General features: G+C 57.7%; 198 protein-coding genes, 2 tRNA genes and 10 pseudogenes (1 of these 210 only partly in view). 97 read left to right on the forward strand and 113 right to left on the reverse strand.

The window, feature by feature from the left end; genetic code table 11:
* The 4 genes in view from ACP7B0_RS02695 to ACP7B0_RS02710 are tightly spaced (at most 52 nt apart) and all read left to right on the forward strand, a layout consistent with a single transcriptional unit that may run on beyond the window.
* A protein-coding gene (locus ACP7B0_RS02695; RefSeq protein WP_426139380.1) for an MFS transporter crosses the window boundary here: on the forward strand, positions 1 to 568 show its 3' portion. The gene continues 683 nt to the left of window position 1, outside the view; 568 of the gene's 1,251 nt are visible here — the last part of the coding sequence; its start codon lies beyond the left edge, outside the window; it ends in the stop codon at positions 566 to 568.
* Between the two features lie 49 nt (positions 569 to 617).
* Positions 618 to 1,313: an MFS transporter gene (locus ACP7B0_RS02700; protein WP_426139381.1), complete on the forward strand. Its 696-nt coding sequence runs from the start codon at positions 618 to 620 to the stop codon at positions 1,311 to 1,313.
* Positions 1,294 to 1,926: an MFS transporter gene (locus ACP7B0_RS02705; protein ID WP_426139382.1), complete on the forward strand. Its 633-nt coding sequence runs from the start codon at positions 1,294 to 1,296 to the stop codon at positions 1,924 to 1,926. The genes ACP7B0_RS02700 and ACP7B0_RS02705 overlap by 20 nt, the downstream gene beginning before the upstream one ends.
* Positions 1,927 to 1,978: 52 nt before the next feature.
* Entirely contained in the window at positions 1,979 to 3,580 is a 1,602-nt protein-coding gene (locus ACP7B0_RS02710; RefSeq protein ID WP_426139383.1) for a N,N-dimethylformamidase beta subunit family domain-containing protein, read from the forward strand.
* Positions 3,581 to 3,733: 153 nt separating this feature from the next.
* Here the strand turns inward: ACP7B0_RS02710 and ACP7B0_RS02715 are convergent, their stop codons facing one another.
* Positions 3,734 to 4,648, reverse strand: a complete 915-nt coding sequence (locus ACP7B0_RS02715; protein WP_426139384.1) for a LysR family transcriptional regulator — start codon at positions 4,646 to 4,648, stop codon at positions 3,734 to 3,736.
* Positions 4,649 to 5,116: 468 nt separating this feature from the next.
* On the opposite strand from ACP7B0_RS02715, the gene ACP7B0_RS02720 reads away from it, so the two are divergent.
* From ACP7B0_RS02720 to pgm, 5 genes are all read left to right on the forward strand, one after another.
* Complete coding sequence (locus ACP7B0_RS02720; protein WP_426139385.1) at positions 5,117 to 6,139, forward strand: zinc-dependent alcohol dehydrogenase family protein; 1,023 nt, start codon at positions 5,117 to 5,119, stop codon at positions 6,137 to 6,139.
* Between the two features lie 597 nt (positions 6,140 to 6,736).
* Positions 6,737 to 8,242, forward strand: a complete 1,506-nt coding sequence (locus ACP7B0_RS02725) for a hypothetical protein (RefSeq protein WP_426139386.1) — start codon at positions 6,737 to 6,739, stop codon at positions 8,240 to 8,242.
* Between the two features lie 105 nt (positions 8,243 to 8,347).
* Entirely contained in the window at positions 8,348 to 9,751 is a 1,404-nt protein-coding gene (locus ACP7B0_RS02730; RefSeq protein ID WP_426139387.1) for a PLP-dependent aminotransferase family protein, read from the forward strand.
* Between the two features lie 129 nt (positions 9,752 to 9,880).
* On the forward strand, positions 9,881 to 12,172 hold the full coding sequence (locus tag ACP7B0_RS02735) for an ATP-dependent DNA helicase (RefSeq protein ID WP_426139388.1): 2,292 nt from the start codon (positions 9,881 to 9,883) through the stop codon (positions 12,170 to 12,172).
* A gap of 129 nt (positions 12,173 to 12,301) precedes the next feature.
* Complete coding sequence (gene pgm, locus ACP7B0_RS02740; protein ID WP_426139389.1) at positions 12,302 to 13,948, forward strand: phosphoglucomutase (alpha-D-glucose-1,6-bisphosphate-dependent); 1,647 nt, start codon at positions 12,302 to 12,304, stop codon at positions 13,946 to 13,948.
* A gap of 75 nt (positions 13,949 to 14,023) precedes the next feature.
* On the opposite strand, the gene ACP7B0_RS02745 is transcribed toward pgm, so the two are convergent.
* Positions 14,024 to 14,719, reverse strand: a complete 696-nt coding sequence (locus tag ACP7B0_RS02745; protein ID WP_426139390.1) for a pirin family protein — start codon at positions 14,717 to 14,719, stop codon at positions 14,024 to 14,026.
* Positions 14,720 to 14,959: 240 nt separating this feature from the next.
* On the opposite strand from ACP7B0_RS02745, the gene ACP7B0_RS02750 reads away from it, so the two are divergent.
* On the forward strand, positions 14,960 to 17,473 hold the full coding sequence (locus ACP7B0_RS02750; RefSeq protein ID WP_426139391.1) for a UvrD-helicase domain-containing protein: 2,514 nt from the start codon (positions 14,960 to 14,962) through the stop codon (positions 17,471 to 17,473).
* A 3-nt stretch (positions 17,474 to 17,476) separates the two neighbouring features.
* On the opposite strand, the gene ACP7B0_RS02755 is transcribed toward ACP7B0_RS02750, so the two are convergent.
* The 6 genes from ACP7B0_RS02755 to ACP7B0_RS02780 form a co-directional block, all read right to left on the reverse strand.
* On the reverse strand, positions 17,477 to 17,734 hold the full coding sequence (locus tag ACP7B0_RS02755; RefSeq protein ID WP_426139392.1) for a DUF1652 domain-containing protein: 258 nt from the start codon (positions 17,732 to 17,734) through the stop codon (positions 17,477 to 17,479).
* 344 nt (positions 17,735 to 18,078) lie between these two features.
* Positions 18,079 to 19,062, reverse strand: coding sequence for a 2-hydroxyacid dehydrogenase (locus ACP7B0_RS02760; protein WP_426140046.1), 984 nt, complete (start codon positions 19,060 to 19,062; stop codon positions 18,079 to 18,081).
* A gap of 16 nt (positions 19,063 to 19,078) precedes the next feature.
* On the reverse strand, positions 19,079 to 20,395 hold the full coding sequence (locus tag ACP7B0_RS02765) for an MFS transporter (protein ID WP_426139393.1): 1,317 nt from the start codon (positions 20,393 to 20,395) through the stop codon (positions 19,079 to 19,081).
* A gap of 80 nt (positions 20,396 to 20,475) precedes the next feature.
* Complete coding sequence (locus ACP7B0_RS02770; protein ID WP_426139394.1) at positions 20,476 to 21,441, reverse strand: sugar kinase; 966 nt, start codon at positions 21,439 to 21,441, stop codon at positions 20,476 to 20,478.
* Positions 21,434 to 22,231, reverse strand: a complete 798-nt coding sequence (locus ACP7B0_RS02775; protein ID WP_426139395.1) for a sugar phosphate isomerase/epimerase family protein — start codon at positions 22,229 to 22,231, stop codon at positions 21,434 to 21,436. Before ACP7B0_RS02775 ends, ACP7B0_RS02770 begins: the two co-directional genes overlap by 8 nt.
* A 76-nt stretch (positions 22,232 to 22,307) precedes the next feature.
* Positions 22,308 to 23,330 (reverse strand): LacI family DNA-binding transcriptional regulator, encoded by a 1,023-nt coding sequence (locus ACP7B0_RS02780; protein WP_426139396.1) that lies wholly within the window; start codon positions 23,328 to 23,330, stop codon positions 22,308 to 22,310.
* A 475-nt stretch (positions 23,331 to 23,805) separates the two neighbouring features.
* Between ACP7B0_RS02780 and ACP7B0_RS02785 the strand changes: the two genes are divergently transcribed.
* The 5 genes from ACP7B0_RS02785 (at position 23,806) to ACP7B0_RS02805 (ending at position 30,314) form a co-directional block, all read left to right on the forward strand.
* Positions 23,806 to 24,486 (forward strand): hypothetical protein, encoded by a 681-nt coding sequence (locus ACP7B0_RS02785; RefSeq protein WP_426139397.1) that lies wholly within the window; start codon positions 23,806 to 23,808, stop codon positions 24,484 to 24,486.
* Between the two features lie 75 nt (positions 24,487 to 24,561).
* Positions 24,562 to 25,179, forward strand: coding sequence for a transcriptional repressor LexA (gene lexA / locus ACP7B0_RS02790; protein WP_426139398.1), 618 nt, complete (start codon positions 24,562 to 24,564; stop codon positions 25,177 to 25,179).
* The gene (imuA, locus tag ACP7B0_RS02795) at positions 25,179 to 25,796 is read left to right on the forward strand and encodes a translesion DNA synthesis-associated protein ImuA (RefSeq protein ID WP_426139399.1); all 618 of its coding nucleotides are present in this window, start codon (positions 25,179 to 25,181) and stop codon (positions 25,794 to 25,796) included. The genes lexA and imuA overlap by 1 nt, the downstream gene beginning before the upstream one ends.
* A 7-nt stretch (positions 25,797 to 25,803) precedes the next feature.
* Positions 25,804 to 27,219 (forward strand): Y-family DNA polymerase, encoded by a 1,416-nt coding sequence (locus ACP7B0_RS02800; RefSeq protein ID WP_426139400.1) that lies wholly within the window; start codon positions 25,804 to 25,806, stop codon positions 27,217 to 27,219.
* Positions 27,216 to 30,314, forward strand: coding sequence for an error-prone DNA polymerase (locus ACP7B0_RS02805; RefSeq protein ID WP_426139401.1), 3,099 nt, complete (start codon positions 27,216 to 27,218; stop codon positions 30,312 to 30,314). Before ACP7B0_RS02800 ends, ACP7B0_RS02805 begins: the two co-directional genes overlap by 4 nt.
* 64 nt (positions 30,315 to 30,378) lie before the next feature.
* On the opposite strand, the gene ACP7B0_RS02810 is transcribed toward ACP7B0_RS02805, so the two are convergent.
* Positions 30,379 to 30,873, reverse strand: coding sequence for a response regulator (locus ACP7B0_RS02810; protein ID WP_426139402.1), 495 nt, complete (start codon positions 30,871 to 30,873; stop codon positions 30,379 to 30,381).
* A 277-nt stretch (positions 30,874 to 31,150) separates the two neighbouring features.
* Here ACP7B0_RS02810 and ACP7B0_RS02815 point away from each other — a divergent pair, with 277 nt between their 5' ends.
* Positions 31,151 to 32,050, forward strand: coding sequence for a polysaccharide deacetylase family protein (locus tag ACP7B0_RS02815; protein WP_426139403.1), 900 nt, complete (start codon positions 31,151 to 31,153; stop codon positions 32,048 to 32,050).
* A 57-nt stretch (positions 32,051 to 32,107) separates the two neighbouring features.
* Here the strand turns inward: ACP7B0_RS02815 and ACP7B0_RS02820 are convergent, their stop codons facing one another.
* On the reverse strand, positions 32,108 to 33,196 hold the full coding sequence (locus ACP7B0_RS02820) for an NADH:flavin oxidoreductase/NADH oxidase (RefSeq protein WP_426139404.1): 1,089 nt from the start codon (positions 33,194 to 33,196) through the stop codon (positions 32,108 to 32,110).
* A gap of 87 nt (positions 33,197 to 33,283) precedes the next feature.
* On the opposite strand from ACP7B0_RS02820, the gene ACP7B0_RS02825 reads away from it, so the two are divergent.
* Positions 33,284 to 33,586, forward strand: coding sequence for an ArsR/SmtB family transcription factor (locus ACP7B0_RS02825; protein WP_426139405.1), 303 nt, complete (start codon positions 33,284 to 33,286; stop codon positions 33,584 to 33,586).
* A 49-nt stretch (positions 33,587 to 33,635) separates the two neighbouring features.
* Here the strand turns inward: ACP7B0_RS02825 and ACP7B0_RS02830 are convergent, their stop codons facing one another.
* Entirely contained in the window at positions 33,636 to 34,829 is a 1,194-nt protein-coding gene (locus ACP7B0_RS02830; RefSeq protein ID WP_426139406.1) for a Fic family protein, read from the reverse strand.
* 323 nt (positions 34,830 to 35,152) lie between these two features.
* A tRNA-Leu gene (locus tag ACP7B0_RS02835) sits at positions 35,153 to 35,237 on the reverse strand.
* A gap of 323 nt (positions 35,238 to 35,560) precedes the next feature.
* Here ACP7B0_RS02835 and gvpU point away from each other — a divergent pair.
* On the forward strand, positions 35,561 to 36,031 hold the full coding sequence (gene gvpU / locus ACP7B0_RS02840; protein WP_426139407.1) for a gas vesicle accessory protein GvpU: 471 nt from the start codon (positions 35,561 to 35,563) through the stop codon (positions 36,029 to 36,031).
* Between the two features lie 100 nt (positions 36,032 to 36,131).
* Here the strand turns inward: gvpU and ACP7B0_RS02845 are convergent, their stop codons facing one another.
* From ACP7B0_RS02845 to ACP7B0_RS02870, 6 genes are all read right to left on the reverse strand, one after another.
* On the reverse strand, positions 36,132 to 36,296 hold the full coding sequence (locus ACP7B0_RS02845) for a hypothetical protein (protein WP_426139408.1): 165 nt from the start codon (positions 36,294 to 36,296) through the stop codon (positions 36,132 to 36,134).
* 48 nt (positions 36,297 to 36,344) lie between these two features.
* Entirely contained in the window at positions 36,345 to 36,680 is a 336-nt protein-coding gene (locus ACP7B0_RS02850) for a hypothetical protein (protein WP_426139409.1), read from the reverse strand.
* Positions 36,681 to 36,780: 100 nt separating this feature from the next.
* Positions 36,781 to 37,107 carry a helix-turn-helix domain-containing protein gene (locus ACP7B0_RS02855; RefSeq protein WP_426139410.1) on the reverse strand — a complete coding sequence of 109 codons (327 nt, stop codon included), beginning with the start codon at positions 37,105 to 37,107 and terminating at the stop codon, positions 36,781 to 36,783.
* 665 nt (positions 37,108 to 37,772) lie between these two features.
* Positions 37,773 to 38,192: a glycine zipper domain-containing protein gene (locus tag ACP7B0_RS02860; RefSeq protein ID WP_426139411.1), complete on the reverse strand. Its 420-nt coding sequence runs from the start codon at positions 38,190 to 38,192 to the stop codon at positions 37,773 to 37,775.
* Positions 38,193 to 38,374: 182 nt separating this feature from the next.
* Positions 38,375 to 41,041: an excinuclease ABC subunit A gene (locus ACP7B0_RS02865; RefSeq protein WP_426139412.1), complete on the reverse strand. Its 2,667-nt coding sequence runs from the start codon at positions 41,039 to 41,041 to the stop codon at positions 38,375 to 38,377.
* A 69-nt stretch (positions 41,042 to 41,110) separates the two neighbouring features.
* Positions 41,111 to 41,290 (reverse strand): hypothetical protein, encoded by a 180-nt coding sequence (locus tag ACP7B0_RS02870; protein ID WP_426139413.1) that lies wholly within the window; start codon positions 41,288 to 41,290, stop codon positions 41,111 to 41,113.
* 303 nt (positions 41,291 to 41,593) lie between these two features.
* Here ACP7B0_RS02870 and ACP7B0_RS02875 point away from each other — a divergent pair, with 303 nt between their 5' ends.
* Positions 41,594 to 41,962 carry a helix-turn-helix domain-containing protein gene (locus ACP7B0_RS02875; RefSeq protein ID WP_426139414.1) on the forward strand — a complete coding sequence of 123 codons (369 nt, stop codon included), beginning with the start codon at positions 41,594 to 41,596 and terminating at the stop codon, positions 41,960 to 41,962.
* Between the two features lie 80 nt (positions 41,963 to 42,042).
* Here the strand turns inward: ACP7B0_RS02875 and ACP7B0_RS02880 are convergent, their stop codons facing one another.
* From ACP7B0_RS02880 to ACP7B0_RS02900, 5 genes are all read right to left on the reverse strand, one after another.
* Positions 42,043 to 43,095, reverse strand: coding sequence for a DNA topoisomerase IB (locus ACP7B0_RS02880; protein WP_426139415.1), 1,053 nt, complete (start codon positions 43,093 to 43,095; stop codon positions 42,043 to 42,045).
* A gap of 97 nt (positions 43,096 to 43,192) precedes the next feature.
* Complete coding sequence (gene modC, locus ACP7B0_RS02885) at positions 43,193 to 44,281, reverse strand: molybdenum ABC transporter ATP-binding protein (protein ID WP_426139416.1); 1,089 nt, start codon at positions 44,279 to 44,281, stop codon at positions 43,193 to 43,195.
* A 3-nt stretch (positions 44,282 to 44,284) separates the two neighbouring features.
* Positions 44,285 to 44,965: a molybdate ABC transporter permease subunit gene (modB, locus tag ACP7B0_RS02890; protein ID WP_426139417.1), complete on the reverse strand. Its 681-nt coding sequence runs from the start codon at positions 44,963 to 44,965 to the stop codon at positions 44,285 to 44,287.
* The gene (gene modA, locus ACP7B0_RS02895) at positions 44,966 to 45,688 is read right to left on the reverse strand and encodes a molybdate ABC transporter substrate-binding protein (protein ID WP_426140047.1); all 723 of its coding nucleotides are present in this window, start codon (positions 45,686 to 45,688) and stop codon (positions 44,966 to 44,968) included.
* Positions 45,689 to 45,843: 155 nt separating this feature from the next.
* Positions 45,844 to 46,920 carry an NAD(P)H-dependent flavin oxidoreductase gene (locus tag ACP7B0_RS02900; protein ID WP_426139418.1) on the reverse strand — a complete coding sequence of 359 codons (1,077 nt, stop codon included), beginning with the start codon at positions 46,918 to 46,920 and terminating at the stop codon, positions 45,844 to 45,846.
* 114 nt (positions 46,921 to 47,034) lie between these two features.
* Here ACP7B0_RS02900 and ACP7B0_RS02905 point away from each other — a divergent pair, with 114 nt between their 5' ends.
* Complete coding sequence (locus ACP7B0_RS02905) at positions 47,035 to 47,670, forward strand: TetR/AcrR family transcriptional regulator (RefSeq protein WP_426139419.1); 636 nt, start codon at positions 47,035 to 47,037, stop codon at positions 47,668 to 47,670.
* Positions 47,671 to 47,719: 49 nt separating this feature from the next.
* Positions 47,720 to 48,721 (forward strand): MDR family oxidoreductase, encoded by a 1,002-nt coding sequence (locus ACP7B0_RS02910; RefSeq protein ID WP_426139420.1) that lies wholly within the window; start codon positions 47,720 to 47,722, stop codon positions 48,719 to 48,721.
* Positions 48,722 to 48,753: 32 nt separating this feature from the next.
* Here ACP7B0_RS02910 and ada read toward each other — a convergent pair whose 3' ends face one another.
* The 5 genes and pseudogenes from ada to ACP7B0_RS02935 all read right to left on the reverse strand — a co-directional run.
* On the reverse strand, positions 48,754 to 49,863 hold the full coding sequence (gene ada, locus ACP7B0_RS02915; RefSeq protein WP_426139421.1) for a bifunctional DNA-binding transcriptional regulator/O6-methylguanine-DNA methyltransferase Ada: 1,110 nt from the start codon (positions 49,861 to 49,863) through the stop codon (positions 48,754 to 48,756).
* A 107-nt stretch (positions 49,864 to 49,970) separates the two neighbouring features.
* Positions 49,971 to 50,843, reverse strand: coding sequence for a copper homeostasis membrane protein CopD (gene copD, locus ACP7B0_RS02920; protein ID WP_426139422.1), 873 nt, complete (start codon positions 50,841 to 50,843; stop codon positions 49,971 to 49,973).
* A 4-nt stretch (positions 50,844 to 50,847) separates the two neighbouring features.
* Positions 50,848 to 51,237, reverse strand: coding sequence for a copper homeostasis periplasmic binding protein CopC (gene copC, locus ACP7B0_RS02925; protein WP_426139423.1), 390 nt, complete (start codon positions 51,235 to 51,237; stop codon positions 50,848 to 50,850).
* Between the two features lie 151 nt (positions 51,238 to 51,388).
* Positions 51,389 to 52,444, reverse strand: a complete 1,056-nt coding sequence (locus ACP7B0_RS02930; protein WP_426140048.1) for a methyl-accepting chemotaxis protein — start codon at positions 52,442 to 52,444, stop codon at positions 51,389 to 51,391.
* A gap of 81 nt (positions 52,445 to 52,525) precedes the next feature.
* A pseudogene (locus ACP7B0_RS02935) lies at positions 52,526 to 53,026 on the reverse strand (MCP four helix bundle domain-containing protein); the annotation flags it as partial.
* A gap of 318 nt (positions 53,027 to 53,344) precedes the next feature.
* Here ACP7B0_RS02935 and ACP7B0_RS02940 point away from each other — a divergent pair.
* The gene (locus tag ACP7B0_RS02940) at positions 53,345 to 54,280 is read left to right on the forward strand and encodes a site-specific integrase (RefSeq protein WP_426140049.1); all 936 of its coding nucleotides are present in this window, start codon (positions 53,345 to 53,347) and stop codon (positions 54,278 to 54,280) included.
* A gap of 578 nt (positions 54,281 to 54,858) precedes the next feature.
* Here the strand turns inward: ACP7B0_RS02940 and ftrA are convergent.
* On the reverse strand, positions 54,859 to 55,818 hold the full coding sequence (gene ftrA / locus ACP7B0_RS02945) for a transcriptional regulator FtrA (protein ID WP_426139424.1): 960 nt from the start codon (positions 55,816 to 55,818) through the stop codon (positions 54,859 to 54,861).
* Between the two features lie 132 nt (positions 55,819 to 55,950).
* On the opposite strand from ftrA, the gene ACP7B0_RS02950 reads away from it, so the two are divergent.
* Together ACP7B0_RS02950 and treS are read left to right on the forward strand one after the other, a co-directional pair.
* Positions 55,951 to 56,556 carry a DJ-1/PfpI family protein gene (locus ACP7B0_RS02950; protein ID WP_426139425.1) on the forward strand — a complete coding sequence of 202 codons (606 nt, stop codon included), beginning with the start codon at positions 55,951 to 55,953 and terminating at the stop codon, positions 56,554 to 56,556.
* Between the two features lie 176 nt (positions 56,557 to 56,732).
* Positions 56,733 to 58,799 (forward strand): maltose alpha-D-glucosyltransferase, encoded by a 2,067-nt coding sequence (treS, locus tag ACP7B0_RS02955; RefSeq protein ID WP_426139426.1) that lies wholly within the window; start codon positions 56,733 to 56,735, stop codon positions 58,797 to 58,799.
* A 110-nt stretch (positions 58,800 to 58,909) separates the two neighbouring features.
* Here treS and ACP7B0_RS02960 read toward each other — a convergent pair whose 3' ends face one another.
* The 5 genes from ACP7B0_RS02960 to ACP7B0_RS02980 form a co-directional block, all read right to left on the reverse strand.
* Positions 58,910 to 60,397: an aldehyde dehydrogenase family protein gene (locus ACP7B0_RS02960; protein ID WP_426139427.1), complete on the reverse strand. Its 1,488-nt coding sequence runs from the start codon at positions 60,395 to 60,397 to the stop codon at positions 58,910 to 58,912.
* A gap of 242 nt (positions 60,398 to 60,639) precedes the next feature.
* Positions 60,640 to 61,497, reverse strand: a complete 858-nt coding sequence (locus ACP7B0_RS02965; RefSeq protein ID WP_426139428.1) for a GNAT family N-acetyltransferase — start codon at positions 61,495 to 61,497, stop codon at positions 60,640 to 60,642.
* A gap of 59 nt (positions 61,498 to 61,556) precedes the next feature.
* On the reverse strand, positions 61,557 to 62,741 hold the full coding sequence (locus ACP7B0_RS02970; RefSeq protein WP_426139429.1) for an NAD(P)/FAD-dependent oxidoreductase: 1,185 nt from the start codon (positions 62,739 to 62,741) through the stop codon (positions 61,557 to 61,559).
* A gap of 19 nt (positions 62,742 to 62,760) precedes the next feature.
* The gene (locus ACP7B0_RS02975) at positions 62,761 to 63,180 is read right to left on the reverse strand and encodes a RidA family protein (protein WP_426139430.1); all 420 of its coding nucleotides are present in this window, start codon (positions 63,178 to 63,180) and stop codon (positions 62,761 to 62,763) included.
* Positions 63,170 to 64,306 carry a DSD1 family PLP-dependent enzyme gene (locus tag ACP7B0_RS02980; RefSeq protein WP_426139431.1) on the reverse strand — a complete coding sequence of 379 codons (1,137 nt, stop codon included), beginning with the start codon at positions 64,304 to 64,306 and terminating at the stop codon, positions 63,170 to 63,172. Before ACP7B0_RS02980 ends, ACP7B0_RS02975 begins: the two co-directional genes overlap by 11 nt.
* Positions 64,307 to 64,401: 95 nt before the next feature.
* On the opposite strand from ACP7B0_RS02980, the gene ACP7B0_RS02985 reads away from it, so the two are divergent.
* Both ACP7B0_RS02985 and ACP7B0_RS02990 read left to right on the forward strand, forming a co-directional pair.
* The gene (locus ACP7B0_RS02985; RefSeq protein ID WP_426139432.1) at positions 64,402 to 65,286 is read left to right on the forward strand and encodes a LysR family transcriptional regulator; all 885 of its coding nucleotides are present in this window, start codon (positions 64,402 to 64,404) and stop codon (positions 65,284 to 65,286) included.
* A 409-nt stretch (positions 65,287 to 65,695) separates the two neighbouring features.
* Positions 65,696 to 66,571 (forward strand): ABC transporter permease, encoded by an 876-nt coding sequence (locus tag ACP7B0_RS02990; RefSeq protein ID WP_426139433.1) that lies wholly within the window; start codon positions 65,696 to 65,698, stop codon positions 66,569 to 66,571.
* A 231-nt stretch (positions 66,572 to 66,802) separates the two neighbouring features.
* Here the strand turns inward: ACP7B0_RS02990 and ACP7B0_RS02995 are convergent, their stop codons facing one another.
* From ACP7B0_RS02995 to ACP7B0_RS03005, 3 genes are all read right to left on the reverse strand, one after another.
* Entirely contained in the window at positions 66,803 to 67,399 is a 597-nt protein-coding gene (locus ACP7B0_RS02995; RefSeq protein WP_426139434.1) for a hypothetical protein, read from the reverse strand.
* A gap of 588 nt (positions 67,400 to 67,987) precedes the next feature.
* Positions 67,988 to 68,152, reverse strand: a complete 165-nt coding sequence (locus ACP7B0_RS03000; RefSeq protein WP_426139435.1) for a hypothetical protein — start codon at positions 68,150 to 68,152, stop codon at positions 67,988 to 67,990.
* Between the two features lie 82 nt (positions 68,153 to 68,234).
* Entirely contained in the window at positions 68,235 to 68,444 is a 210-nt protein-coding gene (locus ACP7B0_RS03005; RefSeq protein ID WP_426139436.1) for a hypothetical protein, read from the reverse strand.
* A 112-nt stretch (positions 68,445 to 68,556) separates the two neighbouring features.
* On the opposite strand from ACP7B0_RS03005, the gene ACP7B0_RS03010 reads away from it, so the two are divergent.
* The 7 genes from ACP7B0_RS03010 to ACP7B0_RS03040 all read left to right on the forward strand — a co-directional run bounded on the left by ACP7B0_RS03010 (position 68,557) and on the right by ACP7B0_RS03040 (position 74,285).
* A complete protein-coding gene (locus ACP7B0_RS03010; RefSeq protein WP_426139437.1) occupies positions 68,557 to 69,687 on the forward strand; it encodes a phage/plasmid replication domain-containing protein in 1,131 nt (376 codons plus the stop codon).
* Positions 69,684 to 69,914, forward strand: a complete 231-nt coding sequence (locus ACP7B0_RS03015; protein ID WP_426139438.1) for a hypothetical protein — start codon at positions 69,684 to 69,686, stop codon at positions 69,912 to 69,914. The genes ACP7B0_RS03010 and ACP7B0_RS03015 overlap by 4 nt, the downstream gene beginning before the upstream one ends.
* Positions 69,915 to 70,488: 574 nt before the next feature.
* On the forward strand, positions 70,489 to 70,635 hold the full coding sequence (locus ACP7B0_RS03020; protein WP_426139439.1) for a hypothetical protein: 147 nt from the start codon (positions 70,489 to 70,491) through the stop codon (positions 70,633 to 70,635).
* 273 nt (positions 70,636 to 70,908) lie between these two features.
* Positions 70,909 to 71,139 (forward strand): hypothetical protein, encoded by a 231-nt coding sequence (locus ACP7B0_RS03025; RefSeq protein ID WP_426139440.1) that lies wholly within the window; start codon positions 70,909 to 70,911, stop codon positions 71,137 to 71,139.
* Positions 71,140 to 71,203: 64 nt separating this feature from the next.
* A complete protein-coding gene (locus ACP7B0_RS03030; protein WP_426139441.1) occupies positions 71,204 to 72,691 on the forward strand; it encodes a hypothetical protein in 1,488 nt (495 codons plus the stop codon).
* Between the two features lie 2 nt (positions 72,692 to 72,693).
* The gene (locus ACP7B0_RS03035) at positions 72,694 to 73,005 is read left to right on the forward strand and encodes a DUF2523 family protein (protein ID WP_426139442.1); all 312 of its coding nucleotides are present in this window, start codon (positions 72,694 to 72,696) and stop codon (positions 73,003 to 73,005) included.
* On the forward strand, positions 73,005 to 74,285 hold the full coding sequence (locus tag ACP7B0_RS03040; RefSeq protein WP_426139443.1) for a zonular occludens toxin domain-containing protein: 1,281 nt from the start codon (positions 73,005 to 73,007) through the stop codon (positions 74,283 to 74,285). The genes ACP7B0_RS03035 and ACP7B0_RS03040 overlap by 1 nt, the downstream gene beginning before the upstream one ends.
* Before the next feature lie 596 nt (positions 74,286 to 74,881).
* Here ACP7B0_RS03040 and ACP7B0_RS03045 read toward each other — a convergent pair.
* Together ACP7B0_RS03045 and ACP7B0_RS03050 are read right to left on the reverse strand one after the other, a co-directional pair.
* Positions 74,882 to 75,046, reverse strand: a complete 165-nt coding sequence (locus ACP7B0_RS03045) for a hypothetical protein (protein ID WP_426139435.1) — start codon at positions 75,044 to 75,046, stop codon at positions 74,882 to 74,884.
* 82 nt (positions 75,047 to 75,128) lie between these two features.
* Entirely contained in the window at positions 75,129 to 75,338 is a 210-nt protein-coding gene (locus ACP7B0_RS03050; protein WP_426139436.1) for a hypothetical protein, read from the reverse strand.
* 112 nt (positions 75,339 to 75,450) lie between these two features.
* On the opposite strand from ACP7B0_RS03050, the gene ACP7B0_RS03055 reads away from it, so the two are divergent.
* The 7 genes from ACP7B0_RS03055 (at position 75,451) to ACP7B0_RS03085 (ending at position 81,179) form a co-directional block, all read left to right on the forward strand.
* Entirely contained in the window at positions 75,451 to 76,581 is a 1,131-nt protein-coding gene (locus tag ACP7B0_RS03055) for a phage/plasmid replication domain-containing protein (RefSeq protein WP_426139437.1), read from the forward strand.
* Entirely contained in the window at positions 76,578 to 76,808 is a 231-nt protein-coding gene (locus tag ACP7B0_RS03060; protein WP_426139438.1) for a hypothetical protein, read from the forward strand. Before ACP7B0_RS03055 ends, ACP7B0_RS03060 begins: the two co-directional genes overlap by 4 nt.
* A gap of 574 nt (positions 76,809 to 77,382) precedes the next feature.
* Positions 77,383 to 77,529, forward strand: coding sequence for a hypothetical protein (locus ACP7B0_RS03065; RefSeq protein WP_426139439.1), 147 nt, complete (start codon positions 77,383 to 77,385; stop codon positions 77,527 to 77,529).
* Positions 77,530 to 77,802: 273 nt separating this feature from the next.
* A complete protein-coding gene (locus ACP7B0_RS03070; RefSeq protein WP_426139440.1) occupies positions 77,803 to 78,033 on the forward strand; it encodes a hypothetical protein in 231 nt (76 codons plus the stop codon).
* 64 nt (positions 78,034 to 78,097) lie between these two features.
* Positions 78,098 to 79,585: a hypothetical protein gene (locus tag ACP7B0_RS03075; RefSeq protein ID WP_426139441.1), complete on the forward strand. Its 1,488-nt coding sequence runs from the start codon at positions 78,098 to 78,100 to the stop codon at positions 79,583 to 79,585.
* A 2-nt stretch (positions 79,586 to 79,587) separates the two neighbouring features.
* On the forward strand, positions 79,588 to 79,899 hold the full coding sequence (locus ACP7B0_RS03080; protein ID WP_426139442.1) for a DUF2523 family protein: 312 nt from the start codon (positions 79,588 to 79,590) through the stop codon (positions 79,897 to 79,899).
* Entirely contained in the window at positions 79,899 to 81,179 is a 1,281-nt protein-coding gene (locus ACP7B0_RS03085; protein ID WP_426139443.1) for a zonular occludens toxin domain-containing protein, read from the forward strand. Before ACP7B0_RS03080 ends, ACP7B0_RS03085 begins: the two co-directional genes overlap by 1 nt.
* Positions 81,180 to 81,748: 569 nt before the next feature.
* Here ACP7B0_RS03085 and ACP7B0_RS03090 read toward each other — a convergent pair.
* Positions 81,749 to 83,575: a hypothetical protein gene (locus ACP7B0_RS03090; protein ID WP_426139444.1), complete on the reverse strand. Its 1,827-nt coding sequence runs from the start codon at positions 83,573 to 83,575 to the stop codon at positions 81,749 to 81,751.
* A gap of 408 nt (positions 83,576 to 83,983) precedes the next feature.
* Between ACP7B0_RS03090 and ACP7B0_RS03095 the strand changes: the two genes are divergently transcribed.
* Positions 83,984 to 85,141 (forward strand): alpha/beta hydrolase family protein, encoded by a 1,158-nt coding sequence (locus ACP7B0_RS03095; RefSeq protein WP_426139445.1) that lies wholly within the window; start codon positions 83,984 to 83,986, stop codon positions 85,139 to 85,141.
* 209 nt (positions 85,142 to 85,350) lie between these two features.
* On the opposite strand, the gene ACP7B0_RS03100 is transcribed toward ACP7B0_RS03095, so the two are convergent.
* From ACP7B0_RS03100 to ACP7B0_RS03120, 5 genes are all read right to left on the reverse strand, one after another.
* Positions 85,351 to 86,484, reverse strand: coding sequence for an FAD-dependent oxidoreductase (locus ACP7B0_RS03100; RefSeq protein WP_426139446.1), 1,134 nt, complete (start codon positions 86,482 to 86,484; stop codon positions 85,351 to 85,353).
* A gap of 349 nt (positions 86,485 to 86,833) precedes the next feature.
* On the reverse strand, positions 86,834 to 88,303 hold the full coding sequence (locus ACP7B0_RS03105; RefSeq protein ID WP_426139447.1) for an NAD-dependent succinate-semialdehyde dehydrogenase: 1,470 nt from the start codon (positions 88,301 to 88,303) through the stop codon (positions 86,834 to 86,836).
* Between the two features lie 16 nt (positions 88,304 to 88,319).
* Positions 88,320 to 89,336 (reverse strand): dihydrodipicolinate synthase family protein, encoded by a 1,017-nt coding sequence (locus tag ACP7B0_RS03110; protein WP_426139448.1) that lies wholly within the window; start codon positions 89,334 to 89,336, stop codon positions 88,320 to 88,322.
* Between the two features lie 26 nt (positions 89,337 to 89,362).
* Positions 89,363 to 90,373, reverse strand: a complete 1,011-nt coding sequence (locus ACP7B0_RS03115; protein ID WP_426139449.1) for an ornithine cyclodeaminase family protein — start codon at positions 90,371 to 90,373, stop codon at positions 89,363 to 89,365.
* Between the two features lie 99 nt (positions 90,374 to 90,472).
* Positions 90,473 to 91,432, reverse strand: coding sequence for a LysR family transcriptional regulator (locus ACP7B0_RS03120; protein WP_426139450.1), 960 nt, complete (start codon positions 91,430 to 91,432; stop codon positions 90,473 to 90,475).
* Positions 91,433 to 91,714: 282 nt separating this feature from the next.
* Between ACP7B0_RS03120 and ACP7B0_RS03125 the strand changes: the two genes are divergently transcribed.
* A complete protein-coding gene (locus ACP7B0_RS03125) occupies positions 91,715 to 92,638 on the forward strand; it encodes a LysR family transcriptional regulator (protein WP_426139451.1) in 924 nt (307 codons plus the stop codon).
* Here ACP7B0_RS03125 and ACP7B0_RS03130 read toward each other — a convergent pair.
* From ACP7B0_RS03130 to potE, 14 genes are all read right to left on the reverse strand, one after another.
* Positions 92,628 to 93,374, reverse strand: a complete 747-nt coding sequence (locus tag ACP7B0_RS03130) for a FadR/GntR family transcriptional regulator (RefSeq protein ID WP_426139452.1) — start codon at positions 93,372 to 93,374, stop codon at positions 92,628 to 92,630. The two genes, ACP7B0_RS03125 and ACP7B0_RS03130, sit on opposite strands and share 11 nt — an antisense overlap.
* A 6-nt stretch (positions 93,375 to 93,380) precedes the next feature.
* On the reverse strand, positions 93,381 to 94,172 hold the full coding sequence (locus ACP7B0_RS03135) for a cyclase family protein (protein WP_426139453.1): 792 nt from the start codon (positions 94,170 to 94,172) through the stop codon (positions 93,381 to 93,383).
* Entirely contained in the window at positions 94,159 to 95,169 is a 1,011-nt protein-coding gene (locus tag ACP7B0_RS03140; RefSeq protein ID WP_426139454.1) for an NAD-dependent epimerase/dehydratase family protein, read from the reverse strand. Before ACP7B0_RS03140 ends, ACP7B0_RS03135 begins: the two co-directional genes overlap by 14 nt.
* Positions 95,170 to 95,178: 9 nt before the next feature.
* Positions 95,179 to 96,162 (reverse strand): fumarylacetoacetate hydrolase family protein, encoded by a 984-nt coding sequence (locus ACP7B0_RS03145; RefSeq protein ID WP_426139455.1) that lies wholly within the window; start codon positions 96,160 to 96,162, stop codon positions 95,179 to 95,181.
* Positions 96,159 to 96,740 (reverse strand): cupin domain-containing protein, encoded by a 582-nt coding sequence (locus ACP7B0_RS03150; protein WP_426139456.1) that lies wholly within the window; start codon positions 96,738 to 96,740, stop codon positions 96,159 to 96,161. The genes ACP7B0_RS03145 and ACP7B0_RS03150 overlap by 4 nt, the downstream gene beginning before the upstream one ends.
* Positions 96,741 to 96,817: 77 nt before the next feature.
* On the reverse strand, positions 96,818 to 98,005 hold the full coding sequence (locus ACP7B0_RS03155; RefSeq protein WP_426139457.1) for an MFS transporter: 1,188 nt from the start codon (positions 98,003 to 98,005) through the stop codon (positions 96,818 to 96,820).
* Positions 97,995 to 100,487 (reverse strand): efflux RND transporter permease subunit, encoded by a 2,493-nt coding sequence (locus tag ACP7B0_RS03160; RefSeq protein ID WP_426139458.1) that lies wholly within the window; start codon positions 100,485 to 100,487, stop codon positions 97,995 to 97,997. Before ACP7B0_RS03160 ends, ACP7B0_RS03155 begins: the two co-directional genes overlap by 11 nt.
* A 3-nt stretch (positions 100,488 to 100,490) precedes the next feature.
* A complete protein-coding gene (locus tag ACP7B0_RS03165) occupies positions 100,491 to 101,621 on the reverse strand; it encodes a WD40/YVTN/BNR-like repeat-containing protein (protein ID WP_426139459.1) in 1,131 nt (376 codons plus the stop codon).
* Between the two features lie 52 nt (positions 101,622 to 101,673).
* The gene (locus tag ACP7B0_RS03170) at positions 101,674 to 103,041 is read right to left on the reverse strand and encodes a DUF1329 domain-containing protein (RefSeq protein WP_426139460.1); all 1,368 of its coding nucleotides are present in this window, start codon (positions 103,039 to 103,041) and stop codon (positions 101,674 to 101,676) included.
* A gap of 14 nt (positions 103,042 to 103,055) precedes the next feature.
* Entirely contained in the window at positions 103,056 to 104,726 is a 1,671-nt protein-coding gene (locus ACP7B0_RS03175; RefSeq protein WP_426139461.1) for a DUF1302 domain-containing protein, read from the reverse strand.
* 215 nt (positions 104,727 to 104,941) lie between these two features.
* Positions 104,942 to 105,298, reverse strand: a complete 357-nt coding sequence (locus tag ACP7B0_RS03180) for a Rieske (2Fe-2S) protein (protein WP_426139462.1) — start codon at positions 105,296 to 105,298, stop codon at positions 104,942 to 104,944.
* The gene (locus ACP7B0_RS03185; RefSeq protein WP_426139463.1) at positions 105,298 to 106,248 is read right to left on the reverse strand and encodes a VOC family protein; all 951 of its coding nucleotides are present in this window, start codon (positions 106,246 to 106,248) and stop codon (positions 105,298 to 105,300) included. The genes ACP7B0_RS03180 and ACP7B0_RS03185 overlap by 1 nt, the downstream gene beginning before the upstream one ends.
* A gap of 294 nt (positions 106,249 to 106,542) precedes the next feature.
* The gene (locus tag ACP7B0_RS03190; RefSeq protein ID WP_426139464.1) at positions 106,543 to 107,448 is read right to left on the reverse strand and encodes an amino acid ABC transporter substrate-binding protein; all 906 of its coding nucleotides are present in this window, start codon (positions 107,446 to 107,448) and stop codon (positions 106,543 to 106,545) included.
* On the reverse strand, positions 107,445 to 108,836 hold the full coding sequence (potE, locus tag ACP7B0_RS03195) for a putrescine-ornithine antiporter (protein WP_426139465.1): 1,392 nt from the start codon (positions 108,834 to 108,836) through the stop codon (positions 107,445 to 107,447). Before potE ends, ACP7B0_RS03190 begins: the two co-directional genes overlap by 4 nt.
* A 477-nt stretch (positions 108,837 to 109,313) precedes the next feature.
* Between potE and ACP7B0_RS03200 the strand changes: the two genes are divergently transcribed.
* From ACP7B0_RS03200 to ACP7B0_RS03215, 4 genes are read left to right on the forward strand one after another with little or no spacing between them, the layout of a single operon-like run.
* Positions 109,314 to 109,910, forward strand: coding sequence for a paraquat-inducible protein A (locus ACP7B0_RS03200; protein ID WP_426139466.1), 597 nt, complete (start codon positions 109,314 to 109,316; stop codon positions 109,908 to 109,910).
* Positions 109,907 to 110,542 (forward strand): paraquat-inducible protein A, encoded by a 636-nt coding sequence (locus tag ACP7B0_RS03205; protein WP_426139467.1) that lies wholly within the window; start codon positions 109,907 to 109,909, stop codon positions 110,540 to 110,542. Before ACP7B0_RS03200 ends, ACP7B0_RS03205 begins: the two co-directional genes overlap by 4 nt.
* Positions 110,532 to 112,172: an intermembrane transport protein PqiB gene (locus tag ACP7B0_RS03210; protein WP_426139468.1), complete on the forward strand. Its 1,641-nt coding sequence runs from the start codon at positions 110,532 to 110,534 to the stop codon at positions 112,170 to 112,172. Before ACP7B0_RS03205 ends, ACP7B0_RS03210 begins: the two co-directional genes overlap by 11 nt.
* 27 nt (positions 112,173 to 112,199) lie before the next feature.
* Positions 112,200 to 112,763 (forward strand): PqiC family protein, encoded by a 564-nt coding sequence (locus ACP7B0_RS03215; RefSeq protein ID WP_426139469.1) that lies wholly within the window; start codon positions 112,200 to 112,202, stop codon positions 112,761 to 112,763.
* Between the two features lie 29 nt (positions 112,764 to 112,792).
* Here ACP7B0_RS03215 and ACP7B0_RS03220 read toward each other — a convergent pair whose 3' ends face one another.
* The gene (locus tag ACP7B0_RS03220) at positions 112,793 to 114,574 is read right to left on the reverse strand and encodes a SulP family inorganic anion transporter (RefSeq protein ID WP_426139470.1); all 1,782 of its coding nucleotides are present in this window, start codon (positions 114,572 to 114,574) and stop codon (positions 112,793 to 112,795) included.
* A gap of 401 nt (positions 114,575 to 114,975) precedes the next feature.
* Here ACP7B0_RS03220 and ACP7B0_RS03225 point away from each other — a divergent pair, with 401 nt between their 5' ends.
* The gene (locus ACP7B0_RS03225) at positions 114,976 to 115,338 is read left to right on the forward strand and encodes a DUF5064 family protein (RefSeq protein ID WP_426139471.1); all 363 of its coding nucleotides are present in this window, start codon (positions 114,976 to 114,978) and stop codon (positions 115,336 to 115,338) included.
* Positions 115,339 to 115,383: 45 nt separating this feature from the next.
* Here the strand turns inward: ACP7B0_RS03225 and ACP7B0_RS03230 are convergent, their stop codons facing one another.
* Both ACP7B0_RS03230 and ACP7B0_RS03235 read right to left on the reverse strand, forming a co-directional pair.
* Positions 115,384 to 115,809 (reverse strand): YybH family protein, encoded by a 426-nt coding sequence (locus ACP7B0_RS03230; RefSeq protein WP_426139472.1) that lies wholly within the window; start codon positions 115,807 to 115,809, stop codon positions 115,384 to 115,386.
* A gap of 72 nt (positions 115,810 to 115,881) precedes the next feature.
* Positions 115,882 to 116,325, reverse strand: a complete 444-nt coding sequence (locus ACP7B0_RS03235; protein ID WP_426139473.1) for a winged helix-turn-helix transcriptional regulator — start codon at positions 116,323 to 116,325, stop codon at positions 115,882 to 115,884.
* Positions 116,326 to 116,371: 46 nt separating this feature from the next.
* Between ACP7B0_RS03235 and ACP7B0_RS03240 the strand changes: the two genes are divergently transcribed.
* From ACP7B0_RS03240 to tnpC, 4 genes and pseudogenes are all read left to right on the forward strand, one after another.
* A complete protein-coding gene (locus tag ACP7B0_RS03240; RefSeq protein ID WP_426139474.1) occupies positions 116,372 to 117,307 on the forward strand; it encodes an aromatic alcohol reductase in 936 nt (311 codons plus the stop codon).
* Positions 117,308 to 117,803: 496 nt separating this feature from the next.
* A pseudogene (locus tag ACP7B0_RS03245) lies at positions 117,804 to 118,009 on the forward strand (type II toxin-antitoxin system HigB family toxin); the annotation flags it as partial.
* A gap of 82 nt (positions 118,010 to 118,091) precedes the next feature.
* The gene (gene tnpB / locus ACP7B0_RS03250; protein ID WP_426139475.1) at positions 118,092 to 118,451 is read left to right on the forward strand and encodes an IS66 family insertion sequence element accessory protein TnpB; all 360 of its coding nucleotides are present in this window, start codon (positions 118,092 to 118,094) and stop codon (positions 118,449 to 118,451) included.
* Between the two features lie 18 nt (positions 118,452 to 118,469).
* A pseudogene (gene tnpC, locus ACP7B0_RS03255) lies at positions 118,470 to 119,985 on the forward strand (IS66 family transposase).
* Positions 119,986 to 120,300: 315 nt separating this feature from the next.
* On the opposite strand, the gene ACP7B0_RS03260 reads toward tnpC, so the two are convergent.
* From ACP7B0_RS03260 to ACP7B0_RS03330, 15 genes and pseudogenes are all read right to left on the reverse strand, one after another.
* Positions 120,301 to 125,271, reverse strand: a complete 4,971-nt coding sequence (locus tag ACP7B0_RS03260; RefSeq protein WP_426139476.1) for a calcium-binding protein — start codon at positions 125,269 to 125,271, stop codon at positions 120,301 to 120,303.
* Positions 125,272 to 125,282: 11 nt separating this feature from the next.
* Positions 125,283 to 125,777, reverse strand: coding sequence for a hypothetical protein (locus ACP7B0_RS03265; protein ID WP_426139477.1), 495 nt, complete (start codon positions 125,775 to 125,777; stop codon positions 125,283 to 125,285).
* Between the two features lie 459 nt (positions 125,778 to 126,236).
* Positions 126,237 to 126,682, reverse strand: a pseudogene (locus ACP7B0_RS03270) (IS5 family transposase); the annotation flags it as partial.
* Between the two features lie 240 nt (positions 126,683 to 126,922).
* Positions 126,923 to 127,244: pseudogene (locus tag ACP7B0_RS03275) on the reverse strand (helix-turn-helix domain-containing protein).
* A pseudogene (locus ACP7B0_RS03280) lies at positions 127,222 to 127,588 on the reverse strand (type II toxin-antitoxin system RelE/ParE family toxin). Before ACP7B0_RS03280 ends, ACP7B0_RS03275 begins: the two co-directional pseudogenes overlap by 23 nt.
* A gap of 68 nt (positions 127,589 to 127,656) precedes the next feature.
* Positions 127,657 to 127,730: transfer RNA gene (locus tag ACP7B0_RS03285), tRNA-Cys, on the reverse strand.
* A gap of 361 nt (positions 127,731 to 128,091) precedes the next feature.
* Positions 128,092 to 128,442: a RidA family protein gene (locus tag ACP7B0_RS03290; RefSeq protein WP_426140050.1), complete on the reverse strand. Its 351-nt coding sequence runs from the start codon at positions 128,440 to 128,442 to the stop codon at positions 128,092 to 128,094.
* 12 nt (positions 128,443 to 128,454) lie between these two features.
* The gene (locus tag ACP7B0_RS03295) at positions 128,455 to 129,636 is read right to left on the reverse strand and encodes an NAD(P)/FAD-dependent oxidoreductase (protein ID WP_426139479.1); all 1,182 of its coding nucleotides are present in this window, start codon (positions 129,634 to 129,636) and stop codon (positions 128,455 to 128,457) included.
* The gene (locus ACP7B0_RS03300) at positions 129,629 to 131,005 is read right to left on the reverse strand and encodes an NAD(P)/FAD-dependent oxidoreductase (RefSeq protein ID WP_426139480.1); all 1,377 of its coding nucleotides are present in this window, start codon (positions 131,003 to 131,005) and stop codon (positions 129,629 to 129,631) included. The genes ACP7B0_RS03295 and ACP7B0_RS03300 overlap by 8 nt, the downstream gene beginning before the upstream one ends.
* The gene (locus ACP7B0_RS03305; RefSeq protein WP_426139481.1) at positions 131,002 to 131,355 is read right to left on the reverse strand and encodes a (2Fe-2S)-binding protein; all 354 of its coding nucleotides are present in this window, start codon (positions 131,353 to 131,355) and stop codon (positions 131,002 to 131,004) included. Before ACP7B0_RS03305 ends, ACP7B0_RS03300 begins: the two co-directional genes overlap by 4 nt.
* Entirely contained in the window at positions 131,345 to 132,487 is a 1,143-nt protein-coding gene (locus ACP7B0_RS03310; protein ID WP_426139483.1) for an NAD(P)/FAD-dependent oxidoreductase, read from the reverse strand. Before ACP7B0_RS03310 ends, ACP7B0_RS03305 begins: the two co-directional genes overlap by 11 nt.
* Entirely contained in the window at positions 132,484 to 133,281 is a 798-nt protein-coding gene (locus ACP7B0_RS03315) for an ABC transporter permease (RefSeq protein WP_426139484.1), read from the reverse strand. The genes ACP7B0_RS03310 and ACP7B0_RS03315 overlap by 4 nt, the downstream gene beginning before the upstream one ends.
* A gap of 6 nt (positions 133,282 to 133,287) precedes the next feature.
* The gene (locus ACP7B0_RS03320) at positions 133,288 to 134,160 is read right to left on the reverse strand and encodes an ABC transporter permease (RefSeq protein ID WP_426139485.1); all 873 of its coding nucleotides are present in this window, start codon (positions 134,158 to 134,160) and stop codon (positions 133,288 to 133,290) included.
* The gene (locus ACP7B0_RS03325) at positions 134,147 to 135,220 is read right to left on the reverse strand and encodes an ABC transporter ATP-binding protein (protein ID WP_426139486.1); all 1,074 of its coding nucleotides are present in this window, start codon (positions 135,218 to 135,220) and stop codon (positions 134,147 to 134,149) included. Before ACP7B0_RS03325 ends, ACP7B0_RS03320 begins: the two co-directional genes overlap by 14 nt.
* 69 nt (positions 135,221 to 135,289) lie before the next feature.
* On the reverse strand, positions 135,290 to 136,366 hold the full coding sequence (locus tag ACP7B0_RS03330; RefSeq protein WP_426139487.1) for an ABC transporter substrate-binding protein: 1,077 nt from the start codon (positions 136,364 to 136,366) through the stop codon (positions 135,290 to 135,292).
* 221 nt (positions 136,367 to 136,587) lie between these two features.
* Here ACP7B0_RS03330 and ACP7B0_RS03335 point away from each other — a divergent pair, with 221 nt between their 5' ends.
* The gene (locus ACP7B0_RS03335) at positions 136,588 to 137,490 is read left to right on the forward strand and encodes a LysR substrate-binding domain-containing protein (RefSeq protein WP_426139488.1); all 903 of its coding nucleotides are present in this window, start codon (positions 136,588 to 136,590) and stop codon (positions 137,488 to 137,490) included.
* A gap of 124 nt (positions 137,491 to 137,614) precedes the next feature.
* On the opposite strand, the gene hpaR (ACP7B0_RS03340) is transcribed toward ACP7B0_RS03335, so the two are convergent.
* Both hpaR (ACP7B0_RS03340) and hpaA read right to left on the reverse strand, forming a co-directional pair.
* A complete protein-coding gene (gene hpaR / locus ACP7B0_RS03340; RefSeq protein WP_426139489.1) occupies positions 137,615 to 138,037 on the reverse strand; it encodes a homoprotocatechuate degradation operon regulator HpaR in 423 nt (140 codons plus the stop codon).
* Positions 138,038 to 138,310: 273 nt separating this feature from the next.
* Complete coding sequence (gene hpaA / locus ACP7B0_RS03345) at positions 138,311 to 139,213, reverse strand: 4-hydroxyphenylacetate catabolism regulatory protein HpaA (RefSeq protein ID WP_426139490.1); 903 nt, start codon at positions 139,211 to 139,213, stop codon at positions 138,311 to 138,313.
* 189 nt (positions 139,214 to 139,402) lie between these two features.
* Here hpaA and ACP7B0_RS03350 point away from each other — a divergent pair, with 189 nt between their 5' ends.
* The 9 genes from ACP7B0_RS03350 to ACP7B0_RS03390 all read left to right on the forward strand — a co-directional run bounded on the left by ACP7B0_RS03350 (position 139,403) and on the right by ACP7B0_RS03390 (position 148,180).
* Complete coding sequence (locus tag ACP7B0_RS03350; protein WP_426139491.1) at positions 139,403 to 140,059, forward strand: fumarylacetoacetate hydrolase family protein; 657 nt, start codon at positions 139,403 to 139,405, stop codon at positions 140,057 to 140,059.
* 11 nt (positions 140,060 to 140,070) lie between these two features.
* Positions 140,071 to 140,841, forward strand: coding sequence for a fumarylacetoacetate hydrolase family protein (locus tag ACP7B0_RS03355; protein ID WP_426139492.1), 771 nt, complete (start codon positions 140,071 to 140,073; stop codon positions 140,839 to 140,841).
* Between the two features lie 5 nt (positions 140,842 to 140,846).
* On the forward strand, positions 140,847 to 142,307 hold the full coding sequence (gene hpaE, locus ACP7B0_RS03360; RefSeq protein WP_426139493.1) for a 5-carboxymethyl-2-hydroxymuconate semialdehyde dehydrogenase: 1,461 nt from the start codon (positions 140,847 to 140,849) through the stop codon (positions 142,305 to 142,307).
* A gap of 108 nt (positions 142,308 to 142,415) precedes the next feature.
* Positions 142,416 to 143,273 carry a 3,4-dihydroxyphenylacetate 2,3-dioxygenase gene (gene hpaD / locus ACP7B0_RS03365; RefSeq protein ID WP_426139494.1) on the forward strand — a complete coding sequence of 286 codons (858 nt, stop codon included), beginning with the start codon at positions 142,416 to 142,418 and terminating at the stop codon, positions 143,271 to 143,273.
* Between the two features lie 48 nt (positions 143,274 to 143,321).
* Positions 143,322 to 143,714 (forward strand): 5-carboxymethyl-2-hydroxymuconate isomerase, encoded by a 393-nt coding sequence (locus tag ACP7B0_RS03370; RefSeq protein ID WP_426139495.1) that lies wholly within the window; start codon positions 143,322 to 143,324, stop codon positions 143,712 to 143,714.
* A 49-nt stretch (positions 143,715 to 143,763) separates the two neighbouring features.
* On the forward strand, positions 143,764 to 145,068 hold the full coding sequence (locus ACP7B0_RS03375; protein ID WP_426139496.1) for an MFS transporter: 1,305 nt from the start codon (positions 143,764 to 143,766) through the stop codon (positions 145,066 to 145,068).
* A 12-nt stretch (positions 145,069 to 145,080) separates the two neighbouring features.
* A complete protein-coding gene (gene hpaH / locus ACP7B0_RS03380) occupies positions 145,081 to 145,884 on the forward strand; it encodes a 2-oxo-hept-4-ene-1,7-dioate hydratase (RefSeq protein ID WP_426139497.1) in 804 nt (267 codons plus the stop codon).
* 18 nt (positions 145,885 to 145,902) lie between these two features.
* A complete protein-coding gene (gene hpaI, locus ACP7B0_RS03385; protein WP_426139498.1) occupies positions 145,903 to 146,703 on the forward strand; it encodes a 4-hydroxy-2-oxoheptanedioate aldolase in 801 nt (266 codons plus the stop codon).
* Between the two features lie 16 nt (positions 146,704 to 146,719).
* A complete protein-coding gene (locus tag ACP7B0_RS03390) occupies positions 146,720 to 148,180 on the forward strand; it encodes an NAD-dependent succinate-semialdehyde dehydrogenase (RefSeq protein ID WP_426139499.1) in 1,461 nt (486 codons plus the stop codon).
* A 77-nt stretch (positions 148,181 to 148,257) separates the two neighbouring features.
* Here the strand turns inward: ACP7B0_RS03390 and hpaR (ACP7B0_RS03395) are convergent, their stop codons facing one another.
* Complete coding sequence (gene hpaR, locus ACP7B0_RS03395; RefSeq protein ID WP_426139500.1) at positions 148,258 to 148,680, reverse strand: homoprotocatechuate degradation operon regulator HpaR; 423 nt, start codon at positions 148,678 to 148,680, stop codon at positions 148,258 to 148,260.
* Between the two features lie 235 nt (positions 148,681 to 148,915).
* Here hpaR (ACP7B0_RS03395) and ACP7B0_RS03400 point away from each other — a divergent pair, with 235 nt between their 5' ends.
* The 6 genes from ACP7B0_RS03400 (at position 148,916) to ACP7B0_RS03425 (ending at position 153,785) form a co-directional block, all read left to right on the forward strand.
* The gene (locus ACP7B0_RS03400) at positions 148,916 to 150,214 is read left to right on the forward strand and encodes an NAD(P)/FAD-dependent oxidoreductase (RefSeq protein WP_426139501.1); all 1,299 of its coding nucleotides are present in this window, start codon (positions 148,916 to 148,918) and stop codon (positions 150,212 to 150,214) included.
* A 31-nt stretch (positions 150,215 to 150,245) separates the two neighbouring features.
* Positions 150,246 to 150,611, forward strand: a complete 366-nt coding sequence (locus ACP7B0_RS03405; protein WP_426139502.1) for a cupin domain-containing protein — start codon at positions 150,246 to 150,248, stop codon at positions 150,609 to 150,611.
* 54 nt (positions 150,612 to 150,665) lie between these two features.
* Positions 150,666 to 151,325, forward strand: a complete 660-nt coding sequence (locus tag ACP7B0_RS03410; protein WP_426139503.1) for a helix-turn-helix transcriptional regulator — start codon at positions 150,666 to 150,668, stop codon at positions 151,323 to 151,325.
* A gap of 85 nt (positions 151,326 to 151,410) precedes the next feature.
* Complete coding sequence (locus ACP7B0_RS03415; protein WP_426139504.1) at positions 151,411 to 152,232, forward strand: molybdenum cofactor biosynthesis F family protein; 822 nt, start codon at positions 151,411 to 151,413, stop codon at positions 152,230 to 152,232.
* Positions 152,225 to 153,025 (forward strand): SDR family NAD(P)-dependent oxidoreductase, encoded by an 801-nt coding sequence (locus ACP7B0_RS03420; RefSeq protein ID WP_426139505.1) that lies wholly within the window; start codon positions 152,225 to 152,227, stop codon positions 153,023 to 153,025. The genes ACP7B0_RS03415 and ACP7B0_RS03420 overlap by 8 nt, the downstream gene beginning before the upstream one ends.
* On the forward strand, positions 153,018 to 153,785 hold the full coding sequence (locus ACP7B0_RS03425) for an SDR family oxidoreductase (RefSeq protein WP_426139506.1): 768 nt from the start codon (positions 153,018 to 153,020) through the stop codon (positions 153,783 to 153,785). Before ACP7B0_RS03420 ends, ACP7B0_RS03425 begins: the two co-directional genes overlap by 8 nt.
* Here the strand turns inward: ACP7B0_RS03425 and ACP7B0_RS03430 are convergent.
* From ACP7B0_RS03430 to ACP7B0_RS03445, 4 genes are all read right to left on the reverse strand, one after another.
* Positions 153,765 to 154,433, reverse strand: coding sequence for a TetR/AcrR family transcriptional regulator (locus tag ACP7B0_RS03430; RefSeq protein ID WP_426139507.1), 669 nt, complete (start codon positions 154,431 to 154,433; stop codon positions 153,765 to 153,767). The two genes, ACP7B0_RS03425 and ACP7B0_RS03430, sit on opposite strands and share 21 nt — an antisense overlap.
* A 174-nt stretch (positions 154,434 to 154,607) precedes the next feature.
* Positions 154,608 to 155,570, reverse strand: coding sequence for a transcriptional regulator FeaR (gene feaR, locus ACP7B0_RS03435; RefSeq protein ID WP_426139508.1), 963 nt, complete (start codon positions 155,568 to 155,570; stop codon positions 154,608 to 154,610).
* Between the two features lie 114 nt (positions 155,571 to 155,684).
* Complete coding sequence (locus tag ACP7B0_RS03440) at positions 155,685 to 156,269, reverse strand: DUF3156 family protein (RefSeq protein WP_426140051.1); 585 nt, start codon at positions 156,267 to 156,269, stop codon at positions 155,685 to 155,687.
* On the reverse strand, positions 156,250 to 157,749 hold the full coding sequence (locus ACP7B0_RS03445; RefSeq protein ID WP_426139509.1) for an APC family permease: 1,500 nt from the start codon (positions 157,747 to 157,749) through the stop codon (positions 156,250 to 156,252). Before ACP7B0_RS03445 ends, ACP7B0_RS03440 begins: the two co-directional genes overlap by 20 nt.
* 304 nt (positions 157,750 to 158,053) lie before the next feature.
* On the opposite strand from ACP7B0_RS03445, the gene ACP7B0_RS03450 reads away from it, so the two are divergent.
* Positions 158,054 to 159,382 (forward strand): hypothetical protein, encoded by a 1,329-nt coding sequence (locus ACP7B0_RS03450; protein ID WP_426139510.1) that lies wholly within the window; start codon positions 158,054 to 158,056, stop codon positions 159,380 to 159,382.
* A gap of 39 nt (positions 159,383 to 159,421) precedes the next feature.
* Here the strand turns inward: ACP7B0_RS03450 and ACP7B0_RS03455 are convergent, their stop codons facing one another.
* The 3 genes from ACP7B0_RS03455 to ACP7B0_RS03465 all read right to left on the reverse strand — a co-directional run bounded on the left by ACP7B0_RS03455 (position 159,422) and on the right by ACP7B0_RS03465 (position 162,674).
* Positions 159,422 to 160,327 (reverse strand): methyl-accepting chemotaxis protein, encoded by a 906-nt coding sequence (locus ACP7B0_RS03455; protein ID WP_426139511.1) that lies wholly within the window; start codon positions 160,325 to 160,327, stop codon positions 159,422 to 159,424.
* A gap of 152 nt (positions 160,328 to 160,479) precedes the next feature.
* Entirely contained in the window at positions 160,480 to 161,436 is a 957-nt protein-coding gene (locus ACP7B0_RS03460; protein ID WP_426139512.1) for a p-hydroxyphenylacetate 3-hydroxylase reductase component, read from the reverse strand.
* A gap of 68 nt (positions 161,437 to 161,504) precedes the next feature.
* A complete protein-coding gene (locus tag ACP7B0_RS03465; protein ID WP_426139513.1) occupies positions 161,505 to 162,674 on the reverse strand; it encodes a p-hydroxyphenylacetate 3-hydroxylase oxygenase component in 1,170 nt (389 codons plus the stop codon).
* Positions 162,675 to 162,935: 261 nt separating this feature from the next.
* Between ACP7B0_RS03465 and ACP7B0_RS03470 the strand changes: the two genes are divergently transcribed.
* The 3 genes from ACP7B0_RS03470 (at position 162,936) to ACP7B0_RS03480 (ending at position 166,665) form a co-directional block, all read left to right on the forward strand.
* Positions 162,936 to 164,423, forward strand: coding sequence for an aldehyde dehydrogenase family protein (locus ACP7B0_RS03470; protein ID WP_426139514.1), 1,488 nt, complete (start codon positions 162,936 to 162,938; stop codon positions 164,421 to 164,423).
* Positions 164,424 to 164,555: 132 nt separating this feature from the next.
* On the forward strand, positions 164,556 to 165,617 hold the full coding sequence (locus ACP7B0_RS03475; RefSeq protein WP_426139515.1) for a Rieske 2Fe-2S domain-containing protein: 1,062 nt from the start codon (positions 164,556 to 164,558) through the stop codon (positions 165,615 to 165,617).
* 97 nt (positions 165,618 to 165,714) lie between these two features.
* A complete protein-coding gene (locus ACP7B0_RS03480) occupies positions 165,715 to 166,665 on the forward strand; it encodes a PDR/VanB family oxidoreductase (protein ID WP_426139516.1) in 951 nt (316 codons plus the stop codon).
* Positions 166,666 to 166,671: 6 nt separating this feature from the next.
* Here ACP7B0_RS03480 and ACP7B0_RS03485 read toward each other — a convergent pair whose 3' ends face one another.
* The 6 genes from ACP7B0_RS03485 to ACP7B0_RS03510 all read right to left on the reverse strand — a co-directional run bounded on the left by ACP7B0_RS03485 (position 166,672) and on the right by ACP7B0_RS03510 (position 174,942).
* Positions 166,672 to 167,385, reverse strand: coding sequence for a GntR family transcriptional regulator (locus ACP7B0_RS03485; protein WP_426139517.1), 714 nt, complete (start codon positions 167,383 to 167,385; stop codon positions 166,672 to 166,674).
* Between the two features lie 68 nt (positions 167,386 to 167,453).
* Positions 167,454 to 169,211, reverse strand: coding sequence for an acyl-CoA dehydrogenase (locus ACP7B0_RS03490; protein ID WP_426139518.1), 1,758 nt, complete (start codon positions 169,209 to 169,211; stop codon positions 167,454 to 167,456).
* A gap of 60 nt (positions 169,212 to 169,271) precedes the next feature.
* On the reverse strand, positions 169,272 to 170,513 hold the full coding sequence (locus tag ACP7B0_RS03495; protein ID WP_426139519.1) for a thiolase family protein: 1,242 nt from the start codon (positions 170,511 to 170,513) through the stop codon (positions 169,272 to 169,274).
* Positions 170,510 to 172,393 (reverse strand): feruloyl-CoA synthase, encoded by a 1,884-nt coding sequence (locus ACP7B0_RS03500; RefSeq protein WP_426139520.1) that lies wholly within the window; start codon positions 172,391 to 172,393, stop codon positions 170,510 to 170,512. The genes ACP7B0_RS03495 and ACP7B0_RS03500 overlap by 4 nt, the downstream gene beginning before the upstream one ends.
* A 161-nt stretch (positions 172,394 to 172,554) precedes the next feature.
* Complete coding sequence (locus ACP7B0_RS03505) at positions 172,555 to 174,003, reverse strand: aldehyde dehydrogenase (RefSeq protein ID WP_426139521.1); 1,449 nt, start codon at positions 174,001 to 174,003, stop codon at positions 172,555 to 172,557.
* 108 nt (positions 174,004 to 174,111) lie between these two features.
* Positions 174,112 to 174,942 (reverse strand): p-hydroxycinnamoyl CoA hydratase/lyase, encoded by an 831-nt coding sequence (locus tag ACP7B0_RS03510; RefSeq protein WP_010567568.1) that lies wholly within the window; start codon positions 174,940 to 174,942, stop codon positions 174,112 to 174,114.
* Between the two features lie 214 nt (positions 174,943 to 175,156).
* Here ACP7B0_RS03510 and ACP7B0_RS03515 point away from each other — a divergent pair, with 214 nt between their 5' ends.
* Entirely contained in the window at positions 175,157 to 175,645 is a 489-nt protein-coding gene (locus tag ACP7B0_RS03515; protein ID WP_426139522.1) for a MarR family winged helix-turn-helix transcriptional regulator, read from the forward strand.
* A gap of 70 nt (positions 175,646 to 175,715) precedes the next feature.
* Here ACP7B0_RS03515 and ACP7B0_RS03520 read toward each other — a convergent pair whose 3' ends face one another.
* A complete protein-coding gene (locus tag ACP7B0_RS03520; protein WP_426139523.1) occupies positions 175,716 to 177,038 on the reverse strand; it encodes an OprD family porin in 1,323 nt (440 codons plus the stop codon).
* 340 nt (positions 177,039 to 177,378) lie between these two features.
* Here ACP7B0_RS03520 and mhpT point away from each other — a divergent pair, with 340 nt between their 5' ends.
* The 12 genes from mhpT to ACP7B0_RS03580 all read left to right on the forward strand — a co-directional run bounded on the left by mhpT (position 177,379) and on the right by ACP7B0_RS03580 (position 193,638).
* The gene (mhpT, locus tag ACP7B0_RS03525; RefSeq protein ID WP_426139524.1) at positions 177,379 to 178,596 is read left to right on the forward strand and encodes a 3-(3-hydroxy-phenyl)propionate transporter MhpT; all 1,218 of its coding nucleotides are present in this window, start codon (positions 177,379 to 177,381) and stop codon (positions 178,594 to 178,596) included.
* 608 nt (positions 178,597 to 179,204) lie between these two features.
* Entirely contained in the window at positions 179,205 to 180,170 is a 966-nt protein-coding gene (locus ACP7B0_RS03530; protein WP_426140053.1) for a SphA family protein, read from the forward strand.
* 196 nt (positions 180,171 to 180,366) lie between these two features.
* Complete coding sequence (locus ACP7B0_RS03535; RefSeq protein WP_426139525.1) at positions 180,367 to 181,815, forward strand: carotenoid oxygenase family protein; 1,449 nt, start codon at positions 180,367 to 180,369, stop codon at positions 181,813 to 181,815.
* Positions 181,816 to 181,871: 56 nt separating this feature from the next.
* Positions 181,872 to 183,593 (forward strand): FUSC family protein, encoded by a 1,722-nt coding sequence (locus tag ACP7B0_RS03540; RefSeq protein ID WP_426139526.1) that lies wholly within the window; start codon positions 181,872 to 181,874, stop codon positions 183,591 to 183,593.
* Between the two features lie 29 nt (positions 183,594 to 183,622).
* A complete protein-coding gene (locus ACP7B0_RS03545) occupies positions 183,623 to 185,098 on the forward strand; it encodes an aldehyde dehydrogenase family protein (protein WP_426139527.1) in 1,476 nt (491 codons plus the stop codon).
* A 280-nt stretch (positions 185,099 to 185,378) separates the two neighbouring features.
* Positions 185,379 to 186,722 carry an MFS transporter gene (locus ACP7B0_RS03550; protein ID WP_426139528.1) on the forward strand — a complete coding sequence of 448 codons (1,344 nt, stop codon included), beginning with the start codon at positions 185,379 to 185,381 and terminating at the stop codon, positions 186,720 to 186,722.
* A gap of 37 nt (positions 186,723 to 186,759) precedes the next feature.
* Positions 186,760 to 187,608 carry a fumarylacetoacetate hydrolase family protein gene (locus ACP7B0_RS03555; RefSeq protein WP_426139529.1) on the forward strand — a complete coding sequence of 283 codons (849 nt, stop codon included), beginning with the start codon at positions 186,760 to 186,762 and terminating at the stop codon, positions 187,606 to 187,608.
* Between the two features lie 6 nt (positions 187,609 to 187,614).
* Positions 187,615 to 188,442: an IclR family transcriptional regulator gene (locus tag ACP7B0_RS03560; RefSeq protein WP_426139530.1), complete on the forward strand. Its 828-nt coding sequence runs from the start codon at positions 187,615 to 187,617 to the stop codon at positions 188,440 to 188,442.
* Positions 188,443 to 188,486: 44 nt separating this feature from the next.
* The gene (locus ACP7B0_RS03565) at positions 188,487 to 190,118 is read left to right on the forward strand and encodes a bifunctional 3-(3-hydroxy-phenyl)propionate/3-hydroxycinnamic acid hydroxylase (protein ID WP_426140054.1); all 1,632 of its coding nucleotides are present in this window, start codon (positions 188,487 to 188,489) and stop codon (positions 190,116 to 190,118) included.
* 21 nt (positions 190,119 to 190,139) lie between these two features.
* On the forward strand, positions 190,140 to 190,988 hold the full coding sequence (locus ACP7B0_RS03570) for a VOC family protein (RefSeq protein ID WP_426139531.1): 849 nt from the start codon (positions 190,140 to 190,142) through the stop codon (positions 190,986 to 190,988).
* Between the two features lie 51 nt (positions 190,989 to 191,039).
* Complete coding sequence (locus ACP7B0_RS03575; RefSeq protein ID WP_426139532.1) at positions 191,040 to 192,518, forward strand: aldehyde dehydrogenase family protein; 1,479 nt, start codon at positions 191,040 to 191,042, stop codon at positions 192,516 to 192,518.
* Between the two features lie 67 nt (positions 192,519 to 192,585).
* On the forward strand, positions 192,586 to 193,638 hold the full coding sequence (locus ACP7B0_RS03580) for a helix-turn-helix domain-containing protein (RefSeq protein WP_426139533.1): 1,053 nt from the start codon (positions 192,586 to 192,588) through the stop codon (positions 193,636 to 193,638).
* A 62-nt stretch (positions 193,639 to 193,700) separates the two neighbouring features.
* Here ACP7B0_RS03580 and ACP7B0_RS03585 read toward each other — a convergent pair whose 3' ends face one another.
* On the reverse strand, positions 193,701 to 194,666 hold the full coding sequence (locus ACP7B0_RS03585) for a GlxA family transcriptional regulator (RefSeq protein ID WP_426139534.1): 966 nt from the start codon (positions 194,664 to 194,666) through the stop codon (positions 193,701 to 193,703).
* Between the two features lie 108 nt (positions 194,667 to 194,774).
* Between ACP7B0_RS03585 and ACP7B0_RS03590 the strand changes: the two genes are divergently transcribed.
* Positions 194,775 to 195,350, forward strand: a complete 576-nt coding sequence (locus ACP7B0_RS03590; protein WP_426139535.1) for a thioesterase family protein — start codon at positions 194,775 to 194,777, stop codon at positions 195,348 to 195,350.
* 59 nt (positions 195,351 to 195,409) lie between these two features.
* On the opposite strand, the gene ACP7B0_RS03595 is transcribed toward ACP7B0_RS03590, so the two are convergent.
* Positions 195,410 to 196,753: a sensor histidine kinase gene (locus ACP7B0_RS03595; protein ID WP_426139536.1), complete on the reverse strand. Its 1,344-nt coding sequence runs from the start codon at positions 196,751 to 196,753 to the stop codon at positions 195,410 to 195,412.
* On the reverse strand, positions 196,750 to 197,409 hold the full coding sequence (locus ACP7B0_RS03600; RefSeq protein ID WP_426139537.1) for a response regulator transcription factor: 660 nt from the start codon (positions 197,407 to 197,409) through the stop codon (positions 196,750 to 196,752). Before ACP7B0_RS03600 ends, ACP7B0_RS03595 begins: the two co-directional genes overlap by 4 nt.
* A 132-nt stretch (positions 197,410 to 197,541) precedes the next feature.
* Here ACP7B0_RS03600 and ACP7B0_RS03605 point away from each other — a divergent pair, with 132 nt between their 5' ends.
* The 5 genes and pseudogenes from ACP7B0_RS03605 to ACP7B0_RS03625 all read left to right on the forward strand — a co-directional run bounded on the left by ACP7B0_RS03605 (position 197,542) and on the right by ACP7B0_RS03625 (position 202,349).
* A complete protein-coding gene (locus tag ACP7B0_RS03605) occupies positions 197,542 to 197,865 on the forward strand; it encodes a PepSY domain-containing protein (RefSeq protein ID WP_426139538.1) in 324 nt (107 codons plus the stop codon).
* A 91-nt stretch (positions 197,866 to 197,956) separates the two neighbouring features.
* Positions 197,957 to 198,427 (forward strand): DUF2271 domain-containing protein, encoded by a 471-nt coding sequence (locus ACP7B0_RS03610; RefSeq protein ID WP_426139539.1) that lies wholly within the window; start codon positions 197,957 to 197,959, stop codon positions 198,425 to 198,427.
* Between the two features lie 25 nt (positions 198,428 to 198,452).
* Positions 198,453 to 200,633: pseudogene (locus ACP7B0_RS03615) on the forward strand (PepSY domain-containing protein).
* Positions 200,623 to 201,588 carry an FAD:protein FMN transferase gene (locus ACP7B0_RS03620; protein WP_426140055.1) on the forward strand — a complete coding sequence of 322 codons (966 nt, stop codon included), beginning with the start codon at positions 200,623 to 200,625 and terminating at the stop codon, positions 201,586 to 201,588. The pseudogene ACP7B0_RS03615 and the gene ACP7B0_RS03620 overlap by 11 nt, the downstream one beginning before the upstream one ends.
* 59 nt (positions 201,589 to 201,647) lie before the next feature.
* Positions 201,648 to 202,349 (forward strand): VIT1/CCC1 transporter family protein, encoded by a 702-nt coding sequence (locus ACP7B0_RS03625; RefSeq protein ID WP_426139540.1) that lies wholly within the window; start codon positions 201,648 to 201,650, stop codon positions 202,347 to 202,349.
* Between the two features lie 30 nt (positions 202,350 to 202,379).
* On the opposite strand, the gene ACP7B0_RS03630 is transcribed toward ACP7B0_RS03625, so the two are convergent.
* Positions 202,380 to 203,222, reverse strand: a complete 843-nt coding sequence (locus tag ACP7B0_RS03630; protein ID WP_426139541.1) for a phosphatase PAP2 family protein — start codon at positions 203,220 to 203,222, stop codon at positions 202,380 to 202,382.
* Positions 203,222 to 203,908: a histidine phosphatase family protein gene (locus ACP7B0_RS03635; RefSeq protein ID WP_426139542.1), complete on the reverse strand. Its 687-nt coding sequence runs from the start codon at positions 203,906 to 203,908 to the stop codon at positions 203,222 to 203,224. Before ACP7B0_RS03635 ends, ACP7B0_RS03630 begins: the two co-directional genes overlap by 1 nt.
* 318 nt (positions 203,909 to 204,226) lie before the next feature.
* Between ACP7B0_RS03635 and ACP7B0_RS03640 the strand changes: the two genes are divergently transcribed.
* The 3 genes and pseudogenes from ACP7B0_RS03640 to ACP7B0_RS03650 all read left to right on the forward strand — a co-directional run.
* The gene (locus ACP7B0_RS03640; protein ID WP_426139543.1) at positions 204,227 to 205,879 is read left to right on the forward strand and encodes a phosphoethanolamine transferase; all 1,653 of its coding nucleotides are present in this window, start codon (positions 204,227 to 204,229) and stop codon (positions 205,877 to 205,879) included.
* 63 nt (positions 205,880 to 205,942) lie between these two features.
* Positions 205,943 to 206,617: a response regulator transcription factor gene (locus ACP7B0_RS03645; RefSeq protein ID WP_426139544.1), complete on the forward strand. Its 675-nt coding sequence runs from the start codon at positions 205,943 to 205,945 to the stop codon at positions 206,615 to 206,617.
* 281 nt (positions 206,618 to 206,898) lie between these two features.
* Positions 206,899 to 208,083 (forward strand): annotated as a pseudogene (locus ACP7B0_RS03650) (aldehyde dehydrogenase family protein); the annotation flags it as partial.
* 132 nt (positions 208,084 to 208,215) lie between these two features.
* Here the strand turns inward: ACP7B0_RS03650 and ACP7B0_RS03655 are convergent.
* From ACP7B0_RS03655 to feaR (ACP7B0_RS03670), 4 genes are all read right to left on the reverse strand, one after another.
* Positions 208,216 to 209,850 (reverse strand): AMP-binding protein, encoded by a 1,635-nt coding sequence (locus ACP7B0_RS03655; protein WP_426139545.1) that lies wholly within the window; start codon positions 209,848 to 209,850, stop codon positions 208,216 to 208,218.
* Positions 209,851 to 210,121: 271 nt separating this feature from the next.
* The gene (locus ACP7B0_RS03660) at positions 210,122 to 210,967 is read right to left on the reverse strand and encodes a transporter (protein ID WP_426139546.1); all 846 of its coding nucleotides are present in this window, start codon (positions 210,965 to 210,967) and stop codon (positions 210,122 to 210,124) included.
* An 87-nt stretch (positions 210,968 to 211,054) separates the two neighbouring features.
* On the reverse strand, positions 211,055 to 213,169 hold the full coding sequence (locus ACP7B0_RS03665) for a PQQ-dependent dehydrogenase, methanol/ethanol family (RefSeq protein ID WP_426139547.1): 2,115 nt from the start codon (positions 213,167 to 213,169) through the stop codon (positions 211,055 to 211,057).
* A gap of 130 nt (positions 213,170 to 213,299) precedes the next feature.
* Positions 213,300 to 214,241 carry a transcriptional regulator FeaR gene (gene feaR, locus ACP7B0_RS03670; protein ID WP_426139548.1) on the reverse strand — a complete coding sequence of 314 codons (942 nt, stop codon included), beginning with the start codon at positions 214,239 to 214,241 and terminating at the stop codon, positions 213,300 to 213,302.
* A 256-nt stretch (positions 214,242 to 214,497) separates the two neighbouring features.
* Between feaR (ACP7B0_RS03670) and yghU the strand changes: the two genes are divergently transcribed.
* Positions 214,498 to 215,337 (forward strand): glutathione-dependent disulfide-bond oxidoreductase, encoded by an 840-nt coding sequence (gene yghU / locus ACP7B0_RS03675; RefSeq protein WP_426139549.1) that lies wholly within the window; start codon positions 214,498 to 214,500, stop codon positions 215,335 to 215,337.
* A gap of 172 nt (positions 215,338 to 215,509) precedes the next feature.
* Here yghU and ACP7B0_RS03680 read toward each other — a convergent pair whose 3' ends face one another.
* Entirely contained in the window at positions 215,510 to 216,406 is an 897-nt protein-coding gene (locus tag ACP7B0_RS03680; protein WP_426139550.1) for a DMT family transporter, read from the reverse strand.
* Positions 216,407 to 216,507: 101 nt separating this feature from the next.
* A complete protein-coding gene (locus tag ACP7B0_RS03685) occupies positions 216,508 to 217,284 on the reverse strand; it encodes a helix-turn-helix domain-containing protein (protein ID WP_426139552.1) in 777 nt (258 codons plus the stop codon).
* A 433-nt stretch (positions 217,285 to 217,717) separates the two neighbouring features.
* Here ACP7B0_RS03685 and ACP7B0_RS03690 point away from each other — a divergent pair.
* Both ACP7B0_RS03690 and ACP7B0_RS03695 read left to right on the forward strand, forming a co-directional pair.
* Positions 217,718 to 217,879, forward strand: a pseudogene (locus ACP7B0_RS03690) (transposase domain-containing protein); the annotation flags it as partial.
* A gap of 16 nt (positions 217,880 to 217,895) precedes the next feature.
* Positions 217,896 to 218,342, forward strand: coding sequence for a GNAT family N-acetyltransferase (locus tag ACP7B0_RS03695; protein WP_426139553.1), 447 nt, complete (start codon positions 217,896 to 217,898; stop codon positions 218,340 to 218,342).
* A gap of 395 nt (positions 218,343 to 218,737) precedes the next feature.
* On the opposite strand, the gene ACP7B0_RS03700 is transcribed toward ACP7B0_RS03695, so the two are convergent.
* The 7 genes and pseudogenes from ACP7B0_RS03700 to ACP7B0_RS03730 all read right to left on the reverse strand — a co-directional run bounded on the left by ACP7B0_RS03700 (position 218,738) and on the right by ACP7B0_RS03730 (position 227,870).
* Positions 218,738 to 219,619 carry a methyl-accepting chemotaxis protein gene (locus ACP7B0_RS03700; protein WP_426140057.1) on the reverse strand — a complete coding sequence of 294 codons (882 nt, stop codon included), beginning with the start codon at positions 219,617 to 219,619 and terminating at the stop codon, positions 218,738 to 218,740.
* A gap of 243 nt (positions 219,620 to 219,862) precedes the next feature.
* Positions 219,863 to 220,375, reverse strand: a pseudogene (locus ACP7B0_RS03705) (MCP four helix bundle domain-containing protein); the annotation flags it as partial.
* A gap of 366 nt (positions 220,376 to 220,741) precedes the next feature.
* Positions 220,742 to 221,191, reverse strand: coding sequence for a thiol-disulfide oxidoreductase DCC family protein (locus ACP7B0_RS03710; protein WP_426140058.1), 450 nt, complete (start codon positions 221,189 to 221,191; stop codon positions 220,742 to 220,744).
* A 185-nt stretch (positions 221,192 to 221,376) separates the two neighbouring features.
* On the reverse strand, positions 221,377 to 225,096 hold the full coding sequence (locus ACP7B0_RS03715) for an ATP-binding protein (RefSeq protein WP_426139554.1): 3,720 nt from the start codon (positions 225,094 to 225,096) through the stop codon (positions 221,377 to 221,379).
* Between the two features lie 31 nt (positions 225,097 to 225,127).
* The gene (locus tag ACP7B0_RS03720) at positions 225,128 to 226,228 is read right to left on the reverse strand and encodes an ABC transporter substrate-binding protein (RefSeq protein WP_426139555.1); all 1,101 of its coding nucleotides are present in this window, start codon (positions 226,226 to 226,228) and stop codon (positions 225,128 to 225,130) included.
* A 284-nt stretch (positions 226,229 to 226,512) separates the two neighbouring features.
* Complete coding sequence (locus ACP7B0_RS03725; protein WP_426139556.1) at positions 226,513 to 226,842, reverse strand: hypothetical protein; 330 nt, start codon at positions 226,840 to 226,842, stop codon at positions 226,513 to 226,515.
* Positions 226,843 to 227,117: 275 nt separating this feature from the next.
* Complete coding sequence (locus ACP7B0_RS03730) at positions 227,118 to 227,870, reverse strand: SDR family oxidoreductase (RefSeq protein WP_426139557.1); 753 nt, start codon at positions 227,868 to 227,870, stop codon at positions 227,118 to 227,120.
* A 145-nt stretch (positions 227,871 to 228,015) separates the two neighbouring features.
* Here ACP7B0_RS03730 and ACP7B0_RS03735 point away from each other — a divergent pair, with 145 nt between their 5' ends.
* Positions 228,016 to 228,945 (forward strand): LysR family transcriptional regulator, encoded by a 930-nt coding sequence (locus ACP7B0_RS03735; RefSeq protein ID WP_426139558.1) that lies wholly within the window; start codon positions 228,016 to 228,018, stop codon positions 228,943 to 228,945.
* Here the strand turns inward: ACP7B0_RS03735 and ACP7B0_RS03740 are convergent.
* A complete protein-coding gene (locus tag ACP7B0_RS03740) occupies positions 228,929 to 229,144 on the reverse strand; it encodes a hypothetical protein (RefSeq protein WP_426139559.1) in 216 nt (71 codons plus the stop codon). The genes ACP7B0_RS03735 and ACP7B0_RS03740 overlap by 17 nt on opposite strands.
* Positions 229,145 to 230,686: the final 1,542 nt, after the last annotated feature.

The raw sequence follows: 230,686 nt of genomic DNA on the forward strand, positions 1-230,686 counted from the left end.
GGGGATGTTCGGTTGTGTGCTGGTGCACAGCGGGCACTTCGCGATGTTCACCTATGTTCGGCCATTCCTTGAAGGTACTACCGGCATCGGTCCCCAAGGGCTGTCACTGATGCTGCTGGGGTTCGGTGTGGCGAACTTCGTGGGCACGCTGTTGGCCGGGAGGCTGCTGGAGCGCCACCCGCTGGCCACTCTGGTGTTGATGCCCGCGCTGGTCGGCGTTGCAGCGCTGGCGTTGGTGCTGTTGCCGGCCTCGGTGCCGGGGCAGGCGGCACTGCTGGCGATCTGGGGCTTGGCCTTTGGTGGTGTGCCGGTGGCGTGGTCGAACTGGGTCGCCAGGGCGGTACCTGATCAGGCGGAAAGCGCCGGAGGCATGGTGGTGGCATCTGTGCAGTCAGCCATTGCAACGGGCGCCGCCGCTGGCGGTGCAGTGTTCAGCCTCGGTGGCAGCGCGGGCGTATTCGTCGCGGCGGCCGTGCTGATGCTGCTGGCCGCGTTGCTGATTGCGCTGCGTGTCCGAGTCCCTTCTGTTCAAGGCGTTCGCCAGCCCAAACCCGCGTTGCACCTTTGATCCGGTTTCCCAAACCGCTTCGATTCCGTCCGCCACCAGGAGATGCACCATGAACAATACGACGTCTCACCAAGGACGCCTCAAATCGTTGCGCGCGGCAGGCATTGGCAATGCGCTTGAATGGTTTGACTGGACCCTGTACGCAACCTTTTCGGTGTACCTGGCAAGCAATATGTTCGACAAGACCGATGCGCGCTCGGCGATGCTCGCGACCCTTGCTGTGTTTGCGGTTGGCTTTGTCGCACGCCCTGTCGGCGGGTGGTTGTTTGGCCGACTGAGCGACCGACTGGGGCGTCGGACCATCATGGTGCTGCTTGCGATCAGCAGCCTGGGCATCGCGCTTATCCCTGACTACCAGAGCATTGGTCTGTATGCCTCTGTCGCGCTGCTGTTTTTCCGGCTTATGCAGGGGCTCGCCCATGGTGGCGAGACCGGGGTTTCCTACACCTATGTCGCCGAGATCGCCCCAAGCAAGCACCGTGGCTTATGGTCGAGTTCCGTCTATGTGGGGGTGACGGTAGGGGTGATGGCGGCCGTGGCGGCAGCGCTGACCTGGCTGCTGGGCGCGCAGGCCATGGGTGACTACGGCTGGAGGATCGGCTTCGCCATTGGTGGAGTACTCGGTATTTATGCGCTGTTTTTGCGCCGCGGTGCACAGGAGTCTCATGTGTTCGTAGAGCAGCAGGGTCTGGCGCGGCCGCCGCGTAAGCTGTCCAGGGGGGGAGATGCTACGCGTCGCGCGTAACATCGTCATGCTTGCAGCGGCCGCCAATGTCACTTACTACGCCTGGGTCACGTTCGGCGCTTCGACGGCGATTGCGCAGGGTATGGACGCCACGGGTGCCTATGTGGCAAGTCTCCTCGCGCAGATCCTCTGCGTGTGCTGGTTGCCGGTCTGCGGGATGTTGTCCGATCGGGTAGGGCGCCGGCCCATGGTCATCGCCTGGGGCCTGGGCGTGATCCTGCTGACCTATCCCATTTCGATAATGGTGACCACTGAGCCCTACACACTGTTCTTCGCCCAGGTGCTGGGGCTAGGCGCATGGTCGTTGATCGCGGCGATTTTCCCTGCCGTGCTGTCCGAGCAGGTACCGACCCAGGCACGGGCCCAGGGCGTTGGCTTGGTCTCGTCGGTTTCGGTGGCGATCTTTGGCGGCACCGCCCCCTATTTACACAACTATCTTAGCGGCGCCGACCTTGGCTATCTGTATGTCAGCTATGTCATCGGGTTGGGCGTAATCACTGTCCTGGCAGGGTTTCTTATCGACGAAACGGCGGGCATCGATCTTGCGCACATCGAGGCGCCTGGTGCTCGAGTCAGCGCTGGCTCACGGCCGTTGATGGCGTCTCGGGACTAAATCACTTGGCTTGTCGATCCGCAGAATCAGCCGATCAAAGGAGTACGCCTCAATGAATTCCACAGACCTCAAAAACGCCGCTGCACGCGGTGAACGACCGGGCGCCGGCGTGACCGTCAGCCAGACTTCGGGGCCACGTCAGGCCGCACGTGAGACCTGGGTCGAAGTCCCTTCCGAGTCGGGCTCGGCGGCTGCCTGGTGCTACTCGGACCGCCGCGCCTATAGCCCGGGTGACTCGGTTTGCCTGTATCTGTCGTCGAACCGCTCACAAGTGAGATTCCGGATCTATCGTGACGGCGCCATCACCCGCACGCTGCATACCACCGACAGCCTTGACGCTCGATTCCATCCCATACCCGAACGTGCCTATGAGCATGGCTGCCAATGGCCTGTCTTCATGCAATGGTCAATCCCGGCGGATGCCGAGCAGGGTGGCTATGTAGTGGAAGTACGGGATGGTGCTGACAGCGTCCTCGGGCATCATCTGTTCATCGTCAAGGCGGTGCGCAAGCGTTCCGATGCCTTGGTGCTCGTTGCGGCCACCTCGACGTGGGCCGCCTATAACGACTGGGGCGGTGCCAATCATTACTTCGGCCTCCACCCCGGCACGCCGCGTGGCCGCTCACCGTTGCTGTCGGCGCAGCGCCCCTGGGCGCGAGGGCAGGTCTGGCTGCCGGAGGATGCACCACGTTGCGTCAACGCGACCCGGCCCCGCAAGCCAGGGCCCGCGCGCTATGAGTTCATCGAATGGGCCAACCTTAACGGCTACGCCAAGTACTACGCGCTGGCGGGGTGGGTTTCTTACGAGAGACCTTTTGTGGCCTGGGCCGAACAGCAAGGTTATACGGTGCATATCCTGACCCAGGACGATTTGCATCACGACCCGCACGCGCTTGAAGGCTACACCTGCGCCGTCTTCGCCGGGCACGACGAGTACTGGACGCGGGAAATGCGCGACCATGTCGACGCCTTTGTCGAGGGCGGCGGCAAGGTCGCGCGCTTCGCCGGCAATTTCATGTGGCAGATCCGCTTGGAGGATGAGGGCCGGCGGCAGGTGGCCTACAAGTACGATGCTGGTGCGCTCGATCCTGTGGCGGCTACCGAGCCTCATCGACTAACGGGAGCCTGGGAAGATCCGAGGGTAAATCACCCCGGGGCAAGGACGTTCGGGGTGAATGCTCTGCGAGGGATTTACGCCAGTTTTGGAGGAATGGCTCCGCGCAGCCCTCGCGGCTATACAGTCTTCAGGCCTAAGCACTGGGCGCTTACGGGGACGGGCCTGGGTTACGCGGACATGTTCGGAGACGAACCCAACATCTTTGGCTATGAGGTGGATGGCCTGGAATACACGTTCGTCGACGGTCTCCCAGAACCGCTCTACACAGACGGTGCGCCCGGTGGATTGCAAATCCTCGCAATGGGCTGGGCAACCAATGCCGAGCATGGTCGGTCCGAGGAGGCCTATTCATTCATGCTCGGCGATGGCGATGCCCGGTTTCGGGCTTCCATCCTGGCGCCCGACCTTAGCGACGCCAGCATCGATTTGCATAGCCGCGGGGCCGCGCAATACACAGGAGGTTCGCTGATCTCCTTAAAAAGGAGGTTATGGCTTTGGCATACCGTCAAGTTGGCGCTTTGTTTCAAAGGTGCGTAGATCATTGAAAATGGCTCTGGCGGAGAACGCACGCCAGGCGTTCAAGCCGAGCGTTGGATCGCCTGGGTACCGGGGATCGGAACGTACGTCCGGCCCCCATAAACTTACCAGCCTGCACCTCCTGCGCAAAACCACTGATTGCGGTATGGAGCATTACAAGCTATCGGGGTCGCCAAAAAACATCTGGATTCTCGACCGCAACCAGCGCTCCCCTGGATCATTGTCCTGGGAGCCGCGCCATGCCATGTGCAACTCGAAGGTTGGTGTCTCGATTGGAAGGGCTTCGGCACGGACTCCGCCCGCGGCGGTCAGCACGGCGGCGGCGTAGTCTGGCACCGTGGCGATAATGTCAGTACCGGCCAGCAACGTGGCCAGGCCGTTGAACTGCGGAACCGCCAGCACGACATGACGTTTGCGGTCGACTTTTTCCAGTACCTCATCGATGAAGCCGCTCAGGTCGCCCGAGAATGACACCAGCGCGTGCGGACGAGAGCAGAAATCTTCCAGGCTCAGGGCGCCGGGCATCGAATCGGCACGTAACAGCATGGGTTTACTTCTGCGCAGGACTTTGCGCTTGGCATTGGCCGGCAGATCGTTGGTGTAGCTGACGCCGATTGAAATCTCGCCGGAGGCCAGCAGCGCGGGTATCAATATGTAATTGACCCGACGTACCACCAGCACGATGCCGGGTGCTTCCGAGCGCAGCCGTTTGAGCAACGAGGGCAGCAGCGCGAACTCGGCATCATCGGACAGGCCGATGCGAAACACGGCGGTACTGGTTGCAGGATCAAACTCGGAGGCGCGACTCACCGCTGTGGAAATCGAATCCAGGGCAGGCGACAGCAGCCCGAAGATTTCCGTCGCCCGGGCGGTCGGCTCCATGCTGCGACCGGTGCGCACGAACAGCGGATCATCAAAGAGCCCACGCAGGCGTGACAGGGCGGCACTGATTGCCGGCTGCCCGAGAAACAGCTTCTCGGCAGCCCGAGTGACGCTGCGTTCATGCATCAGGGTTTCGAAAACGATCAGCAAATTGAGGTCGACGCGACGAAGGTCGTTGCGGTTCATGGCAGGTGATCTCAAGGCGTTTGTCGAAGCAACGATCTACCAGCATATGGCCAGTGCATTCATTGCTGGCGTGAATAGTACGAGCAAATGCGCGCTTTGCGCATGTATAAATTCATCGCCAGATCAGATACCTGCGCCTGGAAGTCATTCATGATCCCGACCGTCATGCAACGCCCGGCAGCATTCTTGTCCCGGGTTTTGTCCGGGCGGGGCGGATGCCACGGTTTGCGCGCAGGGGGTGTCCGGTCAGGTGAAGATCGAGCCTGTATGGGTTGCATTGTCTGTTCGACATGCGAACAATGGCCGTCCATGACCACACAAGGAGCCAGTGATTGTCCGGGGTGAAGAGCCTATGAAATGTAATGGCAATCAATGACAGGCATGTCGACTATTAATAGCCACTGATAGTGTTCCCGGCAGCGCCCGGCTAGAGTTCATGGCATCAAGGTTCATTAGGCGAGGTTTGAAATGTCCCGCACGATTCGTTTTCATCAGTTTGGCCCAGCCGAGGTGCTCAAGATCGAAGAGCATCCTGACGCGTTGCCTGCACCCGGTGAGGTTCAAGTACGTGTCCAGGCGATTGGCATCAGCTGGTATGACGTCCTCTGGCGGCAAAACCTGGCGCCGTCCCAGGCGCGGCTTCCTGCGGGCATGGGTCATGAAATGGCCGGTGTCGTGACTGCGCTGGGTGAAGGCGTCGACGATCTGGCTATCGGCGACAAGGTCGCCAGCTTCCCGTCTGCAGACCCTAACCAGCATCCGGTATACGGCGAGGTGGTGGTTTTGCCGCGTTCCGCGCTGACTCGTTATCCCGACGTCCTGACGCCTGTGGAAGCCAGCGTGCATTACACGCCGCTGTTGGTAGCCTATTTCGCCTACATGGACCTTGCGCGCATCAAGCCCGGGCAGACAGCTCTGGTGACTGATGCCAGCCACTGCGCCGGCCCGGCCTTCGTTCAGTTAGGCAAGGCACTGGGCGTGCGAGTGATCGCCGCGACCAAGACTGAAGACGCAAGAGATTACCTGCTGTCCTTGGGCGCCGATAAGGTGGTGGTCACTGAAGAGCAGGACCTGCTGATGGCCATCAACAAATACACCGACAATCGGGGTGTTGATGTTGTGCTGGACGGTCTGGGTGGGCCACAGATGTCAATCATGGGTGATGTTCTGGCGCCTCGCGGCAGCCTGGTGCTGTACGGTTTGCAAGGGGGTAACCAGACGCCTTTCCCGGCCTGCGCCGCTTTCCAGAAGAACATTCAGTTCTTTGTGCATTGCCTGGGCAACTTTACCGGCAAGCCGGAACTGGGCATCTCCCAGGATGAGGCCGCATTGCAACGGGCATTGCGCGACATCAACCAGCTGACGGCAGATCGCGTGTTGGTCCCGCTCAAAATGCGTGTGTTTCCGTTCAGCGAAGTGGTCCAGGCGCATCGTTACATGGACGGCTGTCCGATCGGCGGTCGAGCTGTACTTGAATTGGAGCCTGCCTGATCCTGCGTGAGAAGTGCTGACGCAGCACTTCGGTATACTCGACGCCTCCGGACAGGCGTCGATGTGTTGGAAAATCTCTTCGCTGTCCGCGTTTCCTGTTAGCCATACCCTCTCTATGTATCTTCCTTGCCCTGGCGTGCTCTCGACACCCCCAGCATTTCAAACGTCGCTTATTCATTCTCACGAATAAACAAGCGTCGTTTATTTATAATCCCGTGTGCCCGCCAAGTTTATAAGCGTTGTGCTTTCGGGGTTTTAACCCACCGCAGGATCGCGTGAGTCCAACCATAAACCAATCAAGGGACTCAACGTTGGACAGGCAAGCCTGGAGCCCTTGTGCATTATGGCCTTGAAAGGCTTGACGCTGCGCCGCCGATATTAATTAAACACGGCTGTTTATCGTTATGTTTAAACGTGTTGATCTGAGCTGTATGGGGCAACTTATCTGTACCTTGTAATCGTGGGAGTATGACTGATAATAGTGAGGTAATTATTACTCAGGGAATGAGTCATGGTCGATTATCCATTCAGATACCTGTTCAATGTATACCTCATCTGCACACCTTCACGCGCTGACAAGCAGGCAGGTGAAACACGATGAGTTCCATTCACGAACAGGCGATGAGTTATGTCTATCAACAAGTATTGCAACGCTTGTTGAGTTATTTTTCTCGCGCCGAACGTACAGCCTTGCAGTTACTCATTCAGCGTTTGATCGTCGCCGCCGGGGGGATCGAGCGTATCGCCAGTTTCAAGGTCATGGTGGCCTTCAGCGGCGGCAAGGACAGCGCCTACACGCTGGCGTTTCTGCGGGCCGCGCAATTGAGCATCGCGGGACGATCACCGGCGACCTTTAACCTGCGCATCGCCAACATGCGCCATGCAGGCATGACACCGGCCGTGATGAACAACATCCAGCGCACGTATTCGGCGCTGTTTCTTCATGACGACCCGCGCGTCGAACTGCTGGTGATCGATAACCAGTACGTGCAGATTTTCGAGCCGGAACTGCCTTTTTCCCAAGCCGGGCGTGAACAGAATCGTTCGGACATGCTCGTGAGCGGACATTTATCGGCAGGGGACGCACGCACCACCTTCTGCAACAGTTGCTACCTGGGGATCGCCGGGTTTTTTAGCCGGGCCGCTGCGTGGGGCAGTGGCGTCGATGCCTTGATCAGCGGTGATTCACGCAAGGAACAAAAGCAGTACATCACCTGGCTCATGCGTCTCGCCCCGCACGGCGCGAAGCATTTCAATGATCATGGCAACCAGAGCTTCAACGGTGTGCTCAGAACCCTCGACAGCGTGGGACAGGTGTATTACCAGGAACTGTATGGCGACGGCGGCGAGGTGAATGGGCGAATGATTCGCCCCCTGGGTTTCCCGAACAAAGCCATCGTACCGGCCTACATCACCATTTCTGATCTGGTGCACAGCAGGGTGGACGAGCACTGGAGTTTACTGACCGAGTTTCTGGGGTTTCGTTTTGATGATCTGGCGTTCAGCTTCAGCGAGTCCGATTGCGCCAATCCATTGCTGATGGCCCATATGCGGGGGCTTAAAGCCCAGTACCTTCAAGGGCGCGACTATGCAGATGGCATTGCCGAATACCTGGAGCTGGCCAAGGCTCTGATGCGCAGAAAACAGATGCCTCAGCGTCTGATCGAGCAGGCATTGGCTGCCTACGCCGGTGAGTCTCGCTTGCAGGCCCGCCGGGAATTGGCTGCAGCCTTTGCTCAGGAAGGCTTCGGTCTGAATGAGGCGCAACTGGTTTGCCTGCTCTTTTCACCGTTCGTCAACGAAGGCCGAGACCTGGAAACATTCCTGCGACGTTGTCACCCCGGCATGCTGGTCGCGCTGCCGGACTTGCACAAGGCCCTGTCGGGCACGCCCGCGCCCGAACAAGTCGTCCAGTGGCTGGTTGATATCAGTGGCCTGAGTATCAAGGGCCTGCAGAGCCTGTATCTCAAACAGCGCGTGGATTTTGATCTGCAAGACTCGATCATTGCCCGGGTACGCGCCGCAGACCCTGATAAACGGCTCGTTTCAACGCTGGACCCGGTGACCGGTGAGTCGGTCAGAGAAATCATTTCCGGACGTTGATCCCTCTTCTCAATCGCCTGCCATGTGCCTCGCTCGCGGTGTCACGTACGCCTTCATTGAACAAGCAATCCGGGGCCGGCGGTTACGCATGGACGAGTGTCGCTCATGAAAAGAAAATCCGATTTCGCCTATCAAACGGTGTATCGCTACCTTGTTGGCCTGATTAACGATGCGGCGAGTGATACACCCCTACGGCTCCCGTCACTGCGCCAACTGGCGAGGCGTCTGAAAGTGTCCATTTCCACGGTACAAAACGCCTATTCACTGTTGGAGAAAGAAGGGCGTGTCAGTCCTGTGGCCAAGTCGGGCTACTACACGCAACCGATGGCCCAGGAGAGCGTCCTGTCCGATGATGGCGAGTCGCAGTGCGTGTTGAAGACCCTCTACAACAGTGCCCGCCGTCCCGGAATGCAGGTGTTTGGCAATGACGAGCCGACGCTGGCCCAGTCGCTTGAGAGCCCGCTTCTGGCGATCGAGCGCGAGTGGGTCCGCCAGCATCCCGAACCGCCGGACCCGAACTTCCAGCCTTTCGGGGATGGTGAATTGCGTGCCGCGCTGGCGGCTCGTTACACCGTTTCGACCCGTAAAAGCTGGCTGCCGGAAGATGTCTTTGTCGGGCCTGACCTGCTGGGCATGCTAAAGGTGGTGATCGAAACCCTGTCGCTCAGGGGCAGCGCGGTTCTGGTTGAATCACCCTGTACCTGGACACTCTTGCGTCTGCTGCAGTCGTTTGACATCCGGGTGATCGAGCTGCCTGTGGACCGGTCAGGCTGCATTAATCTCCCTGCACTGGATCAGGCGTTACTCACTGAAAGCATAGGCCTGGCCTTGTTGCCCTCGTGTCTCAATGCGGTGCGCGGCAGTGGATTACCGGCCGACAATCGCCAGGCGGTGGCGGACCTGCTTAACCGTTACCGGGTCTGGGTGCTGGAAAACGATAATCATGGGGAGTTGGGCTTCGAGCCTCCCCAAAACCGACTGAGGGATTTGATCGACCCCGAGCGCCTGTTGATCATGGGGTCATTTGAAAAAATCCTGGGCCCGGAAGCCCCTTATGGTTATCTGCTGAGCAAATGCTTCATTCCCCAATGGCAGCAGTACTTCCTTTTGCGCGCCTTCAACCTGCCGCCCATTCGTCAAAAAGCCATAGCGCGTTTGTACAGCAATGGCCGGCTGGATCAGCATCTGGCGCAATTGCGTTGCGTGCTGGAGCAGCGCATGCGGGACATGACCGTGCTGATCGACCAACACCTGAGGCCGGTGCTCAACTATGAAGTACCTCAAGGCGGCGGGGTAATCTGGGCCGAAAGCACGCACTGCGTGGACATGCGCCGCGTCTTTGAGCAGTTGCTGCGCGAGCGCATCGTCATTGCTCCGGGGGAGTTGTTCAGCCTGCAAGGTTTGCATCGCCAGCATCTGCGCATCAGCTATGCCGTCAGCGACCATCTGCCCGTTGAGCCTACGCTCACTGCATTACGCACGGCATTGGCCCAGGCCCGTTGCGATTGAGGGCGCCGCAACCGGATCCGCCGATCCATTTGTATTTGCCAGATGCCTGGCAGACTGATATCTGTACGCCCATCCAGTATTGGCAATTGATGGTTCCTCCCTGCAGTGACTTCAGCTCCTTTGATCCCTATGAACGAAGACCGGCCCCCGCTCGATGTGGACGCCACGGTTTACGTCGTGGCGGTTCGCGCCCTGTGCGAGTTTACGGCGAAGGCCGGTGATCTCGATCTGCGCTTTACGCCAGCGCCTACCGCCCAGCAAGGTATCGCCGGACATCGCACCGTTGCCACGCGACGTGGACCCCATTACCAGACCGAGATGGCGTTGTCGGGTGAATACCAACAGTTGAAAGTCCGGGGCAGGGCGGATGGCTATGATTCGCAGCTCAACCAACTCGAAGAAGTGAAGACCTATCGGGGCGAGCTGGCCGCCATGCCTGACAATCATCGCCAACTGCATTGGGCCCAGGCAAAAATCTACGGCTGGCTGCTGTGTCAGCAGTTGCAGTTGAATGAGGTCAACCTGGCGCTGGTGTATTTCAACATCATCAGCGAACAGGAAACCTTGATCCGCGAGCGCTACACGGCTCAGCAGTTGCAGGCCTTTTTCGAGCAGCACTGCGGGATATTTCTGCAATGGGCACGGCAGGAATTGGCCCACAACCACCAGCGAAACGAAGCGTTACGTGGCTTGAAATTCCCCCACGCAGGGTTTCGCATCGGCCAGCGGCATCTGGCCGAGTCTGTCTACAAGGCGGTCAGCACCGGGCGTTGTCTCATGGCTCAGGCGCCCACCGGCATTGGCAAGACCATCGGCACCCTGTTCCCCATGCTCAAGGCAGCCCCCAGCCAGCAACTGGATAAAGTGTTTTTCCTGACCGCCAAAACCCCGGGCCGCAAACTGGCGCTGGACGCTTTAGGCGTGATTCGCCACAGCGCACCAGAACTTGAATTGCGCGTTCTGGAACTGGTGGCCCGGGACAAGGCCTGTGAGCATCTGGACAAAGCCTGCAATGGCGACTCATGTCCATTGGCCCGCGGCTTTTATGACCGACTGCCTGCGGCACGCAGCGCGGCGTTGATCGCTCCGTGGCTGGACCAGACCGGTTTGCGCACGGTCGCCCTTGAACATCAGGTCTGTCCCTATTACCTGAGCCAGGAAATGGCACGCTGGGCGGATGTGGTGATTGCCGACTACAACTATTATTTCGACCTGAGTGCCTTGTTGTTTGGCCTGGCGCAGTTCAATCAATGGCGCGTGGCGGTGCTGGTGGACGAAGCGCACAACATGGTCGAGCGTGCCCGGCAGATGTACAGCGCGAGCCTTGATCAGCAGAGCATGAATGCCATCCGCGACGTTGCGCCTGCGCCGCTGAAGAAACCCTTGCAGCGCTTGAATCGTGACTGGAACGCGCTGCACAAGGAGCAAACCGGGAGCTATCAGGCCTATCCGGTCACACCGGGGAAACTGTTGCAAAGCCTCAACCTGTGCGTAACGGCCATGGGTGATTACTTCAACGAACACCCCGAAGCTGTCGATGGGCCGCTGCAAAGCTTTTACTTCGAGGCCATCGCGTTTGTGCGCATCGCGGAGTTGTTCGATGAGCATTTCGTGTTCGATATCAGCAAGCGCGAATCGAGAGGCCGGCGCAGCAGCCTGTCGAAGCTCTGCCTGCGCAACGTCGTGCCAGCCCGGTTCATTCACCCCAGGCTGACCGCCGCCCGTAGCAGCGTGCTGTTTTCCGCGACCCTTAGCCCCAGGCATTACTACGCTGATTTACTGGGCCTGCCAGCCGATACGGCCTGGATCGACGTGGAGTCGCCCTTCAGTCGTGAGCAACTGGACGTGCGGATCATCAGCCGGATCTCCACGCGTTACACCCACCGGCAGGCGTCGCTTGCGCCGATCGTCGAGCTGATGGCTGAGCAGTTCGAGTCGCAGCCTGGCAATTATCTGGCGTTTTTCAGCAGCTTTGATTACCTGCAACAAGTGGCGGAATTGATGCGGACCGAGCATCCCCATGTGCCGATCTGGTTGCAGGCGCGGGGCATGAGCGAGGGCGAACGGCATGAGTTTCTGGAGCGATTTACCCTGAAGAGTCAGGGTATCGGCTTTGCGGTGCTGGGAGGCGCTTTCGGTGAGGGGATCGATTTGCCGGGTGCGCGGTTGATCGGCGCCTTCATTGCGACACTGGGGCTGGCGCAGCTCAATCCGGTCAACGAACAGCTTAAACAGCGCATGGCTGTGTTGTTTGGCGCAGGCTACGATTACACCTACCTGTATCCGGGCCTGCAAAAAGTCGTGCAGGCTGCGGGCCGGGTGATTCGCAGTCAGCAAGACCGAGGCGTCGTGATGCTGATCGACGACCGCTTTGCAGAGCGCAAGGTGCAGCAATTGTTACCCAAGTGGTGGCAGCTTTGAGGCTCAAGGGTTTAGGGATCAATAGCCGAGCGCGGCGGTCAAACTGCCAGTAAACTGCCGCGCTGCTGATCTTTCATGAAACCGTGCAGCTGCCAGCATTATTTTTTTCCCCTGTTCCATGGAGGTTGTATGAGTCTGAGTCCTTTCGCCGGCAAGCTGGCACCGGCCGAGTTGCTGGTCGACGTTCCTCGATTGGTAACCGCCTATTACACCGGTCAGCCGGACGCTTCGGTTGCCACCCAGCGGGTCGCTTTCGGTACCTCCGGCCACCGTGGCAGCTCTTTTGATTTGAGCTTTAACGAATGGCACGTTCTGGCCATTAGCCAGGCCATCTGCCTGTACCGTGAAGTCAACGGCATCAATGGCCCGCTGTTCCTCGGTGCGGACACTCACGCCCTGTCAACGCCCGCCAGCGCTACTGCTCTGGAAGTCCTGGCCGCCAATGGCGTGCAGGTGATGATTTCCGAAGGCGACGAATACACGCCAACCCCTGCGATTTCCCACGCGATCATCTGCTACAACCGGGGCCGCACGACGGGGCTGGCCGACGGCATCGTCATCACGCCTTCCCACAACCCGCCGGAAAGCGGCGGTTTCAAGTACAACCCGCCCAATGGCGGCCCCGCCGACAGTCACATCACCAAATGGATCGAAGCCAAGGCCAACGAACTGCTGGCTGAAAAGATTCTCGGCGTGACGCGCATGAGCCACGACAAAGCCTTGCGTGCAGACACCACCCATCGCCACGACTACCTCAACACCTACGTGGCGGACCTGAAAAACGTCATCGACATGGATGCCATCCGCAACGCCAACCTGCGCCTGGGCGTAGACCCGCTGGGCGGAGCAGGGGTGCGTTACTGGTCGGCCATTGGCGAGCACTACGGCCTGAACCTGGACGTGGTGAACAAATTTGTCGATCCGACGTTCCGCTTCATGAGCGTCGACTGGGATGGCCGGATCCGCATGGACCCGTCGTCCAACTTCGCCATGCAGGGTTTGATCGGCCTCAAGGATCGTTATCAAGTCGCCTTTGCCTGCGATCCGGATCACGACCGCCACGGCATCGTGACGCCCAGCGGTGGCTTGCTCGCACCGAACAATTACCTGGCGGTGTCGATCGACTACCTGTTCCAGAACCGACCGCACTGGCGTGCAGATGCCGCCGTGGGCAAGACCGTGGTCAGCAGCGGCATGATTGATCGGGTTGCCGCGCGCCTGGGCCGTCGCCTGTATGAAGTGCCGGTGGGCTTCAAGTTCTTTGCCGAAGGGCTGTTCGACGGTTCGCTGGGCTTCGGAGGCGAAGAAAGTGCCGGGGCGTCATTCCTGCGCAAGGACGGCACGGTATGGACCACCGACAAGGACGGGCTGATCCCGGCGTTGCTGGCGGCTGAAATCACCGCGCGCAAGGGCCGCGACCCCAGCGAAATCTATCAGGCGTTGACCGAGGAACTGGGCGAACCGTTTTCGACTCGCGTGGAAGCCAAGGCCAATCCGGAGCAAAAGGCGTTGCTCGGCAAGCTGTCACCCGATCAGGTCAAGTCCACGGAATTGGCGGGTGAGCCGATCCTCAGCGTGCTCAGCCATGCGCCGGGCAACAACCAGGCGATCGGCGGCTTGAAGGTCATGACCGAAAATGGCTGGTTTGCGGCGCGCCCATCAGGCACCGAGGATATCTACAAGATCTACGCCGAAAGCTTTGTCGGCGAAGATCACCTCAAGCGTCTGGTGGCCGAAGCTCAAGTGCTGGTGGACGCGGCTATCGCGCCCCAATGACCTGAACTGAAGTGACACGAAAAAGCCCCGACTCCTGTGAGTCGGGGCTTTTTGCTGACTGCGTCGGGCAAACTGTCAGGCGACATCGACCAGGACGATTTCGCTGTCTTCGATGGCGGTCACTCGCAACACGCGCTCATCTTCAACGGCAATGCCGTCCCGGGCCTTTGCATGCAGACCGTTGACTTCGATGCTGCCCGTTGCTGGAACCAGATAAGCACGACGACCTGCGTCCAGACGGTACTCCGCGCTTTCACCCGCTTTCAGATTGGCCGCCACCAGGCGAGCATCGGCGCGGATGCGCAGGCTCACGTCGTCGCCGCTCTTGCCGCTTGCCAGTGTCACGAAACCTTCCCGATCACCCTTGGGAAAGGGTTTGGCGCCCCAGGAAGGTGCCGCGCCGGTTTCATTGGGCATGATCCATATCTGAAAGATCTTGGTGGCCTTGGCCTCCCTGTTGTATTCGCTGTGAGCAATCCCGGTCCCGGCGCTCATGACCTGTACATCACCGGCTTCGGTGCGGCCTTTATTCCCCAGATTGTCTTCATGGGTAATGGCGCCTTCACGAACGTAAGTGATGATCTCCATGTCCCGGTGAGGGTGCTTCGGAAAGCCCGTGCCCGATTCGATCACATCGTCATTCCAGACCCGCAACTGCCCCCAGTTCATGCGTTTTGGATCGTAGTAGTCAGCAAACGAGAAGTGATGGTGTGCGTCCAGCCAGCCGTGGTTGGCGCCGCCCAATGTGTTGAAAGGTCGTAATTGCAGCATGGTGTGGCCTCCTGAGCAGGGCCGGGAGAGGTATTCACCCGGGCTGCTGAACGATGATTCGTGGTTGATGGAGCGATGATCTATCAAATTATTATCGTTAAAAAGCGACAATTCTGACTAGTTACTATCTGATTCATTGATATATCAACACCTGTCACACCTCTATTTCACCTGCAATTGATCGGCTAATCGCTTGATCGACAAGCTTTTCACTGGAGCTCAGACGCGAATAGCGCCACCATGCCGCCTTCGCTCAATCTGTTGACTGCTGGAGCCTGCGTGTCTGACACCGATCTTCATCCCCATGCCGAGCTGGACTTGACGCCTCCGGCCCAACTGCCGTTCTTCAAGCGTCTGACGGCCCGTCTGCTGGGCAAAGCGCTGACCCGACTCGGCTCGCAACACAGGCCCTCGTGGTCGTTGGGACATGCCGACGGCTATCTGAATGGTCATTTGCAGGGCGTGGATGAAGGTTATGCCGAAGGCCACCTGGATGGCGTCGAGCAGGGTCGTCAGGTGCTGGTGATACGCGACATGCGCCCCAGCGAGCATCGCGGCCCCAAGGTGGATGATCACCTGTTCGACGATTGGCGCCTGCCGCTGAGCGCCGAGTTGAAGAAGCGCATCAAGGCCGACGTCGCCCTTAAGTTGCCGCCCCATGCGCAGCCCAGTGCGGCGCAGTGGAAGATGATCTTCAGCGATACCCCGTCGACGTATGTCATTGCAGGCGCGGGTGCAGGCAAATCCACCTCATTGGTGCTGCGGGTCCTGGTGCTTAGTCACTACCTGGGGTTCGAACTGGACTCAATGACCGTGGTGACCTTCACGCGCGAATCCCGCAAGGACTTCATTACCAAGTTGATCGAAATCTTCGGACTTTGGGGTCATAGCCTGAGTCAGAAGCAGGGCCGAGACCTGGTCCGAACTTTCCACTCGCGGATTCTGCCGCTGGTGCGCAGCCTGCCGGGGCTCGAACAACTGACGGCATTCGAGAACCTGGGTAGCCAATCCATGGCGGGCATGGAAGAGGGGGCGGACAGCAACCCGTTCGATCTGCGCATCAACGACGCGCAGCGTCAGCAACTGAACCTGTGCTATCGCGACCTGTACGCGAGCAACGAACGTTTTCGCGAGGTCATGGCTCCGCTGTACCGCCAGGCTTTGCAACTCAAGGCACTGGAGCGCGACCATCCGGATGTACAGAAACGCGTCACCGTGACCGAGTTGTCGGCCAAGCGGGACGAAGAGCTGTGCGACACCCTCGAAGACTTGTGGATTCGGGCCAAGGCGTGGCCGATCAAAGGCATCGAGCCGATGCGCCAGACCGTGGAAATCAACGGTTTCGGCTTTCACCTGCACGGCTATATCGCCGAACTGGACGCCTGGGTCGTGCTGGGGTTCGATCCTTCGGAAGATCAGCAGCTCAAACGCCCGGGGGCCAAATTACCGGTGTGGGCCGAGTGGGTCATCAAGCGCACCCTGTTTCAAGCTTTCTGTCGCAAACCTATGATCTGGCTGGAAAACTATGAGGCGGGTGGTCGGGTTTTGCAGTCGCTCTCCGGCGCAGCGGTGGCGGGGCCAGGGTTCGACTATAAAGTCAAAGGCGAACTGAGCGCCGCGCCGTTGCTGGACAGTTTCGTCACGACGGCCGGTTTCATCGAAAACCTGGGGCTGGATGTACCGGCTGCCGTGGCCGAGATGAGCTTTGCCAACGATGACCCGGATCGTTACTACTTCGAGGCCCTGAGCCTGTTCTGGAAGGCTTTTGAAAACCACCTGCTGGCGCAGACGCCGCCGGTCATGACCTACAACCGGATGTTTGCCCTGTTTGGCGAGAACTCCCCGGAAAATCTGCAACAAGTGGCTGACGAGCAGCTCAGGCCACTTGCGCACTTGATGATCGACGAATTTCAGGACGTATCGCCGCAGATCGTGTCCTGGGTTCGGGCCAGCCTTCGGGAGATCCGGCGGCGCGGTCCAGCCCTGCACACCGGGCGTGCGGCGCAGCATGCCTCCCTGATGTGCGTGGGCGATGACTGGCAATCCATCTATGGCTGGCGCGGCAGTTCACCCAAGTATTTCATGGAGTTCCCCAAGGAGTTTTCATCTCCCGGGACCACCAGAGTCATGCTCAGCGAGAACTACCGCAGCCATCAGCACATCATTGATGCGGCTGAACACATTGTGCGGGCCGCCCCGGCCATTGCAGGCAAGAAGGCCCGCGCCAGCGGAGCCACTCAGGACCTGGTGCCGGTCACGGTACTGGATCGCAGCGATGAGGCGCTTGAGGATCGGTTGCTGGAACACTACAACGACGGCGATTCGATTCTGTTGCTGTATCGCAAAAGCAGTGAAAAAGCGTTGCTGTCAAACAGGTTACAGGCACTTATTAATGCCGATTATGCGCAGCAGCCTCAGGCGCGTCGTTTCAAGCAGTTGACCTATCACAGTGCCAAGGGGCTGCAGGCCGATGCGGTGTTCCTGCTGGGTGACTGCCAGCATCTGACCCATTCGCCCTACAAGAATCAACTGTATCGCCTGGCCGGGCTGGGCAATGCCGGTGATTCGGACGCGTTCGACAACGCGCAGAAAGACGAAGTGATGCGCCTGGCCTATGTCGCCATCACCCGTGCCGTGCGGCACTGCTACTGGTTTATCGAAGGCAGCGCCAAAGATGACGCGAACGTGACCCGAGCGTCGGATCGAATCGACGCTGACCAAGCATTCTTTGAGGATTTGCGGCGCAAACCTTGAGGCTCAGGACGCGTTCATCATCCTGGGAGGGCGGAATGACTCCAGCTCGGCTTCTATCGCCTCGATGATCAACTCCACCTCGGTCGCGTTCATCACCGTGGCGCAAGGCAGGCCCGCAATCGCGATGACGGTTTCGCCGCTGGCGCGATCAAAAAGTCGGGCCACCATGCTACTGGGCGCGTCCATAGTGGCTTCGAAGCCGACCGGATGAAAGTACCAGCGCATCAACTGGCACGCGTTGGGGAACGTCACTTTATTCATTCAGCCCACCTCGATCACATCAGCACTGGCGATAGCTCCAATGGGTAGGGAATGGATCTGCCAGGATGGCCAGCAAAACGCGGGCAGACCTTGAAGCGGAGTCCTGATCAAGACTCCTGGGAGGGTCGAGGCGCTTTTCTGATAAAAATCCGAACAGTCCTGTCGAGCAGTCAACATAGCACTGCATCCGTTACAGGCAGATAACTTTTTGCCCAATGGACAAAAGTTTTATATTTATTTGATGCGCGTCATATCGGTTATTCCTTAAACATCTTACAGCGGGTTCAATCCCCTGATCAGGCTCCAAGGGCGCGCCAGCAACACGGTTGTGCTGGCGCGTCTGTTTAGCCCCGCAATTCACGGCCCTTCAAATTGACCAGATTTGCAGGTCTCTCCCCCTGCAAGGCACTGATGAGGTTGTCCACCGCGCAACGGGCCATGGCTTCCCGTGTTTCGTGGGTTGCGGACCCGATGTGAGGCGTGGCCACGACGTTATTCATCTGGAGCAAGGGCGAGTCACTGTTCAACGGCTCCCGTTCGAACACATCAAGCCCTGCACCGCGTATTTTCCCGCTCTGCAGGGCTGCAATCAGGGCATGCTCATCGACCACTTTGCCTCGTGCAATGTTGATAAGAATGCTCTCGGGCCGCATCAATGCCAACTGCTCCTTGCCGATCAGCCCCTCGGTTTGCGTAGTCAACGGCACCGTCAGGCAAACGAAATCGGCTTCGCTCAGTAACGCTTCAAGGCTGCGATAGCCTGCATTGAACCGCGCTTCCACGGCGGGCTTGGGGGAGTGGCTGTGATACAGCACCGGCATGCCGAAACCAAAGTGCCCGCGCTGGGCCAACGCTTCGCCGATGCGTCCCATGCCGATGATCCCCAGCGTTTTGCCGTGCACATCGCTACCGAAATGCGCCGGGCCGATGTTCTGCGTCCAGTCACCGTTGCGCACCATGCTGGCCAGCTCCACCACTCGCCGCGCAGTAGCCATGATCAGGGCAAAGCCCGTATCGGCGGTGGTCTCGGTCAATACATCCGGGGTATTGCACAGGGCGATCCCGCGCCGGTCCAGATAGGGAATGTCATAGTTGTCCACGCCCACCGAAACCGTGGATATGGCCTTGAGTTGTGGCGCGAGGTCCAGCAGACGGGCATCCAGTCTGATACTGGCGCCCAGCAGACCGTCGGCGTGGGGCAGGGCCGCGCGCAGTTCCGCGTGATCGTCACGTTTGGGGTCTGCGACCAACGTCACCTGCGCGTGGGCTTGCAAGCGCGCCAAGAGCGGTTCAGAAAGTTTCTTATACAGAACAACATGCTTTTTCATCGTGAGCCTTTCCAGATCAAGGATGCGCCGGGGCGCGACGGAGGGTGTGTCCATCCCCAGCAGGTTTCGTTTTGCTGTCCGGCTTGAGCATCAGGGTCAGGAACACCGAAACCAGCAACGCGCCGCTCATGAACAGGTACGAGGCACTCAGTGTTCCCGTCACGCCGTTGAGGTAGCCCACCAGATAAGACCCGGCAAACGAACCCAGCGCCCCCAGGCTGTTGATCAAGGCCATGGCACCTCCGGCAACATTGGACGGAAGGATTTCCGGAACAATGGCGAAGAACGGACCGTACGGGGCGTACATGCAGGCACCGGCGATCACCAGCAAGGAATAGGACCACCAGAAATGCTCAGTACCGAGGGCGTAGGAACCATAGAAGGCGATGGCGGCCAGTAGCAGCGGTGGCCACACGAACAGTTTGCGCTTCTGCAACTTGTCCGAGGCCCAGGACACCACAATCATGCCGATCACCGCAGCCAGATAAGGGAGAGCCGACAGCCAACCGGCTTCGACCATGTCCATCTGCATGCCTTGCTTGAGAATGGTCGGCAGCCACAGCACGAAGCCATACACGCCAATGCTCCAGCAGAAATACTGCGCCGCCAGCAATAGCACCTTGGGCGAGCGGAACGCCTCGGCGTAATTCTTGACCGGTTTGATCCCTACTTGCTCGGCGTCCAGACGCGCTTGCAGTTCGGTTTTCTCGGCGTCGCTGAGCCACGTGGCCTGGGCCGGGCGCTCGTCTACCAGCCGCCACCAGATAAACGCCCAGACCACCGCGGGCAAGCCCTCGACGATGAACATCCAGCGCCAGCTGTAATGGGCCACCAGATAGCCGGAAACAACCGACATCCAGAGCATGGTCACCGGGTTGCCGAGGATCAGCACGGTATTGGCCCGTGAACGCTCGGCACGGGTGAACCAATAACAGAGATAAACCAGCATGGCGGGCATCACGGCGGCCTCGACCACCCCCAGCATGAAGCGGATGCCGATCAGCATGTAGGCATTGGAAACAATGCCGGTCAGCGTTGCGAGGCTGCCCCACAGGATCAGGCTGACAAAGATCAGCTTCTTCACGCTCTTCTTCTGGGCGTAGATGGCCCCCGGCACTTGAAAGAAAAAGTACCCCAGGAAGAACAGCGCGCCCAGCAACGATGACATGCCTGGCGTGATATTCAGGTCTTCAGCCATGCCCGAAGCGGCCGCAAAGCCATAATTGGCCCGATCCAGATAGGCCAGGCTGTAGGTGATGAAAACGATAGGCATGATCAACAGCCAGCGACGTTTCAAGCCGCTGCTTTTGACGTTATCGAGTATTTTTTCCATGTCGATCTCCTGAGCTTTTTGTTTTTGTTGCAGCAGGTGCGTTGTGTGAATCGGTGTGAGAGTGCATCAGGCTGAAGAGGTCAAACCCGTTCCGGCCGTTGTCGCGCTTGAGGAAACGCGGCATCAAGCGCGGCGCGTCGTGGCAGACCTTCCATGTCACCGCGGCTTTGCACGGCCTGGCTGCCAATCCAGTTACCCCGTCCCACGGCCTGGGCAAAGCTCTGGTTCTCCAGCAGGGCGCTGATGACGCCGACAGCAAAACCATCCCCGGCGCCGACGGTGTCAACCACCTGTCTGACCGGTACGCCGGCGACAAATCCCTGATCGTGTTGGGTGCGGTAATACGCGCCATGGGCCCCCAGCTTGATGACCACGGCCTCGACGCCCTTGTCCAGATAGAACGAGGCAATGTCGGGCGGATCTTCATAGCCCGTCAGGACCAGTCCTTCGGCAAGCCCAGGGAAAACCCAATGGGCCAGACTGGCCAGGGCGTTGATCTCGTGGATCATTCGCGCCTGATTAGGCCAGAGTGACGGGCGCAGGTTGGGGTCGAACGACACGCTGCGTCCGGCGTTGTGCATGCAGGTCATCAATTCCCGGGACAGTTCACCGCAGCTCTGCGACAGCGCTGGAGGAATACCGGTTGCGTGCAGATGCCGGGCATTGAGCAGGCGCGGGTCGATGTCCTTGGGTGACAGGCAACTGGCCGCCGAACCTCGGCGGAAATACTCCACGCTGGGGTCTGCGCCCTGCAGCTCAAGGGATTTGAGTTGAAAGCCGGTGGGATGAAGAGGGTCCACCGCCACGTGCTCACAACTCACGCCTTCGCGTTGCAAGCTCTCGATCACAAAGCGGCCAAGGGAATCATCACCCACACGGCTCAGCCAGGCGACATTGAAGCCCAGGCGCGCCAAGCCAATGGCAACGTTGCTGTCGGCACCGGCGATGCGTTTCTCAAAATGGCTGACCTGCGCCAGATCACCGGGCTGCTCGGCAACGAACATCGCCATGGTTTCGCCGAATGAGAGGATGTCGATATCAGACATGGCTCAATACCTCGCGCTGCTGATGCTGCGTTTCGGGCTCAAGGTGAGCGAGGGTGTTCACCTGTCGGCGAGTCACTTCCAACAAGTCGTCGCCTTGCAACGGGTATTCAATGGCGCGGGGCACTGCGTTGGGCATGTACGCCAGCAGTGCTCGCCATACGGGCAGATCAGCCTCGCCAGGCGGGGTCGCAACCCACTTGCCACTGGCATTGCGGGTCACGGCCTTGAAGTGGACGTACTGCACATAGGGACCGAGTTGTTGCGCCGCGCTGATCGCGTTTTCATCCTGCCACTGCCAGTTGCCGACATCGAAGGTCATGCCAATGTCTGCTTTCAGGGCCTGTAACCCGGCGAAGAAATCGCAAAACGGCGCAATGATGCCGCCATGGGCTGTCTGGTCGTTCTCCACCAATAACTGCACGTCATGTTCGGCCAGGCAGTCGATGAGCCCTTGTAGATCACACTCAGGGGTGAAGTGCCCCAGAGAGACCTTGAGCCATTTCGCGCCGCAGGTGTTGGCCCGAACCAGCGTGGCCTGAAGCTCAGGATTGAATCGCGGGTTCCCGGACAGCCACAGCTCCAGCGGCGCGGAGTACAGGCATTGCAGGCCCTGTGCCTGAATCGCTACGGCCAGGGAGGGCAGGTCTTCGTGAGTGAACAGCTCTTCACGCAATTCGATGCGCGCAACGTCGCAAGCGGCCAGCAAGGGAATGAATGCAGCCTGGCCACGCTGGCGAACCAGATCGGCGCCGAAGCTGGAAAGACTGATAGAGACGGGGTAGACGTGCATTATTGTTATCCTCTGAAACCGGTTTCATTTTTTGGCTGCGAAAATCGTATGCGTGTGGAACCAATGGTCGCGTGTGTTAGGAACGCAGACGAGTCGATCCGCGAACAATTAATTTGACTGGGAAATCGAGCATACGAGAGGGCGCCTGATCGCCACGCAGGCGGTTCAGCAGGCATTCGAATGCGGTAATGCCGATATCGTGGGTGGGTTGTGCCAAGGCGGTGATGCCGCTGCCCACCAAGGGATACCAGTCCAGTTCGTCCAGTGCGATCAGGCCGATATCCTCGAAGAGGTCACACCCCAATTCGCGCAGTACGCGGGTACAGGTCAGTGTTGCGACGCCGTTGGCCGTGAACAACGCCTTGGGACCGGGGCCGGGGGAGGCCAGAAAGGCTTGCAGATTGCGGGTCAATTGGTCATCGGTTTGCACAATCTGGCCGCGGAGCTCGGTCCGCTGCGCCATCAGGGCTTTGAAGGCTTGCATGCGCTCCAGCCGGGAACTGGTGCCGTCCTGTTGCTCGCTGACCAACAGGATGTCCCGATAGCCACGGGTTTGCAGATGGTCGATGGCCTGTTGCACCGCAGCGGTGTTGTCCAGTCCGACCAGATCGCTGTCCAGTTGATCGACCTTGCGGTCCACCAGCACCATGGGCAGGTCGCGGTGCAGGTCGCGCAATTCATCCAGGTGATGCCCGAGGGTGTTCACGATCAGGCCTTCAATGTTGTACGAGCGCAACGCTGCCAGATGAAGGCGTTCCTGCTCGTCATCACGATCGGTATTGCACACCACAAGGCTGTAGCCATGACGACGACAGGCTGTTTCGACGCCATGCATAACGGCAATGGAATAGGGGTTGCGAATATCAGCGACGAGCATGCCAATCAGACGGGTACGGCCACGTTTCAAACCACGGGCCATCTGGTTGGGTCGATACCCCAGGGTCTGGATAGCCTGTTCGATGCGCAAGGCAATGGCATCAGAGAGCAATGGCCGGTCATCGCCAATGAAGCGCGAGACGCTGGCCTTGGATACACCCGCCAGATCGGCAACATCATTCATGGTCACGCGTGAACGCATGGAAGGAGGAATACTACTCACGTTGAACACCCTGTTGGATTTATTGGCGGGCTCTGAAAACGGTTTCAGAAAACACTAAAGCCCGGTTTGAGTCAACCCGGTGTCGGATCAAAGGTTGAATGTGTTGAGGTCTACTCGCGCTCGTAAACCCGCTGCGGTGGAGGGTTGGCGTTGTAATGAAAGGGGCGAGTGAACGGGAGTCGGCGCGCGGTCAGGCAAGTAGAAATCACGTTATCTCCTTGGCGAGACGTCACTTTACTCTTTGATAATCCGGCTTTTTATGGGCTTGGATGCAACCTTCAGGCCCGTTTTGACTCTTATTGTCACATTCTTCATTTAGAAACATTGGGTCATTAGCCTATAAGCTGCGGTCTCATTGAGTGGCATGCGGATCGGAACACGGAAGTTGCAGGTAGAGAACCCGTTTATCAGGGAGCCTTATTCTCAGTAACCGTCGGCGCTATACCTCTAATAATGCGAGCCAGAATCCGAGATCATGAAAATCTTCAAAGCCCCTCTCATCACCCGATTCCAGCGTCGCTGTGCTTTCTTTGCTCTCCCTGTGTTGTTGGTCGCGTCGTCGGCTTTCCTGTTCAGCATGGGCAAAGGCGTACATGCCGAATCCAAGAACGGCACTCAAACGCTGGTGTTCATGCGTCACGCGGAAAAACCTTCCATGGGCCTGGGCCAGTTGAACTGCCAGGGCCTGAACCGCGCCATTGACCTGTCAGAAATGCTGCCGAAGGCGTTCGGCAAGGCCAATTTCATTTTTGCCGCCAACCCGAGTCGTCACGTCGAGGAGGGCGAGGGTGATCACTCCTACAGCTACCTGCGTCCCTTAATGACGATTGGCCCCAGCGCGATAAAACTGGGTCTTCCGGTCAATATCGACTTTTCGGCCAACGACACCAGTGACCTGGCCGACGAGTTGATGAACGACAAATACCATGACGCAACCATTTACACCGCGTGGTCCCATGGCTACCTGCCTGAGTTGATCAACAAGGTGGCAGAAGAAGCGTCCGGCAAGAAAATCAAGTTAATGGACGACTGGACCGGAGACGACTTTGACTCGGTGTCCGTGCTGACACTGAAATGGACCAATGGCAAGGCCACCCTTGATTACGAGAACTACAAACAGGGCCTGAACGGCGGCGACGAAGGCTGTCCAACCTGATTGAGCCCTGGCGGGCCGCTGGCTGCAAATCGGGCGACCAAATGCTCTAGCCAACAAAAGCACAGTGGAGTACAAATGTACTCCATGAGCACACTATCTCCCCGCCGTAGCGCAATTCTTACCTTTATCCGCGATCGCATCGCGCAACAGGGGCAATCACCGAGCCTTGCGGAAATTTCCGAAGCCTTCGGTTTTGCTTCGCGAAGCGTGGCACGCAAGCACATTCTGGCGCTGACCGAGGCGGGCCTGATCGAGGTCATGCCCAATCAGGCCCGTGGCATACGTCTGGTTCAAACAAACCCGCGTCCCGAACTGCTGGAAATCCCGGTCATGGGCCGCGTGGCGGCGGGCCTGCCGATCGGGCCGGATGTGGACGCCCACGACACCTTGCTTCTGGACCGTGCCACGTTTTCCCGAGTGCCTGATTATCTGCTTCGGGTGCAGGGCGATTCGATGATCGAGGATGGCATCCTTGATGGCGATCTGGTGGGAGTGCATCGCACCAGCGAGGCCCAGGACGGGCAAATCGTGGTTGCGCGGCTGGACGGCGAAGTCACCATCAAGCGCCTGCAAACCGGCGATCACACATTTCTCTTGTTGCCACGTAATCCGGCGTATAGCCCGATTGTTGTCGAGCCCGATCAGGATTTCGCCATCGAAGGCGTTTTCTGCGGCCTGGTCAGGCGTGCATGATGGGCGCCGTGGTCAGTCTCGATGCACTTCTGGACGAGCGCCGGGTCTGGAAAGGCCGGCAAACGGCGCCCCCGATCAACCCGCAACCCACAGGGCATGCGGCGCTGGATGCAGCCTTGCCGCTGGGTGGCTGGCCCGCGTCGGCGCTGAGTGAAATCCTGATCCCTGCCGACGGCAGCGGCGAGTTGCGTTTGTTATGGCCAACCCTGGCGCGTCTGGCCAGCAAGGGCGAGCGCATCGTACTGGTAACACCGCCGTTCATACCGTATCCGCAGGCCTGGGAGGCAGCCGGTGTCGATCTGCGCTGGCTGGCGGTGATTCAAGCCAGTGACAAGGACAGCTTGTGGGCGGCTGAACAATGCTTGCGCTCCGGCAGTTGCGGAGCGGTGGTGTGCTGGCCACGGCATGCGGAGGATCGGACACTGCGCCGTCTGCAAGTCGCTGCTGAAACCGGCCAGACCCTGGCCTTTGCCTGCCGCCCCTTGCAGGCGGCTGCCAATCCGTCGCCTGCGGCTTTACGCATTGCCATTGAGACCCGGCCCTTGTGCCTGCGGGTACTCAAATGCCGTGGCGGCATGGCGCCGTCTTTTCCCATTCCCTTTTTGGCAGACGCTTGAGGTTCTTATGTTGTGGGCCTGTGTCTTGTTGCCACAACTGGCGCTTGACGGTGTCATGCGCCGCCGGGCGAATGCCGATGAGCCGCTGGCACTGCTGAGCGGGACACCGCAACGGCGCATCTTGCAGACGGTCAATCAGGCCGCCAGAGCCCTTGGGCTAAAACCCGGACAGTCGTTGACCAGTGCGCACGCCATGGTGCGCGATTTCGCCACGGTGGAATTCGACCCGGCCGAGACAGAGCGTTGGCATCGCTTGCTGGCCGCCTGGGCGTATCGCTTCAGTTCGCAAGTCAGCTTGAGATACCCTCGCGTCTTGATGATGGAAGTCGAATCAAGCCTGGGTTTGTTCGGGCCTTGGCCGGGCTTCGAAGCACGATTGCGTGCAGAACTGACGGCCTTGGGTTTTTCCCACCGCATTGTTGTTGCCCCCAATCCCGTGGCTGCACGCATGCTTGCCAATGTCCATGACGGGTTGGCCGTCACCTGCCGAGACAGCTTGCGCCACGTCCTGGAACAGATGCCCGTGGATCGCATCGGCCTTGACCGGGAAACCACGACAGCCCTCACGCGCATGGGGTTGCGTCACTTAAGCGAGGTTCTCGCCTTGCCGCGTGCCAGTCTGGCCCGACGCTTTCCGGCCCAGGTGATGCAGCACCTGGACACCCTCCTGGGCGACCGGCCCTTGGCACTGGAGTACTACACGCCGCCGGACTATTTCGACGTGCGCATCGAGCTGAATTTTGACGTCGAGTCTCATCAGGCCTTGCTGTTCCCCCTCAAACGGCTTGTTTCCGATCTGGCGATGTTTTTAGGGGGGCGTGACAGCGGCGTGCAGCGCTTTACCTTGCATCTGGAGCACACCGAAGGGCCTGACACACACGTACCGGTCGGATTGCTCAGTGCAGAGCGCGATGCTGCCATGCTGTTTGAACTGGCGCGTGGTCGGCTGGAACAGATACAGGTGCCTTCGCCCGTGCGTTCACTGCGTTTGCACGCCCGTGACTTGCCGCCTTTTGTTCCGGCTCATCGGGAGTTGTTCGAGGAGCGTCCACAGCAGTCACTGCCTTGGGAGCAACTGCGTGAAAGACTCAGAGCGCGGCTGGGGAATGAGTCCGTCAATGGCATGGCCCTGCGAGCCGATCATCGCCCCGAATGTGCGTGGCAAGCGCAGACAGAGGCCAGGGTCAGGCTTGCGCCGCCCAAGGTGCCCCGTCCCGGCTGGCTGTTGAGTCAGCCCTCGCCGCTGCCTGAAGCAGGGACGCGAATCCTTGCAGGGCCCGAGCGTATCGAGTCCGGTTGGTGGGACGGAGGTGATGTAAGGCGCGACTATTATTTGATTGAAACGCGCAGTGGCCAGCGAGGTTGGGCTTATCGGTCAGTGGGTGAAAGCGGCGATCTTTTGTTGCATGGCTGGTTTGCATGAGCAGCCGGTATGCGGAGCTGCACTGCCTGTCGAATTTCAGCTTCCAGCGTGGGGCTTCCAGCGCGGCAGAGCTGTTTCAGAGGGCCGGACAACAGGGTTATCAGGCGCTGGCAATCACTGACGAATGCACATTGGCCGGTATCGTGCGTGCCTGGCAGGCGGCCATGGATCACTCTGTACCCTTGATCATCGGCAGTGAGATCAGCATCGCCCATGGGCCAAAAATAGTGCTTCTGGTGGAAAGCCTCAGCGGCTATCAAATGCTTTGCCGGTTGATCACCGTCGCCCGGCGCAGGGCCAAAAAAGGTGAATACCTGTCGTTGCGTGAGGATTTCGACTGTCCAGGCAGTGGTTTGCTGGCGTTATGGTTACCCGATCTCGAATTGCCAGCCGCTACCCTTCGGGACCATGGCGCATGGTGCGCCAGAACATTCCCGGACGCGGCGTGGCTGGCGGTGGAACTGCATCGCGGACCAGATGATCAGCAACGGCTTGGCCAGCTTGAGGCGCTGGCGCTGCAGGCCAATATCCCCATGGTCGCCAGTGGCGATGTGCAGATGCACGCCCGAGGTCGTCGCGCCCTGCAAGACACCATGACTGCCATCCGCCATCACACCACCGTGGCCGAGGCCGGGCATCACCTGTTTGCCAACGGCGAACGCTACCTGCGCCCTTGCAGTGCCCTGGTTGACATCTATCCCGAGCCCTTATTGGCGCAAACCCTGCTGATCGCGGCGCGCTGCACCTTCGACCTTCGCCAGTTGCGGTATGAATACCCCCATGAGCTGGTGCCGCCCGAGCACAGCCCAGGCTCATGGTTGCGGGAAATGACCGAGCAAGGCGCGCGAAAACGCTGGCCCCAAGGGCTCAAGGCGCAAACCCGGGCGCAGATCGAGAAAGAACTGGCGCTGATCGGCGAGATGAAGTTCGAGAGCTACTTTCTGACGGTCCACGATATTGTTCGCTTTGCCCGCAGCCGCGACATCTTGTGTCAGGGCCGGGGCTCGGCCGCCAACTCGGTGGTCTGTTTCGCCCTTGGTATCACCGAATTGAATCCTGAAGACAGCAATCTGCTGTTCGAACGGTTCATTTCCAGAGAGCGCAACGAACCACCGGATATCGACGTGGATTTCGAGCATGAGCGCCGTGAGGAGGTCTTGCAGTACGTATTCCGGCGCTACGGTCGGGGCAGGGCGGCGTTGACGGCTGTGGCCAGTACGTATCACGGCGCAGGCGCGGTGCGTGATGTCGCCAAGGTGCTGGGCTTGCCCCCGGATCAGATCAATGCACTGGCCGATTGCTTCAGCCGCTGGAGCGACGAGATGCCGCCGGCCGAGCGTCTGCGTGAAAGCGGATTTGACCCTGACGCCCCCGTATTGCGGCGCGTGCTGGCCTTGACTGAAACCTTGATCGGCTTCCCCAGGCACTTGTCACAGCACCCTGGGGGCTTTGTCATTTCCGAGCATCCTCTGGAAACCCTGGTGCCCGTGGAAAACGCAGCGATGGCCGACCGCACCATCATCCAGTGGGACAAGGATGATCTGGATCTGGTGGGCCTGCTCAAGGTCGACATTCTGGCGCTGGGCATGCTCACCGCTTTGCGCCGTACATTCGATCTGGTCAACCAGCATCGGGGACGTCGCTGGACCCTGGCGACGCTGCCTGCGGAAGATCGCGCCACCTACGAAATGATTGGCCGAGCGGACACCATCGGCGTTTTTCAGATCGAGTCGCGGGCGCAGATGGCCATGTTGCCGCGCCTCAAGCCTGCGACGTTCTACGATCTGGTCATCGAAGTGGCCATCGTCCGCCCCGGCCCGATTCAGGGCGATATGGTTCATCCCTACCTGCGCAGGCGCAACAACGAAGAACCTGTGACTTACCCACCCCGGCTGGAAAAGGTCTTCAAGAGAACCCTGGGGGTGCCGTTGTTTCAGGAGCAAGTCATGGAAGTCGCAATCCTGGCGGCCGATTACACACCCGGAGAAGCCGATGAGCTGCGGCGCTCCATGGCCGCCTGGAAGCGCCACGGCGGGCTGGAGCCCCATCGCCTGCGTCTGGCGCAGCGCATGGAAGCCAATGGTTATGAACAGGAATTCATCACGAGGATTTTCGAGCAGATCAAAGGCTTTGGCAGTTACGGCTTCCCGGAATCCCACGCGGCCAGCTTCGCCTTGCTGACTTACGCCAGTTGCTGGCTCAAATGTCACGAACCGGCAGCCTTCGCCTGCGCCTTGATCAATAGCTGGCCCATGGGCTTCTACAGCCCTGATCAGATTCTTCAGGATGCCCGTCGTCATCACATCGAAATTCGTCCCGTGGATGTGCGTTACAGCGACTGGGATTGCTCACTGGAACCCGTGGATCATCATGAGCGCAACCGGACACTGGCGATCCGCATGGGCCTGCGCATGATCCGCGGGTTCCGCGAAGACGACGCCCATCGGCTCGCGTCTGCCAGAGCGAGTCAGGCATTTGTCGATGCCTCGGACCTGAGCCGCCGTGCCGCACTGGACAACAGGGCGCTTGAAGCCCTGGCTGATGCAGGCGCGTTGCGCGACCTGATCGGCCATCGACATCGCGCACGCTGGGAGATCGCAGGCGTCGAGGCACAACGCCCCTTGCTAAACCCGGAACACTCGGTGGATGAGCCTCAAATAGCCTTGCCTTTACCGACGGTGGCGCAGGATCTCTTCGCCGACTACGCCACGACCGGAACCACGCTGGGCCCGCATCCCTTGGCGATGCTGCGTCAGCAGTTGGCTGCCAAACGCTTTTACAGCGGCCATGACCTGCAGAGCCTTGAGCACGGGCGACCGGTCAGTGTCGCCGGCCTGGTGGTAGGTCGCCAGCGTCCCGGCACGGCCAGTGGCGTAACATTCGTCACCCTGGAGGACGAGTTCGGCATGATCAACGTCGTGGTCTGGCTGGACCTGGCCCAGCGCCAACGCAAAATTCTGGTGGGGGCGCAGTTGATGCAGGTATTCGGACGACTGGAATCTCAGAAGGGTGTGCGGCATGTGATTGCCCAGCGCCTTTATGATTTGACGCCACTGCTCACGGGGCTGGACGTGCGCAGTCGTGATTTTAAATGAGGTACCGAAGCATCAGTGCCTGTCATTCGGGTCAGTGACATTGATTGAGTCGTACCCGATTGAATCACTGAGGCGTGCTGTCGATCGCTTCAAAAGAGCGCGAGCCCCTGTCCAGCTGATTTTGCACACCGCTGAGCAATTCGTTGATGGTCCATGGCTTGGCAATGAACAATACGTCAGGCTTGAGCTGATCGCTGCCCGGCGTACCGTGTCCGGACATAACCACTATTGGAATCTCTGGCCACTTCTCGGCAACGAGATTAGCCAACCCGATGCCATCCATGCTGCCCGGCATGCGCACGTCGGTCAGCAGTAATGCAACTTCGTTGCCGTGTGCATTGAGGTATTCCACAGCTTTGTCGGCATTCTCGACTGCTTGGCAAGCCCAGCCTTCGTCCGACAGGATTTCGCACACGAAGTCCCGAATCATTGGCTCATCTTCGACAACCAACACCAGACTTTCAGTAGTTCGGGTCTTATCGTATTGCGATGACTGCGTCATTTTGGTCCCCTCAACCTGCACATTAAACGATCCGGGAGCACTGCAACGTGGATCCATTCCCGTTGACTCCCAGTCATCTGAGCGAAACCGGACGTAAAAATTTCATTAATAAATAAAAAGCGTCAAATACCAGACGATTAGCGATTGATCGTGGGTATCAAAGCCGAGTGTAGCGGTGGCAATACTGCCCGTTTTCACGGACAAGAAAACCCGTTTTATCTCTTTGGCCATGTGAACAACGACGGACAAGCAGATCCGGCAAGAGGCCAGTAGACTGTGCGCCGGTTATCGCAATCGCACCCGTTCACGTCAGTCACCCAGGCGCAACACATCAATGAGACGTATCGCCAACGCTTTATCAGGGTTCGCCATGCTGGCGAGCCTCGCCGGATGTATCTCTGCTCCCATTCCTCTGACTGCAGAGACAGCCCAACGTCTGCAGGCCCAGGCCCCGATCCGGTTTTTGCTGACCTTCGATGACGGCCCAAGCGCCTCGGGCTTCGCCAATCCTACCCTGACCGTGCTGGACAGTCTCGCGCACAATCCTTTGCAGCCCGATATCAAGGCGGTGTTTTTTGTGCAAACCGGCGCGGCGCGTGCCGGTGGCAGCGAGCGCGGCCTGCGTGTGATGAATCGGGAAAATGCCCAGGGCCATATTCTGGCTTTCCATACTGGCACTGCCGGACACACCAATCACCGCTCGCTGACCCCTGAAGCGCTGGAGCAATCCTTGACCGCTGGAAGCGCCATCATCGCGAGCATCACCGGTGCACCGCCTGCGTTGGTACGCCCGCCGTTCTGGAGTTATGACAGACGCACCTTTGCCGCTTATCAGCAGCATGGCATGCACATGTTGCTCACGGACATAAGCGCCAATGACGGCAAGATATGGGGATTCAATGCCAGCCCCCGCAGGCGCGCCAATATGCTCAGGCAGGTTTCCGAGGTTCGCGAACGTATCGCCGCCGGGGAGCTGCCGATGGTCGATGGTGTGATTCCCGTGGTGGTGACGTTCCATGATTTGAACCGCTATACGGCTCGGCACACGCAGGAATACCTGCAGATCCTGCTGGACAGCGCCAAGGCAAACGGTGTCATGACTGCAGAGAAGCCTTTCTACGATGATCACACCGGCTTGATGCGCGCTGCGCTGGCGCGAACCGTGCAGCAGAGCAGCGACCCCGTGAAGCTGCCCGGATTATGGAACTGGATCTGGGGCCACAACGCCGAATAACACTTTGCCCTGCGTAACAGGCGACCGGCAGTGGGTCGCCTGTTTCAAGCGCTGATATCAGTAACGTTCCAGCCAGTGCGCGTAAGGTGCCGGCAACGTCCAACTGGCCCGTTCCACGCCCAACTCCTTGGCGGCGAAGTAAGCCCAGTGCGGGTTGGCCAGATGCGCGCGGCCGACCATTACCAGATCCAGTTGTCCGTCCTTGACCACTTGTTCGGCGATGGCCGGCGTGCCAAAGCCCCATGCCGAGGACACCGGAATACCAGCCTCACGACGGACTCGCTCGGCAATGGGTCCCATGAATCCGGGCGCCCAGGGGATATTGGTTTCCGGGATGGTGAAGCCAATGCTGACACTGAGCATGTCCAGGCCCGCGGCTTTGAACTGACGGGTCAATTCGATGGACTCAACCAGGGTTTGCTCGTCGCGACCGTCGAACTCAAGGACACCGAAACGCGCCGTCAACGGCAGGTTTTCCGGCCAGACTTCACGCACCGCAGCCAAGGTTTCCAGCAGGAAGCGACTGCGGTTTGCAAAGCTGCCCCCATAAGCATCTTCACGGTGATTAGAGTGCTCGGAGAAAAACGTCTGCGCCAGATAGCCATGGGCGAAGTGCAGCTCGAGCCACTCGAAGCCTGCGTCACGTGCACGACGAGCGGCGGCAACAAAGTCGTCGCGAACACGGGCGATGTCATCCAGGGTCATGGCTCTGGGTTGTTTCGGCAGATTGGCGCCGAACGCGATGGAGGAGGGGGCAATGGTTTCCCAACCTCGCGCGTCGTTCGCCGCAATGTGGTCGTCACCTTCCCATGGACGGTTGGCGCTGGCCTTGCGTCCGGCGTGGGCGATCTGGATGCCGGGCACTGATCCTGCGGCCTTTATGGCTTGGACCACAGGCACGAATGCCTGGGCCAGCTCATCGTTCCAGATGCCGGTGCAGCCCGGTGTAATGCGGCCCTCGGGTGCAACAGCAGTGGCTTCGACGATGACCAGACCGGCCCCGCCGCGAGCAATAGCCGCCAGGTGCACCTGATGCCACTCGTTGATCAGCCCATCGATTGCCGAATATTGGCACATGGGCGGCACCGCAATGCGGTTGCGCAGTGTGACGTCTTTCAGGGTATACGGCTGGAACAGAGCAGACATGGTCATACCTCGGATCGGTTGCAAATTCGGTTGTTCGATACTATTCGAACAATGGCTGTCTGGCAAACCACTGTGTATGATCCGCCCATGCGTCCATTCAAACACCCTCTAGCCAGTGATTTTGTCCTCGAACGGGTCTTTTATGCCCTGAGCGATCCGGTTCGCCTTGAAATTGTTCGGCACCTCGGCCGGGTCAGCGAAGCCACGTGTGGCGAACTGGACGGAGGACGGCCCAAGTCGAGCATGTCCCATCATTTTCGGGTGCTGCGAGATTCCGGCCTTGTCAGGACCCAGAGCATTGGAACGACTCACATGAACTCGCTACGCCGAGATGAACTGGACAGTCGATTTCCAGGCTTGCTGGCGATGATTCTGGCGCAAGAAAACTGATTCACAGATCGCCACCCGGACCGCGCTGAATAGCGCGCGCATCGGGTGACTACTGAAACCGTCGGTGCAGGTCCGGGAATATATCCTGTGCAAACCACGCGGGCAGCCCCGGCGTTACGGTCCTGGATTTTGGTGTAGGGCTGACCACCAGACCCGCCTTGATCAGTCGTGTCAATTCGTCGATGGCTGGGCGCGGTGTCAAGCCGGTGAAGGTTTTCAGGTCGTTGCGGGGCATTGACCCGGCCATGATAAGCGCGTGAATCGCTGGCGCGCTCTGGGGCCTGATTTTCAGATCCAGTAGCCTTTCATTGGTCTTGAACGACCGCACGATGCGCTCACGCATCGCCGCAGGATTCAACGCCGATGTCATGTAATCGACTTGATCATGGCAAACATCCAGCATGAACTCGATGAACGCAAAGTAGTGCTTGCGCGACATTTGTCCTCGCCCGTCCAGATCACCTTCACGCTGACGATCTGCCAGGGCAAGCATGCGGTAATAGTCCTCGTGCCGTCTCGCCAGGCCCCGGGCCAGAGACCAAAGGCGCGGCTCAAGCCCCAGGTAGACCAGTTGCAGGTGGGTGAGCATCCGCGCCACTCGACCGTTCCCGTCCACAAACGGGTGAACCCAGGCAAAACGATGGTGGTAGGCCAAGGCCCCGATAAGTTGTCGTCGCGGGTCCTTGATGCGGCCGAACCCGTTTTGCAGATGCGACAACATGGCGTCCACGGCGGCCGCGTCGGGAGCATCGTGCCCGCCCACTGAGACGTTCTGACCGGTCTCGGACCGCAGAACCCCTGGCTCCATGACGGATCCGTTCTGTAGCGTCCTGCTGCTCTCGTGGGTATCGGCGAACAGCCGGTAGTGGACCAGAGACAGCAGTTTGGGATCGAACATTTGAGCCCAGTTTTCGGGCACGTTACGACGTAAGGCACGTTCAAGAACCGACTGCACCTCCATGTGCTTTACGGCAAGATCATTGAGCAGCTTACGCTCGCGGCGCGGTGCGGATTGAGCCTTCTGCATGTCCGCAGGCTCTGTGTACTGCCCTTCAATCAGGTTGGAGTAGTAGGTGTTCGTGATGCGCAGCAGACGCGCCAGTCGGACACCCGTTTCCGGGGCCAGACGGCCAGCCAGAAATTGGGTTTTCCTCGGGAGCGCATCGGCCATCGAGACGATGGAGGGTGGAAGATCTTCAGGCAGGATGGGGTCGAGCCAAGTCTTCGATGTGATCAATGACATCCCTGAACGCCTTTCTGAATGTGAATATGCTGCACATATTACTTCACATATGGGTTTCAGGAAAACGCCTTATTTTAAGGGGCTTTTGGCGAATCAAGGCCTCTTTTTTCAGCGAGCTTCTTCACATATTTTTTCACATTCGAGGCAGAGCTTGAGCGATTGTCTGGACAGCTATCGGAATGGGGGCTGAGCGCAGGATTTTGTAAGTCTGCAGGACGCCGAGGAGGGCGGTCGCCTGTTTCAATTGCGGAGCAGATTATTTTTTGCAGACCGGAAAACACAAAGGGCCTACCCGAAATCGTGTAGGCCCTTGCTGTATAAGATGGTGCCCCGAGCCGGGGTCGAACCGGCACGTCCTAGAACGAGGGATTTTAAGTCCCTTGCGTCTACCAATTTCGCCATCGGGGCGGTCAAGCGCGAGAGGAGGGAATATATACATCCCGCCCTCCCTAAGCAAGCTTGCCCGACCCTTAAATGAGACAGAATCCTACTTCCAGTCGAAATAAAAAAGCTTGGAAATCATGGTTCTACAGCGCTTTTTTATGGTAGGGGAACCCGCTCAGCAGGCGCCCATTGTTGCGCTCCATGGCCTATTGACATGCTGGGCTAACGTGAACTGCGTCTGATAAATGGAAGTCAGGCTTTGCGTCGGCATGGAGATTGCGCTGTTTTGTTTTGACGCTGAGTGATGTATAGCTTGATCTCCTACTTTGTGTAGCACGGAGGCAACAATGACAGAACAACGACCCACCCAGCAGTCGGACACGTCACCCAGCGGTGAAATTGAAGAGGCGCTTTCGCACCTGAGGTGGCAGGGCAAGCAAATCGACTGGTTGCTGCAATGGCTGGTCAAATTTGTTGCCAACACCAAAGTGGAAATGGGCATCACTCTGTCCGTGGGCGGCAACCTTGTTTCAGGCCAGCTGATTTCCCACGACGCCTATTTTGAACAATTGGCAACTGACATTTCTGCGCCTTTCGCCCAGTTCAACAACGGGACCGAGGCCTCCATGAAAGAGATGATCCTGTCGTTTCGCCCAGGTGAATCGTCAGATGACACCCCCGAGTTTCACTTTATTCACCTGAAGGACTGCAAGACTTATACAAGTGAGCAGAACCCCATCTGCGCCGAGGGCGTTCTCTGGCGCGGTAAGATTGCGTCCATAACGGGATTCACCATCGGGAGCATTGCTCGAAAATAATCCAGACGTTTCCTCGAAGGCCCCGACTGATATCGGGGCTTTTTACATTGCACGCTTCTGCAGCGCACAGCCTCATGCCTATCGCCTCGGGAAAGCGCCTTCAGCCGTTGTCATCCTCGCCATCCGTCAGCACAAACCAAGGCTTGAGTGCCTCCAGGCAAGAAGACTGGTCGTCCGTATGACGCTTGATGAGTTTAAGAAAGTCTGTGGACATTAATGAAACCTCTGCATCGTCCACGTCATTGAGCTCTTCGGTATCAGACATAATGTTCTCGGTCTCAGATGTACTCGCTAATAAAAGGCAACAGGATGTTCATTGCCCGGCCAGCAGAGTCAATACAGTGATATCTCGGCGGACAGCTTCAGCGGGGCGCGGGCGTGTGATCGAAATCATTTTTCCGAGAAAAGGATTGAATTCAACGCAGTCCCTCTCGATCGTTTCCGCGAGTTTCTTCGCCAGAATTGTTGCTCCGTATGCACCCCTGTAGTCCGAGGGGATTATTCCGGAAACACCAAAAACCGCACCGGTGTAAACATGGGTTAACACCAATGACACCGTTTTATTTTCTGCATGCCTGCAGGACACCTTGTAGTCCAGAAGCCTGGCTTCAAGGACAGTGGCAATTTGTTGGCTAGACAGCAACTTCATTGAACCTCCTTTTGCTAAAAGAAACAAAGGCTGCGCCTGTGCTTAATGATCTGTCTTCCCTTTGAAATCGAATTCCAACAGTGCACCCAATGATGACGCATCAGACACTCATGTAACTGTCTATCCGGAAAACAAGATGGCTCATCAATTGCCTGTCAAGGCCATCAATTTTACGATACGCAGCGATGAACAGGCGCTCATCACCCGCCAGTCTGGGTATTCCGGCCGAGCGCTGCCCCGTGAGGACAAACAGTAAGTCAATACCCGTGGCACCAATGGCTGCCAGGTAGTCGCCCCTGGGAAGTCGACTCCCATTCTCGTAGTTGACCTGAGCGTTAGGCTTTACACCGCCTGCCGACGCCAGCGTGTATTGCGGCAATCCTATTCTTATGCGTTCTTCGCGTAGCCTGATGTGCAGATCGCTCATGAGGCGTGCTCTGCGATGAACACCGCAGACGGTAATCCAACAACATGACCGGCAAGGATTGAACAACGCTTCTTCGGCCACGGAAACAGGTGACGACAATTAAAACTGTAATTGCCCACAAGGCTTACCGATGAAAACGGCGATCGCCGAGCGATAGCGAATGTGCTGAAACCATTAGCCTGGTTCATTGATGAAACTCCCTGTAGTGCGTCAGTGTTAATATTACTTAACACTTCATCCTGGTGTTAAGTTTCCAAGAATTTTGCAATGAGTTTTATCAGCGGTGCATTGATCGCCAGCCAACCACTGAGTGTTCATAAATGCTTATAACAAAAGGGTGCCCGCTGCTAAATTAACAAGGTGCGCTTCGCGAGTAAACAGCGCTTAAAGAATACTTCTCTATGAGGAGGGTAGCTGGGGATGAAGAGATATCCAGTGCAGCCATCGGAGAGACATTAGAAAGCGACCGATAATAGCCAAATCATCTATCTAATGAACTGAAAAGCGTGTGATTGAGGGGGAATTCAGGCTGGGCTATGCATTTGAATAAATGGAGGAGCGAATACATTGCTCTGTTTTCTGCGCAAGGGCCCAACCTGCGATTACAGGTCGAACCCAGCGTGACGCGAGGTCAGCACCGCCGATAAGTCGGTACTGAAAACGACTTACCGATTGTTACGATATTTGCGCTTGTGCTTGCGATTGTTATTGTTCTTTTTACCGCTGTCGCTGCTGCCTATGTTGTTACCGACTGCGCCACCTGCGGCACCGCCCAAGCCAGCGCCTATAGTGGAGCCAGTTTTGCCACCCAACTGATTGCCAATCAACGAACCGCCGGCAGAGCCAATGCCACCGCCAATGGCGGCCTCAGTCTTGCTGCCTTTGCGAGCGCCTACGGCACTGCCTGCAGCGCCGCCAACGCCTGCGCCTACCGCAGCGCCCGTGCTGCCGCCCATTTGTTGCCCGATAACGTTACCTAACGCGCCACCCAAGCCGCCCCCGATAGCAGCGGTGCCATCGCCGGCTGCCATGGCGCCTTGGGTAATCAGAAAACTCAATGCCAATGTTGGAAAGATATAACGCATGCCGTAAACCTCAGAAATACACTACTGCGTGTAGTGGCTTCCTGATGGCAACCACTGTGCAGGCCGCCACTCTACCACCATCTGATCGTCAGGCTTTAACGATCAGATGGAATACGCAGAATGCCGGATGATTTCTCGAGAGACATGCTGAGTGTTTCTGCGGGTCCCGTACAATCAACCGCTCACCGCGCCAACAACGGCTTCAGAAAGGGCGCGGTACGACTGCCCTTGACCTTGGCCACGGCCGCCGGAACACCGCTGGCTACGATGCGCCCACCTTCGTCACCCGCACCGGGTCCTATGTCGATGACCCAGTCGCTCTGTGCAACGACCCGCATTTCATGCTCGACCACAATGACTGTGTTGCCGGCATCCACCAGCGTGTTGAGTTGTTTAAGAAGTCGGTCCACGTCGGTGGGGTGCAGGCCCGTTGTGGGTTCGTCCAGAACATACAGCGTCGCGCCGCGCTGGGCTCGCTGCAGCTCCGTTGCCAGCTTGATGCGTTGCGCCTCGCCACCGGACAACTCTGTTGCCGGTTGACCCAATCGCAAGTACCCCAGGCCGATATCGCGCAGCACCTCAAGAGCGCGCAGCACAGTGGGCTCGTCTGCAAATCTCACCACGGCCTCGTCGACTGTAAGCTGCAGAACCTGGGCGATATTCAGCCCTTGCCAGGTCACGGTCAGGGTCTGGGGGTTATAGCGCGCGCCATGACAAGTCGGGCAGGGCGCGTAAACGCTGGGCATGAACAGCAATTCCACGCTGACGAAGCCTTCCCCCTCGCAGATGGGGCAACGGCCTTTGGCAACATTGAATGAAAACTGTCCCGCGTCGAAGCCCTGACTTCGCGCCTGGGGCGTTGCAGCAAAGATTTTCCGAACCTGGTCGAACAGTCCCGTGTAGGTCGCAAGGTTGGATCGCGGCGTGCGGCCGATGGGTTTCTGATCCACCTGCACCAGACGCCGAATACCTTCAAGTCCGCCCGTGACCCTCCCTGTACCGGTTTGAGGGGCGTCATCTTCAAGGCTGGGTGCTTCCTGGCCTTGATCAGGGTTTGCACGTCCCAAGTGGATGCCCACCAGTTCCAACAACGCGTGACTGACCAGGCTGGACTTTCCCGAACCCGAGATTCCCGTCACCGCCGTAAAGCAGCCCAAGGGAAATTCGGCACTGAGGTTATTCAAGTTATTGCGCGTAATGCCTTCCAGTCGCAGCCAACCGCAGGGTTCGCGCCGGGCGGGGTGCTGAGGTGCATGATTGCCGAACAAATGCAGTCGGGTCTGGGAAGCGGCGACCTGGGCCAGACCGGCGGGCGGGCCGCTGTAGAGAATGCGCCCACCCTGTTCGCCTGCAGCAGGGCCCACGTCGATCAGCCAGTCTGCCCGGCGCATGGTTTCCAGATCATGCTCGACGACAAACAACGAGTTGCCGGCAGCTTTCAGTCGTTGCAGCGCGCTGAACAACGATTCACCATCCGCCGGGTGCAGCCCGGCCGACGGCTCATCGAGCACATAAATGACGCCGAACAATTGTGACCCCAACTGTGTGGCCAAGCGTAGCCGCTGTAATTCTCCCGACGACAACGTCGGGGTGCTGCGCTCCAGCGAAAGATAGCCCAGTCCCAACTCCGTAAGGGTGGTGACCCTGCTCAGCAGATCCTGAGCGATCCGCTGCGCTGCCAAACGCTTTTCAATAGAAAGGGTGGGTGTAAGCCTGACGTCCGGCGCCGCCGAATGGTCGGACTTGCCTTGGGCGGAGCGCTGTTTGCGCGTGCGTGTCGACTCTTGCGGGGTAATGACTTCACCCTCGCTTGGGCCCTGAGTGAGAAATTGCTCGTCAGCTATGGGCATTAAAAGCTGTGCCAATTGCAGCAATGGCATTCGCGACAGCTCGCCGATATCCAGCCCCGCGAATGTCACCGACAGCGCCGCCCGCGTAAGGCGCTTGCCTTCGCAAAGCGGGCACGCGCTGCCCGTCATGAACTGCGCGACCCGTTTCTTCATCAGCGCACTTTGGGAATGGCTGAACGTATGCAGCACATAGCGTCGTGCGCCAGTAAACGTGCCCTGATAGCTCGGCTCAAGCTTGCGCTTGAGCGCGACACGCGTTTGTTCAGGCGTCAGGCCCGCGTAAACCGGGACAGTGGGTTGCTCATCAGTAAACAGAATCCAGTCGCGTTGTTTTTTCGGCAGGTCTCGCCATGGAACGTCGACGTCGTAACCCAGGGTGACAAGAATGTCGCGTAGATTCTGCCCTTGCCACGCGGTGGGCCATGATGCGATGGCGCGCTGGCGAATGGTCAGCGAATCATCAGGCACCATGGATTGCTCGGTCACCTCATAAACCCGACCCAGGCCGTGGCATTCGGGACACGCGCCTTGAGGCGTATTGGGGGAAAAGTCCTCGGCGTAGAGCATGGGCTGGCCAGACGGATAGCTACCAGCGCGGGAGTACAGCATGCGGATGAGGCTTGAAAGCGTCGTCACACTGCCCACCGATGAGCGTGCGCTGGGTGAGCCGCGCTGTTGTTGCAGGGCGACTGCGGGCGGCAACCCTTCGATGGAATCCACGTCCGGGACACCCACCTGATCGATCAGACGCCTGGCATAAGGCGCCACGGATTCGAAATATCGGCGCTGCGCCTCGGCATACAACGTCGAGAAAGCCAGTGAGGATTTGCCAGACCCCGACACACCGGTGAAGACCACCAGTGCATCTCGGGGGATGTCGACATCGACATTCTTCAAATTATGCTCGCGAGCACCCCGCACCCGGACGAAGCCGGTGTGATTCGTCATCGCCAGAGCTGACAGGTTCTCGCTGTCTGGCGTATTACGCTGAGAAGTCATCGTCCAGCCTTATGCACGTCAATAAACGCCTTGAACGCTGGAGTGTCAGCGTTTGGCAGCAGGTTTCATTCAAGGAGCGGGGGAATGAGGCACTTTGGCCGTGTGCCCCTGGTCATCGTGAACACCGCCGGTTTGATCAACCTCTTCACGGGTTTCCTCCGTGCGTTCAAGGTGATCTGCGATGTCGGAAGGGCTTGCCTCGGGGTCGTTGATGTTGTCACCGCGAACCTTGCGTTTGTCGTTTTGCATTCAGGGCATCTCCTTGGGTTGATATGACTACGATCCGGCAACCCGCCGGATCGTTCAGTTCATAAGGGCCGCCGGAGGCACGGCGAAGAAGCGGTGGATGTGTTGCACCGCCATTATGTCGAACGCTGGTTGGACCCGCCTGGATCCCGTTCGCGGTCGCCGGGCAGCGGTAGGATTTGGTTTACGAGAGCGTAGGAGCATTCCTACTCTGATGTTTGGTAGCGGCTAACCGCAAGACGTCGTTTTAATCGTCTGTCTTTTTTGAGAAACTTGCTCCATGCGAGGGCAGGAGTAGCCGGATCCATGAGTGAAATAGGCACAAGACTGAGACAGGAGCGCAAGCGCCTGGGTCTGTCACAACGAGAGATGGGCCAACTGGGCGGAGTGGCTGCAAACGCGCAAGGAAAGTACGAAAGCGGTGAGCGAGTGCCCAAGGCTGATTACCTGGCGGCGCTGGCAGCCGTAGGCGTTGACGTCCTGTTCGTGTTGACGAATCGCCGCGCCACGGGGCTCAGGGTCGATAACCTCTTCAGCAAGGTCGAAACCCCTTCAGGGGATTCCGAGGCGCTCCTGACCGAAGTGCAGCACGCTGTCAGGCATTTCCTGTCGACCATAGAAGAGCTGTCCAATACCTATGATGTAGACGGCAAGCAAAACAACAACGGTGTCTGACCAGGGAAGAACACTGACTACTTAACGAGCCCGCCACTTTCCAGGTATCGGCAAGCAACACGTCTTGCCAACCCTGACTATCAGGCCTGGTCTACGGCAAGGGCTTCGGCCTTCGCCATCAGATTTTGCAGAAAACTTGCCAGAGCGACCTCTTCAGCACGTAAACCCTTGCGCTGCCGGCTGCGCGGTAATCGGGCAAGTTCTCCCTGCAGAAAACCTTCCATGACCGCTGGATGGATGTAGCACTTTCGACAAATGGCTGGCGTGTTCCCCAGTTGTCGGGAAACGGCCTTCACCATATCGACGATGTGCTTCTTCGCATCAGCCTCCGGCTCCCACTGCAACTTGCGCAGCGTGGCCAATGCCAGGGCACTGCCGGCCCAGGTTCGATAATCCTTGGCCGTAAAGTCCGCGCCCGTCAGGTTTTGCAGATACGCATTGATATCCGATGAACTGACGGTATGGCGCTCGCCATTATCATCCAGATACTGAAACAGATTCTGACCCGGCAACTCCATGCAACGCTTGATGACTTTGGCAAGTCGGCGGTCTTTCACGCTGATGCTGTGCTCGACGCCACTTTTGCCGCGAAACTCAAAAAGGATGGAGTCCCCCCGAACCGCCACGTGTTTGTTACGCAACGTCGTCAGCCCATACGATCGGTTGTCCCGAGCGTACTGGCTATTGCCAACGCGAATCAGCGTTGCATCGAGCAATGAAATGACCGTCGCCATGACCTTGTCCCGACCCATACCGGGCTGCGCGAGTTGCGCCTCGATTTTCTTGCGCACCTTGGGCAGCGCCAGACCGAACTCAACCATTCTTGAATACTTGTTCTGGTCGCGAATTTCCCGCCAGCGTGGGTGATAACGATACTGTTTGCGCCCTCGTGCATCGCGCCCGGTTGCTTGCAGGTGACCTAGCGGGTCGGCGCATATCCAGACATCGGTGTAGGCCGGAGGTATCACCAGAGCATTGATGCGCTTGATCTCCGACTCATCGCGGATGCGGTTTCCCAGCGCATCGAAATAAACGAATTTGCCCCGCAGGATTTTCCGACTCAAACCGATCTGGGTGTCTTCGACGTAGTGCAGATCAGCAGGAAGTTGTGCAATGACAGTGGGGTCGGGCATGGCAATCGGTCCGTTAGGCAGTTAAGTGCATTGACCACCCACCTGCGCAGTGGTGCCAACAATTTGCCATGAGAGTGATTGCCCTGGATGCAATTAATCAGGCAAGCACCGCGACCGATTTGATTTGCGCCCACAACGGCTGACCCGCAAACAGCTGCAATTGATCGCGAGAGTAGCGAGTGATCCTTGCCAGCAGCGGGGTGCCCGCGGCATCCAGACGTACGAGCACATGGGCGACGTTGTCGGCGGCGACTTCGTCGACCACCGTGACGGGCAGTCGATTGAGAATGCTGCTTTGCTCATCGGGTCGCAGGCTAAGACTGACATCGCGTGCCTGCACCTTGAAACGCAGCGATGTGCCGATGGCCAGGGGTGTATGCGCAACACGCATTAAAAGATGGCTGGTGGGCAGGTGCACGCTGAGCAATTGGTAAACGGCGTCATAGCCACTGACCGTCCCTTGAATGACCACGCCAGCGTCGTCGCCCATGGCCAGCGGCAAGTCGAGTCTGGCCAGGGTTTCACCAATCGGTCCGCTGGCCAGCACCCGGCCTTCGCTCAACACGACCAGATGGTCGGCCAGACGCGCGACCTCGTCCTGAGAATGGCTGACATACACCATGGGTATGTCCAGCTCGTCATGCAGCCGCTCCAGATACGGTAAAATCTCGCTTTTACGTTTGGCATCCAGTGCTGCCAAAGGCTCATCCAGAAGCAGCAGGCGAGGGCTGGTCAACAGCGCCCGGGCGATGCCGACTCGCTGCCGTTCCCCTCCGGAAAGCTTGTCCGGGTGACGTTCAAGCAGCGGTTCGATGCCCAATAGCTGTGTCGCTTGAGTCAGATCGATACGCCGCTCGGTTTTAGGGACCCGGCGCATGCCGAACTCGAGATTGTCCCGCACAGACAGATGCGCAAACAGGCTCGACTCCTGAAACACGTAACCCAGTGCTCGCTTGTGGGGGGCAAGGAACAGGCCCTTTGCGCTGTCCTGCCAAACCTCGTCATTAATCTGAACATAGCCTTGATGGGCTTTTTCCAGACCCGCCATACAGCGCAGGCAGGTGGTCTTGCCGGAGCCTGAATGGCCATATAGCGCCGTGACACCTCGGCCGGGGAGAGCGAGATCCACGTCCACGGAAAACCCGGGGTAAGCCACCTGCAGGCGCACCTGTATCTGCGATGTCATCGGTCAACTCCAGCCGGGCTTGGTCTTGCCGCTGGAATAAAGCGCCAACAGCACCAGAAATGAAAACACCAGCATGGCACCTGCCAACCAGTGGGCTTGCAGATACTCCATGGACTCGACGTGATCAAAGATCTGCACGGACACCACGCGAGTTTTCTCGGGGATATTGCCGCCGATCATCAGCACCACGCCGAACTCACCCACTGTATGAGCAAACCCGAGAATAGCGCCGGTGATGAAACCCGGCTTGGCCAAGGGCAAAACCACACTGAAGAACGTATCCCAAGGGCCGGCGCGCAGGGTGGCGGCAACTTCCAGAGGCCGCGTGCCGATGGCGGCGAAAGCATTTTGCAGGGGTTGCACCACGAATGGCATGGAGTACAGCACAGAGCCGATCACCAGGCCGGGGAAGCTGAAGGTCAGCGTTCCAAGCCCCAAATACTGCGTGAGCTGACCGACAGCGCCGTTTGGCCCGAGCAACAGCAGCAGATAAAAACCAATCACGGTGGGCGGCAGCACCAAGGGCAGGGCGACAATTGCACCCACCGGGCCTTTGAGCCAGGAACGGGTGCGCACCAGCCAAAGCGCAATGGGGGTGCCGATTACCAGCAAAATCACTGTGGTCACTGACGCCAGCTTCAGCGTCAACCAGATGGCTGCAAGATCAGCGCTGTCCAGAGGCATTTACAGCTGATACCCGAAGGATTTTATGACCGCTGCAGCCTTGGGGCCCTTGAGGTAAGCAATCAGTGCCGTGGCAGCCACGCTGTCCTTGCCTTTATTCAGAATGACGGCGTCTTGCCTGATCGGTTCATGCAAGTTGTCGGGCACGATCCAGGCCGATCCGCCCGTGAGTTTGCCATCTTTGAAAACCTGCGACAGGGCAACGAAACCCAGCTCGGCATTGCCGGTGGACACGAACTGATACGCTTGCGTGATGCTTTGACCTTCAACGATCTTCGGCTTGATGACGTCCGTCAGGCCTAGTCTGGCGAGCACTTGAGTCGCCGCCAGACCATAAGGGGCGGCCTTGGGATTGGCGATGGACAGATGTTCGAACGTGTTGCTTTTGAGCACTTCGCCCTTGTCATCCACGTAGCCACTTTTGGCCGACCATAACGCCAGGGTGCCCACGGCGTAGGTGAAGCGCGAACCCTTGACGGTCTCGCCTTCCTGCTCAAGTTTCGCGGGCGTGGCGTCGTCGGCAGCGAGGAAGACTTCAAAGGGTGCGCCGTTTTTGATCTGGGTATAGAACTGCCCTGTTGAGCCGAATGACGCCACCAGCTTATGGCCCGTTTCTTTTTCAAAATCCTTCGCAATGGCCTGAACAGGGGCTGTGAAGTTCGCGGCGACAGCCACTTGCACTTCATCAGCCAAAGCCGTGCTCACTGTCAGGGCGAACGCCATACCAGTCAGTGATCTGAAGGCAAGGCTTTTGTAGGTAGTACGCATTGAGAACAGCTCCGAATGCAACGACACGAGGTTCAACTGGCAGCAAGCGGTCTGCCAGACGCTATATATAAGAATATATAGCGCTTGGTCGCGTCAGGGGAAGCTGAGTTTCAACGGCTTACCCGTTTTTCCAGTGCCTGTTCTGCCAGCATTCGGGTGAATTGGGCTGCGCCATGATGGTGTTTGATGCCCACCGCCTGACCGGCCCACAGGCTCATGAAGCCACTGCTGCCCTGGGGCTCGGTGACGGCCCGAAGCGGAATCAACGGGCCGCCGGCCAAGGGGAACGCTGGCGCAATGGGGCTGATGGGGCCCAACTCACGCATGACGCGGTTCATGATGCCCCGAGCCGGACGTCCCGTAAAAACGTTAGTGAACGCCGTCTGGCTCCCATTGGCTGTTTGCAATGCTTCACGGTGCAGCGCACTGATGGTGGATTCAGGGCAAAACAGATAGGCCGTACCGACCTGCACCGCCGATGCGCCCAACATAAAGGCCGCGGCCATTGTGCGACCGTCTGCAATCGCGCCTGCTGCAATGACCGGCACTCGCACGGCATCGACGATTTGAGGGACCAGAGCCATTGTCCCGACCTGACTATTCAAGTCATCGGTGAGGAATAGGCCCCGATGCCCGCCCGCTTCGTAACCCATGGCGATAATGGCGTCACAGCCGTGCTGTTCCAGCCAGGCCGCTTCCGCAACCGTTGTCGCCGATGAAATCACCTTCGCCCCGCTGGCTTTGACCCGCGCCAGCAAATCGGCATCCGGTAACCCGAAGTGGAAGCTGACAACCTCTGGCTTGAGTTCTTCAACCAGTTCGCAGCTGGCTTGATCAAACGGGGCGCGGCTGGACACCGGCGACGGTGCGGCAAAGTCGGCGCCGGACTGCTGATAGTACGGTTGCAGCGCCTCTTTCCAGCGAGCGATCCGGGCAGGGTCGTCCGCAGGTGGTCGGTGGCAGAAAAAATTCAGATTCAGTGGCCCGCGACTGTGCTGGCGAATAAGCGCGACCTCTTCGCGAATCTGCTGCGGGCTCAACATGGCGCAGGGCAATGAGGCCAGACCGCCAGCATTACCCACCGCAATCGCCAGGGCCGAACCGCTGGCTCCCGCCATCGGGGCCTGGAGGATGGGCAGCTCGATGTCGAACAGCGTCAGGATTCGGTTATCAGGCCAGGCGGTCATGTTTGCTCCGTTGCGCACGAAATGAAGACGCTATTGAGCGTCGATTATGGCGGCTTGGCAACCAAGGTATTGGCCGTATTGACATTAAAACCGATCGGTCTAATATTCAGTCCGATGACAACAGCACCTATCAAGACCCGACGCCCCGGGCGTCCACCCAAGGTGGATCGAGAGAACTTCGAAACCCGCGAAGCGCTTATCCGCTGCGGCACAGAGGTGCTTACGGAGCAGGGTTTCATGGCGACCGGCATTGACGGCATTCTCAAGCAGGTAGGGGTGCCCAAAGGTTCGTTCTACCACTACTTCGAGAGTAAGGAGGCGTTCGGGCGGGCGGTGCTGGATAACTACGCACGCTATTTCGCCCAACGGCTGGATCTCTGGCTGGGCAACGAAACTCTGAGTCCGCTGGAGCGCCTGGTTGGGTTCGTCCAGCATGCCAAGGCCGGAATGGCGCGGCACGGCTATCGCCGGGGTTGCATGGTGGGCAATCTGGGTCAGGAAGTCAGCGTGCTTCCGGAAGCGTTCCGGGAAACACTTGAAGCCATTTTCCTTGAATGGCAGGCCCGTTTGAGCCAGTGCCTTAAAGCCGCCCAGCAAGCCGGCGAGCTCGCCACGGACGCGGACTGCGATGAGTTGGCAGCGTTTTTCTGGATCGGCTGGGAAGGGGCGGTGATGCGCGCCCGGCTGGTCAAAAACGATGCCCCCCTCAATATATTTATCAGCGGATTTCTGCGCGGACTTCCCCAGTGACTGTTGCGGCGAATTTATAGACGATCGGTCTAATAAACAGGAGGCAAGTATGTTCAAAGGCATCTTGATCGAAAAGGACGACCCTGCGAGTCGTGACATGCACGGCTATCGTGCTTCGCTGACAGAGCTCAGCGAGGATTCGCTGCCACAGGGGGATGTCACCGTAAACGTTTCCTACAGCACGCTGAACTATAAAGACGGTTTGGCGATTACCGGCGCAGGCCCCATCGTCCGTAGCTTTCCGATGGTGCCAGGAGTGGATCTTGTCGGCACCGTGAGTGCCAGCAGCAATGACGACTTTGCCGTCGGCGACGCGGTGTTGCTCAATGGCTGGGGGGTGGGTGAAGGGCATTGGGGCGGTCTGGCCGAAAAGGCGCGCCTGCAAGGCAAGTGCCTTATTGCGCTGCCAAAAGCATTCACACCCGCCCAGGCCATGGCTATTGGCACGGCGGGGTACACCGCGATGCTCGCCGTCATGGCCCTGGAGAACAATGGCGTAACCCCGGACAAGGGCGACGTATTAGTGACTGGCGCCAATGGAGGGGTAGGCAGTTTCGCTGTGGCGATCCTCGCGAAGCTGGGCTATCGGGTCGTTGCCTCCACGGGGCGCCTCGGCGAAACCGACTACCTCAAGCAACTCGGGGCGGCGGAGGTCATCGACCGTGCAACCCTTTCTGAACCCGGCAAGCCGCTAACCAAGGAGCGCTGGGCCGGCGCCATTGATTCCATCGGCAGTCATACCTTGGCCAATATCTGTGCCGCCACCCGTTATCGCGGCACTGTTGCAGCCTGCGGGCTTGCCCAAGGGATGGATTTCCCCGGCTCAGTGGCGCCTTTCATCCTGCGCGGCATCACTCTGGCAGGCATCGACAGCGTGACGCGCCCTCGCGCCGACCGCATTGAGGCCTGGGAGCGGCTAGGCCGCGATCTGGACAAGTCGCTCCTGCCGCTGATCAGTCGTGAAATCGGGCTGAGCGAAGTGATCGACACCGCTGCGAAGCTGATGAATGGCACCGTGCGGGGCAGGGTAGTGGTCGATGTCCGGCGCTGATCCGCAGCTAATCTGACAGCTCGGCAGGCGCATCAGGCATCAGGCATCAGGCAAAAAAGCGCCTCGGCTTCCCGGTCCAGCAACTGCCGCTTGCGCTCGACGCCCCAGCGGTAGCCGGAAAGATTGCCATCGCTGCGCACCACTCGATGACAAGGAATGGCCACCGCCAGGCGGTTGGCCCCACACGCCTGAGCCACCGCGCGAAACGACTTGGGCGCACCCAGACGCCGGGCAATCTCGGCGTAACTGGCGGTGGTGCCGGGCGGGATATTCTTCAATGCCGTCCAGACCCGCTGTTGAAAGGCCGTGCCGCGCAGGTCCAACGGCAGATCAAGGCCCATGGACGGCGCCTCGACGAAGCCCACGACTCTGGCCACCAATTGTTCGAAATCGGGATCCGCACCAATCAGGGTGGCATTGCGAAACTGGTCCTGAAAGTCCCGGATCAGGGCGTGAGGATCATCGCCCAACAGGATCGCGCAGACCCCCAGCCCGCTTTGCGCGACCAGAATCGCACCGAGGGAGCACTCACCCACGGCAAACCGTATTTCAGTATTGGCACCGGCATCGCGGTACTGACTGGGTTTCATGCCGAGCAATGTGTCGGATGCCTCGTAGAAACGGCTGTTGGAGTTGAAGCCAGCCTGATAAAGAGCATCTGTGATGGAGCGGCTGCGGGAAAGGTGCTCGCGTACTTTTTGACCTCGGTGCGCATTGGCGTAACCCTTGGGCGTCAGGCCGGTGACAGCCTTGAATACGCGGTGAAAGTGATAAGGGCTCAGCCCGCTGGCCTCGGCCAAGTGCTTGAGGCCCGGCATGACCTCAGCCTGTTCTATGGCACGGCATGCGTTCGCAACCAGCACTGCATGCTGCGCGGCGACCCGCGTTTGATCCGCTGCCGCACGCTTGCTCTGGCGATAACCGGCGGCTTCAGCGTCGGCCGCACAGTCGAAAAACACCACGTTTTCCCGACGTGGCAGGCGGGAAAGACTACTGGGGCGGCAATAAACACCCGTGGTGCGCACCGCATAGACAAACTGCTCATCGGCAGAAACATCACGAGCCAGTACGGCCGCCCAGCGAGGATCATCTTCCCCAGGGAGATGGGTAGTCAAAGAAGCGGTTGCAAGAGGACTGCTCATGGCCTGGTTACCTGTGACTGAACGCGATTGACCTTAGCTTAGGCTTCTGCGAGTGCTGCGGAACTCCGAGTCTTGCGCTCAAATTCGAGAACACCGGCCCACGCCTGTCACGTTGCCAATATCGGCGGTAACGTTCCCAGCAACGAGACGGCAGCAACGGCCGCAAAGCCGAACAGACATTCCAGCGCAATGCTGATCCGCAACCGCCCAAGAGGGACTTCGCGGTGACGCAGCATCATCCGGTTGAACACTGCCAACAACACCATGCACAGCACCAGGACGACTTTGATGGCGAGGATCAAACCGAAACCGGAAAAGGCAGGAACTGGCCAGGGCGAGCCACTCAAGACGCGAACATTGATCAACCCGGTGACAATAATCAGGGTCACCAACCCATAGCCCATGCCGCTGAACCGAAGCAATGTCGCCCGCACATCCACTTTTCCGGGCCGCAGGACCAACGCCAGCAACACGCACAGAGCACCCAGCCACACTGAAACGGCCCCCAGATGAATCGCCTGATTGAGGATCAGCAATTGCCCGCTTATGCCGCTGAACATGGCGCCGTGGCCAACCGGGGCCAGTGTAGCCAGAAACAGCCCGCTGACGATCAACCTCAACGCAGGCGCCGCCGTGGCCGAGCGCAGCAGCAAAACCATCAGTACGGCAAGGCCCAAATGCCAGGCCCAAACCTTACCGAAGAAGGTATTGCCGAGAACCAGGAGCACCGTCTGTGGATCTACAGCATTAGCCCAACTACCGGCCATGCTGGCAGCCGTGAGTGATAACCAGACGACAGCACTTGCCAGGGCCAGCACCGCAAGCCACTGCATCGTTCGGTCAAGCTGCCGGTCCAGCAAGGGGAGGCAGGCGGGAATCAGGCTTGGACGGAAAATCATCGCTCGCGACAGGCAGACACCGAACAGCACCAACACCACCGAAAAATGCACGAATCGGCACAGGATCAGTGCAGTCCACATGACGTTAGGGGGTAACCGTAAAGCTGTAACTGCCTTCGCTCTTGTGGGTGTCGACGGACACCGCGTGCCACTCGACCTTGTATCGGCCAGCCGCAAGAGGCGCAACCGGTGTGACAATCAGCGTTTTGTTGTCCGCCGGATCGGTTGCGATGTCAGGCGCGGCCTCAACCATGGTTTTACCCGACGGGGCGGTTGAGGTAATGCTGACTTTGGTGAACTTCTCTTCAACACCTTCGGTGAAGCGTAACCGCAGCTCTTTAGGGGGGGTGACGGTACTGTCTGCAGCGGGAAGCTGGCTTTCCAGGTGAGCGTGGGCAAAGGCCAGGCTGGACAGGGACGCCGAAGCGAGCAGGGTCAAGCAGGCAAGGGAGTGTTTAAAACGAAGGGCAGACATAAAGTACCTGTTTTTTTGAACTGAATTGAAGCGCGAACGGCAGTTAATCGGGCTACTAGACCAGAAACTGCCGATCGACTCCAGTATTCAGGTCAGGATCGGGTAACAAAATCGCGCCCGAAGGCTTGCCCCGCGATGGCACCCAGCCTGACTAGACCTTGAAGAAGCTGACTCGCTCGGTCAGGACATCAGCCAGCGTCGACAACTCCTTGCTGGCACGGGCGACCTGATTGGAGCCTTCGGCGGTTTCGACGGCGGCATCGTGAATTCTGTTGATATTCAGACTGACGTCCTGGGCCGCAATGCCCTGTTGCGCAGCCGCCGTGGCAATCTGTGCGTTCATGTCGTTGATGGCTGCCACCTCATGGCGAATCTGGATCAGTGCCGCTTCCGCCAGGTGGGTCTGTTCGACGGTGTGCTGGGCCATTTCACGGCTGTCGCGCATCAGCGTCGCCGTTTTGCCTGCGCCAGCCTGCAGTTGGCCCACCATGTCGCGTATTTCGCGGGTGGAGTCCTGAGTCCTTGTCGCCAGCGAACGAACCTCATCGGCCACCACCGCAAACCCACGACCGGCTTCCCCTGCACGAGCGGCCTCGATGGCGGCATTGAGCGCCAGCAGGTTGGTGCGCTCCGCGATGGAGTTGATCACCGCCACAATGGTTTCGATCTGCTTGCTGTCCTGAGCCACTTGCCCGACCGATTGTGTGGCGCTTTCCAGCACCTTCGCCAGTTCGTCCATGGCCGCCGCCGTGCCTTCAACCACACGTTTGCCTTTTTCCACTTCCTGATCCGCTGCCTGGGACGCGGTCGCGGCTCGGCTGGCATAACCCGCCACCTCGTTAACCGTGACCGTCATCTGTGCAATAGCCGAGGCCATGCGCTCTGTTTCACCGCTCTGAAAACGCATTTGTTCACTGTTGCTGTCAGAGCTGGCTCGCATTCGGGATGAGGAACCCATTAACTCCATCGCGGCGGATCGGACCTGAGTGATAGTGACCGACAAATGAGAGGCGGTAGTCTTGAGGGCCCCCATCACGCTGTCAGGGTAGCGTGTGTCAATTGTGTCGTTGAGCTCGCCGCTGGCCAAACGCCGTATCAGACGCGCAACTTCATTGGGTTCGGCGCCCAGGGTCGACTTGATGCTGCGGATGATCAGCAAGGACGCGATCACGCCGATGATCACCGCGACCGCCGTTGCGACGGACATCAGCCAGGCGAAATCAGCAGCAGTCACCCGCACAAACCCCACATCACTGCCGATGGCTGCTTCCTCGTTGTCAATGAGTCCATTGATCCGCTTCAGCCATTCCTTGTAGGCACCGGAAACGTCCGTTATCAGCAGTGTCTGCGCGCCGTCGATATCGCCCTGCTGCCGCATTTTCAACAATTTATCGGTAAGGGCAAGGGTAGAGCGCTCGCTGCTTTTGATGTCATCCAGCAGCCGTTTTTCGTCAGGACTGCTGCCCTTGGCCCGATAGATTTCGTCCAGACCCGATGCCGCGGTCTGGTAAAGACCGTTCAGACGTTCGATATCGCGAAGGTGGATCTCCAGGCTTGTGTCGTCATGCACCAACACCGCATCGCGAATGGCGATGGCGCGGTCGTGGACACTGCCACGAAAGTTGATGGCGTAGCGTTGCTTGACGCTTGCATCTTCACTGACGCGCGTCAGCCGGTTCTCGATGAGCCCGACACGTTGTACGCCAATGGCCGCCACAGCGATCATCAGAGCCAGCACCAGGCCGAATCCCAAACCGAGGCGTTTGGCTATTGTTAGTTGTCCGAGCATGACGAAATTTTCCTGCGGCGAGTAGAGGCTCCATGTGATATCACATGGCTACCATTGGTTCAGTTTGAATCAGTCACGAGCCACTCGTGCAGCTTTATTTATTAATGATGGGCATGCGAAACAGTGATGGTTGATAGGAGCGCTCAGCAACACTGGTGTGGGCAGTACCCATGAGCTTGATCTTGATCTAATCACTGGATATGCGTACAGCACTCCTATAGAATCGCTTTCTTTTGCAGTTTCGACCCCAGTGTTGGAACTGTCCGGTGACGAAAGGGTTTTGATGTGCCACAACCACCGTCCAGCAGCGCCGACTCGTTGATAACGGCCCACTCCGAACGACTGGGTAAACAGCAATCACCCCTCAAGCTGTATCTGGCGCGACTGGCGCTTTCGAGTCGCGTGACCATGACGTATGTGCTCCAGGACGCGGCAGATCGGCTGGGGATGGTGGACATCGACATCCATGACGTTCCCTGGCATTGCGTGGAGCCGGGCCACCTGACAGCGTTGGTGGCAACGTTACGCGCCGACAACTACGCACCCAATACCACCTCGCTGTACGTCAATGCCATTCGCGGTGTGATGAACGAGGCATGGCGACAGAATCTGATCAGCCATGAACAACTGCTCATGATTCGCTCGGTCAAGCCGGTCAGTGGCAGTCGAGTGGTCAAAGGCAAGAATATCCGCCGCACACTTATCCGCGAATTGATGGAGGTGTGCGCTGCCGATCCCCGCCCCCAGGGCCGCAGAGACGCCGCCATCATCGCCATTCTCTATGGTTCCGGAATGCGCAAGGCGGAGTCGGTCAATCTGGATCTGGCGCAGGTCGATTTTGCCGAGCGCAGCCTGCAGGTGTTGGGCAAAGGGAATAAACAGCTGATCAAATATGCGCCGACGTGGGCCTTTGAGGTGCTTGAACAATGGCTCCAGTTACGCCGCTCCAGCCTGCCGCCAGGGCACGATGATGATGCGTTTCTGTTCAACCGGATTCGACGGGGCAATCACATCACCCGTGATCGCATCACCAAACACGCCATCTACTTCATCGCCAAGCAACGAGGTCGGCAAATCGGTGTAGACATCATGCCCCACGATTTCCGCCGCTCGTTTATCACCCGCGTGATTGAGGAGTTCGATCTTTCCATCGCTCAGAAACTCGCGCACCACACCCATATCGCCACCACCGCAGCGTACGACATGCGCGGCGAAAACGAGCGGCGTAGGGTAGTGGACCGATTCGATCTGTGACTATCAAGCAAGACATCGGTGGAGAGGGCGAATTTTACGCAAAAAAAAGTCACCGCACTGGCGTGAGGTGACTTTAAAGTTCTAACCAAAGGAATGATGAAGTGGAGCAAGTATTCGATTGTTTTCCGATGCGGAGTCGGAAAACGCTTGAAACGTTGTGCTTCATCGCCGCTGACATTAGCACCGGTTCCATCCTTATAACTATTACGATAATTGATAATGACTATTATCAAACCAACATGATGCCTTTTTACGAAAAATGCTAAAAACCCGGCGTGGGCGTTCACCATGAACACGGGCATTCGACAGGGAAAAAGTAGATCAATAGAATCCTTGCGCAATCCTGTCTGTCAATTCTGCTTATCTTTTCAGCATTCTGCCGACCATTTGTTTTTATCGCGCATATTCGATGGCGTATCAGGATTGACCTTTTAGCGCGTGTTTACAACGATAGGAACTATTCGATATACAGAGGATAACAACGAACTGCGTTTGATCGCTGATTACCCGATCACTATCTTCTGACCGACTAGACCGCCGGGTTGACCGCAAGGGTCAGCCCGGTGCATTGCAACCGATCAAGCTCCGGTTCTGGAAAATCGCTTGCGATAACTGCTGGGGCTGATGCCAACCAGATTGCGAAAGTGCCGACGAAGGGATTCCTCTGAGCCGAACCCCGTCACCTCCACCAACTCGGCCAAACGCATGCTGGAAGACTCCAACAGCTCTTTGGCATATGCGATTCGCTCACCCAAAATCCAGTCGTAGGGCGTCAGCCCGGTGCTTTCCATGAACGTTCGGTGCAGCGTGCGTGTGCTGACAGCGGCCCGGTCGGCCATCTCTTTGATGCTGTAGGCGTGTCTCAGATCGCTGCGAATCCAGTCCATCAGGTTCGATATCGGCCCATCGCTGGCCGACACCAATTGGCGCGACGCATACTGGGATTGCCCACCTTCACGGTGGGGCGGGATCACCATGCGTTGCGCGACCATGTTTGCAACGCGTGCGCCATGATCTGACCGTACCAGGTGCAACATCATGTCCAGGCCGGCTGCTGAGCCGGCCGCAGTCACGATCTGGCCTTGGTCGACATACAGCTCATTGGGCTGGATGATCAGTTCGGGATACATGCTGGCCAGCAGATCGGTATAACGCCAGTGCGTCGTGACCCGCTTGCCTTCAAGGAGCCCGGCAGCGGCCAGCACGAATGCACCCGTGCAGATCGAGCAAATTCTCGCACCCCGTGCATGGGCCGCTTGCAGTTGAGTGATCAACCTGGCGGGCACTTCACATTCCACGCCACGCCAGCCGGGTACGATGATGGTGTCGGCGTTTTCCAACAGCACGTTTCCTGGGGTCGGGACAATGGTGATGCCCCCAGCCGCCGTGATCGCGCCTTCATCGACCGGGAAGGTTGCGAATTCGTACCAGGTCACGCCCAGCTCGGGCCTTTTCAAGGCAAAGACTTCCACCGTGCAACCAAATTCGAAGGTGCACAACTGGTTGTAGATAAGCGCGACGACAAGGTGATTTTTCATGGCGCGATGTTACCGGATATTGGCATTCCAGAGCGTAGTCCCGTGTAGATGGACTGGTTAACCTGCAAGGTGAAATCAGGCCCTCGCCTGAATACTTGATCAGGGTCGCGCAAGCCACCAGGGAGTTTTTCCGTGTCAATCAACATCGGTATTTACGTTTACGATGAGGTTGAAGTCCTCGACTTCGCCGGCCCCTATGAAGTGTTCACTACTGCCTCTCGCATGCACCTGCGTAGCAGCGGCGACGACCGCATGCTGTTCAACGTCTTCACCGTCGGCCGGACTTTGGCATCCGTACGGGCGCGTGCCGGCTTGAAAATAGATCCGGATTATTCGATCAATGATCATCCCGTCATGGATTGCCTCGTGGTGCCAGGCGGCGTGATTACCGCTGAACTGGACAAACCCGACGTGATCCACTGGATCAGCGCTCAGGCGGTGCCTCAAAGGGTCATCGCATCCGTCTGCACCGGTGCTTTTCTGGTTGCCAAGACCGGCAAACTGGCGGGCAAACAGGTCACGACGCACTGGGAAGACATCACTGACCTCAAGGAAATGTTCCCGTCTCTGGATGTGCTGAGCACCCTGCGCTGGGTGGATGAGGGAGCGTTCGTTACCTCGGCGGGCATCTCGGCAGGTATCGACATGAGCCTGCATATGGTTGAACGCCTGCACAGCCGTAAGCTGGCAGAGCGCACCGCGTTGCAGCTCGATTTCGACTGGACTGAAAACCACTGATTGACTCGATGAGAGACGTCCACGGCAATCAGCACGGGCAGCTCGCTGAAAACTAAAATGCAACGTTTGGCTCTGACGAGGCTCATAGCAATAGGTATTTTGAAGCAGAATCGGAACAGCTCACATCAATCCGAATCGTTTCGGCTCGGCTCACTAGAAGCGGATGATTGGAATTTATGACGACACCGGACAAGCAATACGTGGATTGGCTGGTAGAGCAATCGATGCTGAACGCGGCTAAACAACGGGCAAAATTGTATTCGGGGCAGGGCAGGCTATGGCAGCGCCCCTTCGCCGAGGCCCGACCGCGCGATGCTTCAGCCATCGCCTCTGTATGGTTCACGGCCTATCCGGCGTCTATCGTCACACGCGAAGGCGGTTCGGTCCTGGAAGCCCTGGGTGATGAAGCCTTGTGGCACGCGCTGTCCGAGATCGGTATTCAGGGTATTCACAACGGGCCTTTGAAAACCTCGGGCGGCCTGCAAGGGCGACAGCGCACGCCCAGCATCGACGGCAATTTCGACCGTATCAGCTTTGGCATCGACCCGGATCTGGGCACCGAAGCGCAACTGCTGAGCCTGAGCCGCATCGCTGCCGCGCATAACGCGGTGATGATTGATGACGTGATTCCTTCCCACACCGGCAAGGGTGCAGACTTTCGTCTCGCGGAAATGGCCTACGAGGATTACCCCGGTCTTTACCATATGGTGGAGATTCGTGAGGAAGACTGGCATCTTTTGCCAGATATTCCAGAGGGGCGCGATGCAGTCAACCTGCTCCCCGAAGTGGTCGATCTGCTGAAGGAAAAGCACTACATCGTTGGACAGTTGCAGCGGGTGATCTTTTTTGAGCCTGGCGTAAAGGAAACTGACTGGAGCGCTACCGCCATTGTCCAGGGCGTAGACGGCAAGGCACGCCGGTGGGTGTATCTGCACTATTTCAAGGATGGCCAGCCTTCATTGAACTGGCTTGACCCGAGCTTCGCCGCGCAGCAGATGATCATTGGTGATGCCTTGCACGCCATTGATGTCATGGGCGCACGGGTACTACGCCTGGATGCCAACGGTTTCCTTGGGGTAGAGCGCAAGGCAGAGGGTAACGCCTGGTCGGAGAGTCATCCGCTATCCATCACCGGCAATCAGCTGTTGGGCGGCGCAATTCGCAAGGCAGGGGGTTTCAGCTTTCAGGAGTTGAACCTGACCCTGGACGATATTGCCTCCATGTCCCACGGCGGTGCGGACCTGTCCTACGACTTCATCACGCGCCCGGCGTATCAGCACGCTCTGTTGACCGGGAATACCGAGTTTCTGCGGCTGATGCTGCGTCAAGTCCATGCGTTCGGGATCGACCCGGCTTCGCTGATTCATGCGCTGCAAAACCATGATGAATTGACCCTGGAACTGGTGCATTTCTGGACGTTGCACGCCCATGACACGTATCACTATCAAGGTCAGACCTTTCCCGGCAACATCCTGCGTGAACATATTCGCGAAGAGATGTACGAACGTCTGACGGGCGAGCACGCGCCTTACAATCTGAAGTTCGTCACTAACGGTGTGGCTTGCACCACAGCGAGCATCATCACCGCCGCACTGGGCATTCGTGACCTTGAAGCGATCACCGATGCGGACATCCAGAAGATCCAGCACATTCACTTGTTGCTGGTGATGTTCAACGCCATGCAGCCCGGCGTTTTTGCTTTATCAGGCTGGGACCTGGTGGGGGCACTCACATTGCCGGCCGAACAGGTTCAACACCTGATGCAGGACGGCGATACCCGCTGGATTCATCGCGGTGCCTACGACCTGGTCGACCTGGACCCTGAAGCGGAGTTTTCCGCCGGGAACATGCCACGTCCAAAGACGCTCTATGGCAGTTTGATCGACCAGCTTAAGCGTCCGGACTCTTTTGCGTCACAGCTCAAGAAAATACTGGCGGTACGTCGGGCCTACGACATTGCAGCGAGTAAACAGATACTGATTCCGGATGTGCTGCATCCAGGCCTGTTGATCATGGTTCACGAGTTGCCAGCAGGGAAGGGTACACAAATCACGGCCCTGAACTTCAGCTCTGAACCCGTGGTTGAAACATTGCACCTCGCCGATGTCGCGCCAGGGCCCGTGGTGGATATCATCAACGAACGGGTAGAAGGCGACCTGACCGAACAAGGTGAATTCACCATCACACTGGACCCTTATGAAGGTCTGGCGTTACGCGTGGTAAGTGCGTTGCCTATGCTTTAAAAGCTGGTTAATTCGCGGCCTCGGTAATGACTGAGGTCGCGAGTGCTTTTCCCGGATTAATGACAGGACCCGCCTGAGTTGTATTGAGTCTGGTTATGATCCAATCGCCTTTACGTCCGCGAAGGCGGCTCTGACAATGCCCCCAAACCAATGATTGCTTTGGTTTCCAGGTACTCTTCGAAACCGAATACACCGTACTCACGACCATTTCCCGAGCGCTTGTAGCCACCGAACGGAGCCATGGGATTCCAGGCGGGGTAATTCAGGTGAACTTGTCCCGCACGAATACGAGAAGCAACGGCACGTGCAAGATCAAGATCCTGAGCCTGAACATGGGCGCCCAGACCATATACCGTGTCGTTTGCGATAGCGATCGCCTCATCCAGCGTCTCATACGGAATAATGCATAACACCGGGCCAAAAATCTCCTCCTGGGCAATCCGCATGGCGGAGTCCACTTCGGAGAAAACGGTTGGCCGGGTATAGAACCCTTTTTCAAAACCCTGCACACGTCCTGGTCCGCCGCAAACGAGTTTTGCGCCTTCAGCGAGGCCGACCTCGATCATTGCTTGCACGCGGTTGAACTGAGCCGCGTTGGCAATGGGGCCCAATACGGTGTCTTCCGAAGTCGGGTCACCGACAATGATTGCATTGGCGGTGGCTGCCGCCAGAGATTCGACCTCGGCCAACCTGCTCTTTGGAACGATCATTCGGGTCGGGGCGCTGCACGATTGTCCGACGTTGCGAAAAGCAGACATCACGCCCAGCGGAACGGCTTTGCCGAAGTCGGCATCGGGCAGCAGAAGATTCGGCGACTTGCCCCCCAGCTCTTGTGTAACGCGTTTTACCGTAGGGGCGGCGGCCTGTGCGACTAGAGCGCCCGCGCGGTTTGATCCGGTAATTGAAATCATATCGATATCGGGGTGCGCCGCCATGGCTGCGCCGACCTCGGAACCATTTCCATTCACCAGGTTGAAGACACCGGGCGGCAGGCCTGCGTCATGTACCAGTTGGGCAAAAAGAAGGGCGCTCAGAGGCGACAGTTCGCTGGGTTTCAAGACCACTGTGCACCCGGCAGCAATCGCCGGGGCAACTTTCGCGGTGATTTGATAAAGGGGCCAGTTCCACGGAGTGATGAGACCGCAGACGCCTATGGGTTCGCGTTCGATGGCGGTGCCGTCTTCAACGGTTTGAAAGCGATAGCTCGACAAGAGATCACGTGCGACCCGAACGTGTTCTGCCGCCAGAGGCACTTGCATTGTCCGGGAGAAGCTGATGGCAGCGCCCATTTCCAGAGAGAGGGCCTGCGCAAGCGCCTCTTTTCTTTCAAGAATGAGTTCGTAGATCTTGCCAAGGACACGCGCGCGGGACGCTACGGAAGAGGTAGACCAACCCGCAAACGCTGCACGTGCAGCAGCCACTGCCCGATCAACATCCTCGGCAGACCCGAGCGCGACCTGCGCAACAACGGCTTCATTAGCCGGATTAACCACCGATAAACTGGCCGGAATTACGGGGGAAACCCACTGACCATTGATATAAAACTTGTGAGCGGCTTGCGGATCAATGCTGTAGCTATTTGAAGAGTGAGTTGTCATCCAACGAGCTCCCTGGAGCAGTAATAAGTGCTGCGAGCAGCCGGGTAGGGAGGAGGCGTCGCCGTACATCCCTGAGTCTTTCGTCTCGTTAAACTAACAAAGCGGCCCCGTCAAAGTATGCCGTTATTCATGCCTGCAAGGGATAATCTGCCGTATCTACGAGGTTAACTTTGCACCCCTGTGACTGGAGCCGCTTGCGTGGGTAGTGCTAGCGATCAAACCCGTTTTGACGGGATTGATCGCTAGCCGATAGCTTGAGTAACCAGGGCAAACTGTCTGATTCCGTCGCGTGATTGCGGGGGTACTCCCAATACCATTCGCGGCGCTCTGTCGACGCATGGCAACCCCAGACCCTCCAGCCACTCGGCCAACCCGCAATCGCTCGGAATGTCGAAACGAACGAAGGCACCGGGTATCAAACGCAGGAGGTAGGTAATCATGTGGCGGGCCTGTTCCTGGTTTTGTGCGACAACCGGGCCAATGATATGGCCGCGGCCGAAACGGCGGAGCAGGGCAGTCCCTTTTAGCTCCCCATTCACGTCAATACCGACCACGCATTCGGCCATCGGAAGCAAATCGTTGAGCACTGCCGTGCGGTCCAGACCGCTACCCGCATTGGCCAACTCAATCAGCCTCGGGTAATCGGCCGGGCCTAATTCGCAACACTGCGAGTTGTTGGTCAAAGACATTGGCACAGGTGTCTGTGGCACGCCTTGATGCTGCTGGATTCGCGAGAAATCGACGAATCCCATGCTTGTATACAGCGGTGCGCCTGACTCGGTGGCATTCAGAATCGGCGTGCGTGGCGCGGAGGCTTCCAGGCACAGGTTCATCAGTCGACGTCCAATCCCTTTTCCCTGGTGCTCATCACTCACGATCACCAGACCGATGGAGGAATAAGCACCTTGATGACAGGCGAATGCCACGCCGACCAACTGACCGTCATATTCCGCAACAAAGCCTTCTGACGTGCGCTGCACCATGGCCCAGTCTTCTTCTCGGTGAGGCCATTTCAGATGCACGGAGAGGGCGTGTGCTGCGGGCATGTCTTTCGCGGTGACAGTGCGATAGCGATAGACAGAATCTGACGATGCAGGCATGGAACCTCCTTGAAAAGGGCGATCTTGAGTGGCGGGATCAGCGATTTTTGGTGCGCGGCTCATATAAGTTTGCCGGTGCTGAAAAGGGCTGTAGATAACGGCATCGCAATCGTGGAAGGATTAGTAAACCGACGGATATCGAATGGACTGATAGAGGTTCTGGTACTGCCGGTGCTGATCAGTTCGGCCATCACGTCGCCAACGCCCGGGCCAAGCTGGAAGCCGTGGCCGCAGAAGCCGAAGGCATAGAACAACCCATCGACGGTACCGCTAGGGCCTATGACCGGCAGTGAGTCCGGCGTGTAGCTCTCGATGCCGCTCCACACCCGGATGATGTTCAGCTTCTCGGCCCCCGGCAGCAGGTCACGCATTTGCCGCATCTGGTTGAGCAGGCTTTCCGGCTTGAAGTATGCACGACGGTTGAGCATGTCCGGTTTGCAACGGTTGCCGCCGCCAATGATGATGTTGCCCCGGGGAATCTGACGGAAGTAGATCACCTCTTCCTTGATTTTGGTAAACACGCCGATTACCGTCGGCAAGGCGTAGGGCACAGGCTCGGTCACCGACATCTGCGGACCATTGGGTTCCAGCGGTACCGGTTCGCCGAATTGCTCGGACAGCCTGGCGGCCCAGGCGCCCGCGGTGATCAACAGCTGTTGGGCCACGAACAACTGGCCCTCGGCGGTCGTGACGTGGAATTCGTCATGGGCCTTCTGGACCTCGATGACCTCAGTGCGCTCTTCGATTCGCGCACCGAGGCGTCTGGCCGCCCGGGCAAAAGCCGGCGCCGCCAGACGCGGGTTGGCGTGGCCATCGTGAGGCGCGTAGGAACCGCCCTTGACCTTCGGACCGAGGAACGGGAAGCGTTCATGCAAGGCCTTGCCGGTGAGTATCTGCAAGTCCAGTTCACGAGCCTCCGGTGCCGCAGCGTAGGCTTCCAGTTCCGCGATCTCGTCCTCGCGGTAACAGACGCGCATATGGCCGCTGGCAATGAACTCAAGGTCGTCGTCGATCAGCTCCGGCAGTCGTTTCCATAACGCCCAGGAACGATTCGCCAGTTCCAGCTGCCCGAGGTAACGCCCCTGGCGCCGCACGTTGCCGAAGTTCACGCCGCTGGCGTATTGACCGATCTGGTCCCGCTCCAGCAGGGTAACCGAGTGTCCACGTTGGCTCAGGAAAAACGCCGACGTCGAACCCATGATGCCGCCGCCAATAATCAGGACATCGCTTTTTTGTGGTTTCATGAGAGCTCCTCGACGTTGGTCATCGGCAGGTTTCCTTTTGTTCACCACGGGCCAATGCTTCGATTTCGATCAAGCAACCATGATGCAAGGCCGGAACGGGCACCACGGCGCGTGCCGGTCGATGGTCGCCCAGGTAATGGGCATAAATCCGATCAAAAGCGGGCCAGTGTTCTATCCCTACGAGATAGACAGTGACCTTCAAGAGGTCACTCGTGCCCCGGCCCGCGCCGCTGAGGATCGCCATGAGGTTATCGAGGGCGATTGATGCTTGAACCTCAAACGGCTGGTCGGCACAGTGGTCGCCGTTCGCGCGTACGGGCAGTTGCCCGGACACATATAAAACGCCCTCGTGCATGACCGCCTGGGAGTAATGTCCGCCCGGAGCTGCTGCATGAGCCGTGTGGATCAAGTCTATTGAACCTGCTTGATTACCAGCCATGTAAGCGACTCCAGGTGTGCACGACGCCCTCGGCATCACAGGCGTGATAGTCCGGAAATTGCGCGCCTGTGGCACAGGCATGGTTGGGCAGAATGCGCAGACGGCTGCCGATGGGGAAGCGAGCGACGATGTTGGCGCTCTCGGTCGCTCCCAGTGTGATGATGCCGTGTTCCTGGTTGGCGCCCGTGACCCGCGCGCCCTCGATCCAGTCGCCGGCTTCGGTACACACCTGTCCGTAACCATAGTCCTGCCGTTGGCGCTGCGTGCCGCGATCACGACTCATGGCCATCCAACCGGCATCGGTGATGATCCAGCCTTTATCTTGCTGGTGGCCTATGACGGTGGTCAGCACGCTCAGTGCTAACTCGTCTGGCTGACAGACGCCGATGTTGTGCATCACCAAATCGAAGAAGACATAGACGCCTGCGCGCACTTCAGTGACGCCTTCCAGACTTAGCACCGACAGTGCTGTGGGAGTGGAGCCGATGCTGACCTCCGGGCACGCCAACCCGGCGGCGCGAACTCTTTCAGCGGCGCTGACGCAGAGGAAGCGTTCTTGTTCGGCTAGATTCTGCAACGCTTCAAGATTATCCAGTTCGTAACTGGACCCGGCGTGGGTCATCACGCCTCGCAATCGCATGCCGCCGTCAACAAGGATACGTGCGACGTCTATGAGTGCGTGGTCTTCAACGGTCAGACCTGAGCGGTGGCCGTCGCAATCTATCTCGATCCACACCTCGAATCGTTCGTCGTGTTTCTGTCCGAAGGTGACGATTGCCTGCGCCCCGATGACACTGTCGGTGAGCACACTCAGCTTGCACCCCTTGCGCCTGAGTGTCAGTGCCTGGGCCAATTTGCCAGGCGCTATTGCAACGGCATAAAAAATATCGCTGATGCCTTCAGAGAAACAATGCTCAGCTTCTTTCAGGGTGGAAACCGTGACACTGCTTGCGCCAGCGGTTATCTGTGCCTTGATCACAGGGAGGCATTTGCTGGTTTTGATGTGTGGCCTCAAACGCACACCCAAGGTTTCCATGCGCTGCTGCATACGCTGGATATTGCGCTGCATTCGCGGGATATCGATTATCGCAATGGGGGTATCAAGGGAGGCAAGGGTGGCTGACATGACAGGGCTCGGGTAGCTGGGTACAGCGTCGACTCTACTCAGCTGTCATAAAGTTGTGGTTCAATGGATCGTCATCAATCATTAAGTAAAACTGAATGATCTCTGTCGAAGACCTGCGCCTGGCCGTAACGCTGGCGCGCTCCGAGTCTTTAAGCGCTGCCGCCAGAGCCCTGAATGTCTCGCCGCCGGCTCTGTCCATGCGTCTGCGTAAGCTGGAGATGCTACTGGGTGTCGCGCTGGCCAATCGTGACGCCCGGCGCCTGAGTCTAACGGCCGATGGCGAGCGCTTTTCCCGGGAAAGTGCCCTGTTGCTGGAACAGCTGGACGCGCTCCCGGAATCCTTCAAGCAACAGGATGAGCGGCTAGTGGGTACCCTTAGGCTGGCGGCGCCGTTTGGTTATGGGCGACAGCGCATTGCGCCGCTGCTGGCTCGTTTTGCCAGGTTGCATCCACAGTTGTGCCTGCACCTGGACTTGCGTGAAACACCGTGGCCTGATCGTCATGACAGCGATGCTGTGATTCATATTGGTCACCTCAATGACAGCCTTTGGATCGCCAGGCCACTCACACAAAACAACCGATGGTTATGTGCCAGTCAGGCCTATCTGGACCAGCACGGTGTGCCGTCGTCGCCGGACCAACTCGCCGAACATCGCTGTATTTGCATTCGGGAGAACGATGAAGATGTCACGCTGTGGCATATGCGCAAAGGGCAGGGGCGCAAAACGTTGCGCATCGAACCTGCATTATTGAGCAACGATGGAAGCGTAGCCCGGCGCTGGGCCGAACAAGGCCTGGGGTTGGTGTTACGTTCGCAATGGGATGTCAGTGACGCAATCGCCAACGGCAGCCTGATAAGGGTGTTGGCGGATTGGCAATTCGACAGCGCGCCGATCAACCTGTTGGTGCCCTCACGCAAACTGCGCAGCCCGCGCGTGCAGGCGTTGGTGGCATTTCTGGAAGATGCATTGAAAGCATGATCAGGTCGACAGGCATCACGAATCACCTCATTGATCCCGCGAAGGATTCCCATGCTGGAACGCTCCGCAAACTCTGCTGAGCGCGACCTTGAAAACGGTAGTTTGTGTCAAAAAACCTGCATTTTTAAACGATATGCAGGGGCTCGCAATGGTGTAATGAACCCATGCGGCAGCATTGCCCCCATGCTTTATGGGCATACACCCTCAACAATGATCAGGACCGGTTCGCTTCAGGTTCTTCGTCTAGCGCCTCAACGAGCCAATAGGGTGCTAGCCGTCTTATGACCAACTCTCAAGACCGTCCTGATACGAACTTATATGAGCAAACTGATTGGGTTTGACGCTTGATAAATAGATACACCGGCGTGTATGCACCGCGATCGGCGTCCAATCTGAGGGTGAGAAACCAATGAACAAAATCACTGTGAAACCGACCGCAGCCCCCCTCAATCTTTCTGCTGGCAAGCTGTCTCATGGCACCTTCTGGTTGGGGCTGGTCGGCGCCGCGATGTGCGTTATCTGGTTACTGGTGGCGATCTTCGGCCCATGGCTAGCGCCGCACCCGGTGGGTGAAGTGGTTTCTGACAATGTCTTCGACAGCATCAGTGCCCTGTACCCGTTCGGCACCGATTACCTGGGCCGTGACATGCTCAGCCGCGTGCTGATCGGCGCGCGTTTTACCGTGGGCCTCGCGTTGGTCGCAGCGGTGTTGGCCAGTGGTTTAGGCACCGGTTGCGCGTTACTGTCGGTGGTTTCGCCCAAATGGCTGGATGAAGTGATCAGTCGCCTGATGGATGCCTTCATCTCGATCCCGAGCAAAATGCTAGCGCTGATCATGGTTTCGGCTTTCGGTTCCTCGGTGACCTTGCTGATCTGCACCGCCGTCCTGAGTTACACCCCCGGCGCTTTTCGCGTCGCCCGCAGTATGGCGGTGAACATTGAAGCCCTGGAGTACGTGCAGGTGGCCCGCACCCGTGGCGAGCGCCGACTGTATATTGCCTGCATGGAAATCCTGCCAAACATGCTCAATCCCGTCTTGACCGATCTAGGCTTGCGTTTCGGTTACATCGTGCTGTTACTCAGTGGCATGAGCTTCCTCGGACTCGGTGTCCAACCCCCGGATGCTGACTTAGGTTCGTTGGTGCGGGAAAACATCGGCGGTCTTAACCAAGGCGCGCCCGCTATCGTGATTCCGGCACTGGCCATTGGCACGCTAACCATCGGGGTCAATCTGCTGATTGACCAGTTGTCATCGCTACGCAGTCGGCGTTCTGGGGGGCATTGATGGGGGTATTCTTTAGTGGTGCGGCAAGCAGTGTGAGTATCTCGTTTTTAAACAAAATCGGCCGATAGCAGACAGTGATCGAGAAATTTGCGTACGGTCTGAAGTTGGCATCGTATTTTCGATGCCGAATTAAACTCAAGGAGGGAGAGGGCGGACAGCATTGAGAGAGCGTATTAAGTTATAACTCAACTAAATAGACATTTAGTTGAGTTAAGGTTAATCCGTAAACTCTTAGCGACCGAAGGTATTTGTAATTTTATTGGTTGGGGCAGGGAATAGACGCGGGGCAAATTGATAGAGCGTTTGGGTTTGTACGATCGCTCCTTTGGCGGACACACCAAGGACCATCGATATTTGCCCAGAACCGGCATGGCTACTGCTGCGTTTATCTTTTTTCTTAAAAGCCATGAGTTTGTCCAAATAGCTCATAAAATCCTTGAGCGGAACGCCATTATTCAAGGTGTCCAATGGAGAGATGGGGGTTTGATGGTTGAAATAATGACAGGCCGACAACCGCATTTCTCGAAAAACAGGCAAGCTTTGAGGCGTGTCATGGGGCGTGCCATATATCATTACATGATGGTTGTGTGACTTGAGATCTTCTCTAGCACTTTCGTAATCCGTGAAAATGGTCTTTTCGGTATTCAGTTGGCCGGCATCGCGCTTGAACTCAATCAGAACGAATGTCGAGGCCTTTCCAAAAATCCCGTCGCCTACAGTACGCTCTTCGATGCCTGACAGCGGTGCCGCAAAGTCCAGCTTATTGGCCTTCAAGGCTTCGAAGACGAAGCGATATTCAACAGTTTTCTCCCACCATGTGACTTCCATTCTGACTCCATGTGAAATGATATTTCTAGTATCCGCGCCAGGATGATGTCGCCAGAACTGCCAACCTTGCAACCAGATCTTAATTGTAAGCTCCGATCAAGGCCGCTGGACTAGGCCAGAAGGCAGTGCCTGCCGCAAATCTGACCACCAGAGCCCCCCAGCCTCACACAGCCAGGTACGCATAATTCGACGGACGTTATGGTACTTCGCTGCCCCAGGGCAGAATCGGGCATCGGGATAATTGCGTAGCCCCGGTGCCCGATTTACCCATAACGTGCATTATGCGTGGCCTATTTTTCGTCATACCTCGACTGCCCGAAGGGCATTAGGCGCTTCGCAGATCCGCAGCCAGGCTAATCAACATCCGCGCCGATACCCGGCAACGCCGGCCGATTTTCCGTCCAACAAAAAACCCCCGACGATCTTCTGATCCCCGAGGGTTCCTGTCGCGTTCAAAGCCCTTGCAAGCCCCGCGGTGACACTTCGCGCCCTGATCTTCTGCTTTTCCCAGCCTTGGCCGTGTCTGGCTCTACGCGGTCCCGTGACGTCTAGCGATATCGCCGGTCAGGTCCCGGCAGGTCCGATCTTTTAGCGGCTTTTCTCCGCCACGCAAGCGGCGATTGTGTTCTTTTTCGGATCTCCTAGCAGCTCCATCAGGCTATCTGCCGCTTTGTTGCAAGCAGCTTCGCTTTCGAAGCTGCCCATGCTTGTGTTTGCAGCCCAGTTGATCCCAATCCATAAAATCCAATGCATTTCGCCTCCTGCTTTTTTCGGCTGAACGGGTGGGGGTGCTGTTACACCCCCACTTTACCGAAGACCTCTGCGGTCCTTCGCTTTACTCCGATTCGATAATCACGTCACCGCTTTCTGAAAGTCGAGCGTAAGGCACTGATTTTTCTAGGATTTTATGTACTAACTCGCTATCCCTCATGGGCTGCTTTCCTAGTTTTATCAGTATCTTGTTGAATTCTATGGCTTTTTTGCGGATAGCTTCTTGCTCTCCCGCCGTCAGCCTTACGTTTGTGGCCATTCCATCACCGTTCATCAAAAAATCCTCTCGATAATACATGTGTGCACGTCGACAAGTGTTGACGTATACAGTTCCACATGTGTAGATTTGCTTCCTATGTTATTTGTGTGCATGTGTAAGGAAGCTCATGTTTATCGACTGGCTCACCGTTTCCCAGGAACACGACCATGACCTTCCCGTCGTGTGTGACGTGTTCACGCTCACGATTGACGCCAATACAAACGAGGTTTTGAGCTCTCGTCAGCCTCGTTTCAAGCATGAAGCCAGCTTTTCCACCTCTGTGACTATCTCAGTTCAGGGCCGAAAAATCCGTGTTGAAGGCAATCCGAGTCGGGTAGGGCGGCAAGACAACCTTTTCGGCTATACCAAAATTGAGCAGTGCATGTCTGTGTACAACAGTCTTCTTCGTGAATACGGCCTTCCTGCTTTTACCCGGTGTACCCGTCTTGATTTTCGCGCCGGTTCCTCTGGTGCAAAGTCCGGTGATCGTATTGCGGATGGGGCCAAGATAGAGCGGATTGATCTTACAACCAATGTTGCTGTTGGTTCTGGCAATGTTGTTTCTTACTTGCGCGGCATTTCAAGTCAGCGAATCGGTCATAGTATTGGTTTTCTTTATCCTAATGGCCGCACTGTAACTTGGACTCCTAAGGGTAATGGTAAGGGCGGACGTCTCCAGTACCGTAAAGCTTATGACAAAGCTTTCGAGATGGATCAAAACTGTCTTCCGAAAATCAGACGCCTTTTCGGTGATGACTCGCCTGAATTTAAATATGTTAAGCAAGTCCGCGATTACTGCTTTGATCAAGGTGTTGTACGAATGGAACAAGAGCTCAAGAGCGAGCTTTTGCAGCGTGAAGCCCTTTGCTATTGGGGTTTATTTAATGAAAGCCGTTTTAACGAACTCCACGATGAGTTTTTGGGCATTGATGAAAAATTAAAGGTGACTGCTATGGACATGATGACAATTGCTGACAAGCTTATCGAGGAAGGCATTTGCAATAACCGTACTTCTGCAAATGCTACTGCCTCACATGCCATTCTTTGGATGCATGGTCATGCACATCAGGGTTCTATCAGGTCTTTTGAAACTCATGCTGCCCGCCTAAATAAGATCGGTATTAACATTCGTAACGCTTGTGATACATCTCGTTTTGCCCCTGTTTTTGTTCGTCAGTGCCGTGAAGTCACCAAATCTACCCTTGCTGTTCCTACTTGGTATAAGCGCGTTAATCATCTTCATCAGGTGGCAGCATGAAGACCGTCAGTTTCCAAGGCATACAATTAACTGCCGGTCAGAAACTTCGTCTCAAGCAACAGCAGCACATGCGTTCTTTTATGCATCCTGTTCTTGCTGATCAAATTTCTAGCACGCTTGCTGTCATTGAGCGCCGAAAAGAGCAGGGCGTTAAACCCGATCAAATCTGGTTTTTTGATTATGAAAAAACTGGTACTCCCTCTGTTGCTGAATGGATGGGTTTCTAATGGGTCGTGTCGATTATCAGAACCTCCGATTGTCCGTGGAGAATCAAATTGCTAATTATGACGCTGGCAACTGTGACAGTGGCGCTCTCGCTAATTCGCTTATGCGTTTGTTTTTACAGGCTGTTTCAACTGAACAAGTTAAGCGCCAAACGCTGAAGCGTGATCAGCTCACGTTCCGCCGCAATTCTGATCTTATCCCGCCCAGTTGGGCATATCGTAAGCCGGGTTCAACCCAGCTTCCAACATTATAAAGGGCTTTTACCATGTCTAAAACGATGACTCTTCTGATCGAACTTACCGGAATTACCCGCTCTGGCACTGCCAAATCTGGTAATCCGTACTGCATGTTCGAGGGTTTCGTTCATCTTCCTCAAATTCCGTATCCTCAAAAAACAATGTTTTACGCTGCTCTTGCCTCCGAGGTTCCTCAGCCTGGAACTTATGAGTGCGATGTAATTGCCGATGTTCGCGATGGGCGTCTCGAGTTTCAGTGTGATCCTCGTCAGGGTCGCAGGACCAATCTTCCCCCGCTTGCATCTGCTTCAACCGCTGTTAAACCCTAAGGTCTCTCGTCATGGTTGATTGTGAAGTTTGTGGCATTGAGTTTGATGAAGGTGATTCGAGTGCTGAATTCGGATTTGCTTGTGAGGATTGTGAAGGCGATCCCTCCACTTATGATCTGTTCGGCGGTGATGATGAAGAAGACGAGGAAGATTATTAACTTCTTTTGATTTTTCCGGCTTCTCTCTGGCTTTTGTTTTTCTGTTTGAGGTTTTTATGAATTTTCTGGCTTGTGATGGTGTTTGGCAGACCCTTGCAGATGGTTCTACCGTTTGCTCAGGTAATTTGCAGACTTTCACAGTCCAGGAGATGAGGGAGTCTTTGACTCCTTTGTTAACCAACGCCCAACGTGTGGAGATTGGAACGGCTCTTTTAGGCTTTTTCATTTTCATTTGGGTTTGTAAAACTGTTCGTTCTTCCATATAGGTGATTTATGAAAGCTAAGTTGCTCGCTTTGTCCAAGTCTGGCCGTGCTCAGGTGGCTCTTGCCTCCGTTGCCATGTTGTCTGCTGGCTCTTCCTTTGCCGCTGGTGAAATCGACACCTCGGAAGCTTTGACGTACATCGCTGGTGGTGTTGTGGCCGCTGGTCTGGTCACTGGCGCAATGTTTGGCCTTGTCGCTTTGATCGGCGCTGCCAAAAAAGCAATGCGCGCAGGGACGTAACTAACAAAAGCTTTGCCCGGTGGGAATTCTCTCTCCGGGCTTTTTTTTGTCTGGAGATAATCAAATGAGGTTCTTAAAATGTATATCTCACCTGACGATTTTGTTTGGTTTTGGGTTACGGCTGGTCTCTTCGCTCTTTGTACTGGTCGTTAGTCTTATTTCTACTTCGTCATACGCTGCTTATGTTTGGAATGGTTCCTATCCTTCTGCGCAAGCTGCATGTACAGGCACTGCTGCTGCAAATATTTATCCACCGGCCATTTCTGTTGTTAGCGCTACGCTTGAGGGCATGTTGGAGACTTCTGGTTATTGTAGAGTTATTAACGAAACTCAAACTGGCAGTACAAGCACTTGGGGATTTGGTCTTTCGCGCAGTGGCACTGAAGACCCTGTCGATCCTCCTAATAAAAAATGCCAAGATGCCAAAGGTGCGTCAACAAAATACAACTGGAAATCTAATTCCGATGCCCCTGCAACTACGGTGTCTATTAACGGTTGCGCTGCTTCTATCAGTGGATTTGCAATTTGTCTGACTTCGATTTCCGGCGGTTATAATTGCTCCGGCATTGCTACGATCACTGGTGATCTGCTTGAGGCTGACGGTAAAGGAAACGCTTCTGAGTGTGAGGGTTCTGCTTGCACTGATCCCGTTCCACAAAAAGAATCCAGTGAAAGTCCTTGCCAAGCAATTTCATCAGGCAGCGGTTTTTCTTGTACTGCCACCAAAGAAGAGTCCAATCCCGGACAAACCAAATGTGGAACCGCTAACGGTGCCTGGGTTTGTACTGACTCGCCAAAGGCCACCTCTACCAAATCTGTATCAGATATTAATCAAAGCTCTACTTCAAACTCTGATGGCTCAACCACCACCAAAACCACCACCACCACTACGACTACTTCCTGTAGTGGCATCGGCAATTGCACCACTGGCACGACCACTACTGTAGTTACTGGCGGCACGAACTCTAATGGAACTACAAAGCCTTCATCCTCTACTTGTTCTGGTCCTGAGTGTAACGGTGGAACTGTAAATGCTGGCACCGGTTCTGGCTCTGGTGATTCTGGCTCTGGCGACGGTGACGACGAACAATGTGAAGGTGAAGAATGTGAAGAAGAGGATAAAGGTGAGGTTTCTGGTGATATGCAATGTGAATCGACTGTAGCTTGCTCTGGCGATGTCATTCAATGTGCTGTGCTTCGCCAAGAACAAACTTCTCGTTGCGCAGACAAAGAATTTCGTGATGTGACTGATAAGAAAGTCGCTGATCTAAAGTCGAAACTCACAACTGAATTTTCTGGCAGCGATTATCAGCCGATTAAGGCCAGTGCTGATACTACATTCGATTTAAGTAATATGATTGATACTTCTAGTAAGTTTTCTTCTTCTTGCCCACGTCTTCAGACTATCTCCTATACATGGGTCGATGGCTCTGGACATTCTTTTGATCCTAATGTTGATGGTCTTTGCACGTTCTTGACTTACATGGGTTATTTAATGGTTGCCTTCGCCATGCGTCGTGCGGCTGAAATTATCGCCACTGGGATTGTATAACTATGCCTGTCTTAATCGGTTTATTGATGCGCATGATTGGTCTTTCAATTGTCCCGCTTGGTTGGAAGTTGCTTCGCGGTCTTGGCTTTGCTGCTTTCTCCTATGTGGGCATCAGTGCTGTTCTTGATAAAGCCAAAGAGTTTGCATTTTCTTCACTCGGTGGTTTGCCTGCTGATTGGATGTCTGTTTTAGGTATGCTCAAAGTTGATGTTTGTTTGAATATCATGTTTTCCGCTTATCTCGCCCGTGCGATTCTTGCAGGTATTGATAAAGCTGGTAATAAAACATCCTTTAAAATGGGAGGGACTCCATAATGCTTTTTCTCCGAACGGGTCTTCCCGGTGCTGGTAAAACCCTTAACACCATCAAAGAAATTGATGAAGAGCATGCTGTCGATCCTAAAAACTCAGAACTTCGATTGCACAAGGATTCCCAAGATCCAAACTTGCCTCCACGAACTATTTATTACAATGGCATACCTGATCTTCAGACCGATAAGCTCAAAGCTAAATGGGTCGAATGGGAATCTCCTGAACAGTGGTTTGACCTTCCTGATGGTTGTGTGATCGTAATCGACGAAGCCCAGGGCACCTTTGGTACGGATGTGCGCACTCGAGTAGAGAAGGTGACTCGCTTCGAAAAGCACCGGCATCATGGTTGGGATGTGCATATTATTACTCAGCATCCTTCTCTGATTTGTTCACCTGTTCGTAAATTGGTTGGTAAGCACATAAATTTCATTCGCCCGTATGGGCGAACAAAAGGAGTATTCCGTCACGAATATGAGATGTGTGTTGATAGTCCTGAAAAACGCAATAACTTCAAAATGGCTCAAGAATCCAAGATTGAGTTTGACGCTCATTACTTCGGTTTATACAAATCTGCAACGGTTCATACTCATAAAAAAGTTACTCCTAGTTTTGTAAAAATCATGCCGCTCATTGCGCTTGGTGTTTTGATTCCCGTTGCTATTCTTGTCGGTGGTCTTTGGTGGCTTGTTCACAAGAAAGAAGCTGAAAGCACTGCCCACGCTGTCGACAAACCGGTCTCGGCTGCAATTGCTGCATCTGTTCCCCAGGGCAGTGCGGTGATGCCCAAATCTGGTTCTTCTCCTGAAAACCTTGATCCTGCTGTTTACATTTCTCAGTTCAAACCTCGTATTGGCGATGTACAAGCTTCAGCGCCTCGTTATGATGAGATGAATAAAGCCCGGGATTTTCCTCGACCTGTTTGCCTTTCATCTACTGATATTCGGCTTGTTAGCACTGCTAAAGCTCGCGGTCAGTCGGTCGGGGAGCACAACGGTGAATTGACTGCTTGTCAGTGTTACACCCAGCAGTCAACACGCATGAAAACCACTTTGGAGTTTTGTATGTCTGTTGTTGAAAATGGCTATTTTGACGACACTAAGCAGATGCCCACATATGCCAATCCTAATGGACCGTCTTCTCAAAGAAATTCAGAGAAACCCGACGTAGCCCCCCGAGGGCCCGCAGGGGGGTTACAGAGGGTTGCATCCCGTTCCGGTACTGATCCTACGATCGTTCCCGACAGCGAGTATCCAGCACGGCCATGGCGCAACGCTTCAAACTGAGGTAATGACATGAGAGAGCAGTATCGATTCAATCCAACCTTTGAGCGTCTTGATCTTCAAAACTCGCATGTGATCGACTGGAAATGGCTTCTTCAGGACCTTCGAGGCTTTAACTGGTATCTGACACGGCATGTGTGCTGGTTGGATTCTTACGACTATCACCCGTCCTATCAGCAATGAAGGGTACGCATAATTCGACGGACGTTATGGTACTTCGCTGCCCCAGGGCAGAATCGGGCATCGGGATAATTGCGTAGCCCCGGTGCCCGATTTACCCATAACGTGCATTATGCGTGGCCTATTTTTCGTCATACCTCGACTGCCCGAAGGGCATTAGGCGCTTCGCAGATCCGCAGCCAGGCTAATCAACATCCGCGCCGATACCCGGCAACGCCGGCCGATTTTCCGTCCAACAAAAAACCCCCGACGATCTTCTGATCCCCGAGGGTTCCTGTCGCGTTCAAAGCCCTTGCAAGCCCCGCGGTGACACTTCGCGCCCTGATCTTCTGCTTTTCCCAGCCTTGGCCGTGTCTGGCTCTACGCGGTCCCGTGACGTCTAGCGATATCGCCGGTCAGGTCCCGGCAGGTCCGATCTTTTAGCGGCTTTTCTCCGCCACGCAAGCGGCGATTGTGTTCTTTTTCGGATCTCCTAGCAGCTCCATCAGGCTATCTGCCGCTTTGTTGCAAGCAGCTTCGCTTTCGAAGCTGCCCATGCTTGTGTTTGCAGCCCAGTTGATCCCAATCCATAAAATCCAATGCATTTCGCCTCCTGCTTTTTTCGGCTGAACGGGTGGGGGTGCTGTTACACCCCCACTTTACCGAAGACCTCTGCGGTCCTTCGCTTTACTCCGATTCGATAATCACGTCACCGCTTTCTGAAAGTCGAGCGTAAGGCACTGATTTTTCTAGGATTTTATGTACTAACTCGCTATCCCTCATGGGCTGCTTTCCTAGTTTTATCAGTATCTTGTTGAATTCTATGGCTTTTTTGCGGATAGCTTCTTGCTCTCCCGCCGTCAGCCTTACGTTTGTGGCCATTCCATCACCGTTCATCAAAAAATCCTCTCGATAATACATGTGTGCACGTCGACAAGTGTTGACGTATACAGTTCCACATGTGTAGATTTGCTTCCTATGTTATTTGTGTGCATGTGTAAGGAAGCTCATGTTTATCGACTGGCTCACCGTTTCCCAGGAACACGACCATGACCTTCCCGTCGTGTGTGACGTGTTCACGCTCACGATTGACGCCAATACAAACGAGGTTTTGAGCTCTCGTCAGCCTCGTTTCAAGCATGAAGCCAGCTTTTCCACCTCTGTGACTATCTCAGTTCAGGGCCGAAAAATCCGTGTTGAAGGCAATCCGAGTCGGGTAGGGCGGCAAGACAACCTTTTCGGCTATACCAAAATTGAGCAGTGCATGTCTGTGTACAACAGTCTTCTTCGTGAATACGGCCTTCCTGCTTTTACCCGGTGTACCCGTCTTGATTTTCGCGCCGGTTCCTCTGGTGCAAAGTCCGGTGATCGTATTGCGGATGGGGCCAAGATAGAGCGGATTGATCTTACAACCAATGTTGCTGTTGGTTCTGGCAATGTTGTTTCTTACTTGCGCGGCATTTCAAGTCAGCGAATCGGTCATAGTATTGGTTTTCTTTATCCTAATGGCCGCACTGTAACTTGGACTCCTAAGGGTAATGGTAAGGGCGGACGTCTCCAGTACCGTAAAGCTTATGACAAAGCTTTCGAGATGGATCAAAACTGTCTTCCGAAAATCAGACGCCTTTTCGGTGATGACTCGCCTGAATTTAAATATGTTAAGCAAGTCCGCGATTACTGCTTTGATCAAGGTGTTGTACGAATGGAACAAGAGCTCAAGAGCGAGCTTTTGCAGCGTGAAGCCCTTTGCTATTGGGGTTTATTTAATGAAAGCCGTTTTAACGAACTCCACGATGAGTTTTTGGGCATTGATGAAAAATTAAAGGTGACTGCTATGGACATGATGACAATTGCTGACAAGCTTATCGAGGAAGGCATTTGCAATAACCGTACTTCTGCAAATGCTACTGCCTCACATGCCATTCTTTGGATGCATGGTCATGCACATCAGGGTTCTATCAGGTCTTTTGAAACTCATGCTGCCCGCCTAAATAAGATCGGTATTAACATTCGTAACGCTTGTGATACATCTCGTTTTGCCCCTGTTTTTGTTCGTCAGTGCCGTGAAGTCACCAAATCTACCCTTGCTGTTCCTACTTGGTATAAGCGCGTTAATCATCTTCATCAGGTGGCAGCATGAAGACCGTCAGTTTCCAAGGCATACAATTAACTGCCGGTCAGAAACTTCGTCTCAAGCAACAGCAGCACATGCGTTCTTTTATGCATCCTGTTCTTGCTGATCAAATTTCTAGCACGCTTGCTGTCATTGAGCGCCGAAAAGAGCAGGGCGTTAAACCCGATCAAATCTGGTTTTTTGATTATGAAAAAACTGGTACTCCCTCTGTTGCTGAATGGATGGGTTTCTAATGGGTCGTGTCGATTATCAGAACCTCCGATTGTCCGTGGAGAATCAAATTGCTAATTATGACGCTGGCAACTGTGACAGTGGCGCTCTCGCTAATTCGCTTATGCGTTTGTTTTTACAGGCTGTTTCAACTGAACAAGTTAAGCGCCAAACGCTGAAGCGTGATCAGCTCACGTTCCGCCGCAATTCTGATCTTATCCCGCCCAGTTGGGCATATCGTAAGCCGGGTTCAACCCAGCTTCCAACATTATAAAGGGCTTTTACCATGTCTAAAACGATGACTCTTCTGATCGAACTTACCGGAATTACCCGCTCTGGCACTGCCAAATCTGGTAATCCGTACTGCATGTTCGAGGGTTTCGTTCATCTTCCTCAAATTCCGTATCCTCAAAAAACAATGTTTTACGCTGCTCTTGCCTCCGAGGTTCCTCAGCCTGGAACTTATGAGTGCGATGTAATTGCCGATGTTCGCGATGGGCGTCTCGAGTTTCAGTGTGATCCTCGTCAGGGTCGCAGGACCAATCTTCCCCCGCTTGCATCTGCTTCAACCGCTGTTAAACCCTAAGGTCTCTCGTCATGGTTGATTGTGAAGTTTGTGGCATTGAGTTTGATGAAGGTGATTCGAGTGCTGAATTCGGATTTGCTTGTGAGGATTGTGAAGGCGATCCCTCCACTTATGATCTGTTCGGCGGTGATGATGAAGAAGACGAGGAAGATTATTAACTTCTTTTGATTTTTCCGGCTTCTCTCTGGCTTTTGTTTTTCTGTTTGAGGTTTTTATGAATTTTCTGGCTTGTGATGGTGTTTGGCAGACCCTTGCAGATGGTTCTACCGTTTGCTCAGGTAATTTGCAGACTTTCACAGTCCAGGAGATGAGGGAGTCTTTGACTCCTTTGTTAACCAACGCCCAACGTGTGGAGATTGGAACGGCTCTTTTAGGCTTTTTCATTTTCATTTGGGTTTGTAAAACTGTTCGTTCTTCCATATAGGTGATTTATGAAAGCTAAGTTGCTCGCTTTGTCCAAGTCTGGCCGTGCTCAGGTGGCTCTTGCCTCCGTTGCCATGTTGTCTGCTGGCTCTTCCTTTGCCGCTGGTGAAATCGACACCTCGGAAGCTTTGACGTACATCGCTGGTGGTGTTGTGGCCGCTGGTCTGGTCACTGGCGCAATGTTTGGCCTTGTCGCTTTGATCGGCGCTGCCAAAAAAGCAATGCGCGCAGGGACGTAACTAACAAAAGCTTTGCCCGGTGGGAATTCTCTCTCCGGGCTTTTTTTTGTCTGGAGATAATCAAATGAGGTTCTTAAAATGTATATCTCACCTGACGATTTTGTTTGGTTTTGGGTTACGGCTGGTCTCTTCGCTCTTTGTACTGGTCGTTAGTCTTATTTCTACTTCGTCATACGCTGCTTATGTTTGGAATGGTTCCTATCCTTCTGCGCAAGCTGCATGTACAGGCACTGCTGCTGCAAATATTTATCCACCGGCCATTTCTGTTGTTAGCGCTACGCTTGAGGGCATGTTGGAGACTTCTGGTTATTGTAGAGTTATTAACGAAACTCAAACTGGCAGTACAAGCACTTGGGGATTTGGTCTTTCGCGCAGTGGCACTGAAGACCCTGTCGATCCTCCTAATAAAAAATGCCAAGATGCCAAAGGTGCGTCAACAAAATACAACTGGAAATCTAATTCCGATGCCCCTGCAACTACGGTGTCTATTAACGGTTGCGCTGCTTCTATCAGTGGATTTGCAATTTGTCTGACTTCGATTTCCGGCGGTTATAATTGCTCCGGCATTGCTACGATCACTGGTGATCTGCTTGAGGCTGACGGTAAAGGAAACGCTTCTGAGTGTGAGGGTTCTGCTTGCACTGATCCCGTTCCACAAAAAGAATCCAGTGAAAGTCCTTGCCAAGCAATTTCATCAGGCAGCGGTTTTTCTTGTACTGCCACCAAAGAAGAGTCCAATCCCGGACAAACCAAATGTGGAACCGCTAACGGTGCCTGGGTTTGTACTGACTCGCCAAAGGCCACCTCTACCAAATCTGTATCAGATATTAATCAAAGCTCTACTTCAAACTCTGATGGCTCAACCACCACCAAAACCACCACCACCACTACGACTACTTCCTGTAGTGGCATCGGCAATTGCACCACTGGCACGACCACTACTGTAGTTACTGGCGGCACGAACTCTAATGGAACTACAAAGCCTTCATCCTCTACTTGTTCTGGTCCTGAGTGTAACGGTGGAACTGTAAATGCTGGCACCGGTTCTGGCTCTGGTGATTCTGGCTCTGGCGACGGTGACGACGAACAATGTGAAGGTGAAGAATGTGAAGAAGAGGATAAAGGTGAGGTTTCTGGTGATATGCAATGTGAATCGACTGTAGCTTGCTCTGGCGATGTCATTCAATGTGCTGTGCTTCGCCAAGAACAAACTTCTCGTTGCGCAGACAAAGAATTTCGTGATGTGACTGATAAGAAAGTCGCTGATCTAAAGTCGAAACTCACAACTGAATTTTCTGGCAGCGATTATCAGCCGATTAAGGCCAGTGCTGATACTACATTCGATTTAAGTAATATGATTGATACTTCTAGTAAGTTTTCTTCTTCTTGCCCACGTCTTCAGACTATCTCCTATACATGGGTCGATGGCTCTGGACATTCTTTTGATCCTAATGTTGATGGTCTTTGCACGTTCTTGACTTACATGGGTTATTTAATGGTTGCCTTCGCCATGCGTCGTGCGGCTGAAATTATCGCCACTGGGATTGTATAACTATGCCTGTCTTAATCGGTTTATTGATGCGCATGATTGGTCTTTCAATTGTCCCGCTTGGTTGGAAGTTGCTTCGCGGTCTTGGCTTTGCTGCTTTCTCCTATGTGGGCATCAGTGCTGTTCTTGATAAAGCCAAAGAGTTTGCATTTTCTTCACTCGGTGGTTTGCCTGCTGATTGGATGTCTGTTTTAGGTATGCTCAAAGTTGATGTTTGTTTGAATATCATGTTTTCCGCTTATCTCGCCCGTGCGATTCTTGCAGGTATTGATAAAGCTGGTAATAAAACATCCTTTAAAATGGGAGGGACTCCATAATGCTTTTTCTCCGAACGGGTCTTCCCGGTGCTGGTAAAACCCTTAACACCATCAAAGAAATTGATGAAGAGCATGCTGTCGATCCTAAAAACTCAGAACTTCGATTGCACAAGGATTCCCAAGATCCAAACTTGCCTCCACGAACTATTTATTACAATGGCATACCTGATCTTCAGACCGATAAGCTCAAAGCTAAATGGGTCGAATGGGAATCTCCTGAACAGTGGTTTGACCTTCCTGATGGTTGTGTGATCGTAATCGACGAAGCCCAGGGCACCTTTGGTACGGATGTGCGCACTCGAGTAGAGAAGGTGACTCGCTTCGAAAAGCACCGGCATCATGGTTGGGATGTGCATATTATTACTCAGCATCCTTCTCTGATTTGTTCACCTGTTCGTAAATTGGTTGGTAAGCACATAAATTTCATTCGCCCGTATGGGCGAACAAAAGGAGTATTCCGTCACGAATATGAGATGTGTGTTGATAGTCCTGAAAAACGCAATAACTTCAAAATGGCTCAAGAATCCAAGATTGAGTTTGACGCTCATTACTTCGGTTTATACAAATCTGCAACGGTTCATACTCATAAAAAAGTTACTCCTAGTTTTGTAAAAATCATGCCGCTCATTGCGCTTGGTGTTTTGATTCCCGTTGCTATTCTTGTCGGTGGTCTTTGGTGGCTTGTTCACAAGAAAGAAGCTGAAAGCACTGCCCACGCTGTCGACAAACCGGTCTCGGCTGCAATTGCTGCATCTGTTCCCCAGGGCAGTGCGGTGATGCCCAAATCTGGTTCTTCTCCTGAAAACCTTGATCCTGCTGTTTACATTTCTCAGTTCAAACCTCGTATTGGCGATGTACAAGCTTCAGCGCCTCGTTATGATGAGATGAATAAAGCCCGGGATTTTCCTCGACCTGTTTGCCTTTCATCTACTGATATTCGGCTTGTTAGCACTGCTAAAGCTCGCGGTCAGTCGGTCGGGGAGCACAACGGTGAATTGACTGCTTGTCAGTGTTACACCCAGCAGTCAACACGCATGAAAACCACTTTGGAGTTTTGTATGTCTGTTGTTGAAAATGGCTATTTTGACGACACTAAGCAGATGCCCACATATGCCAATCCTAATGGACCGTCTTCTCAAAGAAATTCAGAGAAACCCGACGTAGCCCCCCGAGGGCCCGCAGGGGGGTTACAGAGGGTTGCATCCCGTTCCGGTACTGATCCTACGATCGTTCCCGACAGCGAGTATCCAGCACGGCCATGGCGCAACGCTTCAAACTGAGGTAATGACATGAGAGAGCAGTATCGATTCAATCCAACCTTTGAGCGTCTTGATCTTCAAAACTCGCATGTGATCGACTGGAAATGGCTTCTTCAGGACCTTCGAGGCTTTAACTGGTATCTGACACGGCATGTGTGCTGGTTGGATTCTTACGACTATCACCCGTCCTATCAGCAATGAAGGGTACGCATAATGTATATTATGTTAAATGACGTTCTATGTCAGATGTGCTCATGAGCTATCGCCGGTACCGCCAGCTCCTTATCCATTACTGAGTTTGCTCTATGAGCACGTGGGATCTGTTGTGCACCCGAATACAGGCCACCATCAAGGCTTCTTCCGCTTGCGCTTTATCGAAAGCACTTGGATCCTTGCCATTGGCCAAACCATCAGAATCGAATCACCTGTAGAATACGACTGCCGCTTCACTGGTAACGGGTCTTTCATTACCTTGGTGTTCGAAGCCCCCTTCTTTGCCTTCGATGTTTGCGGTTGAGCGACTTGGTGACACGCTGTTCATAACAGAAAGTTCCGCTGTAAGCGGTGCTTCAATTCCAGGCCGTACCTGTTCAGGTGGTCTGCGTTTTATACTCTTGAAGAAGTTTCTGGCAGGACTCAGAGCTGACCCCCTCCGCGCCCGCATTCTCGATTAGAAACGAATGCTCATTGCGATCTGGTCGAGAGAAATTAAGTCTTTTTACAAATGGCTTGCTGTCTGCTTGGTGCTGGTAATGCGTAATCAGGATACGCATCCAACCTTTTTCGCCGATCGACTGGTCTTGACTGTTATAGAGAGCGTAAGCCTGAAAACCGCTAGCATATAGACTTTCACGAAGCTGCTGATTAGACAGTCCAATGAAACAACCAACTCTCCCAGGAGACAATCGTGATATGAGAATATCTGCAGCTCGAGAGCTACTCATGTTAGCTATGGGGGCAACGCCTGCACTATAGAGCTCTCGATCTACAACGCTATTTTCTATTGTTATTTCAGATGTGGCATCCAGGAAATTGCTGCCCAGAATCCGCGCTGCGTATACCCGATCCGTTGAGTTAAGTGCTGTAGCCAATTCGTTTAGGAGGTAGGTAGAATTTTTAAAATTATTTTGATTGCTAATGATGTCCCGGGTTATTAGTTCTATTTCTACATTATATTCATTTAGTTTATTATTAAGTCCGTATGCCGGCTCATCGAGAACATCCCTATAAGTAGACAAGCAATCCAAGTCAGTAAATACTTTAAGCTCCTTAAGTATCCCTAACCTTTCGCTGTCAGGCTTTGATCTGTCAGGTAAGGGCTTGTTGTATTTTGGATGAGTGTTAAGGATTTTATCCAGTATGAATGCGCGATCAGATCTTGTAAGCGCAAAACTGTCTGCCAGGGCTGTGGATATTGTCTCGCAAGACTGATTTAGAGATATGGCGCTCATATTCTGGTTTGAGGTGATATTGAATTTTTCGTTCGAAACAAAGTGTGTAAGTGTAAAAGAAGTACTAATGTTTTGAGAAAGCAACCCTTTTACTGATTTATTAGAATAATCAGGAAAACCGTTAGTAATACTAGACGTGAAGACGCTGGGATTTAAAGAGGTTTGAATTCTTATAAATCCTACTAATGTATTTTCCTCTCCGCGTTGAAACTGAAGAGGAATAAAAAAAGCTTGTGATTTGGAAAAAGGGTACGCAGTAATAGATTTGGATTCAGTGAGTTCACTTTTCAGCCGGCTCTTAAGGTTTCCGTTGGCAGCCTCACCAACACTTTGCAAAACAGTATCAGTCGCGATCCTATAGACAAAGGTGCCTGGAGATACGGCCGGCCCAATGACCCTAATTGCATCTTGAATATCTTTTATAGGAACTTCGGCACCCGAACTAGAACGAAGACCATAGTGAATCTGAACTACCGTGGCTTCGACCGGATACTCATTCGTGACCTGCTTATGCTCACCGGCAATGTCACACGCGCTTCCACTGCGCCTCAGGGTGAAGCCGGATACAGGAATCGACTTATCATCTATAGCGCCATTGGCCCCGATTTTCAAGCTCACAACAGAAGATAGTTCCTTGTCGTCGTACTTGAGTCCGGACAAGCACATCGTTGTCAATGCTTTGCCTGGCTGAGTCTTTAAGACTTCGGGCAGATCCCGATGTCCGGGTTCCATATACATGGCATCCACGCTCAGATAGCCCGAGTCGACCTTGGTGTTTTGTAGGACTTTCTGTTTTTTCGCATCCATCGACTTGGTGATATCAAACTCTGCTGGTGAGCTCATTTTGATCAAGCCTGGATTACAACCTGTGATTAGAAGCCCGCATAACGCCAGCCCAACTGTCTGGAGAGACATTTGTGCCATGGATAGTCGTTTACAGCGCTGAAGCAAGGCTGAAATAAGCATTGAGTGGATCCTTCCTATGAACGTTTCGTAGTTTCTAGAGCGTTGATTTGGGCTATCTGATGAACGGGTAGTGAAATCATTGAGGAAGGTATAGCTATGTAATATCACTTTTGCCACCTATCGTGAGGCAACAGTGGCGAACGTGCTGCACTTGCAGGTCCAAGATATATCCACGCTTCTCTGGATCGCTTTAGCGGCAGTATTCAGGCCCGGATGCTGTCCACCGCAGGGCAAGCGACTTTATCCCTGATGAGCATTCACCTATCTCCCCGCACGATACCTCGCATCCCGACTCGCGATTAGCCAATTCCTGCACAGCTCCTTAACGTGTTTGGCAAACGGCGTTCGTGGGCTTGCCCTGCGCGCAAGTCACGGCGCCCGTCTGCCGCCACCAAAAGGACAATAAGAATGTTCCGTTACTTCCCCACCAATTATGTCTGGAATGCGTCCATCAGCCTCGCCATCGAGATGGGCGCCCGCATGGGCGAGATTGAAGCAATGTGTGCGCCGTTGCATGAGGCCGCTAAACAACCAGACGCGGCCGGCAGCAAGGCTTTCCGAGAAACCTGGGCTAACATGGCCGATAAGCTGTGCGGTCTGGCTGAAGAAGATGAAACGGCAGGACGCTTGTTCTCCGCGGGTGAGAAATACAACCGAGCGGCTATCTACTACCTCACCTGCGAGCGTCTGCAAGGCCACGGCGCAAGCGGCCGTGAGGCGCTCTATCAGCGTTTCCTGCAGACCTTCGCACGCGGTATTCAGTTGTGCGGCGAGAATTGCGAGCGCGTAGAAATACCCTACGAAGGCGCCCATATCTCCGGACTGCTGGTGCGCGCGACAGGCGTGGACGGTCCGGCCCCGATCTTGGTGCAGCTCAACGGACTCGATTCGACCAAGGAAATGAAGTACCGCGTCGGCTTGCCTGCATGGCTTGCGAAGCGTGGTATTTCCTCGCTGATTATCGATCAGCCCGGTACCGGTGAGGCGTTACGCCTGCACAACCTGATCGCTCGCTATGACACTGAGCACTGGGCCAGCCGTGTTGTCGACTGGCTGGAAACCCGTAGCGATGTTGATTCCAAACGCATTGGCCTTGAAGGCGTTTCATTAGGCGGTTACTACTGCCCTCGCGCCGTAGCCTTCGAACCCCGCTTCGCCTGTGGCGTGATATGGGGCGCCAACCACGACTGGCGTGACGTGCAAAAGCGACGCATGGAGAAGGAAGGCGACTTCCCGGTGCCACATTACTGGGCTCACGTGTGCTGGGTATTTGGAGCCAAAGATGTCGACGAATTCATGACCATCGCCGAAAACATGCACCTGGATGGTGTGCTGGATCGGATCAAAGTGCCGTTCCTGGTCACCCATGGGGAAAAGGATACGCAGATCCCCTTGAAATGGGCGTACCGCACCTATGAGCAATTGGTCAACAGCCCGAAACGTGAGCTGAAGATATTCACTGATCGCGAAGGCGGCGTGCAGCACTCCAGTCTCGACAACAGCATTAATGCCGGGCACTACATTGCCGACTGGGTTGCCGAAACACTGGGCGGGCGTACTGCCTGATCAGTCTATAAGAAGGCGGTTTTTAGGCCGCCTTTTCTCTCCTCCTCCCCCTGCGTATTGATCACGCCCTGCTTTGCCCACTTCTGGCAGGCAGTTCAGCACGTCTCTGCTCCATTGCCGATCAACTACTCATACAACCTGCATGGATAAACCCGGGCCAGAGGATGGGGATAGTTATCCCTTTGATCCGGCCCGAGCGTTTCGATCACCTAGATAGGCTCAGCCAGTGTAATGAATGCCTCATGCATGATCTGGGCATGCTCTTGCTTGTTGCCACTGCTTTTTTCTATCTCGCACAGACGTGCTGACTTCTCGACCACCAATCGGCAGCGTTCCCAACGTCGTTCTTCGAAGCGACTCAGGGCCACCTGTAAGTCACACGGTTTCAAAAGCTCTTCAGCAAGCACGATGGCGCTTTCGATGCCAATACCCGCGCCAGACGCCAGATGGGGGGTAGTGGCATGCACCGTATCTCCAATCATCACGATGCGGCCTTTATGCCAGGGTAAAGGCACCAACAGATTAGCCAGTGGACGGTAATCGATATTGGCGGACGGCTCGTACAGTTGAGATACCAGCGTTTGCAGGATCGGAGCCGGAAACTCACCCAGAAGACGCGCCATTTCGCTGGGCCATGTTTCCGGTTCAATCCATTCGGAATGCTCGCGGTTTTCCATGATGAACATATACATATGCGTTTCTGATATCGGGTTGACCCCGACTTTAGTGCGCCCTAGCCAATGGCTGGGACGTACAATTTCCGGCGGCCGCTTCAGCACGGCGCGCCAAACGCTCTGGTGAATGGGCTTCGGCGCGGGTGCTTCAGGAAAGAACTCCTTTCGCATCCGCGAATGCACGCCATCGCAGGCAATTACCAGGTCGTAGCGCCCTGAGGTCCCGTCGGTGAAGGTGACCTCGACGCCCTCTGCGTCTTGAACAATGCTTTCGAAGGTCATACCAAGGCGCACGTGAGTGCCCGCCTCTCGCGTCTTATCGGCAAAGATGCGAGCCAACACTGGCCGCAGGATCCCTCCGCCACCGGGAATAGGTTTGCTGCTGACAGGGGGCCGAGTGGCCAATTGCACAATCAGTTCGCCTGCCGGTGAATAGACATCGAAATCCTTCGACAGATACCCTTCCCGAGCCACCGTCTCGAGGATCCCGACGGTGTCCAGCGCCCTCAAAGTAGGACCGCTGAGCGTGATCCCCGCCCCCAGCGGACACCACAAGGGATCGATTTCAACCAGATCGACTTCAATCCCCTCACGGGCAAGCTGGATGGCTGCCGTCATACCGGAGAACCCGCCTCCGATCACCAAGACCTTATTAACTGCTGCACTCATCACGCACTCCTGATTATTCTTATTTCTATCGGATTGGCATTGCGTGCGCGCCGATGCGCTCAGCGGCGCTGTCGACCGAATGCTGAAAACTCATAAGATTGCGACTGACAATGCCGGATCAGGAACGAGACTATCGGACTGGATAACCGCGCTGAAATCGCGTTACGCAATCCGAGGTATCGTCGGAGGTGATGGCTGTCGGGGGCAGGGTTCAGGCGGCCTTTTGTGGGCCTGAAGCCTGCGCGGATTGCGTACAGACGCCCTGCCCCACGCCCATGACAAAGGGGCCGCGGCGTGCGGCTTATCCAAGCCGCACGCCGTCAGCCTGCCTGCGTTCGACGACCGCGCTTCAAGCGCTTTCCAGTCCGTCCCAGCAGAGGTACTTCACCTCAAGAAACTCGTCGATTCCCAGATGGGACCCTTCTCGCCCGAGTCCACTCTGTTTTACTCCGCCGAAGGGTGCGACCTCATTGGATATCAAACCGCAGTTGATCCCGACCATGCCCGACTCGATGCGCGCAGCGGTGCGCCAGATACGCGCCGCATCACGGCTGAACAGATAAGCCGCAAGGCCATATTCGCTGTCGTTGGCCATCGTGATGGCTTCGTCATCGCTATCGAAACGCAGCAGTGGCATGACAGGGCCGAAGATCTCTTCACGGGCGACCCTCATTTCCTGCGTCACATCTGCCAGTAACGTGGGCTGAAAGAAACACCCGCCGATAGCATGGCGTGTGCCGCCGGACAACAGTCTTGCACCTTGGGCTACCGCATCATCAACAAGCGTTTGGGATTTTCGTACCGCCGCTTCGTCGATCAACGGCCCTACCTGCACACCCGGTTCCAGGCCATTACCTACCTTCAGGCGTGCCATGCGCTCAACGATGCGATGGGCCAGCGCGTCGTAAATCCCGGACTGCACCAATACCCGGTTCGCACCGATACAGGACTGCCCGCCGTTGCGAAATTTAGCCAGCATGACGCCGTCAGCGGCCGCATCAAGATCAGCATCGTCGAAGACAATGAACGGTGCGTTGCCACCTAATTCCATGGAGCATTTCTTGACCGTCTGTGCCGCCTGGGCCAACAGTATCCGGCCCACTTCGGTGGACCCCGTAAACGTGAGTTTGCGCACCAACGGGTTGTCCGTGAGCTCACCCGCGATGTCGCGGGTGTCATTCCCCGTGATCACGCTGAAAACACCGGCAGGCACGCCAGCACGTTGCGCAAGTTCGGCGAGCGCGAGGGCGGTCAATGGCGTCTGGCTGGCCGGTTTCACGACCATTGTGCAACCTGCCGCGAGCGCCGGAGCGGCCTTGCGGGTAATCATGGCAGCCGGGAAGTTCCAGGGCGTTATCGCGGCGCAGACCCCAATAGGCTCGCGCAGTACAACAATACGTTGGGTTTCTTTTACCCCTGGAATCAGATCGCCACGTACGCGAGTGGCTTCCTCGGAAAACCATCGTACAAAAGATGCCGCGTAATCGACTTCACCACGGGCCTCGTCCAGTGGCTTGCCCTCCTCCAAAGTAATCAGCGTGGCGATGTCTTCGCGATGCTCGATCATCAGCTCGTACCAGCGACGCAGCACCTCACCACGGTGTTTAGCCGTCAGGCGACGCCATGGACCAAAGGCCTCATGCGCCGCATCAATGGCGCGGCGTACTTCTGCTTCTCGGCATCGCGGCAGCTCAGCCAGCACCGTTTGATCTACCGGATTACGCAGCGTGTAGCAGCCGTGCGGAGTCTCGTTCAACCACTGGCCACCGATGTAGGCGCCCGTACGCCACAGGCTTGGGTCATTCAGTAAATGCTTCACTTTGCAGTCCTCGTACTCAGCAAGGGTTACGCCCGATCATGAAGGCGCTATCGGGATCCGAAGTCACCGGCAAACCGGCCGCGACCAGTCCTTGACGCAACGATTTCATGAGGCGATCCGGAACCCGCATGGCGGGCGCGCGAAGCGGGCCGCCGTTGAAGCCGGCTAGCCAGTCCTGGTACTTCCACATCGTGCGATTGAGCACCCCCGTACCACCCGCATATGTCTGCGCCGCTGCGCCGTTGGCGCCACGCGCCGGGTTGACTTTCCAATACAGCTCCATCGCCTCTTCGAATCGGCCGGTGCGTGCCAGTTCGAAAGCTTTCGGGTAGTAGTCGCTCATCCAGGCGGTGTTGCTGGTACCGGAAAACTGCAGCTCCATGAGGCTCATCAGCGGGATCGCATCGCTTTCGATCGGACAGCTGATCACCACCTGATCCCGGAAGTGGTGGTACATCTCGCAGATACCTGCGGGCAGCGGGAACCCCTGCTCGGCCTTGATGGCGGCGATATTCGGACAATCAGCCAGCAGACGACGGACCAACTCCAGGGACATGCCGGACGGGTGCACGCGCTCAAAACCCCAGAGCGGGATCGGAAACAGCATGACCGCAAGCTCCGTCGCGTCGCAGAATGACTTGGTGTAATCGTAGATTTCCTGCTCGCAGGTCGGCCAGAACTGCGGTGGATAGGAGAGCAGGACAATGTCTGCACCCGCTTTATCGGCGAGTTTGGCAGCCTCGATATTCTCGGCGAGCGTGCCAAACGCCGCATGGAAGAACAGGATCAGGTTCTTGCCGGATTCACGGGCCCACGCAGTGAATTGAGCGTTCTCCTGCGCAGTGATCGCAAGCTCGCTGCAGAGCAGCGTGGCGCTGTAACCGAGCCCGACCGTATGTTCAATGTCGTGGCGAATGCCCCGTTCATTGAGGCGCTTCAGGTCGGCACTGAAGCTGGGGATCGTGACTGCCGAGCAGCCAACCAGGTTTTCCCGCGCCCAGGCGCGGGCATCAGCTTTCTTGTAAGTTGCCATGATGACTTCCTTCAGAGGTGGAGGGGTTATTTCGAAACCGGGACGATACTGGCGGGTTGGTCGATACCCAGACCCTGCTGTCTGGCGCGCGCGTAAAGCATTTCAGCGATGACGACGTCCTGTAGGGCCGAACCCACCGATTTGTAGAGAACAATGTCGCGTTCGTTCTGGCGCGGATGGGCGCGACCCGAGACCAGATCTGCCAGCGGTATTAATTTTTCGGCGACTTTTACGCCGGCGCTGAGCGCCGCAATGGCGTCGCCCGTATCGTGAAGCACCTCATCGGGCATGTCGGCGATGATGCAGGCGGCGCGCTCCATCGTGTCTGCGTCAACCTCGCGCTGCTCAGGCAGGGTCGAACCCAGTGACACGACCGTAGCGCCTGCGCACAGCCATGCACCTTGCAATACGGGGGATTCGTCGCGGCTGCGTGCGGCGCAGATCACCACATCGCAGTCCTGCACCGCCGCCTGCGCGCTGTTTACCGCTTCGATATCCAGCGCTGGCCTGAAGCTCTCGGCAAAACGCTCGCGGTTCGCCGGCGTTGGACTGAACACCCGTACCCGAGCCACCTCTCGCACAGACTTCAGGCAATCGAGCGCGCCGCGTGCTTCAAACCCTGTACCAATCATGCCAACCCGCAGCGCTCGCTGAGGTGCGAGCAGATCGATCGCCAGCACAGCAGTTGCAGCCGTGCGTAGCCCCGTCACCCGGTTGCCGTCGATCAATGCGCTGAGCGCCATGGTTTGCTGATTGAACAACGCGATCAGGTAACTGGCGCAACGGGCCCGCATCGAGGCCGCGATCAACTTGCATCCCATGTGGCCGCCAGCGGGTGATACCGCCGTCAAACTGCGCAGCCAGATACCGTCGCCCCGCGCCATGGAGCGAGGCGGCACCATGGCATCCGCTGTGGGCCGGGCATAAGCATCGGCGAGTGCGGCGACAGCTGCGCCCCAGTCTGCGAGCGAGGCCACGTCGGTGTCGCTGAGGAAAAGTGTCGGCGCGATGGCCGAGGGGATGGTGGATTCATGCATATCGTTAACCTCGCAATCGGGTGTCCGTCATGGATTGACTGACACCCTACGAGGCACTTGCTGTCGCGAATACTGCGTGGAATCGAAAGCAGCTATCGTTCAAGTCGATGGCATGGCCAGGCTGCAGATCAGCTGGCGTACCGCCCGGGAAGCGCGGGTCAAGGGTCGCCGAGGCGACTCGACAAGCACTACAAAGCGCTCGAGCATGGGGTCGACGATGCGCGAAGAGGTCAGCCGCCGGTCCAGCGAACCCGGCAGTACAGAAGCAATCGCATAGCCGCCCCCCGCCGCAACCACTTCGTACTGGAGGTGCACGGAATCCGCCTCGACAGCGATGCACAAGGCCATGGCGTGCTCAACCGCCAGGTGATCGAGCCTGGCTCTGAGTAAGTGGGGACGCCCGGGCACCACCAATGGCAACCCGGACAACCGCCCCAAGGGGATATCCCGATTACGCAGGACGGGATCTGTGGCGGGCCCTACCAGGTGCAAAGGAACCCTGGCCAGTAGATACGCCTCACCGATGCTCATCTCATCCTCACGCAGGACCAACGCCATATCGAGACGACCATCGTGCAACTGCTCTTCGAGTTGAGCGCTTGCCCCTTCGATCAGGTGCAATCTGACACCCGGCATCTGCGCCCGAACTGTCGCAAACAGCGCCCCCGCATACCGGCTTACAGCAGAAGGCAGCATGCCTACCACCACCTCGCCCACCGGTTTCCCCCGCAGGTTACGAATGTCATCGGCAAGGCCTTCGGCGTCCGCGAGAAGGCTCGATATGCACGGCAGTAACTGCTCCCCGAACTCGGTCAGAACCACACCCCGTCCGGTCCGATGAAACAGGCGCTCGCCACATTGCGATTCGAGCATCGCAATATTTCGACTCACCATGGACTGAGGCATGTCAAGTAAGGCAGCGACTTTACTTAAACTTCCCACCGTGGCGACACGTATAAATAATATCCATCGAGGATCGACAATGGTTAAAACAGAAGAAGCACCATGAGGTGCCGCGTCAAACATATAAGTAGTGTTGAGGTTTTTATTGTTTTTCATGTCGCCCCACTCCAAAACCATGGCGTGCCTTGAAGCCTGGACCACCAGGCGAACCTGCACGCCGGGTTCACGGTAGAGCCCTGGCTCAGGCCTTGCACGCGATATCTTCCGCTCACCCATCGTGAATGGCGATACGCACTATCACTTTGCGAGATACATGACGCGGTTCGAAACATTAACAACTCTGGAGTTCAGCAGTCACGTTGCCGCCATTCACCAGTTGACAACTACCGGGCGCTCAATGAAAGTACAAAAAAACAAAAACAATAAGAGAGCAATGCCATGCGTTTCGAACATCTGGACCTTAACCTTCTGGTGGCACTCGATATTTTGCTGGAGGAGCAAAACATTACGCGGGCTGCGGCGCGCTTGCACATGACTCAATCGGCAACCAGTGGCGTCATCGGCCGTCTTCGAACCTACTTCGAGGACGATCTGCTTGTGCAGGTGGGACGCAAAATGATGCTCACCCCGCGGGCCAGGCAACTACAAAGTCCCGTGCGCGAAATTCTTCTCAAGATCCAGACATCGATCACCAGCAAACCCGGCGAAAACATCGCTGAAAGCAAACGTCATTTTCGTGTCATGGCCTCTGATTACCTGATATGCGTCATCTTTGCCGAGGTCATCAAAGAAGCCAATCGTGAAGCCCCTTTCGTGACGTTTGAACTGGTCAGCCCGAATGACTCCCCTCTCGAGATGCTCCTGCATGGCGAGATCGACTTGATGATCGCGCCCGAACACTACATTTCCACCCAGCACCCCTCAGAATTGCTCTTTGAGGAACAACACGTCTGCGTAGTGTGGGAAGGCAACACCAGCGTCGGTCAGAACCTGACGCTGGAACGCTATCTTGAGTTGGGTCACATCGCCGCTACGTTTGGCAGGAACAGGACCCCAGGCGTCGATGAATGGCTGATTAAACAATACGGGTGCAGCCGTCGGCTCGAGGTCATTACTCACGATTTCAGCACGATCCCCAGCCTGATCATGGGCACTGAACGTATCGCAACCATGCTCAGCCGGCTTGCCGCGCTGTACGCCAAAACGCTGCCCTTGCGATTGATTCGACCGCCTGTGGAGTTGACAACGATGAAGGAATACATGGCCTGGCACCGCAGCATGGACAGCGACCCGATGTTGCGATGGCTTCGGGGCAAGGTAGTGGATACGGTACGTAACCTCGACACGCCCCTTATTCTCTAACCTGGTTCTGTTCGTGTACCTGATGCAGGTGCACACGACTGTCATCCAGGTGCAGGCGCATGGCAGAACGTGCGTTTTCAACGTTCTGCCCCTGGATCGCTTCATAAATTCTTTCGTGCTCGTCATGAATGCGCTGTTCATAACTCAGGGGGTCATCGTGGAACAGGCGCGCAGAATCGAGTCGACTACGCGGGACGATGACGCTGCCAAGATTGCGTAGCGTATCGCCGATGTAGGGATTGCCGGTGGCCTCGGCTATTTTCAAATGGAACTGAAAATCCAGGACGGCCAGTTCATCAGCCAGGACCTCGGCGTGTTTCAACCGATCAAGCAGCGCGCGCATCTCCTTTAACTGATCGGGCGTTCGTCGTTGAGCGGCAAGCCCTGCCGCCTCCACTTCCAGGCCCACGCGCAGCTCCATGATGGCCAGTGAGTCGGCGATGATGTCCATCGTAGCGGGATCAAGGAGTGGCCCCAAGGACAGCGTGCTCCCGCGCACGAAAGTCCCCACGCCGTGGCGTGTCTCCACCACCCCACAGGCCTGCAAGCGAGACATGGCTTCGCGAACGACGGTTCTGCTTACCCCATGTTCAAGCATGATAGCCGTCTCGGTGGGCAGCTGTTCGCCCCCTCTCAACCGCCCCGCGCTAATGTCTTCTGACAAGAGCGCTTCAAGGGTTTGAGAAAGGCTACGGCGCTTTTTTCGAAGTTTAGGCAACGCACTCATATCACTCATGAGCAATCACTCTGCGTCTTCGAAAATCGCTACAGCACGGACAAAACCGGCCGATGCATGCTTGATCTTGTACGGGAAGCACGAAACCAAAAAGCCATGGGGTGGTAGACTTTCCAGATTGGCGAGCTTTTCCATCTGGCCATAACCGATATCCCGACCGGCCTTATGCCCTTCCCAGATAATCGAGGCATCGCCACTGGCGGTGAAGCGTGCACGCGTGTACTTGAACGGCGCATCCCAGCTCCACGCATCAGTACCGACTACCCGAACCCCCTTCTCCAGCAGGTACATCGTGGCCTCACGCCCCATGCCAATACCCGCATCCAGGTAGCCGGGCGAACCGAACAAGGCTCCGGCCCGCGTGTTGACCAGGACAATATCCAAGGGTTTCAACGAGTGGCCGATGCGTGCCAATTCGGCCTCCACCTCGCCCGCTGTAACCACGTGCCCGTCAGGCAGGTGCCGAAAATCCAGTTTCACGCCCGGTTGCAGGCACCACTCCAGCGGCAGCTCATCAATGCCATAGGCAGGCTTGCCGCCATCGGTGGTCGAGGCGTAGTGCCAGGGCGCATCCATATGCGTGCCGCTATGGGTGGTGATAGACAAACGTTCGGCAGCCCAGGATTCATCGCCCGGCAGATCGGATTTTTTAAGGCCGGGAAACATGGCCTCCATCTCCGGCCAACCTTCCTGATGGTTACTGTATTCAATCTTCGGCAATAACGGCGGCGGATCGGTATACAGGTTGTTTTCCAGGCAGACGGACAAATCCACCAGACGTCGATTAGTCAGTTTCATGAGCAAGGTCTCCAGCAGAATAATTAGCCACGCCTGCACGCCGTGTGCGGGCAGAGGGATTCAAAGCGTTTCGGACCAGCCCCGCAGCGGAGCCATCATGACGCAGCCCCAATGCCCGGGCCTTGGGAGCACTCATGGCTGGAAAGCGGCCGAACAATGCCTCCAGGCTTTCATCCGGGGCAAACGTGATGAGTTCGCGCCTGTGCTCCCCGTACACCGCTGCCAGGGCATCGATGACCTGGGCAATGGACAAATGCAACAAAGGCAGTTGCCAGACGTGCTGGTCCCCCAGTGCAGATTTGTCCACTTGCGCCATGTGCACGAGGTTATCGACGCAGCAGCGCGCCGACATCCACCATGCCGTTGCCTGGGGGGACACGGGACAACAGTAAGGCTCGCCCGCAGCAAACGCATGCAGCAGGTCGCTCATGAACGCCGAACGCAATCCGTTGGCGGCTCGAGGGCGGGCAACGATGCCGGGTAAACGCACCGCGCGACCATCGACCTCGCCACGCCGCGCCAGATCGTTCAGCGCCACCTCAACCATCAGCTTGTGGGAGCCGTAGGACATTTCTGGATGCGTTCTTGCAGTCTCATCCATTCGCCCCGCCAGACTCGGGCCGTAAACCGCGACGCTACTGGCATAGATCAGCTTAGGAATTGCTGGCTGTTGCCGCAGTTGCTCAAGCAACTCCAGGCTGGCCTGCAAATTAACCTCGTAGCCCTGAGCGTAATGCTGCTCGGCAGCGCCACCCGGTACGCTCACCAAATGAAAGACCACATCGATTCCGTCAGCCAGTATCCGGCGCAGCAAGGCTGCGTCACTGACACTGCCGACGCTGCGGCGCAGCCGATTGTCCTCGGGGAAATCGCTCAGTTCTTTGTCCAGCAGAATCAGCGTACTGATGGGCTTGCCGCTTAAAACCCCGGTCGTGAGCAGGCGTTGGACCAGGACGCGGCCGATGAAACCGTTGGCCCCTGTGACGAGTATTCGCATGAGTGCTCCTCAGCCTTTGGCTGGAACGACGCGCTGATCGATACCACCGAATAGCGACTGCCCGTCGCTGCCCAGCACCTCCATCCGCACTCGGTCGCCAAAACGCATGAAGCCGGTCTTTGGTGCGCCGTGCTCAATCATTTCGATGGCTCGTCGTTCAGCGATGCACGCCGAACCCATTCGCCGGTCGACATTGGAGACGGTACCCGAGCCCACCACCGTACCGGCGCCCAGGCGACGGGTTAGCGCGGCGTGGGCAATAAGCTGATGAAAGCCGAAGTGCATGGCTCCACCATGGGGATTGCCAAACCATTCACCGTTCCAGTGAACGTGCAGCGGCAGGTGCACGCGACCCTCACGCCAGGCATCGCCCAGCTCGTCCGGCGTTACCGCAACGGCGGCAAAACTGGAGGATGGCTTGGCCTGAAGGAAGCCGAATCCGGTTTTCATTTCACGCGGAGCCAGGGCGCGCAAGCTGACGTCGTTGAGCTGCAGGATCAGCTTGATATGGCCCATGGCAGCCTCGGCCGGGCAACCCATTGGCACTTCATCCACCACCACCGCGAACTCGCCTTCGAAGTCGATGCCGTGTTGCTCACTGGGCAATGGGATATCGTCACGGGAGCCCAGAAAGTCATCGCCCGCCCCCTGGTAAATCAGCGCAATGGTTTCGACGTCTTCGATAGGCTCCAGGTGAAACGCTTTTTGCATCAGATAGCCATGGGAAATGAAGGACGAGCCGTCGAGCCACTGATAGGTACGCGGCAATGGCGCAGCCGCCTGTGCCAGGTCAAAAACGAAAGCGTCTGCTGCACGCCCTTCATTCAGTTGTTGGTACAACGCTTGCAGCGGCGGCTCGACCTCGGCCCAGCGATCGATGGCGTGCTGCAGGGTGGCCGCAATATCGCCCACGTCCAGTGCCTGGCGCAGATCACGCGACACCAGTACCAGTCGTCCATCGCGACCGGTGCTTTTCAGGGTTGCCAGTTTCATCGGTGCGCTCCTTGCGTAGCGGCCAGCTCGTCGCTGTAACGCCCGTCAAGCAGAATGAATACCATCCGCGCCATATGTTCGGTGCGATTGCTCCAGGCGTGATTGGTGCCCCGTTGCACGACGATATCGCCGCACTTGAGGTGCACCTCTTCCTGATCCAGCACCAGCCACACTTCACCCTCGGTGACGATGCCGTAGTCGAGGGTCTCGGTGCGGTGCATCAATTTGTGCCGGGATTCTACCGTCCCGGTGCCAGCATGGGACTCGCCGATTTCGGCGAAGGCTGCGGCAGCGTCCTCGTCACTGACGGCGTTCTGCACACTGTCTGGCGGGATATCCACGACACGTATCAGGCTGCCCAGAGCCGAAGGGCTCAGCTGCAAGGGTTTGGCCGTGGGATCGGCGCCGTTATCCAGCAAAACCGGGCTGTTCGTGCTGTTCCACACTTCATAGAACACCGTACCGGGGACGGCCTTGAGCGGGAAATTGTGAGGCGTCGGTCCGCTGGAAGCGACCAGTGCCAGACCCTGTTCGTCGTGGCCTGTGACCACACGTTTGAAACCGGGAAGTGCTTGCATTCTTTTTGGACTCCTTAATCAATCGCCATCGCTGATGGTGCTTGCGCCATCAATCGTCAGATGTATTGCGCAGGCGGTCAGGTCGCCAGAACCCGGCGTGGTTTAAGTCCCGCAGCGAAGCACGCCACAGCGACCAGAAGCTGCACGGCAGCCAGGGCCAGAAGTGCAGTCGGCAACTCGACCTTCGCACCCCCGATAATCGCCAGCACCACCAACGGACTGACAAACTCACCGGCGAAAAACGCCGCGGTAAAACCGCCTGCCGCGTACCCGCGCTGACTGAAATCGACTTGGGCCATGATCCAGGTCAGCAGGGTTGGCATCATCAAACCGATGCCCAGGCCATTGATCGTCACGGCGATGGCCAACACCGTATGACTGGAGGCAACGGCCATCAACCAACCCCCCGCGCCCGTCAGAGCGAAGGCCAGTGTCAGCAGGTACTGTGGGCGCCAGCGGGCTAACAGTGGGAAACTCAGGGACCCGACCAATATTCCGAGCTGGTTGGCGCCCATAGTCATGCCGATTTGTTGAGGCGAATCGATATGCAGCAGATTGAGCAGATGGCCGCTTTGTACCGGCACAACGTACAGGCTCACGCCAGCCATGGCTGACAGCACATAAGCTGGCGCCAGGCTGCGCCAGGGAAACGGACTGGACGCCGGTTTTACGCCGTCGCGCGTTGCGTGACTTTCCTGCGGTTCCCACAACCACAACGCCATTAACGGCAGCAACATGAACCCGATGGCGTACAAACTGAAAGGGGTTCGCCAGCCGCTCTCCCCCATGACACCGCCCAGGGTAATGAACAGCGTCGCCGATAAGGACGTGGCAACCATTTGCAGGGCAAACAACCGCTCGCGACGCGCCCCGCTGTAATAGTCGCCCATCAAGGCGGTGCAGCAGGTCATGATCGCCGCTTCGGCAAGGCCTATGCCCGCCCGGCTGATGACAATGGCGGTCAGCGACTCAAGCCAGATCGGCAACAGGCCGCACACGCTGTAGAGCAACATGGCGCCCAATAACAGCGGCTTGCGGCCCAGGCGGTCAGCGATGATCCCGGCAACGGGTGCCAGCAGGGCAATCATGAGGGCTGGCAGGGTCAATGCGATGGGCACCAGCACATTTGCGCCGGGTGTATCAACAAAATGCGCCTGCATGCCTGGCAGCACGGGGGCCAGCAATACTGCGCCCAGTACCGGCAGACAACTGCCCAGCAGCAACAACAAAGATTGCGGAAATCTTGCCTTTCGTTCAGTGCTCATTGGCCATCTCCGGTATTGTTTTATAGGTATCGCGCTCACGCGCAGCGGGGGAAGGTGTCGCAGCGCCGTCAGTTGCAGCGTCGACACGCTGCCCTGCCCCCTCGCGGCGGCTCACAGGCAACAGAAAGTAGGCCAGCGCCGGCAGCAGAATCAGCGCCCCGGCCATATTCCAGACGAACATGAACGCCAGAAGAATGCCCATGTCGGCCTGGAACTTGATGGGGGACAACACCCAGGTGCCAACCCCGATAGCCAAGGTAACGCCCGTCAGCATCACCACTTTCCCGGTGAACAACAGAGCGTGGTAATAGGCCTGGGACAGGCTTTCACCCAGACGCAGGCGGGCCAGCACAATGCTCATCACGTACAGCGCGTAGTCCACGCCGATACCTACGCCCAGCGCGATCACCGGCAACGTGGCGACCTTGACGCCGATGCCCAGCGCGACCATCAGCGCTTCACAAAGGATGGACGTGAGCACCAAGGGCAACACCGCGCAGAGCACCGCCCGCCATGAGTGGAAGGTCACCAGGCACAACAGGATGACTGCGCCATAAACCCACCAGAGCATCTCGTGACTGGCTTGTTTGACGACGATGTTGGTCGCGGCTTCGATGCCAGCGTTTCCCGCCGCGAGCAGAAACTGCGCCTGATCGCTGTTGTTGTCTCGGGCAAAGGCCTCTACGGTATCGACGACTCGGCTGAGCGTGTCGGCCTTGTGATCGGACAAGTAGGTGTACAAGGTCAGCAGGCTGCAGTCTTCGTTGTACAGCCCCCGTGGTGCCCCTGCCGTGATCATGTTCAGGGTCGCCTGGTTGTTCAGCAGCTCGTACCATTTCGGGCTGCCCTCACTCAGGCCAACGAGCATGCGGCGGTTGAGCAAAGCGAGCGAGTTGGTCGAGTCGACGCCTTCCAGTCCACGCAGTTGCCAGTCCAGGTTGTCCACCCGGCGGAGCGTGTCGTAATGGGAACAGGCACCGACCGGCGTCTTGACCATGATCGCAAACACATCACTGCTGGCCCCGTAATGACCCGTCATGAACGCATTGTCCTGGTTGTAACGGGAGTCGGCACGCAGCTCCGGCGCACCCGGATCCAGATCCCCGATCTTGAGGTGCGTGCTGACCAGATAGCCGCCAATGGCCAGCAATCCCGCAACGACAACACCGACGGTGGCCCATTTACGTTGGGTGAACAGATCGAGGAAACGCCACACAGCGTGTTTGCTGCCCCCAGACTCGGCCATTTGCTCGCTTTTGAGGCTGCGCAAGGCCGCAGTCTTACTGACACCGAGAAATGACAGCAGGATCGGCAGCAGGATCAGGTTGGTGAAAATCAACACCGCCACGCCGATGCTGGCGATCACCGCCAGGTCTTGAATGACCTGAATCTTGATGATCATCAACACACCAAAACCCACTGCATCGCAAAGCAACGCTGTCAGGCCCGCCAGGAACAACCGGCGGAAGGTATAGCGAGCAGCGATCTGTTTATGAACGCCGCGACCAATGTCCTGCATGATCCCGTTCATTTTCTGCGCGCCGTGGCTCATGCCAATGGCGAACACCAGAAATGGCACCAGCACCGAATACGGATCCAGTTGATACCCGAGCATTGGCAACAGGCCCAGTTGCCAGATCACCGCGACCAGCGAGCAACAGACCACCAGCAATGTGCTACGCAGGCAACGGGTGAACCAATAGAGCACTGTGGTGGTGATCACCAGCGCCGCCGCGAAGAACAACAGAATCTGCCTGAGGCCGTCGATCAGATCGCCCACCACCTTGGCAAAACCCGTGATGTGAATGCCGATGGTGTCGCTCTGATATTGCTGGCGAAGGCTTTCCAGTTGCCGGGACAGTTTTGTGTAGTCCAGCGGTTGTCCGTCAGCGGTGGTCGTCAGCAAAGGCACATACAGGATGCTCGAACGTTGATCGAACGCGACCAACTGCCCGATTTCATTGGATCGCTCAACATTGCGCTTGAGCGCCGCAAGGCTGGAGACATCACCGTTGTAGCCATCAGGGATCACCGGCCCGCCTTCCAGCCCATCTTCAGTGACACCTACCCAGCGGGTAGCGGGTGTCCACAAGGACTTCATGTAGGCCCGATCGACACCTGGCAGCAGGTACACCTGGTCATTGAGCTTTTGCAGTTGCTTGAGGTAGTGCGCATCGTAGATGGAGCCCGACTTGTTCTCGACGGCGATACGCACCGCATTGCCCAGACCGGACAATTGTTTGCGGTTATCCAGGTAATTGACGATGTACGGATGATCGCTGGGGATCATCTTTTCGAAGCTGGCGTTGAGTTGCAGGTGAGTCGTCTGCCAGCCCAGCAACGCAGTGATCAACAGGCAAATCAGCAGGACCAGACGCCGATGGTTGAACAATGCCCGCTCAAGTAACGACCCGGACTGGCGATCAAAATCGGCCAGGCTGCTGACAACGGGCTGAGCGCTATGAGGAGTCGTGATGTTCATCTATTACTCCAGAGCGGCTTGGGCAGATTGGCTGGGCGACAGGCCCACACCGGGCATCGACATGCGTAAAACACCTGCGAACCCAGCCCCGACCAGCGAGCCATCGGGGGCGTTGACCACGTCAATCAGAGGTGGGCCTTCCGGTGTCACCTGAGGTTGCAGCAGCGGGCTGTCGTCTGCCCCGGACAGCAGGCCGCCCGCCTGATTGACCCATAACGTCTGTTGGCCGATACGCAATGCCGATCCAAGGGATACAGGAACTGGATTGACCAAGGCTTCGAACGTGGCACCTTGATCACGTGAGCGGAAGATATTGCCGCGCAGACCGCCCACCAGCAGCGCGCCGTCCGACTGGACTGCGAGGCTGAAGTAACTACCGTCGTAAGGGCTGGCCAGAGGTTCGAAGTGCTTTCCCGAATCCTGCGATCGAAGCAGCAAACCCTGTTCGCCGGCGATATAAACCGTCTCGCCGGAACGAGCCAACGCATACAGATGCAAGCCTTGGGCATTGGGAATATGGCCCATCAATGACTGCCAACTCTTGCCACCGTCCTCGGTACGCATCGCCAAACCATAGGCGCCGACGACCATGCCGTGTTCGGCATCACTGAAGTTCAGCGCGAGAAAGGGTTTGTCCGCGCCATCGTCGACCATCCGTTTTGCGGCAATCAGTCGTTGTTGAGCGTCATCGCTGGCCGTGGTCTCCACGGCTTTTTGCGCTTCGGCCCACTCCAACCCGGCGGCGCGCACCCCATCGAGCTGCAACTGCCAGCTCTGCCCCGCGTCTGCAGAATGCAGCACGACTCCCGAATGTCCGACGACCCAGCCGTTTCGGTCATCGACAAACTGCACCGCTGTCAGGGTCGTGCTGACAGGCATCTGCACCTGGCGCCAACTGACGCCATTGTCATCTGACAGCAGCAGCACACCTCGCTCGCCCACCGCGACCAAACGTTGGCCAACCCGGGTGACGCCCAACAGCACCGCATGCGTAGCCTGTCGCGTGATAACACTGGGCTGCGCCAGTACATCGGGCTGCTCGGCGGCTCGCACGTTCAGCGTCAGCGCAGGGGTCAGCAGCGCACAAAGCAGCCCGCTTGCAAGCAGGTTCTTGTAGTTAAGGCAACAGACCATCAATCTTCTCCTCGATTGGATGCGCCCGTCTGCACGGGCGCAACACCTGGTGTCAGCGAACGCCTTCACCCGCCAGCGCATCGCCGGTGAACACTGAATCCGGGTAAGCAGGCATGATTCGGTACTGTTCGTTTTTGCCGGCAAAGATGTCGCCTGCAAACCAGGCCCCGGACAGCAGGTCGTAGAAACCGTTGTTGACGGTCACCACACCTGGCAGGTCAGGCAAGACAACCGGGGTCGTCCATAACATTTTCACCAACTGGTTCTGGGCGTCGTAACGCTCAGCCAATACGGCACTCCAGGTGTCTTCGTCGAGGTAGTAGGTGCTCTTGGGCAATACGTGACGCTTGCCATCGGCCAGCGATGCTTGCACCACCCAGACGCGGTGCAGTTCCCAGCGGATTGAGGCAGGGTTCAGGTGATGCTTGCCCAGCAGGTCAGTGGGGGCATTGGCGGTAAAGACCTTGTTCGAGTTATACGGGATGTACAACTCTTTCTTGCCCACCAGTTTCCAGTTGAATCGGTCAATTCGACCGGTGAACACATAAAGCTCATCGAAGCTCATGACCCCGGCGCTGGCCGGCGTCGGCGTATCGCAGCAACTGTTGGGCAGACGGCGAACCCGGCGTTGCCCTGGCAGGTAAGTCCACGTGACGGTTTTGTCTGCACTGATATTCTCGCGCCCGACAATCCCTTCTCCCGCACGCAACGGTGGCCCGTCGTTGGTCATCCGCGTTTCCCAGAAGACGCCGTCGTTGTTGGCACCTTTGGGTAGATACCAGGGCATCTGATAGTCGGCCCGCGAATCGTTGGTCAGCACTGGCTTACCGTCAGAGGTCACCAGATACTGGAAGAAACTGGCGTGCCAGGACGCCGCGCGCCAGCGTGTCAGGTGGTTCCAGATGGCTTCGGCGCCGCTCTGTGGGATAGGGAATGGAATACCCCCTTCGGCGTTCTCGGGCTTAGGCCCTCCTTCGCTGTCCACCAGTTTGCTTTGGGTCGCATTCTTGAAGGTCGTGTCGTACACAATCTGTGGCGCAGCAGCGGTCCGGTGGGTCGGGTAGACATCCAGGTGATAGGTGTCCGGGTATTTCTTGAGCATCGCCTTGACGCCCTCGGACAACTGGTCGCTGTATTGCCCCATGTTTTGCGCCGTGATGGTGTACAGCGGTTTCTCATTGGCGAATGGATCACTGCGCTTACCGCCGTCTTTATAGTTGGGGTCAGCCTTGGTGTAGCCCCCATCCCACGCAGGAATCGTCCCGCTGGCATTGCCGGCGCGCTCGGCGCCCAGCGGCGTCAGCGAGGTCTTCAGCTTGGCTGCCTCCTCAGCCGAGACAGCTCCAAGGGCTCCCTGGGCAATCAGCAATGAAGAAGCCAGAAAGGTAAACACAGTAGCGACGCGCTTGTAGGTATTCATCGGTTGCCCCTGGGTCAAAAAGTGCGGCTGACGGAGAAAGACACAAAGTCACGGTCTTTCATCGTCTGGCCGTAGGTGTAGTTGCTGGATGCGTCGAGAAAGGTATTCTCCGGCCCGTAGTAATGGGTGTAGGTCAGGCCGAGATTCCAGCTATTGAGGTAGTTGCCCTTGAGCCCGATGTTGAGATCACCACCGTTATTGACGCCAAAGCCACTGCCCAGCGCTGACGAGTTGCCCTGGGTGTAGCTGGCTCCCATCGGGATACTGAGATCCAGACCGGGGAAGGCCTGGCGGTACATCGGCTCATAAACGGTTCGCACGCTCCAGGCATCGCGATCGGCATTGGGATCTACTGCTTCAGGGCTGCGGGTGACACTCAGGGTCCGGTTCCAGGCAAACTCGCCCATGAAACTGGCTTCTTGAGAAATGACAGAGGGGCCTAACGTTGCCAGCCAGGACAGGTTGGCGTGCAACGTGTGTCCCGTGGCGTAAAGCGGATCGTTATCATTGTTCAGCGCCTCTCCCGCCAGCAGGGTGCGCTGATTGGTCGACGCCAGGGGTTGGTGCCAGCGGGTCGATATTTCACCGGCGATGTTGTAGTCGCCTTGGGTCAGGGAAAAACTGCCGCCAACGGCTTCAATCCCTTCGGGATAGAGCCAGTAGTATTCTCCCGCCCTGCCCGTCTGGGGATTGAGGTTAGCGAAGTCCGGGCGCACGTTAAGCTGCGGGGATTTGTCATGAAACCGGATCGCATACAGCCCCCAGTCCACCGTCTCGCCGCGAATTCGCAGCTGCAAGCCGCCCTGCCCCGAGTCTTTCGCGTCCTTGTCCTTGCCATGATAAAAGGCCAACGGCTGCCCGCCGGGGATCACAGGTGAACCCGCATACAGCCGCTCGTTGCCATCGCCAAAAAAATCATCTGTTGAAAAGTAGCTGCCGGAGGCCGGAAGACGGTTAGCTTCCCACTCAAATTGATAGTAGGCGCCCACCGATACTTCAGGGGTCAGCTCAAATTGCGTAGAGATTTGTTTGACCGGACGGATCAGCTCTTTGAATTGGGTGTTGGGCACCGACAGGCTCTTGACCACGTCGATAGGTGCCATGCCACCGGCGATACCGTTAGCCCCGTAGAACAGACTTTCGCCCCACTGCATGGCGTACTGGCCGACCCGACCAGAGATGGCTCTATCGCCAATTGTCCCCTTGCCGAAGATAAACGCATCCAGCAATTCAGCCTTGCGACCATGCAGCTCGCGGGTATCGCTGGGAAACTCATCACCTGAAAGACTGTTGTTGCGATCTAAATCATTGTTGTCGGTTTTCTTGTTGTAGACATCGTCATACCAGGCGGCACCGCTGACCCGCGCGCCGAAGTTCTGGTAAGTGACATCGAACTCCGACAGCAGGTCCAGACGGTTGGAAATCAAGCCTTGGTCGAGATTACGGTCGCCGTCGTCCAGACTGAGGGAAGTCTGCCCTTCGGTCAGCTTGTCGGACTGACCCTCTACTCGCCACGCAGCGCTGTATTTGAGTGTGTTGTCCCAACGGACGCGAAGATCGGGATTGCCGGAGTCGATTTCGAATGCGCTGGCATTGGTGCCGAACATACCGAGCATCAGCGCAGCCAGACTCAGGGCAAAGGGAGGACGTTCGCCGCAAAAAACGGCGGCATTGATACGTGCCATGGAGAAACCTCTCTGTTGTTTTTATTTTTTTAGTTTCAGCACGCTGCTCTCCATAGTCGGGGCAGCGTTTTCACTTCCTAAACAATTAAGCCGTGGGTCCAGATAGCGTTGCACGCAAGGTTGCATGGACCGGCTCGAAATCAGCTTCTCGTCAAAACAGGAATTTGACCAATCGAGTCCCGGGATGCGATCTATCACCAAACGCGATACCTGGTTCAGGCCTTTTGTTGCGCCAACTGTTGGACCGGAAGCACCAGCCAGCCAGCCTCCTCGCTGAATTCCAGCGCCGTCAGGGCCTCCCCCAGACAGGGGCCGTAGATGCACTGACCTGTGTCTGGCAGAAACTGCGCGCCATGGGCGTAACAGATTATTCGCTCGCCGTTGGCACTCAGGAATCGGTCCTTGCGATACTGCAAAGGCACCTGAAGATGCGGGCAGCTGTTGAGATAGACCCGCACTTCCCCCTTATGACGTAGCGCAAAAACACTGTCACGGCCCTGCTGCAAGGGATCAAAACCATAGGCTTGACCCTCCACCAGTGAGTCAAGGCGACACAGCAACACGGTGCCCATCACCCACGTTTAGCTTCTGGACGCGGCGGACCACCCGGTGACCATTTCTCACGGGAGGTAAACAGGAACAGCTGTGAAGTGTCCGACGACATCGGTGCCTGCCGCGCGGCCCAGGTATCGTCGTGCCTGTCCATGTCGGCGTCGTACTCGATGTGGCAACCCAAGGGGCTGTTGAAATACCAGAACCAGTTTGAACCAAAGAGATGGCGACCCGGCCCCCAGAAACTGGTCCAGCCGCTTTGTTCGAAGCGCCTGCCCGCCAACAGCACTTCAGTGCCGCTGCCCATGTGAAAGGTGAAGTGCTCGCAGCCCTGCATGTGCGGCGGGGTTTGAATCATGAAAAGGCAATGGTGCTCATCCGAGCCCTGCGGTCTCATGAACGGCCCTACTCCGTCAAAACGATCCGTTGTTTTGAACCCCAGACGCTCGGCGTAAAACGCCTCGGCTTTGGCCGCGTCAGGCACAAAGTACACAACGTGGGACAAGGTGCGCGGTGCAGCCGACATTTCGGGATAAATGCCCAGCTGGTTGACCGGGCGCTGCGGTGCGTTACCCGGAGCGTTGGTGAGATCCGGCGCTGCGCTGAATGCGCGCCGGACACTGACTTGAAAAGCGATGGCGAAGCCCGAGTCATCGACGCTGTGCAGCGCGCCGTGAGTATCCCAGGCCACCGCTCGATCACGCGCGAGCTCATGGCCGATAGCATCGAGATCAGCCGCGCTGGCCACCCCGTAGACGGTTTCGCGAATCGAGGGCGCTGGCCCAATGGCAGGTGGCAACGCCGGATCATCGGCGCGTCGAATAATAACTGCCGTGCCGTCCAACGCTTCAAAACGCCCCCCTTCGCTATCGACTCCGACCGGGGTCAGGCCGTAGTCACGCAGACAGGCGCTACAGGCTGGGATGTCGTCGACGCCAAAAACCAAGGCATCAAGGCCAATGATGTTCATGCCATACCACTCCATTGAAATTGTGATACGGACTCACTGAGCCCCACTACAAAGGGCCAGGCACGCGAGTCCGGTGGTGGTTGTCAGGCGCTGTAAATGGCGACTGACTGGCTGGAGAGGTTGCCGTTGTAAAAGGACGCTGACTAATCGCATGTCAGGATGCGATGTATTGGCAAACGTGATACCTGAGGTGCGGGCAGGCACGACGTTGGGCGATACCTGTCAGGCAATCGCCAGGAACGGACGCCAGAGCGGTGCGGGGTGGAGCAGCACGACGATCAATATTCAGGCCGTTCAGGGCAATGTATAGAGTTTGAACAACATGAGACTGGCTTCGTTGGGTTGACCGAAATAATGCGCGTACAGGCGGTACACATCGCCTGATCGATAGAGATCGCTCAGGCCGCCGTCGACCATCAACCGAAAATCCTCGTCTTGTCGATCAACGGGTAAGGCGACTGGCGCGATGTCATACAGCACGTCCAGTACCTGAATCTCGTCGGCCGCGTTGTCTTTGGCGGCATAGTTAAGCAGGACCATTCGATCTGCAAAAAATGCATCTGCTGTTTTTTGTGCAACCAGATCAACGCCCTCAGCGTAGCTTCCCACGGTCAATACCGTGGCGATTACGCCAAGCGATTTGATGCGTTCATGTATCCAGCCTTCGGTAACACCACCGGCCATCACGACATAACGATGGTTGGACAGTCCGCGATTGATCGTTGCACGCCAGGTGGGCCCCTGATGGGCCACTTCTCCCTTGAGCACGCGCAACAGATCACTCGATGCATCCTTGCGGACCAGTGCCGTAAGCCCCGCCGTGAAAACAGGCACTGAATAACTGACCCACTTGCGCGTACTCAATGTTTGCACACTGGGCGTACACATCAAATCAATCTTGCCCTGCCGAACCTCATCCACTCCGGTGCCCTGGGGGATTTCAACATAACTGACCGCCATTTCACTCAGCCGGGTTTGAGCTTTGATCCAGAGGGCGAGCCGTTCACAAACATCGATCATGTAGCCGGCAGGTTTACCGTCAGTGTTGGCGGTAAAAGGCGCAGCGTTCGGCAAGTACCCCAGCTTAAGTGTCGAACTGCCCCGAATTCTTGCCAGCGTGTCGGCCTCGCTCAGTAAGGGGCCAGCCGCTGCCACACACAGAAACGTGACGATGACACATTTGCGCCAGTGCTGTTTCATAGGGTGTCCCCCGGTAACTGCGAAGAGCTGATGTCTTGGGGGCTCCCCCCGTGCGGGTCGTCCACCGGCGAACTCATTGAGGGTTCCAGGACGAAGCGTTTGGCGATGAAGCCGTAGAGCAAATAGCCGACGGCCAGCACGATCGTAGCGCCAAATACCGCGTCCTTTCCCGAGGCGTAGATCGCGTAAAACGAGTACCCCATTGCAATCATCAGAACAGTCACATTGCGCAGATAGACACTACGACTGACACCGGCCTTGTACATAATCACCAGCAGACCCGAAAGAGCCGTTACATACGGCAGCAGATTGGTCACCGCAGCCAGATTGACGAGCTTTGCGAACTGTTCACTCGCATTGGGGGAAATCGTCGACAGTGCCAGCAATGTCTGCAACACAGCGCAGGCGATCATCCCAACGACGGGCGCTTGCGCTGTCGTGACTTTACCGAACAGCTTGGGGAACATGCCTTGATTGGCAGTCACTTTTGCGGTCTGCGCCAGGGTGAACTGCCATCCCAGCAACGAGCCGATACACGCCATGACCGCCAGAAGCATGATGATTTTACCGACGAGAGGGCCGAACATCTGGGCGTAGACATAGGCAAATGGCGCGCTCGAGTTGGCGAGCGCTTCGTTGGGAACAATGCCCTGAATCACGGTCGTTGAAAGCACGTACACCACGGCCGCTCCCAAGGTGCCAAAGAGGCATGCCAGTGGAACATTTCGCTTGGGGTTGACCACGGCATCAGAGTTTTGCGCTGCCGACTCCATCCCCAGAAAAGCCCACAGTGTCAGTGGAATACTCTGGGTGATGGCGTCTTTGATCGGCATGCCATTCGGGTTCCAGGCGGCTGAAAATATTCGGGGTTCGAACCAGAACCAACCCATGACGCTCAAACCTGCAACCGGAATGATGACACCCCAAACGGTAACAGCGCCGAGCTTTCCCGTAATACCTGCGCCACCGAAGTTGGCTGCAGTCGTGAGCCAGATCAATCCGACACAGCCCGAGAACAAGCCCACGGCCCCGGAGCCCAACCAAGGAAAAAAAGGCGTCAAATACCCCACTGCAGAGATGCTGATGGCAACATTTCCAATGGCCAGTGAGAGAAAGTACAGAAACGAACAGAGGAAAAACGCTGACTTGCCATGCGCCTCTTCCGTGTAGGCCGACATTCCGCCCGATCGCGGACAATAGACACCGCACTGAGCGAAACAATAAGCAATTGCCATCGAGCCAATCGCAGTGATTAGCCAGGACAACAGTGACACAGCCCCCAACTGCGCCATGCTCGAAGGCAGCATGATAATTCCAGAGCCCATCATATTGACTGTGACCAGGGTCGTGAGCCCCACGAGGGTCATTTTTTTGTTCGACGCCGTCATGAAGACTCCCCAACGCTTATCAAGAATCACGCACAAAACACGCTCCAGCACCGGAGGATGAGGCGTTATTGTTTATGGTCTGGCGGCATAAACCCTAGAGCATAGTGCGTCACGGCAAACACGCATGATCTCGGCGTTGTTTATCAATTATCTTACTCGCCTGTTTGTGCGCCGTTCATTATTAAAAGCCCATGACAGAGCTTTCACGCAGTCGCATTCACTCACCCAAAGCCTTTCCGCACAACAGCCATTCTGTAAATCCTGCATTACAGATAAATCCCCAATCCCAAACAGTGAACACCCGATAAGCGGAATAACAAGAGTACGCAAACTTCTCGTGAGAAGTTCACCCTCCACTTTTTATGATCTACGCTGGGTAATGGGCATCAAAAGAAGCGTTTCCGCCATCGTTGTTCTGTTATGTAACAGCGCCTCCCTATTCATTTTTTGCCGCAGACACCTGGCCTGATAAAAACAATGAATACATCCCGACATTTGATTATTTGCGAATACTGTGACTCGGTCTACGGCACTGCGCCCCTTCAAAAAAAGCAGAAAGCCTGCTGTGTCTGCTGTGGTGCCGTCATTCAGCGGTACACCGCGTTGACGCTGCAACAGCGCCTCGCCCTGTGCGTGACCGCCGCCGTCCTGCTGGTATTTGCCAACTGTTATCCCGTGATGAGCATCCGTTTGCAAGGGTTGCAGAACTCCGCAACCCTTTGGGACAGCGTGCAGGCGTTGAGCGCCGGACCGATCACCGGGATGGCGCTTGTCGCCGGCATCTCCATCATCATCGCGCCTGTATTACAGGTCAGCCTGCTGCTGTGGGTGTTGACATTCGCCATGGCCAACAAGCGCTCGCCTGGCTTCGGTTTTTGCATGCGCTGGCTTGAGTCATTACGTCCCTGGAGCATGCTCGAAGTCTGTCTGTTGGGCGCCATGGTCGCGGTGTTCAAACTGGCGGGAATGCTTGACGTGGTGCCCGGCATCGGCCTGGCGGCCCTTGCTGCACTGAGTATTCTGATGATCAAGGTTGCAGGGCGTGATGTCCGACTGCTGTGGAATCAACTGTGAATACGCCGCCGCGGGCCGCGGATCTGAACCTGTGCCTTTGCCACAGTTGCGGCCAGGCCTGCGATATCAGTGATGATCCCCCCCAATGCAGCCGCTGCGGCACCGCGCTGCACGCCCTCAAACCCGACTCGTTGACGCGCACCTGGGCGTTTTTGCTGGCCGCACTCATTTTCTACGTGCCCGCCAACCTGCTCCCGGTCATGAACACCAGCATGCTTGGCAGTGGCGAAGACAGCACGATCATCACCGGCGTGCTGGAGTTCTGGGAAGCGGGAGCCTGGGATATTGCCTTGATCATTTTCATTGCCAGCATTGGCGTTCCCGCGATCAAGTTCGGCGCATTGACACTCCTGCTCATCACCTCGCAAAGGGGAAGCAGATGGGCCTGTCGGCAGCGCACCGGATTGTTTCGCTTTGTGGAGCTCGTGGGCTATTGGTCGATGCTGGACGTGCTGGTGATCGCGCTGGTTGCAGCGCTGGTCAAGTTTGAGGCTTTGGGCACTATCGAGCCCCGCGTGGGCATTCTGTTTTTTGGGACGGTGGTGGTGTTCACCATGCTCTCGGCAATGAGTTTCGATCCACGCCTGATCTGGCAGACTTCAGAGGACCGGGAGGCTCCCGATGCCCCATGAAATCTCACAACGTCCGCCCGAACCGGGGGCAATCAAGACGTCCAGCCGCTGGAGCGTATCGCTGGTCTGGATCGTGCCCATTATTGCTTTGCTGGTGGGCATTTCCCTGGTCGTGCATAGCCGCATGCAGGCAGGTCCCGAGATCACTATCACCTTCAAGACCGGTGAAGGCCTCACCGCTGAAAAGACCCAGGTCAAATACCGTAATGTGGTGATCGGTCACGTGTCTCAAGTCGAGCTGAGCGAAGATCAGAAGAGCGTGGCAGCCACAGTCAAGCTCGCCAAACGAGCTTCGTCGTTTACCCGTGAGGATGCCAGGTTCTGGGTGGTGCGCCCACGTGTCGGTGCGGGCGGTGTGTCGGGTATCGAGACGCTCTTGTCAGGCGCGTTCATTGGGGCCGATTCTGGTGAGTCGCAACGAACCGTCAAGGCTTTCATTGGCCTTGAAGCACCGCCTCCGATTACCTACGACGAACCCGGAAAACGCTTCACCCTGAGCACCAAGGATCTGGCGTCGCTGGACATTGGTTCCGCCCTCTACTACCGCAAAATTCCGGTGGGCCAGGTCGTCGGCTACGCACTTGATGAAAACGGCAAGGGTGTCGATGTTGAAGTGTTCATCAACGCACCGTACGACGCCTACGTCACCACCGATACTCGCTTCTGGAACGCCAGCGGTATTGATATCGGCGTCGGCGCAAGCGGTTTTTCCATAAAGACTGAATCGCTGTCCGCCGTGCTCATCGGTGGCATTGCATTTGGCTCGCCGGAGTACGGCTTGCCCAGTCCCGTGGCCTCGCAGGGAAGCCGCTTTGATCTGTACACCGACGCGCAGACAGCGCTCGCTCCGCCGCCAGGCAGAGCGCAATACATGGCCCTGCGCTTTGATCAGGCGCTCAGAGGCTTGAAGGTCGATGCCCCGGTAGAGTTTCAGGGCGTGGAGATCGGCAAGGTGGTGTCTTTGAACCTGGACTTCGACGTCAAGACCAGCAGTTTTCCAGTGATCGTCGGCATCGTCATCTATCCGCAAAGCCTGGGTCAGGCTCACACCAAGATGCTCGCCATACTCAAACATGACCCAAACGATCTGGAAGGCGGCATTCGCATTATCGCCAATTTCGTCGAACATGGATTGCGTGCCCAGGCTCGCTCAGCGAATCTGCTGACCGGTCAGCTGTATATCTCGCTGGATTTTTATCCCAAGGCCGAAAAAGTTGCGTTTGACCCTCACGCTCGCCCCGTCATGCTGCCCACCCTGCCCGGCAGCTTCGAGCGGCTGCAGGAACAATTGCAGGCGGTGGTGGAGAAAATAGGCCAACTGCCACTGGACCGTATTGCGTCCAATCTGGAGGGCAGCCTCGCCGAGCTGCGCACCGGCCTTAAGCAGTTCAATGGACAAACACTGCCTGGAGTCCGCTCAACCCTGGAAGAAGTCCAAAAAACCCTTAAGTCTGCCAATGCGACACTGGCCGATGACTCGCCGCAGCGCGAACAGCTCAGTGACGTCATTGACGAGTTGGGGCGCATGTCGCGGTCTTTGCGTGATCTTTCCGACTATCTGGGCCGACATCCGGAGTCGCTTATCCGTGGGCGGCCTAGAGGCACTCAATATGAAAACCAGAATCCTTGAACCTGGCGGTCACAGGAGCGATCCCCCATGCGTGCGACCTATGCGGTAGCTTTGCTTGCGGTATTTTTATTGCTGATGGCGTGCCGCAGCGACCCGGTGCATTACCACACGCTGACGCCTTTGTTCTCAGGCAACCCACGCTTGCCCCAGCCGGGTAACGACTTGCAGATCGAGCGGGTCGTCGTGCCGCCACAGGTGGATCGTTCGCAAATCGTGATTCGCCAAAACGCCAGTGAGCTGATCCTGCTGGAAACTGACTGGTGGGGCGCGAGCCTCGCCGAGGAAGTACAGAGCGCTCTTACCCTTGCCTTGGGTTCCAGGCCAGACAGTGACACTAAAATGACGCTGCGAATTGCGGTGTTACGCTTTGATCTGGTGCCCGGTCACTACGCACTGCTGGACGCCAGATGGCGCATCCGTTCAGGTCAGGTCGGCAGCCAGAACATGAAGGAACTCGTCTGCCAGAGCGTTTTTCAGACACCTTCAGGTGTTGCTGTGGAAGATCTCGTGCTGGCCCAGCAAGCCAACCTGCGAAATCTGGCTGCCGCGCTCAGCGAGGCAGGTCGCTCCGCAGCCAGCCGGTGTCCCTGAGGGCACTGGCTTGAGGTTTGCTGCATCTTTCAGCACCCCTCTCTGACCCAGTCCACCGGGTAGGCCAATAGATAGCTGTCGACAGCGGCACCTATCGTGGGGAAAAAAGCCTGCTCCCCGAAGCGCGAGAACAGTCCGAACCGCTTGAGCTTGTCCTTGACCGGATCCTTCATTTCAGCGAAGCACAGCGTGATATCAGCGGCGTACAAAATGTCGACCAGTTCCGCCAGCATATCGGCTGAGGTCACGTCCACGCTGGTGACCGGTTCAGCCGTGATGACAAGCCAACGAACCGGCGTGGGCGATGCAGCCACTGCGTTCAGTACCCGATCCTGAAACCATTCGGCATTGGCGAAAAACAGGGGCGCATCCCAGCGAAACAACACAAGCCCGGGAATCAGACGCGCGTCGGGATAGCGCTGGGTGTCATGGTAGCCCTTGATCCCGTCAACCCGCCCCAGCACGGCGGAGTATGGCCGCCAGCCATCCCACAGGAACTCGATGACAGCGATGACGATCGCCAGCCCAATGCCCGGAATCGCGCCGAATACGGCTACGCCGACCGTACAAACGATGGACAACCAAAACTCCCAACGCTGGATACGATAAATCCGCCGAAGGTCGGTAACCTCAATCAGGCCGACGGCCGATGCGATGACGACCGCGGCCAGGGCGCTCGCGGGCAGGCTCTGCAGCAGGTCTGGCGCGACCAGCAACAGAAAGGCAACGGCAAGCGCGCCGATAATACCGGTCAGTTGGGTTTTGGCACCCGCAGCCTCGGCCACGGGTGTGCGCGACGAACTGCTGCTGATTGGAAAGCCTTGAAAAAAGCCGGCGGCCAGGTTGGCAACGCCGAGCCCCACCATCTCCTGGTTAGGGTTAACGTAGGTATGGGTACGCGCGGCATAAACACGGGAGAGCACGCTGGTATCGGCAAACGAAACAAGGGCAACGGCACAACCGCCTATCAGGACGGGAACGATATCAGCGGTGGTAATCCAGGGAATCGTGAAACCGGGCAAACCTTGTGGAAGAGACCCCAGGACCACCACTCCGGCGCGTGTATCAAGGTCCAGGACACTGACGGCAACGGTTGCGCCCACCACGGCGATCAGAATGCCTGGCACGCGCGGGTGGCCCTTTAGCAGCAGAATTACCGCCAGGGTCGCTGCGCCAACCATGAGCGTAATCCAGTTGTGATTCCCGTCCATTACCGCAGTGGCAATGGACGATAAGGTGCTCAGTGGGCCACTTGTATCGCTTGAGAAGCCAAAAAAACCGGGCAGCTGGCTGATCAACACCGTCAGCGCAATCCCGTTCATGTACCCATAGCGGATCGGTTTGGAAAGCAGCTCTGTAATGAAACCGAGCCGCGCGATTCCCGCCAGGATGCACACCGTTCCCGACACGATGGCCATCATGCCCGCGAGGGCGACCGCGCGATGCGGGTCTCCCCCCGAAAGTGGCAGGACAACGGCGAGGATGACAGCAGCCAGCGAGGAATCCGGCCCCATCACCAGAATCCGACTGGGTCCGAAAAGCGCATAAGCGAGCAGCGAGACAATGGTCGCATAGAGACCATAAATGCCGGGAACGCCCGATGCCACCGCGTAGGCGATGCCGACGGGTATCAACATGGTGGTCAGCACCAACCCTGCCACGAGGTCGTGCCGCAACCATGTCACTTGATATCCGCGTAGGGTACGCAGCCCCGGTAACCAGCGCCGCCATCCAGTCTGATCGCCGACCGACACTCGATGCGCAATCCTGCCGGGTTCCGGGGCGGAGGGCGAAGAATCCAGATTACTCATAGGACTGTGGCCCTTAGGTGTAAAGCGCAGAGGCTTGAAGGTGTGGTTCGGATACTGGCGGTACAGTTTATTGATTCATTCACGCCAAAGCCCGAATTAAACCGTTAAACCCACCTAGAACAACCAGCTTTAAAATATGCACCTATCTGACTGATATCTAACAAAAAGTAGACGTTTAAAGTCAATAATTAAATATGCACACAGATTGATCTGAGTCAGATAACTGAAAACGAACAAATTCAACCTGTTGTATCCTTTCTCCCGTAACGAAATCGTGCGACGCCTGATCTGCCGAAGCCATCGCTACGGCACCCAGATACCCACTCTCGCCACATGAAATGACCAGAGCAGGCCTGCTGCCTGTCTTGCTTCAAAGTCTTTAACCAAGGAGAGCCTAAAAAATGGCTACGTTCGAGCCCGGTCACCTGCACATTGAGCGTCATGCACTGAACAAAGACGACGTCAGCTACAACCTGCACATCGACTATGAAGTGACACAGGATCCCAAGGAAGGCAAAGGGATGCTGTTCACGATGCACGGCCGCATCCAGGGCACGGACATGGAAGAAAAATTCTTCCTGCCCAAGGATCAAGCCTACAACTTCGCCCATAACATCACGCAAATCGCAGAAAAGTACGGTATGCCCAAGGTGTATAGCAGCATCGGTTCGATGCACAAATACTACGACGAAATGTTCGAAGACGTGCGCGTGCAGCTGGACATGAAATCGGGGGACCCGGTCAGGCCTGAACATCTGGAGTGATCGGGGTTGTTAGCTGCAGAGGCAACGGATCTACGCCCATGTGCGCTATTCAGGCTGCTGTGTGTCATCCACTTGCTCATCAAGCAGCGTGGTGCCGTAGGAATTATCCACCACACATAGCCATCGGCCCGAAATCTGCTGAAAGACATACGTGGCCCGCCGCTCGACATCGGTGGTGATTCCGGATTTGTCAGTGGTTTGCAGCAGGGTCTCCATGACGACCAGCGCCACATCACCGCCCGGGATCACCTGCATTCTTCCCTGCCTGACCACGATGCTGTGATTGAAGTAATCCGCAATTGCCACGAATGCCTGGCGAATACGCTCTTTGCCGGTGACATTCAAGCCGGGCTTGACGACCAATGTCGCGTCCTCGGAATAAAACGCCATCAGCGCGTCATAGTCCTGCGCTGTGATAGCGCGGTCAGCCGCTTCGATGGTCTGTTTCAGGCTCAGGGTAAGTTCGTCCATTTCTGATCTCCTTAGTCTAGCGAATCGAGTGCGGTCCCAGGCTCGCAAGAGAAGCAGTGCGTTATCCACGCTTTACTGCTCGTCATAACGTTTGCGTGCCTCGTTAAAGCCCTCCGACTGTTCAATCACCCACGTCCACAGCGGAATCATCTGCACCAGCAACCCCATTCCCAGTTCGGTCAGCGCGTACTCGACGCGCAAGGGCTTCTCGCCAAAATCGTGACGAGAGATCAGCCCGTCGCGCTCCAGCTGACGCAGCGTGTGAGTGAGCATGCGTTGAGTGACGCCGTGCAGCCGACGACGTAACTCCGCGTGGCGCAAGGGGCTGGTCACGCCCAGCGCATGCACCACCCCCAGTGACCATCGGTTACCGGAGTGACCCAGGATATCGCGCTTGAGACCATCCTCGTCCTCGCTAAGCGCGCGACAGGCGTTCTGCGAAAGCCGCACGATTTCCTGAGCGTCCAGACCGCACGGTATCACCGATGTACCTACTTTTTGCGCATCGATGCTCATGACAAGATCCAAGCCTCAAGTTAAGTGCGTCAAACAGAGGCTTACCATGCAGGCTGCTAATTCAAACGTCAAACAACGTATTCTGGTCTTGGGGGCCGGCGAACTGGGGCTAGCCGTGCTGCGAGGACTGGCCGCTCGATCGACCGAATCCGCGAGCATTACCGTGCTGCTGCGCCAGGCCACTGTGCAGAGCTCGTCCATGGAAAAACAACAGGAAATCGACGTGATCAGGACGCTCGGCATCGCCATCGAGGTAGCCGACGTCACCGATGCCTCCGTGGAAGAACTCGCTGCGGTGCTGCGACGTTTCGACACGGTGATCAGCTGCGTCGGATTTGCGGCGGGCCGGGGCACTCAGCGCAAGTTGACTGAAGCCGCGCTCACGTCGGGTGTGAAACGCTATATTCCTTGGCAGTTCGGCGTTGACTACGACCGGATTGGCCGTGGTAGCCCGCAAGACCTGTTCGACGAGCAACTGGATGTTCGCGACCTCTTGCGCGCCCAATCCCGGACTGAATGGGTGATCATTTCCACCGGCATGTTCACCAGCTTCCTGTTCGATCCGGCTTTCGGGGTCGTTGACCTGCCCGCCGGACAGGTCAACGCACTGGGCAGCCTGGAGACTAAGGTTACGGTGACCACGCCGGAAGACATCGGCACGCTCACCGCCGCCATCGTCCTGCACAGCCCGCGCGTCATCAATCAGGTGGTCTACACTGCCGGCGACACCCTCACCTACGGCGATCTGGCCGATCTGCTTGAACGAGTCATCGGACGGAAAATCGAGCGCCGGGAGCTTAGCGTGCAGCGGTTGCAGGCAGACCTTGAGGAAATGTCCGACGACAATCTGCGCAAATACCGCGCAGTTTTCGCGATGGGCCGGGGTGTTGCATGGGATGTAGCGAGGACATTCAACGGAATCCATGGATTACCTGTGACCAGCGCGGAGCAATGGGCGCGATCTAATTTAAGTCGTAGCTAGATTCCTACGCGTCCGGCAAACGCGCGTTGCGTAGCTAAACGAGCGCCCACTCATGTGGTAACAACTTCCGATTCACTCGCCCGCTGCGTCGGCAGGCGCGTGAGAACATCCTTCAGACACGTACAGATCTTGTGGCTGCATGGAAAGACCCGCTTAAAGGCTAGAAATGGTGTCCGAGGTCAGGAATGCTTTCCCGACCCAAGCACAAACCATCAAGCGCCCAATCGCAAGATCACGAGATTGTCGTTGCGGAAATGTTTCTTTTGAAGCCCATTGCCCACCTGTCATGACCAGCGCGTGTCACTGCTTGGGCTGTCAGAAAAGGTACAAAAACGCCCGCGACTGGGCGGGCGTCGGGAAGGATCTGCGCCTGGGTGATGGGCATCGTGATTCTCCTTGATGGTGGTTGTAAGCGTCTAATAGAGGTGCGCACACAGCTCGCTTGCAGCGACTGGCGGGAAGATATAAGTTTCCTCCCATATTGGGAGGATGGTTTTTGAGAGTGATAGCGCGAGGGGCTTTGCGAGCTTTCTGGGAAACTAGCCCGGCTTACTCAGATGCCATGACACCACTGGTGGAGTGGTATAGGCACATGGAAAGGGCGGGCTATCGCACGCCTCAGGAGGTCAAGGCTGAACTGCGTTCTGCCAGCATCCTGAAAGGGGCCGAGTGGTATTCAACATCGCCGGAAACAAGTATCGTAAGCGCTCCATAAACCCCACATTCAAAGCGCTTAGCTGATCCCGGATGCTGTGCTCCCGATTCCCTCAGGAGCCAGCTCGCCATGATGCGACCCGATGCCAAAGTCGAAAAAGTGTATCTGTACCCCAAGCCGGTCGACTTCCGAAAATCCATCGACGGCTTGGCTGCGCTGGTCGAGCTGGACATTAAAGTCGCGGTATTCGACCCCGTGCTTTTCGTTTTCCTCAACAAGCCGCGCAATCGAGTGAAGATATTGTATTGGGAGCGCAACCGCTTCTGCCTTTGGCTCAAGCACCTCGAGTCCGAACGATTCAAGACATCGCCTGACGCCACCGACGAAGCGATTGTCCTGACGGTTCAGGAACTCAACTGGATGCTCGATGGCTTTGACCTCTGGCGCAACCGTCCTCATCAAGTTTTGACGCCGCGATTCGTAGCCTGATTCGGTATAATCCAGGGCATGATTTCCATGCCCCCAGACCTTCCTGACGATCCTGAATTGCTCAAGCAAATGCTTGCGCAGATGCAGTCACGGGTCGGGTTTCTTGAGGAGGAAAACGCGTTGTTGCGCCAGCGTTTATTCGGACGCAAGTCCGAGCAAACGACTGATCCAGCCACACCTCAGTTAGCTCTTTTCAATGAAGCGGAAAGCATCGCCGAACCTGTCGGCGAAAACGCTGAAGAAGAGGTCGTCGCTCCAGCCAAGCGACGCGGCAGGCAAAAGGAAGCCACTGCCCGCTGATCTACCACGTATCGAAGTCATCCACGAACTTCCCGAACATGAACTGACGTGCGTCTGCGGTTGCCGCAAACATGCCATTGGCGAAGAAGTCAGCGAGCAGCTTGAAATCGTGCCGATGCAGATCCGTGTGATCAAACACGTACGTAAAGTTTATGGTTGCCGCGACTGCGAGACGGCACCGTTTACTGCGGACAAGCCGGCTCAACTGATTGAAAAAAGCATGGCCAGCCCAAGTGTTCTGGCGATGCTGCTGACCACCAAGTACGTCGATGGATTGCCGCTTCACCGTTTCGAAAAAGTCTTGGGCCGCCATGGCGTCGATATCCCGCGCCAGACGTTGGCTCGCTGGGTTATCCAGTGCGGTCAACACTTCCAGCCGCTGCTGAATTTAATGCGCGATAACTTGTTGGCCAGCCGTGTCATCCACTGCGATGAAACCCGCGTGCAGGTGTTGAAAGAGCCTGATCGAGAACCGAGCAGCCAGTCCTGGATGTGGGTGCAAACCGGCGGCCCGTCAGATAAACCAGTGATCCTTTTTGACTATTCCACCAGCCGCGCGCAGGAGGTGCCAACACGCCTGCTCGATGGCTATCGTGGCTACCTGATGACCGATGATTACGCCGGTTATAACGCGTTGGGCGCGCAGGCCGGTGTTGAGCGTTTGGGCTGCTGGGCGCACGCAAGGCGCAAGTTTGTTGAAGCCCAAAAAGTACAGCCGAAAGGCAAGACGGGACGTGCCAACATCGCGCTGAACTTGATCAACAAACTCTATGGCGTAGAGCGTGATCTAAAGGATGCGTGCGACGACGATCGTAAAACCGGCCGTCATGATCGGAGTCTGCCGATACTGGCTCAGTTAAAAAGCTGGATGGAAAAGACGCAGCCACAGGTCACTGCCCAGAACGCGCTGGGCAAAGCCATCGGTTACCTCGCAAGCAACTGGAGCAAGCTAGAACGGTACGTCGAGGAAGGCTATTTGCCGATCGACAACAACGCAACTGAACGCGCGATACGCCCCTTCGTGATCGGAAGAAAGAACTGGCTGTTTAGCGACACGCCCAAAGGCGCGACGGCCAGCGCTCAACTTTACAGCTTGGTTGAGACTGCCAAAGCCAACGGCCAGGAGCCCTATGCGTGGCTGCGCCACGCATTAGAACGGCTGCCACTGGCGACCTCGGTTGAAGATTACGAAGCGCTGTCGCCGTGGAACTGCTTGCCCGCATCGCCTAGCTAGGCGCGCTGCCCACCTTAAGGTCTGTGGGGTTTATGGAGCGCTTACGATTGATCAGGAGTAGCAAGTCTACAACCGAGCGTCAGTGCTTTATAGCTGAACTTGGCCGGCCCAAATCAAAAATTTTCAATCACAGATGGTGTCATACCTCCTGATGCATTGTCAGGTGCTGCGGAGCGTTGAACTCTTATCCTAGGTACCCCTTACTCCGGGGAGTCCGGGTTGATAGGTTTAGGGGGATTGATCATTAGAGGAAGCAAAGAGGCAATCGGGAGCGATGATGGCCTGCCCCCGATTTCAGCCTATAAAATATTACTCTTAACCCCAAGCGTCAGAGATGGCCATTCCAACTTGCTGTATTTGCTCATGGTTTAGATTTATAGCTCCGCTGAAGGGCGTACCATAAACCTCCATAGAGCCTACTAATTGCATTATTTTTTCCGCAGAAATCTCATCACCATCGGAAGTCATTATCTTAGACACTTGATTTTCTTGAGATGCAAACCAATCGTCGATGGTAACTGCATCATCCGACCCAACATGATAAACAGTTAACGAATCATCCACCCTGCTAAACCAAAGATCTATTTTATCAATACCTTCACCAAACTTAATAACATCAGAATCAACCGCAGATGACATAACATTATAAACAATATCATGATCTGACCCTGATTGAATCATATAGGTATCAGACCCGCCCCCTCCAATCAGAGTATCCTGACCTTGATACCCATTGAGAACATCATTCCCTAAGCCTCCAGAAAGTAAGTCTGCGACGCCAGTACCATTGAGGCTTTGATCAACACTAAGAGAGCCGGTAGACACGAGACTGGAGTCACTTACCCAGACCGAAGACTCTATACGCCCGCCCTTACTGGAAACAATATCTGAGAGACTAGTCAATGTATCTAGCTCATTATCGCCTTCAACAAACAAACTAGTAAGCTCAGCTATTGATTGAAGCTGGATCCGAACAGAGCTTTCGCCGACTGCGTCATCCACTATATAGAGCAAAGCAAAGACTTTGCCACCTTCACTATAAATAGATGGAGCTTTCAGCAAAGGCAAGAAAACAGAATCCGAGTTAACAGCCTGAAGTATATTCACTCCTTCAGAATCCTCAATAATCGCATACTTCTGGGAGGCATCAGAACTTTTAAAACCACCTATACCGTAAGTATCGTTACCGATCCCACCATAAAGCTTGTTATCTCCTCCATGAGAATTCAATACGTCATCCCCCTCTCCACCGTAGAGAGAACCTACCCCTCCCCCCCTGGCGTCCAGCGTATCGTCCCCATCACCGCCAATCAATGTGTCATCGCCCAGAAGGCTCCATATCTCATCATCCCCACTGCCGCCATCATAGTAATCATTATCAATAAAATCACGGCGAACTACCCCATCGATAACAACCTCAAACTCTACAATAAAATCCTTTCCTTGACCTCCATACACGGCATCATTTCCTGAACCGCCACCAATCGTATCATCACCATCTTCACCAAAAATCAAATCAGCATTAGTCGAAGTCAAATCATAGTATTCGCCGCCATCCACAACATCACTACCATTTCCAAAAAGCACATCATTACCGTTCCCGCCATGTATCACATCGTCGCCACTTCCAGCATCCACATAGTCATCCCCATCGCCACCTTCAATATAGTCGTTCCCAGAAAAGATTCCAACTTTTTCAGAGCCTTGAAAGAGATACCATGGACCTTCAGGGGACAGAGTTACGATCATTTTACCGTACGCTCCATCACTTCGAATAGAATCGTTACCGGCACCGCCAAAAATACTATCGTCCCCGGCTCCGGCATAAACAATATCGCCACCCTCGCCCCCTTCAATGAAATCATTTCCATTTTCAGAAACTATAAAATCATTACCTGCATGAGCGCTTATTATGTTATTACCGCGACCAGCATAGATTGAGTTATCGTCATTACTACCTTCTAACCGATCAGAAAACTCACTTCCATAAACATTTGAAAACTGGATATTTTGTTCTGCAGGAGCATAAACATATCCCACCCCAGCTACATAGTGACCTGTTTTCAACACCCCATTTTGTTGAGAGACAACAACTTCCGCCAAGCTCATCTGCCCGCCGTCATTATCAACAAATGTATTGCTAAGACTATTTGCGCTCGTTAAAGCCGCCTTTTTTCCATCATTTAACAAAACCACGAACACGCCACCTTCGAGAATAATCTCTATCTCACTGGCTATCACCCCTGCCAAAGTATTGCGGCCAGCATCATCAGAGATTACAGCTCGACCTGACTTCTCTCCTTGTATGTAATAAATATCGTCACCCAGCCCTCCGTAAAGCCAATCATTACCTTGACTTATCAATATATCGTTTCCAGATCCAGCATAAATAAAGTTCTTCCCTACTCCGCCAGAAAGAATGTCATCGCCCGCACCGCCCTCGAGGGTATCATCACCATTACCACCGTAAATCATGTCATTAAGGTCTGATAACACTGACTCAGTGGCGTTATCCCCTACTAGAAAATCATCTCCATCTTCTCCATAAATTATATCTTGACCGCTTCCACCGAAAACCCTGTCATTTCCGTCCCCAGCATAAATAATGTCATTTCCACTAATATTTTCAAAACCTGTCAAACTGTCACCTAAAATATAATCATCTCCAGCTGCACCAAAAATCGTATCATCTCCACCATCACCAGCAATTAATTCCGAGTCTTCCCCTCCGGTAATAATATCATTACCAGCTACATATGGATTAGATGGCCCCCCATCACCAAAAATTTGATTTATCCCGTTCCCGCCGGATATCACATCGTTACCGCCGCCACCAAAAATTTGGTCAGCACCATTTCCGCCGTAAATTGTGTCATTACCATACAAAACAATTAAATTTGGGTCCCCCATTTCTCCATAGAGGTAGTCATCACCCTCTCCCCCAAGAATAAAATCGTCTCCTCCCGCCCCCTGCAAGTTATCATCTCCATCCCCCCCATCAATATAATCGACACTATAATCTGACGCACTTAAACTCTCCGCCTGTATATAGTCATTTCCATCACCTCCAAAAAGCACATCAGACCCGTTACCTCCGAAAATAAAATCACCATCATCGCCGCCGTATATCTGATCATTACCGCTAACACCATCATCATCTTTATAGTCCCCGATAATGAGGTCAACGCCCGTACCCCCAAGTATTATGTCGTTTCCAGCCCCCCCTATTAGAATATCTTTACCTGTGCCCCCGTCTATGTAGTCGCTTCCACCACCGCCGTACACCCAATCATACCCTGCTCCTGCATTAATAATATCATCACCTTCATCCGATATACTCTCAACAGCAGAATCTATTAATGACATATCGTAAAGTATAACATTAGCCACTACAGACGCTGTCATTAAGAAATCCCAGTCAGAACTCGTCCTGATGGTGGTTGCGTCACCAAAAATCACATCAGTACCATTTCCCCCATTAATAGAGTCAGAGCCTGCTCCTCCAAGTATTACGTCACTCTGGTTTGAGCCGGTCAACTCATCGTCTTCAGAATAACCATCAATCCAATCACCTTTAACTAAGCTTTCATTATCGGCAGTGCCCAGATCCTTGATATCAATCATGGCGTCATCACCATAAATCTTATTGCGCCCGCTCCCTCCAGATAGAATATCCCTCCCTCCCCCACCCGTTATTAGGTCGTTTCCTTGACCACCCTGAACCGTATCGTCACCATTCCCTGCGTTATACTCATCATCTCCGCCTGCTCCGCCATCTATGTAATCGTCACCTCCATAAGAATTAATAATATCGTTATTGTCAGAATCATAAAAAGTGTCAGACGCATCGGCATCAGCCTTGGAAGAATCAGTAATCAAATTCCCCCATTTGTCGTTACCGGCCTGAACACCATCTTCTTCCAAGTCAACATCCAGAGCTCCAAGATCACCTTCAATTACGTTGATGCCTGGCGAACCTTGTGACTCGGACGCAATATAGTCCTTTAAGTTTAAACCCAACTGCCCTTTCTCGTAGTCACCAATGACAATTGCACTGCCTTTCCCATAACTTGCAGTAAGTACTCCAATGCCGGATCTACCACTATCTGGAGCGAACAAAAAGGTTATTCTTTCATCTGCACTTTTCCACTGATTCGCATACGGTGAAGTTTTTTCAGCTATTGAGTAGGTGGTTCCATCAATGACTATCTGACCTAACCCATCAGCATCCACAATAGTATCCACCCCCACGTCAGAACTACTAAATACGTATGTATCACTTCCAAAACCGCCATTAAGCAGATCGTTTCCAGCGCCACCTATCAGGTTGTCATTTCCCTCACCTCCATACAGTATGTCGGATTTCGAGCCCCCTAGCAGAGTGTCCTGACCTGCGGCAGCGACGATAGCCACGCCATTCTGCTCTGCTTGCCTTGCAAGTAAATGGCTCCCCAAAGCTGATAAGTACCATGGAGAGTCATCAAACTTTGAGGCTGATAAGCTATCATTCCCCACACTGCCATAAATCACTGCTTTGTTTTCATAAATTGTGTTTGTTGAGTTTAAATCCCACAATTGCTGCGGAAGCTCCACTAGATCAGACGGTGCAGATGCGAGACGAATAACCCCCTGGGCCTGATATTTCAAATAGGCCAACGAATCTGCCGCATAATCATTAGCGCTGTAAATTCTATCCGATGATACTTCACCAGCAAATTGAATAGAAACCTTCTTTCCTATACTAGATGGATCGACGTAATACTTAAGAATCTCATTAGCAATCCCCGTTATCATATCGCCACCTTCAAAGTCAAAATTCTCCGACCCTAGAGGAACTACTGCATAATTTTTTATCTGCCTTTCACCAAACTTATCGACAATAAACCTGACATCATCAGAAAGTTTAAACTCCCCCGAATTCCAGACATAGGTTCTTTGCACGTAGTCTTCAGTGCTGTCAGCCAACTTGTTTTGATAGATATAAATACCATAAGCAGCAATACCTAATTGCGTCGCAACCTGACTCTTCGTATATTCGACTCCCGGCTCCATCCAAGAAAGATCTGAGGATTGAGCAAAAAACTCCTCTACTAGTGCGGAGTTTGAGCCCAGTGCAAATCTGCCAGGACCGCTATCCATATAATCCTGAACACCGACTTGTATGATGGTACTCGGGAGAGGCCTGATGATACTTTCTGAAATTATATTTCCAGGCTTATTACCCCCCCCATAAAGATAAAAATTAGTTATAGTATCAATCCCAATATTTTTCCATTCATACACCATGCGAAGCTCCATTAGTCATTTGCATTAATAGCTTTCAACTCATCCTTCAACATAATCAGATTTGTATTTATTACATTCCCACAGACATCATATTCAACATAAAATTTATTATCTGAAAACTCAACAGACCCTGCACTGTCATCCGTCTTTATCCAAACAACAAGCTTTTGCTTGCCAAGCACCCTGGCCATCAAACTCAACGTACCAGCTCTGTCAACCGCGCAACAGCCTTCTACAATATTCCACCCCTTATACTTATGATTCTTAAATGTTGTATTTATTCTAGAGCCATCTGGACCTACGAGAACTGCAGGCCTAGCCATATCAGCTCTGACAATTTTCAATACCGTATTAATCAACTGCACATCAGTTAGTTTCCTGCCTGTTGCCGCACAAACCCCCGGACTAAAATTCAATGAATTTGACATCATGCCCCACATAAAAAAAACCACTCCAAAACCAGACAGCAGCACTAAAATGGTCATAAATGTTTTTTTAAATTTCATTACTCCCCCTCAAGGCATCTGAAGCCTTTCACCTCATAATTTAACGCTTGTTTTCGGCAGCACGCTTATATACTTATCACAGACAATGTTCTGCGACCTATCAATTATTATATCCATATAGCCAATCACATAAAAATATACTATTACAGGTTGTTTGTAGCAGTAGCCTCAGTATTATATAAATTATTGTTGCTATGACCTCATCGCGCCGATGGCCTCTTGCCATCTTAATGCATGATGGCATACGTTTTGTCCACTGCCTATGCCTAGCGAGGTTTTCAAAGCATCGGGTTTGGTTGCAGGCTTTCAGGCAGTGTTCAATTAAGTCCTACAAGCTTCAAGCTGGATTCAGACCTGCTGCCGTACCCACTCGAAAAGCATTTCATCAAGCTGAATCAAGCTGACCCTACCTCCGCAGATCATCAACCTTAAAAAGTCAGCATACGCAAAACAGCTTTCTTAGGCACTGTACGAAAAGTAATGTCGCAAACACCGCATAGCACAAGCTAACGAAACCATCGCTGCATAACTTTTCGCGAGCTTGTCGAAGCGTGTGACGATGCGGCGGTTCGCTCTCAGCCAGCCGAACATGCGTTCGATGATGTTGCGCTGCCGGTACTTGGACCGATCAAACAAGCGAGGCAAGCCGGGCTTGGGTTTGCGTTTCATGGATCGCAGAGGGATTACCGGCTGCATCCGGTAACGGTCGCAGTAGCGACGCAGGGCTTCAGCATCGTAGCCCTTGTCAGCCAAAAGCCAGCGACAGCGTTTACGCAAGTTGGGAATGTAGGCCTCATCGAGCAACCGCGCTGGGCATACGAAATATCACTGGCCTGTCCGCCCGAAAGCAAAAAACGCAGCGGTATGCCGTTGGCGTCGCAAAGCATATGAGTCTTGCCATTAAGCACTAGGCGATTATCGGCTCTTGGCCGACCAGTACGCCGGGGCTGCTTAAAGAGATCAGCAACCAGCTCCCAGGCTCAATCGGGAATTTCGTACCGTTTCACCATCGTGGCCTCATGCCTTCGATGGGCGCGAACTTTATCGAATATCAGTGTTCAGGTGCGGCGACGGGAGTTTCAAAGGATTTCGTACAGAACCTAAGTGAATAAATCCCGGAATTTCCATTCCAATCCCAAGATGGCTCAAGCGGGGATTTCCTGACCGTGCTTTTGAACGATTGAGAGCAACTTGAGCGCCATTCCGCCAGGCCGCTTGTCACCAGCCTCCCAACTGCTTAACAGTTGAAGTACTGGTATTCAAGTAACGAGCAAATACAGGCTGACTAACATGACTGCGCTCGCGGATCTCTTTGATTTGTCCAGGCGGTATCTCAGCCGGCACCTCAGCAATGCAGGACTCGTCGAACTCACGCATGGTCGCTTGGCCGATTGCTCCAATTGCCAGCAACGCACTGGCCGAGTCGTGGACCGACGCCAAAGCCTCACTTTTGAATTTCTTCGCCATGACCTACCTCCATAAAAGCTTTACGATCGAGCGATAGCTGTATCTGCTCAAAGCTCAAGCCTTCATAGGCCTTAGCCAGCGCTCTGAACGCAGCCAGCTCTTTTGCTGACATTGCCTTGATCCTTTTTGCAAAAAAGGAACTGGTAAACCCAGTAAGAGCGGCCTTTAGCCAGAATGATTGGCCTGTGCCGATTCTCATTGAGGCGCTTCTTCCAGACGCCATCGCCAAGATCGGCCTGCCCTTTCATCACCTCCTGTATTGCACTCATTAACTCGGCATCGGTAATCAGAGCTTTCTTTGCAAGGATTGCAAAGCCAATTTGCGGAACGCTACCTGAAAAAATGTGAAACTCCCCACTTTTTCAAAGCCAAAAAAAACCCCGAAAACGTTAATCTTCGGGGTTTTTAATAGTGGAGGCCGAGGTCGGAATCGAACCGGCGTAAGCGGATTTGCAATCCGCGGCATAACCATTTTGCTACTCGGCCTCAAACATCAAATGCTGTACAAGCACTCAATGTGTATAAACTCGCTTGGAATCCAATAAATCTACTTGGCTTCCAACCCTTTGAAATTTAAAGGGTTTTTCGTATTACCGAATCAGGAATGGACGCAATTCTGTACTTCTTCGACAGGCATGTCAAGGAATGCCACGAAAAAAATACAAGTTAGCGCGCCAGCGTGTGAAGCTCAGGGAAAAAGTCCGCTACCGATCACAGGATGGCAGCGGGCTCCTGCTGACTTGCTTGCCGGTACTGCGCAAGCAAGTCTCGCTTCGGCATGCCACTCGACACCACCTTGAATCATCAAGGCCGCTTGTGGGCTCTCGGAGAGGCATGCCGAGGGGATTCAGCCAGCCGCTACCACGGTGATTTCCACCAGCAGATCCGGTGATGCCAGGCGAGACTCGACGGTAGCCCGCGCCGGGGCGTGGCCTTCCGGTGCCCAGGCGTCCCAGACTTCGTTCATGCCGGCAAAGTTGGCCTGGATATCCGAGAGCCACACTTGGGCACTGAGGATTCGGGTTTTGTCCAACCCTGCCTTGGCCAGAAAGTTGTCGATTTTCTCCAGAACCTGCGCGGTCTGGCCCTTGATGTCCTGGGTGCGGTCGGTTGCGGTCTGGCCGCCCAGAAAGGTGAAGCCATTGCATTGAACGACGCGGCTCATGCGTTGACTGGTTTCGATGCGTGTGATTTCCAGCATGTGAACTCCTCAGTGTTGCGCGATGGTTGAACTGTGTTGCAGAGGCATCAGCGGGGTAGCTGCTGCGCCGTTGTTGAAGCGGTCGATGGCGAAAGCGTCCAGAGAAATGTCCGAATGTTCGCCAAGAATCTGCTGGGCCAGACGCCGGCCTGTGCCGGGGCCCATCTGAAACCCGCTGCCGCAAAAGCCAAATGAATAGCTCAGATTGCTGGCCTTGCGACTGGCGCCGATTACCGGCAAGTCATCAGCGGTAAAGGCTTCGACACCCGCCCAGACACGATTAACCCCAAGGTGTTTAAGGTGGGGGAAAAGATCGGTGACAGTGCGCGCACTGGTGCCGAGCCGGGCCATGTCGACCTCGCCATGACGCGCCGGGAAATCCAGCGAGCCCATCAGCTTGCCGCCAATCACCACGGTGCCGTTGGCGAATTGCTTGAACGACAGCGCCCTGCCCGTGGCACCCAATACCGGAGCGCAGAATGGTGCGACCCGATGGGTGACCATCAACATCAAGCCTTCAGGGTGAACAGGCACCGCCTCGCCCACCTGCGCCGCCAACTCCCCTGCCCAGGCTCCGGCGGTCACCACCAGGTGTTCGGCGCGGTACATTGCCCCGGTCGTGGTGACGGTCCAATGATTGCCCGTTTGCTCAATGCGCTGCGCTGGCGAGTTCTCATGCACCGGAACGCCGAGTTTCTCTGCCGCCCGTCGAAAGGCCGTAACGGCTTTGTAAGGCACGGCATAGCCATCATCCTTGACCCAGATGCCACCGACCACGTGTGGGGCAACGGTTGGAATAATCTCGAACACCTGCTGCTGATCGACCAGCACTTCATGGCTAAAACCCAAGGCCTGCAGGTGCTCGACACGCTCCCTGCACGCTTGCAGCTCAGCCGGGCTTTCCGCCAGTTTCAACTGGCCACTAGGGACAAAGCCACCGTCATCCCCCAGCACCTGCCGCAGTTCATGCCAAAGTTCCCGAGACGACAACGCCAACGGAATTTCAGGGGTATGCCGGCCCAGCGTGCGTACGCCCCCTGCATTGACCCCGGAAGCATGGCGACCGCAGTATTCGGCCTCGATAACCCTCACGTTGACGCCGCGCTGCGCCAGATGAAACGCCGTGCTCAGCCCGTGTATACCGCCCCCGATGACCAAAACGTCGCTTTGATGCGAGCTGGACTCACTCACTGGCCAATTCCCCGAGGGTGATCGGCTTGATGGGCGGCCGAATACGGTAATAGCCAACCTCGGCAGCCGAGACCCCGCGCGACTTGGCAATGATTTCGGTCACCGTCAGGCCGCACATTCTCCCTTGGCAAGGCCCCATGCCGCAGCGCCCAAACGACTTGGCCTGGTTGGGGCCGACACACCCCAGGGCGACAAATCCCCGCAAATCGCCTGCGGTGACTTCTTCGCAGCGACACACCATGACGTCATCTGCCGGGATGCGGTTTTCTTCTTTGGGTTGATACAGGCTGTCCAGGAAGGGACGGATTCTCAGGTTGCTTTCAAGTGTTGCCCGCAGCGGCTCGGCCCGTTGATCACGTTGCGCCGGGCTGATTGTCCCCAGTTGCGAGGCAATGCCCAGCGCCGTCAATTGGCCCTGCACCGCTGCTGCCTGAGCACCGCCGATGCCCGCACCGTCTCCGGCCACGTAAACCCCGGGCACATCCAGTTCACCCCAGGGATCCACCACCGGGCTGAAACACAGCTGATCGATGTCCCATTCATGCCGAGCGCGCAGCGACTGGCTGAACTGAATGTTCGGCACCACCCCCTGATGCAACAGCACACAGCGAGTGGCAACGCGTTGTTTTTTGCCGGAAGCAGTGAACGTCAATGCCGTGGCGGCCTCCTCTCCTTCCACCGACAGGTGCTCGGCACCGGTGTAGTGAGCGATGCCCGCTGATCGCAGGCTGCGCATCAATTCCAGCCCTTTACGCAGATACGGCCAAGCGCGCAAGGCTGCAAACAGATGACGTCGAGCACGCCAGTAATCCTCCGCGCGGGTTGTGTCCACCAGCGCCTTGATCGGCACGCCTGCGCGCAGGTATTGCCAACCGAGCAAGTACAACAAGGGGCCGCAGCCTGCCAGCACAACGCCTTCCGTCGGTGCCAGCCCCGATCCTTTCAGCAAAATCTGCGCGGCGCCGGCGCTCATGACGCCAGGCAGCGTCCAGCCGGGAATAGGAAACGGTCGCTCCATGGCTCCGGTGGCAAGCAAAACTGCCTTGGCACTCAGCGTGTGCAAACGGCCGTCGCGCAAGTAACTGACCTGATGATCACGGGTCACCTGCCACACTGATGCGCCTTTTTCGTAGCGTACGGTCGATGAAGCCAAGCGCTGTGCCAGTTCATTACCCTGCGCGTAATCCGGCCCCAGCAGGTCCCGGCGGGACAACGGCGCCAACGTGATGCCCCGATAGATCTGACCACCGGGGCTGCCCTGCTCGTCCAGCAACACCACATCAAGGCCCATCCCGGACAATGCCACGGCACCGCTCATGCCCGCCGCCCCTGCCCCAATCACCACGACATCGACGGATTCGGGATTCATGGCTGCACCTCTGATAGCTGGATGTTTGTCGCTTGAAATATCAGGTCGCGGGCACCTTCCTGGGAGCGGATACGCATGCCTTCAGCGACCTCTATCAGACAACTTTGCCGGTTGGGCACGCCGTCGATGTTCACCAGGCAGTCGAAACATACCCCCATCATGCAATAGGGCGCCCGGGGTGATTCGCTCACGGGCGTCGCGCGAAAACGCGTGATGCCCGACATCAGCAACGCCGCAGCGACACTGGTGCCTCCCGGAACGGTCAGTGATTGCTCGTTGAACGTCAGGTTCACGGTACGCGTCGCCCTGACTTCGCTTGTAACGGGTTGAAACAGCGGATCAGTGCCCATGAGAAAACACCTTGTCGGTTAAAAAACGCTCGCCGGCAAACACCGCCAGTTCATCAGGTTGCGCACCGCCCATGATCCAGGGCACGAGGCGTAGCGCGTGGGCCGCCGCCAGCGTCACGCCGCTGTGGCAGGTGACAACGAATGCGCCGGGGTGCGCGTCGGACTGCTGATAGATGGGAAACCCGTCCGGGCTCATGACGCGCAACGCGCCCCAGGCTCGAACCAGGCGCACATCGCGTAGCAGCGGAAATGTGGCGACGCCGCGCCTGGCGATGGCAGCCAGCACCTCGGTGGACGTGCCATCATCGAAACCCACCTCCTCCATCGAGTCGCCCAACTGGACGGTTCCTTCATCGGTCTGCCGCACATTAATAGTCGGGTAGTCCAGAAATGGCCGGAGGCGCTCGCTGACCAGCACCTGGCCGCGATTGGGCGCAACCGGCGCATGCAAACCGACTTGTCTGGCCAACCCCGGATTGCCCAGGCCTGCGGCCAACACAACGCGCGGTGCAATAAAGCGGCGCTGACCGGCGGTGACGCAGAATTCACCGGGAGCACAGTCAATGCGTTCCACCTGAACGCCACCAAAGAGCCGTGCGCCCTTGGCCTTGGCCGACGAGTGCAAAGCGCGCAAGAGTTTCAATGGATTGACGTGCCCGTCCTGAGGCGTGTAGCTGGCCCCCACCACCGCAGACCCAATCAGTGGTAAGCGAGCCTTGAGGTCTGCCGCATCCAGCATCTGGTAGGGGTAATCACCCAGCGCGTCCTGCAGTGTCTGCAAGCGTGACTGTCGCTCCAGCATTTCTTCATCGCTGAAACACATGTGGAAACCGCCCGGCTGCCGGAGCTGCACGTCCACGCCGCTGTCGGCCATCAGGGCCTGCGCCAATGCTGGCCACTTAGCTGCCGATGAACGTGTCCAACGCGAATAATCCGGCAGGTCATGACCTTTACCCTGCACCCAGACCAGTCCGAAATTCCCCCGGGAAGCGCGAAAGGCGTCGTCGCCCTGATCCAGCACGACAGTGTCGGCGCCGCTTTGCGCCAGGCCGTAAGCCACTGCCGTGCCGACCAGCCCGCCGCCGACGACAATCACGTCAGATTGGGTGACGTTATGGATGTCCTGGCTCATTTGCCTTCTCCGATCAATACGCGATCCAGACCGACCATGCGATCCAGCACGAGCATCAGCAGCAAAGTGCCGACGATCAGCACCGTGGAGACGGCGGTGATCAGCGGATCAATGGTCTGGGAAATCTGGTTGTACATCGCCACTGGCAAGGTCGTGGTCCCCGGAGTCGCGACAAATACCGTCATGGTCAGCTCGTCGAAGCTCTGGATGAACGCCAGCATCCAGCCGCCGATCACCCCGGTGCGAATCCTTGGCAGCACCACCCGGTAAAACGCAGTCCAGCGACTGGCCCCAAGGGATAACGCCGCCTGTTCGATGTCGCGTTCAAGCCCGATGGTCGAGGCCAGTGTCAGGCGCAGTGCATAAGGCAATACGACGATCACGTGGGTCATGGTAAGGGCCCAGAATGAGCCGCCAATCTGCGCCAGGGAGAAAAAACGCAGAAAGGCGATCCCCAGCACCACTGACGGAATCATCAACGGCGACAGCAGAAACCCGGTGAGCGCGCCACGCCCGGGAAACTCGTAACGACTGATTGCCAGCGCCGCCGGGATCGCCAGCAGCGCGGCAATGGTCGCTGACGCCAGGCCGAGCTTGATCGACAACGTAAAGGCGTCGAGCATTTCCTGGTTGTCCATCAACGCTCGAAACCAGCGCAAAGACAGGCCGTCCGTGGGCAGCGACAGATAGCCCTTGTTGGTGAATGCCATCGCCATTATCACCAGCAAGGGCGCAACGATGAACGTGACAAAACAGACGTGATACAGCTGTGAGAAAAATCCGTTCTTGTGCATGGCCGTTTACTCGAAGACTTGCTTGAACCGGCGTTCGGCCAGCTTGCTGCAACCCAGAATGATGATCAGGTTGGCCACCAGCAACAGCATCGCGATGGCCGCGCCGAGGGGCCAATTGAGGGTGCCGAGGAATTCGTCATAGGCGGCCGTCGCCACTACCTTCAAGCGTCGGCCGCCGATGATCGCCGGGGTGGCAAACGCTGACGCGGCCAGGGCGAAGACGATGATCGAGCCGGACAGGATGCCAGGCATGATCTGCGGCAGGATGACCCGCCGGAACACTGTCAGCCGTGACGCCCCCAACGAAAGCCCCGCCCATTCCACTTGCAGGTCAAGACGCTGCAAGGTCGCCCAGACCGCGATCACCATGAAGGGCACCAGCACGTGTGTCAGGGCGATGACCACGCCCAATTGGGTAAACAGCATTTTTACCGGCTGATCAGTAATACCCAGTGCCTGCAGCGCGTCGTTGATCAGCCCGTTGTTTCCCAGCAGGATCGCCCAGCCCAGGGTGCGCACCACCACCGAAATCAACAGCGGGCCGAGCACCACCAGCAGAAACAGCGAACGCCAGCGCGGCGCCATGCGCGCAATGATGATGGTTTCAGGCACCCCCAGGAGTACGCAGAGGACAGTGACGGCCAGCGCCATGCCGCCAGTGCGCAGAAATATTTCGTGGAAGTAGTCGTCCTTGAACACCTCAAGGTAATTGCCAAAGCTGTAGCCGGGCACCACGCCCGCGGTGTCACTGAACAGATTCAACGACAGCACGGCGGTGAGCAGCAACGGCGCCAGCAACAGTGCGATAAACACCAGTAAGGCCGGGCCGCTGAGCAGCCACGGTGCAACACCGACGTGTTCGGCATCATACCTGGCCATGAGCAACCTCCCGGTCGAGCAGGCGCAGGTCATCGTCGGACCAATCCAGCCCGACTTCGCTGCCTTCATCGGGCGGAGGCATGCCGAGATTGGGCTGGGTCATGTGCACCAGCCCCAGATGGCTATCCACTGCAATCAGCCACAAATTACCCAGAAACACTCGCAAACGGACGCGGCCCGTCAGCCGACCGCTACCCACCGCGCTCAGGCGGATTTTTTCCGGGCGGATATAGACATTCACGTCGTGACCCAGCGTGCGGTCTTCATGAGGCACATGCAGCAGCGTGTCCCGGACCTGCACGTGACAGCAGCGCTCGTTGCGCAGCTGCACCGCGCCGGCGAAGGCGTTGGTCTTGCCCAGAAAGGCTGAAGCGAACGGCGAATGCGGACGCTCGTAGGCTTCGAAGGGCGTGTCGATCTGCACGATGCGGCCTTTGTGCATGACCGCAATGCGGTCGCTCATGGTCATGGCTTCAACCTGATCGTGGGTCACCAGAATCGTAGTGATCCCCAAATCCCGTTGTATTGCCCGCAACTCGATATGCATCTCTTCGCGCAGCTTGGCGTCCAGGTTGGACATGGGCTCGTCCAGCAGCAACAGATTGGGCTGAATCGCCAGCGCGCGGGCAATCGCTACCCGCTGACGCTGCCCGCCAGACAGCGCCTTGGGATAGCGCTCGCCCAAACCGCCGAGGCGAACCAGATCCAGCGCCTCGGTAACACGCTTGGCGCGCTCATGTTTGGGTACGCGACGCATTTCCAGGCCGAAGCTGATGTTCTGGGCCACGGTCATGTGGGGGAACAGCGCGTAACTCTGAAAGACGATACCCAGCCCGCGTTGTTCAGGTCGCACGTGGGTAATGTCGCGTCCATCCAGGACAATGCGCCCTTCGGTGGGCTGTACGAACCCGGCAATAGACTGCAGGGTTGTGGTCTTGCCGCAGCCGGACGGCCCGAGCAACGCGATGAATTCGCCGTGCCGGACCTCAAGGTTCAAACCGTCAATGGCCCTGAAATTGCCGTAGGTCTTGACGATACCTTCGAGTGTGAGAAATGCCATGGGCTTGCCACGCAGGCGTGAGCCTGCGTCTCCAGAAGGGTTTCGGGGAGTTCACAACCACCGTGAACGCTAGCGCTCGACCGTGCGATTCCAGCGCGTGGTCCACTCACTGCGCTGTTGGTTGATCGTGTCCCAATCCACCTTGATCAAGGCGTTGACCTTCTCTGGCCCGTACGGCATGCGGGCGGCAATGTCCGGCGCGAGGCTCACGGTCTTGTTGACCGGCGCAAAGCCGTTTTCCCTGGCCTGAATAGCCTGCACCTCAGGCGACAAGACGTACTGAATAAACGCCTGAGACAGCTCGGACTGGGTGTTGGGCGTCACGCCGCAGGCCGCGACCAGCAAGGCGATGCCGCCTTCTTTGGGGTAAATGAACTTCAGCGGGAACCCGGTGCTTTGCAAGGCCACTGCACGACCGCTGCCATACACCGCCATGACCACGTCGCCGTTCTGCATCATGCCGTCCATCTCACCCGGTGCCGACACCCAGGCCAGAACGTTAGGACCGATTTCGTCCTTGAGCGCCTTGAAGCCGGGGTCAATGTTTTTCTCGCTGCCACCCCGCAGTCGGGCCATTTCAACCAGGGTATGCAAACCATACGTGTTGGTTACAGGCGGCATGCCCAGCAGTTGCTTGTAGCGCGGATCGGTCAGACTCTCCCAGGAGTCCGGCGGCGCCCAGCCGCGCTTTTTGAACGCCTCTTCGTTGTAGCCGATGCCAGTGGCGACCACGCCGATACCGGTGGCTTCAGGGCTGAGACGGGCCAATGGGTAAAGGTCTTTGTAAACCGGCGCGTCGCTGAGTTTTTCACACAGCCCCATCTGCAACGCCTGGTACATCGGGCCGTCGTCCATCATGGCCACGTTGATCTGCTGCCGTCCCTTCTGAGCTTGCAGCTTGGCCAGGGTCTCCGTGGAGTTCCCGGCTACGTAGACGACTTTGACGTTGTGCTGCTTTTCGAAAGCGGGGATCACTCTGGTTTTGTACATCTGCTCCGTCGAGCCTCCGACACCGGCGACATACAAGGTCGTATCGGCGAATGCAGGTGCACTGATCAACCCGGCCAGCGCAACAGCGACGGCGAGGGAAAGAGGCTTCAGCGGGCGAAACGGGGTTACCACAGGGGATGTGTTCAGACTATTCACAGACTATCTCCGAAGTGCATGGGGCAGATCGAACAATGCGTCAGTTGCTTCGGAGAAGACCGAAGTCATGCATGCAGGCTGCATGCTCCCGGAGGTCCATCCCGGGTGGCGCATCTTCATGTGCGCTATGGGTTGCTGGTTCGGAGTATTGCGACGGCCCATTCATATGGTCAAATACGGATATGCGGGTTAGCTATTCATATTGGATATGGAAGGTCACCATGAACCTCAGGCAGATAGAAGCGTTTCGCAATGTGATGCGGTTGGGTTCCATGACTGCAGCAGCAGAGGTCTTGTACACCTCGCAGCCCAATATCAGCCGCCTGATTGCCCAGTTGGAGTTGAGCACCGGTCTGTCATTGTTCAAACGTGCCGGAGTGCGTCTGATCCCGACGCAGGAAGGTCAGGCGTTCTTTCAGGAAGTGGAGCGTGCTTACGTTGGCCTCGACAGCCTCAAGCTGTCGGCAAAGAACATTCGGAATCTGGGGACAGGTCGCTTGCGGGTCGCGGCAGTGCCTTCGAACGGTTTGAGCGTAATCCCCAGAGTGCTCAAGACCTTTACGGATTCGCGACCCGAACTCACAGTGTCACTGCACGTCAACACGTCGCAGACGGTGGAACAATGGGTCAAATCCCAGTACTGCGACATTGGCATTGTCGTCCATCCCGGCGATGTGAGCAGCCATCAAATCGAGCTGCTCACCCAAGTACCTGCGGTGTGCGTGTTGCCCAGTACCCACCGGCTGGCCAAGCGCGCCCAAATAACCTTCACGGACCTTGAGGGAGAAGTATTTGTGTCCCTGTGCCACGGCGACGGCACACGGTCCCAAGTGGATGGATTGTTCGAGCAGGCCGGTGTTGAGCGCGTCATGGCGGTAGAAGCGCAATACAGCGCCATCAACTGTGAAATGGTGGCGCTGGGCATGGGCATCACGCTTGCTCATCCCCTGGTGGCCAGGGACTACCTGCATCGCGACGTGGTGGTTCGCCCGTTCAGGCCCGACATCCTGTTCCCCACCTACGTCATCTGGCCCATCGCGCAGGCACGTACCAAGCTGGCCGAGGAGTTTGTCGAGACATTGAAAGCGTTTTACCGTGATGCGTTCGACAGTGACGAACGTTAAGCACCGGCACAATCACAGGCCTCATGCGCTTGCGTTTACAGCCCGACGGGTGTCTAGCGAGGCAGCTCCGTCCTCCCGTCAGCCCGCTGATGATGTGCCGGACGTAGGAAAAACAATGTGTCAGTCAGGGCTTGATGTTTTTCAGCTTGTTGAGCAGTTCCAGCAACTGCTCAAGCGGCTCTTCACCGAACTGTTCCTGAATCTTCAGGTAGTTGGCTTCCATCCCCGCGCTCATGTCGACAAAACACTGCTGGCCCTGCTCGGTGAGGGCGACGAATACCCGGCGCTGATCTTCCGATGACTTCCTGCGACGGACGATGCCGTCGCGCTCCAGTCGGGACAGCACGCCGGTCATGCTTGGCTTGAGGATGCACGCCAGATGAGCCAGTTGGTGGCTTTCCAGTTCGCCGTGCTGGCGCAGGATACGAATCACCCGCCACTGCTGTTCAGTCAGATCATGCTCGTTGAGCAACGGCCGGAAAAACGCCATGGTCGCTTCGCGGGCCTGTAGCAAGGTGAGCGTAAGGGACGGTCTGGGGGTCTGCATGAGGTCACGCACAAGAGAGGACTAAGCCTCGAAGCTTAGAGTCGGCACCGTGCACATGCAATACGACACTGCGGCAAGTCATTAATTTGGAAACAAATCGACGCCGCCGTCCCTCGCGTATTCGTAAGCGCTGATGGGTGCGCCGCACTGACAAGCCCTCTCGTGATGAATCGGCCATGGAAAGTGCAATCAGTTCCCCGTAAAAGCCATTTTTCAGGGTGGCGACTGCGGCCATGATCGCTCGACGCCCATCGAGAAACGAACATGGCTGCTTCAGCGCAACCCCGACTGCCGCAGGCGGTATTCACCCGGTGTCATCTGCGCATAGCGCTGGAAGAACCGACTGAAATAGGCCGGGTCCTTGAATCCCAGCTGATAGCAGATTTCATTGGCCGAACTGCCGGTGAACAACAACAGCCGCTTGGCTTCCTGCATCAGCCGTTCAAGGATCAGGCGTTTGGACGGCAGGTCGGCAATGCGCCGGCAGACGTCGTTGAGCCGAGCCTCGGTCACACCCACACCGTCGGCATAGCGCGACAGCGGCCAATGCTGCAGGTAGTGATCTTCTATCAACTCGTTGAAACGGTGGAAGATCCGCAAGTCTTCATGACGCGCCGGGCGGGCTTCCAGGGAGTTGGCACACAGCCTGAGCAGACTGATCATGATCAATCGCGTCAGGCTGTCCAGCACCGAACCGCGCCCTGGCCCATCGGCGTTGATCTCGCTGCACAACTCCTCGAACAGAAACTCCAGGCGCTTGACCTCGGATTGAAATTTCGGCGCCAGCCGCGCCAACGCCACGCAGGCCGCCGGCAACTGCGCGCCGGGCGCCAGACCGGGGTCGGCATCGATCAACTGCCAGACCAGTTGCTGGCGCACCGTCAGCACGTGCCCGTCGGCGTCCGCTTCAGTAACGAAGGAATGGGCCACCGTCGGTGGCGTGAGGAAAAACATCGGCCCCGACTCGAGGTATTGCTGGTCATCCAGATAGACCCGCACCGCACCGCTCTTCACGTAATGCACCTGAAAGAACCGGTCGTGCCGGTGCACGGGCATGTTGCGCCCGAAAAACCCCGCCAGATTACTGAGCTTGTCGTAGTGCACTTCGGCATCGCTGTAGCGCTGGTCGTAGACCTGACCAATGTTGATGTTGGGGATCGGCTGACGATCGATCATCGCTGGGTTCTCTTTCTTGTTCTGGTGTTGGCCGTGCAAGGACTTTCATCCTGCGCCGGTTTCAGGCAGCTAACCACTGGCCATGGATTTTGCCACGCTTGACGATAGTTAACATATTAATTATAACGTTAACAGGTTAACGAATATTTCAGGGGGAAGTCATTGCCCCGCCACTGCCAGGAGAAAAGCATGAGCCGTGCCCTGCATGATGTTGCGAACGGCACCCTGTTCGGCGTTGCGCTGAACTTTCAGGGGTTGCTGAACCAACGTATCGCCGAATTCGAGCAAGCGCCTTACCAGAAACCACCCGTCAAGCCGGTGCTGTTCATCAAGACGCCCAATACCCGCAATGGCCATGACCTCCCAGTGGTCCACCCAACGGGTGAACGCCTCCAGCCGGGCCCGGCTTTAGGCGTGGTGATCGGCAAAAGCGCCAGCCGGGTCAGCGTTGAACAGGCGATGGAACATGTGGCTGGCTACACCATCGTCAATGAGTTCAGTCTGCCGGAAGACAGCTACTACCGCCCTGCCATCAAGGCCAAGTGCCGTGACGGCTTTTGCGCGCTGGGCCCCGAGCTGGTGGCCCGTGACCAGGTCGCCAACCCGAACCAGTTGAGCCTGAAGCTGTTCGTCAACGGTGTGCTGCGTCAGGAAAACTCTACGGCCAATTTTGTCCGCAGCATTCCCCAACTGATCGCCGAGATCAGCGAATTCATGACGCTGCACGAAGGCGATGTGCTGATCACCGGCTCACCAGAAGGCCGTGTCGATGTCCAGCCCGGCGACACCGTTGAAGTCGAAATCAGCGGCCTGGGCCGCCTCGTCAACCACATCGTGGCCGAGTAACAGGAGTTTCCATGAAACACGCCCGTATCCGTTTTGAAGGCGAAGTCCACCTCGCCCACGTCGAAGAAGACAATGCCCTGCGCCTGGCCGATGGTCGCCTGCTGGCCGAAGATCAAGTGCAATGGCTGCCGCCGGCGACCGGCAGCCTGTTCGCCCTGGGCCTGAACTACGCCGACCATGCCGCCGAACTGGCGTTCACGCCACCGACCGAGCCCCTGGTATTTCTCAAATCCTCCGGCACCTATACCGGCCACAACCAGACCACCTGGCGTCCGGACAACGTCGCTTACATGCACTACGAGTGCGAACTGGTGGCCGTCATCGGCAAGCCGGCGCGCAACGTCAAACGTGAAAACGCGCTGGAGTACCTGGCTGGCTACACGGTGTGCAACGACTACGCGATCCGTGACTACCTGGAAAATTACTACCGGCCCAACCTGCGGGTGAAAAACCGTGACGCCACCACGCCCATCGGCCCATGGCTCGTCGACGTCGCCGACGTGCCGGACCCGGGCAACCTGAAGCTGCGCACCTGGATCAACGGTGAACTGCGTCAGGAAGGCAGCACCCAGGACATGATTTTCGACATCCCCTACCTGATCGAATACCTGTCCAGCTTCATGACCCTGCAGCCCGGCGACATGATTGCCACCGGCACCCCGGAAGGTCTGGCCGATGTGGTCCCGGGCGATGAGGTCATTGTGGAAGTGGAAGGCGTGGGGCGTCTGGTTAATCGAATTGTCAGCGAAGCGGAATTTTTCTCCGCGCGTAAAGAGGCTTGAGCACCATGATCAAACACTGGATCAACGGCCGCGAGGTCGAAAGCAAAGACGTTTTCGTCAACTACAACCCAGCCACCGGCGACGCCATTGGCGAAGTCGCCAGCGGCGGCCCCCAAGAGGTTGCTCAGGCTGTGGCTGCGGCCAGGGAGGCTTTCCCCAAGTGGGCCAACACCCCAGCCAGGGAACGTGCTCGCCTGATGCGCAAGCTCGGGGAGCTGATCGAGCAAAATGTGCCGCAACTGGCGGAACTGGAAACCCTCGATACGGGTTTGCCGATCCACCAGACCAAGAACGTGTTGATTCCACGGGCTTCGCACAACTTCGATTTCTTCGCCGAAGTCTGCACCCGCATGGACGGTCACAGTTACCCGGTCGATGACCAGATGCTCAACTACACCCTGTACCAACCGGTGGGCGTCTGCGCGCTGGTATCACCGTGGAACGTGCCGTTCATGACGGCCACCTGGAAGACCGCGCCGTGCCTGGCACTGGGCAATACCGCCGTCCTGAAGATGTCCGAACTGTCGCCGCTCACCGCCAACGAGCTGGGTCGGCTGGCTGTCGAAGCCGGCATTCCGAACGGCGTGCTCAATGTCATTCAGGGCTACGGTGCCACTGCCGGTGACGCGCTGGTTCGACACCCCGACGTACGGGCGATTTCCTTCACGGGCGGCACCGCCACCGGCAAGAAAATCATGCAGACCGCCGGCCTGAAAAAGTACTCCATGGAACTGGGCGGCAAGTCGCCGGTGCTGATTTTCGAAGACGCCGATCTGGAGCGTGCCCTCGACGCGGCTTTGTTCACCATTTTCTCGCTCAACGGCGAGCGCTGCACCGCGGGTAGCCGGATTTTCATTCAGGAAAGCGTCTACCCGCAGTTTGTCGCCGAGTTTGCCGCTCGTGCCAAACGTCTGATCGTCGGCGACCCGCAGGACCCGAAAACCCAGGTTGGCTCGATGATCACCCAGGCCCACTACGACAAAGTCACCGGCTACATCAGGATCGGTATCGAAGAAGGTGCCACCCTGCTGGCCGGTGGTCTGGAGCGCCCGGCCAACCTGTCGGCACACCTGAGTCGCGGGCAATTCATCCAGCCAACGGTATTTGCCGATGTGAACAACAAGATGCGCATCGCTCAGGAAGAGATCTTCGGCCCGGTGGTGTGCCTGATCCCGTTCAAGGACGAAGCCGAGGCCCTGCAACTGGCCAACGATACGGAGTACGGCCTGGCGTCCTATATCTGGACTCAGGACATCGGCAAAGCCCATCGCCTGGCTTACGGCATCGAAGCCGGCATGGTGTTCATCAACAGCCAGAACGTGCGTGATCTGCGTCAACCGTTCGGCGGCGTGAAAGGTTCCGGCACGGGTCGTGAAGGAGGTCAGTACAGCTTCGAAGTGTTCGCCGAGATCAAGAACGTCTGTATCTCCATGGGCAGCCACCACATTCCGCGCTGGGGCGTCTGAACCGTCGGTGACGGCCGTTGAAAACCGATACGGGGCGTACATCGACCCATTCCTGACTTCACTGGCTGTCAGGTTGAATCAAATAACAACAATTTGAGGAGAGTCATCATGGGCGAAGTCGTCCTGGCCGCAAAAATCTGCCACGTACCTTCGATGTACCTGTCGGAACTGCCCGGCAAGCATCATGGCTGCCGCGAAGCGGCGATTGCCGGACATAAGGAAATCGGCCGTCGCGCCCGCGAGCTTGGCGCCGATACCGCCGTGGTGTTCGACGTGCACTGGCTGGTCAACAGCGGCTATCACGTCAACGGCGGCGAGCATTTCAAGGGCATATACACCAGTAACGAGCTGCCGCACTTCATCAAGAACATGGCGTACGAGTATCCGGGCTGTCCGCAATTGGGCGAACTGATCGCTGCCGAAGCCAATCAGGCGGGCGTTCGCACCATGGCCCATAACATCCCGAGCCTGGAGCTGGAATACGGCACCCTGGTGCCCATGCGCTACATGCACATGGGCGTACCCGACGAACAGAAGTTCAATGTGGTCTCCATCGCGGCCTGGTGCGCCTGGCACCGTCTGGAAGACAGTTTTGCCTTCGGCGCCGCCGTGCGTAGGGCCATCGAGAAGAGTGATCTCAAGGTGCTGGTGCTGGCCTCGGGTTCGCTGTCCCACCGGTTCTCCGACGACCGCGAAGCCGAAGCCAATATTCACAACTGGACCCGCGAGTTCGACAAGCAGATGGACCTGCACGTAGTCGAGATGTGGAAGCAAGGCCGCTTCAAGGAGTTCTGCGCAATGCTCCCGGACTACGCCGAGCACTGTTTCGGCGAAGGCAAGATGCACGACACCGCGATGCTCCTCGGACTGCTCGGCGGGCCTGAATACAACAAACCGGTCGAGATCATCACGCAGCCTTTCGGAAGCTCGGGCACCGGCCAGATCAACGCCATTTTTCCACTCTGACACGTGGTCAGGGCAACCCATGGGTTGCTCGTGGCCCCGGAGACGCACATGCCGCATTTCATCGCCGAATACACCGACAACATCGAACAGCAGGCGAACCTGCCCGCGCTGTTCGAAAAGGTTCACACCGTACTGGGAGACAGCGGCGTGTTCCCCCTGGGGGGGATTCGCAGTCGCGGCGTGCGCCTGGATACCTGGCGCATGGCGGACGGCAAGCACGACTACGCCTTCGTCCACATGACCCTCAAGGTCGGCCACGGACGGGATCTGCCTACGCGCCAGCGCGTCGCCGAAACACTGTTCAGCATGATCACCGAGCACTTTGCCGAGCTGCAGTCGCAATGCTTGCTGGCGCTCTCGTTCGAGATGATCGAACTGCACCCGGAACTCAATTTCAAGCAGAACAACGTACATGCCTTCTTGAAGAACCAGGCGGGCTGATCCACGCCCGCCTTCCACTCATGGCCACTCAAACAAAAAGTACAACATCATGAGCACAGCCAATACCGCCGACAGCACCACCCTTGCCGCAGACGACCGAACCCACAGCACCGTTACCTGGCGCCTGATGCCATTGCTGTTGATCTGTTACCTGTTCGCCCATCTGGACCGGATCAACATCGGCTTCGCGAAGATGCAGATGAGTAACGACCTGCATTTCAGCGACACTGTCTACGGCTTCGGAGCCGGACTGTTCTTCATTGCCTACGCACTGTTTGGCGTCCCGAGCAATATGGCCCTGGACCGAGTCGGGCCACGACGCTGGATCGCCAGCCTGATGGTGGCCTGGGGTGTGCTTTCTACCAGCATGTTATGGATCGAAAGCTCCAGCGGCTTTTATGTCCTGCGTTTCCTGTTGGGCGTGGCGGAGGCCGGATTCTTTCCCGGGATTCTGGTGTTTCTCAATCGCTGGTACCCGGCCCGTCGCAGGGCTCAAGTCACCGCGTTGTTCGCCATTGCCGTGCCCATGGCCGGGGTGGTCGGTGGCCCGTTGTCCGGGGCGATTCTGGAAAGCTTCCATGACCTCGGTGGGCTGCGCGGCTGGCAGTGGATGTTCCTGATTGAAGGTGCGCCGGTGGTTCTGCTGGGGCTGGTGGTGCTCAAGTGCCTGCCGGATAGCTTCGAAACGGTGAACTGGCTCACCCCGATGCAGAAGCAACAACTGCGAGCGCAACTGAACAGCGAAGAACAGCGTAAATCCATCACTTCCTTCGGCGGCATCGTGCGCGACCCGCAGGTCTGGCTGCTGGTCGCGATCTATTTCGCGGTGATGCTGGCGGTCAACACCCTGGCCTTCTGGATGCCCACACTGATTCACGGCGCGGGCATCGGCAGCGACGGCAAGGTCGGCCTGCTCAGCGCCGTGCCCTATCTGGCGGGCTGCTTCTTCATGATCGGTTGCGGACGCTCTTCGGACCGCAATCGCGAGCGCCGCTGGCACCTCTGTGTGCCACTGCTGATGGCCGCCGTTGGCATCGCCGTGACGGGCCTGGCACCAGGTAACCCGCTGTGGGTGATGGCCGGGCTGGTCATTGCCGGGATGGGCGCCAGTGCCGCATTGCCGATGTTCTGGCAACTGCCGCCCGCCTTTCTGTCCAACGGCACCCAGGCGGCTGGCATCGCGATGATCAGTTCGTTTGGCAGCATCGCCTCGTTTCTGGCGCCGTACCTGATCGGCTGGATGCGTGACACCACTCAGAGCGCCAGCCTGGCCCTGTATGTCCTGGCCCTGTTTATCGCCCTTGGCGGCCTCCTGGTGCTGCGCACCCACGCGGCCATCGTCAACCCACACTAAGAGATCTTCGTCATGCTTGATCAACAGCACATCCTGCAAGCCGCTGCACAACTGGGCCACGCCGAACGCTCCAGGGAACAGGTCCGACAGTTCTCCCTCGATCACCCGGGTATCACGATTGAAGACGCTTATGCTATCCAGCGCGCCTGGGTCGCACAGAAAATCAAGGACGGGCGCAAGCTGGTCGGGCACAAGATCGGCCTGACCTCCCGTGCCATGCAAGTGTCCTCAAACATCACCGAGCCGGACTTTGGTGCCCTCCTCGACGACATGTTCTTCGAGGAAGGCACCGATATCCCCTTTGAGCGCTTTATTGTGCCCCGGGTGGAAGTGGAGCTCGCGTTTATTCTTGGCAAGCCGCTCAAGGGCCCGAACTGCACGATTTTCGACGTGCTCGACGCCACGGAATGGGTGATCCCGGCGCTGGAAATCATCGACGCCCGCATTCAGCAAATCGACCCCCAGACCCAAACGACCCGCAAGGTGTTCGACACCATTTCCGACAACGCCGCCAATGCTGGGGTGGTCATGGGGGGACGCGCTGTGCGGCCAACCGAGATCGACCTGCGCAAGGTGCCGGCCGTGTTGTATCGCAACGGCGTGATCGAAGAGTCAGGGGTTTCGGCCGCCGTGCTCAATCATCCCGCCAAAGGGGTGGCCTGGCTGGCAAACAAGCTGGCCGCCTACGACGTTACCCTTGAGGCCGGTCAGATCATCCTCGGCGGCTCCTTCACTCGCCCGGTGGCGGCCAACCCCGGCGACACCTTCCATGTCGATTACGACATGCTGGGTTCCATCTCCTGCCGCTTCGTTTGATTCCTGGAGGACTGTGCCATGGATATGCCCATCAACCATTTCAAGCAACGCCTGAAAAGCGGCGAAGCGCAGATCGGCCTCTGGCTTGGTCTGGCTGACGCCTACTGTGCCGAACTGGCGGCGAACGCCGGTTTCGATTGGCTGCTGATCGACGGCGAACATGCGCCCAATGACCTGCGTGGCATGCTCGGTCAACTGCAAGCGATCGCGCCCTACGCAAGCCAGGCGATCATCCGTCCAGTGATCGGTGATACAGCCCTGATCAAACAGGTGCTGGATATCGGTGCCCAGACCTTGCTGGTGCCCATGGTCGAGAGCGCCGGGCAGGCGCGGGAACTGGTGCGCGCCATTCACTATCCGCCCCAAGGCATACGCGGTGTCGGCAGCGCATTGGCCCGTGCGTCGCGCTGGAACAGTATTGCCGACTACCTCGATCAGGCCGACGCGCAGATGTGCCTGCTGGTTCAGATCGAGAATCGCGAAGGCCTGGCCAACCTGGACGCCATTGCGGCGGTCGAGGGTGTTGACGGGGTGTTTATCGGCCCGGCGGATTTGAGTGCCTCAATGGGCTACCGGGGTAATCCGGGGCATCCCGAGGTCCAGGCTGCGATTGAAGACGCCATCGCGCGCATCAAGAAAGCCGGTAAAGCGGCTGGCATTCTCAGCGCCGATGACAAACTGGCCAGACGATACATCGAACTGGGTGCGGCGTTCGTGGCTGTCGGCGTCGACACCACCGTGCTGATGCGCGGTCTGCAGGCCCTCGCCGCCACCTTCAAAGACGCTCCGGCGCCCACCCGCTCCGGCGGCGTGTACTGACTTTTCGGGAAGTGCGATGAAACTTGACGATCTGAAACTGCTGCGCGAGCAGGCTTACATCAACGGCCAATGGGTCGATGCCGATGACGGCACCCGTTTCCCGGTGACCAACCCGGCCGATGGCGAAACCATCGCCCAGGTCAGCGCCCTCGGCCAGGCCGAAACCGCCCGGGCCATCGCCGCTGCCCAGGCGGCCTTGCCCGCGTGGCGCGGCAAAACCGCCAAGGAGCGCAGCAACCTTCTGCGCAAGTGGTTTGATTTGATCATGGCCAATCAGGAAGACCTCGCCCGTTTGCTCAGCCTTGAGCAAGGTAAACCACTGGCCGAAAGCCGGGGCGAAATCGCCTACGGTGCCAGTTTCATCGAGTGGTTCGCCGAAGAAGCCAAGCGTATCTACGGTGATGTGATCCCTCATGACAAACAAGGCCGCCGTCTGGTGGTGATCAAACAGGCCATTGGTGTCGTGGTGGCTATCACACCTTGGAATTTCCCCAATGCAATGATTACTCGTAAAGTCGGGCCGGCATTGGCCGCGGGTTGCACGGTGGTGGTAAAACCCGCCTCGGAAACCCCGTTGTCCGCACTGGCCCTGGCTGAACTGGCTGAACGTGCGGGTATCCCCCCGGGTGTGCTGAATATCGTTACCGGCAACCGTGCCCGTGAGATCGGTGCGGAGTTGACCGGCAACCCAAGTGTTCAGAAAGTCTCCTTCACCGGCTCTACCGGTATCGGCAAAATCCTGATGGCGCAGTGCGCCGAGACCATCAAGAAAGTCAGCCTTGAGCTAGGGGGCAATGCGCCCTTCATCGTGTTCGAAGACGCCGAGCTGGATGCAGCAGTCGAAGGCGCCATGGGATCGAAGTTCCGCAATAGCGGGCAAACCTGTGTCTGTACCAATCGAATCCTGGTGCAGAACAGTGTCTATGCTGAGTTCACCCGACGGCTGGTGGCCGCCGTCAGTCAACTGAAGGTCGGTCCCGCTGACGTGGATAACGCACAACAAGGGCCACTGATCAATGCCAAGGCTGTGGCCAAGATTGAAGAACATATCAGCGATGCATTGGGTAAAGGCGCAACCCTGCTGGCGGGCGGTAAGCCCCATGCCCTGGGCGGGAATTTCTTTCAGCCGACCGTTCTGGGAGACGTGACACCGGCAATGCTCGTCGCCCGGGACGAAACCTTTGGCCCGTTGGCACCGGTGTTCCGGTTCGAGACCGAGGCCGAAGCGATTGCAATGGCCAACGATACCGAGTACGGACTGGCGTCTTACCTCTACACCCGCGACCTGGGGCGCGCATGGCGTGTCAGCGAGGCGCTGGAGTACGCAATGGTCGGCGTCAACGAAGGATTGATCTCGACCGAAGTCGCGCCCTTTGGCGGCATCAAACAGTCGGGGCTGGGACGCGAAGGTTCAAAGTACGGCATCGATGATTACATCGAGCAGAAGTACATGTGCCTGGGAATTGGCCAGGCCTGATGCATCTGAGCGTCTGATTGGCGATAACTGACCCATCCTCGGCGTAACGCTGGGGATGGGTCAGGCACCCTTTGTGGCTAGCTTTTCAGGGTTTTCAGTTCGTTAAGCAAGCTCAGCAGCGCCTGCAGTTTTTCTTCGCCGAATCCGGCCTGCAACCGCTGATAGTTGGCTTCCATGCTTTGGCTCATGGAGCTGAAGCAGGCCTCCCCCTTCTCGGCCAGGCGCACCAATACGCGCCGTTGATCCTGTTCGGCTTTGCGCCGGACGACCATGCCGGCGGCCTCCATGCGCGCCAGCACACCGGTCATGCTCGGTTTGAGAATGCACGCCAGTTCAGCCAGACGATTGATCTCGAGTTCATCCTGTTGACTAAGGATACGAATGACCCGCCACTGCTGCTCGGTCAAACCGTGTTGATTCAGGGAGGGTCGGAAAAAACCCATTGCGGCTTCGCGAGCCTGGAGCAATGTGAGGGTCAATGAAGGGCGTGGCTTGGGCATCGGAAGACGTTCGAACTCATAATTAGTTAACAGGTTAACCAAACTCTATCACCGTCCGATCCAATATGCGCGCAGCTTTACTTCCGGGCAGCGACGTCCTGGCACCCACAATCAAAACCGACGGCACGCAGAATCAAGACACCTACCGCTCGGAAGGCACTTAATATCAACCAACAGGTACAGAGCTTCTTGTAGGCCCTGCAATTGGGTTTTCCTCCACTTTTCAGGCTGCGCCATGATCAATATCGAAACGCCTACCTACTATTCGGCAACCAAAAAATACAATCTGAGCTTTCCAACCCTTGAACAGGATGTGGAAGCGGATGTCGTCGTGATCGGTGGCGGTTTCTCCGGCATCAACACCGCGTTGGAACTGGCTGAAAAAGGCATTACCAATATCGTGGTGCTGGAAGCGCGCTATCTGGGGTTCGGTGGCACGGGTCGCAATGGCGGTCAGATCATGGCGGGTATCGGCCACGACCTGGAAAAGATCAAGAAACACGTGGGCGACGAAGGACTGCGGGAGATTTTTGAAATCAGCGAGCTGGGCGCCGGGATCATCAAGGACCGCATCGCCAAATACTCCATCGACGCAGACTTCTGCAACGGCTATGGCTACATGGGGTTCAACGCTCGCCAGGAAAAAACCCTGCGCGCCTGGGAAAAGGACTTCAAGTCGATCAACACCAAGGACGAAATCCGCTTTTTGGCAGGTGCCGAGGTCAAGCAGATTATCGGCTCCGACGCCTACACCAGCGCCTTATTGCACATGGGCGGCGGACATGTGCATTCACTGAACTTGTTGCTGGGTGAGGCCAAAGCGCTGGCCGAGCATGGTGTGCGCCTCTACGAACACAGCCCGGCTCTGGAAGTCAGCTATGGCGAGCTGATCACGGTGCGCACAGGACGAGGCTCGGTCAAAGCCTCCAAGTTGCTGTGGGCCTGCGACAGTTTTCTCAACAAACTGGAGCCAGAACTGCACAAGACCACGCTGAACACCTATGCCTTCCAGTTGGTGACCGAACCACTCTCCGATGAAATGATCAACCGCATCAGCCCGATTCGCGGCGCCTACAGCGACATTCGACCGGTTATCGACTACTACCGTGTCACCAACGAAAACCGTCTGCTCTTCGGTGCCGCGACCCCCTTCGTCGAGCACATCCCCCTGGATCTGAAAGCGTGGAATCGCAACCTGATGCTGAAAATCTTCCCGTACCTGAAGGACGTGAAGATCGACCTGGCATGGGGTGGCCCGATGGCGACCGGCGCCAATCTGTTCCCTCAGATCGGCACCCTCAGCGGCCGCCCCAACGCCTTTTATGTACAGGGCTACGCCGGTTTTGGCGTCACCCCCAGCCACATCATTTGCAAGGTATTGGCCGAGGGCATGAGTGAGGGTTCTTCTCGCTTTGACCTGATCAGCTCGGTCAAGCATGCGCAAATCATGGGCAAAGACCACATCCGGCCGCTGTTGCTGACTGCCGGCAAAAGCCTTCATCAACTTTCGGGCTATTTCAACGGCCGCCGTTGATCCCGACCTTTTCATTCACAGGAGAACTGCCATGCCCGTTACCACCCTCAAGAAAGACATCCAACTGTCCGAACTCGATGCATGGGGCACTGTCGCTGACCTCGGCTCCGAAATCCTCGAAGGTGAAGTCAAGGCCTTTGGAAAAATGACGTTTGGCGCCCCCACTGATCCAGTCAGCAGTGCTTATTTCGGCGCCACCCAAGGGAAGTTCCGCATGGTTTATCCGTTCGCCGAACAAGCCACCGTGGTCACTGGCGAGGTGGTTCTGACCGACGAGTCCACCGGCCAAAGTACTCGCTACAAGGTGGGTGACAGCTGGTTCGTGACCAAGGGCACGCCTGTGCTCTGGGAAGTGGTCAGCGAAAGCTTTGTGAAGCACTATTTCGCCGTCGTCTGATCGGTCTCGGCTGCCGGCACCCACTGGCAGCTTTTTGGGCAAAGGTGACTGACCATGTACGCCATCCCGGCTCAGGAAATTGCGGGCCATTGCCTGCAGGCTTTTACTCAAGTCGTTCCCGCCAGTCAGGCAGCGTTCTACTGTGTCGACCGACAATTGCAAGCGCATGACTTCCGGTTGCACTGCATGAGCGGTGAAATGCATCGTGACTATCTGGACAACTACCGCCAATTCGACCCATTGCAACCGCGCAATTGCCACTCCAGCGGGCTGGCCGTAGTGCCGCTGGGCTTCGCCATGGCCCAACAGCCTGCGCACGACAGTCGCCGCTATCGAGATTTCCTGCGACGTTACGGGGTGGTCGATGTGGTGGAGGTCGTCGCCCATCGCGCCGGGCAGCCTCAAGCAGCAATCTCGTTACTGCGCACGGCGGATCAAGGCACGTTCACCACCGATCAATTGGCTCAACTCAATGCCTTGCAATCATTGCTGCAGATGGCTGTCGCCAACATGCAGCCCTGTGATGACTCGTTGAATGGCCTGACACCCAAGGAACGCCAGATCGCGTTGTTGTTGCGCCAGGGAGCCAGTAATAAGCAGTTGGCCCGAGAACTGGACGTCGGCCTGCCCACCATCAAAACCCACTTGATCAACCTGTTCCGCAAGACGGGCGTGACCAGCCGAACCGAGCTGGTTGGCACGCTGTTTCTCTAAAACGCATCAACCATCTGGTTGATAGGCCACCCACCCTACGATAGGCATGATTCAGGTTGTTACTTCACGCACCTGGAGCCATGCGATGACTACACCCTCTGACTGGATCACTGTAGGCGCCCTCGCCGACGGTTTCGCCCCTGAGGCATTTATCCTGCCCAACCTGGCTGAACTTGATGGCAAGACCTTCATGCTGTACTTCGCCAACGGCTGGCAGATCGAGCATCGTTTTGAGGCTGAGTCTCTGAATTGGAGCGCCACCGATGGCCACTCCAGCGGGACTGCGACCTACAGAGCCACCTCCGTTCGCCCCGGTTTGTATCTGGTCGATTTCATTAAATACGAAGCCGGACAGGTTTTGTCGGTGAGCCTGGTGATGGATACCACGACGTCATCTTTCACTGCCGTGACTGGACGCATGCCGACCCAGGCGCAAACACAGGAAGGGCTATACAGTCGTGCACTGGCTGGCAAACCTCTGACTTCAGTTGACGTGGATTTCCTGCATGGCAGCCTTGATCGCCCGTGGCAGGCAGGCCAATGCCCCCACGCGCCGACCCATGAGCTGACCGGGTTGCGCAACCTGTATCGCTATAGCCCCAGCGAAGTCTACGAACACATCTATCTCAACGATCAGTTCTATTCCTGGCAATGCCTCAAGGGCGTCGAGCAAGGCCTATGCGACACCGACCGCTGCCACTATTACAAGATCGCCGATCAACTGTATCTGTTCGTCTGGCGTGAAAAGATCATTCCGACCCTGGGCCTGGTCTTGATCGACCTGCGGCAGCACCGCAGTGACGGCAAGATCTTCGGTTATGCCGGGGCGTCCTTTGAGACGCTGTCGAACTTTCCGGTCAGTTCTTACTGCCAGGTCCTCAACCGCACGGAGTATCCCGATGCCTGATTCACGCACCGTCGTCATCACGGGTGCCGGAACGGGCATCGGTGCCGCCTGCGCACGACTGTACGCCGCCGAGGGCGCCAACCTCGTGTTGATCGGCCGTCGTCCCGAGCCTTTGGAGCAAATAGCCCGGAAAACCGGCGGCCTGATTCTGGTCGGCGATGCAGCCTGCCCAGACACCTGGAAAGGTTTCGTTACACAGATTTTTGAGCGCTACGGGCGACTCGATGTGTTGCTGGCCTGTGCCGGCGGTCGTGGCATAGGCAACGCCACCCAGACCAGTCCTCAAACCTGGGAAGCCTCGTTGCGCAGCAATCTGGACAGCGCTTTCTACAGTGCCAGGGCTTGCCTGCCGCTGCTGATCGAACGTGCCGGCAACATCGTGCTGATCGGCTCCATAGCGTCGTTGGCCGCCGGCCCCGAAGTCTGCGGATACACGACCGCCAAGCACGCGTTGCTCGGGCTCAACCGCTCCCTGGCCAGGGACTACGGGCCCCACGGCGTGCGCGTGAACACTGTGTGTCCGGGGTGGGTCATCACCCCGATGGCAGACGAAGAAATGCGGCCCCTGATGCGTTTTTATGGCGATACGCTCCAGCAAGCCTATGACCGGGTTTGCGCCGACGTACCGTTGCGCCGACCTGCCAGCGCCGAAGAAATCGCGAAGGTTTGTCGCTTTCTGGCAAGCCCCGACGCCTCGATCATCACCGGCGCTATCGTAGTCGCCGACGGCGGTTCCAGCATCGTCGATGTGCCGACCCTGGCCTACGCTCACATGGAGACCGCGCATGCCTGAAGACTTTGATTTCACGGGGAAAACGGTACTGGTCACCGGTGGTGCGCAGGGAATCGGCCGGGCAATCGTCGAAGCTTTCGCGTTGCGCGGAGCCCGAGTGATGATCGCCGACCTGCGCCTGACTCAAGCCCGAACACTTGCCGCAGACCTGATTACACGAGCCTGCCAGGTCGAGGCCATGGACATTGATCTGGCCGATGCCACAGCGGTGTTCGCATTGGTTCAGGGGATAGAACGAAACTGGAGCCGTCTGGATATTGTGATTCACAATGCTGGCTACTTTCCGTTGACGCCCTTCGCCGAGATAACCTCTTCCATTCTCGATCGCACGCTGGCCGTGAACCTCTGCGCACTGTTTTGGTTGACCCAGGCAGCCTTGCCGATGTTTCAACGCCAGGGCGGTGGCTGTGTGTTGGTCACTTCGTCAGTTACGGGGCCCCGCGTAGCCTATCCGGGGCTTAGCCATTACGCGGCGTCGAAGGCCGGCGTCAACGGTTTTATTCGTAATGCCGCTCTGGAACTGGCCAGCCACCGTGTGCGTGTCAATGGAGTCGAGCCAGGAATGATTGCCACGCCAGCCATGGACAATCTGGGGGACGACCAGGTCAACGGCGACATTGCAAGTCGAGTGCCGTTGGGACGACTCGGTACAGCAAACGATATTGCCGGGGCCATGCTGTTTCTGGCGTCCGATCTGGCCGCTTACATCACGGGCCAGACGGTCGTGGTTGATGGTGGATCAACGTTGCCCGAAGTGTAGCTGCGAACCGGTGCCCGATTGCATAATCCCAGGCACTCCGCCCCGGCTTGCGCCTGAGAGCATTGACAGTGAATCGCTGAAGACGCGTGACAAGGCTGCAACGCGTTTGGCGTAAGCCTGGGGCGTTGCATAGATAAGCTCCACGTGCAGGCTGTCGACGATACCCAGATACGCGTCGCAGAACACCTCAAGTTGCTCCGGTCGTGCCGCCGCCCATTCATATCGGTGCTGCGCAGCGCGTTGGAAATACTGGCGAATCTGCGCCAGGTAAGCCTCGAATCCGGCCGTAATGACGGTCCGGATCTCCGCCGGAGGGAAGTAGGCCGTGCGCAAAAGAAATCGCAAGTGCGCCGACGCCTCATAACGCCCAATCAAACGTTCAAGGTGCGACTGTCCGGGCACGCCTGGGTGCATGCGCTCCTCTTCAAAACACGCCGAGACGTACTGATGCTCATGCTCGAGCGCGATAGTGAACACTGTCTCGAACAATTGATCCTTACTGCTGAAATGCGCATAAAGCGAAGCCTTGCGCATGCCCGCCCCGACTGCGATTTCGTTCAGGGAAGAAGCGTCGTAACCATGATCAGCAAAATGCTCGACGGCGACTGCACAAATGTTGGCGGCCGAAGGCGTAAGTGGTTTTGTCATGGCGTACCGCGGACTGAAAAACGCATGACTGACTCCGATACCCAACAAGCTCCCTACCGAAAGGCAGGAAGCCTGGCGAGCTTATTCAGGACCTTGTTCGACGTCAACTCATTAATAGATTAACGTTATTGACAGCGCCTCAAATGCCGTGATGGGCAAAAGGGTTCGGGCGATCTACGCGGCACCCACTGCCTGTTGCAGGTGAAGAGCCCGAAAATCCTTGGGTGACAGTTCAAATTGCTTTTTGAATGATCGACTGAAGTGAGCGGAATCGGTAAAGCCCCACTTGTAGGCGATTGAGGTGATCGACTCACTCTTCAGGAACGGATTAATCAAGTCGTCAGCACTGCGTTTGAGCCTTGCACGCTGGATGTAGCGGCAAACACTGTCGTCCTGCTCTTCAAACAAACGATACAAATGGCGAACCGAGATGTTCAAACGACTGGCCAGGCCCACGGGACTCAGGCCCGGTTGCGTCAGGGACTCATCGATAACTTTCTGCACATAGTTGCGCAGATTGTTGCCCTGCAAGGCCGGGGTACTTTCACCCCGCGCATCATCCGTTTCGAAGGCCGAACCCAGTAACGAGACAAAAGCCGATTGCATTGCCTGGCCCTCGACAATGGAGTCCTGGCCATCCAGCCCTTCCCGACACAGTTGGTCCATCAACACATGGAGCATCCGGCCACAGGCCTTGCTGGAAGAAATCTTGCCGAAAATGTTCGACCTGCTTCCCAGCTGCTTGCACACTTCGTTGCGTGAGAGTGACAGGGAGGCATGTTCGATCAGTCCAAACGGGCGCATCTCGATCGAACCTGTCGAGTCCATGAGCAATATATCGCCCGGGGCTAACTGAACGGCCTGGCCGTTCTGGGTGATCTGACAATAACCGCTGCGTTGGCTGACCAAAAAGCAATGCTGGTCATTGTCGTAATCAGCATTGGACCGGTCACGCTTGATCACCCCCGCATTGGTCCGCAGGTTTGCCAGCAACAGACCGCCCCGAGACAGGTTGGAAAGTTCGCCGATAAAGAGCGAACGGTTGTAGGCCAGTTCAGTGTCGAAATGACCACATGCTGCTCGCAGATCCCGAGTCCAGTTTTCCAACCCATGGTGCGCAGACTGATAAGTGCTCATGGCATCTCCACAATGGTTCTTGTTTTTGTCGGGCAATAGTTAACATGTTATCTATATGCACACAACAAGTACTTGATGCCCACTGTAGAAGCACTAATGATGCCAAATATGAGATCAGAACCCGCGCAACGCCCGCTGAAAACCCGCCAGGACGCTGAGCAGCTCTAAACGCTGCGAATCGCTAAACACGATGTAACGACGAAAGGCGGGCATCCGGTTGACCACCTCGCTACCGCCCATATGCTCAAGTCGCACGTGCCATTCGTGGTCGTTCAACTCGATGTGCAAGCGCTTGAAATCCAGCGCCATCAGCGATTGATGCAACGCTTTGTCTTCCTGCAGTCGGGCCCGGAGCCTGGCCAGCAAAGCAATTTCCCCGGCCCGTTGCCGAAACGTCAGCCCGGTGCGCCGGATCGACCCGCTGTGGTGCAGGTCGAAGCGAGCACTGCCCTCCTCTGAGGCAGGCACCTTGATCGAGAACTCGGTCATGACCAGGTGCATCAGCAACTGCGATTCAGTGCGCTCGACGATTTCGACCGCAAGGTCGATTTCTTCCAGAAAAAGCACGGCCCTGGCGGGGCCGGTGGCCGTAAAGCTCGCCAGGCCGAGGTTACGCCGCAGGTACTCAAGCGTTACCCCCGGTCTGTAACCGACCGGAGCACGTCGGGCACTGAATAACTCAGACAGTTTTTGCAGCATGGTCGAGATAACCGTTGTGATTGTTGCCAGGCTCATGGGAAAACTCCTTGGCCAGCACCTCTTCCACCGAAGCCGGCTTGAATGGATTGACCTTCTGCACCACCGTCGTCCAGAACAGCGCATACGCGGCTGTGCATCCGAGCATCACGCCGAACGGTATGTAGATGTCCGCAGGATTCATGCCGGGCGGCGTGATAAACCACATGCCCAGCAAGATGCCGACGCTGGAGAGAATCTGCGGCAGCGGGAAAAACGGCGAGCGATAGGCGCGGGGCAGATCCGGGCGGCGGATGCGCAGGATCACCACTGACAGCGTCACCAGCAGATAAGCGAAACTCCAGGCGCATACAGCGGCCAGCACCAGGGGCATGATGTTGTCGGCGTTGCCGCCCAGATACAACGCATGCAGGCAAGGGATCAGCATCACTACCAGAATGCACAGCAACGGCGTCTTGAAGCGCGGGTGCAGGTACGTGAAGACCTTGGGCAACGCGCCGTCGACCGCCATGCCGTACAGAATCCGTGGCACCCCGGCCATCAGCGTATTGATGGTCGCAGCCCCGGCAAACAGAAAGCCAATGCCCAGCCATACCGGACCGATATCCCCCATTACCTGCTGGGCGAACCTGGGGATCGCCATGGGTGTATCAAGCAGGTGCACACCGCTGGCGGCATCCAGCAACACGTTTTCCACCTGACGTTTCATTGCTGCACCGTAGATGAACATGCATGTCGCCACGCTGAGCAACCCCAGAATCATCGCCTTGGGCATGACCTTGGCCGACTGGCGCAGATCCGGTGCCAAGGGCGTGACGAACTCGCAGCCGACAAACATGAACATCGCCATGCCCACCAGCGATAAAATCGTGATCAAGTCTGTGCCCACCAGCGACTCACCGAACCAGCCCTCCAGTGGCACCGCCGGTGCAGCGATCAGACCCAGCACGCCAAACACCATCAACGTCGTCCACATGCCAAAGGTCAGGATGACCTCGGCCCGGCCGAACGCACTGACGCCGAAGATATTAAGTATCCCGAACACAATGACGAATCCCACCCCTAGCAACCACGAACCACCGGCGGATTCAGCCAGCGTGTTGAGGTGCTCGAAGTTCACCAGCGCCATCACGCCGGAAAGAATGGTTTCCGCAGTACCGGCGAACACATGGACAATCAGGTAGGCCGACAATGTGCCGGTAATGGCGAAGAAACGACCCATGCCGCAATTGATGTAGTCATAGACCGAGCCGGTGGTCGGCAGGATGGACGCGGCCTCGGCGAAGGTGGTCGCCTGGGCCAGCATCATCAGCACGGCGATCAGCATGGCCACTGCGAAGGCACTGCCGCCGATGCCAAAGCCCATGGTGGCGGTGAGTATCACCGGGCTGGCCATGATCAGGCCGACGGTGCTGGCAAGTGCTGTAGGGAAACCGATCGTGCCCCGGTTCAAATGCTCGGTGAGCCTGTCATTGATCGACATAGTGCGGATCCTCTAAAACGGATTTTTTTAATGGATGAATCGAGCCGTTCAAGGCGCTGGCGATAACGCCTTCCCCAGCCAGTCCACAATCGAAACGGCGCCCTGTGCAGAACCACTTTGCGCCCCTCCCACCCTGATCGTCTTGCCCATGCCTGCCGCCGGTTTTGTTGCTCCCTGCCAAGGTTAGGTGCGTGGCTGACAGGATCAATTATCTGGCACGCAGGAGAAAGCTTTCCCCCGCCCCGATCGCCCTAATAGGGGTTCGACCTATCGAGCTGTCCAATAAAAACGGGGGAATACAACCATGGAGCACACGCTGAAAACACAATCGCTGCCCAAGGCGGTCGGCCTGGGTATCGCGCTTCTGATCGCCGACTCATCGGCCCAGGCCTACGAGCTATATGCCGATAACGACACCCGAATCACGGGCAACTTCCTGGCGGTTTACGGGATGTTCAACAGTCGCAAGAACTATGACGGCACCAAGGGAGGGTCCAGTTGGCGCGAAGGTTTTATCAAGTATGGCTTGAGTGTCGAACAAACACTGGGCGGCTTGGGCAGCGTCTACGGCACGGCCAATCTGGTCAGTTCCGGCACCTGGGGCGATGGCGATGCGGCGGGCCTGACCGACGGAACGGAACGCACCACAAAATTCGATGAAGCCTTCGCCGGCTGGCGTTCCGGCGATTTATTCCCGGTACTTGGCAAAGATGGCGTGGACGTGTCGTTCGGTCGCCAGATCATTACCCTCGGTGACGGTTTCATCATCAACGATGACGGCCTGAACCTGGGCAAGGGTGTAGCGGACGGTGAATTCAACCGTGGCGGCACCTATTATCTGGCGGCGCGCCACGCCTTCGACGAGACGGCCGTCCTGCGTCTGGGCGGCAAGGAAGGCATTCACGGCAGCCTGATGTGGATCAAGTCGGACAACCGCACCCAGGCCAAGACCGAGATGGCCGCCGGCACCCTGGAATACACCACGACCCCCGGCACCCTGGGGCTGACCTATATCCACGGCATCAGCGTCGATGACCGTTTTGCCAGCGATTTCCAGAAGCAACGTGAAGGCATGAACATCTATAGCCTGCGGGGCGCTGGCAACGGCGGCATAGAGAACGCCCATTTTTCCTTCGAGTATGCCTGGCAAGACAAGGACGCGGGCCCGGAAAAGGCCTGGTACACCGAAGCCGGCTATACCTTTGCCGACCTGCCCTGGTCACCGGACCTGACGTACCGTTACAGCCGCTATTCGAAGGACTGGGATTCGATGTTCAACGGTTTCAACCGTGGCTATGGCACGTGGTTTCAGGGTGAAGTGGCCAGCAATTACGCGGGCCCGTTCAACAGCAACACCGGGATCCAGCATGTGGCACTCAAGGCCAGACCGCTGGAGCCCGTGACCCTTGGTGTGCTGTTTTTCGACTACAAGACCCTGCACAAGAGCGGTGCCTTGAATCTTGACGGCCAGGAACTGGATCTGTATGCCGAATGGGCGGTGAACGAACACCTAATAGTCACCCCACTGGTGGGGCTGTACAAACCGAAAAAAGATGAAAGCGACGGCGGTAATCAGGTGGGTGGCAATGGCACCAACGTCTACAGTCAGTTGACCGTGGCCGTCCCCTTCTGATCTTCTTCAGGAGCTGCCGGATGCAGCTCCTGAACAGGTTTACTGTTTATGTTGATGCAACATCGTCTGAATCTGATGAGTGGCCTGGCGGGTGTTTTCCGCCAGTTTGCGCACTTCATCGGCCACCACTGAAAAGCCGCGCCCCACCTCTCCCGCTCTAGCCGCTTCGATCGCAGCGTTCAAGGCCAAAAGATTGGTCTGGTCGGCGATGCCTTTGATGACACCGACCACTGTCGCAATCTGGCCATAGGTCGCCTGATTTTGCTCAAGCATTTGATGATGGGTCGCCTTGGCCGATCGCTCATCGCTGATGTCGCGTACCGCGCCGATCACTCGCGTCAGACGCCCCGACTGATCGCGCACAGCACGCCCCCTTTCGCGGCACCAGATATAGTCACGGGTCTTGTGGCGCATCCGGTATTCAAACACGTACTCGCCACTGCCTTGGGTCCTGAGAATTTCCTGCTCGAAGACCGCCATGATTTTTGGCAGATCATCCGGATGCGTGATGCTGACCTGAGCATCCCAGCCGTCGGGCAATTCGTGGGAGGTATAGCCCATCAGCAGGCGAAACTGATTGGAAAACCGCATGCTACTGGCCGGGTCCTGGACGTCGCCGTTGACCACGGTGATGTCCCAGCAGCCTTCGGTGAGCGTTGACTGCAAGAGTTCCCATATCTGCGCCTCTTGCTGATGTTGACGGGCCCGCAAAGCGTGTTGGGCCAACTCGTCTTCAAGGTGTTGTTCGCGATGCCGAGCCTGTTCCAATTGCTGGCGAAGCGTTTCAAGCGTTTGTTCGCTGCGCTCCAGCCGCGCGGCCTGGTCTTGCGCCAACTCTGCGGCCAGCAATGACTGCTGCGCCCATTGGGCTTTTTCCTGTGTGAACCGCTCCAGTTGCAAAGCTTCAAGGCGTGCTTGCTGCTGTGTGTGTTTCTTGAAGAACATCAGCCTGTCCTTTGTTCATCGAATCGAAACACAGGATCTGATTGCAAGCGGACAGCAATTGCTTGTACCAGGCTGCTACCTCGCTTGCCCCTGGCTGCCATGCGTCAAAACGGCGCCCTGCCCGACCGGCGCCGTCAACAATGGATGGGCTATCAGCAACGGCTGATCAGTTGCTTTAACACCGCTTTAAAGGTGTCAATCTGTTCCGGGCTGAAATCAGCGAACACCTTGTCCTGCTGCTCCCGGGCAATCGCCCACAAGTCTTCGGTCTGCTCGATACCGGCAGCAGTCAGGCGCACGCGGCTGTCATCGTCATTTACCAGCCCTTTGCGCTTGAGATTGGCCACGGCCTCGTCGATTTCCCGGACGGGCATCGCAACCTCCCGCAATAGATCGTTCACGCTCAAACCGGCGTCGCTCTCTAGCACCATCAGCATTCGCGCCTCGCTGGTACGCAGCCCGGTGGACAATTGCCGCGGCTGGTAACTGGACTGATAAGCCCGCACCGCCTGGGTCATCAGGTAGTACAGGTTATGGCTGAGACGCCCCTGAAAATGACTGCTCGGCGGCTGGCTTTCGTCGCGTTTGGTCATGCGGGTGTGCGGCAGGACCATGGAGTAGGCCCCTTGGTGATAGAGCAACGGTGAGCGGCCGAAATCGTCGAAGGCCACGACCTTTCCGATCATGATCCAGTGATCACCACCGTCTACCTGCTGGTATTTCTCGCAGTGAAAACGCGCCGAACAATCGGCGAAAACCGGTGAGCCTCCCTGACCCGATTCGAATTCGATCTCGGCGAAGCGATCCTCCTTGGGACGGGCGAAATTGTTGGAGAGGTCGATCTGGTCCGCCGCCAGTACGTTGACCGCAAAATGACTGGCCTGCTCGAACACCTCGTGGCTGTTGGACCGTTTGTCGATGCTCCAGAGCACCAGCGGCGGATCGAGGGACACGGAGTTGAAGCTGTTGGCCGTGACGCCGACCTTGCGCCCAGAGGCGGTGGCGGCAGTGACCACCGTCACTCCGGTGGCAAAATTACCCAATGCCCGGCGAAACGCCCGGGGGTCGAAGGTCGTTTCAGTGGTTGCGCAAGCGCTGTTCTGAGACATGCAAGACTCCTGAACTGCTTCCGGGAGCAGTCCTGATTGTTGTTATGGGGTTTTTGTGACGGTCTGGCTTAAATCATGCTCGGATCGGGTTCCAGGCCCATCAGTTCACGGCCGAGGATCTGCGCGCACACGTCGTAGTCGGTATAGGCGTGGGCACCGGTCATGTGCGAATCGCGGAACAGACGCTGCATTTCGTTGTGCTCGAACCATGCATTGCCGCCAGCGGCCTCAAACAGACGATCCACCGCCTGAATGCACATCTTGGTCGCGTAAGCCTGGTTAGTGCGCCAGAACGCCAGGGTTTCACGGCTCGGATAGCGCTGCTGCTCACTGTGCTCGGCGTGCTCCTGCCAGGTCTTTTCGAGAAAGGCGCGGGCGGCCGCCACCTGATGCGTCGACTCGGCAAGGCGCATCAACGCCGGGGTCGCTGCACCAACCGCTGCACCGGTATAAGCGCGCACGCGGGTTTTGGTTTTCTCGCGGAAGACCTCAAGCATCCGCTCGGCCACGCCCAGGCTCACGGTGGAGAAGCCGCTGGCAAAGTAGGGACGGTACGGCGAGTAGAATATCTTGCTGTCCGGGTACAGGCCGAAACCTGCGGACTTGCCTTCCATCATGTCCTTGGCTTTCTGGATCCGGTGTTCGGGCACCCGCACGTTGTCGATGATCAAGGTCTTGGTGCCGCTGCCCTTCATGCCAGCCGCAAACCAGTCGTCACGGATCTGATAGTCGCTGCGAGGCAGAACCGCGAAGCAATAGTCCTGGGTGCCCTCGGCGTTTTTGCGGCGGAAACCGACAATCGCCCACTCGGCGTGATCGCAACCGCTGCTCCAGCCCATTTCACCGCTGAACAACACGCCGCCTTCGGTCTCTTGCGTGCGGCCGAACGGCGCGATGCTGCTGCTGGCAGTGGCGTCTGGGTCAGTGCCCCATACTTCCTGCTGCAATCTGGCCGAGAACATCGCCAATTGATGGCTGTGGGTACAGAGCAGGCTCATGGCCCATGCCGTGCTGGCACAGGAGCCCGCGAGCAAGGCAATGCAATCGGCAAATTGAGGCAGTGATATTTCCATGCCGCCGAACTTCCTGGGCTGGAAAGCACGGTGCATGCCGATGCTTTTGAGCAACGCAATGTTCTCGTCGGGGACCTTGCGGTTTTGCTCTGCCTCAACGGCATTGGCAGCGATGGTCGGCAAAATGGACTTGAGGTCTTCAAGGAGCGGGTTTGGCTTTTTCATGGACGGCCCTGCTTATTATTGGAATTCCGGTCGCCCTTGAGAATCGAGGAGCGGCGCCGGATGCAGGGCCAGTATGCGGCGAGGGTTCCGGCTGGAAAATGCACCTTACAAAGCCAAGATTGTACTTTTCACAGACCATGCCAACGCCTCCTGCAATTGATCTGGCAGTCACAGACATGACACCCGGCAGCCACAGTCAAGTCGGTATAGCCACCGTTGATTAACCTCGGGCTTTTCTCTTGTTCGCAATCAGGAAAACCCATGAGCGATATCGCACTGCTGCCTCACGTTGAAGCATTCCTGCGCCGAAGCCACGCACTGTTTATCGACGGTGGCCACGTCCAGAGCCATTCCGGCCAGACGCTGGAGGTGATCAACCCCGCCACCGGCAAGGTCATCGCCCAAGTGGCCGACGCCGATTCGACCGACATCGACTCAGCGGTGGCGTCCGCCCGAAGCGGCTTCACCCATTGGTCCCGGGTCGCACCGGCGACGCGGGGCAACGTACTGCTGAAACTGGCCGACCTGCTGGAGCAAAACCGGGAAGAACTGGCGCAGATCGAAACCTGCCAGTCGGGCAAGATCATCCAGCTCTCCCGGGCCTTCGAAGTCGATCAGGCCGCCCATTTCTTGCGTTATTACGCCGGCTGGGCGACCAAAATCAGTGGCCAGACCATCACGCCGTCGTTGCCTTCCTTCGCGGGCGAGCGCTATACCGCTTTCACCCTGCGCGAACCGGTAGGGGTCGTGGTTGGCATCGTGCCGTGGAACTTCTCGACGATGATCGCCATCTGGAAACTCGCCTCGGCGCTGGCGACCGGCTGCAGCATCATCATCAAACCCAGCGAGTTCACCCCACTGACCATCCTGCGGATCGCCGAACTGGCCATTGAAGCCGGTCTCCCGGCAGGCGCCCTGAACGTATTGACTGGCGGCGGGCTGGTTGGCAAAGGCCTGATCGAGCACCCCGGGACCGACAAGGTTTCGTTCACTGGCTCCGTGCCGACCGGCATTGCCGTCGGCCAGACTGCCATGGGCGCCGGATTGACCCGGGCCACCCTGGAGCTGGGCGGCAAGAACTCCGCAGGCTTCCTGCGCGATGTGGATCTGGACAAAGCGGTCAACGGCATCATCGAAGCCGGTTTCCTGCATTCAGGCCAGATCTGCGCCGCCGCCGAACGTTTCTTCGCCCATCGCTCGCAGATCGAGCCGATCATGGACAAACTCGCCCAGCGCCTGAGCAAACTGAACATTGGCTCGCCACTGGACGAACTCACCGAATTCGGCCCGGTCACCAATCGCCAGCACCAACACAAGCTCGAAGGCTTTTTCGCCAAGGCCCGTGCGGAAAACAACACCATCATCCACGGCGGCAACCTGATCGACCGACCCGGTTGTTATGTCGAACCCACGGTCATCCTCGCCAACAGCATTGATGACACGCTGCTTAACGAAGAAACCTTCGGCCCGATAGCCACCTTCTTCCCTTACGACACCGAAGAAGAGCTGCTGGAGTTGATGAACAACACACCTTATGGCCTGAGCGCCAGCCTCTGGACCAACGACCTGAGCAAGGCATTACGCATGGTGCCGGCCATCAACGCCGGCACGGTGTGGGTGAACATGCACACAATGCTTGATCCGGCGGTGCCATTCGGTGGCAACAAGTCGTCGGGGGTGGGCCGCGAGTTTGGCAGTGCCTTTATCGACGACTACACGGAACTGAAGTCAGTGATGATCCGTTACTGATCAGCCAAAAGGCTATCAGCTCACTAATGGATCCATTGAATCGTTAACAAACTTAATTAACTTGACAATGCACCCTAAACTCAACATTAATGGATCCACTAAACAACAAAAACACAGCCTTGGAGAATCTCCATGTACCCCAAGAACACCTGGTACGTTGCCTGTACGCCCGATGAAATCGTTGACAAGCCACTGGGTCGGCAGATCTGTGGTGAAAAAATGGTGTTTTATCGCGGCCTGGAAGGCAAAGTCGTGGCCATCGAAGACTTCTGCCCCCATCGTGGCGCGCCGCTGTCTTTGGGGTATGTGGAGAATGGCAACCTGGTGTGCGGCTATCACGGCCTGGTAATGGGGTGCGATGGCAAAACCGTAGAGATGCCCGGGCAACGGGTCCGGGGCTTTCCGTGCAACAAGACATTCGCCGTGGTGGAACGCTACGGATTCATCTGGGTGTGGCCCGGCGATCAGGCGTTGGCCGATCCGGCGCTGATCCATCACCTGGAATGGGCAGTCAGTGACGAGTGGGCCTATGGCGGCGGTCTGTTCCACATCCAGTGCGACTACCGCTTGATGATCGACAACCTGATGGACCTGACGCACGAAACCTACGTCCACGCCTCCAGCATCGGTCAGAAGGAAATCGATGAAGCCGCGCCCGTGACCACGGTCGAAGGCGACGAAGTAATCACCGCCCGGCACATGGAAAACATCATGCCCCCGCCGTTCTGGCGCATGGCCCTGCGCGGCAACAACCTGGCCGATGATGTGCCAGTGGACCGCTGGCAGATCTGCCGCTTCACCCCACCCAGCCATGTACTGATCGACGTCGGGGTAGCCCACGCGGGCAAAGGGGGTTACAACGCCGCGCCCGAGCACAAGGCCGCGAGCATCGTGGTGGACTTTATCACCCCGCAAACCGAAACCTCGATCTGGTACTTCTGGGGCATGGCGCGCAACTTCAACCCCCGGGACCAGGCACTGACCGCGAGCATTCGTGAAGGTCAGGGGAAAATTTTCAGCGAAGACCTGGAGATGCTCGAACGCCAGCAACAGAACCTGCTCGCCCACCCGACGCGGGACCTGCTCAAGCTCAATATCGACGCCGGCGGCGTGCAGTCGCGCAAGATTCTGGAGCGTCTGATTGCCAGAGAACGCGGCGCGGAACCGCAGCGGATCCCAACAACCAGCGCCTGACCCGACTGCGGCCCCCTCACGGTGCCGCGCCTTGCCTGTACCTTTGCCAAACAAGCAGAAGTGACCGCCCGCAGCGGCAACACTCCGAGGATTGAACATGATCGATGTGGTCGTGGTTTCCCGTAAAAACGAAGCCCAGGACATCTGCAGCTATGAATTGGTCAGCGTCGATGGCAGCCCGTTGCCAGCGTTCAGTGCCGGCGCGCATATCGACGTGCACCTGCCCGACGGGCTGATCCGCCAATACTCGTTATGCAACCACCCTGAGGAACGGCACCGCTACCTGATTGGCGTACTCAAGGACTCGGCCTCCCGAGGCGGCTCCCAGCGCTTGCACGAACAGATCCACAACGGCGCCCGCCTGCGCATCAGCGAGCCACGCAACCTGTTCCCCCTGGCGGACGAAGCCCGACGCAGCATACTGTTTGCCGGTGGCATCGGGATCACCCCGATCCTGAGCATGGCCGAACACCTGGCCCATACCGGGGCCGACTTCGACCTGCATTATTGCGCCCGCTCCAGCGAGCGCGCAGCCTTTGTCCAGCGCCTGAAGGATTCGCCGTTTTCCGAGCGGGTATTCCTGCATTTCGACGAGCAACCCCACACGGCTCTGGATGCCGCCAAGGTCCTGGCGGCACCCGAAGACAATGTGCACCTTTATGTCTGCGGTCCCGGTGGCTTCATGCAGCATTTGCTCGACAGTGCCCGGGCCCAGGGCTGGCGGGAAGACCGCCTGCATCGCGAGTACTTTGCCGCAGCCCCAGTAGACAACAGCCAGGACGGGCGTTTTTCGGTCAAGGTCGGCAGCAGTGGCCAGGTGTTCGAAATTCCCGCCGACAAGACCGTGGTCCAGGTCCTGGAAAGCCACGGCATCGAGATTGCCGTGTCGTGTGAACAAGGGATTTGCGGTACCTGCCTGACACGGGTGCTGGAGGGCGTGCCGGAGCACCGCGATCTGTTCCTCACCGAGGACGAGCAGGCCCTCAACGACCAGTTCACGCCCTGCTGCTCACGCTCGAAAACACCGCTGCTGGTCCTGGATATCTGAAGCGGGTCACTCCGGGCGGAGAATGACCCTCATCCGCTCGTCCGCCGTCGCGGAACTGAAAATCTGCGCGTAGCGCAACGTCGCGTTGGCGTGTTCGCGCATGATCGCTTCGGCCCGCGCACCCTGACGATTGACCAGCGCATCGAACACCGAATGGTGTTGCATATGGGCATAGTTGAAGCGCCGGTATTCGCGGGCCATGTCATCCCGATCCACCGCCAGCGCGGTCACCGAAGCGAACGGCAGGTGATCGTTGCGTGCGAGGGCGTCGGCAATGGCCGGGTTATGACTGCCTTCGACAATGACCTGGTGAAAACGCATGTTGAGATCGTGATAGACCCCAAGGTCGTCCTCGGTCACATACCCCTTGTCGAACAATTGATCGCCCTGGACCAGACACAGCTCAAGGGCCTCACGCGCCGCGTCGGACAAGCCACGCTCGGCGGTCTGCCGAGCGGCCAGACCTTCGAGCACCCCGCGCACTTCGACCGCGCCGGCAATATCGTCGTCGCTCACCGAACGCACCTGAAACCCGCGCCCGCCAAACCGCACCAGCAGGCCTTCCTGCTCCAGCGTGCGGAACGCCATGCGCACCGGCATCCGTGAAACGCCGAACCGCTGCGCCGTGGGCGTTTCCATCAAGCGTTCGCCCGCCGCCAATTCGCCAGTGGCGATCATCTTGCGCAGCGCAACCAGCACCAATTGACCGGGCTTGCTCATCCAGGCGGCTTCCAGAAAACGTAGGCCGCCATAGTACCCCAAGCCTCACCCCAGCAGCAGCGGGCCTGTCAGACGAACGCCAGTGTTTCGCGGGCGCTTTCTATCGCGATGAGGTGCTGCGCCACCCGGGACGGGAACACGTAATTGAAAAAGAAACGGGCGCTTTGCAGTTTGCAGGCCCGTGTCGGATCCGTTTCGGGCAGAGCCCTGGAAACCCTCACCGCCCGCGCCCAGGAGAAGGCCAGTAGCGTCACCCCGCACAACTGCAGGAAGTCCCCGGCAGCCCGATAGGGATACTCGCTGTCCGCCCGGGACCGTTCGCGAATGTCCTCCACCACCTGAGCCAGCGAGTCGCACAGGCTGCCCAGCGCGATGGCGAAATCTGCGCAGTCGGACAGTTCAGCGCCCTGCCCGGCTTCTTCGCGCAGCTCTGTCAGCAGCAGGCCGAAGGCCCGCCTTTCGTCCCCCAGAACCTGACGCAGCAGCAGGTCATTGGCCTGAATTTCGTTGCTGCCCTCATAGATCATGGCGATACGGCTGTCGCGCAGGGTCTGCTCGATGGCGAACTCGGCGACATAGCCGTAACCGCCAAAGACCTGCAAGGCATTGCTCGCCTGACGAAAACCCTGCTCGGTGAAATACGCCTTGATAATGGGCGTCAACAGCTGCGCCAGTTGCCCGGCGTGCTGCCGCGCCTGCGTTTCTACGGCATGCCCGGCCTGATCCAGCAAATGGGCGGCCCAATAACCGATAGCCCGCATTCCTTCGCTGGTGCTGCGCAACTCCAGCAACACCCGGCGCATGGCCGGGTGATAACGGATCGGGTCTGCCGCCTGGGCCTCCACTGCTTCAGGTCGGCGTGGAGCGCGCATCTGCAGGCGCTCGGCGGCATATTCCCCGGCGTTCTGCCACGCCGCCTCCACGTGCCCCAGGCCTTGCAGGCCGACATGCAGCCGAGCCGAATTCATCATCACGAACATTGCCGCCAGCCCCCGATTGGCTTCGCCGATCAGCCAGCCCTGAGCGCCCTCGAACACCAGCGAACAGGTGGCGCTGCCCTTGATGCCCATCTTGTGTTCGATGCCATCACAGCGCACGCCGTTGGCTTGGCCATCGTCCAATTGCCTGGGCACCAGAAACAGGGAAATACCACGACTCCCAGTCGGCGCACCCGGCAAGCGTGCCAGCACCAGGTGCAGAATGTTCTCCGTGAGGTCGTGCTCACCGCCGGAGATGAACAGCTTGTTGCCGTGCAGGCGATAGTGGCCGTCGTCCTGGGGTTCGGCGCGACAGCGCAGCAGCCCGACATCGCTGCCGGCCTGGGGCTCGGTCAGGCACATGGTGGGCAAGGCCTGGCCGCTGACGATATCCGGCAGGTAGCGTTCCTGAAGCCAGGGTGCGCCGTGGGTCTTGAGGCACAGATAAGCACCGTGGGCAATGCCGGTGTACATGGCCCACGCGTGATTGCTGGCGTACAGCATCTCTTGTAGCGCGGCGTCGAGCAGTTGCGGCAAACCCTGCCCACCCAGATCATTGGCACACGCCAGGGCCGGCCAGCCGCCGTCGACATAGGCTCGATAGGCGTCGGCAAAGCCGTCAGGGGTAATGACCCGGCCCGCCGTCCACTGGCAGCCCTGGCGGTCGCCGCTGCTGTTCAAGGGTGCCAGTACGTCATGACTGAAACGCCCCGCCTGTTCCAGCACCTGCATCGCCAAAGGCAGGTCCAGCCCTTCAAACGCCGGGCTGCGACACCAGGCCTCAGGGGCCTGCAACCAGTGTTCAAGAACAAACTGCATATCGCGCAGGGGCGCCTGATAGCTCCACATAGGAAACCTCATCCGATCGAAAAAGGAGTCGCCCGCCACGTCAGGCGGGCATAACAAACTTCAGGCGCGGTATGCCGGGTTCTCGATCAGCAACGCCATGCCCTGCCCGCCGCCCACACACGCGGCGGCAATCCCGTAGCGCAGGTTGTGCTGGCGTAATTGCCGGGCCAGAGTCATCACCAGACGCAAACCGGTGGCGGCCAGTGGATGCCCCAATGCGAGGGAGCCGCCCTGGACGTTGAGCCGAGCGCTGTCCAATTCCAGCGCCTGAGCCACCGCCAGCACCTGGGCTGCCTGGGCTTCGTTGATCTCGAAAAAGCCGATGTCATCCAGATTCAGCCCGCTGCGTTGCAACAGCAGGCGGATGGCGGGCGCAGGACCGATGCCCATGAACTCCGGGGCGACACCCACCACTGCGCTGGCCAACAACCGGGCCAGCGGCGGACGTGTGCAGGCAGAGCTCCGCCCCACCAGCGCGGCTGCGGCGCCATCGACCACCGCGCAACTGTTGCCGGCCGTTTGAACGCCCCCGGCATGCACCGCGCGCAAACGCGCAAGGGCCGGCAGGTCCGTGGGCCGTGGATGGCTGTCCTCGGTGACAGCCGTGGCGTGACGCGGCAGGCTGATGCTGCGCGGCTGATACCCCTGAAGCTCGAACTGCTGGTTATCGACAGCGACGATTTCTTCAACCCAGGCCCCCACTTTCTGCGCCTGCAAAGCCCGTTGGTGACTGGCGCAGGCATAGCGATCCACCACCTCACGGCTTAAATCATAGCGGCGAGCCAGGTTGTCGGCGGTGGCGATCATGTCCAGCCCTGGAGCCGGGTCGTACAGGGCTTCCCAGAGAAAGTCCTTGAACGCCACGCCGCCGCCGAGACGAAACCCATCCCGGTGGGTGTAGGCGGCAATCGGATTTCGCGACATCGATTCACTGGCCACGCACAAGGCCAGTTGCACGTCATCGCGCAGTTGTTCAGCGGCTTGGCGCAATAGCTCGAAGCCGGTGGCGCAGATGCGCTGCACCCCCAGCGCCGGGACTGATTGCGCCACGCCGCAGTACAACCCGATATGCCGTGGCAACAAATAGGCATCAAAGCTCGCCTGGGCCATGGACCCGGCCAATACGCTGTCCACCGCGAGTGGATCGATGCCGGTCCGAGCCAGCACTTCACGGCCAACCTTGATCCCAAGATCGATAGGCGAAACCTGGGCCAAGGCCCCGCCAAGATCGACCCAAGGGGTGCGCACCGCGTCAAAAATCGCCACATCGGCGAAGGCCGAGTACTGACCGGCACTGCTCACGGCCTGGGCCCGGCACGCAGGATCGAGGGTTCTTCGCCGCGATACAGCGCCTCCACTCGGGTGGCGCGCCATTGCAATACGGCACGTTGATTGATCGAGCCTTTATCGGTGATTTCGCCCCGATCGATGGAGGGTGGTTCGTCAAGCAAGGCAATCCATTCCAGGCGGCTGGCATTGCCCGTCACCTCTCGATTGAGCCGCTGCAGCCAGTCGCCGAACCATTGGCGCACAGGCCCGCTGGCCAGCACCTCGGCGTCGGTGGCCTGGGCGCTAAGGCCCGACAGCCGTCGGCATTCGTACAGCCGTGGGAACACCAGAGCGCCAAGGCATTCTCGGTCCGGAGCGGCGATCACCAGGTCCTGAACATAGGGCGAGCCTTCGAGCACCGCCCGATTGCGCAGCGGCCCGACACTGACAAACACGCCGGAAGACAGCTTGAAGTCCTCGGCGATGCGCCCGTCAAACATCAGGCCCAGTTGCGGACTATCTGGATCAGCCAGCTTGATGGCATCACCGGAACAGTAAAATCCCTCATCGTCGAAAACCTCGGCGGTCTGCTGAGGTGCCCGCCAGTAGCCGGGCATGATGTGCGGACCACGGAATCGCCCTTCCAGCTTGCCGTCCACAGGGACCAACCGGACCTCGCAACCCGGCGCTGGCAGGCCGATATAACCGGCCATGGACAGCGGGCCGGTGGTAAAGGTGCACGATGGCGCGGCTTCGGTCATGCCAAGCCCGGCCATCATGCGAATGCGTTCGCCGCAATGCTGCTCTGCCACGCGATCAAGGCGATCCCAGACACTTTGCGACAGACCGGCAGCGGCAAAGAAGAACAGCTTGATGCGGGCAAAAAAGCGCTCGCGCAATTCGGCGTCCTGCTCCAGGGCATTGACAAGCTCTTCCCAACCCTTGGGCACGGTCAGGTAAGCCGTGGGCGATACTTCCTTGAGATTGCGCAGCGTTTCAGCAAAGCCTTGAACCGTGGGCTTGCCGTCGTCCAGATAAAAGGTGCCGCCGTTGTAAAGCACAATGCCAACGTTGTGGCTGCCACCGAATGTGTGGTTCCACGGCAACCAGTCCACCAGCACTGGCGGCTCTTCACCGAACACCGGAAACGTCTGCAACAGCATCTGCTGGTTAGCGCAGAGCATGCGCTGGGTGGTGATCACCGCCTTGGGTAATTTGGTCGAGCCCGAGGTAAACAGAAATTTGGCAATGCTGTCGGGGCCGGTGGCATAGAAGGCCCGATCGGCTTCAATGCCACCGGGCGTTTGCAGCAGGCTGGCGAAGTTCACCTGGCGGCGTCCCGGCACTTGGCCGCGAACGGTGATCAGCGGCGTCTCGGCCGGCAATACGGCGTCGATCGCCCGCTGGTACGCCGCCGCATCGCTGACGAACACCAGCCCCGGCTGAAGCAGATCGCAGACATGGCGCAGCTTGGCGAAATCCTGCGACAACAGCGAATACGCTGGCGATACCGGGCAGTAAGGAATGCCGGCGTACATTGCGCCGAGGGCCACCTGAAAATGTTCGATGTCATTGCCCGACAGCAACGCCAGCGGCTTGTCCGCCGACAACCCGTAACCCAACAGGCTCTGAGCAATGGCCCGCACGCTCTCAAGCATTTGCACATAGCTGACCCGACGCCAATTACCGTCGGCCTGGCGCGCGGCGATAAAGGTCTGTTCGGGACGCACCTGAGCCCAATGCACCAGACGATCCAGCAAGCGCGTCGGCAACTCGGCCAAGGGTTCCAGGGAACGCATGTGCAGCATGCCCCGCTCTTCAATGACCTCCACCGGCGGATGACCGATAGACACCTCTCGGTATCGGGGTGCGCGGGAATCGGTCTGGGGTTGTGATCTGAATTCGGAACTCACGTGATTGTCCTCCATCAAGGCACGCCGGGGGGACGCCCCTAGGGGCGCGACTCGCGGCGCGGCGTGGCAGCCAGTGGCTGCAAGCCTTGTTATTGTTATTGCTGGCCGACACGGGGCGGCGACATCCTGGGGAAGTCGGCAGCCGACGATGGGGCGGCAGTTCAGATCGGGTAGTGCCGGGGTCCGTTTTGCAGGGTCACCCAGCGCAATTGGGTGAAGTGCTCGATGGATGCCTTACCGCCAAAGCTTCCATAGCCGCTGGACTTGACACCGCCAAAGGGCATTTGCGCCTCGTCGTGCACGGTCGGCCCGTTGATATGGCAGATGCCCGATTCCACCCGCTGGGCCAGGGCCAGGGCGCGTCCGGTGTCGCGACTGAAGATGGCCGCTGACAGGCCGAACTCGGAATCGTTGGCCAGACGCAACAACGCTTCATCGCCGTCGCCGCGCATTAGCACCGCCACCGGGCCAAAGGACTCTTCGCGATACAGGCGCATGTCGTCCGTGACGCCATCGATCAGGGTTGGCTGCAGAATGCTGCCCTCCAGTTGACCACCGGCCACCAGCCGCGCGCCCTTGCTCAGGGCATCGTCGATCAACCCCTTGATCCGCGTGCCGGCACTGACGTCCACCAGGGAGCCCAGCTGCGAATCTGCCGCGGCGGGATCGCCGGCACGCAGGGTCGCAATCTTGGCCGTCAGCTTGGTGACAAAGGCGTCGGCCACCTTGGCATCGACGATCAGGCGCTCGGTGGACATGCATATCTGCCCTTGGTTGAAGTACGCACCAAAGGCGGCGGCCTCCACGGCGGCGTCCAGGTCAGCGTCCTCCAGAACCAGCAACGGGGCCTTGCCTCCCAGCTCCAGCAGGGCCGGTTTGAGGTGACGCGCCGAGAGCTCGCCGACAATCCGCCCGACATGGGTCGAACCGGTGAAATTGACCCGCCGCACAGCCGGGTTGGCAATCAGCCGCTCGACGATGGCTGCGGCATCCTCCGGGGCGTTGCTGATGACATTGACCACGCCGTCACCAAGGCCAGCGTCCTGCAACACCTGACCGATCAGGCGGTGCACGGCCGGGCTCAGTTCCGATGCCTTGAGCACCACGGTATTGCCGCAGGCCAAGGGCATCGCGATGGCGCGGGTGGCGAGGATCACCGGAGCGTTCCAGGGCGCGATGCCCAGCACCACGCCGCAGGGTTGACGCAGGGCCATGGCGAAACTGCCGGGAACATCGGAGGGGATGACATCGCCTGTAATCTGAGTGGTCATCGAGGCTGCTTCGCGCAGCATATTGGCTGCCAGACTCACATTGAAGCCGTACCAGTTGGCCATGGCGCCGGTCTCGCCCGCAGCGGCGATGAATTGCGCGCTGCTCGCCTGCAACAGTTCGGCAGCCTTGAGTAAACGGGTACGCCGTTCGTTGGGCGTCAGCGCGGACCAGCCGGGAAAGGCCGCCTGGGCCGCAGCCACGGCGGCGTCGGCATCTTCCAGGGTCGCGGCGGCCACCCGGGACACCACTTCACCGGTCACCGGGTTGCGGCGCTCGAAGGTTCGACCGTCACGGGCGGGGCACGAATGGCCGCCGATCAACAGGGGCACGTCCAGCATGGTGATTCCTCTTTATTGTCTTTATCGGGAATGCATTCAAGCGGTGTAACAGTAGCGCCGGGGCGCGGCAGCGAACAGCAGGATGCGCCTGCTGTTGACCTGTGTGCTTCAGCGTTTATACGCCTGCAGACCTGGCTTGATGCTCTTGTCATCGAGGAACTGTTTCATGCCCTGTTCGCGACCGCCTTCGGTGTCAAGCAAGCGTGACTGATCGAGCTTGGCGTAGAGGTAATCCTCGTTCTGCTCCCAGGTCAGTTCGCGGCAGCGCTTGAAGCCATGCTTGGCGGCCCGCAGCACCACCGGGTTTTTCTCCAGCAGGTTACGCGCCAGCTCGATGGTGACTTCCCGCAGTTGGGCCAGCGGTACACTCTCGTTGACCAGGCCCATCTCGGCAGCCTTCTGCCCGCCAAAGGTCTTGCCGGTCATGATGTAGTACAGCGACTGGCGATGGCCCACGGTATCGGCCATGGCCTTGCTCACCAGATTGCCCGGCGGAATGCCCCAGTTGATTTCCGAAAGACCAAAGGTCGCTTCATCGGCGCAGATCGCCAGGTCGCAGGCCACCAGCGGACTGAAACCGCCACCGAAGCACCAACCGTTGACCATCGCGATGGTCGGCTTGGCGTACATGCGCAGCAGTTTCCACTGCCATTGCGAGGCTTCGCGGCGGATTTTTTCCTGGAGGATTTCCGGGCCGGCATCCACCTCACGAAAATATTCCTTGAGGTCCATGCCGGCGGTCCATGCTTCACCGGCCCCGGTCAGCACCAGTACGCCGGCGGCAGGGTCCTGCTCCAGGGTTTCCAGCACGTCGATCATCTCCCGATTCAGGGTCGGGCTCATGGCGTTGCGTTTTTCCGGGCGGTTGAGAATGACCCAGGCGATGCCTTCTTCGATCTCGACCTTGACGGTGGTCCAGCGGCCTTCGTAATTGCTCATGACGTTGCTCTCTTGTTCTTGGCTTGAAGATGATTCGAAATTAAACCGCAAATATAGTTATGTCAATTAACTATTAATTGAATTAATCAGTGTTTTCACGTCCTTGAAAGCCACTTTAATATCCACCAGCGAGAACTCGGCATAGCCATGGCTCGCTAACCCCGGCAAACTAGATAGCTTTCTTAACCTCCACCTAGTGAGAACTGCACTGCCAATGGCCAAGCCTTCCCACATCGCCGACCTCAGCCAAGCCCTGCCCGATAACGCCGAGGTGCAGGGGCCGCTGGATTCGGCCCTGGACGACCTGATCGGTTATGCCATGCGTCGCGCCCAGCTCAAGCTGTTCCAGAACCTGATCGGCAGGCTCTCGACCCACGACCTGCGCCCTGCGCAGTTCTCGGCCCTGGCGATCATCGACCAGAACCCCGGCCTGATGCAGACCGACCTGGCCCGAGCCCTGGCCATTGAGCCGCCTCAAGTCGTGCCCTTGCTGAACAAGCTGGAAAGCCGCGCCCTGGCGGTGCGGGTGCGCTGCAAACCGGACAAACGTTCCTACGGAATCTTCCTGAGCAAGACCGGCGAAACCCTGCTCAAGGAGTTGAAGGAGATCGCCGCGCAGAGCGACCTCGACGCCACCTCTGCCCTGGACGGCCAGGAACGTGCAGAGCTGCTGCGTTTGCTGAAGAAGGTTTACCGGGACTGATCCACTCCGACGCGCGCCCCCATTCAACTGCGGGGGGCGCGGCCGGAGAGGTTCGCGCAAGGCGCCGCGCTTACCAGATAGGCAAGGTGTAAAGCACCAGGAAGCGGGTCTGGTTTTCATCACGGAAGGCCGCGCCACCAGGGAAATCGTTACGGTAGATAGATTTGCGCGCTATCAGCCCGATGTTCTTCAAGGGCCCGCTCTGGACCACATAACTGAGCTCCATCTGGAACTCGCGTTCCTTGCGGTCATCGGCATCGAAGGCCGACAGCTCGATGTTGTCACCGCGCACATAACGCAACCGACTCTTCAGGCCAGGCACCCCGGCTGCCGCAAAGTCATAGTCGTAGATGGCTTGCCAGGTGCGTTCCTTGGCGTTGAGAAAGTCCGAACTCATCGTCAGTTCGCTCATGCCCATCAACTCGGTCCCAGAGATATAAGGCGTCGCCGTATCCCCGGTGGAATGCATGTACCCGACGCTGAAACGGTGCCCGCCCCAGCGGTAGCCCAACAGCGCAGAGAGGTTGCGGTTATCCACCTCCCCGGCTTTGGCGCTGCCATCCTCGCGGCTGAAAAAACTGCGCAGATCGGTTGTCAGCACGCCATCACCCAGCGGCAGGTTGTGCAGCAGCGCCAGGGTGTCCTGCTGATAGAGGTCCGCCACTTCAGAGTGGTATACACGCAGGCTGAGGTCCTTGTTGACCTGGTAATCCCCTCCCAGGTAAGCCAGATGTGAGGTGGTTGCCGTGGCATTGAAACGCCGGTTAGGCGAGGCGATTGTCATCGCCTGGTAGTCGGTGGAGTCACGCTTGTTGATGCGATCGATATAGCCGGTGTTGAAGGTGAGTCCGTCAATATCCTTGGAGCTCAGGGTGGTGCCGCGAAACGTTTGTGGCAGCAGTCGCGACGGGCTGGCAAAAGCGAACGGCAGGAAGATCGACACGTCTCCGGTCTTCACCGTGGTTTGCGCAAACCGCAGTTTGGCGGTCGGCGCCAGACGTGAATACTCATCGGCGGCGCGCTTATCGCTGGCTGACACCGGCAACAGCTCGGTGCCGCTGCGATCCGGCGAGGAGTCAAGCTTGACCCCCACCAGTCCGCGCACATCCAGGCCAAACCCCAGGGTGCCCTCAGTAAACCCCGACTCCATGTTCATGATGAAACCCTGGGCCCACTCCCGCGCGGCGGTCTTGGCGCCATCATCCTTGTAATCGCGATCCATGTAATAGTTGCGCAGGGTCAAGGTGCCATGGCTGTCCTCGATAAAGCCCGCAGCCCAGAGCTGGGTGGGCAGAACACTCAAGCCCAGCAGCGCCAGGAGCAGGCCCGGATTGTGGTTTGACACGCAGGGGACTGACGCCGCCGCAACGGCGTCCGTAGGGAGCTTTAGCATAGTGATGTCCATTTTTTGTTGTTGTTTTTAGGGTTGTGTCGATGTTGCGCGAGCGCCATGCAGTCAGCTTCGCCAGCAGAGAATGGAAACAGCCAAGGGCTTTCGTCAACCACCAATGACCGATAATCGAACATTAATATTGTTATCTATTTTTTCGATCATCGCCGTTTTTCATCACAACCCTTTGTATTAAAACGCTTTAATTACCATTTTTTACCGTTTTAATACGCTATTCATTTTTTAGTTATCTTTGTTATCTTATTCATCAGCAGCCACAGTCACCCGTCCACCGTCGAGGCCTGGCTCGCCACCACAACAAAAACAACAATGAGGTTTGCCCATGGACAGTCCATCGCGTCGTTCGACGTTGACCATCGCTTTGTGCTTTATCGTTGCGCTGATTGAAGGGTTCGATCTGCAGGCGGCCGGAACAGCGGCTGCAGGATTGCGCCAGACTTTTGCTCTGGACCCGAAGATGCTGGGCTGGGTGTTCAGCGCCGGGATCATCGGCCTGTTGCCCGGGGCCTTTTTCGGCGGTTGGATCGCCGACCGTATCGGCCGCAAGAAAATCCTCGTCATCGCCGTGCTGGTGTTCGGGCTGTTCTCACTCTGCACCGCGTTTGTCGAAAGCTATTCCAGTCTGCTTCTGGTGCGTTTCATGACCGGCCTGGGCCTTGGCGCTGCCCTGCCCAACCTGATCGCCCTGTGCGCCGAAGCCGTGAGCGAGCGCAATCGCGGTACCGCCATCAGCGTGATGTACTGCGGCGTACCCCTGGGTGGCGCACTGGCCGCCGTCGTGGCGATGTTTTCCAGTGAACATTGGCAGACCACCTTTATCATCGGAGGCCTGGCACCCTTGCTGGTCGTGCCGCTGATGATCCTGCTGCTGCCCGAATCCACGGCGTTTCGCCAACAGCACAAAAACACCGCCAGCCCTCACCCTTCCACCCGCCAGGCACTGTTTGGCGAAGGTCGCGCGCCGACGACCCTGGCCTTGTGGCTGAGCTATTTTTTCACCCTGACGGTGATGTACATGCTGCTTAACTGGCTGCCGTCGTTGCTGCTGGAACAGGGCTTCAGTAAACCCCAGGCCGGCATGGTGCAGATGGTGTTCAATATCGGCGGCGCCCTGGGCTCGCTGCTTGGCGGGCTCCTGCTGGATCGCTGCAACGGCATCAAGGTGGTGCTGTTTGTCTATGCCGGGTTGCTGGCGGCACTGGCAGGGGTCGGTCTGTCGGTGGGTATCCTGCCCATGGCCATCGCCGGTTTTTCCGCAGGGTTGTTTGTGATGGCCGCGCAACTGGTGCTTTACGCCTTGGCACCCCCTTCGTACCCGACAGCCGTGCGGGCTACCGGTGTCGGCGCGGCGGTAGCCATTGGACGTTTGGGGTCGGTGGCCGGCCCCTTGGCAGCCGGGCAGATCCTGGCGGCCGGGGCCGGTAGTACCGGAGTATTGCTGGCCACCTCACCGGGCCTGGTGATTGCAGCACTGACCATCATCAGCGTCGTTGCCCGTTCCGCCCCTCTGAGGGTATCCATGAAAAAGGCCAAGGCCTGATCCCCTTCAGGCAAGGGGCGAGACCTGCGGGAGCACGCCTGTTCCCGCAGAGACTGCGCTTAACTGCGCAGGCACGCATTCACCGGCGGTAAACATTGCCGCCAGGGCCGGGCCTGCTCCAGTTGTGCGGCCAACGCCAGTAACGTCGACTCCTCGCCAAAACGGCCGGCGAAACAAGGCTTACACGTAGTTGAGCAGGCGAATCCCATTCCGCCAAGCCGACACTGGCGCAAGCGTGGCGAAAATGGCTAATCGCGAGGCGCAGGACGTCACCGTCATCGCCAGCGTTGTAGCCGGACGGTTAGCCGCCAACATCGCAAACGGTGAGCTCGAATCAACTTGTCCGAGCAAACGCCTTCTGAGACGTTCCAGAAAAAGCAGCCACCAGACGACCACCTGCCTCAACGCGACCTCAGGCCGATCTCGCCTTCATTCGATGTAAACGATGGTCCCGCGAAAGCGCAATGGCACGCTCAGACAAATGCGGCCTGCACATGCAAGACCACCCGCTTCATCAGGCCTAGATTACAAACGCAAAAACCATATTGCTCAGCTCACAAATCCAACAATAAGAGCCCGCACCTATGAAAACCTTGCTTGCCTGCACCATGGGACTGTTCACACTCGCCATGCAGAACACCGTAAACGCCGCCGATGGCCCACCACCGCCCTCCGTCAGTCAGCCTAACGGCAACCTGGGGAACACGAGTTTCTATGACGGTTTCGCTGGCCCTCCTGGCTTCAGCCACTTGGTTTATATGAAATTTGCCACCGCCAGCTCTTTTCGGGACAGCAAAGGGAAGGACAACAAATCGTTCGACAACCCCAAGCTGAACGTCGTGTCACTGCTCAATCAGTTCAGCTATTACTCGCCGGAAACCATCGGTGGCGGCGCTCACCTGGGCTTTAACCTGATCGTACCGATCGTGTCGCTGGACGGTGACTTTGGGGATGCAGGCGCACAGCTGAAAGACAACGCCACCGGTCTGGGCGATATCACCACGGGGCCGCAGATTCAGTTCGACCCCATCGTCGACGCCTATGGCCGCCCTGTGTTCGTCCAGCGTTTCGCCTTTGACGTGATTTTGCCAACGGGCAAGTACGACAAAAACAAGGACTTCAACCCGGGCAACAACACCTACTCGCTCAACCCTTACTGGGCCGCCACCTGGATGCCGATCCCGCGCTGGGAAGCGAGCTGGCGGCTGTACTACCTGCACAACTTCAAGAACGATGATCCCGCCAGCAGCTCCCCCGTGCCATTCGAGGGGCAAACCGTGCGCAACACTCAGGCCGGAGACGCCGCCTGGGTCAACTTCGCCGCCTCTTACGAAGTGTTGCCGAACATCTCGGTGGGCCTGAACGGCTACTACTTCAAGCAGTTCAGCGACGACAAGGTGAACGGCAGCACGCTGGAGGACTCGCGTGAAAAAGTGCTTGGCATCGGCCCCGGTATGTTCTGGAAACTCAAGGAAGGCAAAGGCGTGTGGCTCAATGTGTACCACGAAACCGATGTCGAGAACCGTGCCCGGAATGACTACTCCGTCCAGGTGCGCTTTGCGCATCAGCTTTGACCTCAGGGAGGTGACCCGACCATGAATGCGCTCAAAGCTGTCGACAGCAAAAGAACCCTGCTGGCTTGCGCCAACGCACCTTGGTGCACAGCGCCAGCCTTATGTTGCAGACCACCTGAAGAACACCCATCGAGCAGGGACGCCGTTCATCAACCGCTGTCAGTAAAGCCTAATTCACGTTTATGAGGATCATCGTATGACCAACCTCTTTCCCGAAACACCCGAGTTCTCAGGTGCGCTGTATCACCCGAGCCGCGTGGAAGCCGAGGTTATGGATCTGGAAATCGAGGGCGCCCTGCCCGCCGCCATCCGTGGTGCTTTCTATCAGGTTGCGCCCGATCCGCAGTACCCGCCGATGCTCGGCCAGGACATCTTCTTCAATGGCGACGGCATGGTCAGCGCCTTCTTTTTCGAGAGCGGCCGGGTATCGCTGCGTCGTCGCTACGTCAAAACCGCACGCCTGCTGGCCCAGCGGAGCGAAGGACGCTCCCTTAACGGGATTTACCGCAACGTCTACAGCAACGATCCACTGGCGGCCGCCAACAACACCACGGCCAACACCACCGTGCTCAAGCACAACGGTGTGCTGCTGGCCATGAAGGAAGACGCACTGCCTTACGCCATGGACCCGCAAACCTTGGAAACCCTGGGCGTTTACGACTGGAACGGGCAGATCACTTCAAGCACCTTCACCGCCCACCCGAAGGTCGATCCAGCCAGCGGTAACCTCCTTGCCTTCAGCTACGAAGCAAAAGGCGATGGCTCACCGGACATGGCCTATTTCGAAATCAGCCCCGATGGAAAGCTGCTGCACGAAATCTGGTTCCAGGCACCCTATGCCGCGATGGTCCATGACTTCGCTGTGACAGAGAACTATGTCGTCCTGCCCTTCATTCCTCTGACCACAGACGTGGAGCGCATGAAGCGCGGGGGTCAGCACTTCCAGTGGCAACCTGACCTGCCGCAACTGTTCGCAGTGTTTTCGCGCAAAGGCGACGCTGGCAGGGTTCGCTGGTTCAAGGGGCCGGCAAATGGCTTTCAGGGTCATACCCTCAATGCGTTCGAAGAGAACGGCCTGATTCACGTGGACATGCCGGTCACCGACGGCAATATCTTCTACTTCTTCCCGCAGGAGGATGGCTTCGTTCCCTCCCCCGAAACACTGTCATCCAGCCTGCACCGCTGGACCTTCGATCCGACTGCCCCCAGCGATCTCGTCGAGCCGCAGGCCCTCAACGACTACCCTTGTGAGTTTCCCCGGGTGGATGACCGCTACATCGGCCAGCCGTATGAGCACGGCTTCATGCTCGCGTTCGACCAGACCCGGCCGTACCGCGAGGAGAACGGCCCCATGCCGTTCCAGTTCTTTAACCTGCTGACGCACTTCAACCTGAGGACCGGTGTGAGCGATAGCTGGTTCGCAGGCGACAGTGAGTGCTTTCAGGAGCCGATCTTCGTGCCGCGTTCGGCAGACGCGGCAGAAGGTGATGGGTATGTCATCGCGCTGCTGAACCATATGGCCGACAGTTGCAGCGAGCTGGTCGTTCTCGACTCCCGCGACATGGCCGCAGGCCCGGTGGCAAGGATCAAGATCCCGTTCCGCATGCGCATGTCACTGCACGGTTCCTGGGCCCCCGGCGAGTAAACCATGCGACGACGAACCAGGCACTGGCGCCGCTCACGATGAGTGGCGCCGCCTTTGTGCAACGTACCTGTAAGGCCCTGGCCTCGGTCCGCACGCCCCTCGTATTCGGCCTGCATACCACGGTGGCGGCATTGCTCGCCCTCGCCCTGGCCAATGCGGCCGGCATTCATCACCCTTGGTGGGCCGCCATGACGGTGTGGCTGGTCGCCCAGCCTACCCGTGGCCTGTTTATCGAACGCTGCATCGCACGCCTGGCTGGCAGCGCTGTCGGCGCCCTGGTCGGCGGTGCCCTGCTGTACTTTTTCTTCGATTGGCCCAATGTCCTGCTTTGCCTGCTCGCAGTCTGGCTGGTGCTGTGCGCCGCAGTCGGCAACCTCTTCCGTCACTTCCGCAACTACGCCTGGGTACTGGCGGGTTATACCGCCGCTATCGTGGCCCTGTTCGGCTTGGCCGATCCGGTGCTTGACCCGGAACTCGCCAGCGGACGGGTCTTGTGCACGCTGATCGGCATACTCTGCTCCTCCAGCGTATCCTGGCTCTTCACAGCCAAATCCGAACCCACCGTTCTGCTGGAGGAACGACTCGATGCACTGGTCAGTGACAGCCTCCACTGGTGCATGACCGCCCCCGCCCCGGCGAAACCCGACACCGCGCCTGACCTCACCCGCGTGCTGGGCGCCTTCAAGGCCCTGGATGGCTTGCTCGACCTCACCGCCGCGGGCTCACGCGAAGGTCGCCAGCGAGTTCGCCATGCCAATGAGGTCATCGACGCGCTCCTTGTGGTTGTCGCCCTCGTCCATACGATGACCCAAACGCGGCGCTTTCCCCTCTGCTACGCACGCTTCGACGACCGTTGCAGCGAGCAGGAAAACCTCGAAGCATTCATCGCGGCCCTGCAGTCCCCGGTGCCTGACACCCCTGACCACGCGCAACTGCTGCTGGCCCTCACCCAGCTTCAGGACCGGCTCAAGGGCCAGAAAAGCACCGCCAGCTGGCGCGAACGCCTGCTCAACCACGACTGGCGCGCCGCTGGCACCTCCGCGGGCAGACCACTGTCGGCCTTGATTGGCGCTGCTCTTATCTGGCGCCTGAGCGGCTGGGACGAAGGGGCCATCATGACCATGACCGCCGTGCTGTTCGCCTCGCTGTTCTCCAGCCATAACGACGCGAAAAACGCCGTCAAGGATGTCTTCATCGGCTCGTTGCTCGGTGCCGGCGCAGGCATGATCGCCCGCCTCTGGCTACTTCCCCAGGTGCAAAACGATGGGCAGTTGTTGCTCTGTATCGCTCCCTTTTTGCTGATCGGCGCCTGCCTGATGGCCCGTGCCAGAACAGCGAAACTGGCCATCGACCTGAACATGACGTTCCTGCTGACCGCACAACCCGGCGTGCATTTGCAGGGTGACGTGGAGCACGTTGTGCTGCAGACCCTGGCGATTCTACTGGGCGTGATGGCGGCTGCCGGTGGTCTGCTGCTGTGGCACCCCGCGCATCCGGCGGGTCGCCGCCTCGCGCTGGCACGGCGCATCACCAGACAAACCCTACGGGCGACAGCGCCGAACCGACTCGCCCTGGCTCACGCACGTGCGCGGCCCCTGCTGCGCTCACTGGTGGTGAGCGAGGGTTGCGCGAGCCAACTGGTCAACGCCGCCCTCACCTGCATCGCGGCGACAGCCCCCCACCCTCCAGAACGCATGCCTGATGCGCCGACCTTCGCAAAGGCCAGAAACGACGCGGAACACGCCGCTCGAACACTCGCCCACCTCGCCGCTACCTGATTGCTCTTCCAGACCCAAGGAGTTACCACATGAACCTGATAGCTGATCCATGGCATGACTTCACCGGACAATTCATCGCTGGCCGCTGGTGCCCGGGCAACGCGGGCAAAACCCTGGACGATCACAACCCCTACGACGGTGCGCTGCTGACCCGCATCAGCCTCGCCAGTCAGGACGATCTGGATCAGGCCTACCGGGCCGCCGCAGCCGCGCAGAAAGGCTGGGCGGCCTTGCTTCCCTCGGAGCGTGCCGCGGTTTTTCACCGGGCCGCGAGCATCCTCGACGTGCGCCATGAGGAAATCGTCAGTTGGCTGATCCGTGAATCCGGCAGCACTCGCACCAAGGCTGAGGTCGAATGGGCGTCGGTCCGTGCGACCATGCTCGCGGCGGCCAGCATGCCCTTGCGCGTTCAGGGGCGGATTCTGCCGGTCGATATCCCCGGCAAGGACAGCTGCGTCTATCGCAAGCCACTGGGCGTGGTCGGGGTGATCAGCCCGTGGAACTGGCCAATGCACCTGTCCAACCGCTCGATAGCGCCGGCCCTCGCCCTGGGCAACGCGGTGGTGGTCAAGCCGGCCGACGACACGCCGGTAACGGGTGGCCTGCTGCTGGGCAAACTCTACGAGGCCGCCGGGCTGCCAGCGGGTGTGCTCAACGTGGTGGTCGGCGACGTGGCCGATATCGGTGACGCGTTTACCCTGCACCCCATTCCCAAATTCATCTCCTTCACCGGCTCGACCCGCGTCGGTCGACACATCGGCGGCCTGGCCATGAGCGGCCCGACACTCAAACGAGTCGGCCTGGAACTGGGCGGCAACGCGCCCTGTGTGGTACTGGACGATGCTGACATCGAGCGTGCGGTTCAGGGAGCCACGGTCGGACGCTTTCTGCACCAGGGGCAGATCTGCATGAGCACCAACCGGATCATCGTCGATGCCAGTATCCACGAGCGTTTCGTCGAGGCCTTCGTCGAGCGGGTTCGCGGCCTCAAGGTAGGCGACCCCAACGACAGCGACACGGTGATCGGCCCATTGATCAATCAACGCCAACTCGGGGCCGCCCTGGAGCGGATCGAAGCCGCCAGACAGACATCGGCGCGACTGATTCTCAGTGGTGCCGCTCAGCGCCAGATATTGCCGCCGCACGTGTTCATCGACGTCGCCAATGATTCGCTGTTGGCGCAGACCGAGCAATTCGCCCCTATCGCGCCCATCATCCGCGCCAACGATGAGGCGCACGCGCTCGAACTGGCCAACGCCACGGAATTCGGCCTGTCCAGTGCGGTGTTCACCCGGGATGAGGCCCGCGGGGTGCGTTTCGCCCTGCAGGTCGAGGCGGGAATGACCCACGTCAACGATATTTCCGTCAACGACGACCCCAGCAACCTCTTTGGCGGCGAGAAAAACAGCGGCCTTGGGCGCTTCAACAGCGACTGGATCATCGCCGAACTCACCACCGATCACTGGGTTTCCGTGCAACAGGGGCCACGTCCCTACCCGTTCTGAGCGCACCTCGCGCTGCCGGCCTCCGCCGGCAGACACCCTCTGAACAGCGAACCGCTCGTCAGCCTGCGCTTCGCTTCCTGCCCCTGTCTATGCAGCTGAAAGCCCCATTCCAGAGCTGTTAGGCCGGTTCATCGGCACGGCAAAAATCAATTAGTATTTTCACAATATAGGATTTATACATAAATCCCACTTTACAGGATTTAAGAATACTTCTAGATTTAGGTCATCGCGGTTGCAGACGCGAAAGGTGCATCACTACAAAAATAACGAGGCCTAAGCCGTGCATAACTCCACATCTACCAGTGCCCTTGGGGGCGTGATCAACAACCGTCGAATCGGCGCCAGACAATACGAAGTGCTCGCTCTCTGCCTGCTGGTGGCGATCCTCGATGGCTTCGACACCCAGGTCATCGGCTTTCTGGTCAAGCCAATGGCTGACTCCCTGGCTATCGCACCTTCGGCCTTCGGTCCCGTTTTTGCGGCGGCGCTGGTTGGCCTGATGATCGGTGCCCTGGTGCTGGCCCCCCTGGCCGATTGCATCGGGCGCAAGAAAGTGTTGCTCGCCTCGGTCATCACCTTCGGCGTCTTCGCGCTGCTGACCGCGTTCGTCGACCAGTACGATGAGTTGTTACTGGTGCGTTTTCTGACCGGCCTCGGCCTGGGCGGCGCGATTCCCAACCTGGTTGCCCTTGCCGCCGAATACATGCCGCGGCGCGCGTCCCGCTCAGCCGTGACCCTGGTGTTCTGCGGCATGCCGCTCGGCGCCATGCTGGCCGGGCTGACCGCTCAACACGTGCTGGCGCACTGGGACTGGCGCGTCATCTTCATCATCGGCGGGCTGCTGCCCATAGCGGTGGCGCTGATCATCGCCCTGCGCCTGCCGGAGTCGATGGAATACCTCGCCCGCTCGAGCCGTAACCGTTCGGTACTGGACCGGCTCATCAAGCAACTGTTTCCCAGTGTCAGCACTCTTCCGGTCGAGACGTTCGCCACCGTGCAGAGCACGGCCGAGCGCATCCCGGTCAGCCGCCTGTTCATCGACGGCATGTGGCGCCGGACCCTGCTGCTGTGGCTGCCGTACGCCATGAACCTGCTGATTCTCTACTCGATCATGAGTTGGATTCCGACGGTACTGGCCAGCGCCAACGCACCGATGAGCACCGGCATCCTGGCCATCATCCTGTTCAGCCTCGGCGGCGTCATCGGCTCGGTGTGCCAGGGCTACGCCATGAACCGCTACGGCACGACTCACGTGCTGCTCGGCGAATTCGTCTGCTACCTGGCGCTGGTGCTGGTCCTGAGCACGCTGCCGGTGACGCTGGACTTCTTCCTGGGCGTGATGTTCGTGCTTGGCATCACCGTGCAGGGCGCCCAGGCCGGACTCAACGCCGTGGCGGCGGAGATCTACCCGCAGTCCATCCGTTCAACCGGTGTCGGCTGGGCTCTGGGCATTGGCCGCATCGGCTCCATTCTCGGACCGATCTTCGGCGGGCTGATGCTGGGCCTGGGCTGGTCGCTGCAGCAAATATTCATGGCCGCCCTGCTCCCCGGAACGATTGCCCTGGGCGCGATGCTGATCATTCTTCTCGGACAGGTGCGGGCCGTCGCCCACAGCAACGCCTGACCTCTCTTACTGACAACAACCCATAAGGGGACGCTTCATGAAAATCGCCAGTTTTACGTACCAGGGCCGCGACTCCTACGGCATTGTGGAAGGTGACCGGATCATTGATCTGGAGTCACTGAAAGCCACCCTGGGTCAGGACCTCAAAGAGGCCATCGAGCGCAACCGTCTGGTCGAGCTCAGCTCGAACGAGCTGGCCGACCTGCCCCGCGTGGCGATTGCGGACATCACCTTTCAGCCTGTCATTACCCGGCCGGGCAAGATCCTCTGCATCGGCATCAACTACGCCACCCACGTTCGCGAAACCGGACGCGAAATGCCGACCTACCCGATGATCTTCACCCGCTTCGCCGACAGCCAGACCGCCCACGATCAGGCCATCCTGCGCCCCACGGCTTCGCACAAGCTGGATTTCGAAGGCGAACTGGCCATAGTCATCGGCAAGCCGGCACGGCACGTCAAACAGGCCGATGCCCTCGATTTCGTCGCGGGCTACGCGTGCTACAACGATGGCAGCGTGCGTGACTGGCAGAAGCACACCATCCAGTTCGTACCGGGCAAGAACTTCCCGCGTACCGGCGGGTTTGGCCCCTGGCTGGTGACCCCCGACGAAATCGCCGACCCTCAGAACCTGGAGCTGACCACCCGCCTGAATGGCGAAGTGATGCAGCACACCAGCACCGCCGACATGATCTTCGACGTGCGCAAACTCATCGAATACTGCACCACCTTCACCGAACTGGCGCCGGGTGACGTCATTGTTTCGGGCACGACCGGTGGCGTGGGGGCATTCCGTGAACCGCCGGTGTGGATGAAACCGGGCGACGTGGTCGAGGTGGAAATCGCGTCCATTGGCATCCTGCGCAACACCATCGCAGACGAGTAACGAAAAATGGACGGCCTGTCTAAACAAACCCGGCCCAGCCGCAGCACGGCCCCCGTCGTCGCCAAGGCCTCCAGCCTTGAGCGCATGCTGCGCGTGCTCGACATCTTTACCGAGGCCAGTCCGATCTGGGCCGTGGACGATATGGGAGCCGCGCTGGGCTACACCCGCTCCACGGTCTACCGCTACGTTCGCGAACTGACCGATGCCGATCTGCTGTTTCAGGTCGAGGCCGGCCGCTACACCCTCGGGTCACGGATCATTACCTGGGATCGTCAGTTGCGCGTCAGCGACCCGTTGGTGCGCGCCGCCAGGCAGCTCGAACCCGAGTTGCCGCAATGGAGCGAGCATCAGGTCTGGCTGGTCTGCCGTTTGTTCAAGAATCAGGTCGTCTGCATCCACCAGAATGGCGACCTCACCGATGAAGTGAGTTATGCCCGTGGTACACCGCGCCCTCTGTTCATGGGCGCAACGTCCAAGGCGATCCTTGCTCACCTCGGCACGCGCCAGCACAACCAGCTGTTTCTGGAGAATCCGCAGTTGATACGTCAGAGCAACCTGGGCCAGACCTGGGACGAGTTCCGCCGCTCACTGCAACGTATTCGCCGCAAGGGCTTCGTGATCACCGCCGCCGAGGTCGACACCGGCGTATACGGCCTGGCGGCCCCGATCTTCGACGGCGAGGACCGGGTCGTCGGCAGCATCTCCTGCGTGCGTCCACTCCAGGAGCGCGATACCTCACTGGATGAACGGCACGGGCAGCAGATCGTTGCCCTGGCCGACAACCTTACACAGTTAGCGGCCGCTCTAGCCCACCGCCCCAGGCAGTTGGACTGAGTGACCACTCAAGCAAGAAGGGAACAACAATGACAACCCTTGGTATGCAATCGGGCGTCCTTATCGTAGGCGCCGGGCCGACCGGTCTCACGTTGGCGAACCTGCTTGGCCAGGCAGGCATCAGCACCATCGTGCTCGACCGCAAGGCCAGCACCGTGGCCGAACCCCGCGCCGTATCCATTGATGACGAGTCGCTGCGCACCATGCAGGCCATCGGCCTGGATCAGAATGTGCTCAAGGATGTGGTGGCCGGATACGGCGTCCACTACTTCAATCGCCCCGGCGGCCATTGCTTCGGCAAGGTTGAGCCTACCTCGGCGACCTACGGTTTTCCCAAGCGCAATGCGTTCCGTCAGCCGCTGTTTGAAGCGACCCTGCGCGAGGGCATGACACGCTTTCCCTCGCTGAAGGTCTGCTTCAACCACGAACTGCTGAGCTTTCGCCAGGACGACCAACGCGTTGTCGCGCTGGTCAAAAATGCCGAAGGTGAGGAAGTCGAAATCAGCGCCAGCTATCTGATCGCCTGTGACGGGGGCCGCAGCCCTGTGCGCAAGCAACTCGGTGTGTCGATGGTGGGCTCCAGCTTCCAGTCGCGCTGGCTGGTGGTGGACACCGATCAGGACGACGACCCCTTCTGGCAAACCCGGGTGTATTGCGATGCCCGCCGGCCAATCGTCGAGGTTCCAGGCCCGCACAAGACTCGGCGCTTCGAGCTGATGCTGGGGCCCGATGAAACCGACGAAGAAATGCTCGCAGAGGACAAGCTGCGCGAACTGCTACGCCCGTTCCGCGGCGACAAGCCCACTTCTATCGTGCGCAAGACGGTCTACACCTTCCACGCCCGGGTGGCGGAGCGCTGGAAATCAGGCCGGGTATTCCTTGCCGGTGATGCAGCGCACCTGACGCCGCCTTATGCCGGCCAGGGGATGAACAGCGGCATTCGTGATGCCCACAACCTGGGCTGGAAACTCATCCAGGTCATGAAAGGCGTGATGGCGCCAGAGGTCCTCGATACCTACGAAACCGAGCGCCGCACTCATGCCTGGGCGCTGATAAAGCTTGCGCTGAACCTCGGCGTTGTAATGGCCCCGTCGAGCCCGCTGCGCGCCAAGGTGATCAGCGGCCTGTTCCGGGTCATCGGCCAGGTTCCGCCGCTGCGCGACTACTTCCTGCAGATGCGCTTCAAACCCAAACCACGCTTCACCAAGGGGCTGGTGGTCGCCACCGGCATCGTGGGCCCTTACAAGACCGGCGAGATGTTTCCCCAGCCCACTTTGCTGGACGAAACCGGCAACGCGCAGAAGCTCGATGAACTGATCGGTGATGGCTTCGCCCTGATCCAGTGTGGGCGTGCCGACAGCAATGCGCTTGAGCGGCTGCAACACCCGCTGTGGGACAGCCTCGCGGCCAGGCGGATTCTCATCGAGCCGGCCGACGCACCGGCAACGGTCAAGGGAGCGGGCACCCTCAAGGTGCTGAAAGACCTGCAAAACAACTTGCCGCCCGCTTTGTTCGAGTCCCGGGCAATCATGCTGCTGCGCCCGGACCGTTACATCGCGGCGATCTTCGACTGCCACGACGAAGCCCATATCGCCCAGGCGCTCGAAGCGCTGTTCCACACCCAGCACGCCGTCCCGGTCGGCGGATTTGCCCTGGCCGCCGACGCACTCAGGTAACGCACCAAGAGGAGTTCCACCATGAACACCCTGCAAACCTCTACACCCGCCCGCCTGCTCTACCTCCACATAGGCAGTAAGGAGCCTCAGCGGCAGATCGACTTCTATCAACGCATGCTGGATTTGCAATGCGAACGCTACCCGGACGGCAGCGCCTTGCTGCTGGGCCCCAACCGCGCCGTGCAAATCAGCCCGGCCGACACCTCGGGCCTGCTGGCCGCCGCGTACCGCGTGGCAAACCCGCAGCACTTGAGCGAACTGCGCCAGCGCCTGGAGCAAAAAGGCTGCCCGGTAGAAAACGTCAGCTCCCCCCTGCTCGATGAGGGTGCCTTCAGCATCCGCGACCCTCAGGGGCGGGAAACAATCTTCGGGGTTGCCGGCACCTTGCAACACGCCGACATGCCAGGCATGCCCGGTCGCCTGCAACATGTGGTCTTCCAGACTACGGAGCTGGAGGCCATGGTGGACTTCTACGTGAACAGCGTCGGCTTCACCATCTCCGACAACGTGGTGGATCAGGAGACCGGCAAGCTGATGGTGTGCTTCCTGCGCTCGGACGACGAGCACCACACCCTGGCGTTCTTCCGTGGCTCGAACAATGAGTGGGATCACCACTGCTACGAAACCAACGAGTGGAACGATATTCGCGACTGGGGCGACCGCTTCGCCAAGGAACACATCACTATCTTCTTCGGCCCCGGCCGACATGGCCCCGGCAACAACCTGTTCTTCATGGTGGTCGACGCCGACCGTAACCGCCTGGAGTTTTCCGCCGAGCTGGAAGTTACCCCGCCTCAGCAAGCGCCGGGCCGCTGGCCGCAATGCGAGTACACCTTAAACTCATGGGGCCGCGCTTGGATTCGCAGCTGATCTCTGGATCACTCAACCGCGCTGAAGCCCAGCCCTAATTGGAGAATAACAATGACTCACCCCATGCCTGCCGCCTACGCCCTCAATGGTCATCAATACATCAATGGCACCTGGATCAGCGGAAACTCCAAGCGCACCCTGGATAACCGCAACCCCTTCACCGGCGAGCAGTTGCTGGTCATGCCCATGGCTTCGCGGGAAGACCTTGATGCAGCCTACACCGCCGCACAACGCGCCCAACAGGAATGGGCGGCCACCCCTCCGGCCCGCAAGACCGAGTTGCTCAACACGCTGGCCAGGGTAATCGAGCAACGCAGCGAGGAAATCACCGACTGGCTGATCAAGGAGTCCGGCAGCACTCGCATCAAGGCCAGCTTTGAATGCCACGGTTCATTGAATCTGGTACGTGAATGCGCGGGCATGCCCTTTCAGGTCGAAGGGCGCATTCTGACCAGCTACAAACCGGGCGAGCAGAGTTTCGTGTTCCGCGAACCGCTGGGCGTGGTCGGCGTTATCAGCCCATGGAATTTCCCGATGTACCTGAGCATGCGCTCAGTGGTTCCGGCCATTGCCCTGGGTAACACCGTCGTCCTCAAACCGGCCAGCGACACCGCCGTGACCGGCGGCCTGCTGCTCGCCCATCTGTTCGAGGAAGCGGGTTTCCCGCCTGGCGTACTCAACGTCGTGGTCGGCGCTGGCTCGGAAATCGGCGATGCCTTTGTCGAGCACAAGGTGCCCAGTTTCATCTCCTTCACCGGCTCGACTGATGTCGGGCGCAACGTCGGCCGAATCGCCACCGGTGGGCAGCACATCAAACGCGTAGCGCTTGAACTGGGCGGCAACAGCCCGCTGGTGGTACTGGATGACGCCGATATCGAAGTCGCTGCCCATGCAGCCGTGGTCGGCCGTTTTCTCCACCAGGGGCAGATCTGCATGAGCGTCAACCGGGTAATCGTCGACCGCAAGGTCTACGGCGATTTCGCTGCGCTGGTCACCGAGCGGGTGAAAGCGCTCAAGGTCGGCGACCCGAACCTGGCGGACACGGTCATCGGCCCGGTGATCAACCAGGCTCAGCTCGATGGTCTGCTGCGCAAGGTGGACAACGCCCATACCGCCGGTCTCAAGCAACTGGTCGGCGGCCAGCCGTCAGGGCTGGTGCTGCCGCCACACGTCTTCGGCGACGTCCCGGCGAACCAGGAACTGGCGTTGGAGGAAACCTTCGGCCCGCTGCTGCCACTGGTGGTGGCCGATAACGAACAACATGCCCTGGCACTGGCCAACGCGGGCGAGTACGGGTTGTCCAGCGCTGTCTTCACCCGCGACATGGCCCGTGGTCTGGCCTTCTCCCGACAGATTGTGGCGGGCATGACGCACATCAACGACATCACCGTCGACGATCAGCCAAACGCGCCCTTCGGTGGCGAGAAGAACTCCGGCCTGGGCCGTTTCAACGGCCATTACGCGCTGGATGAATTCACCCGCGCCCATTGGGTCACCTGGCAGCCTGGGGGACACAGTTACCCCTTCTGATCAGTAAACGCCTGCGTGAACTACGTCCGGAGCCCTGCTCCGGACGACTATAACGAGAGAACACACAATGAGCACACTGGCCTCTGTTTCCACCGATCAATTCGTCCATACGGATCGTCTGATTAAATGGCGAGAGTTCATGAGCCGCCATCTGGGCAAGACCCCGGACTATGTGCGGCGTTTGGAGACCACCCATTTTGACCCCATTCTGGATCGCCCTTTCAGTGGTCGGCTGGAGTATGGCGCGCTGGGTGATCTGAATTTTTGTCGCATGGTGTGCAGCCCCCATCGCTTCTCAAGAAGCCTGAGCAAAGCCCTCACCCCATCCGACACGTCCTGGTTACTCATCCTGCAAATGAGTGAGGTCAGCCATTTCGAGCAAGGCGGCAAAAGCTGCGCCCTGACGCCAGGGGAAATTCTGCTGCTCGATTGCGGACGGCCCTTCAATGTCACCAGCATGAAGGGGTGCGAATACCTGATGTTGCTGTGCCACGGCCTGCCCCCGAGCGTGCGTGAACGCCAGGAAATGCACCTGAACAACCGCAATGGCCTCGGCCGCATGCTTCAGCACCTGATCACCGATGCCTACGCCCAATACACCCTGATGAACGACACGACATCCGGTTTGGTCGGCCAGAGCATCCTGTCCCTGCTGAACAACTCACTGGAAAATCAGCGTCAGGAAGCGAAGCTCGAACATGACTTTCGCTACTTCAAACAGCACCGAATCAAATCGTTTATCGAGCACAACCTGGCCGAACGCGAACTCAGCATCGAGCGTATCGCCCATGCCGTGCAATGCTCCGTACGCACCCTGCATCGGGTCTTTGAAGACGATCAAAGCAGCAGCCTGAACGAATACATCTGGCAACGCCGTCTTTCCCGTTGCGCGGAAGACCTGCGAAACCCGGGGCATGCCTGTCGCTCGATCACGGACATCGCCTATGCCTGGGGCTTCAACAGCAGCTCCCACTTCAGCAAGGCGTTCAAGTCGGCCTACGGCATGTCGCCCCGGCTGTTTCGCGAAACCTCAGCGCTAGGGGCTGCGCCCTTTGCCCTAGCCGCTGCGCAGGACCCGGTTTTAGTGCGGGGCAAGGCACAAGACGTGATCCTCGCTTAACCGCTTGATGCACCTGAGCCTTCCACCCTCAGCGGCGTCCCGTCCCGAACGCACCTCCGGGCTCAAGCCTCCGGTCTGGCGAAACGCTTGCGAAAGGTCGTTGGCGAAACCCCGATGCGCTGGCGAAACAGCCGGCGCAAGGAGTTACTGTCCTCGTAGCCGACCTGACGGGTGATGGCGTCGAAACCCAGCCGTGTGGTTTCCAGCAAGTGTTTGGTTTTTTCCAGGCGCAGCGCCTGCAGGTAGGCCAATGGGCTGTAGCCGGTGGCTTCCTTGAAACGGCGTTTGAAATTGCGCACCCCGAAGCCGAAGCGCTCGGCCAGCTCATCAATCAGCAGCGCCTGATCGAAGCACGTGTCCATCCAGTCCTGCACCCGCAGAATCGCTTCATCGCCATGATTTCTCGGCATCGACCACAGCACATAGACCGACTGTTCTGTGCGCACGCTGTCGATCAGCAGGTAGCGGCTGCAGTGCCGAGCCAGCTCAAGCGAGGCGAAACGGCGGATCACATGCAACAGCAGATCCATCGCTGCGCTGGCACCACCGCTGCTGATCAGGCGGGTGTCTTCACAGAGAATGCGCCCTGCGTCCACGTGAACCCTTGGGTAGCGTCGGCGCAACAAGTCGGCGAAGGCCCAATGAGTGGTGGCCTCAACGCCGTCGAGCAAGCCCGCCTCGGCCAGCATGAAAGTGGCCGTGCACATGGCGGCAATCACCGCGCCCTGCTCATGCTGCCGTTTCAGCCAGGGGCCGTATTGCGCGAGCTGCGGCAGGACATCGCGCAGGCTGAAGAGAAAACCGGGGATCAGCACCAGATCAGTCCGCTCAATGTCGGCGAGCGACCCATCCACCTCCAGGCCTCGCCCTCCAGGGCTGCGCACCGCACTACCGTCGAGCGAGGCAACCGTCACTTCGAACACGGGCCTTGCAGGCGCCGCAAAGTGATTGGCCGCGTCGAACACCTCGAGTGCCAGGGTGGCGCTGGCCAGGGAGCATTGGTCAGCGAGCAGCAGCGTCACATGCATGATGGGCTCACTTGCATTAATCGCATGGAATAAGTCATTTCTGCATCTATCCTACGCCATCCTTTGTGCCTAAAGTTACCGCCACTCATTCACGCAGGTGCTTGCTCCATGAACCTCTGGTTTCGCCTTCTCCTGATGCTGCTACGCCGTCCCTGGCGTCGCGAGAGCCATGGTCTGGACAGCACCGTCGTGCGCCTGCGCGTGTGGCCGCTGGACCTGGACTTTAATCGGCATGTCACCAACGGCCGCTATTTCACCCTGGCGGATGTCGGGCGCATGGATTACGTGCTGCGCAGCGGCGCATTTCGGGTCGCTCTACGCCACCGGGCACTGCCCATCGTCGGCGATGTGTGGGGCAAGTTCCGCCGCGAGTTGAGGCTGTTCGAGCGCTTCGAGGTCCACACGCGCCTGCTGGGTTGGGATGACAAGTGGAGTTTTATCGAGCACCGCTTTATGAAAGCCGACCGAGTGATCGGCGTGGTCATCATGCGCGGTCTGTTTCGCGGCCCGAAGGGCAACGTGATGCCAGCCGAATTCGTCCGCGAGATGGGCCTGGACGAGCAGTCGCCACCGCTGCCCTCCTGGCTGGCCGAGTGGTCAGCCAGTTGTGACGGTCTTAGCGCCCGGTTGCGTGATGAAGAACAGGCTGCGTCCGAAAGCCAGCCCGGCCTGATGGCCGAATAGTGCGGTGGACAATGCAGTGAGCCGTAAACCTCTGCCAATGACGCTGTTCTGCGAAAACCTCAGTTTTCTGGAATGGATGCAAGGGGTAACCAGACGCAGACTTCAAACCCATCCTGTCGACCCGTTGCAGGGGACAACAACTTCATTTGGCCGTTGACCCCCTGCACGATGGTTTTGGTAATCGCCAGGCCCAGTCCTGAACCGCTGATGTCACTGTGACCGCGCACAAAGCGCTCGGTCAGGTGCTGCAACACCGCGTCAGGCACTGTCGACCCGCCATTGACGACCCGCAACAGTGCCTGTCCGGTGAGGCTGACTTCGACCGGTTGATCCGTTGCGCCGTACTTCAGCGCATTCTCAATCAGGTTACGCAACAGAATGCCGAAGGCGTCCGGGTCAATGGTCGAGTACACATTGGCCTGGCTTGGCAGTTGTAAATCAATACGCTGCCCGCTGCGTTGGCTCCACTCGTCCACCCCATGGGCCAGCAACGGAATCAGGTCCTGGGGCGTTTCTGACAACAGCCCACCGCCCTCGGCTTTGGCCAGCTGCATGAGCTTTTCCGACAGCCGCGCCAGCTCGCGCAGCGAGTTTTCGATTTTCGCCGCACGCACTCGCAACGGACCTTCGGGCGCCTCGTGGCGCAGCCGCTGGATCTGCGCCAGGGTCGCTGCCAGGGGCGTGCGCAGTTCGTGTGCGCTGTTGGCGGTAAAGCTTCGCTCGGCGTCAAGGGCTTTGCGCAAGCGCTCCAGCAGGTGGTTGACCGCCTCGGCCAACGGATCGATTTCGGCGGGCAGGTGCGCCACCTTGATCGGCGACAGATCTCCCACACCCCGCACCTCGACAGCACGACCGTAAGCCAACACGCTGCGCAGGCTGATACGCACAAACAACCAGGTGCCGAGCAAACTGACGGGAATCAGCGCCAACAACGGCAATAACAAGGCGAACAAGGCTTCCCGCGCGGCTTCACGACGATGATCCAGCGGCTCGGCGATTTCGATGAACAGCGTCTCGCGTAACGCACTGGCGCCGTACAAGCGATACTTTGCAGAGGTGGAAAAACCTTCACTCGGGTGTTGGCTGAAGATTTTCGGATTGGCGTCGTGGGACTGCATCAGGATCGTGCCCTTGGCATCGCGCACCACGTACGTCAGGTACTCCTTGTGCATTTTCAGGGTAGCAACGTGTTGTGTCTCGCCGGGTTCCTCCCGGTTGCTGATTTCCAGTACGGCCAAAGGCAGGATGCGTTGCGCAGTCTCTTCAAGCGCGCTGTCGAATGCTTCATTCAGCTCATGCTGGACCACCCGCCAGCCTCCGACCGTCGCTCCCAGCCACAATAAGGTCATGCCCAGGGTCAACCCCAGGCCGAGACGTTTTTGCAGGCTTGAAGACGGCCTCATACCGACATCAACCGATAACCCATGCCGCGCACGGTCTCGATCAGGTCGCGCCCCAGCTTTTTACGCAGACGACTGATGTACACCTCAATGGTGTTGCTCTCGATTTCGGCTCCGAACGCGTATAACCGCTCTTCGAGCTGCGATTTCGACAGCAGCGCGCCGGGCCGCTGAACAAAGGCTTCGAACAGCGCCCATTCGCGGGCTGTCAGGTCCACGGTGATGCCGGCACGCTGTACCGTGCGGGCGCTCATGTCGACCTGCAACTCGCCGAGCTTGATCTGCGGGTTGGGGTTGCCGCTGTAACGGCGGGCCACTGCGGCCACACGCGCCGAAAGCTCAAACAGGTCGAAGGGTTTGACCAGGTAATCGTCGGCGCCGGCATTGAGGCCCGCGATGCGATTGGAGATCTGATCCTGGGCGGTCAGGATGATCACGGGCGTCACGGATCCCGCTGAGCGCTGCTGGCGCAAGAAGTCCAGACCGCGACCGTCCGGTAGCATCAAGTCAAGCAGGATCAGGTCGTAGGGTGTGGTGCGCACACTGTTGCGCGCATGCCCCAGGTTCTGCACCCAATCCACGGCGTGGCCGTCATCGGCGATCTGCTCACGCACGGCCTCCCCCAGCCCGGTTGCATCCTCGACCAATAAAACCCGCATCCGGCACCTCCTGTGGTGGTTCTCGTACAGCACCTTAATCGCCTCACCTGACGACAACCTGAAGATTCAGGTGGCTGTCAGGAATGCACCTCACGATAGGCCACAGATGCCACCCCCCACAGGAGACAGATCATGAAATCGGGCTTTATTGCCAGTGCCGCGTTGTTGAGCCTGCTGCTGGGCGGTTACGCCCTGGCCGATGACGATTGCAGTGACCCGGTGAGCGACTGGCAGCCGCGCGACACCTTGCGTCAGAAGGTCGAGCAGCAATACGGCTGGAGCGTGCAACGCATCAAGGTCGATGACGGCTGTTACGAGCTCAAGGCTCTGGACCGCAAAGGCAATGCCATCGAAGCCAGTTACTCACCGGCCTCGCTGCGCCTGCACACCTTGCAGATTCGATTCCGCGACGGTGGCGACGCCGCCGATTACCTTGCTCGCCCACTCACCGAATGACGCCTCACCTGTCCATGAGTTTTTCCTGCCCTTCAGGTTGTTGTCAGCAAGCAGGCCCAAGCTCTCACTTACCGATCAAAAGGACACCCCCATGAAAAACATTATCGCAGCAACCTGTCTCGCCGGTGCCATTGCCCTGCCAGGGCTCGCTCAGGCGCGTGAAGTGACCTTGACCACCCAACTCAAGAACTACGGTGGCAACGAAGCGTCCCTGGCGATCTATGTCACCGACGCCAGCGGCCAGTATCAGAAAACCCTCTGGGTGGCGGGCAAGAAGGCCAAATACTACAAGCACCTGGGCGATTGGGCCCGTGGTAGCGGGCTGAAACCGAGCGAGTTTGACGGGGTCAGCGGCGCGAGTGTCGGCAGCGGTCGCACGCTCAAAGTCAGTGTCGAGCTGGCGGACACCCTGATCGATGCCGGGTATCAGATCCGTATCGACAGCGCCGTCGAGGACAAACGTGACGCCCGTGCCGATGTCACTGTACCCCTGACGTCCAAGGGTGCAGGCCAACCAGCAACCGGCACTGTCTACGTCGACACCTTTAGATACGACCTGTAGCACCTGGTAACTCTGGAGGCTGAACATGCTTCGCCAATTCCATTCACTGCCCGGTCTGATTGCTTCCATGCTGGTCATGTTGTTAGCCATCAGCGGTGCGATCCTGTCGGTTGACCCAGTCCTTGAGCGCCTGCAAAGCGGGCCCGTCACCGCCGGGCAACTCAACGTCGGCCAAGTAGCCGGGCGTGTGGCCAATCACTTCTCGGGCGTCGAGCAGATTCAGCGCACGGCGTCCGGCACCGTCATCGTCTACTACAACCAGAACGGTCAGGCCGGCGCCGAAAAGGTTGACCCACTGACCGGCCAAGGCCTCGCACCTTACGCGCCATCGGCGTTCTCACGCTGGGTGAAAGACCTGCACCGGTCGCTGTTCCTTGGCACAACGGGCCACGGGGTGGCAGGGGCTGGCGCGTTGTTTATGTTGGTACTGTGCGTGTCCGGCGCGCTGTTACTGGCCCGGCGCCTGGGCGGCTGGCGCAATCTGCTGCTGCCACTGCGGGGCACCTTCAGCCAGCGCTGGCACGCGGAAATCGGTCGCTTGGCTGTGCTCGGGTTGCTGTTATCTGCGTTGACCGGGCTCTACATGTCCGCCACTACGTTTGGCCTGATCGCCGACGGCACTCAAAGTGAACCTGCCTTCCCTGCCCACATCAGCGTCGGCCCCGGCTTGCCCGTTGCCGATCTGCAAGCCTTGCAGGCCACGGACCTGAGTGACCTGCGCGAGCTGGTTTACCCGAGTCCCGGCAACCCACAGGACGTGTTTTCCTTGCGCACGGCCCAGGGCGATGGCTACGTGGACCCGGTCAGTGGTGCGTTGCTGTCCTATCAGCCACAGGATTCGATGCGCGACGCCTACGAATGGGTCTACCGGTTGCACACCGGCGAAGGCCTCTGGTGGCTGGGCCTGGCGCTCGGCGTGTGCGGCCTCTGCGTGCCCTTGATGAGCGTCACTGGCATCCTGCTGTGGTGGCACCGCCGCTCCGCCGCACCGAAGATCCGCCACAACAGCCCCGCCCGGTCTGCCGACAGCCTTATTCTTGTGGGCAGTGAAAACAACAGCACCTGGACCTTTGCCAACACCTTGCATGACGCCTTGCACAAGGCCGGTCATCAGGTGCACAGCGCGGCCATGAATGAATGGTCGGGGGATTACCCCAACGCCAGGCGCGTATTTATCCTTACGGCCACGCAGGGTGACGGCGATGCACCCGCTTCGGCTTCCAGGTTCCTGACGCGATTGTCCAGGTTCGGTCTGAAACCCGGACAGCCATTTGCCGTACTGGGCTTTGGCGACCGGCAGTTTCCGCAGTTCTGTCAGTTCGCCCATCAGGTGTAGAGCGCCCTGTCACGGGCCGGAGGCTCACCGATACTGGAGCTGGAAACCATCAACCGCCAGTCCCCTCAGGCGTTCGCTCGTTGGGGTGACGCATTGGGCGAAGTGCTGGGACACGACCTGAAGCTGGTACACGTCACCAGGCAGCCGTCTACCCATCGGTTGGCGCTCAGCGAGCGCATCATCTACGGTAACCAGGTGAATGCACCGACCCACGTTTTGCGGTTCAAAGCCGCAGGTACGCTGCCATTTTTTGAGGCCGGCGACCTGGTGGGGATTGTGCCGCCGGGCAGCCCTGTGCCGCGTTTTTACTCACTGGCCAGCGGTTCGCAGGACGGCATGCTGGAGATCTGTGTACGCAAACACGAAAGCGGTGTGTGTTCGCCATTCCTTCATGGCCTGAGCATTGGCGCGCAGATCGAAGCCTTTATTCAGCCTAATCCGCAATTTCGCCCGGCGTCGGGCGCGCACCCGGTGATATTGATTGGCGCGGGCACCGGCATCGGCCCACTGGCCGGGTTTATCCGCAACAACAAGGCTCATCACCCGATGCACCTCTATTGGGGCGGACGCAACCCTGACTCGGATTTCCTCTATGAAACGGAGCTCGGCCAGTACCTGGCGGATCGACGACTCACCGCACTGCACGCCGCCTTCTCTCAGGTTCAGGACCGCAGCTACGTCCAGGACCGGCTCATCAACGACGCGCAGGCCTTGCGCAGGTTGATTGAAAAACGCGCCCAGATCCTGGTGTGTGGCAGTCGCGAAATGGCCAAGGGCGTCATGCTGGCCCTGGATGAAGTGCTTATCCCTCTGAACCTAAACGTGCGGACCCTCAAGGTCCAGGGACGCTACCGTGAAGATGTCTACTGAGCTGCAACGCTACAGCCTGAACGGTGAAACCATGGGCACCCGCTACACGGCCCTGTTCTTCGCCGCAGCCGGGATCGATATCGAAGAAATCAGCCAGAGCCTGGCATGCACCGTGGGTCAGGTGGATCAGCAAATGTCGAACTGGAAACCCGATTCCGACCTCAACCGCCTTAACATGGCGCCAGAACAGGAATGGCTTTCAGTGCCCAAGGCATTGATCACGGTATTGTCCGCCGCGATACGAGTAAGTCAGCAATCCAGCGGAGCCTTCGACATCGCCACCGGTGACCTGGTGGACGCCTGGGGTTTCGGACCCGGCGGACAGTCGATCACCAAAGGGGAGCCTGGCACCCTGCCACCACGCGCCCGGTTGTCCGCCAGTGCAGCGTTGGTGGTGGATCCGAAACGCAATCAGGTGCGTAAACGCGCGCCATTGAGCCTCAACCTGAACGGGATCGCCAAGGGGTTCGGCGTCGACGAACTGGCCCGCTGCCTGGACGGTTTCGGCATCACACGCTATCTGGTCGGCATCGACGGCGAGATGCGCGCCCGTGGTATTAAACCGGATGCTCAACCCTGGGTGGTGGCCCTGGAAAAACCCTGCCGTGGCACACGTGAAGTCATGGGTGTGATGGAACTCAGCGATGCCGCCATCGCCACGTCTGGCGACTATCGACACTGGGTCCATGTGGAGGGGCAGTCGTATGCCCACACCATGGACCCGGCCACCGGCGCACCGCTGCGTAACGCGCTCGCCGCCGTGACGGTCGTGGCGGCCTCATGCATGCTCGCCGACGCCTGGGCCACCGCACTGATGGTCCTGGGCGAAACCGAAGGCCCGCGCCTGGCACAGGAGCGCGGCATGGACGCGTTATTCGTGGTGCGCAACGGTGACCAGCTCAATGAACTGTCCATTGTAGGCGGCCAGTTGCAGGCGCACATTGAAATGCATTGATGTCGCTTGTCTGCAACCTGACCTTTTGAAACGCCAATCACAGTGAGTCTCGTCAAACAATGAAATTCATGCACAGGCACACCGAATCTCACCGAAGCGATCGAATCGGCTGGCTGCGCGCCGCCGTGCTGGGGGCCAACGACGGAATTGTCTCTACCGCAAGCCTGCTGGTCGGCGTCGCGGTGGCTAATGCCAGCCACGCCACCTTGCTGGTCACCGGAATGGCAGGATTGATGGCCGGCGCCATGTCCATGGCCGCAGGCGAGTACATTTCCGTTCACTCCCAGGCGGATACCGAGCAGGCCGATCTGTCCCGGGAACGGGCAGAACTGGCAAGCGACCCGAAAGCCGAACACGTTGAGCTCACCGACATCTACATCAACCGGGGTGTCTCACCGGACCTGGCGCGCCAGGTCGCCGACCAATTGATGGCCCACGACGCGCTGGGCTCACACGCCAGGGAGGAACTGGGCATCAGCGACACGTTCACCGCCAAACCTCTGCAGGCCGCTTGGGCCTCGGCCGCCAGTTTTGTGGCGGGCGCCGCATTGCCGTTGGCGGTGACGGCAGTCGCACCGGAGCACAGTGTGATCGCCTGGATATCGGGCATGTCATTGGTATTCCTTGGATCACTGGGCGCCGTTGCCGCCAAAGTCGGCGGGGCCAAGGTCATCACCGGCGTCTGGCGAGTAACCTTCTGGGGCGCGCTGGCCATGGGGGTCACCGCGCTGGTCGGCCATTTGTTTGGCGCGGTGGTCTAGTTCCTCGACTGTTGGTGGCCAGGTTCGCGGCTAATCTACACATGCATCACTCGCGCCCCCAGCGACTGAACGCGAGTCGTTGGCTTTTCGGATCGGCTGCTGAAGTCTCGAGCGACCATAGAAAAACAGCGCGCTCAGCAGCGTACTCAGCCACACGAAAATACCGGCCCAAAGGGTGTGCGAGAAATAGTGCCAACCCTGCACCACCCGCGCGGTGCCGTAGACCATGCCCAGGACGCACACGCCAGCCAGCAAGATATTGGAATAGTGCCAACGATAACGTCGTGCAACGAAGTACACGGCGAACATGCTGAACGCGCTGGAAGCATGTCCACCTGGCCAGCATCGCCCGGATCCGGCTTCGTGCCACAGGGTGAAGTTTTCGAACCATTCCCTGCGAATTTCAGTGCCGCCATAGAGCGTCGTTTCAACCGGGCAATAGATGCTGGTATGACTTTTCAAGAAGTGAATGACGCCGGTACTCAGCGCAAAAGCGACGATGATGAAAAAGAAATCAAGCCGGTGTTGGCGAAGAAATTTCAGTGGGGTCGCCACTGACGAACGAACGATGCACCCGGCGAGCCGCGTCTCTCGGTACCGCTCAAGACACGGCCAGAGGAAGGAAAGAAACGCCCCTACAATAGCCAGCTCACCGGTCCAGTTCGGGATGATCCGCGCCCATTTATGCGTCACTTTTTCAAACGCGTGAACATGGTCGATGGGAAACACACCGGCAACCGGGTCATAGAACAGATTCGTGAACAGACGATCCAGATCTGTCAGGTCGAACGCGATAAACGTCACCAACGCGAACAGTATCGGAAGGCCGAGGTTGCGACTGTAAAACCTGAATCGAGTACTGGAGACGTTCATCAATTCAACCGCTCAATGTTAAGTGTTGCCCATTGGTCTGCATCCAGCGACCCGATAATCTTCGGCGGGTGCCTGCCATCCACCTTGACGAAAAAGGCTTGCGCGTAAGCGCTGGAACGGTCCCCGCCACGCACGCCCATCCTTCGTTCGAATTGGTCTATGCAGCCACTATGGGTAATCAGAACCAGATTCTCTGCCGGCTTTTTATGAGTGATCAGGGCATCCCCAAAGCCACCGTCACAGTCGCTGACCCAGTCCTGGGTTTGTACGGTCTGCCCCAGGATAAATTCAGCCGTCTGCCGAGTGCGGGTCATCGGACTGGCAACCATTCTGGTTTTCTCAAGCCCCAGGCGCTGCAGACCGGCACCCACCGCCAGCGCTGAACGGCTGCCGTCTACAGTGATGCCATCCGCGCTGCCAAGGCACGTATTAACGGATCGATCACATCGTTCCGCATGCCTGACCATCACCACGACGTCTCCTCGGGCCCACTGTTCGGCAAGTCCTGACTTGCGCAGGTGAGTCCCCACACCCAAGTCAACAATAGACGTCGAGGTCCACAACCAACTCACTGTCGCCAGAAGCGCAACGGTAACCGTAATCATTGCGATAGACACATAGTTAATGTGAGGCGTTCGAGAGGCATCTCTGGAAACTATCGATTCATTCATCACAGTGTGGATCACACCAGCGCTCCTGAAAAATAAAGATGATGCCATTCGGACTTGAATAGCGAATGCCATCCCACCCGCAGGCTGCAAAATAAAAGACGCTCCGTAGTTGACCGGTGAAAAGAGTGTGAAAAAAAAGTTTAAGTTTTTGCCTTTCTTAATTATTTACCCTTGCAGATCGACCTCTGAACCGTGCGCCACGCGACGTTTAATACGCCACTTTTTGTTGTCATGTTTTTCACAAAAAATTGACGAACTGCCCCCTACAGTTCGCACTCTGGAGAAAGCACCGCCAGGCGCCGTAGCACGCCCCTATTTTTCAAGTAGAAACGTATGTTTAAAATTAAACCCGTGTACCCGGAAGTGGCGATTGTGGTCGCCAGCACCTTCCTGTTAATTGGTTTCAATACGGCCCTCTGGCAGCACGTATTCAGCATTACAGAAGCCACCAGAACGGGCATGCTTCTGAGGCTGGCATTGGGTGCTCTATTGTTTTGCATCTTTAATATAGCCATCACCTTACTGTCCTTTCGCAAAGCATTAAAACCTGTTCTGACGACCTTATTCATGATCAGCGCTGGCGTCGCTTACTTCATGAATAGCTATGGCGCGGTCATCGATGTTGGCATGCTACGAAACCTTGCAGAAACCAATGCGACTGAGATAGGAGGCCTGCTTTCCCCTAAACTGTTTGCTTACATTGTGCTGTTAGGCCTGCTGCCTTCGTTCCTGCTCTTGAAAACGCCCATCCGCTACCGGCGTTTTCACCACGAGCTGCTCAGTAAAGTATTGGTTTGCGTTTGCTGCACCGCCATCCTCGGCGCCATTGCGCTGCTGAACTATCAAGGCCTGTCGTCACTTTTTCGCAATCACCATGAGCTGCGACTGATGGTCGTACCCAGCAACTACATCGGCGCGTCCATCGGGTACCTGCGTGAACAAGTGGTCACAGCGAAAAAACCCTTCATGAAAATCGGTGAAGATGCAATGCGTGGCAGCCAATGGGCACAGCATTCGCGTAAATCCCTCACCGTGCTGGTTGTGGGCGAAAGCGCGCGAGCGGAGAATTTCAGCCTCCTGGGCTATAACCGCGACACGAATCCAGAACTGCGCAAAGAACAGGGAATGATTGCTTTTACCGACGTCCAGTCCTGCGGCACTGAAACAGCGGTATCAGTACCTTGTATGTTTTCCAATATGGGGCGCAAGAATTATGAGGCATCCACTGCCAAAACCCAGGAGGGCTTGCTGGACTTGCTCAAGCGTGCTGGCCTCGAGGTGGTTTGGAGAGATAACCAGTCCGGCTGCAAGGGTACGTGCGACCGCGTGACGGTGCAGGATGTCAGCAACTCCATAGATCCCGGTTTGTGCACCGCCACCGAATGCAGGGATGAAATCCTGCTGCAGGGTTTACAGAATTACATTGACCAGCTTGATAAAGACACGGTATTGATACTTCACCAGATGGGCAGCCACGGCCCCGAGTATTTCAAGCGTTATCCCAAGGCATTCGAGAAATTTACCCCGGTCTGCGAAAGCAATGCACTGGATAATTGCAGCCGGGAAAGTATCGTCAATGGTTACGACAATACCCTGCTCTATACGGACTACGTGCTGGCCAGCCTAATTGATGTATTGCGTAAAAATCAGAACAAGGTCGACACCGCAATGATTTACCTCTCGGACCATGGCGAGTCTCTGGGCGAGTACAACCTGTTCCTGCACGGCACGCCTTACATGCTCAGCCCGGATCAACAAAAACATGTGCCGCTGTTTGTCTGGTTTTCGGACAGTTATCAGCAATCATTCTCGGTCGATACCACCTGTCTGCAGAAAACTCGCGACACGTCATTAAGCCACGACAATCTGTTTCATTCGATGCTTGGCTTGCTAAAGGTCCAGACCCAAGCCTACGACGCCACGCTGGATATGTTTGCGGGCTGCAGAGGGGGGGCTACTCCAGGTGTCCTAGCCCGTAATGACTGATTCTCGTCTGTATACTCAGGACGCCCGGCAAGGTTTTCTACGCCGAATAAAAATGAGGGACCCATGCGCATACTCGTTATCGAAGATCATAAAGATATCCTGGCCAACATCTCGGAGTACTTCACGCTCAAAGGGTACGAAGTGGATGGAGCCCTGGATGGATTGACTGGGCTGCATCTTGCAGTGACCGGTAACTATGACGCGATCATTCTGGATCTGATGCTACCCGGAATGGACGGCAACCTGGTCTGCAAAAAGATCCGGGAAACCACCAGGCAGCAGGTCCCCATTCTGATGCTGACCGCCCGGGACCAACTGGAGGACCGACTGACCGGGTTCAGCGTTGGCGCGGATGACTATATTGTCAAACCGTTCGCACTGTCAGAGCTGTTTGCTCGCGTTGAAGCCATTGGGTGGCGTGCCAATGGTTTTCGCAAGCACATACTTCAGGTACATGACCTGACCTACGATCTGGACTCGCTGGAAGTGAAGCGGGCAGGACAGCTGCTCAGACTCAACCCGACCAACAGGGTGCTTCTTGAATTACTCATGCGTAAAAGTCCCTTGTTGGTGAGACGCCGTGAATTCGAGCAAGCCCTTTGGGGCAGTAATACACCTGACTCTGACAGTTTGCGCACCAGCATCTACACGCTGCGCAGAACAATAGACAAGTCCTTCGATATTCCCTTGCTGCACACTGTTCACGGCATGGGCTACAAATTGCAAGGTCCTCAATAGAAACGGCGGGCCCTGTCACAGCTCAAACAATGCCACGCCCACACTTAATGCGGGCAGAACGCGGTTAGCGATCCTGGCGTGCGAATAGCATTTTCGAGATTGCCATCATGAGCACCTGAACCGTCAGGTTATGCTCAACCTCACTCGAGCCGAGTTGATCAAATAACTGCGCACACCCGACATCGCGATTCAAGGCCGGATGAGCGACTGATTCGGTAGCGTTTTCCTTCCTGCGTAACGCCCTTCATAGCGGTTATCACCTTAGACCCGGTCCCGGCTAAGCTCACCGTCGATGCACCGCGCGACGGGCGATCGTGCCCGCCAGACACATTGATGCAGTGGCCACCCGCCTGCGGGATCGCCTGGCGAACGTTGTGGTGGGCGACCCGTCGGTGGAAGGCGTGCGCATGGGCGCGCTGGCGTCTCACGACCAGCAGACAGACGTTGCCGAGCGCCTGGAAAGCCTGTTGCAGAGCAGTGACCTGTTGTTCGGTGCCCGCGACGGCTTCGAGCCACGCGGTGAAAACGTCAGCCAGGGCGCCTTCTTTGCGCCAAGGTTGCTGCAATCACGTGACCCGCACGCCGAGGGCGGTGCTCACGATATCGAAGCGTTCGGCCCGGTCAGCACGCTGATGGCCTACGACGATCTGGAGGAAGCACTGGTCCTGGCGGCGCGCGGTAAAGGCAGCCTGGTCGCGAGTCTGATCACCAAAGATCCACGGATCGCCGCCAGGGCCATCCCGGTGGCGGCGGCCTGGCACGGCCGTTTGCTGGTGTTGGATCGCGAATCGGCCGCCGAATCCACCGGCCACGGCTCACCCCTGCCACAACTCAAACACGGCGGTCCCGGCCGTGCTGGCGGCGGCGAAGAACTCGGCGGTCTGCGCGCCGTGAAGCACTACCTGCAACGCGCGGCAGTGCAAGGCTCGCCAACCATGCTGGCGGCAGTCACCGGCGAATACGTGCGTGGCGCCAAGGTTATCGAAACTGAAGTGCATCCGTTTCGCCGGTTCTTCCAGGACCTGCAGATCGGCGAGTCGCTGCTGACTCACCGTCGCACCGTGACCGAAGCCGATCTGGTGAACTTCGGGTGCCTGTCCGGCGATCACTTTTATATGCACTTCGATGAAATTGCAGCGAAAGAATCCCAGTTCGGCAAACGCATCGCCCACGGCTACTTCGTGCTGTCGGCGGCGGCCGGTTTGTTCGTCTCTCCGGCCCCCGGCCCGGTGCTGGCCAACTACGGTCTGGACACCCTGCGCTTTATTAACCCGGTTGGCATCGGAGACACCATCCAGGCGCGCCTGACCTGCAAACGCAAGATCGACCAGGGCAAGAAGAGCCCGCAGGGCATTCCCCAAGGGGTGGTGGCCTGGGATGTGGAAGTGACCAATCAACTGGGAGAACTGGTCGCCAGTTACGACATCCTGACCCTGGTAGTGAAACGCGAAGCGTCATCCAACTGATGCCTTGAACGGCAAGCCCGCTTACGAGGCCCCGCACTGACAGGGGGGCCCCAGAGCGGGCGAATCAAGGGCGAACCCCCATACCGACGTGACGATCGACAGCGTTCACGGGCTGCCGGGGTAAGCTGCGCCTCACGCATCGAGTGCTCGCTGCTTGGCTATTTCCTGGTTTCGCAGGATGAAACGCTGCAGCTTGCCACTGGGGGTTTTCGGCAGTTGCTCAACGAACTCCACTTCTCGCGGGTAAGCGTGGGCGGCCAAGCGCCGTCGAACATGCAGCCGCAGTACCTCGGCCAACTCGTCGCTTGGCAAATACTGCCTGTTCAATACGACAAAGGCCTTTATCAGCTCAGTGCGTTGCGGGTCGGGCTTGCCAACCACGGCCGCCTCGACCACCGCCGGGTGTTCGATCAGGGCGCTTTCGACATCGAATGGCCCGACTCGATAGCCGGACGTGGTGATCACGTCATCGTCGCGGCCCACGAAGCTGATACTGCCATCGTCATTCATCTCCACCACGTCGCCACTCAAATAATAGCGGCCGACAAAGGCTTTGGTGCTCATGCCGAAGTACCCGTCGAACCAGCACAGAGGCGAGCGCTCGCGGTCAATCGCCAGAATACCCGGCTGCCCCGCCGGCAGTTCCCGCTGCTCCGCATCAAGCACAACAACGCGATATCCGGGGACGGCATAACCCGCGGAGCCTTCCCGTATCGGGTGACGCAGCCCGTGGTGATTGCATAGCACCATGCCAGTTTCGGTCTGGCCGTAGTGATCGTGAATGACGACGCCGAGCTTCTCGGCAAACCAGCGAATGACTTGCGGGTTAAGCGGCTCTCCAGCACTGCTGACGACCCGCAGGTGCCCACGAATGGCGTCAGCGAACGTGTCGCCTTCGGCGATCAACAGCCTATAGGCCGTTGGCGATCCGGCCAGGTTGCTGATCGCGTATTGGGTTACGACCCGGCAAGTGCTCTCCAACGTGAACGGGCCGTCGTAAAACAGCGTGGCATGACCTGAAGCCAAGGGCCCGGTGACCGTGTAGTACAAACCATAGGCCCAGCCAGGGTCGGCGAGGTTCCAGAAGTGGTCTTCTTCACGCAGGTCAATGCAATCCCGCATATAGCCCTTGAAGGCGAGAATCGCGCGCAAGGGTACTTCCAACGGTTTGGCCGGCCCCGTGGTGCCCGAGGTACACATCAGCATGAAAGGTGCATTGCTGTGTAGCAGCAGCGGCTCGCATTCACTGCTCTGACGCTGCAAGGTGCTCCAGAAATCGAACTCGCCCTGCGGGCTACCGCCCACCAACAGGATGACCGGGCAGTCGGCGATCTCATCCAGCTTTGGCCGATTGACGGTATCGGTCACGATCCAGCGTGCGTTTGAGCAGCCCAACCGCTGCTCGATTGCCTTGGGGCCAAACGCGGTAAACAGCGGTTGATAGACCGCCCCCACCCGCCAGGTCCCCAGAATGGTGATTAACAGCTCAACCGTTCTTGGCATCAAGCCGGCAACGCGGTCTCCTGGCTTGACGCCCTGCTCCCGCAGGAAGTTGCCAAACCGCGCAGCATGGGCCTGCAGTTCGGCGAAAGTATAGTGTTCGGCGCGACCGTCCTGTGTTTCGCAGTACAAGGCCACCGCCTCGCCGTTGACGTGTCGATCACAGCACTCGACGCAGCCGTTAAGGTACTCAAGATTGCCTTGCAAATCCTGATCAACGGCGTGCAGGTAATCAAAGGCAGTGATCGCAGACTGATAATCGCGCATGACGATCTCTCATTATTATTGTTGGGATCATGTGTGCGAATACTAGCGCTGCCGTCCGGTACACGACCATGGCAAAACGGCTCAAAAACCCTGACTGCTTTGGCCATTCCTTGGGGTCGCACGCAGTGAGTGCCCCGGGGCTGGCACCGGTTCAGCCGCTCAGCCTTTATCGACGATTACCAGTGGAATCGGTGATGATGGGTTATCAAGCCAACGCCGGCCTGGACCAGGTCCCTGCCGGCCAGCAACTCCAAGACAAAAGCGCCGCTGATCAATAGAAGTACGCCAGACGAAACTGCAATGAATTATCGATCTTCACACCTTCCCGTACCGACGTGTCATGCATAAGCTGCCCCATAACCTGTGTCTGCTTGCCCAGCATGGTCGCAACGGTAAAGCCAAGCGTGCCGTTACTGCGACTGGTGGCCAGGGTGTCATGGTCGAGCGTCTCGCGCGCGCCCCAGTTGTGGCGGTAAGAGATGGCCGCGTAGGTGTCGGGAGTGAAGTTGTAGCGCAGGTGATTGTGTAGTTGAAGTAACGGATCTTTTTTCGCATCGGTGGAACGCTGTTCGCCGTAAAACTCGGTCTCCGCGATCACGTCCCAGGTGATTTTGTCGGTAAGCCCTTTGATATAACCCACCTGAAAGTCCAACGCCCAGCGGTTGCTGCTCAAGGCGAAATCCTGATTCTTGTCGCTGCCGGTCGGGGCAGTGACAAAGACTGACCAACCCAGATGTTCGTTTTTGGCAAGGTCCGCGATGGTCCACACGGTGCCACCAAAGATGATATCACCCAGCCCCGAAGTCTTGCTGTCGCTGGTACCGATCTTCTGGTAGCCGAAAGGAATGACAATCTGCGGGTCCCAGGTCAGCCCCGTGTTGAAGAATTCGGTGAAATGGATCAACCGCAAGACGCCGACGGTCATGTCGAGGTCAAGGTTGTCGGCAACCTTCTTACCGCCCGAGTAAACCTTGTCGCCCCGGGGGTTCTGCTGGTACAGGACCACCACGTCAGTACCCTGAGGCAGCGCGGTGTAGTCGCCCGGATCAGGTTTTACATCGGCCTGAGCCAGGCCGGCCAGGAATGTACTGAGGGTCAAAATGCTAAATCTTTTCATGGCGTGTCCCTTTGTTTTTATTGTGGGCATAGCGTCGCCGTGGCGACTCCGCGAGGAGTCGACAGGCACAGGTGAAACAACGTGGGATCAGTTCGAGGCGTCAGGCACGGCGGCCTTGAGATCGGCCTGCAAATCCTGGGTACGCTTAATCAGGTATTGCCGGATCGACTCCATGTCTTCGCGCTTGAGAATGTCGGAGAAGTTCGGCATGCCCTTGGCAATCAGCGCTCCGCTGACAAAGGCCGGGAACGCGGCGTGTTTGTTGTCATCCAGGTAACGCAGGTCCGGCACCACGCCGCCGCTGATGGCATTGAGGCCGTGGCAGCCGGCGCACAGGCCATTGAACAGGTTGCGCGCCTGAGCCAGTTGCTCGGGGGTGGACGTCAGTACCTGATGATTACCCGGCAGAACAGGCGCAACCTTGGGTGGCGGCAGATCGCCGTGGGCACCGAGCTTGAAGGCGATGACCCGTGATTCAGCACGCACCTTGCCCTTGTTGGTCAAGGAGCCGGTCAACAAGGGCAGAATTCCGCCCCAGCCCACCGAAAACGCGACGTACTGCTCGCCATTGACGGTGTACGTCACCGGTCCCGCCATCACCCCGGAGTTGGCCCGATGCTCCCACAATTGCTTGCCGGTATCGGCGCGATAGGCAACCACGCGGCCATCGGCGGTGCCCTGGAACACCAGGTTACCGGCCGTTGCAAGCGTGCCGCCGTTGCCCGCGCTGATATAGGGCTGTTTCCAGGCCGCTTTCTGTTTGACCGGGTCCCATGCGATCAGCTCACCGCTCCAGGCGTCACGGATTTTATTCAAGGCTTTCGGATCTTCCGGCAGGTCCGGCACATCCAGACCGAAGTTCAGCACCGATTTGTTCGGCACAAACTGCGGGACCTTGGCGGCCTTCAGTTCCGCCAGGGTGTACTGGGCCGGAATGTAGACATAGCCGGTCTTCGGGCTGAACGACATGGGGTGCCAGTTGTGCCCACCGAGAAAGCTTGGCTGCACGACTTTCGGTTCTTTGGCGTAGTCCGCCGCGCCGGTGAGAATCGGGCGCCCTGTTTTCAAGTCGATGCCACTGGCCCAGTTCACCGGAACGAAATTCTTCGCCGAGAGCAGCTTGCCGTTGGTTCGATCAAGCACATAGAAGAAGCCGTTTTTCGGCGCCTGCATGATCACTTTGCGCACTTGGCCGTCGATTTTGATATCGGCGAGGATCATGTGCTGGGTTGCGGTGAAATCCCACTGGTCCTGGGGTGTTATCTGGTAGTGCCAGACGTATTCGCCAGTGTCCGGCCGCAACGCCAGGATCGAAGACACATACAGGTTGTCACCCTTGCCATTGGTGCGGAATTGGTAATTCCACGGCGAGCCGTTGCCCGTGCCGATATACAGCAGGTCCAGCTTCGGATCGTAGGCCATGGAGTCCCACACAGTCCCGCCGCCACCCCATTTGACCCAGCCGTCGCCGTCCCAGGTGTTCAACGCCTTGGCCATGGCCGCGTTTTCCGGTGGCAACTTCGGGTCGCCCGGTACGGTGTAAAAGCGCCAGGCCTGCTTGCCCGTCTCGGCGTCGTAGGCGGTGACGTAACCGCGCACGCCGAACTCGGCGCCGCCGTTGCCGATCAGCACCTTGCCTTTGACGATGCGCGGAGCCCCGGTGATGGAGTAACTCTTGGTGCGATCAATGATGGTGTCGACGCTCCACACCGGCTGACCATTGGCGGCGTCCAACGCAATCAAGCGGCCATCGAAGCTGCCTACATAAACCTTGCCCTGCCATACCGCGACGCCCCGGTTGACCGGGCCACAGCATCCTTGGCTAAGGTTTTCGGGCGGGACTTTCGGATCGTACTTCCAGAGTAATTCCCCTGTGGCGGCATTGATCGCATAAACGATGCTGAAGGCGCCTGTGGTGTACATCACGCCATCGACAACCAGCGGTGTGGCCTCGGTGCCGCTGTCGATGTCCAGCTTAGTGGTCCAGGCCAGGCCCAGTTGCCCGACGTTGGCATCATTAACGCTCTTGAGCGGGCTGTAGCGCTGCTCATCATAGGTACGGCCATGGCTCATCCAGTTGCCCGGCTCCTGATCGGCGGCGATGATTCGATGACCGTCGACCTGCGCCGGACCCGCCCACGCAAAAGAGCCGATCACGGCCATCAGTAAAGGGGTGCTTGTCAGCAAGCTCCGCGTGTTCATTATTATTCTTCTCCAGCGATGGTCGGCTCGGTCTCAACCCAAGCCCAGGCAAGCCTATTAAAAAGCCTGCCACGCCTTGCCACTTGACTGAGTCTGCCAAACCGCTTGGCATTCTCTGCCAACGTGGTACTCACGCAACCTGGTGGCGGAAATCACGAGGGGCGTGTTGGAAATAGCGCTTGAACGCCCGGCTGAAATGCGCAGCGTCGATAAAACCCCACTTGAAGGCGATCTGGGTGATCGACTCATGGCGCAAATCGTGGGCACGCAGGTCTTGGGCTATCCGCTCCAGACGGCGTTGCTGAATGTAGCGGGAGATACTTTCTTGCCGCTGTTCGAACAGGCGGTAGAGCTGCCGAACCGAGACGTTCAGATGCCGGGCCAGATAGTCAGGGCCCAAGGCAGTCTCGTGCAGCGATGTTTCGATCAGGCGTGTGGCCAGCCCATACAGATCATCATGCCCCACACAGGCAAATCCGGGCTGCGACTCGGTACGCGCGTCCAGGCCAGCGGCGGCCAACCCGATCAGTGCTTGCTCCAACGCCGGGCCATCGCGTTCACCGCCGTACCCGTCACTCAGCTCGACGTCGCCCAACGAGCGTATCAGCGCACGAATCGTATGCGTGGCAACGCTGTTACGGGCCAGCTTGCCAAACAGCGGATTTTCGCCAAAGTGCTGCCTGACTTCCTGACGTGACAGATGAACCGAGATATTTTGCACAAGCCCCTGTGGCTCGATCTCGAACGCTCGGGCCGAGTCCACCAATGCCAGGTCGCCGGGCCCCAACTCAAGCACCCGGTCCTGATGGCGAATCCGTTCATAGCCACTGCTCTGGAGAATCAGAAAGCAATGGCGGTCGTCGTCCCCATCACCCTGAGTGCGCCGCCGACTGATGAGCCCTGCATTGGTACGGATATAGGCCAACTCCAGGCCGCCGACATCCTGACCGTGGACACTTCCGATAAACAGCCTGTGGCGATCTGAAAGCGCCGTGCTGAAATTGCCGCACACCGCACGCAAATCACGATCCCAATGGGTGAACTCGGAGCAAGAGTGAAACATGGCTGGCATACCCCGTCCTACCTATTATTATCAGTTATGCCGTTAACATATTATCTATTTTTGGCGGACACAAGCGGTCACTTCAGTGAGCCTTAGCCACGAGAGAGTTGACACGCATGACCCTGACGTTGTGAAACTCTAAGATGAGATAACCTTCAAACAGGTCTACAAGGCGTGCAATCCACTGCCTTTACAGCAGCGTTCCGCGCTGCGGCCCCCTCTCGCGGTCTGCGTAAGACAGCAAGTACATTTTGAGGTACCACTCATGACGAAAACTCCCTACGTTCCTCCTCGTATCTGGAAACATGAAGCCCCGTCTGGCGGCCAATTCGCCAGCATCAATCGCCCTACTGCAGGGCCGACCCACGAAAAGACATTGCCTATGGGCAAGCATCCATTACAGCTTTATTCGCTTGCCACACCTAACGGCGTGAAAGTGACCATCATGCTGGAAGAGTTGCTCGCGCTCGGGCACACAGAGGCGGAATACGACGCGTGGCTGATTCGTATCAACGATGGCGATCAGTTCTCCAGCGGCTTTGTCGAGATCAACCCCAATTCAAAGATTCCGGCCTTGCTGGATCGCAGTGTGGAGCCGCCAATTCGCGTCTTCGAGTCCGGCTCGATCCTGCTTTATCTGGCGGAAAAATTCGGCGCCTTTTTACCCAATGACCTGGCCGGCCGCACGGAAACCTTGAACTGGCTGTTCTGGCAGATGGGTGCAGCCCCCTACCTGGGTGGAGGCTTCGGGCATTTCTACGCGTATGCACCAGAGAAACTTGAGTACCCCATCAATCGCTTCACCATGGAAGTCAAACGCCAACTGGATGTCCTGGATCGTCGTCTTGGCGAAAGCCAATACCTGGCCGGCGACAGCTACACCCTTGCCGATATCGCGGTCTGGCCCTGGTATGGCCAACTCGTGCGGAACGATGTGTACTCGGCTGCGGAGTTCCTTTGCGCACAGGAATACACCCATGTGCAGCGCTGGGCAGAGGAAATCGCAAATCGCCCGGCGGTCATCCGTGGGCAGCGAGTCAACCGGACCTGGGGTGATGAAGCGAGCCAGGTGCCGGAGCGGCATCAGGCTGAGGATTTGGGCTGAGAAGCATCGATCCCTGCCCTGCCCTGCCCTGCCCTGCCAATGCGAATAAGGATGAGCACTGCATGACAGCCCAAAGGCCCGGCGAGATATCAGCCACTATTTGCTGCATCGTCCGGCCACACCCACTCAGTCGGAGAAAAAACTTTACGTCGTGTTCGAAATGAGGTGACCACTACATGCGCACGCGGGAAGTGGCAATCACAGCGCCGGTGATGATCAACACCGCGGGGATCATCAGGATCGGCTTGGCGTCGCTTTGCCCCACTGCAATCAGCAGCAGCGTGGAGAACAGCGGCGCCAGATAAGACAGGGCGCCAAGCATCGCCAGGTTTCCGTGCTTGGTCGCGTGATCCCAAGCGAAAAAAGCCAGGCCGACCGGGCCCAGCCCCAGGGCGATGATCGCCGCCCATTGGCCCGTGTCAGGTCGCACCGTGGTTTCGAAAGCCAGGTGGCAAAGCAACCCGGCTACCGCTACCAGGCCGCAAATGCCACCGATGATGCTGCTCGGAACATCGCTGAAACGCCGATTGACGACCGAATAGATCGACCAGACCCAGGCGCAGGCAAAGGCTGCGGCGTAACCGACAATGGGCATCGCCGCGCTTTCACTCCGGGCCCGCTGCTGCATGATGAAGGCCGTCCCCGCCAGGCCGAGCAAGGCGCCCAGCAGTTGGCGCTTGCGCAACGACTCGCCGGTAGAAAAACCCGACAACAAAACGATCAGCAGCGGCCACAGGTAGGCAATAAGGCTGGCTTCAGCCGCAGGCGCGGCCTTCAGGGCAAAGAAATACAAGGCGTGATAGACGAAGATGCCGGCAAACCCCGTTGCCCACACATACCAGGGCTGACGCCAACTGCTGAACCCCTCAGCGCCACGCAGGGCCAGCAGGCACAGGCTGGCCGCGAACGCGACGGCGAAACTCGACGCCAGCAACTGAAAGGCCGGGATTCCGGCGGTCAAGGTGGTCAACAGCGCCAGGCACGCCCATAGAAACACCGCAATCACCCCAATCAGGGTGGCACCTGCGGCGCCCTTGGCGAAGGTGATGGATGGGTTGGAAGTGTTCATGCAAGCCCCGTCTGCGGATGGTCCTCATACGGGAACAATAGAAAGGTTGCGAGGGCGCGTATTGATCAGGCCCGCCAAAAAATTGTTCGGGCCTGCAGTTTTCAGTGGTCGCGCGCGCGTTTACGCACCGAGGCCGGGGTCAAGTCGCGGGCTTTCTTAAGGGCATGGGTCAGCGCACTCTGATCGGCGTAACCGGCGCGATGGGCAATATCAGTGATCGACAGAGAGGTCTGGCGCAGCAGATCGACGGCCAGATTCAGCCGTAAGGTCGCTATATGAGTAAACGGGGTGCTGTTCAGATGCTGCCTGAACAGGCCATGCAAGCGCCGCTCGCTGGTGCCCGCATTACGGGCGATGTCATGCACCGTCATGGGGGTACTCAAGTGTAGCTCGATGTAGGCCAGCGCCCTGGCGAGGATGAGCTGCCCGAGGTCGTCCGGCGCCGCGTCGGGCTGCAATAAGGAGCCCAACAACAACCGGCTCCATGACTCGGCCATGGTGAGTGAATTGATCAACCATGACCCGTTGCTGCTCGCGTAATCGAGCAGATGACGGATATCGGGCCTGACCGCAAAAAAGCGTTTTCCACTGAGGGGGTCAAGTAACTGCGCAGTGCTTTTTTGAGCTCCCACACAATGGGTCGATACGTCCAGCACCAGGAAACTGTTACGGGTGTTGGCAAGAAACGTGTGCCGGGCGCCGGCTACGATTACCACGCCCTGGCTCGCATCGACCTTGCCACCTCGCCCGTCGACCTCAATCTCCATTGAGCCGGACTGGGGAAGGACGATTTGATGAAAGTCATGTTCGTGAAGCTCTACCTGACCTGAATAGGAGCGCAACGCCAGAGAGAACGATTGGGGGAAGGTAGCACTCATCCATGACTCTCCTTGTATCGAGACGCTTATCCTACGTCACCGATCCACCCCGGGGCCAGTCCGTTCCTGTCGGTAACTGCGACCTGAGAGTTGGCGGCGGTCGCCGGGTTGGTCGACTCAAACTCGCCGCGCATCAGTAGCCGTGTCCCTGCGAAACCGCCCCCTGCGGGAACCGGATTCGGCGTCTGGTCGCCGACGGTCTCCATTACATGCACGGCGACTATAGTGACCTGTTGCGCTATCCGGTTCGCCTGCCGCAGTCTGGCGGACGACAAGACGGAAATGAGCATCCGGTAAGCGCTTGATAGTCTTGTTGCGCCGCGACGAAGGATCACGATATGCATACGCTTACGCTTGAGAAAGCATTCACCTTGATCGAGCCTGGACCTGTTGTTCTCGTGACGACGAATGACGGCGAAATGATGTGGGATAACGGGCGGTGGCGATCATGAGTTTGATCAATTCTGCGCGTATGAACAGGCATGATCCGTGCGCTTATCTGAAGGGTGTGCTGACGCGGCAGCCCACACAGCGAGCCATTGAGGTCGAGCAGTTGCTGCCGTATAAGTGGATGCCCGCCTGTTACCTCCCTTGAGAATCCTCTTGCCTCGGTGCCCCAATTGACCATTTACTCATGCCTGCCAAAGCTGCCCTCCGTTCAAACTTACCAGGCTCTTCGTACTGGCTCCGGCCTCAGCGGAAAGACTGATGAAGCAGCGGTACGGGGTTTACCCAATACACTCTTTGCTGTTCAGATCCTTCATGGGTCGCGACCCGTGGGAATGGGGCGAGTTATTGGTGACGGAGGATGCTTCTTTCAAGTTGTGGACATTGCCGTCCTTACAGAGCATCAAGGCAAGGGCTTAGGAAAACGAATCATGGCCGAGATCATGAAATACATCGAAGCCAACGTTCCTGAAAGCGGCTACGTAAGCCTCATCGCGGATGGTCAAGCGCAAGACCTCTATGCACAGTTTGGTTTTGTTCATACGGCACCACGTTCTGTGGGTATGGCTTACAGAAAGCTCCAGGATACGCATACCGGGCACAAACCTTAATGCTATGGATACGAAAGGTGACTGGGTCGGACGCTTACTGAGCATTGGGTCGCACTTGATGATGTGCAGAGGTGGGCAAAAGAATCAGCACAGCATCTGATTCTCTGAATACCGGAATCTGGACTCACCTCAGACACAAACCGAGCGCCAAAGCTGCCTGCGGGGAATATGCTCGCAACGACGCTGAGAGAGACTCTCCAATCCGCCTACCCATCGAGCAAATAGATTCGGCTGCCAGCATAGGATGCCTGTCTCTTGGATACCCTGCGCCGCCCGGACGGGCACAGGGTGTCGAACAGTCAGGAATCAAGCCGATTGACGGCCCGATACAGGCTGAGCCTGCGGCACAACAATGATGATATGGCTCGTTTCTTCTGAAACCATCCGGGGCTGCCTCAAAGTTTGAAGAAACTGACCTTGTCGGTTAGACGATTTGCCAGAGTCGCCAGCTCGCGGCTTGAAACAGCCACTTGCTCCGAACCGGCAGAGGTTTCCAGAGTGGCCGTGTGGATGCGGTTGATATTCTGGTTGACCTCTTCTGCGACCGAACTCTGTTCTTCCGAGGCACTGGCAATCTGTGCGTTCATTTCATTAATAGCGGTCACTTCACTGCGAATCTTACTCAACGCACCTTCAGCCAGGCCGGTCTGCTCAACGGTCTGTTGTGCTAACTGACGGCTGTTTCGCATCACCTCAGCCGCTTTGCCGGCACCTTCTTGCAGCTTGCCGATCATACCGCGAATTTCGCGGGTGGAATCTTGGGTACGGGTGGCCAGAGAGCGTACCTCATCCGCCACTACGGCAAAGCCACGTCCATGCTCACCTGCCCGTGCGGCCTCAATCGCTGCGTTAAGCGCAAGCAAATTGGTCTGGTCGGCGATAGAGGTAATCACCTCAATTATTTTTTCGATGCTCTCACTGTCGCTGGAGACCTGCTGCACACTTTCGGCCGCGCTTTCGAGCGTACGCGCCAGCGTCTGGATGGCACTGGCGGTAGCGCTGACAACCTGGTTACCGGTCGCCACTTCGTTATCTGCGTTACGCGCGGCGTCGGCAGCACTGGCGGCGTAGTTCGCCACTTCATTGACGGTGGCTGCCATCTGATTGATCGCGGTCGCCATCTGTTCAGCCTCGGTGGACTGGAGGTGAATTTGCCGGTTGTTACTGTCGGACGTGGTCAACAGCTGGTCGGAGGCTAAGGTCAGTTCACCGGCCGCTGTGCGCACTTGAGTGATGGTGTCAGTCAAGTGCTTGATCATGTCCTGCAGGGCCCCCATGACACTTTGCGGGTAGCGCGTCTGGATACGTTGATTCAGATTGCCGTCGGCCAGGCTACGGATCACCTCGGCCACTTTGTGCGGCTCGGCGCCCAGTGTGGATTTCAACTGGTTAATGATGATCAGTGAGACACCAATACTCAGCAGTACCGCCGCCGCTGTCACCAGCAGGATTAATAGCCGGAAGCCGCCGGCCGCTTCACGCACGGCACCAATGTCCTTACCGATACTTTGCTCTTGATGGTCAATAAAGGCATTGATGCGTTTGAGCCACTCGCTGTACGCAGGCGAGGCTTGATCCATCAGCAATTTTTTGGCTGATTCTCTGTCACCCTGGCGGCGCAGATTGATCAATTGGTCGGTCAATGTGAGGGTGCTGCGTTCAATATCCTGAATATCACCCAACAGCCGCTGCTCGCTATCCGTGGCAGGCTGCTCAACCAGCAGGCGATCCAGGGATTGCGCCGACTCGCGATAGAATTCCTTGAGTCGCTGGATTTGCGCCAGTTGGCTGTTCAACGCGGTGTCGTTGTCCACCAACACGGCATCCCGGATGGCGATAGCCCGGTCATGCACGCTCCCGCGAAAATTGATCGCATAGCGCTGTTTAAGCGAGGCGCCTTCACTTACCGAGGTAAGCGTCTTGTCGATGAAGCCAACACGCTGAACACCGATGAGCGCGATCAGGATCATAAGTGACAGAATCAGCCCAAATCCAAGTCCCAGACGTTGTGCGATGCTCAATTGCGATTGCATGAAACCCCCTCCTCTTGCCCTGCTGGGCGACGACTGCTCACTGCGTTAAAGGGGCGGCTCAGCAGAATAGTGAGTGCTCTCTTGCACAAGACCTTATACACATGATCGTCTTTGTACAACTTTCATCTCAAGGAAATGAATGCTGGCCGATGGCCGGTAGCCGCGATATTCGCTACAGAAATCCAATTAGCTACTAAAAACAAATACTTATAGTTTGATTAGCAGCTGATCACGCTCGTTATGCCGTGCTGACAAGCGCCCCTAGCGTGTACAACTCCATCAGGATGTCGTAGCCCGGTTGGGCGGCGCCAAGCCGGCGGACGCGGATGGCGATGAAATCGACATATAGGCCGGACGGTTGACTACTTACGAGCCAGGCTGACCATCGGATGAGGATTTTGGCGTCGGGATTTCGCAGCGACCTTGAACACAGCGTCGGCTGCCATCCGGATGAGGTATCCAGGCCAAATGAGGCCGTAAGCGGCAGAACAGGCGATAACCGACAGAGAACAGCGGCCGGAACGCGCGCCATGTCAGGGGTTTGACCCAAACGTCCATGCCAGCGGCTCGCCAAGCCCACAGGGTGGCGTCCAGCCCTTTAACCCATCGGCCATCCGCGAAGCAGGCATGCAGCGATGACTGCATTTGCACGGGACTGAATTCCAAACCCTCTGCATTAAAATCATCATCACTGATGTCAATCAAGAGCAGGCGAGCCTCTGAGGCGCGTCGACGCAACAGGTTAATCTCTCGGGCGCAGAGCGGGCATTGACCGTCAAAATAGAGCGTCAGTGGCCATTGGTATTTATTGTGCATTGGAGCCTGCCTTGTAGGGGATTTGTACAAGGTATTCTTTGCAACACAAGCTTGCAACGGATGACCATCGCTTCGCCCGCCTCCACAACGGTGTCGGTCATTGTGTTATCCAAAGGCATTGGGTGATGTACACACCGACCTGCAAAGGCAGCCTTGTTAAACCGGCACGCCTGCCGGTTCGGTGTTCATCGCTTGTTCTGCGGAGCATCAAGAGGGATATCGAGGGTGAAGGTTGCGCCCTGTCCAGCACCGTCGCTGTGCACGGTCAAGCTGCCACCCATTTCCTGGGCGGCCAGCGCGCAGCTGTGCAGGCCAAAACCGTGACCGTCTTTGCGAGTAGTGAAGCCATGCGTAAAAATACGCGCCAGGGACTCTGGCGCAATCCCATTGCCATTGTCGGCCACCGTAATACGCAGTACCGGCCCGTCAGAGAGGGAGGCGCCGAACGTGATGCACGGGCTGCGATCGATCACGCCGTCCAACGCCTGCCTGGCATTGCTGATCAGGTTTACCAAAATCAGCAGCACCCGGTGCCGGTCCAGTGACAGCAGGGGCAAATCGGCAAACTCCTTGACCACCTTCACCTCCTGGCGCGCCAGTGATCCGGCACTCATGCGCAAGGCATCATCGATTAACTCTGGGACCGGTACTGTCTCGAGGATACTGACGGCAACGGCATAGGACTGCTGGGCAGCGACAATGGCATTGATGTGGTCAACGCCCTTGGTGAGTCGCCCGAGTTCTTCGATGATGCCCTGTTGCTCTGCCGTCACCAACTCCGCCAGCTTGAGCAGGTAGCCGGGCAGCATCTTTCCTTTTTGGTCGCTGGTGAGAAAATCGCTCAGGTCATTGACGTGTTCGTTCATCATCTGAGCCACCTTGCTCAGCCCCTGGGCTTTGGAGGTCCGCATCTGGCTGGTGACCAGTTCTGCCGATACGTTCACGCTGTTGAGGACGTTGCCGACGTTGTGCAGCACAGTCGTGGCGATTTCGGCCATGCCCGCCTGACGGGATTTTGCATGCAGTTCGGTTTGCACCTGGCTCATGCGTATCGCCGCGCGTACGCGAGCCTTGAGTTCCAGCGGCGAGAAGGGTTTGGCGATATAGTCATCGGCGCCACTCTCCAGCCCAGAGACGCAGGCCTCGCTGCCGCCGCGGGCGGTCAACAGGATCACGGGTAACTGGGCGAAACCGGCGCTGGCTTTGATTCTGGCTGTCAGGCCAAAGCCGTCGAGCTCCGGCATCATCACATCCGAGAGGACGACATCGATGGGTCGACGCTGCAGAAGCGCCCAGGCCTGCTCTCCATCAGCGGCGGTGGCGACGATGTAGTCGTTGTGCAAAAGTTCGGTGAGGTAGCTAAGCATTTCCGGGCTGTCGTCTACCACTAGCACTCTGGATTGCGAGGCATGTTCGGGGGACTGCCCGTCTGCGCCTTCCACCGAAGCTCGGTCGTCGCTACTGCCATGGCGGCCGTCGTCGAAACGCAGGTGGCGCTGCTCGGTTGTGCTCGTTGCGCTCGGTGACGATCGCTCGTGCATAGTGCTGACTTCGGTCGGCACGGTGTTTTGCTCAGCCCCCAGCGGAAGTCGAACAACGAAACACGAACCCCGTCCGGGCTCGCTGTTAACGCCCACTTCGCCCCCCATCAGTTCGACCAGATCCTTGACCAGGGCGAGACCGATGCCTGTGCCGCTGTAGTGGCGCGTGGCGGAATTGTCGATCTGGGAAAAACGCTGGAACAGCAGCGGCAGTTTGTCAGGCGCAATGCCAATGCCCGAGTCTTGCACCGCGAGTTCAAATCGCTCGTCATCAAGCGGAGTCACTGCCAGGTGCACAGTGCCGCCAGCGGGCGTGAACTTGATGGCATTGCTCACCAGGTTGAGAAGAATCTTCTCGAAGTGTCGGGGGTCCAGGTACACCGTGCCAAGCGCGGGATCGATGCTGCAGGTTAAGGTGCAGCCTTTGCCCTTGGCCACCATGGCGGCATCCTCGGCCAACACACCCACCGCCTTGTTCAAGTCAATGGGTGCCGGACACAACTCAAACTTGCCCGCTTCGGCCTTGGAGAAATCGAGAATGTCGTTCACCCGGTTCATCAAGCGTAGCGCGTTGCGTTGGGCGCGGTCGATTTGCACACGCCAGTCCGCCGGCGGGGTGGTCGCCGCCGAGAGCTGCTCCAGGGGGGCGAGAATGAGGGTCAGGGGGGTGCGCAGTTCGTGGCTGACCGTGGCCACGAAATCGCTCTTTGCCTGGTTAGCCGTCTCGGCCTGGTTGCGCGCCTGAATGAGTTCGACGGCTTGCGCCTCCAGCACCCCCGTCTGTTGATGCAGCTTGTCGGTCCGTTCGGCGACCATTCTTTCCAAAGAGGCCTGGACTTGCTGTCGTTCGGCTTCGGCCTCGGCCTCCAGCACCCGGATGCGCAGGGCATTCTCCTGGAACACCCGTACGGCGCGGGTCATGATCCCAATCTCGTCACCGCGTCCGGCGCTGGCAATCTCGGCGTTGAGGTCGCCGGCCGCCAGTCGACGCATGACCGAGGCCAGGGCTACGATGGGCTGCGCGATAAACCGCGACGTACTCCAGGCGATGGCGCCGGCCAGCAGGATGGCGACGATACCCGCGACCACTGTCGCAAGCGTGCCGCGATCATTGTGGGCCAAGGCGTCGGAGCGCGCTTCGCCAGCGAAGCGCGCAACCAACAGGCCAGCGCTCCGCGCCTCGTTGCGAACCTGGTCGCGCGCGCCGCTCAATGAGTCGCTCGCCTGATGGAACCTGGCGAATGCCGCCCGGTAGCCGGCAATCTGATCGTTGACAGTCAAGGGCGTAGCCTTGGCTTGCTGCCCCACGGTCGAAGGGAGAACGCGAGAGAGACGGGAGAGCTCGTCCAGGATGTCGCCGACAGAGTCGGCGACCTCGGCCGACGGTGACAGGCGAAACGACAAGGTCTGAGCCTCCAGGGTGGCAACGCGCTCGGCGAAACGCTTGGACAACGCGGCTGCATTGTTCAGCAAACCGGTTGCTGCCTGAATGTCGTTTGCGTCATGGGCAACGTGCTGGTCCACTTCACCCAACATCGCCTCGAGGCGCTCGGCCAAATCCCCGAAGGCGGCGAGATGCCGCAAAGCCTCGCCGCCCCCGTGTCTGGGCGCCTCGCCAAGGTGCTCGACCGCCAGGCTGGCAGCAGCGATCGCCGTCGCCAACGGGTCCAGGACCTCTACCGCCTGCGGCGTCACCATCACCTCGCGCAATTGCTCGACCACGGGCGGGAGTGCCGCGAAAGCGTTCCGCGCTGCGGTGGCGGCCGCCCCATCGTCGGTTACCAGCATCTTGGCCACATTGGCAGTGATGATCCGTTCGACGTTGCGCAGGATATTCAGGATGCGATGGGCGCTTTCGACGTTGCTCACCCGCGCCTCGTGGTCAGCGGCGCGAGAATCAAGCCCCTTCAGCCGATCAGCGATGCCCTGTTCGACAAGGATCGTCGCCTCTCGCATCCGGCCGTAGTGGGCAGTCATGTTCTCCGTTTCGCCATCCATGGTCAGGGTCGCCGCCCGCAAGGCGGCGATCGCCGCAGCGAGCCTTTCCAGACTGCCCTTGAGCGATTCCGCCTCAGCCACCGGAATGGCGGTGAGGCCGACGATAGCCGTCGCCACCATGCCTTCGGCCTGGAACAGGCTTTCCTGGTCGCGGGTGGCGATGAAGTTTTCCACCCGCTCGGTAGCCCCGTTGACCGACGCCAGAATTTCCGCGGAATGGCTGGCAGAATCCACTGCACGTACCATCCCTCGCAGGCCGTAGAGGTTCACTAGCGATACCGTCAACATCAGGAACACCAGTGCGGAGACCGCCAGGCCAATTTTGACGGCAATGGGCCTGTCGCTGACGGGTTTGAATGTCAACATGGCGCCTCGCATCCTCGCTCTCGGCCCGCCACTACTGCTTCATAACCTCCGGTAAAGGCGCCGGCGGCACCGTATTGTTGATGGCCGCGTCGATCATCGCCGCAACGGAAGCCTGGCTGTAGAAAGGATTGGCGGCGCCGCCCACCGGCATAGTGGCGAGCCAGGCGTCCAGGTCTTTCGCATCAATGCGTACCAGCGGCACCTCGACGAACTTCGGCACCTGCTTGCCCGCCAGAATCTGCTGGGCCACCCAGAAACCCACCTGGGAGACGCTCGGGGAGGCGGAGACCGAGACGGTCTCGTAGCCATTGGCATCGCGCTCCTCTTTCCACAGGGCGAGTTCGTCCTGACGGTTCCCCATCACGATGATCGGCAAAGGGCGTCCCGCCGCCTTGAACGCCATGGCCGCACCATAACCGTCGCCCCCCTGAGTAGCGACGGCATCAATGCTGGGCAGCGACGGCAGCGCCAGCGCCACCTCCTTGCGTGCGACGGAAGCCGTCCAGTTCCCGTACACGGTCTTGGCGAACTTCAGGCCCGGATAGTCGCCGGCGGCCTTGCGAATGCCGTCGCTGATGTTTTTATCCGTGGCGTCGCCGGCAATGCCACGGATCTCCAGCAGCGTTCCGTTCCCCTTGAGACGATCGGCGATATAGTCCATTTCCACGCGGCCCATGGCGGACCAGTTGTAGTCCACGGTATAGACGCAGCTTTCGGTGACCAGGCTGGCCATGACGACCACCACGATGCCAGCGTTGCAGGCATCCCGGATCACCCCGTTGAGGGCCGTGTCGGACGCGGCCAGGATGACGATGGCGTTGACGCCCTTGACGATCATGTCCTGAATATGGGCCGCTTGTTCCGACGCCGAGTTATTGGCGCTGACCACCGGGGCCTCCCGGATCAAGCCATCCTTTTGCGCCTGGGCCGCAATCTCCTGCCAGTTCTGCACCATCACCTTGCGAAAATCGCTGCCCGCATAAGAGTTGCTGAAGGCAATGCTATGGCTTGCGGTAGGGCCGAGGGCGATGCCGTCGTCGGCAGCTTGAGCTGGATTGGCGGCAACCATCGCCAGCCCTGTCACGCAGCCGGCGAAGCGCCACAAGATTTTGTGGATCGGTTTGGTGTTCATGCTGTACTCCCTCGTGCTTGGGCTTTACCAACAGTACTCCACCTGCCCCTGCAGACAGCCTGGACCGACTGCTTGATCGGGTTGAAGAAGTTGACCGGGCGGATGCGGATGTCTGTGAATGCCATGACGTAGGGCCGACCTTCGGCCAGGGCCCGTTCGACCCGTTTCAGGGCCACCGGCCTGCTAAGCGGAGTCGGGGCTGAGGATCCTGAAAAAGTCGCCATGGATCGAGAGCGTGTCGTCAATCATCAGGATGTGCCGGTGAGTCACAACTAACGATGGGGTCATCTCGCGACCCCCACCGGACGGTGCGAGTCTTCGATTGCCAGAGTTGCGGCATCAGTGGCGGGAGGCGACACGATGCTACCGGCCATTACCATCAAGAGGTGTGCCGCGCGCTGGTCGCTAACCGCTTTGAAACGGTAGCCCTGAGCATTCATCGGCAAGCCGGCGGAAATAAATGAGGGTTGTTGCTGTTGGGTTTCCAAGCCTTCGACGGTCACATCAATGCCAGCATCGCGGGCAAAACTGATGAGGCGCGCAGGGTTGTAGCACTGGCCGAATCCCGGTAGGCGCTGTCGATGAAAGCCACTGCGGTGCTGCAGATTGCTCATTCGACCATTCCAACAATAGAACCGGGCATGAAAAGCTAGATACATACGGACTCCTTTCCTTGGCGGCCGACAATTGAAAACAATACATTGCCTGCAGTAGCGATGAGCATAGTCTCAACGTGCCAGCTTCGCACGCGGCCATGGAGGATTTCAGCCAACTGAGCGACCGGCAAGGTCACACCGGAGTCCAAATCGATTCATTTTGTAGAATATCCAGCGCCCCTGGTGAAAGGTCCTGCATCGACTTGCGTAGCGACCGGGCACAACGTCTGCAATCAGCCGTTCAGCATGCGGCCGCCGTCAACGATGATTTCGGAGCCGACGGTCCATCGGGACTCGTCGGAAGCGAGGTACAGCACCGCCTTGGCCACTTCCTCCGGCGTGCCGAAGCGGCCGAACGGAATGGTTGCGGCAATGTCCCTGTTGACCTGGTCACGGTAGGCATCAGGGATGCCGAGCTTGTCGTACAGCGGCGTTTCAACCGGGCCAGGACTGACGGCGTTGACGCGAATGCCGCGTCCGAGCAGTTCGCTCGAAAGCGTCTTCGACATGTTCAGAAATGCAGCCTTGGTCGCGCCATACACGGACGAATTCGCCACACCGACGTGCGCGTTGATCGACGTATTGAGCACCACCGATGCGGGGTTCGCGAAGACAGGCAACAGCGCCTGGATCAGGAAATAGGGTCCCTTGACGTTAATGTCGAACAAGCGATCGAACATTTCTTCCGTCCACGTTTCGATCGGCGCCCAAACGGAGACGCCAGCGTTGAGAAAGGCGATATCGAGCTGACCATAGTGAGCCTGGACGGCGTGCGCCAACGCCTTCTGAGCGGCCACGTTGGCTGAATCGGCGCGCAGCACCACAACGTCGGTGCCAAGTTCCGCCTTGGCCTTTTCAATGGAATCCGGATTAACTCCAGTGACGATGACGCGTGCGCCTTCGGCGAGGAACTGCTTGGCTGTTTCGAGGCCAATGCCACTGGTGCCGCCGGTGATGAGAGTGCGTTTACCTTGCAAGCGGGACATAAAAGTTCTCCTGTAGATGATTTCATGGTTAACCAGCGCTGGCTGACCGGCTGTGAGGAGAACTATGAACTCATGCTTGAAAATCTTTAAGATGGTGTTTTTGTATATGATTCATGCTTCCAATGCATGAATGGGCGAGTGAACTTTGGACCGGTTTCTTTTGATGACATGCTTCGCGCGTGCGGTGGAGACGGGCAGCTTTTCCGCTGCCGGTCGCGACTTGGGCTTGGGGCAGCCGAATGTCAGCCGCTATGTGGCGGCACTGGAGGAGCATCTACAAACTCGACTGCTGCACCGGTCAACGCGCAGGCTTGCCCTCACGCCGGAGGGGGAACGCTACTATGCGGAAGTCCGGCGCATCCTTGACGCCGTGGAGGAGTCAGAATCGTCCTTCAGGGAGAACGTCGATCCGTCTGGAGTGTTGCGCGTCGCCTGCCCGACCGCTCTGGCCCATGCATTCGTGTTACCGCATGTTCCCGCCTTCCTGGAACGCTATCCAGGGTTGACGCTGGATCTCCAGATCAATGACCGATATGTGAGTCTGGTCGATGAGGGAGCTGAACTGGCGATCCGGATCGGCCACTTGGAAGACAGCGCACTGCGCGCGCGGCCCATCGGTCTGTTCGAGCGCGTGTTCGTAGCCAGTAAGGGCTATCTCGCTAAACGCGGCGTGCCCGTCACGCCCGATGATCTACGCGGGCACGATTGCGTGATCTACACCCTGCTGTCGTCAGGCGCCACATGGCGCTTCCGGGATACTGAAGTTCCGGTATCCGGCAGGCTACGGGTCAACTCACCTGAGGCCGTACGCGAATCGGTCAATGCGGGATTAGGTATCGGACATGGACCGGAATGGCTTTTCGAGGAAGGGCTCAAGAACGGTAATTTGCAGTTGCTGCTGACGGGGCACACTGCCCCTCCGGTCCCGGTTCAAATCATCTATGTTGCAAACAGGCTGCTTCCGACGCGGGCCATCGTATTCATGGATTTCATCGCTGAAGCGTTTTCAAAGGTTCCCGCACTCAACGCACGCCATGAGTTCCTCTTGTGCGATAAGGCTAGTATGAGGAAGTGATTGAAAGGGAGCGGCGCCGATTGGCAACCCAGTAGGCCATGCCGTCGCACGGCGGGCGATGCCGCGCCAGCAATGGTGCATCCGCAGTGGCGGCACAGCCAGGTTCACCCATGCTGAGGCAATCGCGCAGAATCTTGTTGAGAATACCGGCTTCACCGCGCTTGCCGCTGGCAGCCTTGAGGTTAGAGCCATCGCACAACCTCCGTCTCGTTTGAATAGAGGAGATTTGTACGATTTCCAGCGAGGCGAGTTCCACGAAAAATGATCTACCAAGCGCCGGATTAATGTACTAACAAATGTACTAAAAAATCGTGGCTGCTAGTACTTTCGAGAAGAACTGTAGAATCAAAGCCGGTAGCCGTTCCTTGAGCAGAGGCGCCAGTTCACGGTAATAGCTGTCAAAAAGCACTGCCTCTCCAGGAGGATCGTGTTTGCTTCACTGAGTCCCTCAATCGCCGATAGAGGCTTCTCTGAGCGTCTTCCAGTTTATCTACACCTTCTCGGTCACCCCACCAGCTCACAAGTTCGCTCCAAAGCAACCCTTTATCACCCAATGAGCGGTCATAGATCAGAGCGTCATGCTGATTTCTGATACCAACATCTTTGTTGATCGCATCAGTGAAATACAGATCGGGTTTACTGTTAATCGAGGCAAAAATCAGGTTCTTTGCGGTGCCTTGTACCCCTGAAGAAATGCGGCGAATGACCTGCGCGGCGACAGTGCAAGGATAGCGCAGCTAGCGTTAACAGGAATTGCGTCAAACCTACGCACCTTACAAGATGTGCGCTGAAAACTGCGACCACTCGATCAAATCAGGCTGCGACCATGACCATCAACATCCGCCCCTGCGTCTGCGTCTGCGTCTGCGTCAAAGGAGACCTGCATTTTTACGCCAATGGCCACTCCCTGCGGTGTTAGTTCAACACGTGATAGAGACACTCAACCACACACCCTCTGGTCGATGGTTGCCCATCGTGCCTGGCCGAAGCCCGCCAGTTGTAAACGCCACCACATCACCCTCCCCTTATCCTTCAACGATCAGATGAGCCATGTAAAACACCAGCCCCAATACCACTATCACAGCATGTGGCATGCACACGTGCGGTCATTTTGCAAACTCGGAGTACCGACCAACGACTTCAGCGTGAAAGGTCTCATACCAACTCGCCGTTATTTGGAAAGGCCGAATCGACGAGGGTGCCTCAGCAGAAAAGTACGCTTCAATCTCCCGAATACGCCCGTTGTATGCATATTGAAACCCCTTCCACGAGGTTTCCAAGGCCAGAAAAGAAACGCCGTGAGGGCAGCGATCAAAAAAATGTGAGGTGACTTTGTACCAAAGCCGGCAGCTATCTGGACGAGGCTGAAAGTCACACTCCATCCTTTTATATGCAATGATCGGTTGTCGAAATCCTCGACCGTTTTTTGTAGATGGAGATACTCGGCTTCAAGTTGTTTTCGAATCAGATCAGGGTCCATGGGTTTGGCCTTCGTTCGGTTAACCTATCCTGAATTGCACCGCCTGTTATATGTCAGTCCACTGGATCTCCAGGGTGCGCGGGCGATCGTAGGGCCAACAATTCTGTCCGCAACCAAGCGATGGGGGGTATGGAAAGCTATCACTGCGGCGGCGGTATGCGGGTCACCAGTGCATTTTCCCAGGTTGCTCGGGCCGCTCGGGCTCCTTTGGACAATTGCGCTCAGTGAGCACTTCGCGTTCGATTTCCGCCGACGGAATGT

The organism is Pseudomonas sp. DWP3-1-2 (assembly GCF_049896285.1).
Taxonomy (GTDB): domain Bacteria; phylum Pseudomonadota; class Gammaproteobacteria; order Pseudomonadales; family Pseudomonadaceae; genus Aquipseudomonas.

Excerpts from the sequence above, each read along its gene's own strand:
- ACP7B0_RS02700 (WP_426139381.1), top strand. The coding sequence starts at position 618 with ATGAACAATACGACGTCTCACCAAGGACGCCTCAAATCGTTGCGCGCG.
- ACP7B0_RS02705 (WP_426139382.1), top strand. The coding sequence starts at position 1,294 with ATGCTACGCGTCGCGCGTAACATCGTCATGCTTGCAGCGGCCGCCAAT.
- ACP7B0_RS02710 (WP_426139383.1), top strand. The coding sequence starts at position 1,979 with ATGAATTCCACAGACCTCAAAAACGCCGCTGCACGCGGTGAACGACCG.
- ACP7B0_RS02715 (WP_426139384.1), bottom strand. The coding sequence starts at position 4,648 with ATGAACCGCAACGACCTTCGTCGCGTCGACCTCAATTTGCTGATCGTT.
- ACP7B0_RS02720 (WP_426139385.1), top strand. The coding sequence starts at position 5,117 with ATGTCCCGCACGATTCGTTTTCATCAGTTTGGCCCAGCCGAGGTGCTC.
- ACP7B0_RS02725 (WP_426139386.1), top strand. The coding sequence starts at position 6,737 with ATGAGTTCCATTCACGAACAGGCGATGAGTTATGTCTATCAACAAGTA.
- ACP7B0_RS02730 (WP_426139387.1), top strand. The coding sequence starts at position 8,348 with ATGAAAAGAAAATCCGATTTCGCCTATCAAACGGTGTATCGCTACCTT.
- ACP7B0_RS02735 (WP_426139388.1), top strand. The coding sequence starts at position 9,881 with ATGAACGAAGACCGGCCCCCGCTCGATGTGGACGCCACGGTTTACGTC.
- pgm (WP_426139389.1), top strand. The coding sequence starts at position 12,302 with ATGAGTCTGAGTCCTTTCGCCGGCAAGCTGGCACCGGCCGAGTTGCTG.
- ACP7B0_RS02745 (WP_426139390.1), bottom strand. The coding sequence starts at position 14,719 with ATGCTGCAATTACGACCTTTCAACACATTGGGCGGCGCCAACCACGGC.
- ACP7B0_RS02750 (WP_426139391.1), top strand. The coding sequence starts at position 14,960 with ATGCCGCCTTCGCTCAATCTGTTGACTGCTGGAGCCTGCGTGTCTGAC.
- ACP7B0_RS02755 (WP_426139392.1), bottom strand. The coding sequence starts at position 17,734 with ATGAATAAAGTGACGTTCCCCAACGCGTGCCAGTTGATGCGCTGGTAC.
- ACP7B0_RS02760 (WP_426140046.1), bottom strand. The coding sequence starts at position 19,062 with ATGAAAAAGCATGTTGTTCTGTATAAGAAACTTTCTGAACCGCTCTTG.
- ACP7B0_RS02765 (WP_426139393.1), bottom strand. The coding sequence starts at position 20,395 with ATGGAAAAAATACTCGATAACGTCAAAAGCAGCGGCTTGAAACGTCGC.
- ACP7B0_RS02770 (WP_426139394.1), bottom strand. The coding sequence starts at position 21,441 with ATGTCTGATATCGACATCCTCTCATTCGGCGAAACCATGGCGATGTTC.
- ACP7B0_RS02775 (WP_426139395.1), bottom strand. The coding sequence starts at position 22,231 with ATGCACGTCTACCCCGTCTCTATCAGTCTTTCCAGCTTCGGCGCCGAT.
- ACP7B0_RS02785 (WP_426139397.1), top strand. The coding sequence starts at position 23,806 with ATGAAAATCTTCAAAGCCCCTCTCATCACCCGATTCCAGCGTCGCTGT.
- lexA (WP_426139398.1), top strand. The coding sequence starts at position 24,562 with ATGTACTCCATGAGCACACTATCTCCCCGCCGTAGCGCAATTCTTACC.
- imuA (WP_426139399.1), top strand. The coding sequence starts at position 25,179 with ATGGGCGCCGTGGTCAGTCTCGATGCACTTCTGGACGAGCGCCGGGTC.
- ACP7B0_RS02800 (WP_426139400.1), top strand. The coding sequence starts at position 25,804 with ATGTTGTGGGCCTGTGTCTTGTTGCCACAACTGGCGCTTGACGGTGTC.
- ACP7B0_RS02805 (WP_426139401.1), top strand. The coding sequence starts at position 27,216 with ATGAGCAGCCGGTATGCGGAGCTGCACTGCCTGTCGAATTTCAGCTTC.
- ACP7B0_RS02810 (WP_426139402.1), bottom strand. The coding sequence starts at position 30,873 with ATGGATCCACGTTGCAGTGCTCCCGGATCGTTTAATGTGCAGGTTGAG.
- ACP7B0_RS02815 (WP_426139403.1), top strand. The coding sequence starts at position 31,151 with ATGAGACGTATCGCCAACGCTTTATCAGGGTTCGCCATGCTGGCGAGC.
- ACP7B0_RS02820 (WP_426139404.1), bottom strand. The coding sequence starts at position 33,196 with ATGTCTGCTCTGTTCCAGCCGTATACCCTGAAAGACGTCACACTGCGC.
- ACP7B0_RS02825 (WP_426139405.1), top strand. The coding sequence starts at position 33,284 with ATGCGTCCATTCAAACACCCTCTAGCCAGTGATTTTGTCCTCGAACGG.
- ACP7B0_RS02830 (WP_426139406.1), bottom strand. The coding sequence starts at position 34,829 with ATGTCATTGATCACATCGAAGACTTGGCTCGACCCCATCCTGCCTGAA.
- gvpU (WP_426139407.1), top strand. The coding sequence starts at position 35,561 with ATGACAGAACAACGACCCACCCAGCAGTCGGACACGTCACCCAGCGGT.
- ACP7B0_RS02845 (WP_426139408.1), bottom strand. The coding sequence starts at position 36,296 with ATGTCTGATACCGAAGAGCTCAATGACGTGGACGATGCAGAGGTTTCA.
- ACP7B0_RS02850 (WP_426139409.1), bottom strand. The coding sequence starts at position 36,680 with ATGAAGTTGCTGTCTAGCCAACAAATTGCCACTGTCCTTGAAGCCAGG.
- ACP7B0_RS02855 (WP_426139410.1), bottom strand. The coding sequence starts at position 37,107 with ATGAGCGATCTGCACATCAGGCTACGCGAAGAACGCATAAGAATAGGA.
- ACP7B0_RS02860 (WP_426139411.1), bottom strand. The coding sequence starts at position 38,192 with ATGCGTTATATCTTTCCAACATTGGCATTGAGTTTTCTGATTACCCAA.
- ACP7B0_RS02865 (WP_426139412.1), bottom strand. The coding sequence starts at position 41,041 with ATGACTTCTCAGCGTAATACGCCAGACAGCGAGAACCTGTCAGCTCTG.
- ACP7B0_RS02870 (WP_426139413.1), bottom strand. The coding sequence starts at position 41,290 with ATGCAAAACGACAAACGCAAGGTTCGCGGTGACAACATCAACGACCCC.
- ACP7B0_RS02875 (WP_426139414.1), top strand. The coding sequence starts at position 41,594 with ATGAGTGAAATAGGCACAAGACTGAGACAGGAGCGCAAGCGCCTGGGT.
- ACP7B0_RS02880 (WP_426139415.1), bottom strand. The coding sequence starts at position 43,095 with ATGCCCGACCCCACTGTCATTGCACAACTTCCTGCTGATCTGCACTAC.
- modC (WP_426139416.1), bottom strand. The coding sequence starts at position 44,281 with ATGACATCGCAGATACAGGTGCGCCTGCAGGTGGCTTACCCCGGGTTT.
- modB (WP_426139417.1), bottom strand. The coding sequence starts at position 44,965 with ATGCCTCTGGACAGCGCTGATCTTGCAGCCATCTGGTTGACGCTGAAG.
- modA (WP_426140047.1), bottom strand. The coding sequence starts at position 45,688 with ATGGCGTTCGCCCTGACAGTGAGCACGGCTTTGGCTGATGAAGTGCAA.
- ACP7B0_RS02900 (WP_426139418.1), bottom strand. The coding sequence starts at position 46,920 with ATGACCGCCTGGCCTGATAACCGAATCCTGACGCTGTTCGACATCGAG.
- ACP7B0_RS02905 (WP_426139419.1), top strand. The coding sequence starts at position 47,035 with ATGACAACAGCACCTATCAAGACCCGACGCCCCGGGCGTCCACCCAAG.
- ACP7B0_RS02910 (WP_426139420.1), top strand. The coding sequence starts at position 47,720 with ATGTTCAAAGGCATCTTGATCGAAAAGGACGACCCTGCGAGTCGTGAC.
- ada (WP_426139421.1), bottom strand. The coding sequence starts at position 49,863 with ATGAGCAGTCCTCTTGCAACCGCTTCTTTGACTACCCATCTCCCTGGG.
- copD (WP_426139422.1), bottom strand. The coding sequence starts at position 50,843 with ATGTGGACTGCACTGATCCTGTGCCGATTCGTGCATTTTTCGGTGGTG.
- copC (WP_426139423.1), bottom strand. The coding sequence starts at position 51,237 with ATGTCTGCCCTTCGTTTTAAACACTCCCTTGCCTGCTTGACCCTGCTC.
- ACP7B0_RS02930 (WP_426140048.1), bottom strand. The coding sequence starts at position 52,444 with ATGTCCGTCGCAACGGCGGTCGCGGTGATCATCGGCGTGATCGCGTCC.
- ftrA (WP_426139424.1), bottom strand. The coding sequence starts at position 55,818 with ATGAAAAATCACCTTGTCGTCGCGCTTATCTACAACCAGTTGTGCACC.
- treS (WP_426139426.1), top strand. The coding sequence starts at position 56,733 with ATGACGACACCGGACAAGCAATACGTGGATTGGCTGGTAGAGCAATCG.
- ACP7B0_RS02960 (WP_426139427.1), bottom strand. The coding sequence starts at position 60,397 with ATGACAACTCACTCTTCAAATAGCTACAGCATTGATCCGCAAGCCGCT.
- ACP7B0_RS02965 (WP_426139428.1), bottom strand. The coding sequence starts at position 61,497 with ATGCCTGCATCGTCAGATTCTGTCTATCGCTATCGCACTGTCACCGCG.
- ACP7B0_RS02970 (WP_426139429.1), bottom strand. The coding sequence starts at position 62,741 with ATGAAACCACAAAAAAGCGATGTCCTGATTATTGGCGGCGGCATCATG.
- ACP7B0_RS02975 (WP_426139430.1), bottom strand. The coding sequence starts at position 63,180 with ATGGCTGGTAATCAAGCAGGTTCAATAGACTTGATCCACACGGCTCAT.
- ACP7B0_RS02980 (WP_426139431.1), bottom strand. The coding sequence starts at position 64,306 with ATGTCAGCCACCCTTGCCTCCCTTGATACCCCCATTGCGATAATCGAT.
- ACP7B0_RS02985 (WP_426139432.1), top strand. The coding sequence starts at position 64,402 with ATGATCTCTGTCGAAGACCTGCGCCTGGCCGTAACGCTGGCGCGCTCC.
- ACP7B0_RS02990 (WP_426139433.1), top strand. The coding sequence starts at position 65,696 with ATGAACAAAATCACTGTGAAACCGACCGCAGCCCCCCTCAATCTTTCT.
- ACP7B0_RS02995 (WP_426139434.1), bottom strand. The coding sequence starts at position 67,399 with ATGGAAGTCACATGGTGGGAGAAAACTGTTGAATATCGCTTCGTCTTC.
- ACP7B0_RS03000 (WP_426139435.1), bottom strand. The coding sequence starts at position 68,152 with ATGCATTGGATTTTATGGATTGGGATCAACTGGGCTGCAAACACAAGC.
- ACP7B0_RS03005 (WP_426139436.1), bottom strand. The coding sequence starts at position 68,444 with ATGAACGGTGATGGAATGGCCACAAACGTAAGGCTGACGGCGGGAGAG.
- ACP7B0_RS03010 (WP_426139437.1), top strand. The coding sequence starts at position 68,557 with ATGTTTATCGACTGGCTCACCGTTTCCCAGGAACACGACCATGACCTT.
- ACP7B0_RS03015 (WP_426139438.1), top strand. The coding sequence starts at position 69,684 with ATGAAGACCGTCAGTTTCCAAGGCATACAATTAACTGCCGGTCAGAAA.
- ACP7B0_RS03020 (WP_426139439.1), top strand. The coding sequence starts at position 70,489 with ATGGTTGATTGTGAAGTTTGTGGCATTGAGTTTGATGAAGGTGATTCG.
- ACP7B0_RS03025 (WP_426139440.1), top strand. The coding sequence starts at position 70,909 with ATGAAAGCTAAGTTGCTCGCTTTGTCCAAGTCTGGCCGTGCTCAGGTG.
- ACP7B0_RS03030 (WP_426139441.1), top strand. The coding sequence starts at position 71,204 with ATGAGGTTCTTAAAATGTATATCTCACCTGACGATTTTGTTTGGTTTT.
- ACP7B0_RS03035 (WP_426139442.1), top strand. The coding sequence starts at position 72,694 with ATGCCTGTCTTAATCGGTTTATTGATGCGCATGATTGGTCTTTCAATT.
- ACP7B0_RS03040 (WP_426139443.1), top strand. The coding sequence starts at position 73,005 with ATGCTTTTTCTCCGAACGGGTCTTCCCGGTGCTGGTAAAACCCTTAAC.
- ACP7B0_RS03045 (WP_426139435.1), bottom strand. The coding sequence starts at position 75,046 with ATGCATTGGATTTTATGGATTGGGATCAACTGGGCTGCAAACACAAGC.
- ACP7B0_RS03050 (WP_426139436.1), bottom strand. The coding sequence starts at position 75,338 with ATGAACGGTGATGGAATGGCCACAAACGTAAGGCTGACGGCGGGAGAG.
- ACP7B0_RS03055 (WP_426139437.1), top strand. The coding sequence starts at position 75,451 with ATGTTTATCGACTGGCTCACCGTTTCCCAGGAACACGACCATGACCTT.
- ACP7B0_RS03060 (WP_426139438.1), top strand. The coding sequence starts at position 76,578 with ATGAAGACCGTCAGTTTCCAAGGCATACAATTAACTGCCGGTCAGAAA.
- ACP7B0_RS03065 (WP_426139439.1), top strand. The coding sequence starts at position 77,383 with ATGGTTGATTGTGAAGTTTGTGGCATTGAGTTTGATGAAGGTGATTCG.
- ACP7B0_RS03070 (WP_426139440.1), top strand. The coding sequence starts at position 77,803 with ATGAAAGCTAAGTTGCTCGCTTTGTCCAAGTCTGGCCGTGCTCAGGTG.
- ACP7B0_RS03075 (WP_426139441.1), top strand. The coding sequence starts at position 78,098 with ATGAGGTTCTTAAAATGTATATCTCACCTGACGATTTTGTTTGGTTTT.
- ACP7B0_RS03080 (WP_426139442.1), top strand. The coding sequence starts at position 79,588 with ATGCCTGTCTTAATCGGTTTATTGATGCGCATGATTGGTCTTTCAATT.
- ACP7B0_RS03085 (WP_426139443.1), top strand. The coding sequence starts at position 79,899 with ATGCTTTTTCTCCGAACGGGTCTTCCCGGTGCTGGTAAAACCCTTAAC.
- ACP7B0_RS03090 (WP_426139444.1), bottom strand. The coding sequence starts at position 83,575 with ATGCTTATTTCAGCCTTGCTTCAGCGCTGTAAACGACTATCCATGGCA.
- ACP7B0_RS03095 (WP_426139445.1), top strand. The coding sequence starts at position 83,984 with ATGTTCCGTTACTTCCCCACCAATTATGTCTGGAATGCGTCCATCAGC.
- ACP7B0_RS03100 (WP_426139446.1), bottom strand. The coding sequence starts at position 86,484 with ATGAGTGCAGCAGTTAATAAGGTCTTGGTGATCGGAGGCGGGTTCTCC.
- ACP7B0_RS03110 (WP_426139448.1), bottom strand. The coding sequence starts at position 89,336 with ATGGCAACTTACAAGAAAGCTGATGCCCGCGCCTGGGCGCGGGAAAAC.
- ACP7B0_RS03115 (WP_426139449.1), bottom strand. The coding sequence starts at position 90,373 with ATGCATGAATCCACCATCCCCTCGGCCATCGCGCCGACACTTTTCCTC.
- ACP7B0_RS03120 (WP_426139450.1), bottom strand. The coding sequence starts at position 91,432 with ATGAAAAACAATAAAAACCTCAACACTACTTATATGTTTGACGCGGCA.
- ACP7B0_RS03125 (WP_426139451.1), top strand. The coding sequence starts at position 91,715 with ATGCGTTTCGAACATCTGGACCTTAACCTTCTGGTGGCACTCGATATT.
- ACP7B0_RS03130 (WP_426139452.1), bottom strand. The coding sequence starts at position 93,374 with ATGAGTGATATGAGTGCGTTGCCTAAACTTCGAAAAAAGCGCCGTAGC.
- ACP7B0_RS03135 (WP_426139453.1), bottom strand. The coding sequence starts at position 94,172 with ATGAAACTGACTAATCGACGTCTGGTGGATTTGTCCGTCTGCCTGGAA.
- ACP7B0_RS03140 (WP_426139454.1), bottom strand. The coding sequence starts at position 95,169 with ATGCGAATACTCGTCACAGGGGCCAACGGTTTCATCGGCCGCGTCCTG.
- ACP7B0_RS03145 (WP_426139455.1), bottom strand. The coding sequence starts at position 96,162 with ATGAAACTGGCAACCCTGAAAAGCACCGGTCGCGATGGACGACTGGTA.
- ACP7B0_RS03150 (WP_426139456.1), bottom strand. The coding sequence starts at position 96,740 with ATGCAAGCACTTCCCGGTTTCAAACGTGTGGTCACAGGCCACGACGAA.
- ACP7B0_RS03155 (WP_426139457.1), bottom strand. The coding sequence starts at position 98,005 with ATGAGCACTGAACGAAAGGCAAGATTTCCGCAATCTTTGTTGTTGCTG.
- ACP7B0_RS03160 (WP_426139458.1), bottom strand. The coding sequence starts at position 100,487 with ATGAACATCACGACTCCTCATAGCGCTCAGCCCGTTGTCAGCAGCCTG.
- ACP7B0_RS03165 (WP_426139459.1), bottom strand. The coding sequence starts at position 101,621 with ATGGTCTGTTGCCTTAACTACAAGAACCTGCTTGCAAGCGGGCTGCTT.
- ACP7B0_RS03170 (WP_426139460.1), bottom strand. The coding sequence starts at position 103,041 with ATGAATACCTACAAGCGCGTCGCTACTGTGTTTACCTTTCTGGCTTCT.
- ACP7B0_RS03175 (WP_426139461.1), bottom strand. The coding sequence starts at position 104,726 with ATGGCACGTATCAATGCCGCCGTTTTTTGCGGCGAACGTCCTCCCTTT.
- ACP7B0_RS03180 (WP_426139462.1), bottom strand. The coding sequence starts at position 105,298 with ATGGGCACCGTGTTGCTGTGTCGCCTTGACTCACTGGTGGAGGGTCAA.
- ACP7B0_RS03185 (WP_426139463.1), bottom strand. The coding sequence starts at position 106,248 with ATGAACATCATTGGCCTTGATGCCTTGGTTTTTGGCGTCGACGACATC.
- ACP7B0_RS03190 (WP_426139464.1), bottom strand. The coding sequence starts at position 107,448 with ATGAAACAGCACTGGCGCAAATGTGTCATCGTCACGTTTCTGTGTGTG.
- potE (WP_426139465.1), bottom strand. The coding sequence starts at position 108,836 with ATGACGGCGTCGAACAAAAAAATGACCCTCGTGGGGCTCACGACCCTG.
- ACP7B0_RS03200 (WP_426139466.1), top strand. The coding sequence starts at position 109,314 with ATGAATACATCCCGACATTTGATTATTTGCGAATACTGTGACTCGGTC.
- ACP7B0_RS03210 (WP_426139468.1), top strand. The coding sequence starts at position 110,532 with ATGCCCCATGAAATCTCACAACGTCCGCCCGAACCGGGGGCAATCAAG.
- ACP7B0_RS03215 (WP_426139469.1), top strand. The coding sequence starts at position 112,200 with ATGCGTGCGACCTATGCGGTAGCTTTGCTTGCGGTATTTTTATTGCTG.
- ACP7B0_RS03220 (WP_426139470.1), bottom strand. The coding sequence starts at position 114,574 with ATGAGTAATCTGGATTCTTCGCCCTCCGCCCCGGAACCCGGCAGGATT.
- ACP7B0_RS03225 (WP_426139471.1), top strand. The coding sequence starts at position 114,976 with ATGGCTACGTTCGAGCCCGGTCACCTGCACATTGAGCGTCATGCACTG.
- ACP7B0_RS03230 (WP_426139472.1), bottom strand. The coding sequence starts at position 115,809 with ATGGACGAACTTACCCTGAGCCTGAAACAGACCATCGAAGCGGCTGAC.
- ACP7B0_RS03235 (WP_426139473.1), bottom strand. The coding sequence starts at position 116,325 with ATGAGCATCGATGCGCAAAAAGTAGGTACATCGGTGATACCGTGCGGT.
- ACP7B0_RS03240 (WP_426139474.1), top strand. The coding sequence starts at position 116,372 with ATGCAGGCTGCTAATTCAAACGTCAAACAACGTATTCTGGTCTTGGGG.
- tnpB (WP_426139475.1), top strand. The coding sequence starts at position 118,092 with ATGATGCGACCCGATGCCAAAGTCGAAAAAGTGTATCTGTACCCCAAG.
- ACP7B0_RS03260 (WP_426139476.1), bottom strand. The coding sequence starts at position 125,271 with ATGGTGTATGAATGGAAAAATATTGGGATTGATACTATAACTAATTTT.
- ACP7B0_RS03265 (WP_426139477.1), bottom strand. The coding sequence starts at position 125,777 with ATGAAATTTAAAAAAACATTTATGACCATTTTAGTGCTGCTGTCTGGT.
- ACP7B0_RS03300 (WP_426139480.1), bottom strand. The coding sequence starts at position 131,005 with ATGAATCCCGAATCCGTCGATGTCGTGGTGATTGGGGCAGGGGCGGCG.
- ACP7B0_RS03305 (WP_426139481.1), bottom strand. The coding sequence starts at position 131,355 with ATGGGCACTGATCCGCTGTTTCAACCCGTTACAAGCGAAGTCAGGGCG.
- ACP7B0_RS03310 (WP_426139483.1), bottom strand. The coding sequence starts at position 132,487 with ATGAGCCAGGACATCCATAACGTCACCCAATCTGACGTGATTGTCGTC.
- ACP7B0_RS03315 (WP_426139484.1), bottom strand. The coding sequence starts at position 133,281 with ATGCACAAGAACGGATTTTTCTCACAGCTGTATCACGTCTGTTTTGTC.
- ACP7B0_RS03320 (WP_426139485.1), bottom strand. The coding sequence starts at position 134,160 with ATGGCCAGGTATGATGCCGAACACGTCGGTGTTGCACCGTGGCTGCTC.
- ACP7B0_RS03325 (WP_426139486.1), bottom strand. The coding sequence starts at position 135,220 with ATGGCATTTCTCACACTCGAAGGTATCGTCAAGACCTACGGCAATTTC.
- ACP7B0_RS03335 (WP_426139488.1), top strand. The coding sequence starts at position 136,588 with ATGAACCTCAGGCAGATAGAAGCGTTTCGCAATGTGATGCGGTTGGGT.
- hpaR (WP_426139489.1), bottom strand. The coding sequence starts at position 138,037 with ATGCAGACCCCCAGACCGTCCCTTACGCTCACCTTGCTACAGGCCCGC.
- hpaA (WP_426139490.1), bottom strand. The coding sequence starts at position 139,213 with ATGATCGATCGTCAGCCGATCCCCAACATCAACATTGGTCAGGTCTAC.
- ACP7B0_RS03350 (WP_426139491.1), top strand. The coding sequence starts at position 139,403 with ATGAGCCGTGCCCTGCATGATGTTGCGAACGGCACCCTGTTCGGCGTT.
- ACP7B0_RS03355 (WP_426139492.1), top strand. The coding sequence starts at position 140,071 with ATGAAACACGCCCGTATCCGTTTTGAAGGCGAAGTCCACCTCGCCCAC.
- hpaE (WP_426139493.1), top strand. The coding sequence starts at position 140,847 with ATGATCAAACACTGGATCAACGGCCGCGAGGTCGAAAGCAAAGACGTT.
- hpaD (WP_426139494.1), top strand. The coding sequence starts at position 142,416 with ATGGGCGAAGTCGTCCTGGCCGCAAAAATCTGCCACGTACCTTCGATG.
- ACP7B0_RS03370 (WP_426139495.1), top strand. The coding sequence starts at position 143,322 with ATGCCGCATTTCATCGCCGAATACACCGACAACATCGAACAGCAGGCG.
- ACP7B0_RS03375 (WP_426139496.1), top strand. The coding sequence starts at position 143,764 with ATGAGCACAGCCAATACCGCCGACAGCACCACCCTTGCCGCAGACGAC.
- hpaH (WP_426139497.1), top strand. The coding sequence starts at position 145,081 with ATGCTTGATCAACAGCACATCCTGCAAGCCGCTGCACAACTGGGCCAC.
- hpaI (WP_426139498.1), top strand. The coding sequence starts at position 145,903 with ATGGATATGCCCATCAACCATTTCAAGCAACGCCTGAAAAGCGGCGAA.
- ACP7B0_RS03390 (WP_426139499.1), top strand. The coding sequence starts at position 146,720 with ATGAAACTTGACGATCTGAAACTGCTGCGCGAGCAGGCTTACATCAAC.
- hpaR (WP_426139500.1), bottom strand. The coding sequence starts at position 148,680 with ATGCCCAAGCCACGCCCTTCATTGACCCTCACATTGCTCCAGGCTCGC.
- ACP7B0_RS03400 (WP_426139501.1), top strand. The coding sequence starts at position 148,916 with ATGATCAATATCGAAACGCCTACCTACTATTCGGCAACCAAAAAATAC.
- ACP7B0_RS03405 (WP_426139502.1), top strand. The coding sequence starts at position 150,246 with ATGCCCGTTACCACCCTCAAGAAAGACATCCAACTGTCCGAACTCGAT.
- ACP7B0_RS03410 (WP_426139503.1), top strand. The coding sequence starts at position 150,666 with ATGTACGCCATCCCGGCTCAGGAAATTGCGGGCCATTGCCTGCAGGCT.
- ACP7B0_RS03415 (WP_426139504.1), top strand. The coding sequence starts at position 151,411 with ATGACTACACCCTCTGACTGGATCACTGTAGGCGCCCTCGCCGACGGT.
- ACP7B0_RS03420 (WP_426139505.1), top strand. The coding sequence starts at position 152,225 with ATGCCTGATTCACGCACCGTCGTCATCACGGGTGCCGGAACGGGCATC.
- ACP7B0_RS03425 (WP_426139506.1), top strand. The coding sequence starts at position 153,018 with ATGCCTGAAGACTTTGATTTCACGGGGAAAACGGTACTGGTCACCGGT.
- ACP7B0_RS03430 (WP_426139507.1), bottom strand. The coding sequence starts at position 154,433 with ATGACAAAACCACTTACGCCTTCGGCCGCCAACATTTGTGCAGTCGCC.
- feaR (WP_426139508.1), bottom strand. The coding sequence starts at position 155,570 with ATGAGCACTTATCAGTCTGCGCACCATGGGTTGGAAAACTGGACTCGG.
- ACP7B0_RS03440 (WP_426140051.1), bottom strand. The coding sequence starts at position 156,269 with ATGCTGCAAAAACTGTCTGAGTTATTCAGTGCCCGACGTGCTCCGGTC.
- ACP7B0_RS03445 (WP_426139509.1), bottom strand. The coding sequence starts at position 157,749 with ATGTCGATCAATGACAGGCTCACCGAGCATTTGAACCGGGGCACGATC.
- ACP7B0_RS03450 (WP_426139510.1), top strand. The coding sequence starts at position 158,054 with ATGGAGCACACGCTGAAAACACAATCGCTGCCCAAGGCGGTCGGCCTG.
- ACP7B0_RS03455 (WP_426139511.1), bottom strand. The coding sequence starts at position 160,327 with ATGTTCTTCAAGAAACACACACAGCAGCAAGCACGCCTTGAAGCTTTG.
- ACP7B0_RS03460 (WP_426139512.1), bottom strand. The coding sequence starts at position 161,436 with ATGTCTCAGAACAGCGCTTGCGCAACCACTGAAACGACCTTCGACCCC.
- ACP7B0_RS03465 (WP_426139513.1), bottom strand. The coding sequence starts at position 162,674 with ATGAAAAAGCCAAACCCGCTCCTTGAAGACCTCAAGTCCATTTTGCCG.
- ACP7B0_RS03470 (WP_426139514.1), top strand. The coding sequence starts at position 162,936 with ATGAGCGATATCGCACTGCTGCCTCACGTTGAAGCATTCCTGCGCCGA.
- ACP7B0_RS03475 (WP_426139515.1), top strand. The coding sequence starts at position 164,556 with ATGTACCCCAAGAACACCTGGTACGTTGCCTGTACGCCCGATGAAATC.
- ACP7B0_RS03480 (WP_426139516.1), top strand. The coding sequence starts at position 165,715 with ATGATCGATGTGGTCGTGGTTTCCCGTAAAAACGAAGCCCAGGACATC.
- ACP7B0_RS03485 (WP_426139517.1), bottom strand. The coding sequence starts at position 167,385 with ATGAGCAAGCCCGGTCAATTGGTGCTGGTTGCGCTGCGCAAGATGATC.
- ACP7B0_RS03490 (WP_426139518.1), bottom strand. The coding sequence starts at position 169,211 with ATGTGGAGCTATCAGGCGCCCCTGCGCGATATGCAGTTTGTTCTTGAA.
- ACP7B0_RS03505 (WP_426139521.1), bottom strand. The coding sequence starts at position 174,003 with ATGCTGGACGTGCCCCTGTTGATCGGCGGCCATTCGTGCCCCGCCCGT.
- ACP7B0_RS03510 (WP_010567568.1), bottom strand. The coding sequence starts at position 174,942 with ATGAGCAATTACGAAGGCCGCTGGACCACCGTCAAGGTCGAGATCGAA.
- ACP7B0_RS03515 (WP_426139522.1), top strand. The coding sequence starts at position 175,157 with ATGGCCAAGCCTTCCCACATCGCCGACCTCAGCCAAGCCCTGCCCGAT.
- ACP7B0_RS03520 (WP_426139523.1), bottom strand. The coding sequence starts at position 177,038 with ATGCTAAAGCTCCCTACGGACGCCGTTGCGGCGGCGTCAGTCCCCTGC.
- mhpT (WP_426139524.1), top strand. The coding sequence starts at position 177,379 with ATGGACAGTCCATCGCGTCGTTCGACGTTGACCATCGCTTTGTGCTTT.
- ACP7B0_RS03530 (WP_426140053.1), top strand. The coding sequence starts at position 179,205 with ATGGGACTGTTCACACTCGCCATGCAGAACACCGTAAACGCCGCCGAT.
- ACP7B0_RS03535 (WP_426139525.1), top strand. The coding sequence starts at position 180,367 with ATGACCAACCTCTTTCCCGAAACACCCGAGTTCTCAGGTGCGCTGTAT.
- ACP7B0_RS03545 (WP_426139527.1), top strand. The coding sequence starts at position 183,623 with ATGAACCTGATAGCTGATCCATGGCATGACTTCACCGGACAATTCATC.
- ACP7B0_RS03555 (WP_426139529.1), top strand. The coding sequence starts at position 186,760 with ATGAAAATCGCCAGTTTTACGTACCAGGGCCGCGACTCCTACGGCATT.
- ACP7B0_RS03560 (WP_426139530.1), top strand. The coding sequence starts at position 187,615 with ATGGACGGCCTGTCTAAACAAACCCGGCCCAGCCGCAGCACGGCCCCC.
- ACP7B0_RS03565 (WP_426140054.1), top strand. The coding sequence starts at position 188,487 with ATGCAATCGGGCGTCCTTATCGTAGGCGCCGGGCCGACCGGTCTCACG.
- ACP7B0_RS03570 (WP_426139531.1), top strand. The coding sequence starts at position 190,140 with ATGAACACCCTGCAAACCTCTACACCCGCCCGCCTGCTCTACCTCCAC.
- ACP7B0_RS03575 (WP_426139532.1), top strand. The coding sequence starts at position 191,040 with ATGACTCACCCCATGCCTGCCGCCTACGCCCTCAATGGTCATCAATAC.
- ACP7B0_RS03580 (WP_426139533.1), top strand. The coding sequence starts at position 192,586 with ATGAGCACACTGGCCTCTGTTTCCACCGATCAATTCGTCCATACGGAT.
- ACP7B0_RS03585 (WP_426139534.1), bottom strand. The coding sequence starts at position 194,666 with ATGCATGTGACGCTGCTGCTCGCTGACCAATGCTCCCTGGCCAGCGCC.
- ACP7B0_RS03590 (WP_426139535.1), top strand. The coding sequence starts at position 194,775 with ATGAACCTCTGGTTTCGCCTTCTCCTGATGCTGCTACGCCGTCCCTGG.
- ACP7B0_RS03595 (WP_426139536.1), bottom strand. The coding sequence starts at position 196,753 with ATGAGGCCGTCTTCAAGCCTGCAAAAACGTCTCGGCCTGGGGTTGACC.
- ACP7B0_RS03600 (WP_426139537.1), bottom strand. The coding sequence starts at position 197,409 with ATGCGGGTTTTATTGGTCGAGGATGCAACCGGGCTGGGGGAGGCCGTG.
- ACP7B0_RS03605 (WP_426139538.1), top strand. The coding sequence starts at position 197,542 with ATGAAATCGGGCTTTATTGCCAGTGCCGCGTTGTTGAGCCTGCTGCTG.
- ACP7B0_RS03610 (WP_426139539.1), top strand. The coding sequence starts at position 197,957 with ATGAAAAACATTATCGCAGCAACCTGTCTCGCCGGTGCCATTGCCCTG.
- ACP7B0_RS03620 (WP_426140055.1), top strand. The coding sequence starts at position 200,623 with ATGTCTACTGAGCTGCAACGCTACAGCCTGAACGGTGAAACCATGGGC.
- ACP7B0_RS03625 (WP_426139540.1), top strand. The coding sequence starts at position 201,648 with ATGAAATTCATGCACAGGCACACCGAATCTCACCGAAGCGATCGAATC.
- ACP7B0_RS03630 (WP_426139541.1), bottom strand. The coding sequence starts at position 203,222 with ATGAACGTCTCCAGTACTCGATTCAGGTTTTACAGTCGCAACCTCGGC.
- ACP7B0_RS03640 (WP_426139543.1), top strand. The coding sequence starts at position 204,227 with ATGTTTAAAATTAAACCCGTGTACCCGGAAGTGGCGATTGTGGTCGCC.
- ACP7B0_RS03645 (WP_426139544.1), top strand. The coding sequence starts at position 205,943 with ATGCGCATACTCGTTATCGAAGATCATAAAGATATCCTGGCCAACATC.
- ACP7B0_RS03655 (WP_426139545.1), bottom strand. The coding sequence starts at position 209,850 with ATGCGCGATTATCAGTCTGCGATCACTGCCTTTGATTACCTGCACGCC.
- ACP7B0_RS03660 (WP_426139546.1), bottom strand. The coding sequence starts at position 210,967 with ATGAAAAGATTTAGCATTTTGACCCTCAGTACATTCCTGGCCGGCCTG.
- ACP7B0_RS03665 (WP_426139547.1), bottom strand. The coding sequence starts at position 213,169 with ATGAACACGCGGAGCTTGCTGACAAGCACCCCTTTACTGATGGCCGTG.
- feaR (WP_426139548.1), bottom strand. The coding sequence starts at position 214,241 with ATGCCAGCCATGTTTCACTCTTGCTCCGAGTTCACCCATTGGGATCGT.
- yghU (WP_426139549.1), top strand. The coding sequence starts at position 214,498 with ATGACGAAAACTCCCTACGTTCCTCCTCGTATCTGGAAACATGAAGCC.
- ACP7B0_RS03680 (WP_426139550.1), bottom strand. The coding sequence starts at position 216,406 with ATGAACACTTCCAACCCATCCATCACCTTCGCCAAGGGCGCCGCAGGT.
- ACP7B0_RS03685 (WP_426139552.1), bottom strand. The coding sequence starts at position 217,284 with ATGAGTGCTACCTTCCCCCAATCGTTCTCTCTGGCGTTGCGCTCCTAT.
- ACP7B0_RS03700 (WP_426140057.1), bottom strand. The coding sequence starts at position 219,619 with ATGGGGGCCCTGCAGGACATGATCAAGCACTTGACTGACACCATCACT.
- ACP7B0_RS03710 (WP_426140058.1), bottom strand. The coding sequence starts at position 221,191 with ATGCACAATAAATACCAATGGCCACTGACGCTCTATTTTGACGGTCAA.
- ACP7B0_RS03715 (WP_426139554.1), bottom strand. The coding sequence starts at position 225,096 with ATGTTGACATTCAAACCCGTCAGCGACAGGCCCATTGCCGTCAAAATT.
- ACP7B0_RS03720 (WP_426139555.1), bottom strand. The coding sequence starts at position 226,228 with ATGAACACCAAACCGATCCACAAAATCTTGTGGCGCTTCGCCGGCTGC.
- ACP7B0_RS03725 (WP_426139556.1), bottom strand. The coding sequence starts at position 226,842 with ATGAGCAATCTGCAGCACCGCAGTGGCTTTCATCGACAGCGCCTACCG.
- ACP7B0_RS03730 (WP_426139557.1), bottom strand. The coding sequence starts at position 227,870 with ATGTCCCGCTTGCAAGGTAAACGCACTCTCATCACCGGCGGCACCAGT.